Origin of the sequence: Arthrobacter sp. ZGTC131 (assembly GCF_002929275.1) — a bacterium.
Taxonomy (GTDB): Bacteria; Actinomycetota; Actinomycetes; order Actinomycetales; family Micrococcaceae; genus Arthrobacter.
This window is the reverse complement of sequence record NZ_PJIK01000001.1, coordinates 453,896-675,260: the sequence shown is the minus strand read 5'-3', so window position 1 is coordinate 675,260 and position 221,365 is coordinate 453,896. Positions and strand designations below refer to the sequence as shown.

Genomic DNA, 221,365 nt, shown 5'->3' with positions numbered 1-221,365 from the left:
GTGTTGCCCCAGGGAAGTTTCTCAACAATAAGCATCAGCCCTGGACCCTGATTGATCACGGCGTCACCAATGAGCGGCTGATGACCTTCGACCACCTCGGCCACGTCACCCAGACGCAGCGGCTTCCCGTTCCGCTCCTCGATGACGACCTCCGCGAGATCCTCGGGTGTGGTGATGGGCAGCACGTGCTGGATGCTGAGCCGTTGGTTCGGAGTCTCTATGTGGCCTCCGGTGCCGACGATGGAACCGGGCGAATACTGCAGCAGGCCGGCGTCGAGGGCGTCGGCTGTGACTTCCATGACCTGGTTCAGCGTGACGTTATGGGCCTTCATCTTCTCTGGGACGGCGTGCACCAGGAGCATTTGTTTTCTTTGGCCCCAGATGGCGATGTTGGCCACGCCCGGGACACGCAGCAGGTGCTGCCGGATCTTCCAGTAGGAGATCATGGACATTTCAATCAGCGAGCGTTCATCCGACGTCAGGCCGATTTTCATGACCCGGCTGGTGGATGACAGCGGCTGCAGCATCACCGGCGGCGTCGCCCACGTGGGCAGCGACGGCGTTACATTGGCTAGCCGCTCCGAGACGAGCTGGCGGGCCTTGAGCAGGTCCGCCCCCGGGGCGAAAATCAGCACGATCGAGGACAGCTGCTCCACGGATTTGGACCGCACTTCTTCCAGCCCTTCGACGCCGTTGAGGGCGTCTTCGAGCGGAACGGTCACCAACTGCTCCACCTCGGCAGCGGTCAGACCGATGCAGCTGGTCTGGATCTCCACCTTCGGCGGCGCAAACTCGGGAAAGACATCCACAGAGGCCGTGCTGAGCTGAACGCCGCCGAACGCCATCATTGCCACCGCGATGGCCACCACCAAGGCGCGGAATTTCAGGCTGAATCCGACAATCCGGCGCATGTCAGTGGCCCTTCGTGCCGAATTCGGCCCCGAACAGTTCCGCAGCACCCACGGTGACAACATCGGTTCCGGCTGGCGGACCGGAACCTAACGGGACCACGGGCACCGTCGCCCAATAGAACCTAAGACTCCGTCGAATTCGCCAATCGGTCATGACCTCAGCCCCCATGTAACTGGCGCCGACAGCATTGTCGAGTCCAATTACTCGTACGACTATTCATGAATGCCTACAGCGGAGCCAAGCTGCGGGCAAAATGCCGGATTTCCTCCCAGCAACCCTGCACGCCCCCTAATTTAAGGGACGTTTAATATGGCAGTTTGGTTCAGGACCGGTGTGACGGGGTGGATTCTAACGATCGTCGCAACACCTGATCATTTCCATGGCAGCTCTCATCGTTGCTCCACTGGACTGGCAGCAAGTATCCAGGGAGGAGCCGTGGCGACTATCCAAGCTGCACGAGGACTACTGGATTCTTGAGCGCGTGCATCGGGGTAAAGCCACCATCACCAACGCTTTCAATTTTCACGGGACCGGCGTTGAATTCGTGAACGATGCGGGACTTCCGAGGCCAATGTTTCGGCGCGGCACCCGAGAAGTCTTGCGGATTCGCCCGTCATCGCCGGGTACACAGCTCACAATCAACTATCGCCGAGTATGGTTTTGGAAGCGCCTCCGAACTTCGCTTTTCAACTCGGGTGGACCACTGGTGCCAGGCAGGGGAGAGAAAGCCTGGTCAACTCCTATTTACTGATCGGGCCCTGGGGCCGATCAGTACGGCGGACGGTCTGATGCCGTTCTGCCGCGACTTCGCCGCATCCTGCGCTACTTGCGCACACCCTTCTTTTTAGCCCGGCAGCAGACGACTGGCGGCGTGCCAAAGCACTTTCTGCGACAGAGGAGTGTTGACAAACTGTAGACACACTCTGTGGCTGTCAACAGTTCCAGGCAACACCACACGAACCTTCGAACGCGTCTGAGCTGCGCAAACGGCACTCCGCATCACCGTGAAACACTGGGCAAAACAGCCGCGCTCTAACTGTAAATCAGCTGGCAACGCCTACGGGGGTTCGAATCCCTCATCTGCCACCCATGGGAAAACCCGTCTGACCTGCGAAAACGCAGGAAGGACGGGTTTTTTCGTGCCCTCAATCAGGAGGATGACGCCCGAAGTCGGCGGCGGGATCGAGGAGGAAGTCGATCCCATGCTCTCCGCCATCGGGTCGGCGAGCACCGGACAGGCCTGGGACTAGGGTGCGGAACGCGTACCCGCGTCCGTGCTCTTCCCCGTGGTTGGAACGAACTTCCAGTCGAAAGACCCGTTGTCCCGGAGTGTCAGCCGAAGGAACCCGTGAGTGTCGCTGAACCGCTTCACGATGTACGACGGACTGCTAGTGAAGGGGCGGAGACCGATGCCTCCCGTGGAAACCTGGAACGCTGTCATCCCGTCATTGACGCACTGGTCATCGTTGTTCACCGGACATGACCGTTCGTAGTTGTGTTGTGACCCTGACAGGGTCAGACGGACCCGGTGCTTCCACATGACGTCGATCCACGGCTTGTGGTCAGCGGCCCGCTCATGTTCGTCCGTGTTCGAGGCGAAGTACGGTTCGTGGTGCACGACTGCCAGGTGCTTACCCGCCGCCCTGGCAGCCGCGAGGTCGTCGTCCAGCCACTTCGTCAACTCCTCAGCCTGCTTGGAGTCGTACCGCCAGTACGCGGATGACAGGAACGCGAAGTGCCAGTTCCCGAAGTCCTTCGAGTACGGTTCCCCGTTCCCGATGAACCCACGCTCCCGGTTGATCGCGGCCTTCGCCGGAGCCCCCGGGCACTGGCCATTCATGAAGTTGTCGAGGTCTTCGTTGCGGCCGGGTTGCCAGTCGTGGTTGGGGGCGGACACCCAGTACAACTTGGGCTTCGTGCCACCCCACAGCGGCGTCCAGTACTTCACGTAGTCAGCGCAGTACGCGGTGTCGTACTGGAAGTCCCCGATCCCTAGGAATGCGTCAATCTCGTTGTTCTTCACAAGCTTGGTGATCGCCGCACCGTTCCGAGCGGACGGGCTATTACGCGCAGAGGTCTTGAAGCCGTTCATGTCACCGACAGCAGCGATCCGAACATCACGCGCAGGGGACGCGGGCTTGCTAGGGGACGGTGGCGAACTCGCCGTGAGAGTCGTAGTTGGCGGCACTCCGTCGGGAGTGTTCGCATCGCTTATAGCGAGGGACGCGGCACAAATGCCAGCGACGCCTATGAGGAAGGCGGACGCTCCAGCGACAACACGATTGCGGCGCATGGGTGGGCCTCCCTTCGTGGGGTGCGGTGCGTACTGCTGCGGGCAAATTGGGGTACGCCCGGTATGACTACTTTCGAGTCTAGAGCAACCCCGGGACGATGACAGGACATGACGGTTCTGTTCTGCGCACGGTTTCCGCGCCGGCGGTCGCTGCCTGCGGGCTAGGGGGCGGGGTCCCGCCGGAGCTCGGCAATTTCGCGCCGGAGGGCGGCCACCTCCGCCGCGAGCTCACCCACCTCAGCAATGACGGGCCGTTCCGCCGACTCCACCGCGGCCCCGGTGCTCTCTTCGACGCGCTGGACGAGCCAAGAGGCAATGGACGCCGTCACCACGCCCAGGACGGCGATCCCGCTCATCATCAGGGCTGCCGCAACAGTTCGGCCGAGCGCGGTGACGGGGTACATGTCGCCGTAGCCCACCGTGGTGATGGTGGCAACCGCCCACCACACGGCATCGCCGAACGTGAGAATCTTGGCATCGGGAGCCGACTGCTCGACGTCGAGCACGGCCAGCGCTCCCACGAACACCAGCAGGGCAGCAGAAGCCGCAACGTAGGTGACCACCCTGCCCCGCAGCGTTTCACCGACGGTCCGGTGCAGCACCGACAACAGGGTCACCAGCCGGAGGAGCCGGAGCGGGCGGAAGAAGGGCAGTGCCACGATCAGCAGTTCGTGGAGGTTCCGGACGAACCAGCGGCGGCGGTCTTCAGCCAGCCACAGATTTGCGCCGTAGTCCAGCGCGAACACGCCCCAGGTGACCCACATGGTGGCTTCGAGCCAATCGGCGCCCCGGCCCTCCACCCTGCCGACCACCTGCCATGCGTAGGCCGCGAGGAACACTATGGCTGTCCCCATCAGCGGCCACTCGGCAAGATCCCGGTAGCGTTGCTGCGTCATAGGGATGATATTACGTGTGGCTGCCGCGGCTGCGGCAGCCACACGCTGTGCCCTGCCGCTAGTTGAGGGCTATGACCAGCATCTGGCTGGTCCCGGGAATGCAGGTCTGCAGAACCGCCCGCGGGAATCCTCCGAAGACCGCCGCGACGTCGTTCGTCGTGCCTGGGTTGGGCACCTGGCTGCGGGCCGCGACTGTGTACGATCCGTACCCGGGGATGTCCACCCGCTCGCCCACGCCGATCCCCGAGAAGCGCGCCCAGCCTCCGCAGAAATCATGCTCGGTGATGAACAGCGAATAGCCATCGGTGGGCGTGAAATGGATGGGGCCGATGCAGCTGTCCACGAGTGCTTGCCCGCCCGCTCCGGCCACGTAGATGGTTCGCACCGCCGGGGCAGGGGCGGCCGCGCGTGCGGCTGCGGCTGCGGGCGCCGGTGCCGGTGCTTGTGCTGGCGCCGGGGCAACCGCGGCCTTCGGCACTGCCACCGCGGGTCCGGTGAGCTTCAGGGTTTGCCCGGGAACAATGATGGAGTACGGGCCAAGGCCATTGGCGGCCAGCATGCTGTTCACGTCGACCCCGAACCGCGCTGCGATGCTGCCTACCGTGTCGCCTGCCACCACCGCATATGTATTGGCGGCGGGCGCCTTGGCCGGCGTTGGCGCGGCCTTCCTGGCGGGGGCGGGAGCTTTGGCAGGAGCCTTGGCCGCCGAAGCCCGTGCCGTGGGAGCCTTTGCCGGCGCCTTGGCGGCAGCCTTGACCGGAGCCGCCTTGGCAGCCGCAGCCGGCGCAGAAACCGTGGCTGACGGCGTCGGGGTGGCGGTAGGAGGAGGCCCTGGTCCTGCCTCCGCCGCTGGAGCCTGCTGGCCGGCGACGGTTGCCGCGCCGCCGCTTCCGGGCGACACGACGGCGTTGACTATTGCCGACGCCCCGAGCAGGCCTCCGGTGACGGCGGCGGCCGTGAGGATCAGCCGGGCGCGGACATGTCCGGGGCCCTGGCGGGACCGGCCGGCGGGGCCCATCCGGATTGCCGGCCTGTCCTGGGGCGGGTCTTCCTGGGTTCCTTGGCTTTCCTGTGGGTTCATGGCGTGGCCTTGATTCGTGCGCTGCCGGGTTGCCGGGCGCTCGCCGGGCGGTTACGCGCGGAACGAAGGCGGCGCTCTGCCCAGGAGGGAGGGAGCACGGCGTGTGGGGCGCATTACCGTTATTCATGAATGAGGCACGCTCGCTAACGTGCCGGCCCAGCCTGACTCGAGTTTAAGAAGCGCCGGCAGGCGCCGCACGAGTAGCCGCTACCTGTTTTTCGAGCCAGGAACACTCGGGTTCGGCTGTATCCCGCAGGTCTGCCGCCCCGCCAAGCGGCAACACTTGGATTCGGACGCACTGCGTAGGCAGGCGGGGGCGGAATTTTGCCTGACAATCGGCCTTTCCTGAATTGTTACTGGTGGGTAACATGATCAGCATGCACTTGCTCCTGCGAACACTCCTGATGCTGTTCAGGTCAGCCAAACGTCCGCCGCTCAGCGTCTGGGATACTGCATCCCTGACGCTCCGCGTGCTGCCGACGGATATCGACATCGCCATGCATGTCAACAACGGCATGTATTTTTCGCTCATGGACCTGGGCCGCTTCGATTTGATGGTGAGGAGCGGAACCTGGCAGAAAATGCGCCGGCGAGGCTGGAGCCCGGTGGCGGCCGGGGAGACCATCGCGTTCCGCCGGTCCCTGCAGCTCTGGCAGCAGTACACCATCGAGACCAGGATCATCGGGCTGGACGCCAAGGCCATCTATTTCGAGCAGCGCATGGTGGCGGAGGGCGAGATCTACGCCCGCGCCTATATCGCCACGCGCCTGGTGAGCAGGGGCAGGCCCGTGACGCAGGAGGAAATCCTTGCGGAGTTCGGCCAGCCCCCGGCCGGACTGGAGCTGCCCGAGTGGATTCACGAATGGCGGCAGAACACCGCCTTGCCGGGAGCACGGCGGCCGGCGCCGCACGCCTGGGCCGGACATGAGGCGTGATGAATCTCGGACGCCGGCAATATTCCCCGTGACGCGGGGAGCGAACAAACCGGCATCCGGGGGGACTTACTGACGCCCCTCGCGTACCGTTGAACCATGGCTACCGTTGACATCACAGGTGAACAGTTCGCATCGACCATCGAGGGCAACGACATTGTCCTCGTTGACTTCTGGGCCGAATGGTGCGGTCCCTGCAAGCAGTTTGGGCCCACATACTCCGCCGTTTCGGAAAAGCACGCCGACGTCGTCTTCGCCAAGGTGGACACCGAAGCCGAGCAGCAGCTGGCCGCAGAGGCCGGCATCACGTCCATCCCCACGCTGATGGCGTTCCGCGAGAAGGTCCTCGTCTTCTCCCAGCCGGGTGCGCTCAACGCCCCCCAGCTGGAGCAGGTGATCGACGCCGTCAAGGCGCTCGACATGGAGGAAGTCCACGCCCACGTGGCGCGCTCGCAGGCCGAAGCGTCGGCAGCCGCAGGCAGCAGCACACCCCAGGGCTCAGGCCAGCAGGACGGCACGCAGATCCCGGATTTCTAAGCGCACCAGAGCAACTGAGCGCACCAGCAGAAACGCGGGGTCACTCCGCGCCCAGGAACCGAATTCCTGGGCGGGGTGACCCCGCGTTGTCTTGTTTGGCGGCCGCTTGTGTAGCGCGGACTAGAGGCGCTCGAGGCGTACCGGTTCGGCCAGCAGCGCGCTGAGGGACTCGTTAAGGTCCTGGACGGCCGTGCCCTTGGAGTGCTTGTCGAGGTCCTCTTCCGAGGCCCACTTCTCGGTCAGCACCAGCTTCTCCTCGGTGGCTTCGGTGAGCTCATACTGGATGCAGCCGGGCTCGTTGACCACCTCGTCAATGGCGATTTCGAGGGCGAGCTTCACGCGGAAGAATTCGCCCTCGTTGGGGATGAACGTTGCCTGCAGGTCGATGGGTGCACTCATGGTTTCACAATACCGGCCGCGCCCACCGGCCCTGCTCTCTTTACGCCGGACACCCGACTGTTGTGCTTCTTTTGCCAGGGGCCTCTTGATAGCGTGCCACCATGCGCGCTTACACAGCCGGGGACACTGACGTCCCGCTGCTCGAGGAGACCATCGGCCACAACTTTGAGCGGGTGGTGGCACAGTTCCCCTATCACGATGCGCTGATCGAGGCTGCGGCGGTGCCCGGCGCCGACGCCCGCCGGTGGAGCTACACCAAACTGAACGACGACGTCGACCGCGTCGGCCGCGCGCTTCTCGCCCTGGGCGTTGAAAAGGGGGAGCGGATCGGCATCTGGAGCCCCAACTGCGCCGAATGGACCATCCTGCAGTACGCCACGGCGAAGATCGGGGCGATCCTGGTCAACGTCAATCCGGCGTACCGCAGCCACGAGCTGGAGTTCGTGGTCAGGCAGAACGGCATGCGGATGCTGGTCACGGCGCCGTCGGACCGGAACAGCGACTACGTGGGGATGGCGCGGCAGGCGCTCGCCGAGTGCCCGGACCTGCGCGAACTCGTGTTCCTGCCGGATGCCGGCGCCGCCGAGCTCGACGCCGGCGAACCCCAAAGTGACCGGGAACTGACCTACGCCGAACTGCTCAAGCGGGCTGACGCCGTCGCGCATTCCGGGCTGCAGGCACGCATGGCGGAACTTGACCCGCACGACCCCATCAACCTGCAGTACACCTCCGGCACCACGGGATTCCCCAAGGGCGCCACCCTCACCCACCACAACATCCTCAACAACGGGTACTCAATCGGCGAGCTGCTCCGATACACCGAGCACGACCGCGTGGTGATTCCGGTGCCGTTCTACCACTGCTTCGGCATGGTGATCGGAAACCTGAACGCGCTCAGCCACGGCGCGGCAACCATCATCCCGGGGCGCGCTTTCACGCCGGCCGCTGCCCTCGAGGCGGTGCAGGACTTCGGCGGCACGTCACTGTACGGCGTGCCCACCATGTTCATCGCCGAGCTGGCGCTGCCCGACTTCGCGTCCTATGACCTTTCCACGCTCCGCACCGGGGTGATGGCAGGCTCGCTGTGCCCCATCGAGGTCATGAACCGGGTGATCTCGGAGATGAACATGAGGGACGTGGCCATCTGCTACGGCATGACCGAGACCTCGCCGGTGTCCACCATGACCCGGGACGGGGACACGATGCGGCAGCGCACCGAAACCGTGGGCCGGACCATGCCGCAGCTCGAAAGCAAGGTCGTGGACCCGGCCACGGGTGAGGTGCTGGAGCGCGGCGAGATCGGCGAACTGTGCACGCGCGGCTACGCCGTCATGCAGGGCTACTGGAACCAGCCGGACAAGACGGCCGAGTCCATTGACGGCGACGGCTGGATGCACACCGGGGACCTGGCGCGCATGGATGAAGACGGCTATGTGGTGATCGAGGGCCGGATGAAGGACATGGTGATCCGCGGCGGCGAGAACATCTATCCGCGCGAGATCGAGGAGTTCCTCTACACGCACCCTTCGGTCCAGGACGTGCAGGTGATCGGCGTCCCGGACCCGAAGTACGGCGAGGAACTCATGGCGTGCATCATCCTCAAGCCCGGCGCCGCGCCGCTGGACGCCGCCGCGTTGGCCGAGTACTGCCGCGGGCAGCTGGCGCACTACAAGATTCCGCGGTACGTGGATGTGCGCGAGAGCTTCCCCATGACCGTCTCCGGGAAAATCCGCAAGGTGGAGATGCGCGAGGAAGCCGTGGCCCGGCTGGGGCTCTAAGATCGGGGCCGCAAGTGTCCGTTCGCGCTCGGCCAGCCCTGGGGACCTGCGCGAACGGACAGTTAAGGCCCGTCCTGCGCGTTAGTTGGTGTTCCGGCTGATGGTCCGGATGCCCACCACGAGTCCGACGGCGGCCGTCACCGCGGCGGCCAGCAGGCCGTAGAGCGTGTCAACCCCTACGGCGCCCGCGAACAGTTCGCGTTCGGCGTTGACCAGGTACGTCAGCGGATTGAAGAGGCTGGCCACCCGCATCCACTCCGGTCCGGCTTCGATGGGCAGCATGATGCCGGAAAGGATCATCAGCGGGAACAGCAGGGTCTGCTGCACGCCCCAGAAAATCCATTCCTTGTTCTGCGAGACCAGGGCCAGCGCATAGGACAGCGCTCCCAGCCCGATGCCGAAGATGCCCAGGATGATAAGCCCGACGAGCACGTGCAGCGGATGGAAAACGAAGCCGAAGGGAATGCACACCACCGAGATCAGGAGGCCCTGCACCACCAGCGGTGCCCACTCCTTCAGCGCCCGCCCGATCATCAGCGACGACCGCGACAGGGGAGTGGCGAGGATGCGCTCGTAGGAGCCGGTCATCAGTTCGTACTGCAGGTTCGATCCGGTCATTGACGTGCCGAACAGGGCAATCATGACGACGACGCCGGGCAGGAACCACTGCAGCGTGGACTGTCCGCCGAACGCGGGGGCTCCCACCGCCGAACCCAACAGCGGGCCGAACAGGCCGAGGAACACCAGCGGCTGCAGCAGGGAGAAGACGAGCGAGAACGGGTCCCGCAGCGGAAGCAGCATTTCCCGCCAGAAGACGTACCATGTGTCGCGCAGGATCCGGTCCGGCCCGGGCCCTGATTCGGTGGGCTTCTGCTCGGCGAACTCGGTCCGTGCGGGTTGTCCGGGCATCACACCTCAGCCCCTTCCCTCAGGCTGCGGCCCGTGAGTTCAAGGAAAACGTCATCGAGCGTCGGCGGTTTCAGTTCCAGTGACTGGGCGGGAGCGCCGGCGTCGTGCATCTGTTTCAGCAGTTCGGGCGCCAGCCGGGCGCCGTTGCTGAGCCGCAGCCGGAAACGGACGACGCCGTCATGCCGGTGTTCCTCAACCTCGCCTTCGGCGGCGGCACGGCCCAGCAGCCCGCGCACCTCGGCCGCGGAGGCCGCCGCGACCTCAACGGCCAGCAGGTCCCCGGCGAGGTCGGCCTTAAGCCGGGCAGCTGTGTTGTCCGCAATGATGGTTCCGTGGTCAATGACGATGACGCGCTCGGACATGGAATCCGCCTCATCCATGTAGTGCGTTGTCAGCACAATGGTGGTTCCGTGCTCGGCCCGCATCCGCATGATGTGCTCCCAGAGGTTGGCGCGGTTCTGGGGATCCATGCCGGTGGACGGTTCGTCCAGGAACAGCAGCCGGGGTGAATGCATCAGCCCCAGCGCCACGTCCATCCGCCGCCGCTGCCCGCCGGAGAGCTTGATGACCGTGCGTTTGGCGAGGTCGGCCAGATCCAGGGACTTAAGCAGTTCGTCGGCCCGGGACCTGGCGTCCGTGGAGTTCATTCCGTAGAAGCGGCCCTGCATGACCATTTCGTCGATCACGCGGTAGCTGTGGCCGCCGCCGTTGCCCTGGCCGATGTAGCCGATCCGCGCCCGCACCCCGGCCGGGTCCGCCACGACGTCCAGCCCGGCCACGGTGGCTGAGCCGGAGGTGGGCTTCAGCAGTGTGGTGAGCATGCGGAGCGTGGTGGATTTGCCTGCCCCGTTCGGGCCGAGGAAGGCCACGAGTTCGCCGGGGGCGACGTCAATGTCGACGCCCTTGACCGCCTCCACCGTTTCCTTTTTGACGACGAAGGTCTTGCTTAGCTTGTTGGTGTGGATCAATGGGTGCTCCATGGGTCCAAAGCCCCGGCTGCGGGTGCCGGGCTTCCTGCCGCCCACGGTATACCCCGCCGGTCAGGGCGTCCACGGCGCGTCATCGGCTGCGGACAGTTGCGGCCCCAGGCCGGGGGCTTAACTGTCCGTTCGCGCTCAAGGGGGAGGGCGCGGCCAGGAAAAGCGAGGCTTTAGTGCCGGCGGTGGTCCTGGATGGTCATCCGCGGCCCGAAGGTGGGCTTCCGGAAACCACTGAGCCCGATCATCCGGACCACGCGCTGCCGCTGCCCCTTCCACGGTTCCAGCAGAGCCAGCATGCCGGCGTCGTCCGTCCGCCGGCCGGTCAGCGCGGCGCCGACGTCGGCCGCCAGGTGGTAATCACCCACGGCGATCGAGTCCGGACAGCCGTGCGTCCGCTGCACCACCTCGGCGGCCGTCCACTCGCCGATTCCGGGAATGGTCTGCATCTTCCTGGCAGCCTCCGCTGCCGGCAGCAGAGCCAACCGTTCAAGCGCGACGGCGGAACGCAGCGCCCGCATGACGGTCGCCGACCGCTGGGGGCCCACTCCTGCCTGGTGCCACTCCCAGGACGGGATGCGGAGCCACTGCTCAGGAGTCGGACGGACCAGCAGGCCTGCCGGTGCCACGGTGCCGGCGCCCGGGGCGGGCGTGCCATGGCGGTACATGAGGTAGCGGAAACCCCGCCGGGCTTCGATGACCGTGACCTTCTGCTCCAGGATGGTGGGCACGAGGCAATCAACCATGCGTCCGGTGGAGGGCAGGCGGACGGCGAGGTTCCGGCGCCGGGCCTCGCGGACCATCCGCGGGAGCGTCGCGTGGAACACGGCCTCGTCAAACGCCGACCAGTCGTCCCCGGCGCCCAGCAGGCGGGGAACGGTGGCGAGGGCGGCCGCGGAGCCGGGGCCCCATGCCTGCGCATTGACATGGGGTTCCGGTCCGATTTCGGCGCTCGTGAGGCGCAGCGAGACCGGACCGTCCGCCGTCGTGAACGCCATCCACAGGCCGTCCGGCCGGGAAGAAAAGGAGGGATCCCCGTTGCCGCGCATGAGGGTGCCCAGGGTCTGGCGCAGGCTGTAGGGGCCTCCGGGATGCCACCGCAGGGAGGCGTCGGCGGCAGCGGCAACGCTGGCGGGGACGTCCGTGATGGTCATGGATTCATCGTCCCACGGACCGCTGACACTGCAGTCAACTGCCTGTCCGGGAGACCTTGGAATCAGCCCTTAACCCGTGCGGCGCGGAGGACTACAATCCCAGGTGTGGCGCGGGGCCCCGCGTCGCCCCTTCGAACTGTCAGGTGAGTGCAATGGGTGGAGTCGTGCATTTCGAAATCCCCGCGGACGATCAGGACCGAGCCAGAAACTTCTACAGCCAGGCCCTCGGCTGGCGGATCGATCCTATGCCGGAGATGGATTACAACGTGGTGATCACCACCCCCATGGATGAACAGACCGGCCGGCCGACGGAGCCCGGCGCCATTAACGGCGGCATGATGGCCAGGGAAGCCGATCTGACCACGCCTGTGATCACGGTGGACGTCGAGGACATCGATGCCACCTTGCGGACGGTCGAGCAGCTCGGCGGCTCCACCGTCAAGCCGAAGGACGCCATTCCGGGCATGGGCTTCTACGCCTACTTCAGGGACACCGAGGGCAACGTCATGGGGCTCTGGGAGAACCTGCCCGCCGGAGAAACGGGAGAGACCGGAGGAACGGCCGTCTAGCGGAACGGCCGGCCGCTACTCCTCGCCGAATCGGTCGCGGGCCTCCACCGGGATCAGCGGCTTCTGGGCGCGGATCTTCAGTTCCTGCACGGCCCACGTGTTGCCGTCGGGATCGCTGAAACCGAAGAAGGTGCCGCCGTCGCGCTCATCAAAGACGGTTATTTCGCTGGCCCCCACGCCGCGGCTGAGGAGTTCGTCGCGCGCCGCCGCGGCGTCCGGCACCACCAGCTGCAGCCCGCGCATGGAGCCCGGCGCCATCTCGTTCTGCGCGGGGAGGTCGCCCATGACAATCGAACAACCCGAGCCCGGCGGCGTCAGCTGGACCACATGCATGTGCTCGTTCTTGGTGTCATGGTCAAGGTTGAAGCCCACCTTGTCGCGGTAGAACTCGACGGCGCGGCCGATGTCGCTCACCGGGAGCACCACCACTTCGAGGGTCCAGTCCATGGCAGGGGTTCCTTTCGGCGAATCTGGTGAACGGTCGGTAGCAAGCTTGCCGTGCCTGCTGCGCCTTGGCTAGTGTCCGCGCCGCGCTGGCTGGTGCCGCGCCGCCTGAAACGCCCCTGCCGGCCAAGACGGTAAGTTTGTACCCATGAAGTACGCCCAGTCCGTCCTGGACCTTATCGGCAACACCCCGCTGATCAAGCTCAACCACGTCACCGACGGCATCAAAGCCACCGTCCTCGTGAAGCTGGAATATGTGAACCCCGGCGGTTCCATCAAGGACCGCATCGCGGCCAAGATGATCGAGGAAGCCGAGCGTGACGGCAAGCTCAAGCCCGGCGGGACCATCATCGAGCCCACGTCCGGGAATACCGGCGTCGGCCTGGCCCTCGTGGCCCAGCAAAAAGGCTACAAGTGCATCTTCGTTGTGCCGGACAAGGTGGGCGAGGACAAGCGCGCCGTGCTTCAGGCCTACGGCGCCGAAGTGGTGGTGACCCCCACCGCCGTCGCCCCTGACAGTCCGCAGAGCTACTACGGCGTCTCGGACCGCCTGGTCACCGAGATTCCCGGTGCCTACAAGCCGGACCAGTTCTCCAACCCCGCCGCGCCGCTCAGCCACTACGAATCCACCGGACCCGAGATCTGGCGGGACACCGACGGCAAGGTCACGCACTGCGTCATCGGCGCCGGCACCGGCGGCACCATCACTGGCACCGGGCGGTACCTCAAGGAAGTCTCCGCGAACCGTCCGGAGTCCGACGGCGGCCGGGTCAGGATCATCGGGGCGGACCCCGAAGGCTCTGTCTACTCGGGCGGCACCGGGCGCCCGTACTTTGTCGAAGGCGTGGGCGAGGACATGTGGCCCGCCAACTACGACAAATCCGTTCCGGACCAGGTCATCGCCGTCACTGACGCCGATTCCTTCGCCATGACACGTCGGCTGGCCCGCGAGGAGGGCCTGCTGGTGGGCGGCTCCTCCGGCATGGCAGTCGTTGCCGCGCTCCAGACTGCCCGCGACCTGCCCGAAGACGCCGTCGTCGTGGTCATCCTGCCGGACTCGGGCCGCGGCTACCTCGCCAAGATCTTCAACGACCAGTGGATGCGCTCGTACGGCTTCCTCTCCGGCGGTGAGGAGACGTCCGTGGGCGAGGTCATCAAGTCCAAGACGGGCGAACTGCCGGACCTGGTCCACATCCACCCCAACGAGACCGTCCGCGATGTCATCAACATCATGAACGAGTACGGCGTCAGCCACATCCCAGTGCTGTCCCAGGAACCGCCCGTGGTGATGGGCGAGGTCCTGGGTGCCGTCGATGAGCGCACCCTGACGGCCAAGCTGTTCCGCGGCGAGGCGAAGCTGACGGACAAGATCTCCGAGCACATGGGGGAGCGGCTTCCCGTGATGGGCTCGCTGGAGACCATCTCGGCTGCCCGAGAGCTTCTGTCCGACGTCGACACCGTGATGGTGACCTTCGTTGGCGCCCCCATCGGCATCCTGACCCGCCACGACCTCCTGGCATACCTCAGCAACTAATCCAAGGAGCTCCATGTCTGTTTCTGAAAACCAAGGATTCAATACCCGCGCCGTCCACGCCGGCCAGGCCTTCGAGCCCCGCACCGGCGCCGTGGTGCCGCCGCTGCACTTCAGTTCCACGTACGCCCAGGACGGCATCGGCGGCCTGCGCGACGGCTACGAGTACGGCCGCGGCGGCAACCCCACCCGCGATGCCCTACAGGAACAGCTCGCGGCACTTGAGGGCGGCACGCACGCCTACTCCTTCAGCTCCGGACTGGCGGCCGAGGACTCGCTGATCCGCGCCCTGACCCGGCCTGGGGACCACATCGTCCTCGGCAACGACGCCTACGGCGGCACTTACCGCCTGATCAGCCGCGTGCTCGGGGACTGGGGGATCGGCAACACCCCCGTGGACATGTCCGACCTCGACGCCGTCGCCGCTGCGGTGGCCGCGAACAAAACCCGTTTCGTGTGGGTGGAGACCCCGTCCAACCCGATGATGAAGATCACCGACATCGAGGCCCTCGCCAAGGTGGCGCACGACGCCGGTGCCCTCCTGATCGTGGACAACACCTTCGCGTCGCCTTACCTGCAGACCCCGCTCGCCCTGGGTGCCGACGTCGTGGTCCATTCCACCACCAAGTACATCGGCGGCCACTCCGACGTGGTGGGCGGCGCGATCGTGGTCAAGGACGCCGAACTCGCCGAGAAGATCGGCTTCGTGCAGTTCGCCGTGGGCGCCGTGTCCGGGCCGATGGATGCCTTCCTCACCACCCGCGGCCTCAAGACGCTGGGGGTCCGCATGGACCGCCACAGCGACAACGCCCAGGCCGTGGCGGAATGGCTGCTGGAACGCCCCGAGGTGGAGGCCGTGCTGTACCCGGGCCTGCCCTCGCACCCCGGCCACGACCTTGCCCGGAAGCAGATGAAGAAGTTCGGCGGCATGATTTCGGTGCAGTTCAAGGGCGGCGAAGCTGCGGCGCGGAGGGTGGCCGAATCCACCTCCGTCTTCACGCTCGCGGAGTCGCTGGGCGGCATCGAGTCACTCATGAACTACCCGTCTGAGATGACGCACGCCTCCGTGAAGGGCACCGAACTGGCCGTCCCGGTCAACCTCATCCGGCTGTCCTGCGGCATCGAGGACGTTGAGGACCTCATCGCGGACCTCGAGCACGCCTTCACGTTCATCCAGTAATGGCTGCGCCTCGGACCCGTGCCCCGGAAAACGCGACAGGGCACGCCGGCCCCGAGCCGGATACTGAAGAGACAGGCACGGCCGGGCAAACCGCTGCGCGGACCGCTGGCCGGAGCGAGGGCCTGGCCCCGGTGTGGGCTGCCGCGCGCGGCTGGCTGGCAACGGCGGCCGGCGCGCTCGCCGTCGTCGCGGCCCTGATGGTGCTGTATGCCGGGTACGCCCCCATGATGTACGACTTCGAGGTCTACTACTACGGCGGCACCAAGGTGCTGCAGACCGGCGAAACCGGCGTGAACGAGCTGTACGCCCCACGGGACGGGCTGCCGTTCACCTACCCGCCGTTCGCCGCGCTCCTGTTCGCCGGGCTGGCAACCCTGAGCTTCAGCCAGAGCGGCGTGCTCTTCATCGGCGCGGCGCTCGGAGGCGCTGCCGTGGTGTCCGCCTGGCTCACGCGGCACTTCTTCGGCCTGGGCCGCTGGCGTGAAGCGTTCGCCGACTGGCGCTTCCGGGCCGTGGCACTCGCCGGGACCGGGGCGATCGTGCTGCTCGGCCCGTGGCGCGACACCTTCGTCTTCGGACAGATCAACATCATCCTCATGGGCCTGATCCTTGCCGACTTCGCGCTGCACGGTAAATCCCGTGCCGGCGAAATCCGGTGGCCCGCCGGCCTGCTGATCGGAATCGCCGCGGGAATCAAGCTGACACCGCTGGCGTTCGGCCTCTACTTCCTGGTGCGGCGCGACTTCAAGGCCCTGGCCTGGATGGCCGCCGGATTCGCGGGGTCCATCGCCGTGGCCTGGGCCGCGCTGCCCAACGCCTCGGTCACCTTCTGGACAAAAATCCTGCCGGACACCGGCCGCATCGGCGATCCCGGATACGTGGACAACCTGTCCCTGAAGGGCCTGCTGATGCACCTTGGCCTGCCGGACTCCGGATTCACCAGCCTGCTGTGGCTCGTTGCCTCGCTTGCGCTGGTGGCTCTGGCCGCCCTCATCATCAAGTGGGCAGTGGCCGTTGACGAAAACTTCGTGGCCGTGTCCGCGACGGCGGTGCTCATGCTCCTGATCAGCCCGGTGTCCTGGTCCCACCACTGGGTATGGATGGCGGTGGCCCTGCCGTCCATGGCGTTTGCCATGCACCGTGTACCGTCAAGGACTGGCATTATGCGGCTTGTCGGCTGGCTGGTGGTGGCCGCCTGTGCCGTGGCCTTCTACTTCACGCCCAAGGACCTTGCCATGATGGCCGGAGCCGAGGTGTGGGGCGTGAATCCGCAGACGCAGTGGCCGCTCATGGCGTCGAGCCTGGGCGTGCTGTGCGGCATGGCACTGCTGGGATACTGGGCCGCCGCGTACCGGCCGTCCCGGACCGCGCTGCGCCAGGGGCCCTAGACGTCCCGGGAGGCGCACCTGGCAGCCGGGTCCTCGCGCCCTGGGCCGCAGTGCGACCCCGCCCGGAGCCTGGCTTTCTTCAAGAGAGTCAGGTAGCCTCGCGGTATGGCACTCCGCTCTGACTGGTCCCAGCGCAACTGCAGCATGGCCCGCGGCCTGGATATCTTCGGCGACCCCTGGGGAATGCTGGTGCTCAGGGAGGTGTTCTTCGGCAACGGCCGCTTCGACGCCATGAAGGCGCGCCTCCAGGTGGCGGACTCGGTCCTCACCCGGCGGCTCGCCGCGCTGGTGGAGTCCGGGCTGCTGGCCAAGGAACCGTATGATGACGGCGGCCGCACCCGCCAGGAGTACGTGCTCACCGCAAAAGGCGAGGACGCCCTGCCGGTGCTCAACGCCGTCGTGATCTGGTCCGAAAAGCACCTCCCCGCGCCATCGGGCCAGGCCCACATGTACGTCATCCATTCGTCCTGCGGGCAGCGGACCGGTTCCGCGGACACCTGCACGGAATGCGGCGGGCGGCTCACGGCGGAGAACACCAGCTGGCACAGCCTGACCCGCACCGAAGATCCTGTGCCGCTGGCAACCGCCCGCGAACACCCAGGACTCCGGCCATCAGACACGGACCCCACGGACGCAACCGGACACAAAGGAACCGGACACAGAGGAACAGCCGCATGAGCAGCCCCGAGGCGACCGCCGCCCGCAACGAAGAAGACGCCCCGCCTGGGACGCCGCCGGGGCATCCCCGGAAGCGCCGGCTGCACCCCGCATGGATGGTGGCTGCCGTGGCGTTCCTGGCGCTCGTAGGCGCAGCAGGCTTCCGTGCCGCGCCGGGCGTGCTCATGGTGCCGCTCCAGCAGGAGTTCGGCTGGTCCACCACCGTGCTCTCCGCCGCCGTCAGCATCAACCTGGTGCTCTTCGGCCTCACGGCTCCCTTCGCAGCGGCCCTCATGGAACGGTTCGGCATCCGTGCCGTCACCGCCGTCGCCCTCGTGCTGATCGGCGCCGGCAGTGCCCTGACGGTGCTGGTCAATGAGTCCTGGCAGATCCTCCTCACCTGGGGCCTGCTGATCGGGCTCGGAACCGGCTCCATGGCCCTGGTCTTTGCGGCGACCATCGCCAACACGTGGTTTTCCAAGAGCCGTGGCCTGGTAATCGGCATCCTGACGGCCGGCAGCGCGGCCGGTCAGCTGGTCTTCCTGCCGTTCATCGCCATGCTGGCCCAGGATCCGGGCTGGCGGCAGGCCTCCCTGCTGATCGCCGCCGGTGCGCTGGCTGTGGTCCCGCTGGTGCTGAGATTCCTGAAGAACTCGCCGGCCGAGGTCGGGGTGTTGCCGTACGGCGCAGAGGTGCCGGCCAGCAACGCGGAGCCGGAGTCCGCCTCGGCTGCCGCGGCGGCTGCGGAAACCCCGGCCGCCGCTGCTGTAGCCGCCGGGCGGGCCGCGAGTGCCGACGAACCGAGCCGCAACGCCGCCGTCCGTGCGCTGCAGGTCCTCAGGCGCGCCAGCAGGGTGCGCACGTTCTGGGCGCTCGCCGCAGGCTTCGCGATCTGCGGCGCCACCACCAACGGACTGATCGGCACCCACTTCATCCCGTCCGCGCACGATCACGGCATGCCGGAAACCACGGCGGCCGGATTGCTGGCCGTCGTCGGGATCTTCGACATCCTGGGCACCATCGCCTCCGGCTGGCTGACGGACCGCTACAACCCGAGGATCCTGCTGGCCGTCTACTACCAGTTCCGGGGGATCGGCCTGTTGGTGCTCCCGCTGCTGCTGAGCGCTACGGTCCAGCCCAGCATGATTGTGTTCGTGGTGATTTACGGCCTCGACTGGGTGGCCACCGTGCCGCCTACGGCCGCTATCTGCCGCCAGGTCTTCGGCGCCGACGGCAGCGTGGTGTTTGGCTGGGTATTCGCCGCGCATCAGCTTGGCGCCGCCGCAGCCGCGCTGGCTGCCGGAGCCATCCGCGACGCCACCGGCCAGTACACCTACGCCTGGTTCGGCGCGGCGGCGATGTGCACCATCGCCGCGGTGATCAGCGCCACCATCCGCAAGGACGCCGGGACGAGGCAGTACACACCGGTGGCAACCGGCGCGGCGTGAGCGTGCGTCGGTGACCGGAAGGCGCCCCGCGCTTCAGTAGAATTGCCTCAGCGCCCGTGCGGGCGCGGGGTCCTGCGGTATGACGCGACACGCGTCCCGGAGGCGCACCACGCAGGATCACGCATCTGGGGGACACTGAATGGCACTGCTTGATGCCCAAGCAAAAGACACGGCCCAATCAAAAGAGGCCCAGACTCAGGACGGCACATCCGCCGGCGCCCGGGAAACCTCACCGGCAGGCGCCGCGGGGCTACTGCGCAGGCCCTGGGCGGCAACGGTCTCAGCCGAACTCATCACGCTCCTGGTTGTGGCAGCCGCAGCCGTTTTCATCTCCTCGCGGCTGGACGCGTGGGGCGAGAAGGGCCTGGACTTCAGCGTCTACTGGCACGGCGGCAAGGTCGTCAACGACGCTGGCCAGTCCCCGTCGGAGCTCTACCGGCTGACCCTCGCCTGGGCCGGCGGCCCGGAGCTGCCCTTCACCTACCCGCCGTTCGCTGCCCTGCTCTTCGGCTTCCTCGCCCGTCTGCCCCAGGCAACGGCCCTGCTGCTGTTCAACGCCGCGGGAGTGGCCGTGGCCGCCTGGGTGGCTGCGCGCGGAGTGCGCCACTGGAACGCGAAGGCGAGCTGGCGCGGCACCTTCGCCCCGACCGCCGGGCGTTCGCTGCGGAACCGGATAGGCGCGGTGGTGCTGCTGCTGGCCATCCTGAATCTCGGCCCGTGGCGGGAGACGCTGGCTTTCGGCCAGATCAACATCCTGCTCCTGGGCCTGATGGCGGCTGACCTCCTGGCCGGCAACCCGAAGTGGCGCCACGGACTTCCGGGCAGCGGCTTCCTGGTGGGCGTCGCTGCCGGGATCAAGCTGACGCCGCTGGTCTTCGGCCTGTACTTCCTGATGCGCAAGGACTGGCGCGGGCTGCTGAACATGGCCGCCGGCTTCGCGTCCACGGTGCTGCTCGGCTGGCTCCTGCGCCCGGCCGAGTCCCTGCAGTTCTGGCTCCAGATCCTGCCCGACACCTCCCGGATCGGCGGCGCCGGCTACGTGGACAACCTGTCCATCAAAGGCGCGCTGCTGCACTTCGGCGTGCCCGAGGCCGGAGTCACCGTCCCCTGGCTGGCCCTGAGCCTGCTGGTTGTGGGCCTGGGCGCGGCCGTCATCAAGACCGCGAGCGAGCAAGGCGGCAGGGTGGTGGCCATTTCCGCCACCGCACTCACCATGCTCCTGATCAGCCCGGTCTCCTGGTCCCACCACTGGGTCTGGATGGCCGCGGTGCTTCCGGCCTTCGCCTGGACCCTGCGCGAGACGCCCCGCCGCCACCGGATGATGCGGTGGGTCATGGGAGGGATCCTGGGCGCATCCACTGTAGTGTTCCTCTTCTCGCCCAAAACCATCGGCACACTGTTCGGAGCCGAGAACCTCGACGTCCAGACGCCCGGGCTGTGGATCATGGCCTCCAGCGCCGGCGTGTTCTGCGCGGTCGCGATCATGGCCTGCTGGCTCGTGGTGCTGCGTCGTGATTCGCTGACGGAGCTGCCGTCATGAGCCTGGAACCCCAGCGCGCGGAGCCGCAGCCGGCCGAGCCCCAGCGCAAAACCGTCCTGCTGACCGGTGCCGGCCGCCTTGCCGGCATCGGCGCCGGAATCGCCCGCCAGCTCGCGGCCGACGGCTGGGACCTGGTCCTGACGTACTGGCCGGACTATGACTCGCGAATGCCATGGGGAACCCAGTCCGACGACGTCGGACGGCTCACCGCGGAGCTGGAGGCCATCGGCGCCAAGGTGATCTCCCTGCCTGCGGATTTTCAGGATCCGGAGGCCGTGGACCGGCTGATGGCGAGCGTGGCGGAACAGGCCGGCACCCTCCACGGCATGGTGCTCAGCCACGCGGAGTCCGTCGACTCGGGCATCCTGGACACCACGCTGGAAAGCTTCGAGCGCCACTTCGCTGTCAACACCCGCGCCAGCTGGCAGCTGATCGGTGCTTTCGCGCGCCAGGCAGCGGGCGACGGCGGCGCGATAGTGGCGCTGACCAGCGACCACACAGCGTTCAACCTTCCCTACGGAGCCTCCAAAGGTGCGCTGGACCGGATCCTGATCGCGGCCGCCCGTGAACTTGGCCCGCTGGGGATCTCCGCCAACGTGCTGAACCCCGGCCCGGTGGACACCGGCTGGATGAACCAGGAGATCCGCGAAGAGCTGACCCGGCGCCAGCCCGGAGGCCGGCTGGGCACGCCGGCCGACGTGGCGGGGACTGTGGCCTTCCTGCTTTCCCCAGCCGGGCGCTGGGTCTCGGGCCAGCTGATCAAGGCCGACGGCGGTTTCTCCGCCTGAGTGCCTGGCCGCGGCCGTTTCCGCGGCCGTTTGCCGGGCGCCCGGCCCGACGGGTCACCGGAACGCGGGCAGCCCCGTGATGTGCTGGCCAAGGATCAGCGTATGGACCTCGTCCGTCCCCTCGTAAGTCCGCACCGACTCCAGGTTCGCGGCGTGCCGCAGCGGCGAGAAGTCCAGGGTGATGCCGTTTCCGCCCAGGATGGTCCGGGCCTCGCGGGCCACCTTGATGGCCTCGCGGACGTTGTTGAGCTTGGCCAGCGAGATCTGTTCGGGCCGCAACCTGCCGGCATCCTTGAGCCGGCCCAGGTGCAGCGCCAGCATGGTGCCCTTCTGGATCTCCAGCAGCATGTTCACCAGCTTCTCCTGCGTGAGCTGGTAGCCCGCCAGCGACCGGCCGAACTGCTGCCGTTCCGCCGAATAGTTCAGCGCCGCCTCGTAGGAGTCGCGGGCTGCGCCCATGGCTCCCCACGCGATGCCGTACCGGGCCTCATTGAGGCAGGAGAGCGGCCCGCTCAGTCCGCGCGCGCCGGGCAGCAGCGCCGCCGGTCCCAGCCGGACGCCGTCGAACGTCACGTCGCACTGGACGGAGGCGCGCATCGACAGTTTCTGCCCGATGGGCGCGGCGCTGACACCGGCGGTGCCGGCCGGCACGAGGAAACCGCGGATGCCGTCGTCGGTCCTGGCCCAGACCACCATGACGTCGGCAATGGAGGCGAGCCCGATCCAGCGCTTGGTCCCGTTCAGGATCCAGCCGGCATCCGCGCCCGTGCCGTCCTGCCGGGCGAACGTGGCCATCGACGACGGATCCGAGCCGGCCGTCGGCTCCGTGAGCGCGAAGCAGCCGATCACCTCGCCTGCAGCCATGCGGGGGAGCCACTCCTCCTTCTGGTCCTCCGAACCCCATCGGTGGATCGCGGTCATGGCCAGCGATCCCTGGACGGAGACGAACGTGCGGATGCCTGAATCGCCGGCCTCCAGCTCCATGGCTGCCAGCCCGTATTCGACCGCGGAACGGCCCGGGCAGCCGTAGCCCTCCAGATGCATGCCCAGCACTCCGAGCTCGCCGAGCTGCGCGGGAAGGTGCAGCGGGAAGACACCATGGTCGTACCACTCGGCGATGTCGGGGCGGATCTGCTGGTCCGTGAAGTCGCGGATCCGCTGCCGGAGGATCAGCTCATCCGGGGTCAGCAGTGAATCGAGGGCCAGGACGTCGGAGGGGTCGGGGAGTCCGAACTCGGCCGTGGCTGCCGCTGGGTCAACATCGTCGTTGCTCATGGCAGCATCCTACGGGGCCGTGCGCTCCTGACTGCGGGGGACCTGCTGCCTGCCAAGAAAATAATCCCGCGTGGACGGCAGGAACCGGCACGCTACTGCCAGCACCACGCCCAGCCCCAGGAGCACCACGCCGCTGACAAAGGCCCCGCCGACGCCGAAGATCTGCGTGTCCCCGTAGGCCGGGTCCCACATCTGCGCCGCGGAGACAAAGAATGCCGCGGCGAGGATCAGGGCGCCGAGCAGCGGCAGGATTCCGCGGAACCACAGGTTGCGGGCGGACTCGCGGAGTGTGCCGCGGAAGTACCAGACGCATGCGAAGCCGGTGAGCGCGTAGTAGAACGCGATGAAGAGGCTGATGGAGCTGATCGAATCGGACAGCAGGTTCTCGCTCAGGAAGCTCATGGCCACGTAGTACGCGATCGCCGCGCCGCCCATCACCTGCGTGGAAAAACCGGGCGTCTGGTTGCGCTCGTGGACTTCGCCGAACTTCGGCGGCAGGGCGCCATGGACGCCCATGGACAGCGTGCCTCGCGCGGTGGGCAGGATGGTGGTCTGGGTGGAGGAGAGCACGGAGGCCAGGACCGCGACGATGATCAGCCAGCCCCACGGCCCCAGCACCACGTCCTTCATGGCCAGGAAGACGTCGGCCTGGTTCTCGCTGTTGCCCAGCCCGATTCCCTCCGTGCCCACCGTGGCGTACATCATCACCAGGAGGGCCACGGAGACGTAGATGGCCACCAGGACGAAGGCCGAGATCACGGCGCCGCGGCCCGGAGTGGTGGCCGGGTTTTCGGTTTCCTCGTTCACCGCCAGGCAGGTGTCCCATCCCCAGTAGATGAACAGTGCCAGGAGGACGCCGTGCACCACCGCGCCGGGATCGGCAAAGGCTCCGGCGGGATTGAACCACTCGAAGTCGAAGGCCTGGCCCTCCGGAGCCCCGCCGGCGATCCTGAAAATGATCGCGACGGCGAAGATGCCCAGCGAGATGTACTGGATGTAGGTCAGGACGCGCTGGACATGTTCGCCCAGCCGGATCCCGCGGTAATTGACCAGCGTCATGAAGAGGATGAACACCACGCCCGTGGCGGTGACCACGAGCTTGTTCTCCGCGATGGAGCCGTCGCCGATGAGCAGCCACAGGTACTGCCCGGCCACCTGCGCGAGGTTGGCCAGGACCACGATGCCGGCCAGCGCCACGCCCCAGCCGCCCAGCCAGCCGGCCCAGGGGCCGAAGGCGCGCCGCGCCCAGATGAAGGTGGTGCCGCAGTCCGGCATGGCGCTGTTGAGCTCGCGGAACGCGTACGCGATGAACAGCACCGGTATGAAGCCCAGGAGCAGGATCAGGGGTGTGTAGTTCCCGTTGACGGCGACGATCAGCCCCAGCGTCGCGGCGAGCGAGTAGACCGGAGCGGTGGAGGCCAGGCCCAGCATGACGGAGTCGCCCAGGTCGAGGATCCCGGCGTGCAGTCCCTTGGAAGGGACGGCGCCGCGGGAGCGGCCCCCGGCGCCGCCTCCCGCCGTCGTGGTTCCTGTGCTCATAGTGCGATACCTGCCTTGCTGGAGTGGGCCTGGACGCTGAGGGGCGCCGGCGCGTCAATGGTGTTCGGCACGAAGCGGCAGAAGTAATCGGTGATGGGGCCGTCAGATTCGCGGATCCCGCAGCCCACCGATTCGCCGTCCACCACCCACAGGCCGAGGACCGGATGGTTGCCGTCGAAGTCCGGGAGGGAGTGGAACTGCTGGTAGCACCAGCCTTCTCGCCCGTACCCGCCGGGCTGTTCCATGCTGATGCCCTCGGCGTGGATCCTGATGTTGTCGCCTTCGCGGCCGTGCAGGGGCTTGGCCACCCATTCCTTCAGCGGGCCTGGTTCATTGAGGTAGGCCGGGAGTAGGTTGGGGTGGTTCGGGTATAGGTGCCAGAGCGCGGCCAGGAGTGCCTTGTTGGAGAGCAGCATTTTCCACGCCGGCTCCACCCAGCGCGGATTGTGCGCGCGCTGGAGCAGCCGGTGGCCGAACGGCTCCTTCATCATCAGCTCCCACGGGTACAGCTTGAAGATGGTGCTGATCATGAAGTTGTCCAGGTCCACGAAGCGGTTGAGGTTAGGGTCCCAGCCGATGTCGGACATGTTGATGCCGATGGTGGTCCAGCCGGCCTGGCTGGCCACGTCCCGCATGTAAGCCGCCGTCATCCAGTCCTCCCCGGACTCCTCGGCTTCCGAGTGCGCGATGTGCAGCGTGCTCATGCCCGTGCGGTACTGCAGCTTCTTCCACTGGCGGATCAGCGCCTCGTGGATGCCGTTCCACTGGTCCTTCTCCGGAAAGACGTCCTGCAGCCAGAACCACTGGGCCACGGCGGCCTCAATCAGCCCGGTGGGAGTGTCCGCGTTGTATTCGAGCATCTTGGCGGCGCCGCCTTGGCCGTCGTAGATGAAATCGAAGCGGCCGTAGATGTCCATGTCCCCGGCCTGCAGCGATTCGGCCGCCAGCTCCAGGGCCTGCGGTCCGATGCCGATGGGCCCCATGGCGCCGGTCGCCAGGAACTTCGCCGAATCGAGGCACATCACGTGCATTTCCTCGGCGGTCTGTTCGAGGGCCTCCACCTCGTCCATGGTGAACTCGTAGTAGGCCGCTTCGTTCCAGTACTCGATCTTCCGGCCGCCGGGCAGCGTGGTTGTGGAGAAGACGAGTCCCTGCTCTTCGATTTTCTGTTTCCAGTCCGGCCGGGGCTCCGATATTAAGCGCTTCACTAGCCCCCCGTGCTCCCGCCCTTGGAGCTGCTGCCGAAGCCGCCCCTGCTAACCGTGCCGCCCTTGGTGCTGTACCCCGTGGACGTCTTGGCACCCTGCGGCACCGTTTTGGTGAAGGTCGGATAGGCCGACCGGTTCTGCCCCACAGCCGGGACGCTGGCGCCGCGGGCGTAGAAGTACCACGCGTAGAGGCCGCCGCCGCGGCCGGCGGTGCTGTTGCACTGGGTGTCCTCGACCCGCTCGCCGGTCTCGTCGTTGAAGCAGACCTGGGCGTAGTCGGCTTCCTGCTCGTTGCTCGCCACGATCGCGGTGATGGTGCCGGCCAGCAAAGCTGTCACACCGAGGCCGACGACGACGGTGCGCCGCTGCGACCGCTTCTTCCTCGCCGCCGCCGAGGCCAGTTCGCGCTCGCGCTCGCGGGCGAAGGGATCGATGATGGGGCTCGGCTGCGGGAAGTCCTGGCCCTGCTGGCCTTGGTCCTGCTGGCCCTTGTCCCGCTGGTCTTTGCCCCGCTGGTTTTTGCCCCGCTGGTCTTTGGCCCGCTGGCGGGGGTCCTGCGGGCCCTTGTCCTGCTGCCGGGGGTCTTGCGGGCCCTTGTCCTGCGGGCCCGGATGCAGCAGCTCAGGATGGAGCTCCGGCTTAGGCACCTGCCAGGGCGGCGGCTTGGCAGGCCCGGTGCCGGGCGCGTTCTCGCCCGCACCCCCACCGTTGTCCTTCTGCGGGTCCTTCTCCGGGTCCATGGTTCCCCTTGCTGTTCCATGCTGTTGAGCGCCTGCGCTCATGGGCCAGTGAAATCCTGCAGCAAGCCTAGTAGCTGCATGGTCCTGCGGCGAACAAAAATGCGGGCAGGACTCCCCATGGGCAGGACTCCTCGTCGGCAAGACCCTTATCGGCAGGACACGGGCACCGCGACCGCCGAGAACCTAGACTGTTGCCATGGATACCGCCACTCTGCTTGCCGTCTGCCGGGTACACCAGCTCCTTCCCGATGAAGGGGGCGTTGGCGTCACGGCCATTGACAAGCGTCCCGTGGACGGGCCGGTAAGGGTGCACAAGCTTGGCCTGCACGGCGACGTCCAGGCCAGCCGCATCCACCACGGCGGCGAGGACCAGGCGCTGTATGCATATTCCCAGGCCGACGCCGATTACTGGATCGGCGAGCTGCAGCGCGAACTGCCGCCCGGAATCTTCGGCGAAAACCTGCGGGTAGCCGGCATCGAGACCACGGGCGCGGTGATCGGCGAACGCTGGAAGATCGGCCTGGACGTCGAAGTTGAGGTCACCTCACCGCGTGTGCCGTGTTCGGCATTCCAGCGACGCATGGGGGAGACCCGGTGGGTCAAGCGCTTCACCGAGGCAGGGCGCGTGGGCACGTACCTCCGTGTGATCCGGACCGGCTCCATCCAAGCCGGCGACCACATCCACCGGCTTTTCGTTCCCAGCCACGGGGTGACAATCGGCCGGTGGTTTAGCCAGCCCGACGTCGAAGCCATGGAGGCCCTCCGTGACGCCGACGCGGACGGCGAAATCCGCCTCCAGCCCGAGTTCCACGACGAGTTCGAGAAGATGCTCCGCCGGGTGGGCAGCTAGCCCGTTCCGTCCAGCCTCGGGCATTTTTGCACCACTTTCTGCTGCCTGAGTGCACCCTGCCCGCGAAGTGGCATGGGCGCTGAATCCATCGGCGCCGGAAAGCGGTGCAAATCTGCGGCGATTCCGCTGAAGGTAGCCGGAAAAACCGCTCTGGCCGCAGCCTGTGTGCGCAAGCTCACCGCCGCGTGGGGCCTCTCGGTTACCCAGGCGCCGATCTATGCCCTACACTTGAAATATCCCCCACTCCGGAAATCCCTTATTCCTGCCCAATTTTTGAGGCAGGACTGGCAAGTGTTGGGGCCCGCACAAGCGATGCGGGCATTTTCATAGGGAGAGCCGGCTAAAGAAAACGCTGTACAGACTGCTGGGATAGCAGCCAAGAGATGCAGCGGGAAGTCCTGCCACGGGATTGCGAAAGCGCCGGGCTTCTACGTGACCGGCCGGTCAATGTTTGCCCGGCGTCCAAACGGCACATGTACTGCGGCTCCGCTCACCTCGGGTTGTGCCGCCTGGCCCCCTATGGATGAGGAAAACTCCCCTATGCCCGAAAATCACAACGACGCCATCGACACCGAAACGGCAACTGCCGAAACCGCGAACGTCGAATTCACTGAGGCCGTTGCACCCGCAGCAGAGCCCGCCCCCGCCGAAGCCCCCAAGGCAGAGGAAGCCCCTAAGGCTGAGGAAGCACCCAAGACCGAGGCCCCTAAGGCTGAGGAAGCCCCCAAGGCTGACCGCAGCAGCGGCGCAGAAGACACCGAAGAAGAAGGCGTGAAGTTCGCCGATCTCGGCATCGACGGCCGCGTCCTCGCCGCCCTGCAGGACGTCGGCTACGAAAAGCCTTCCCCCATCCAGGCAGCAACCATCCCGCTGCTGCTCGAAGGCCGCGACGTCGTGGGCCTCGCCCAGACCGGCACCGGTAAGACTGCAGCATTCGCAGTACCGGCACTGTCCCGCCTGGCCGAGCTCCACGACCTCAACGGCCCGTCCCGCAAGACTCAGGCGCTGGTCCTGGCTCCGACCCGCGAGCTTGCGCTCCAGGTTGCCGAGGCCTTCACCTCCTACGCCAAGCACATCGATGACTTCACCGTCCTCCCCGTCTACGGCGGCTCCGCCTACGGCCCGCAGCTCGCCGGGCTCCGCCGCGGCGCCCAGGTTGTTGTCGGTACCCCCGGCCGCGTGATCGACCACATCTCCAAGGGTTCCCTGGACCTGTCAGAACTCCAGTACCTGGTGCTGGACGAGGCGGACGAGATGCTGCGCATGGGCTTCGCCGAAGACGTGGAGCAGATCTTCCAGCAGACCCCGTCTGACCGCCAGGTTGCGCTGTTCTCCGCCACCATGCCGAGCCAGATCCGCCGGATGTCCAAGCAGTACCTGAACAACCCGGCCGAGATCTCGGTGAAGTCCAAGACCACCACCGGCGCCAACACGCGCCAGCGGTACCTGCAGGTCATGGGCCCGCACAAGCTCGACGCCCTGACCCGCATCCTTGAGGTTGAAGAGTTCGACGGCGTCATCGCCTTCGTGCGCACCAAGATGGCTACCGAGGACCTCGCCGACAAGCTGAAGGCCCGCGGCTTCCAGGCTGCCGCCATCAACGGCGACATCCCGCAGCAGCAGCGCGAACGCACGGTCGACGCGCTGAAGGAAGGCCGCATCGACATCCTCGTGGCCACCGACGTCGCGGCCCGCGGCCTTGACGTTGAGCGCATCAGCCACGTGGTCAACTACGACATCCCGCACGACACCGAGTCCTACGTCCACCGCATCGGCCGCACCGGCCGTGCAGGCCGTTCCGGTGACGCCATCCTGTTCATGACGCCGCGGGAGAAGTACCTGCTGCGTTCCATCGAGAAGGCCACCCGCCAGCCGGTGGAGCAGATGCACCTGCCCACGGCCGAGTCCGTGAACACGCTGCGCCTGGGCAAGTTCGCCGAGCGCATCACCGAGACCCTCGCATCAGAAGATGTTGCCCCGTTCCGCGACCTCATCTCCTCCTACGAGGAAGAGCACAACGTTCCGGCGTCGGAGATCGCTGCCGCGCTTGCCGTCATGGCACAGGGCGGACAGCCGCTCCTGGTCAAGGAATTGCCGGCAGCTCCTGAATACCAGAAGCGCGAGCGCGCCAAGGACGGCTTCGGCTCACGCGGCCCGACCCGCACGCTCACCGAGGGCAACGCCACCTACCGGATCGCCGTCGGACGCCGCCAGCGCGTTATGCCGGGCTCCATCGTGGGCGCCATTGCCAACGAAGGCGGCATCTCCTCGGCCCAGATCGGCGGCATCGACATCCGGTCGGACCACTCCCTCGTGGAACTCCCGGCGGACCTCAGCCCCGAGCAGCTGCGCGCCCTGTCCCGCACCCGGATCGGCGGCGAGCTGATCCACCTCGAGCTGGACAACGGCCGCAAGCCCTCCGGCGGCGGCGGTGAGCGTGGCGGTTACCAGGGCAGCCGTGGCGGCGACCGCGGCGGTTACTCCGGCGGCGGAGACCGTGGCGGCAACTTCAAGGGCAACGGCGGGTTCAAGAAGGAATTCCGCAAGAACGACGGCGAGCGTTCCTCCGCTGACCGCGGCGGCCGCTCCTACAGCGACCGTTCGGAGCGCAGCGTTGGTGCTGACAGCGGCGCCACCCGCGGCCAGGCCAGTGACTCCCGCTTCGGCGGTCACGGTGACGGCTCACGCAAACCCCGCCACGGCAACGAAGGCGGACAGCGCGACTTCAACCGCAAGGGCAAGTGGTAACCACCGGCCCGGGGGAGTAGCTTCCTGGCGGTAGTTTGAAATAACGGACATGGACCGGCTTTCGAGCCGGTCCATGTCTGTTTAATCACTAAACGGGGATGTCCTGTTCTGATGGCCACCGATGCCCGCGCGGCGTACCTAGGGAGGACCCTTCTGCGGCCTTCCGGCCCGCCAAATAGGGCATTTCCGAGGCCATACAAATCGTTCCGGCGCAACTGTTTCGGCGGCTCCCTGAGCGCCCTTTCGCCGATTTGTTGAGTAGGAACTCTTCCGGTAGAGTATTTACTCGTTGCCCCCCTAGCTCAGTGGTAGAGCGCGTTCTTGGTAAGAACGAGGTCACCGGATCGATTCCGGTGGGGGGCTCTGAATGAGGGCCTGTGTCAAGGCGGTCTTGACCGGCTTGACACAGGTTTTTCTCATTCGTGGCGGTGTAGCTCAGTTGGTTAGAGCGCACGACTCATAATCGTGAGGTCGGGAGATCGAGCCTCCCCACCGCTACCAAATAAGACCCCCGGATCTCTTGAGATTCCGGGGGTTTTTCGTTACTCGAAAAAAGATGCTTGACAGCTAGGGATTCTCCTGCATTCCCTCCAAATCGTAGCCATTCCCTGAGTAGTGGCTACAAAATGGCTACGCCCCAGCAAGGGGCGGCCGGGTGGCTCCTGCTGCGTCAACCGTCTCGTTAGGAGCCCCTGCAGAGATCGCAAGCGAGACAATAGCCTGATGAGCGTACGAGAACGGCTGAACAAGTTCGATCTTCGGATTGATTCCACCGGTGACTTCGACTTCCTGGTCGACGGTCAGTTCCTCCGGGAGATTGTTTTCGACGGCGAGGACATTGACGAACGGGAGGTTACGCGCCTGCGTCGCTGGGGTCTCTCTTCACGAATCGCACAGCAGGAAGTGCGTCGGCTCAAAGGGGAGCTTCCCGGACAGTTCTTCCCGCAGCGGGTGTGGCTCTACTTTTGCCCTGAGTGTTTTGATGAAGGATGCGGTGGAGTCAGCGTGAGGATTCAGGTTGGAGCCGATCGAGTGGTGTGGAGCGATTTTCGCCACGATGCGCCTGCCACTGAAGGCGCGCTGGAGGAATTCTGTGACGAGGACGTGATCACCACTGTGGGAACGCTGGTGTTCGATCGCGGGGAGTATGACGCCGCATTGGATCGTACGGCTAAACAACTGCGCCGTAGCTTGTTCGACCGTCGTAAATGAGCCCTACGCTGTGGAGCCGGCTAACCGGCGCTCTCCGTCAGCAGTAACGAAGCTAGGAAGTTCCACAGCATGCACGACAGGGAACCACTCCCAGCGCATCTTCGTAGAAACCGACCTAGCGGGATTAGGGCTCGGCGGAACCCGATTCCCTGAGAGCGAGTACGACACGGAGGTTGACCGCGCATTGTCCTGGCTGATGAAAGGACTGTCCCTACTGAAGTGGCAACACAAGTGGCGCTCCTCATTGAGCGGAACTGGGAAGTTCCCGTAGCGGATGTGAAGGTAGAAAACCTCGCGCACAAGCTTGCTCTGTACTGTCAGCAGTCACGCTAGGAGCCCCCGCAGGGGCTCCCGGAGGTGGAAGGGTCGTTGCACTCCTGATAGCCCCTCAAAGGGATCCCCAAGCCCCAGTGAGGGAGATTCAAACCACATGCTGCGGTTGACACTGGCTAAGCCGTGAGCGACGCGCACAACTATGGGTCGGGCACAACGTAGCTGTGCCGACCGAGGCGCCAATCGAGGCCGTCTACCTTGATTCTCAGAACTGAATTCGTTCCCCGGCGAAACAGCCGTCGCCGCTTTTCGATCTCGCCTTCCCCTTGAAGGTAGGCACGCATGACGAGGCAGAGCCTTCGGAGCTCTGCCGCCTTCTCCTCCTCCATGTCGTCGTAGTCGAAGATGTTCGCCTGGACGTTAAGCTCGGGAATGAAGGCGTCCGCCCACTCATACTTGGCTCGGATGACTGCGGTGCGGCCCTCGACGAGATTGCTGCTCACTTCAACACCGTGCAGACCAGGATCGTCGCTGTAGCCGAAGTCCGTCACCGCGAAGTTCTCGTCGAAAACTTCCGCGACGACTCGGTGGAGCATTGCCCTGATATCGATGGTCATGAGGAACAGTCTCTCGGTGAGGAGTGTTGCTTCGGAATCATTTCGCCAAGTACCGATAGAGCGTGGCGACGGAGACGCCCACCGCGTCAGCGATTTCCTTAGGGCTCATGACCCTCGCAGCGTGCAGCTGCTTAGCTCGCGCAACCTTCGGACTATCCAGCAGCTGGGGGCGTCCGCCTACGCGGCCGCGTGCACGCGCCGCCGTAAGGCCGACGTGAGTACGTTCGCGGATGAGGTCGCGCTCATACTCGGCAAGGGCCCCGAAGATACCGAGCATCAGCTTCGCTTGGACCTTGTTTCCGTCCGTGCTGAGCATGGGGTTATCCAGTACGCGAACCCCGATTCCCTGGTCCCCGAGTTCTTGGAACAGCTGGACGAGATTTCCGAGGGACCGCCCCAAGCGGTCCAGCTTGGCGACGACCAACGTGTCGCCTTCACGCAGCGACGCTAGGCACTTATCGAAGCCGGGACGGTTGGCCTTGGAACCGGTCACGCCGTGATCCTGGAACAGGTGCCGTGAATCATCCTTCACTCCGGCAGCGATCAGCGCGTCCCTCTGTCCGTCCGTGTTCTGATCCGCGGTGCTCACACGCATATAGCCAACCAGCGCCATTATCCTGCCCCATTCTCAATTACTCAATCAAATTCGGTGTTATGAGAATTAGATTATGCGAAGGGTTATGAGAGTGCAACTTCCCTTAATCCGCGGCAGATCAGCCGGCAACGGCTGGCCGTCATTCTCATACTCAACAAACGATCGTTTTTCAGAATCTGACTGTAGTGTGGGCGACTACGCCCGCCACCCGAGGAGACCGATGGCCACGTCGTTTCTGTCCCTGGGAATCCTGTTGGCCCTCTGTGCCATGGCCATCCTCGGCGTTGGCCTTCGACCACTCGCGTGCGAGAAAAAGTACCTGTCTCGCGGCAGTACTCACTCGATTCCTACATAGCTCCCTCGGTGTGAGGGGACGCTACGCGGCCTCGCCGTGCATCTGCTTGAAATGGTTCAGGGCAACCAGGGCGGCTGCGATAAGGTCGGCGGCGCGTGCCGCGTCAACCTGGGCATTAGTGCCATGCGCTACTTTGTTGCGCTCGGCTCGCAAGTCCAATAGTGATTCCAGGATGAACGGGGGCAGCGGCGGCACGCCAAGAGCAGGGGCAACGGCTGTTAGGACAAGCAGGCGTTGCTCATACCCCAAGTTTGGAAGTTTCCTGTCCCAACCTTCCACAAGCTCCGCCGTCACTAACTGCTTTAAGTAGATGTCTACGGCGGAATCAGCGTCGAGTATGCAACGCTTCATGTCCCCCTCCCCGTAGGCTCCGAAGGCCGATAGCAACAGCCCTTGGGCAGGTGTGTCCATCTGACTCGGTGCCCACACGACAGTGAATGCAACGCTCAGTGGCTCACCCTTTGATTCATGCGCTCCTTCCACCGCCCTCCCTGTCCCGCCAAGAACTACGGGCATCAGAGTGATAGCGGGCGGCAAGTGCTGGCCTCCCACAGTCTGTGTGACGTGTGCGAAGACAGTCACTCCGGGACCTGGGTGATTGCCGTTTTGGACGGTGTGTAGCACTTTGTAGATGAGCGCCCCGTCAGGAATGCCGTAGTTACCCAGTTCTAGTGACAGGGGCCTATCTCTGGCTGCCGACGCAAGGAACATCGTCGTGAACCCACCCGCCATAGCTACCGGGTGCCAAAGGTCGGACCGGTCACTGATCGGCCCGACTAACCGTGCCCAGTAATCAAATGGTGCGCCACAACGTGGGCACGGCCCAGTAACTCGTTGCCCCGCATAGGAGAGGTAGGTGTCGTCCACCTCTATCTGTGCCGACCCGCAATTGGTGCAACTCGTATCGCCTCCGCGTGTGAGAAGCATGTAGCTATCCATGGCAACAACAGTAGGGGTGGGGGAGGGCGCACCCGCCAATAGCTTGGTCTTTATGTCGCCGTCAGGTGCGGAACTGAGGGCGACCAACTTTGCCCGCCGCGTATTCCACCCGGCAGTGGAGCGATGCCAAGCGCTTGATCCAGGCTTTCCCTCCATAGTCTTTCGTGACTTGCGGCGTACCGCCGTCACGCTGGCGGTCAGTGCTGGAGCCAACGTAAAGATGGTCCAGCAGATAGCGGGCCACGGCTCCGCAGCGATCACGCTGGACGTTTACGCGCAACTGTTCGCCCATGATGGGCGTCGTCGGCGCGGGCCGTTGATGCCTGCTGAATGCCCCTGCGGTGGCCACATGAGTGGCTACGGAAAAACCGGGTGGCTACAAAATGGCTACGAAAAGCCTAGATATCCCTGTGATCTAGGGGAGTAACCTCATGTCTCATAATCGTGAGGTCGGGAGATCGAGCCTCCCCACCGCTACAGAATAAGCCCCCGGAATCCTCGAGATTCCGGGGGTTTTTTCGTCTCCGTCGATTTGGACGCGGGGTGCATGCATTCGGATCCTGGGCGGGGCACCGACCTACGTGCTGACGGGCAACGAGAAAACCATCACCACGGCCCATGTTGCCGGGGTCCCGGTGCGGAACCAGCAGGCCCTGGACTTCGCCCGGCACTACGCAATCACCGTGCTGACCTGCCAGCCCGCGGACCCTGCCACCAAAGGCGGCGCGTCGCGCGCACCCGTCCGGGCCGGAGGGGTGCGCTGGCCTTCCCCGTCCGTGTGGGTGCTTGTATGCTGTGGATCGGAGAGCCGGGAAGCCTGGTCGGCCCGTGGGCAATGCCTGCGGCACGCCCCGGCGACCGCCTCGGGTGTTCGCGCGATGACCTGAGGAGCGAACGGCTCATGAACGCAACAACACAACCCATCATCGAGACCCTAGGCCTGGTTAAGGATTTCGGCAGGACACGGGCCTTGGACGGCCTGCACCTGAGCGTCGCCGCCGGTGAAATCCACGGTTTTCTGGGCCCCAACGGTGCCGGAAAATCCACGACGCTGAAGATTCTCCTGGGGCTCATCCGCCCGACGGCCGGTACTGTCCGGGTCTTCGGTGTGGATCCATGGGCCGACCCTGTCAGCACGCATCGGGACATCGCCTATGTTCCCGGTGATGTGAGTCTGTGGCCGAACCTTTCCGGCGGGGAAGTGATAGATCTGCTCACCGGCCTGCGCGGCGGCGCCGACGCGGATCTGCGCCGTGAGCTCATCGAGGAGTTTGAGTTCGACCCGCGGAAGAAGGCGCGGACCTACTCGAAAGGCAACCGGCAGAAGGTCGCCCTGATCGCTGCGTTTGCCCGCCCCGCCCGGCTGTATCTGCTGGATGAGCCGAGCGCCGGTTTGGACCCGGTGATGGATGCCGTGTTTCGCCGTCAAATTGAACGTGTCGGCAGGGACGGGGCGACGGTCCTGCTGTGCAGCCACATTCTGAGCGAGGTTGAACAGCTCTGCGACCGGGTGACCATCATCCGTTCCGGCACCGCGGTCGAGACGGGGACCTTGGGCGAACTCCGGCACCTGAAACGCACGCATTTCCGGGTCACCGGGCTGGCCGATCCGGCGCGCTTGGCGGCGCTGCCGGGCACGCACGGGATCAGCATTGACGGCGCCAATGCCGAGTTCGACGCCGATGCCGCCGATCTCGGTGCTGTCCTGGCCGGCATCGGCGAGCCAGGGATCAGCGGACTCACAGTCGCACCGCCTTCACTGGAGTCCTTGTTCCTGCGACACTACAGCGACCGCAGCGACAGCGGGGTCCAGTGATGCCTGGCGTGGTGCAGCTGGCATTGTTTCAGGCACGCCGGGACCGTGTGACGCTGCCGGTCTGGATCCTCGGCATCGCCCTGCTCGGCTTTGCGACCTCCAACGCCGTAGTCACCCAATTCGGTGACGAGCCCTCGCAGGCAGCGATCCTGACCCTGGCAGCATCGAACCCGGCCTTTCTTTTCCTCCGCGGCCTGCCCGACGGCACGGGAGTCGGGGCGGTCGTGTTCTTCCAGGGCTATGCGTTCACGGCGGTCCTGGCAGGACTGATGAGCACTTTCCTGGTGGTGCGGCACACCCGCACCGATGAAGAGCTCGGACGGGCCGAACTCCTCGGCTCGGTCCCGCTCCCGCGGGCAGCGTCGCTGGCGGCGACCCTTCTGCTGGGCGCGGCCGCGAACCTCCTCCTGGCCGTCTTCGTTACTGCCGGTTACGTTGCGGCCGGGCTGCCGGTTCCTGGCGCAGCGGGGGCCGGTGCCGCCGTCGGTGCTGTCGGTGTGTTCTTTGTGGGCGTTGCCGCGGTCGTTGCCCAGGTCCTGCCCTCGGGCAGGAGCGCGAATGGTGCGGCTGCCGGCCTGGTCGGGGCGGCTTATCTGATCCGGGGTGTCGGGGACGCCCTGGGGACCCCGGCGGGGGACCTGCTGCACGTGAGCAGCGCGTGGCCGTCGCTGCTGTCGCCCATCGGCTGGGGCCAGCGGTCGCGGCCGTTTACCAGCCTGGATCTGCTCCCGGTGCTGGCACTTCTCGCAGTCGCGCTGATCCTGGGAGCAGCTGCCGTGCTGATCCGGCAACGGCGGGATGTGGGCGCCAGCCTTTTGCCCCAGCGCGACGGCAGGGAGCGCGCCGGAGTCGGGGGCACATCTTTCGTGGGCCTGGCCTGGCGGCTGCAACGCTCCACCCTGGCCGGATGGTGCGTCGGCGCCGCGGCCCTGGGTGCCGTGGCCGGCGCCCTTGGCCCCCTGGTTAGCGAGACCGTGTCCAGTGTCGCGCCGTTGAAGGACCTGATTTCCCGGCTCGTGCCGGGCGGCCAGGCCGGGTTGATCGATGTGTTCATCACTGCCCTGCTGGGCGTGGCAGGGGTGTTCGCGGCGGCTGCAGGCATTCAGGCGGTGCTGCGGATGCGCGCGGAAGAGGCCGAGGGTAGGGCCGAGCTCCTTCTGGCCGCGCCGGTAACCCGGGCCCGGTGGCTCGGCGCGAACGTGTTCATCGCTGCTGTCTCCGCGGTCGTTGTCTCCGGAACGGCCGGCACTGCTGCCGCCATCGGCCTGGGACTCTCGGGCACCGCCAACGGACCCGCCGGGTCCGTGGTGCCGGCCGCGCTGGCGCATGTTCCCGCCGCCCTGGTGTTCCTGGCGGCGGCGTCCGTGGTCTTCGCCGCCGCACCGCGGCTCAGTGTCCCGCTCGGGTGGGGGATGCTTGCCGCCGGACTTGTCCTGGGTGAATTCGGGGAACTGTTCGGCCTTCCGGTGTGGTTGCAGGATCTGAGCCCGTTCCGGCACTCCTCGGCCATGCCCGTGGAATCCTTCGACCAGGCCGGGGCGCTGGGTTTGGCTGTGGTTGCGGCCGCCCTGGCAGGCCTGGCTGCCTACTGCATCCAGCGGCGGGATCTCACCGCATGAAATTCATCGTCTATGTAACTTCCCGCTTCCGGATCACAGAGGGCCGGCTGGTGCTCCGGACCCGGACCGCCCCGGAATGGACGGCATCAAGGGAAACAATGGAAGGAGGCACCGCAAAATGAAGATCTTGCTGCTGACCGCGGGGACGCGCGGTGACGTCGAGCCTTTTGTTGCTCTGGCACGATCTGTCGGGGCCAAAGGACATCAGGTGCGGCTGGGCGTGCCGGACCATTCCGGGGTGGATATGGCGGGCCTTGATGCCGTCAGTCTGCACATGGATTTCGCGCAGCTCATCAGCGACCAGGGCGTTTCTCCCAGGAACATGGCCACAACGTTCCGAAGGGTGATTCGACCGGCGGTGGGCCGGCTGCTGTCCGCCGCCGTCGAGCACATCATTTCCTTCGCTCCCGATGTGGTGGTCTATCACCCAAAGGTTCTCAGTGCGCCGATCGCCGCCGACAGGGTCGGCATCCCGTCGGCCATTGCGGAGACCGTTCCCTCCCTGACCAGGACCCGGGAGTTTCCCGCACCGTACATCACCTCGGTCAACCTGGGACCTTTGAACCGTGCCACCTATCAGGCGGCACGCCTCGCCACGCTCATGTTCCGCCGCGAGCTGGAGGCAGCCCTGAAGATACTTCCGGCGGGGCCGAAGCGGCGGGCAGGAACACAGGTATCAATGGTCCCGGTGAGTCCCCAGCTGCTGCCTCGGCCACGGGACTGGCCCACTACCGTCCATCTCACCGGCTACTGGGCCGGGAAACCCGTGACGGCCGATGCGGATGCGGAGCTGGAGGACTTCATTCACAGCGGGAACTTTGTCTACGCGGGCTTCGGCTCCATGAAGGCCGGTGACGCCAGAGGGCGCGGCGAAATAATCATCAACGCAGCCCGCCGAAGCGGCCTGAAGGTTCTGGTCACGACCGGGTGGGGCGGTCTGGACATTTCCGGGACGACCAGCGACGACGTTCTGATCAGGGACTCAGTGGCCCACGACCATGTCCTGCCTCGGGCAACGGCGGCAATTCACCACGGCGGGGCAGGCACGGTCCACGCAGTCGCCCGGGCGGGCATCCCCTCCATCGTGGTGCCCTTCATCGGTGACCAGCCCTTCTGGGGAAATGTGCTTCACCGCCGCGGCCTTGCACCGGAACCGATCCCGTACCGGAAGCTCACCGTGGACCGGCTCACGGATGCCCTCGGCCAGACGGAGAACTGCCGCGATGATGCTATGCGGGCAGGAGAGCTCATACGGAAGGAGGACGGCGCCGCCGCCGCGGCTGAGGTCCTGGAGAACCTGGCCGGCTGACCATGAGGGCCGCCCTCGGCGCAGCATGGGCTGTTGTGGGGAAGAGTCTTACCGAGGATCTGCGGGAAGGGGTCGTGCGTTGCTGGCGGCTCCTGCCCGTAGAATGGAGGCAGGTGAGCCGGGAAGTCTGGTCGGCACAGTATTTGTCGACCCTACGATCGGGACCCCTCATGAACCTTCCCTCAATTCCGCCCATCGGATCTACTGTCTTTGGACGCGGCAGCTACGCCGAAGCACTGCGCATCGGCACGATCCTGCGGAAGGAAACCGTCGGGGGCACGCTGCTGGTCGCCGCCGCCGTGATCGCGATCTTCTGGGCGAACTCACCCTGGGCTGAGAGCTATTTTGCTCTTCGGGACTTCAGGATCGGCTACGCGCCCTGGCATCTGGACCTCAGCCTCGGAGCCTGGGCTGCCGATGGCCTGCTGGCAATCTTTTTCTTCCTCGTCGGGCTCGAACTCAAACGAGAGTTCGTAGCCGGAGACCTGCGACAGATCAGCAAGTCCGTCGTGCCCGTCGCCGCCGCCGTCGGCGGAGTGGCTGTCCCCGCCCTGATCTACGCCCTGATCAACTTCTCGAATCCGGAGGCACTGCGGGGCTGGGCCATCCCCACCGCCACCGACATTGCCTTCGCCGTGGCCGTCCTTGCGATCATTGGCTCCCACCTGCCCAGCGCCCTGCGAATCTTCCTGCTGACCCTGGCGGTGGTCGATGACCTGATCGCGATCACCATCATCGCCATCTTTTACTCCAGCGACCTCCAGCCCGGTCCGTTGCTGCTGGCGCTGATCCCTCTGGGCCTTTACGCCTTCCTGGCCCAGAAACACCGACGGTTCTTTGGCACCAGGCTGGCAGCGGCCTGGATTATCCTGCTGCCACTGGGCGTCGTCACCTGGGCGCTCGTGCACGCCTCAGGCATCCATGCCACCGTCGCCGGCGTGCTCCTGGGATTCGCGGTCCCCGTCATCCGTTCACAAGCCGGCGGCGGCCCCAAAGCGGGCCCCGGACTGGCGGAAACCTTCGAGCACCGCTTCCGGCCCATTTCCGCCGGTATAGCGGTCCCCATCTTCGCGTTTTTCTCGGCGGGCGTCGCCGTCGGAGGCTGGAACGGACTGGCATCAGCGCTGACCGACCCGGTCGCGGTGGGCATCATCTTTGCCCTCGTCCTGGGCAAACCCGTGGGCATCCTTGGAATGTCCTGGATTCTCACGAAGGCCACCCGGGCCCGGCTGGACAGTTCCCTCAAATGGGTCGACATTTTCGGAGTCTCGGTCCTCGCCGGTATCGGATTCACAGTTTCCCTGCTCGTGGCTGAGCTGAGCTTCGGTCACGGAGATCTGCACGACGACCACGCCAAAGTCGGCATTCTCACTGCCTCCCTCATTGCCGCTGTGCTGGCCGCCGCAGTACTCAGCACCAGAAACCGCCAATACCGGCTGGCCGAAGCCGAAGAACAAATCGACTCCGACGACGACGGCGTCCCCGACGTCTACCAGCGGGACAACCGCTCCTGACCCGGTGCAGCCAACCAGCCGCCGGCACGCCCCGCCGTGGTGAAAATCATCGGCTTCAACCAGGCCAGCACCACGATTCGCGAACGCCTCGGCGAGAAACTCGGCGCCGGTCACTAGTACCGGGCGAGATAAATCCACGCCATAAGGCACGCGATCGCAAGAACCTGATCGCGTGCCTTATTGCTTCAGGTGATCAACGCTTGGCTGGAGACCTTCCAAAGTGATGATGGGCGGCGTCGTGCTTATCGGCAACTCGGGCGCATGCTTCAGCACGCCGATATGACGGGCAGTCTCACGACGCCTAGCGACTGCTTGTTCTCTTCGCCGGAACCACAGGTCTCCGATGGCCAAAGGTTGCCGGGTTGCGAAACACCTGATTGGTGTTTGGGGAGATCGAGTCTCCCCACCGCTACAGATCAAGCCCCGGGATCCGCGAGATTCCGGGGGCTTTTCTGTCTTCGAGCGAGCACTCTACTGGTGTTGCCAGCCCCACCAGCCTGCTGGCGGCCCGCGAGCGTCCCCGGCAACGCCGGACCGTGACAACAGGCATGTTTCCCCGTAGCTTGGCAGCACTGGCGAATGGGGATATCAGTGGACTTCTTCCAAACAATCATGTTTCCGTTCAACTGGCTGGTGTCCGTCATCATGGTGGGTTTCCATGAGGGCCTCAGCACCGTCGGCATGCCGGCCGCCAGCGGCTGGACCTGGACGCTGTCCATCATCGGGCTGGTGCTGGTCATCCGCGCCGCCCTGATTCCCGTGTTCCTGAGGCAGGTCAACGCACAGCGCCGCATGCGGCTCCTGCAGCCTGACCTGCAGAAGCTGCAGGAGAAGTACAAGGGCAAAACCGATCCGCTGTCCCGGCAAGCCATGGCCCAGGAACAGATGGCCATCTATAAAGAGCATGGCACCAATCCCTTCTCCGCCTGCCTGCCCCTGCTGATCCAGACGCCGTTCTTCTTCGCCCTCTTCCAGGTGCTCTCCGGCATCAGCACGGCACGCAACCAGGGCACGGGAATCGGGGCCCTGAGCCGCGATCAGGTGGTGCAGTTCGATGAGTCCGCCATCTTCGGGGCCCCGCTGTCCGCATCGTTTCTGCACGGCGGCGAAGGCAATCTGACGTCAGTCTGGATCCTGACCATCGTGATGATCCTGACCATGACGGCCGCGCAGTTCATCACGCAGAAGCACATTATGGCCACGAGCATGCCCGACGACGCCGCGGCCAGCCCCTTCATGCGGCAGCAGAAGATGCTGCTCTACATCCTGCCCGTTGTGTTCGGCGTGGGCGGCATTATTTTCCCCATCGGCGTTCTGATCTACTGGACGGTCTCCAACCTTTGGACCATGGTGCAGCACCGCCTGGTCACGGACCCGCGGACGCCCGGGCACGGCGGGGTCCCGCGCCCGGGGTGACGCCGGCCTCGGACAGCAGGAGCGCCGCCAAACGGGCAAGAAAAAGCCCCGCACCGCCGTCGGACGGTGCGGGGCTAACCTGCAGGGCGGGGCGTCAGGCTTTGGTGACGCTCACCCTTACGTTGGGGCAGGAATCCGCATAGCGGATCAGCGCGGCCTTCTCGGCGCTGTCCACGCGCAGGCCCCACCGGATCTTCACCGCGATCCACTGGCCGATGTAGGCGCACCTGTTCGCGGGCGGCATCCACGATTCCGGGCCCCTCGCCTGTTTGGCGGAGTTCAGGGCCGCCGTCTGGGCGTTCAGGGACCGTGAGTCGCCCAGATCGTTGTAGAACGCCACCCGCCGCGCCTGCGACCAGGAGCGCGCCCCGGAGCCCCACGCCTCGTGGACCGGGACCGTGTGGTCGATTTCCACCGCAGAGGCGGAGTAGTGGGTCCGGTTATCCCAGGTCGTCAGCCAGCGGGCCGTGCGGACCGTGCACCTCCGGGTGGTGGTGTAGGTCGCCGTCGCTCGCGCCTCCTGCAGGAGCACCTCGGCGCGGGTGTTCTGGCAGTCGCGGTTGGTGTCGAGCCAGGAGCCGAAGTAGCGGGTCCGGTCGTAGCCGGCATTGCTTTCAGCAGCTACCGGAAGCGACCGCGCCGCGCTGCGCAGCGTCGCCGAGTAGTAGGTGGCGGCTTCCGCCGGCACCGCGAGTCCCGCAAGCAGGAGTCCCGTGGCCAGTCCTGAGGCGGCGAGGGACCTGCCCACGGCCGCCCGGCTGAAGTGTGAAACGAGTAAAGTCGCCCGAATCCGGACGTGTTTGAACCGGCCTGCCGGCATGGTCCCCCCATTTAGGTCATGAAATTTGATGCGCACTGGTTGATGCGAAGACCAGCATGACAGCGGAAAAGCGCCGGAGACGGGTCCTTGATCAGGTCTTGATTCAAACCTGTGCCAATGCTGCGGAGGGCGACTTGAACGGGCCGCCGGCGCCGCGCTGTTGCCATCCGGCCGCACCGAACCTAGGGTCGGATTGCGGCCCGCCGGAAGCGGGAGCCGGTGCGGAAATGTCCACCGCCCAACACACGGAGGGTCTCCATGGCCAAGCTGATCTACTCGGGAATCATGTCGCTCGACGGCTACGTGGCGGACCGGGACGGCAACTTCGACTGGGGCGAGCCCGACGCCGAGGTGCACACGTTCGTGAACGAGCTGGAGCGCTCGGTGGGCACCCACCTCTTCGGCCGCCGGCTGTACGAGGTGATGGCAGCGTGGGAGGACACGGATGCCTTCGCCGCGGAGCCGGACTATATCCAGGAGTTCGCGCGGCTCTGGAAGGAAGCTGACAAAGTAGTCTTCTCCCGGACGCTGACCACGCCGTCCACTCAACGGACTAGGATCGAGCAGGAGTTCAATGCCGGTGCCGTCCGGCAGCTGAAGGCGGACGCCGGACAGGACCTGGCCGTCGGCGGTCCGGATCTCGCCGCCTCGGCCATCCGGGCGGGTCTCGTGGATGAATTCCAGATGTTCGTCTCACCCGTGACGGTCGGCGGCGGCAAAAAGTGCTTCCCGGAGGACGTCCGGCTCCGGCTCGAGCTGCTCGAAGAACGGCGGTTCGGGAACGGCGTGGTGTACCTCCGCTACCGGAACCGAACCTGATGCCGCTCCCGGCACTGACGGCGGCTGCACTGGGCCTCCCCGCGCGCCGTGGGACACAATGGGGGCATGACCCGAATCGCAATCATCGGCGGCCACGGCAAAGTGGCCCTCCACCTGTCCGCCCTGCTCATGGAAGAGGGGCACAGCGTCACGTCCTTCATCCGCAACCCGGACCAGTCCGCCGACGTCGCGTCCACCGGCGCGTCGCCGTCGGTCCTGGACATTGAAAACTCGACGACGGCGGAAATCGCCGCTGCGCTCCGGAGCCATGACGCCGTGGTCTGGTCAGCCGGCGCCGGGGGAGGGAACCCGCAGCGAACCTACGCGGTGGACCGGGATGCCGCCATCCGCTCGATGGACGCGGCGGCGGAAGCCGGGGTGGGCCGGTATGTCATGGTGTCGTACTACGGCTCCAGGCCGGACCACGGCGTCCCCGAGGACAACGGCTTCTTCGCCTACGCCGAGGCCAAGGCCGCGGCGGATGAATACCTGCGCGGCACGGGTCTGGACTGGACCATCCTCTGCCCCGGCCCTCTCACCAGCGGGCCCGGCACCGGCCTCATTGACGTCAATCCCGATGCCCCCTGGCAAAGCGCCGACGCCTCGCGCGCCAATGTGGCGATCGTTGCCGCGGCCGTGCTCGAGCTGCCCGGAAGCGCCGGCAAGACCATCGAATTCCGGGACGGCACCCTCCCGGTTGCCGCCGCGCTAAATCTGGTGAAGTAACCAGCCAGGCGGCGTGATGGGCGGAGCGGCTTAGGCCGGTACGGACAGCTCCAGGTCCAGGGTGTTTTTCTCCACGTAATCCAGGGCGCACCTGACGGCACCCACGGTCACGATGGAGTCGCCCAGCGGGGAAACGGCCACTCTTGGCGCGGTCGCGGTGAACTCTTTCAGGCGAACGGCGATCGACTCGAGCAGAGCCCCCGCCGAGTTGGCCACGGCCCCGCCGATCACCACGAGTTCGGGGTTGATGATGGTGGCCACGGCGCCAATGGTCCTGGCCATCCGGTCGGCCAGGCGGTCCAGGATTTCCAGTGCCACGGCATCTCCCGCAGCGGCGGCCGCGAAGACATGTTCTGGTCCGGCGCCGTCCTTGGCATGCTCGCGGAGAGACGTCGTGGCTGTTCCGACCAGGGCCTCCGCCGCCCACGTCCTCGCCATGGCTGCGATGCCGAAGGTGTCGCCCACGCCCTCGACCATGTCGAGGAACGCCAGTTCGCCTGCGCCGCCGCCGATGCCGTGCACCAGCCGCCCGTCGTCAATCACGCCGGCGCCCACGCGCTCACTGGCCAGGATGACCACGACGTCGTCCACGCCTTCAGCCGCGCCACGCCAGCGCTCGCCCAGGGCGGCGAGGTTCGCATCGTTTTCGAGCAGCACCGTCCACCCCCTGAGTTCCTGGAGCGCGGCCTTGAGCCCGACGTCGAAGAGCCCCCAGAAGTGCTGGGCGGCCAGCACGTTCCCCTTGCGGTCCACCGGAGCTGCGATGCCGGCGCAGACGGCCAGCACGGAGTCGGGGGAGGCCCCCACGCTGTGCAGCGCCATCATGGCTGTCTTCTCGATCACGGCCACGCGCTCCGCGGCGGTGATCTCGGCGAGGGCGAACGGCTGGCTCGACCGTCCCAATACCTTGCCGCGGAGATCGGACACCACCACGGTTGCCTTGGAGTAGCCCACGTCCATCCCCAGCACGTAGCCGGCGCGCTCGTTCAGCTCGAATCTACGGGCCGGCCTGCCCTTTTGGTATCCGCCGAAGGCGCGCTGGTTTTCCAGCTCCCGGATCCAGCCCCGCTCCATGAGGTCTTCGCACACCGAGATGGCGGTGGCCCGGGTGAGGCCCGTGGCCTGCATGACGTCGGTGACTGTCACAGCCTGGGAGGCCCGCATGAAATCCAGGACCGCTCCGGCACTCACCCGCCGCAACAGCTGGGGCGTAGCCGCCGTCATTTCGGACATGGTGTTGACCTCCTTGTGCTTTTCCCCACATAATACTTGAGGAACTAAATTTAGATTCCATATAAACTTCGCACGGTGGGCCGGACGGCCACCGACCACCGGCTTTGTCTTCCAGAACCACCACCTTTTGCAAAGGAGCAACCGTGAACAGCATCCTGAAGCACTGCCCGCCCGGACCGCCCCGGCCCGCGCCTTCCCTCATGCCGGTCTCCGCCCTGTGAGGGCCGCACGTAGCGGAAACGCCCCGATCGGCCGGCGCGCACTGCTGAAATTCGCAGGCCTCGCCGGGGCCGCCGCCGTACTCCCGCTCTCCGGTTGCGGCGCCACGCCCAGCACGCAAAACGGCGTGACCACGCTGCGGTTCATGCAGAACAAGCCTGAGGTGGTGGCCTACTTCAACCAGGTCATCAAGGACTTCGAGGCACTGAACCCGGACATCCGCGTCATCCAGGACTTCAACGAAGGCAACTTTGTTCCCGGGCTGGTCCGCAACGATCCGCCGGACGTCGTGACCCGCGGATTCGCGCAGGCAACCGCCGACTTCGTCAAGAAGGGCATCTTCGCCGACCTGGCAGACATGCCGGTGGCCGCCACCATCGACCCCAAGATGCAGGAGCTCATCAGCTCCTGGGGCCAGTACAACGGGAACGAGGTCAGCGCCCTGCCCTTCTCGCTGGCGGCAGCCGGAGTGATCTATAACAGGGACATCTTCGAGGCCAACGGCGTTGCGGTCCCCACCTCGTGGGACGAGTTTGTTGCGGCCTGCGAAACGTTCAAGGCTGCCGGCATCGCGCCGATCTACGGCACCTACAAGGACCCGTGGACCCTCTCGCAGGGAATGTTCGACTACGTCGCCGGCGGGTCGCTGGACGTTGCGGAGTTCTTCTCGAAGCTCACCGCCAGGGGCGCCGCCATCAGCGCTGACGCCCCCGAATCGTTCACCAGCAACTTCAGCCCGGCGCTGCCCAAGATGCTACAGCTGGCGTCCTTCGCCCAGAACGGGGCAGCCAGCAAGAACTATGCGGACGGCAACGCGGCCTTTGCCAAGGGCCAGGCCGCGATGTACCTGCAGGGCCCGTGGGCGCTCTCCCAGCTCGTCGCGGCGAACAAGGGCATCAGGCTTGGAAGCTTCCCCCTGCCGGTGACGAACAACGAGGCCGACACCAAAGCCCGGGTGAACGTGGACATGGCGCTCTCCATCACCCGCAACACGCCCAACATGGCCGCTGCGCAGCGGTTCGTCAACTACCTCCTGGAACCGTCGGTGGTGAACACCTACAACGAAAAGAACGCCGCGTTCTCCCCGCTCAAGGACGCACCCGCCGTCGAAAATCCGCAGATCAGCGGGCTGGGTGCCTCGGTCAAGGAGGCACGCTACTACCAGGGCGCCGGCACCTACTTCCCGCCGTCCGTGCCGCTGAACAACTACGTTCAGTCCTTTGTGTACGGCAAGAACGGCGACCAGTTCCTCGCAGCCCTCGACGACGAATGGCGCCGCGTTGCCGAGCGCACCGCCGTCTGACCCACCACCCGAAATCCAGGAGCCCTAATGACCGCAACATCCCGGGTGGCCCAGACAGCCCCTCCCGCAGGACGCAACCTGCCGACCTCCGCGTCCGCCAAAACCGCAACGCTCCGGTCCAGGAACAGGACCGACCCCACGTACTACTGGATGGTGGTGCCTGTACTGGCACTGTTCGCCTTCTTCATCACCCTGCCGGCACTCGTGGGCGTCTTTTTCAGCCTCACCAACTACGCCGGCTACGGCGACTGGAAGTTCATCGGCCTGTCCAACTACGTCAACATCTTCAAGGACCCGGCCGTCCTACAGTCCTACATCTTCACGTTCGTCTTCGCCCTGGCCACCACCGTGGTGGTCAACGTCGTGGCCCTCGCGATCGCCCTTGGTTTGAACGCCAAGATCAAGTGGCGCACGGGCATCCGCACCGTCTTCTTCATCCCCATGGTGCTGTCAGCCCTGATCGTGTCCTTCGTCTTCAACTATCTGTTCTCCAACACCCTCCCGGTACTGGCGGAGCGGTTCGGCGTGACACCGCTCGCCACGAGCATCCTCGCCAACGAGAACCTCGCCTGGCTCGCCATCGTGCTGGTCACCGTGTGGCAGGCCGCGCCCGGCGCCACCATCATCTACCTCGCCGGCCTGCAGAGCGTGCCCTCCGAGGTCTATGAAGCGGCGGACCTGGACGGCGCCGGCAGTTTCCGGCAGTTCCTGAGCCTGACCCTGCCGCTGATCCTCGGCTACCTCGTGATCAACGTGATCCTCGGGTTCAAGGGCTTCCTGGGGACCTACGAGATCATCGTGGGCCTCACCGGAGGAGGGCCCGGCATGGCCACCCAGTCCGTGGCGATGCGCATCTTCTCCGGCTTCACGGGCGGCGACTACTCCTACCAGATGGCGAACGCCGTCATCTACTTCCTGATCACCTTGCTGATCTCCGTCATCCAGCTGCGCCTCATCCAGCGCCGGGGGGTTTCACTCTAATGACCGCTTCCACACTTTCCGACACCATGGGCGGAGCCGCGGCTCCCGTCCGCAAGGCCCGCCGTTCCAGCCGTGAGGGCTACAAGGTCAACTGGTGGCTCACCGCGCTGATGATCGTGGCCTCGCTGACGGTCCTGCTGCCGCTGTACTTCACCGTGGCCATGGCCCTGAAAACACCGGACCAGATCGGCACGGGAACGGGCCTTGCCTGGCCAAGCCCGATGAACTGGGAAAACTTCGCTGCGGCCTACGTGGCCACGAACTTCCCCCGGGCGTTCATGTCCACCGCCTTCGTCACCGTGCTGAGCGTCCTCGGTTCGCTGGCCAGCAGCTCGCTCGTCGCCTACGCCATCGCCCGGAACTGGAACCGGAAGTTCTTCCGCGGCTCCTTCATCTACCTGCTCTCGGCCATGTTCATCCCGTTCCCGGTGATCATCCTGCCGCTGATCAAGCAGACGGCACTCCTTGGCCTGGACAACCCGGCCGGCGTCGTCTTCCTGCACGTGCTCGGCGGTATTTCGTTCAACACTCTGCTCTACATCGCCTTCGTCCGTTCCATCCCGGTGGAGCTGGAGGAGTCGGCCCGCATGGACGGCGCCACCACGTGGCAGGTGTTCCGCAAGATCATCTTTCCGCTGCTGGCACCGATGAACGCCACCGTGGGGATCTTCGCCTTCCTCGGCTCCTGGAACGACTTCCTGCTGCCCCAGATGATGATCGCCGACCCCAGCCTTCAGACCCTCCCCGTGGTGCAGATGCTGTTCCAGGGCGAGTTCAACACCAATTACAGCCTCGCGTTCGCGTCCTACCTCATGGCCATGGCACCCACATTGGTGGTTTACATCCTGGCCCAGCGTTGGGTACTGTCCGGAGTCATGCGCGGGGCCGTCAAGTAAACCCATCAATCCAGTCCAGCAACAACCCCAACCACAAGAAAAGGATCATCCCTTGTCCACCACCGCCACGCTGGCAACCCTGTCCGATTCCGACCGTCTGGCCGATCCGAACTGGTGGCGCCAGGCGTCCGTCTACCAGATCTACCCCCGCAGCTTCTCCGATTCCAACGGGGACGGACTGGGCGACATCAAGGGCATCACGGCCAAGGTCCCGTACCTGAAATCGCTGGGGATCGACGCCGTCTGGCTCAGCCCGTTCTACCCGTCCGCGCTGGCCGACGGCGGCTACGACGTGGACGACTACCGCGACGTGGACCCGAAGCTGGGCACGCTGGATGACTTCGACGAGATGGCAGCGGCACTGCACGCCGCCGGCATCAAGCTGATCGCGGACATCGTCCCGAACCACTCCTCGGACCGGCACGAATGGTTCAAGGAAGCCCTCGCCTCGCCCAAGGGCTCCGAGGCGCGCGACCGCTACATCTTCCGTGACGGCAAGGGCCCCAACGGCGAGTTCCCGCCGTCGGACTGGGACTCGGTGTTCGGCGGGCCCGCCTGGGAGCGGATCACCGAACCGGACGGCACCCCCGGGCAGTGGTACATGCACATCTTCGCCAAGGAGCAGCCGGACCTGAACTGGGCTAACCGGGAAATCCGCGACGACTTCCTCAAGACCCTGCGCTTCTGGTCCGACCGCGGCGTGGACGGCTTCCGCGTGGACGTGGCGCACGCCCTGACCAAGGACCTCACCGAGCCCCTGCTGTCCAAGCTGGAACTGAGTGCGGCCAACACCGGGACCGACGGTTTCGACGACGGCTCGCACCCGTTCTGGGACCGCGACGATGTCCACGAGGTCTACACCGAATGGCGCGAGGTGTTCAACGAGTACAACCCGCCGCGCACCGCCGTGGCCGAGGCCTGGGTGCACGCTACCCGCCGGCCGCGCTACGCGAGCCCCGAGGGCCTGGGCCAGGCGTTCAACTTCGACCTCCTGCAGGCCGATTTCGACGCCGAGGAGTTCCGCGAAATTATCACCCGCAACCTCGCCGAGGCGGCCGCCACCGGCGCGTCCTCCACCTGGGTCTTCTCCAACCACGACGTCGTCCGTCACGCCACGCGCTACGGCCTGCCCAAGACCTCCCGGGGCAAGAAGCACGCCAAGGGCCAGGACGGCAAGGACTGGCTGCTGGCCGGCGGACCCGAAGAGGAACTGGACGTGGCACTCGGCGAGCGCCGCGCCCGCGCCGCCACGCTGCTGATGCTCGCGGTACCGGGCTCCGCCTACCTCTACCAGGGAGAGGAACTAGGCCTCCAGGAAGTCGCGGACATCCCCGACGCCGAGCGGCAGGACCCGTCGTTCTTCCGCAACAAGGGCGTCGAGGTGGGCCGTGACGGCTGCCGCGTGCCGCTGCCGTGGAAGGTTGAGGGGACCTCCTTCGGCTTCGGCGACAGCGGGGCCCACCTGCCGCAGCCGGACTGGTTCAGCAAGTACGCCGTCGAGGCCCAGGACGGCACCGAAGGCTCCACCCTTGAGCTCTACCGCACGGCCCTGAAGCTGCGCCGCGAACTGCAGGCCGAGGAAGAGCTGGAATGGATCGAAACCGGCAACCCGGAGGTCCTGCACTTCAGCCGCCCCGGCGGCTGGCAGTCCGTGACCAACTTCGGCGACACCGCCGTCGAGCTTCCCGCCGGGACCGTGCTGGTCAGCAGCGCCCCGCTGGAAGACGGCAAGCTGCCGGCCAACACCACCGCCTGGCTGCGCTGACATAACTCAATATCAAGTACAGGTGGCGGTGCCCGGCCGGGGCGCCGCCACCTGTTCGTCAGCCGCGGCACATGAAAGAGTGAAGCAATGACTGATCACAACGTTCCACCGTCCGCGCAGGAGCTCATTTACGGCTGCATGGGCCTTGGCGGCGGATGGACCGACGAACCCCATGACGTTCACCATGTGGAGGAGGCCGCTGCCGCCGTCGACGCGGCGCTGGAGGCCGGCATCACGCTGTTCGACCACGCGGACATCTACCGCAGGGGCAAGTCCGAAACTGTTTTCGGTGAGGTGCTGGCGTCGACGCCGGGCCTGCGCGAGCGCATCCGGCTGCAGACCAAGTGCGGCATCCGCCTCAACGAGCGCGGGCTGGAGACCCACTACGATCTCAGCGGTGACTCCATCATTGAGCGCGTGAACGGCAGCCTGGAGCGGCTGCGCACGGACTATGTGGACGTCCTCCTGCTGCACCGGCCGGATCCCCTGATGGACCCGGCGGAGGTGGCGGCCGCCGTCGGGAAGCTGATGGCGGAAGGCAAGGTGCGGGCACTGGGTGTGTCCAACATGTCCGGCGAGCAGATCGCGTTCCTCCAGGACAGCCTGGAGACGCCGGTGGTGGCCAACCAGCTGGAGATGAGCCTGCTGAAGCGGGCCTGGCTCGAGAGCTCGGTGCTCGTCAACCATCCGGAATCAGCGGATCACAGCTTCCCGCACGGCACGATCGAATACTGCGCCCGGCAGGGGATCACCCTGCAGGCCTACGGCGCACTGGCACGCGGGCACTACACGGGGAATCCGCCCGAGCGGCCCACGCCTGCCGAGGCCGCCACGGCGGCGCTGCTGGCGGACATGGCGCGCGAGAAGGGAACCACGTCCGAAGCCGTCCTGCTGGGGTGGCTCATGAGGCATCCCGCCGGGATCGCGCCCGTCATCGGCACTGCCAACCCGGACCGGATCCGAGCCTGTGCCGGAGCCGGCCGCGTGGCCGAAACCATGACCCGCGCCGAGTGGTACCGGCTGTGGGTCACGGCCCGGGGGAGCAACATTCCCTAACCCCGGCCCGCCCAATCGCCGCTTAACCCAATGAGTCGCAGTTAATGTCGCTATGAGCGTTCAAAACGACATTAACTGCGACCTTGTTGGGCTGGCGGCGGCTTAGCTCAGCGGGGCTACTTCCGAATACGTGGAGGAGTCACCCTGCAGAGCCTGGCTCGGTTTGCCGTCCACACCCACCGGGATGTCTCCGGCGATGGTGACGCGGTTGAGCTTGCGGGGCTGGCCGTCGTAGTTGTCCGGTGCGTAATGCTGGGTGATCCGGTTGTCGAAAAGCACCAGCTGGTTGGGCTCCCAGTTGACGCGCACCACGTTCTCGGGCCGCGTGACGTAGGCCTGCAGCAGCCGGATGATGTCCCGTGACTCCGTGTTGGACAGGCCTACGATCCGCAGGCGCTGCGCGAAGCCCCCAATGAACAATCCGCGCTCGCCGGTCAGCGGGTGGACGCGCACTACGGGGTGGGCGGTCTCGAATTTGAGCCGGGTGAACTCCTTGCGGCGCTCCTCCGCGTTCTGGTGCTCCAGGTTCTTGGGCACCGAGTAGTCGTAGTCGTTGGTGTGGATCGCCCACAGGGTGTCCGCGAAGTTGCGCAGCTCATCCGGCAGGTCGCGGTACGCGGCGGCGGAGGAGGCGATCAGCGTTTCGCCGCCGTACGCCGGCAGATCGATGCTGCGCAGGGTGGATGCCTGCGGCGGGTTGACCACGAACGTGACGTCGGTGTGCCAGTTGTTTGCGGAGCCGTTTTCGCTGTCCACCGGCAGGACGTTTTCCTCGCCCTCCACCGAGGCGACCGTGGGATGGGCCTTGGTGAGCGGTCCGAAGTGGCTGGCGAACTTCACCTGCGCCTCGTCGGAGAGGATGTTGGCTTCCCGGAATACCAGGGCCTTGTGTTCGTTGAGCGCCGCGCGGATCTGGGCGACGGTCTCCGCGGGCAGGTCCCCGCTGAGGTCCAGGCCGCGGATTTCGGCCCCGATGCGGGAGCCCAGCTTGGCGAATTCGAGCTTGGTTTCGGTGATGGCGGTCATTGTTCTTCCTTACTGTTGTGTCGCTTGCGGCGGGTTACTTGCGGCGGTTACTGCGGTGCGCTAAGTGCGGCGGTTACTTGGAAACGAGGCCGTTGAATTCGTTGGTGTAGAGCTTCTTGGGGTCCAGGTCGGACTTGATGATGCCTACGGACTTCAGGTAGTCGTTCCAGCGGGTGAAGTCCTCGTCCTTGATTTCGCCCTTGCTGGGAACGCCCACGCTCTTCCAGTACTGCAGGGCGGCGGGGTTCTCATTCCGGCCGCGTTCCTTCAGGATCTTGGTGAACCGGGCAATCACTTCCTGGCGCGGCGTGGTGCGTTCCCATTCGATTGCCTTCGCCACGCCGGTGGTGAACGTCCGGGTGGTGTTGGGGTTCTGGGCGATGAAGTCTTCGCGGAGCACGTACGGGCCGCCGGCAAAGCCGCCGAACAGGTCGAAGTCGCTGAAGACGGACCTCAGCCCTCCGTTGGCGATGGCCTTGTCCTGGAGGATGCTGCCCAGCGAGCCCGCATCCACCTGCCCGCGGCGGATGGCTTCCTCGGTGTCGTTGGGCGGCACCACTACGAGCTGGACCTGCTTGATCTCGTCCGCGCTGAGCCCGTTCTTCCGGAGGTAGGTGTTGATCACGGCCTCCGAGTGCGCTCCCAGCGTGTTGACCGCGATCTTCTTGCCGATGAAGTCCCGGGCCGTCCGGATGGGGCTGTCCTCCTTCACGTAGTAGCCGTTGAAGGTCTTGCTGTCCTCGCCGTAGTAGTTGATGACGGCCTTGACCGGCGCCCCGGCTTCGATGAGCTTCACCACCGCACCCGCGAAGGCGCCGCCGAAGTCCGTCTGCCCGGTGGCGGCGGACTGGATGTCCTGCGGGCCGCTGATGGTGTTGCCCACCCAGTTCAGCTTCACGTCGCCCAGGTAGCCGAGATCCTCGGCAAGCTCGGGGAGGGTCACGGTATTGGCCCAGCCCTGGTAGCGGAGCTCCTTGACTTCGGTGGCGCCCGGGGCGCCCGTGCCGGCCACCGAGGGGCCGCCGCAGCCGGACACCGTCAGGGCGATGACGACGGCGGCCGCAGCACTCAGGATGGTCAGGTGTCGTTTCATGGGGGTTTCCTTCGGTGGTTGCTTGGTGTCTGTTGCCGGGTCACTGCCCGGGGCACTGCCGGCCGCCGCAGCGGCCGACGGATCGATGTAAGCGCACTTGCCGGACGCAGAAAAGTGGGCCGGTCACGACGCGAAACCCTTGGAAATCCGCTGAAATACCGCGCAACGCAGGGTCATGAGGCGCCCTGTTTCGGCCGATGAATCCCCGTGACGGCCGGCACGCGGAACGGCCTCCCGCGCCGTAGACTTCCGCTTTTGTTCGTATTGGTCTCCGCCGGGGACCGGTCATCTTCGCCTTAGCAGGTGCGGGCCGGATACGGTAGGTATATGACGTCTTCCTCCACCGCCGAGATCACCCGGCACGAACGCAACATCCCCGCCGAAATCGCCCGTTCGTGGCTGCTGGTCAACGCAATGAAAACCGAGCTCTTCGACCAGTCGGCGGTATCCCGCGCGGATTCCGTCATTCTGGACATCGAGGACGCGGTGGACCCCTCACAGAAGGACACAGCCCGCGAGAACGTGGTGAACTGGCTGACCGCCGGCGGCCAGGCCTGGGTCCGGATCAACGACGCCATCAGCCCGTTCTGGGCCGATGACCTCGCCGGCCTCCGCGGCACGCCCGGACTGCTCGGCATCATGCTGGCCAAGACCGAATCCGCGGACCAGGTGACCGAATCCTTCCACCGCATGGACGGCAAGACGCCCGTCATCCCGCTCGTCGAGAGCGCCCTCGGCATCGAGGAAGCCAACAACATTGCCAAGGCGCAGGGTGCGTTCCGGCTCGCCTTCGGGTCCGGCGACTTCCGCCGCGACACCGGCATGGCGGCCACGCCGGAGGCGATGGCCTACCCGCGCGCCAAGCTCGTGGTGGCCAGCCGCGTCGGCAACCTGCCCGGCCCCATCGACGGCCCCACCGTCGGCACCAACCACCCGATCCTGCGCGAGCAGACCGGCATCACGGTGATGATGGGCATGACCGGAAAACTCTGCCTGGCCATCGACCAGACCAGCGTCATCAACGAGGTCATCAGCCCCACGCCGTCGGACGTCGCTTGGGCCACGGACTTCATGGCCGACTTCGAGGCCAACGGCCGCGTCATCCGCGACGGCTCGGACCTGCCCCGCCTGGGCCGCGCCGAAAAGATCATGAAGCTCGCGGTAGCCTTTGGCGTGCAGCCGGCGCTCTAGCCAGCACCTGTACCTTCAGGAGACCCCGTGACCGATACCCAGTATCTGGTGCACGGGGTCTTTTGGGATGGTCCGCCTGCGGCGTGCAGGACGTCCGACGGCGGCAGCCCGGTTCTGCGCCTCCAGCACCTTTCGCCGGGCCATGGGTTCAGCGAGGTAAGGCTCGACGCCGGCGCACGGCTCGGCTTCCGCGTCTCGGACGGCGGGAAGCACTGCCTCGGGCACACCAAGGTTTTCTCCGAGGCGGAGCGGGAGCATGTGCCGTGCCCGGACCGCTTCCCGGCGCTTCGGGGCAGCCAATGTGAGCGCTGCTTCGTGGTGGACGACTCCCGGCTGATCCACGATTTCCACCGTGGCGGCCGGGTGCCGCCGGGGCTGCGGAGCTACCTCATGCAGCCGCACTGGCTGTATGTGGCCACCTTCGCCCAGGGCGCCAGCAAGATCGGGACGGCATCGCAGCCCCGCAAATGGAACCGGCTGGCCGAGCAGGGTGCCGTGGTGGCCCGGTACGTTGCACTCGCCGAGGACGGCCGCGTGGTGCGCCTCCTGGAGGACATGGTCACCCGCGAAGCCGGCCTGGCCCAGCAAGTCCGGTCCGCCGCCAAGGCGGCCGCCCTGACAGACCCGCTGCCCGTCAGCCGGCTCGACGAACTGAACCGCCGCCGGGCGGAAGAAGTCAGGACGCTGCTGGCGGGCACCGCCGTCGGGGGTTTCGACGTCGTCGACGAGCAGTGGGTCCGGCCGGCGCAGGCCGCCGGCCTGGTTGCTGCTTCTGCCCGGCACGCCTATCCGCACAGCATGGACGGGGGCAGCCACGGCTTCAGCCTCGGGGCGCTGTGCGGAAGCCACGGCCTGGTGGGCATCGAGGGCTCGGAGTTGGACTTCGTGGTGAACCTCGGGCTGCTGAAGGCGCGGCTTATCGAGCCGGGGGAGTTCAGCTCCGAGGTGCCCGCGGTGCAGGAAGCCCTGTTCTGAAGCCGCCTTCGCCGCGGCGCGGACCCGTCGCCGCCGCCCAAGCGGAACGGGCGGTCGCCGGAACTCGGTAAACTGGCACGGTGCTGAACGAATTCTGGGCCTCGGCGCCCGCCTCTTACAAAGTCCTGGTTTTCAGCGCGATGGGCCTGATCGCCGCCGGCATCATCCTGAATCTCGCGGGGAATGCCGCGCACAACCAGGGGCTCATGGTGGCGTCGCTGCCCGTGATCGGCCTCGGCCTCGTGCTGCACGTGGCCGGCCTGGTGGTTCGCGGCCAGCAGGTCCGCAAGAACCTGCGGAAGTAGCCCCGTACTGGGTGGTCCGCGGCGACCCCAGTAGGCTTGAGCCCATGACTATCAATCCGGATCTGCAGGGACGAAGCTACCCTGCCGCAGAGGTGTACGACGTCGGCCGCGAGAAAATCCGCGAGTTTGCCCGCGCGGTCAAGGCCACCCACCCCGCCCACTTTGACGTCGACGCCGCGCAGGGCCTGGGCCACCGCGACCTCGTGGCGCCGCCCACGTTCGCCATCATCGTCGCCCAGCGCGCCGACGCGCAGCTGATCGAGGATCCGGAGGCCGGGATCGACTTCTCCCGCGTGGTCCATGCAGACCAGCGCTTCACCCACCACCGCCCTATTTTTGCCGGCGACCGCCTGGTAGCCGAGCTGCACGTCGACGGTGTCCGTGCCATGGGCGGCGGTGCCATGATCACCACCCGCGCCGAGATTTTCGCGCTCACGGACGGGGACGGGCGCGAGCCCGTGTCCACCACCAAGTCATCCATCCTGGTCCGCGGAGAGGGACAGTAGCCATGAGCCCCACTTTCGAAGAACTCAGCGTCGGCCAGGACATCGGCGGCCGCAGCATCGACGTCACCCGGCAGGACCTGGTCAAGTACGCCGGGGCGTCCGGCGACTTCAACCCCATCCACTGGAACGAAGCCTTCGCCACCGGCGTGGAGCTCCCGGGCGTCATCGCACACGGCATGTTCACCATGGGAGCCGCCGTGCAGCTCGTCTCCGACTGGGCAGGCGACCCGGCCGCCGTCGTCGACTATCAGACCCGCTTCACCAAGCCGGTCCTCGTGGCCGACACCACCGGAACCGGCGCCGCCGGCGCCGTCATCGAGGTCAGCGGCGCCATCGGGGCGCTCGACGCCGAGGCACGCACCGCGCGCGTGGACCTCGCCGTGGTCTTTGACGGACAGAAAGTCCTCATGAAGGCCCAGGCGCTCGTCAAGGTGGCCTGAAGCGTGATCCGCTCTTGAGCTCCACCGCAGTCCAGGCACGGGAGGTCACCCTCTGGCGCAACGCGGTGGTAGTGGCCTACTGCGCCAGCGGCATCGCCTTCGCGTCCTGGGTCTCCCGCCTGCCCGCGATCCGCGACGGACTGAACCTCACGCCGGGGACCATCGGGCTGCTGCTGCTGTGCATGACGGCCGGCTCCTTCCTCTCGGTGTCAGCCTCGGGGCTGATCGTGCTGCGGCTCGGCTCGAAGCGGACCATCCGGACCGGCAGCATCATGGTGGGCATCGGACTGGTCCTGGCGGGATTTGGCACGTCCGTGCTATCAAGTCCGCTGGCTGTTGCCGCCGGGCTGGCCGTGATCGGCCTCGGCACCGCGAGCTGGAACACCGCGTCCAATGTGGAAGGCGCCGCCGTGGAGCGGGCCGTGGGCCGGCACATTATGCCGCGCCTCCACGGAGCGTTCAGCTTGGGTACGGTGGCCGGTGCCGGGCTGGGGGCCTGGGCCGCGGCTACGAGTGTGCCGGTGTTTTGGCATCTCGCTGCCGCCGGTGTGGTGGTGGCAGTTTCGGTGACGACGGCGGCCGGCTGGTTCCGCGCCGACGTCACCCCTGTGATCTCCCGCGCCACGTACCGGCCGGACAACTTCGAGGACCCCTCCACCGGCCCGCTGCCCATCATCCGGGCCGGGGACAGCGAGCCGCCGCTGGACAACAAGCGCAAGATCGCCCAGGCCTGGCGGGACAAGCGGACGCTGCTGCTGGGAGTCATGGTCCTGGGACTTGCCCTGGCCGAGGGCGCAGCGGGGGACTGGGTGGCGCTGGCGCTCGCCGACGGCCACCACCAGTCCGACGCCGCCGGGGCCGCCGGCTACGGGATCTTCGTCACCTTCATGACCATCGGACGGTTCGCCGGCACCGTGGTGCTGGACCGGTTCGGCCGGGTTCCCGTGATGCGCTGGTGCTCCGCGCTGGCCGTTGCGGGGCTGGCGCTGTTCGTCTTCGCACCCGTTCCCTGGCTGGCCTACGCCGCGCTGGCCGTCTGGGGGCTCGGGGCTTCCCTGGGATTCCCGGTGGGCATGTCCGCCGCGGCCGACGACCCCGCCAAGGCGGCCGCACGCGTCTCCGTCGTGTCCACCATCGGGTACGGCGCGTTCCTCTGCGGCCCGCCGCTGCTGGGGCTGCTGGCCGAGCACGTCGGGATTCTCCACTCCCTGCTGGCCGTCATGGCCGTGCTGGTGGTGAGCTTCCTGCTCTCCCCGGTGGCCCGCAAGCTTCCGTAGGCTTCGGTACACGGGAAAGCGGGCGGGTTCCGCTGGCCGGCGGCCGGGACGTCCGGGCGGGCTGGCGGCCTCGGCGTCCGGACTGGGCGGAAGGCCCGGTAGCAGGCGCCGCGGCAATCCCGGTTAAGCTGGACAGGTGACTCCCACAATGCTTTCCGACCTGACCACGGCTGCCGTCGGCGGCCCCGCCGGCAACTACATCGAGGCCCGCACGGAAGCGGAGATCATCGACGCCGTGCGGACGGCGGACGCGGCCGGTGAGCCGCTGTTGATTATCGGCGGCGGCTCCAACCTGTTGATTTCCGACGACGGGTTCCCCGGGACGGTCGTGAAGATCGCCTCCGAAGGGTTCACCGTTAACGCCGAGGACTCCTGCGGCGGTGTGGCCGTGGTGGTCCAGGCAGGGCACAACTGGGACGCCCTCGTGGAGCATGCGGTGCTGCACGCCTGGTCCGGGATCGAAGCGCTGTCCGGCATTCCTGGGGCCACCGGTGCGACGCCGGTGCAGAACGTGGGCGCGTACGGTTCCGACGTGTCGCAGACCATCGCAGCGGTGCGCACCTGGGACCGGGAACGCAACGCAGTGAAGACCTTCACCAACTCCGAGCTCAAGTTCGGCTACCGGGACTCCATCCTCAAGCAGACCACGGTCAACGGTTCGCCGCGCTATGTGGTGCTCACCGTCGAATTCCAGCTCCCGCTGGGCCGCATGAGCGCACCCATCCGCTACGCCGAGCTGGCCAGGGTCCTCGGTGTCGAGCAGGGCCAGCGGGCCTATTCAAACGACGTCCGCCGCGAGGTGCTTCGCCTGCGCGCATCGAAGGGCATGGTGCTGGATCCCGCCGACCGCGACACGTACTCCACCGGTTCGTTCTTCACCAACCCCATCGTCCCCACCGGGGTGGCGGCCGGGCTGCCGGACAGCGCTCCGCAGTATCCGGCCGGTTCGGACGGCCTGGTGAAGCTCTCCGCGGCGTGGTTGATCGACCAGTCCGGGTTCGGCAAGGGCTTCGGGCTCGAGGCCGGCAGTGTCTCCGGCGGCCGGGCCTCGCTGTCCACCAAGCACACCCTGGCCATCACCAACCGGGGCTCCGCGAGTGCTGCGGACATGGTGGCGATCGCGCGCGAGGTGCGCGCCGGCGTCGTCGGGCGTTTTGGCATTGAACTCCACCCGGAGCCGCTGCTGATCGGCGTCGAGCTCTAGAACCCGGAAGACCCGCGCGCGGCTCGGCAGTATCCCTGCCAGCAGCCGGTTTGGGCGGGGCACGGCGCCGCACGCCGGTCGCCGGTCCTAGGATGGGGCCATGGGAGCAGCAACGAAGACGCGCGTCACCTCCAAGGTCATGGGCCGCCTGAGAATGGCGTCGCAGGGACTTCTGGGCGAGGGCTTTTGCAGCGTTCCGGAGGCGGTCCGCTCGATGACGGCCATGCAGGCCCAGGATCTTCAGGCGGCACTCTGGGCGGTGGGCTCGCGCGTTCCCGGCGCCGGGCTGAGCGATGTCCGGGAGGCCCTCGAGGCAGGGGCCGTGGTCAGGTCCTGGCCGATGCGCGGCACTCTGCATCTGCTGGCACCGGAGGATCTCCGCTGGATCCTGAACATCACCACCGGACGGATGGTCCAGGGCACGTCGGGACGGCACCGGCAACTGGAGATCACCAGCGCGGATGTCGAGGCCTGCCGGGAGATTGCGCTCGGCCTCGTTTCGGGCGGCCGAGCTGCCAGCCGCGAGGAGCTGTTCGCCGCTTTTGAAACGGCCGGGCAGGCCACCAAGAATCAACGGGGCATTCACCTGCTCTGGATGCTATGCCAGAGTGCGTCGCTGGTGCCCGGGCCGCTGGACGGGAACCAGCAGAAATTCGTGGCGTTCGACGAGTGGATCACCACGTCCCGGGACCTCGGCCGTGACGAGGGCATCGCGGAGTTGCTGCTCCGGTACCTGCGCAGCCACGGCCCGGCCACGGTGCGGGATTTCGCATGGTGGTCCAACTCCACGCTCACGGAGGCCCGGGCCGCTTTGGCAACGGTCAGCGGGGAGCTCGTGGAACTGGAATTTGGCGGAACGGGCTATTGGCTCTCACCGGAGACGGCCGCGCTGCTTGACGACGGCGTCCCGGGGCAGCGCGCCGTCCTTGCCCTGCCCGGGTTCGATGAATTCGTTCTCGGCTACACGGACCGGAGCCTCGTGCTTCCCCCGGAGCATGCGCAGAAGATCGTCCCGGGCGGCAACGGTGTATTCAAGAAGGCCGTCGTAGCCGGCGGCGAGGTGATTGGAACGTGGGGGAGGCAGGGGAGCGGCCGGGCTGCCGGCGTCGTGCCCGTTCCCTTCGACGAAGCCAAGCCGCTGGGCCCGGCCACCCTGGCTGCCTTCATCAGGGCCGCCGAGCGGTACGAGAGGTTCCTCGCGGCCTGACGGCTCCCCCTGGCTGAAACGCAAAAAGCGGCCCCGCACCGCATGAGCGGCCCCGGGCAGGGCCGTTCGTGCGGGGCTGGGCCGCCTGAGCTGGTGGTTACAGAGTTCCGGTCGCGATGTTCAGCATGCGCCGGAGAGGCTCGGCTGCGCCCCACAGGAGCTGGTCGCCCACGGTGAAGGCGCTGATGTACTCCGGGCCCATCTCGAGCTTACGGATTCGGCCCACCGGGATGTCCAGCGTGCCCGAAGCTGCCACCGGCGTGAGATCGGCCATCGACGCTTCCTTGGTGTTGGGCACAACCTTGGCCCACTCGTTGTCTTCGTCGAGCAGCTTCTCGATTTCGGCAACGGACAGGTCTTCACGCAGCTTCAGGGTGAGGGCCTGGGAGTGGGAACGCATGGCGCCGATCCGGATGCACAGGCCGTCCATGATGATGTGGTTCTCGTCCGAGGTGCCGAGGATCTTGTTGGTCTCGACACCTGCCTTCCACTCTTCCTTGGACTGGCCGTTGCCCAGGTCGGCGTCGATCCAGGGGATCAGGGAGCCGGCCAGCGGCACCCCGAACTGCGAGGCGTCGATGTCGGTGCGCTGGTGGGCCAGGACCTTGCGGTCGATGTCCAGAATGGCCGACGCCGGGTCGTCCAGTTCCGTACTGACCTCGGCGTTGAGCGTGCCGAACTGGCTGAGAAGCTCGCGCATGTGCCGTGCCCCGCCGCCGGAGGCAGCCTGGTAGGTCATGGACGTGCCCCACTCAACGAGGCCGTTCTTGAACAGGCCGCCGAGGCCCATCAGCATGCAGGACACAGTGCAGTTGCCGCCGATGAAGTCCTTGGTGCCGTTGGCGAGGCCTTTGTCGATGACGTCCCGGTTGATCGGGTCCAGCACGATGATGGAGTCGTCGTTCATGCGCAGCGTCGATGCCGCGTCGATCCAGAGGCCGTCCCAGCCGCGGCTGCGCAGTTCGCCGTGGACCTGCTTGGTGTAGTCCCCGCCCTGGGCGGTCACGATAATCGGCAGCTTCGCCAGCGTCTCGACGTCGAACGCGTCCTCGAGCTTGCCGGCCCCGTCAGCAAACGACGGGGCGGCACCTCCCGCGTTTGAGGTGGAGAAAAATACTGGGTTGACGTTGGCGAAGTCGCCCTCATCCTGCATTCGCTGCATCAGGACGGAACCGACCATGCCACGCCAACCGACCAGTCCAACGGACGGAGAAGCTGCTGTAGTCATTGGGCCAGTTTAGACTTTGGAGCCTGCAAGGCGCAGTCGGTTACGTCACTCCCGGGGCCAGCCGCAGCCGACAGACGCGAAAACCTACTCAACCGGACGGGCAAGGTTGCGGGCTTTGCGCAGTTTCTCGGCCCGCCGCTCCTTGAAATAGCTGGCCCAGGCGAACGTGAAGGGATAAATACACGCCGGGAAAACCCACCAGACTTCGCCGAATATGTGCCATGAGCCCTGCACCGCAACCTGGACGACAAAGTAGACCAGCACACCCATGCCTGCCGTTAGGAGGAGCGCGAGAAAAAGAATCCCGCCGGAGCTGTTGACGGGCTTGACCAAGCCGCCGCCGTCGTCCTTGCGCACTCCGTACTCGTCCGGCGTGTAGCCCACCATCTCGCCGTTCTCCGCCCGGCGGTAGATCAGCTGGTCGCCTGAAGGGCGGGACGGCACATAGCCCGGTTCCTGCGGAACTCCCTGGCTACGCCGCGCCACGGGCGGTCTCGATCGCAGCGAGCAGCCCGGCCTCGTCCAAGCCGGCCGTTTCGGCGACATCATCCTTGTCGAAGTCCGGGATGCCGGTGGTCCAGGTGTCGTCTTCACGCCGGATCAGCAGATGCTGTTCGGAGCCCAGCGTCTTGCATACGAGATACGCGGAACCGCCGTGGTTCTGCTCGACGTGCTGCCGTACGACGCGAAGAGTCGCCTCAGCCGAAGTGATCGCCGGGTCCTGGGCAAACACGAACCAGGTTCCCAGCAGCCGCGGCTGAAGCATCAGGGACACGCCCGGCGCTTCCAGGAGAGCCACGTTGTCCATGGCTTCGCCGGCCAGAAGGGAGATTTCCGTCCAACGCGTCGCTTGTCCGAGGGCTGTGGCGACTGCGGCTGCGACACCGGTCACGCCCAGATCGCCGTCCTCATCGATGGTGGCCATGTCACGCGCCATGAGCGACGATGCACCGGCCGTTGACAGGCTAACGTCGTTCACCATTTCCTCGGCGCGGAAGACGCTGACGGACCGGTCCCGTGCCGGCCCTTCGAACACATTGAGCAGATAGGCAAACTCGCCCACGCCGAATCCAATAACGTCGACGCCGAGCCGAGGCTCCTGCTGTGTCTGGTCCTGAACAGTCATGCTGGTCTCCTATCCACCGATTCCGAGGAAATTGCCCACGGACTTTAGGCCGTCCGTTACCGTATCCGCCGCGTCGCTGACGAACTTGCCGGGATCCTTCACCGCGTTGACGATACCCTCGCCGACGTTCTTGCCCACGCTGCTGATGGTGTCCCAGTTCTCGTAGATGGCAATCCCGACGCTGGCGACCTGGCAGACGGTTCCGGCAGGAGGCGGCAGGAAGCAGCCGACGCCCAGCATCGTCTTTCCCAAGTTGACGGCGCCGTCCGCCAACTTGCCCTCGGAGAAGCTTTTGTAGGTTTCGTAGCCGCTGAACAAAACCCCCGTCCAGCCGAGGGTCCGGGCGAGGCCGGACTTGCCGAGCCATTCAAGCCTCGATCCCGCACCGATCAGGTTCTTTTCGTCCAATATCGGGGCGAGCTTCTCCAGCGGGCCAATGTACTTGTGCAGGTTCTTCAGCGAGGTAATGTCCGAGGCCTTCTCGGCGAGGCGGACCCCAGGGCTTTTTTCCGAGGCTTCCCTCAGGAGGCCTTCGAGAGCGCGGGTCTTTGCCGTGGACTGCAGCAGGTTGCGGCTATCAAAGACGGGGCCGCCGAGTCGGTGCTGGCCCTTGGTCAGCGACTTGATGAAATCCGCCCGCTCGTTCTTCAGCACCCAGCCGTACTGGCCTGCGTGTTTGGCCAGGGTGAAGGGTGCCTTGATGAGCTTGTGGGCGTTCATGGCGTTGGCAACCAGCAGGCCGCCCGCTGCGCCTGCCAGCGCCCCGCCGGGGACGCCCATGGCGCCTGGTCCACCGCCCGAGCCAGGGGAGGCGTCACTGGCCTTCTCCTGCTCGTCGGCGTTCTCGAGGAGCTTCCGGGATTCCTGCTTCAGCCGAGCCGCTGTTTGCTGGATAAGCGTCCGGTGGCTGCCGTTCCAGTCGGAGCGGAACTGACTGGCGTCGTTGCCCTTCCATGACGGGTTGTTGTTGATCTGGTTGGTCAGCACCGTCGACGTCTGCAGCAGGTTTTCGGAGACCGTCCCGAACTGCTGCGCGAGTGTGCGCAGCCGGGCGACGTCCGCGCCCCACAAATTACCTGCCACGTGGCATCTACCCCCAATATCTGTGCGCGTGCATGTGCGCGGTGGCTACTGAATTCTTGGACCACTCTAGTTCCGGCGGGCCCGGGCCGCGATGGGCAGCGCTCCCCATCGACGCCCCGCCGGTGCCCGGCCGCGCCGGGACTACTGGTGGTCGGTCTCCTCCAGCAGGGCGCTCTTGCGTGCACGCAGCGCGAAGAAGGCTCCGAAGGCAAACACCTGCGTCACCACGACGAGCACGATGATGCCCGCTATCTTGTTGCCGCCCAGGATCATGGTCAGGCCAACGATCGCGGACAGCAGGGCAAGCAGCGGCAACAGCATGTAGCCGAGCACAAAGAGGGTTTCCGGTTTCCTGAGCATGTCTCAGCCTTCCCTGCGGTTCCACTTGGTGAACCGGTAGCGCGTGCCGTTGGCCGCCGTCAGCCAGCCGTCGCCAGGGACCGAAGCCCCCGCTTCCCAGGTGTGGTCGAGTTCCGGGGCGTGCGTATCGCCGTCGGCCTCGACGTCGATGGTGGTGACCACCGCAACGTTCGCGAGGTCCGTGGACTGCTCGAAGATTTCGCCGCCGCCCACGATCCAGACCGCCTCAAAGCCGGGCGCGAACTGAGACTCCAGCAGCGCGTCGTCCAGGGATTTGACGACGACGGCGCCCTCCGCCTCGGGCGTTTCGCCCCAGCCGTCCTGGCGGGTAATGACGATGTTGGTCCGGTTGGGCAGCGGGCGGTACTTCTCCGGAAAGGACAGCCAGGTCTTGCGGCCCATGATCACGGGGTGCCCGCTGGTCACCTTGGTGAAATGCTTCATGTCCTCCGGCAGACTCCAGGGCATGTCGCCGTCTTTGCCGATGACTCCGGACGTGGTCTGCGCCCAGATCAGCCCGATTCCAGCCGTGTTCGCAGCGATCTCATCGCTAAAGGTCTGCGGGTCCATGATCTCCTCGGTGCTCATACGGCGATCGGCGCCTTGATCGTTGGGTGGTGCCGGTAGCCGACCACTTCGAAGTCGTCCAGCGTGTAGTCGAAGATCGAGGCGGGTTTCCGGGTGATTTTCAGCTGCGGGTATTCGTACGGTTCCCGGTCCAGCTGCTTCAGGACCTGGTCCATATGGTTGTCATAAATGTGGACGTCGCCGCCGGTCCAGACGAATTCGCCGGGCTCAAGCCCGGTCTGCTGCGCCAACATGCACGTCAGCAAGGCATACGACGCGATGTTGAACGGCACGCCCAGGAACATGTCCGCAGACCGCTGGTACAGCTGGCAGGAGAGCTTGCCGCCTGCCACGTAGAACTGGAAGAACGCGTGGCAGGGCGGCAGGGCCATGTCGTTGAGTTCCGCCACATTCCAGGCCGACACGATGTGCCGACGTGAATCCGGGTTGGCCTTCAGGTTCTCGACGAGTTCGGTGATCTGGTCGATGTGGCCGCCGTCCGGGGTGGGCCAGCTGCGCCACTGGACGCCGTACACCGGGCCGAGTTCGCCGTCGGCGTCAGCCCATTCGTTCCAGATGGTGACGCCCTGGTCCTGCATCCACTTCACATTGGTGTCGCCCCGCAGGAACCACAGCAGTTCCACGGCAACGGACTTGAAGTGCACGCGCTTGGTGGTGATCAGCGGGAAACTCTTGCTCAGGTCAAAGCGCATCTGACGCCCGAATACGCTGCTGGTGCCCGTTCCGGTCCGGTCTGATTTGTGCGTGCCGTTGGCCATGACGTCGCGCAGAAGGTCTTCATAAGGCGTAGGGATGCTCACGCGTCCAGTCTACTAACACGTTCCGTCGGCGCAGATTTGCCTCTGCGTCATGGACCTTCGCCGTGTCACAGCCCGCCGCAGACGGGTTACATGGCCCCTCACCGGACGGGCTCCGCGGGAATGGGAGGGGCAGACGGCGCGGAGCTGCTGACCAGTTTCCGTACCGGAATTACGGAGATCACCACGCCGGCCGCGCACAGGACGGCCCCGGCGACGACGGCAGGCGTCCAGTGTTGCGACGTTGCGGCCAGCGGTTCCATGAAGGGAGTCCAGGCGTAGCTTGCCGTTATCAGCAGGCCGCCGGCCTCTGCGGCCAGGAACGCGGCCAGCGTGCGGACGATCCGGTGGGCCGTGATGGCGCGCAGCGCCGCGTCCAGCCCGTTGTCCGTTGTGACGATCCCGTCGCGCCGGCGCACGGCGAAGGCCGCCGGCAGGACGGCGAGGACGACGGCGGCCGTTGCTGCCGCCGTCGGTATCCAACTGGGCGGCCGGTTCAGCGCCGCCTCGCCGAATGCGGTGACCGTCAGCACTGCCGCCAGCAGCAGGGACGCGACTATGGCGGCGGCGAGGAGCGCCGGCGCAACCGGCTGCTGCGGCCAGCCGCGGACGGCATCCTGGCGGCCGTAGTTTCGCTGGAGAAGCAGTTCCCCGCCAAGGATTGCCAGCAGCACGGAGACCGCCATGACGGCAGGCACCGCCGCCGGGCCGAAGGCCGGCAGCGCGGGGCCCAGCAGGAACAGGGAGGCGAGCGCGGGCACCACGGCTGCCACTCCGATTGCCGCGCCGATGGACTCCGCCAGCAAGGCAGCCGGATGTCTGGCCGCCGAGAGTTCCCGACGCGGCCGGGTTCGGGGGATGGGGTGCAGGCTGGGGAGCCGGGGCGGCGGCCACCACCACATGACCAGCAGCACCGCCATGGCGCCGAGACCGGCCGCATTGGTCCATCCCGTGGTGCTGGAGGGATCCGGGCGGCAGGCAAAGTTGCCGGCAATGGCGGCCAGCCCGGCAGCCATGGTGGCGGCCGTCCTTAGCAGGCGGTTGATGGCGATCGTGCGGAGGACCTTGTCGTCGTCGGTGTTGAGATCCTCCAGTTGCCGGCGCCGGGAGATCAACCACAGCAGAAGGGCTGTTCCGGCGGCCAGCACCAGCAAGGCGCCGGCCAGGCAGGCCGCCAGTTCAGTGCCGGCAATGCGCCCGTCGCCTCCCACGCTGGTGAAGCCGCCCGCGGCATCGGGCTTCGAGGTGTAAGGCAGCGGATCGTAGGGCGGCTGGGTTGCCGCGCACGCGATGGTGCCGGCGGACGCCGCGAAAACAGCCAGGGTGGCCCATGAGGGCGGCCGGGAGGAAGTCCTTCACGCGCCGCTCCGGCGGAGCTGCAGGAGTCCGCAGGATTGCATGACGCGGAAGAGTTCCATGACGCCGGGGACGGCGGGGTGCGTAGTAGCTCAACTGTCCGATTGCGTGGATGCTGAGGCAACCCAGGATGGGCCACGCGAGGGCCGGCAGGATGTCCGCCGCGTCCTGCAGGGCAGCGGCGCCCGTGCTGACCGGAATGATGCCCGCGTTGCCGGCACCGTGCAGCGAACTCGCCATCCAGCCGAGGACGCCGACCCACAGGGCGTGCCGGGACGCGGAAGCCGGTGAGACCCCGCCCCCGGGCTCCCGGAGGACCCAGCGCAGCACGGCGTAGATGGCCAGGCCGGCCGTGACAGGCCAGAGCAAGGCCATCGGCAGAAGTTCAAACCGGATAGGCATCAAGTCCCCCAACTTGTGATCCCGCTGTTCAGCTCAAGTCTTCAACTCAAGGTAGCAAGCCGCCCTGACAAAAAACCGCGCGAAGAAAAGAGCCCTCAGTCGTCGAAGGGCTTGAACTGTTCCACGGCCACGATCTTGCTCTTGCTGCCGTGCGCCACGTGGCAGATGACCATTTCCCCCGGTGCAAGGTACGGGTCGGCCCCCGGAAGCAGGCCCTTCAGCCTCGTGTTCATGTACACGCCGAGCTGGTTCAGGACTGTTGGCAGCGCGGGCCGGTGCGTGCAGAGCACCACGGCGCGCTGCTTGTCGAACAGGGACTCCACAGTTGCCGCCGTTTTCTGCGGGTTCCGGGCGTGGCGGTGCTCCGTCAGCGCGTCCACCAGCTTCACCTTCGCGTCCGCCGCCTTGGCATACGGCGCGATCGTGGCGACGCACCGCTCCCAGGGGCTGCTGACCACCCGCAGCGGCTTCCAGACCCTCAGGAGCCGGCGCACTGCCTGGGCTTGCCGCACTCCGGTGGCGGCCAGCGGCCGCTCGCCTTCGGCTTTGGTCCATGAGGACCTCGGCTTCGCCTTGGCATGGCGCACGATGACTAACGGCCAGGTGTGCAGTTCATTCCGGGAATGCGCCGCCACCAGAAACTCAAGGGGCCCGATGTCGGAGGGGTTGGACAGCATTGCCGCCGCCCGCTGCGGGGTGCACCACATGACGCTGTCCACCTCCCTGCCGTCGGGGTGCAGGGGAGACCCTGTGACTTCCACCGCCCAGTAGTGCACCACCTTCAGCCCTGCCGGAACGTGATAGTGGATGGGCGGAAGCGGAATTCCCAAAGGGGCGTGCAGCCCGATCTCCTCCTCCACCTCGCGGACAGCGCATTCGGGCACCGTTTCGCCGGCGTCGAGCTTGCCCTTTGGCCACGACCAATCGTCGTAACGGGGCCGGTGGATCAGGAGGACCTCCAGCTGGTCCTTCTTGACACGCCAAGGCAGGGCGCCGGCCGCCGTGACGGCGATCGGCTCGCCCGGGTGATCGGTCTGATCCGGTATGGGTGAGTCGCTGCTCTTCAAATGCCGCGTCCTACCGCCGGGCGAGGGCGCGTTGGCGGGAACGTGAAGCCAGGAGGCGGGACTGGACGTCGTCAAGATGCCCGCCGTCGTCGCCGATGTGGTGGCGTGCCCATTCTCCCTGGCTGTCGAGGTGCCAGCTGGACGTCTCGGGGTCCATGTACCTGGCAAGAAGGTCGGTGACGTATGTGGTGTCCTCGCCGCCGGAAAGCTGGACCAGCGCCTCAACCCTGCGGTCCAGGTTCCGGTGCATCATGTCCGCGGAGCCGATGTAGACCACGGGGTCACCGGCATTGGCGAAGGCAAACACGCGTGAATGCTCCAGGAAGCGGCCCAGGACGGAACGAACCGTGATGTTCTCGCTCAGCCCGGGAACGCCCGGACGCAGCGAGCAGATGCCGCGGACAATGACGTCCACCTTCACGCCCGCCTGGGATGCGCGGTAGAGGGAATCGATGATGGCCTCGTCCACGATGGAGTTGACCTTGATCTGGACGCGCGCCGGTATACCGGCCCGGGCGTTCCGGATTTCGGTTTCAATCCTGTCGATCAGGCCGGAGCGCACCGAGCGCGGAGCCACCAGGAGCCGCTTGAACGTTGACTTGGGGGCGTAGCCGGAGAGCTGGTTGAAGAGCTTGGACAGGTCCTCGCCCACCTGCTCGTTGGCGGTCAGGAGCCCGAGGTCCTCGTAGTAGCGGGCGGTGCGGGGGTGGTAGTTGCCTGTTCCGATATGGCAGTACCGCCGCAGTCCGTCCACTTCCTGGCGGACCACCAGGGACAGCTTGCAGTGTGTCTTTAGCCCCACGATGCCGTACACCACGTGGACTCCGGCCTGTTCGAGCTTGCGGGCCCACGAAATGTTGGCCTGTTCGTCGAAGCGGGCCTTGATCTCCACGAGCGCCAGCACCTGCTTGCCGGCCTCCGCGGCGTCGATGAGGGCATCGACGATGGGGGAGTCGCCGGACGTGCGGTACAGGGTCTGCTTGATGGCCTGGACCTTCGGATCCGCCGCGGCCTGTTCCAGGAAGGCTTGGACGGACGTGGAGAACGAATCGTAGGGGTGGTGCAGCAGGATGTCCCGGCGCCGCATCGCAGCGAAGACGTTCGCGGCCTTGGACGTTTCGGATTCGTTCAGGTACCTGGAGGTGTGCGGCACGTGCTTGGGGTAGTGCAGGTCCGCGCGGTCAATGCCGGCGATCACCGACAGCCCGCGCAGGTCCAGTGGCGCCGGAACGGAGTAGACCTCCGATTCCTCCACGCCAAGCTCACGGATCAGGAGCGCGCGGATGTTCGGGTTGATGTCATTGGTGACCTCGAGCCGGACAGGCGGGCCAAACCGGCGGCGCAGCAGTTCCTTCTCGAGGGCCTGCAGGAGGTTTTCGGCGTCGTCTTCCTCCACTTCCACGTCCTCGTTGCGGGTAACGCGGAAGGTGTGGTGTTCCAGGACTTCCATGCCGGCGAACAGCTGGTCCAGGTGGACGGCGATGACTTCCTCGAGGGCGATGAACCGGGCAACCCGGCCCGGCACCGATCCGGCCCGCGGCCCGTCGATCGAGATCAGGCGCGGCAGCTGGTCCGGCACCTTGACGCGGGCGAAGAGTTCCTTGTCGCTGACAGGGTTCCTGACCACCACGGCAAGGTTCAGCGAGAGCCCGGAGATGTACGGGAAAGGGTGCGCGGGATCCACGGCCAGCGGGGTGAGGATGGGGAAGACCTTTTCAGCGAACATGGCGCTGAGGCGGTGCTGGGCCTGGTCGTCGAGTTCATCCCAGTGCATGAGGTGGATGTGCTCATAGGCCAGTGCGGGCCGGATCTGCTCCGCGTAGACCTGGGCGTGCCGCTGCTGGAGCCTGTGGGCGGCCTCGCCGATCTGCTCGAGGACCTGGACCGGGCTCAGGCCGGCAGGGGAGGGGACGGCCAGGCCCGTGGCGATCCGCCGCTTCAGGCCGGCCACGCGCACCATGAAGAACTCGTCAAGGTTGGACGCGAAGATGGACAGGAAGCTGACCCGCTCCAAGAGGTAGAGGTCGGGGTCTTCCGCGAGCTCCAGGACGCGGGAATTAAAGGCCAGCCAGCTCAGTTCGCGGTCCAGGAATCGGTCCCGGCTGATGTCGCCCTCAGGCTCCAGGATGGCCGCGAATTCAGGAATGTCGATCCGGTCCTGCGTGGCGCGGGACGCCGGCACTTCGGATGAACCGAAACGGGCGCGCGGGGGGGCCGCCGTGATTTCGGTGGTGGCTGTTCCGGCGGATTCCGGTTGCATGCGCTCTCCTTGATGCTGACGGGATTTAGCTTCAACCTTACAAGCTTTCGCCGCGGCCGGACCCCTAGATCTCAGCTTGCCCGGGCTGTGCGTCGAATGACTTGATTAACCTCCGGCCAGGGGCCCGTACATGACGTCAACGTCCCAGCGGGTGAAGCCAAGCCGCCGGTACAGCGAAACCGCCGGGGCGTTGTCCGCATCCGTATACAGCATCACCGCGTGGAGCCCTTGCTGCTGGAGATGTTTGATTCCGGCCACGGTCAGCGCCTTGCCCAGGCCCATGCCCTGCGCGGCGGGCGTCACGCCCACCACATAGACTTCGCCGATTGCCGGGTGGCTTCCGTGCCGGGGGTGCACCTTGGTCCAGTGGAAGCCAAGGAGTTGCCCCGCGCGGTCTTCGGCCAGCAGGAAACCCGCGGGGTCGAACCACGGCTCCGCCATCCGGGCTTCGAGGTCCGCCTTGGTCATGGAGCCCTGTTCGGGATGGTGCGCAAAGGCGGCGCGGTTGGCCGCAAGCCAGGCGTCTTCGTCCTTGCCCGGCACGAAGGCGCGCAGCGCCACGCCGTCCGGGAGAACGACGTCGGGCAGTTCAGCCGCTGCGGTGGTGAGCCGCATCTTCCACAGCTCCCGGACAGGCCCGTAGCCGTAACGGGATGCCAGCTCCGCTGCGGCCTCGTGGTTGCCGTGGGACCAGGCCCGGAGGCCGTCGAATCCGCGCGAAGACTTCAGGGTGCCCACGAGCCGGTCCGCGACGCCCTGGTTCCGGTAACTGGGATGGACGGCGATTTCCAGGACGCCGGTGCCGTCTGCCTCGTCCACCACCACGGCGAACCCCGCAAGGTCCTGTGCGGTTGCCGGATCGGAATCCTCGTCGGGGGCGTAGAGGGCCAGCGTCAGCACCGAGTGGGAGCCGGTATCCGTGGCGCGGAGCGTCACGAGGGTCTGTTCCGAGATGGAGGGATTGCCGTCGGATTCCTCGGCGGCAGCCAGCAGGGTCTTGATGTCCCGCAGCAGCTCTTCATCGCCACCGCCTTTGACGACGAGTACGGGCCAGTTCTCCGGGTGCGCAGGGCTCATGCTGTAAGGCTATACGCCCGGCAGGCGGGGGTGCCTGATTTGTGGCCTGCCCCGTTGGCCCGTATAGTCGTTATCTCATCCGGCTTCCTGAAGCAGTTTCCAGGAGGAAGTTTGTAGGGGGGATCCACCACTGGGGTGGCATCGATACGTTCGACCCGTATGTCCTCCACTGAAGCGAGAAGCAGAACGGCCCGGACTCGAAAGAGTCCGGGCCGTTCTGCACTTAATCCGCGTGTGCCGGCTTTGAGGCGGTCAGGCCTCGGTGAGCTCGTCCTCCTGCTGGCGCACCAGGGTGAGCCGGTAGCCGACGTTCCTCACGGTGCTGATCAGGTTCTCGTGGTCGGCGCCCAGCTTGGCCCGCAGCCGCCGGACGTGCACGTCTACGGTCCTGGTGCCTCCGTAGTAGTCGTAGCCCCACACCTCGGTCAGCAGCTGCTGGCGGGTGAACACCCGGCCGGGGTGCTGGGCCAGGTACTTCAGCAGCTCGAACTCCTTGAAGGTCAGGTTCAGGGCGGCGCCGTTGACCCGCGCCGTATAGCTCGCCTCGTCAATGACGACGCCGGCAGCCCGGATTTCGGAGGGGAGGTCTTCCTTGTCCGGGACGGCCCGGGCCACGGAGAGCCTGATTCTGGCCTCCACCTCGGCGGGACCTGCGGAATCCAGCACGATGTCATCGACGGCCCACGCGGAGGACACCGCGGCCATGCCGCCTTCAGTGAGGATCAGCACCAGCGGCGCGCTGAGGCCGGTTGCCTTCAGAAGCTGGGTCAGCGAGCGGGCTCCCACGAGGTCTTTCCGCGCATCCAGGAGCACAATGTCGCAGGGATCCGTCTCCAGCAGCGCGGTGGGCTCGGCCGGGAGGATGTGCACCCGGTGGTTCAACAGCTCCAAGGCAGGCAAAATGTCCACCGATGATCCGGTGCTGTTGGTCAGTAACAGGATGTGCGACATTGTTCCTCCAAGGGGCCGTCCGCGCATCATTGGGCGACTGAACCGGGCTTTCACCGGCCGGTACTGTGCTGGCTGCGGCCGGGAGGCAGCGCTGGCAGACCAGCGCGTCCGGTTCCTGTCGCAGGAAGCGTAGCTGAGCTTTGAGTATACCGAACGGCCACCTGACAGACACTGATCCGCGCCGGGAGCCCGCCTCATTTGCGACATATGGCAGTCACATAGGGCAGGATTGAAACCGTCAGGGCGCGTGGCCCTGCCCGTCAACGGCCCAGCCAGGATGAGGACGCAGCGAAGTTGAGTGCAGAGTCAGAGATGAGAACGCCATGGCCCCGCCTGAAGTGAGCGCTCCGGCAGCCGCCGGCCGCACGCTGAAGTCCTGGAGCATCGGCGTCATTGGACTGGCAGGCCTGGCCACCATCGTCGCCAGTGTTTACCGGACACCGGACGTCCTCCTGGCGGTCGCAATCGTTGTTGCCCTGGCTGTGGGCGTCGGCTGGCCCCACTATCTCGGCGTCCCTGCGAAGAAAACCCTGGCGGCCGTGATCGGCCTGCCGGGTGCCGGCTCGGCGGTGGCCGCTGCCTATGTCGCCGCCCCCGGCTATCTCGACTGGACCCCCGGCTTCATTGCCCTTGGCGTCACAGCCGTGTTCGTGGTCCAGCTGCTGCGGGGGACCGGACAGGCGCAGCGGCTGGAATCGATTCTGGGCTGCTGCGTGGGCGTTCTCCTCTCCTGCTTGGGGGCCGGCTGGATCGCGGGGGCACGGTTCAACGGGGTCAAGGAGATGCTGCTGGTGGCCGGCATCAGCGCCGCCGCCGCGCTTCTCGTGAGCCTCATCCGCTGGCCTGACCGGATTATTGCTCCGCTCGGAATAGCTCTTGCCGGGCTGGCCGGACCGCTGGCGGGGCTGGTCTTTTCCGATATCGCCGTCCTGCCGGCCGCGGTGTTCGGCGTTGTAGTGGGGGCGGTCCTGGTCAGCTTCCGCCGCCTCGTGACCCTCCGAGCGACCCCGCTGAACTTTCCGGCCGCCCTGGGCATGGGCTTAGCGCCTGTTTTGGCGGTCGGTTCGCTGGCTTACTTCATAGACAAACTACTCATCTCCTGACGCGTTAGGATGGCATCATGTCCGTACTTGCATATGAAATTTTCTTCCTTGTCCTGCTCGGCATCGCCAGCCTGTCCATGGCCTGGTTTGCCGGTTTTGTGGTCTACCGCCTGTTCAAAGGCCAGAAGTAGAACCGCTTTCTTCCTGCTAGAAGTTTCCAGAGGTAACAGCTGTGCCGATTGAGATCCCCACAGACCTGACCCCCGAACTGGTTCCGCTTTCCTGGCTCATTGGTGAGTGGGAGGGCAGCGGCCGACTCGGGTCCGGCGACGAAGATTCAGAACACTTTTTCCAGCATGTGTCCTTCATCCAAAACGGGCTGCCGTACCTTCAGTACCGTGCGGAAAGCTGGCTGACCGACGACGACGGCACCAAACTCCGGCCGCTCACCGTCGAGACCGGCTTCTGGGCGCTTGAGCGCAAGCAAATTGACGCCGACAGCGGCCCCGGCCTGATCCCCGGGGACATTGTTCCGGCACTCAAGAGCGCTGACGAGGTGGAGGCTCTCCGGAACAAGGACGGCGGATTCGACATTTCCGTCTCCATTTCCCACCCGGGCGGCATCTCGGAGCTCTACTACGGCCAGATCAAGGGCCCGCAGATCCAGCTGAGCACCGACATGGTGATGCGCGGCAGCCACTCCAAGGAGTACAGCGCCGCCACCCGGATCTTCGGCCTGGTGGACGGAAACCTCCTCTGGCGCTGGGATGTCGCCACCGGCTCGTCCTCGCCGCGGGATACATCGTCGGAACCGGGCAACGGCCTCGAAGCCCACGCCTCGGCGTTCCTGCGGAAGGTTGCCCGGCAGGATTCCTGAAAGGTTTCCTTGACGGACGGGTTTTCCCGACGGTCGGAGCCGGCGGCCCTGTCCGTTCTGCCGTCCGGTCCGCTACGTTGGGCTGAGGACCCATGTTCCTCAGCCCGCAGCGACCCAGGGAGCACCACGTGGATGAAGCGACAAGCCCGGCGGACTACAGCGACCTCAAGGCCGTGTACTTCAACGGCACGCTCAAGCGCTCGCCCGAGAAAAGCAACACCGAGGGCCTGATCGCCGTGAGCCGGCTGATCATGGAAAAGCAGGGCGTGGCCACGCGGGTCATCCGGACCGTTGACCACGACATCGCCAGCGGCGTGTACCCGGACATGCGCGAGCATGGCTGGGAAACCGACGAGTGGCCCGAGCTTTATCCCGCCGTCAAAGAGGCCGACATCGTGGTGATCGCGGGGCCCATCTGGCTGGGGGACAACTCGTCGCAGACCAAGAAACTCATTGAGCGCCTCTATGCCCATTCGGGGGAGCTTAACGAGAAGGGCCAGTGGGCGTACTACCCCAAGGTGGGCGGTTGCCTGATCACCGGCAACGAGGACGGGATCAAGCACTGCGCCATGAACGTCCTCTACAGCCTCCAGCACATCGGCTTCACGATCCCGCCGCAGGCCGACGCCGGCTGGATCGGTCCGGTGGGACCCGGGCCGAGCTATCTGGATGACGGGTCCGGCGGTCCGGAAAGCGACTTCACCAACCGGAACACCACGTTTATGACGTGGAACCTCCTGCATCATGCCCGGATGCTCAAGGACGCCGGCGGAATTCCCGCTTACGGCAACCTTCCGGAAGAATGGAAAGCCGGATCAAAGTTCGGTTTCGAAAACCCGGAGTACCGCTGAGCGAACCAATTCGGCGGCCGGGGCCTGCCGGGACCTGTCCCCGATTCCGAGAAACCGGAATACCCGTCAAGCCAAGGACGTTCCCTTCATATGACTATCAAGAGCCCTCTTTTGTCGCGCCCGGGAGCCGTCGAGGCAGGCGGTGCCGATGCCGGCGTCGCGTCCCACTACGGTGAGCCGCTGCGCGAGCAGCGCGCCCTCGCGGCCGGTACCGCCGTCGTCGACCTGTCCCACCGCGGCGTGGTCACCGTCACCGGACCCGACCGCCTGAGCTGGCTCAACACGCTGTCCTCCCAGCAGGTCACCAACCTCCAGCCCGGTGAGTCCAGCGAGCTGCTGCTCCTGACCATCCAGGGACGCATCGAATTCGATGCCCGGGTGGTGGACGACGGCGGGACCACCTGGCTGATTGTCGAGGCCGCCGAGGCTGCCCCGCTGGCGGAGTGGCTGAACAAGATGAAGTTCATGCTGCGCGTCGAGATCGCCGACGTCTCGGCTGACTGGGCCGTGCTGGGATCCACCAGGGCCGTGCCCGAGTGGTCCGGCCTCAAGGTCTGGCAGGACCCCTGGCCGCACGTCGGCGCCGGCGGGTACGCCTACTCGGTGGTTGGCGAGGAACACCATCCCGGCGCCGAGCGTCCGTGGTTCGAGTACCTGGTGCCGGAAGCAGAGCTTGAAGCAACGCTGGGCGAGCGGCCGCTGGCCGGAGTCTCTGCGGCCGAAGCCCTGCGCGTCGCCGCCTGGCGGCCGCGGCTCGGCGCCGAAACCGACGACAAGACCATCCCGCACGAGCTCGACCTGCTCAGGACCGCGGTCCACCTCTCCAAAGGCTGCTACAAGGGTCAGGAGACCATCGCCCGCGTCCACAACCTGGGCCACCCGCCGCGCCGCCTGGTGTTCCTCCAGCTCGACGGCTCGCAGCACACCATGCCCGCTCCCGGCAGTGAAGTGCTGCTGGGCGAGCGCAAGGTAGGGAACGTCACGTCCGTGGCCCAGCACTACGAGATGGGGCCCATAGCGCTGGCGGTCATAAAGCGCTCCGTCGCGCCGGATGAAATACTGACGGTCATGGACGGCACCGAACCGTACATAGCCGCGCAGGAAGTGATCGTGGCTCCCGACGCCGGCCAGGTGGTCGGCAGGCAGACCGGATTCCTGAGGGGGACCCACAAATGACAGACTCCACCGCGCCCGGAGCGGAACCCGCGCCGTCGCAGCAGCCCGCGTCGCAGCCTTCCGCGTCGCAGCAGCCCGACGAGGAAACGCTGGCACTGGCGCACGCCCTCTTCGATGCGGCCCGCAACGGCGAGACGGAGGTGCTCCGCAGCTACCTGAACGCCGGCGCGCCGGCCACCATGACCAACGCCGCCGGTGATTCGCTGCTCATGCTCGCGGCCTACCACGGCCACGCCGAGACCGTTCAGCTGATCCTGTACCACGGCGGCGACGCCAACAGCGCCAACGACCGCGGACAGACCCCGCTGGCCGGAGCCGTCTTCAAGGGCTACACCGACGTAGCCCGCGTGCTGCTCGACGCCGGTGCGGATCCCGACGCCGGCACCCCCTCGGCGCGCGCCGCCGCGGAAATGTTCGCCCGCACCGACATCAAGGCCCTGTTGGGCTGAGTCCTTGGAGAATGTAGCCAGACCGTGGCCTGCCCTCTGGTCCCTCGTCATCGGGTTTTTCATGATCCTGATCGACACCACCATCGTCTCGGTGGCCAACCCGAGCATCATGGACGGCCTGGACACCGACATCAATGCCGTCATCTGGGTGACGAGCGCCTATCTGCTGGCCTATGCGGTTCCGCTCCTCATCACCGGGAGGCTGGGCGACAGGTTCGGCCCCAAGCGGCTGTACCTCTCCGGGCTGGTCGTGTTCACGCTGGCCTCGCTCTGGTGCGGCCTGTCCGGCAGCGTCCACATGCTCATTGCGGCCCGCGTCCTCCAGGGCCTCGGCGCCGCGCTGATGACGCCCCAGACCATGGCCGTGATCACGCGCATCTTCCCGCCCGACCGGCGCGGCGCTGCGATGGGCCTGTGGGGCGCCACCGCAGGCGCGGCAACGCTGGTGGGTCCCATCCTCGGCGGTGTGCTGGTGGACGGGCTCGGCTGGGAGTGGATCTTCTTCATCAACGTCCCCATCGGCATAGCGGGCTTCATCCTCGCCTGGCGCCTGGTCCCTTCCCTTACCACCCACCCGCACAGGTTCGACATCCCCGGCGTGGTGCTCAGCGCCGTCGGGCTTTTCCTGCTCGTGTTCGGCCTCCAGGAAGGCGAGACGTATAACTGGGGCACCATCGCAGGGCCCGTGTCGGTGTGGGGCCTGATCGTCAGCGGCATCGTGGTGCTGGCGCTGTTCGTGGCCTGGCAGGCTGTCAACAAGGGCGAACCGCTGTTGCCGCTTTCCCTGTTCAAGGACCGGAACTTCTCGCTGGCCAACATCGGGATCACCACGGTGGGGTTCACGGTCACCGCCTTCGGCCTGCCACTGATCTTCTACTACCAGATGGTGCGGGGCATGACCCCCACGCAGTCGGCGCTCATGATGATTCCGATGGCGCTGATCTCCGGCGGCCTGGCTCCGGTGGTGGGCCGCATCATCGACCGCGTCAACCCGAAGTACATCACGTCCGGCGGGTTGCTCCTCATGGCCGTGGCGCTGTTCTGGAACTCCGCCCTCATGCATCCGGACACCCCGGTGTGGCTCTTCCTGCTGCCGAGCGCTGTCCTTGGTTTCGCGAACGCCGGGATCTGGGCGCCGCTGAGTTCAACGGCCACCCGCAACCTGCCGCCGCGGCAGGCCGGAGCCGGTGCCGGCGTCTACAACACCACACGCCAGATCGGGGCGGTGCTGGGCAGCGCCGCGATCGCGGTCCTCATGCAGGCCCGGCTCGCGGCTGAACTGCCTCCGGCGCCCGGCGCCCCGGGAGACGGTGCGGGTGAGCCGGTGAGTTTCGGCGGCCAGTTGCCGGATGCCCTCCACGAGGGATTCTCGACGGCGATGAGCCAGTCCATCATGCTGCCTGCGGCCGTGATCGTGCTGGGCGCCGCCGTGGCTTTGTTTTTCGCCCGGCCGAAGCCACTGCAGGGCTGGAGCGGTCAGCAGCCGGCGGTAGCGGAGAGCTCCGAGGCCAAGACGCCGTAACCGGGGGTGGTCAGCCCAGCAGCACGCTGGTCTGGATGCCGCCGGTGGAAAATCCCAGGCTGCGGGCCGTCGCCAGCGAGCCCTTGTTGCTGACGTCGGCACGCCACTGAAGCGTCAGCCCGGACGCCAGGGCCTCGTGAGCGGCGATCGATGCTGCCAGCGAGCCCAGCCCCCGGCGCCGCCACTGCGGTGCCACGAGGACGCCCATGTGGGCCAGGATGCCTTCCCATTCCGAGTACGCGCCGCAGGCCACGGGCACCCGGCGGCCGTCCTCGTCATGCATGACCGTGTAGCGGTTCTCGAGGTCGGAGAGCCCCACTTCGTTGACGTCGTCCGGCGGGCAGAGTCCCTCCAGCTCGATCGCCTCGGGGTTGCCGTGCGACACCGTCAGTTCCCCGGAAAGCCGCAGCAGGGGAAGATCGTCCGCGAAGAAGAGCGCCGCCGAGCCCAAGCCATGCCCGCCGTGCCGGCGGGTGATGGTCAGCAGGGTGACGTGCTGTGCCATTTCCTCATCGGAGATTCCGACGGCGGCGTCCAGTGCCCACTGCGGACCCACGAGGGCGGAGCTGCCGAAGAGCCGGACGAACTGCACGGAGCGCGCCGAGTCGTCCACCCTGGTGAGCCGCTCCCCGGTTTCCAGGGCAAGCGCGAAGGCGCCGTCGTCGAGCCCCAAGCGGCGCGCCCAGGCTAGCTGGATGATGGCGGCGGAACCGGGCTCAAGACTCATGCCCCAAGCCTACCGACCCCCGCCATCCCCGCATCAACCAGCGCGATGCAACCAGCGCGAACGGACACTTAAGCCCCGCCGGAAAAGTGCGAACGGACAGTTAAGCCCCCGCGGGAAAGCGCGAACTGGCACGTAATGCCCTCAAAAATCGAAACTGAGGGCATTAACTGCGTGTTCGGGCTCTGGTTCGGGCGCTGCGTTAGGGCGCCGGGCTCGGACCCGCCGGGTGGGCGGATTAGCCGAAGAGCACGGCGGCTTCGTCGTAGCGGTGCTGCGGGACCGTCTTGAGCTTGCCCAGGGCCGCTTCGAAGCCAACATGGTCGATGTCGGTTCCGTTCAGCGAAACCATGGTGCCCCAGCGGCCCTCGACGACGGAGTCGATGGCGGCCATCCCCAGCCGTGTGGCGAGCACGCGGTCAAAAGCGGAGGGAACGCCGCCGCGCTGGATGTGGCCCAGGATGGTGGCGCGGGTCTCGATCCCGGTGCGGGCCTCGATCTCCGGTGCCAACTGGTCGGCGATGCCGCCAAGCCGGGGACGGCCAAAGGTGTCCAGGCCGCGCTCTGAATGCGGCGATTCCATGTGTTCCGGCACGAACCCTTCGGCCACAACCACCAGTGGGGCACGGCCACGGTCGTGGGCCTCGTTCACCCACTCGACGATCTGCTCGATGCTCACCTTCTGCTCCGGGATGAGGATGGCGTGGGCGCCGGCGGCCATTCCCGCGTGCAGGGCAATCCAGCCGACGTGGCGGCCCATGACTTCGGCGATCATGCAGCGGTGGTGCGACTCGCCCGTGGTCCGCAGGCGGTCGATTGCCTCCGTGGCGATCTGGACGGCGGTGTCGAAGCCGAACGTGTAGTCCGTGGCGTCGAGGTCGTTGTCCACCGTCTTGGGCACGCCCACGATCTTCAGGCCGGCGTCTGTGAGCCGCTTGGCGGCGGCGAGGGTCCCTTCGCCGCCGATGGCGATGATGGCGTCGATGCCGAGCCGGTCCATGTGGGCCTTGATGACCTCAGGCCCGCCGCCGTTCTCGAACGGGTTGGTCCTGGACGTGCCCAGGATGGTGCCGCCCTGCTTGGCAATGCCTCGGACCACGGTGCGGGGAATGGGAATGATGTCTCCCTCAACCACTCCGCGCCAACCGTCGAGGAACCCCACGAATTCGTGGCCGTGGATGGCGATGCCCTTGAGGACGGCGCCGCGGATCACGGCGTTCAGTCCGGGGCAGTCGCCGCCGCTGGTGAGGATTCCAATTTTCATTTTCTCGGCTCAAATCCTGGTTCGAAGGTATACAGGCAGAGCGCCACGCTGAGCTCACCTAGAGTCTAGTGGGCAGTGTGGGGCAGGACACAAACGGTTACACCGCGCCCCGCGGGGACGTCTGAGTGCCCCCGCTCCGAGGGGAACGGGGGCACTAATTGAAGGTCGACGGCGGTCACCAGCCTTGCGGCGGTGACTACCGGTTCAAGGTGCGCTTCTCGAGGAAGGTCTCGAGCGCGATGCCGTTGTTCTGGTTCGGCAGGACCAGCCACGCCAGAAGGTAAAGCAGGACGGCCGGTCCGGGCAGGAGGCAGAAGAGGAGGAAGCCGATCCGGACGAAGGCAACGTCCACGTTCAGTTTCTCGGCGATCCCGCCGCACACGCCGCCCAGCCAGCGCTCCGGACCCCGCCGCAGGCCGAGGCCCCTGACAATGCTGAAGAATTTTTCCATGGTTCAAGACTTCCCGTTTGTTGAGCTGTTGTCACGTCCGCGAGCCGAGAGCAGGCCGCCGATCACCAGTGCGGCGCCGGCCCCGATCATCAGTCCGATCAGCACATAGGTACCGTTCAGGACCACGATCCCCAGCTGGGAGATGATGATGAGCGCGGCCAGCGCGACTACCACAAGCCCCCAGACGATGGTGCCGACCCGGGCCGGACCGGGTTCACGGCCGTCCGTTGCGTCGGATGCCGGCACCGGAGAGGTCTTCGGTGTGGGGTCATAGCTGCTCATGTCAGTTGCCTTCCTGGATGGTGATGTTGCTGACGGTTCCGTCGATCTGAAGGATCACGCGGGCGCCGGGCTTGTCGGAGTTGTAGCTGCTCTGCCGGGAGGTGATCCCGCTGCGGCTGTCCGCGCCCTCATTGAGGTTGCCCAGCGTCATGTCAGCCCGGACATCCACGGGAACCGTTCCCGGGATGATGACCGTCACGTTGCTGGCGGTGACGTCGAGGGGGACCACCACGTCGGTGCCCAGCGGCGGGTTCAGGTTCAGGCCGGTCAGGTCAACCGTTCCGCGGCCTCCGGTGATCTGGAAGCCTTCCCGTGCCTGTTCGATGCTGACCGGGTTCCAGTCCGCGTTCTGGAAGCGGAAGCGGTCACCGTTCGGCACGGTGTTGAAGATGCCCCCGACGATCAGGGCGGCCACGGCGAAGAATCCGAGGATGCCCGACGTCTTGCCGCGGAGACCGGAGAGGAGGATGCCCAGGCCCAGGACGGCGGCGCCGCTCGCCCACACCACGGCGTTGGCGGAGTCGCCGAGATCGATGACGTTGCCGGCGTCGAGGGCCTTGAGGGTGCCGCCGACCAGCAGGGCCAGGCCTGCGGTGATGGCGACGGCAGGCGCGCCGGGGCCGTTCGGCTTTGACTTCGGAACGGGTACGGGAGTCGGCACTGGTGCGGGCCCGCGGGGCGGAACGCTCCCGAAGCCCCCGCCGTAGGGGGTGGGCGGGACGTTCCCCTGGCCGGCCGAGCCGTACGGCGGGGTGGAAGTCGACGCCGGCCGTGCCCCGTGCTGGGCCGTGACGGTCTGGGTGCCGGCCGGGAAGGATCCCGCTGCCGGGGCGCCGCCGGCGGCGGCGTACCCGTAGGCAGCGCCGGCCTGGGTGGTGTTCATAGGTTCTCCGATGCGGTTCTTATTGCGCTGGGTGAGGAAGTAGATGAGGTAGATGACACCGCCCACCCAGAAGAGGGCCCAGAAGAATCCGAAGCCGTCATGCCCCCAGCCCCAGAATCCGCCGCCCATGCCCGTGAGGCCGATGATGGTGGTGATGAGCGCGCCGGTCATGCCGCTGGTCCAGCGTCCGGCAGCGGCTTCCTGGGTATGTATCCGACCGTCCGGCTCGGGGAGGAGCGCCCAGGCGACGCCGTACAGGAGGACGCCGATGCCGGCGAACAGCGTCAGCACGATGAAAACGCCACGCACGATCAGCGAGTCGATGCCCATGCGCTCTGCGATGCCGCTCGAGACGCCGCCAATCCAGCGGTCGCGTCCGCGGTAAATCCCGTGGCTGCGGATCCAGTCGAAGAAGTTCAGCTGCTGGTCGGGCCGGCCGTCGCCGGGTCGACCGGCGCCAAAGCCGGGGCCGCCCGGTGGAGGGGTGCCGGGGCCGCCAAAGCCTGGACCGCCGGGCGGAGGGGTGCCGGGAATTTCCTGCGTCGGATTGAAATGCGGGAACAGCTGCTCAGTCGGCTTCTCCGTCCGGCGCGCGGTCGATTCGGCGGTCGATTCCGCGGGCGCTTCTGCCTGCGTTGCGGCTTGCGCTCCGGGTGCAACCGCACCGGCAGCAACCGGACCGGCTGCAGCGGGCCGGGATTCGGCGGGACGTTCGGACTGCGGCTCGGTCCGGGGTTCCTGCCGAGGCTCGGAACCGGATCCGGACTGGGCGTCGGACGGGTTGGCGGGCTGTTGCCCTTCAGCTGGGGTGGGGGTCTGCGAGTTCATACTTCGATCCTGCCGTGCGGGCCCAGAAGCCTCTATTGGGGAACACCCTGAGCCATCCCTGACTTACCCCCGGTCCACCCTCAAAACGGGCTCCGGAAACCCTGATCCGTGTTTGGATTGATGCATGACCACAGTCCCCGTCCGCCCGCCGCTGGTTCGCAGCAGCGACCGCATTATCGCCGGCGTGTGCGCCGGCCTCGCGGAGCACCTGGGCTGGCCGGTGCGCATGGTCCGGATCGGCATGGCGGTGGCCGCGCTCGCCGGCGGGGCAGGCCTCGTGTTCTATGGATGGCTCTGGATCATGGTTCCCACCGCAGACGAAAGCGCCAAGCGCAATGCCCGGCGGCCGGCGTCGCCGATTGCTCCCGCGGTGAGCATTGCCCCCGCGGTGAGCATGCCGCCCAACCAGTCCGCCGCCGTCGGCCCTTCGTTGTGGAGCGATGCCTATTCGCCCGGCTACCCGTCCGGCCCGGTTGCGCCGCCTCTGGGCGGCCCCGCCGCGGCGGGGCCGGTTGGCTACAGCTCTGCGGCAAATCCCGCACCGTCCGGACCGTACGTCGCCGGGGCCCCCTCCCAGGCAGAGGGAACCGCTGCTGTTCCGGGCACCGGTGCCTGGTTCCGCGTCCGCAACATGCGGTACGGCAAGGAAATCCTGCTCGGCGCCGGGCTGCTGCTCGTTGCCGCCATCCTGATCGCCAGGCTGCTCGGCGTCGAGGTGCCGCTGGGGACGCTGATCCCGGCGGCCGCCATCCTCGGCGGTGCGGCCATCGCCTGGATGCAGCTCGATGAGACGCGCCGCGCCGGCCTTGTGGACAAGACCAAGGCGGACCAGGCCGGCGGATGGGCGCGGCTGGCTGCCGGCCTTGCGCTGGTGGTGGCCGGAGTGCTCGTCATGGTGTCGGGGTCCGGATCCTGGGAGCAGACCTGGCTGGCGCTGCTGGCGTCCGTGGCCGTTCTTGGCGGAGTCGCGCTGGTGCTGCTTCCGTGGGGCCTGAAGTTCTGGCGGGATCTTGAGACCGAACGCGCTGGCCGGGTGCGCGAGACCGAACGCGCGGAGATCGCCGCCCACCTGCACGATTCAGTGCTGCAGACCCTCGCGCTGATCCAGCGCCGCGCCGCCAACGAACACGATGTTGTGAGGCTGGCCAGGGCGCAGGAACGCGAACTGCGCGGCTGGCTCTTCAGGGACCCGGCCAGGGACGCCGGCCAGCTGTCGGACCGGATCAAGGCGGCCGCAGCGGAGGTTGAGGACGGCCTCGGCAATGCGGTGGACGTGGTGAGCGTGGGTGATACGGCCATGACCGACAGGCATGAGGCGCTGGTCCAGGCAAGCCGTGAAGCCATGCTGAACGCCTCCCGCCACGGCGGCGGGCCGGTCTCCGTGTACCTGGAAGTATCCGACGGCGGGGCGGAGGTTTTCGTCAAGGACCGCGGCTCCGGCTTCGAGCTCCACACCGTCCCGGCGGACAGGCTGGGGGTCCGGGAGTCAATTATTGGCCGGATGAAACGGCACGGCGGTAGCGCCGAGATCAACAGCAGTCCTGACGGCACGGAGGTCCGGCTCAAGTTGCCGGCGGCCGCGGAGGACAACGGGGAAGGGAAGTCATGAGCACTCCAGCACTGGACGGCACGGCCGGGGATCCGGGACGGACCGTCCGGGTCGTGATCGTGGACGACCACGCCATCTTCCGTTCCGGCCTGAAAGCGGACCTGGACCCGCGCATTGAGGTGGTCGGAGAAGCCGGAACGGTGGAGCAGGCAATCGAGGTGATCGGCCGGACCCGCCCGGAGGTGGTGCTGCTCGACGTCCACCTGCCCGGCGGCCTGGGCGGAGGAGGGCGGGAAGTCATCGCCGGCTCCGCGGCGCTTCGGGGCACCACCAAGTTCCTGGCCCTCAGCGTGTCGGACGCCGCCGAGGACGTGGTGGCGGTGATCCGCGCCGGCGCCCGGGGCTACGTCACCAAGACGATTTCGGGGGCGGAGATCACGGACGCCGTCTATCGCGTGGCGGGCGGCGACGCCGTCTTCTCGCCGCGGCTGGCCGGCTTCGTGCTGGACGCGTTCGGCACCGCCCCGGCTGACATCGCCGACGACGAGCTGGACAAGCTCTCGGCCCGGGAGCTCGAGGTGATGAGGCTCATAGCCCGGGGCTACAGCTACAAGGAAGTGGCCAAGGAGCTGTTCATCTCCATCAAGACCGTGGAAACCCATGTGTCGGCCGTGCTGAGGAAGCTGCAGCTCTCCAGCCGCCATGAACTGACCAAGTGGGCGGCCGAGCGGCGGCTCCTCTAACCCACCCGGACGCTCACTCACTTCGTCGCCCAAACACCAACGCTCTCCCACCTGTGAATCGGGTGGGAGAGCGTTGGTGGTTTTCCTGCGGGAGGTGGGAGGGCGTGCCTACTTGGCCTGGCCCAGGAAGTCCTGCAGCCGCGCCACGCCGGTGGCGAGGTCGTCGTCGCCCAGGGCGTAGGACAGCCTCAGGTAGCCGGAAGGACCGAAGGCCTCGCCGGGCACCACGGCAACCTCCACCTCGTCCAGGATCAGTGCCGCGAGTTCGGCCGAGGTCGAAGGGCTGACCAGACCGTTCGCCGTCGGGAATTCCTTGCCCAGCAGCGCGCGGACGTCCGCGTAGACGTAGAAGGCGCCCTTCGGCGTCGGGCATTCAACGCCGTCAATGGCATTGAGTCCGGCGACGATTGCCTTGCGGCGGCGGTCAAAGGCGACCTTCATTTCGTCGACCGCGGTGAGCGGGCCCGAGACGGCGGCCAGGGCAGCGATCTGCGGGATGTTGGACACGTTGGACGTGGCGTGCGACTGCAGGTTGGTGGCGGCCTTGATGACATCGGCCGGGCCGATCATCCAGCCCACCCGCCAGCCGGTCATGGCATACGTCTTGGCCACGCCGTTGAGGATCACCACTTTGTCGCCTAGCTCGGGAACGGCCGTGGCGATGGAGGTGAACGGGACGCCGTCGTACGTCAGGTGCTCGTAGATTTCGTCCGTGACCACCCACAGGCCCTTGGAAGCGGCCCACCGGCCGATGTCCGCCACCTGCTCGGGGGAGTACACGGAGCCTGTCGGGTTGGACGGCGAGACGAACAACAGGATCTTGGTGCGGTCCGTGACGGCCGCTTCCAGCTGCTCCACGGTAACCAGGTAGTCCTGCTCCGGACCGGCGAAGACCTCCACCGGCACGCCGCCGGCGAGGCGGATCGCTTCGGGGTAGGTGGTCCAGAACGGCGTGGGAACGATCACTTCGTCGCCCGGATCCACGAGCGTTGCGAAGGTGTTGTAGACGGCCTGCTTGCCGCCATTGGTGACCAGCACCTGGGAGGCGTCGGCCTTGTACCCGGAGTCCCGGAAGGTCTTCTCGGCGATGGCCTTCTTCAGCTCGGGCAGGCCGCCGGCGGGGGAGTACCGGTGGTACTTCGGCTGGCTGGCCGCCTCGATGGCTGCCTGGACGATGTAGTCCGGGGTGGGGAAATCCGGTTCGCCGGCGCCGAAGCCGATCACGGGCCGGCCGGCCGCCTTAAGTGCCTTGGCCTTGGCGTCGACAGCCAGGGTGGCGGATTCGGCAATGGCGGAAATGCGTTGGGAAACGCGGGCGGCAGACATGGCGGGTCCGTTCTTCGCTTGCAGCGGGTCAGCTGAATGGTGGAATTCGACGGAATCTACTCTATGCTGTTCACCGGATCGTTCGAGGTGGGGCATGGCTTTGTGACTGCGGAGCAGTCAGGAATCCGCCGCCGCAGGACGGTCCGAAACGAGGCTGGTTCGACGTACGCGAAGTTGTTGCGTAGACTGGTTCTCCGGTGTTGAAAACACGATGATGACGTGCGCCCCAGGAGTCCTGGCTGAAGCGCGGCCTCGATCAGTTTTTGATCCATAGGGTAGTGGCGCAATTGGTAGCGCAGCGGTCTCCAAAACCGCAGGTTGCAGGTTCGAGTCCTGTCTGCCCTGCGCAAGCTGTTCCGGCGGAAAGCCGGAGCAAGCGCAGCAACCATGGTTCGGTTCAGAACCCGGGTAATCCGACATTTTGCGAGGATGAGTGAGGAACAGGTGACCGAAACAGCTGCAAGCAGCTCCAAGGGCCGCCCCGCAAAGAACGCCGAGAAGGCCGGCTTCTTCGCTCGAATCGCACTCTTCATCCGCCAGGTCATCGGCGAGCTGAAGAAGGTTGTCGCGCCGACCCGCAGGGAACTGATTAATTACACGCTCGTGGTGCTGGTATTCGTGGTCATCATGATGGTCATCGTCACCTTGCTGGACCTGGGCTTCGGGACCGCGGTGAGCTGGGTCTTCGGCGGTACAGGCGCCGGGGACCGCTAAGGCGATCGGTCCGCAGACTGCGCGGGTCCTTCCGGAAAATCGGAACGGACTGCGGAGTGTGCGGAATTGAGCCATTTAAATAGGCATGTTAGGCAATGAGGAAGCAGGAGACCAAGTGTCTGAGCAGGAGCTCGAGGTAACTGAGACTGAGCTGGATGAAACCAAGGACGCGGCGGCTGAGGCCGTTGAAGAGTCTGAGGTTGAGTCTGCTGCACCCGATTCCGACGACGAAACTGACGCTGACGCCGAAACTGACGCCGACGACGATGCAGATGTAGCCGACGACGAGACTGACGTCGATTCCGACGAGGACGACTCCGAGGAAGCTGACGCCGATGAGGCAGACGTCCTCGCAGCCGCGGCCGCAAAGGCCGACGTCGATCCCGCCGAGGAATTCAAGGCCAAGCTGCGCCGCCAGGAGGGTGACTGGTACGTCATCCACTCCTACGCCGGTTACGAGAACCGCGTGAAGGCCAACCTTGAGACGCGCATCCAGACCCTGGACATGGAAGATTACATCTTCGAAATCCAGGTGCCGATGGAAGAAGTCGTTGAGATCAAGAACGCCCAGCGCAAGGTCATCAACCGCGTCCGCATCCCCGGCTACGTGCTGGTCCGCATGGACCTGACCGACGCCTCATGGGGCGCCGTCCGCCACACCCCGGGTGTCACCGGCTTTGTGGGCAACGCCCACAACCCCGTCCCGCTGCGCCTGGACGAGGTCTTCTCCATGCTCGCCCCTGTCTTCGAAGAGGAGCAGGCCGAGAAGGGCAAGCCGGTCAAGCACGCCGCCGCCCCCGTGGACGTCGACTTCGAGGTCGGCGAATCGGTCATCGTCAAGGAAGGTCCGTTCGAGACCCTCCCCGCCACGATCTCCGAAATCAAGGTGGACTCCCAGACCCTCGTGGTGCTGGTGTCCATCTTCGAACGCGAGACCCCGGTCACGCTGGCCTTCAACCAGGTCACCAAGATCTAGCACCACCCACAGAATTCGCTCCGGGGCTGCCTGCTTAGCAGCCACGAAGCGGCAGACCGCCTCGCCATGGCGGTCAACCACCTGAGGCACGCTCCTGTGTCCCAGGACGTAATTGAGAGAAGGACCCTACATTGGCTCCCAAGAAGAAGGTCACCGGCCTCATCAAGCTGCAGATCCAGGCAGGTGCCGCCAACCCGGCCCCGCCGATCGGTCCTGCGCTTGGCCAGCACGGTGTCAACATCATGGAATTCTGCAAGGCGTACAACGCTGCAACGGAAGCCCAGCGCGGCAACGTTATTCCTGTTGAAATCACGGTCTACGAAGACCGCTCGTTCACGTTCATCACCAAGACCCCGCCGGCTGCAGAGCTCATCAAGAAGGCTGCAGGCGTCGCCAAGGGTTCAGCTACCCCGCACACCGTCAAGGTTGCCAAGCTGACCCAGGCCCAGGTCAACGAGATCGCGTCCACCAAGATGGAAGACCTCAACGCCACGAGCCTCGAAGGCGCAGCGAAGATCATCGCCGGCACCGCCCGTTCCATGGGTATCACCGTCGAGGGTTAATTCCCTCACCGCTGATGCGGCGCCGGGTTCGGGAAACCGACGACGACGCCGGGCAGCACCGCCGGGAAACCGGCACCACTGAAACATTGAAATGTTGGTAATCCACGCCGGACTACTGACTGTGGCAGGGCCCAGCGCGGTCCGCAGACCACAACTGCACAAGGAGAATAAGCAGCATGGCAAAGCGCAGCAAAGCATATGAGGCAGCCGCCGCCAAGATCGACGCGGAGAAGTTCTACGCGCCGTTCGAGGCAGTGACGCTGGCCAAGGACACCAACCCGTCCAAGTTCGACGCCACCGTTGAGGTCGCTTTCCGCCTGGGTGTTGACCCTCGCAAGGCCGACCAGATGGTTCGCGGCACGGTCAACCTGCCGCACGGCACCGGTAAGACCGCCCGCGTCCTCGTCTTCGCAACCGGCGACAAGGCAGAGGCAGCAATCGCTGCCGGCGCCGACTTCGTTGGTTCCGATGACCTGATCGAAAAGATCGCAGCCGGCTGGACCGACTTCGACGCCGCCGTCGCCACCCCTGACCTCATGGGCAAGGTTGGCCGCCTCGGTAAGGTCCTCGGCCCGCGTAACCTGATGCCGAACCCGAAGACCGGCACCGTGACCGCTGACGTCACCAAGGCTGTCACCGACATCAAGGGCGGCAAGATCGACTTCCGCGTCGACAAGCACTCCAACCTGCACTTCATCATCGGCAAGGTTTCGTTCGACGCCATCAAGCTGGCCGAGAACTACGCAGCTGCTCTCGAAGAGGTGCTTCGCCTGAAGCCGTCCGCTTCCAAGGGCCGCTACATCCAGAAGGCAACTGTTGCCACCACGTTTGGCCCCGGCATCTCCGTCGACCCCAACGTCACCAAGGTGCTGACCGAGGTCTAATCCTCGCGAAAACACCCGCCGGTAATCCGGCAGGCATCAAAGGACCGCCCGGCACTGCGCCGGGCGGTCCTTTGCTTTACTTCCGGACGCTGGCGGACCCTGGCAGACCCGCCGTACGCCCGATGACCCCCGCCGGGCTCTGGAGGGCGGGCGGCCATGCGGCTAGGCTGATGCGGTGACGCCCACATACCGCATAGAGCCGCTGGTATTACCTGCTTCCCTCGATTCTTCGGACGCCGCCGACTTCCTCGAATTCAGCGACCTGAGCGATGCCATGGTGCTGGAAACCTGGGGGAACCTTGACCGGGCCAGGACGCGGAGTGCCCGGCTGGAATCGTGGCGCGACGACGAATACGCCCAGCTCAGGCTCTTCTTCGTGCGCCTGGACGGCCGCATGGTGGCGACCTCCTGGGTCAGGCTGCCGCAGCAGGAAAACCTCGAAGACGCGATGGTGCGCGTAAACGTCCTGGACGAGTTCTCGGGCCGGGGCATCGGCCAAGCGCTCCTGCGGCACGCCGAAGCCTTCGCCGCCGCCCGCGGCCGCAGCACTCTGCAGAGCTACACCGAACACGTGGCCGGGTTCGATCCTGACGGCGCCGGCATCCTGAAGCCCGGAACCGGGACGGGCGGGATTCCGTCCGGTTCGCGTGCGGTGCAGTTCGCGACGGCGGCCGGCTATGCGTTGGAACAGGTGACGCGTTTCAGCGCACTGGACATGCCGCCGTCGGAAGCGGTTTTGGACGCCCTGGAGCGCGAGGCGCGCTCCATCGCCGGCGACCGGTACGAGCTCCTGGCCTGGACGGACAGCTGCCCGGACGAACACGTGGACCAGCTCGCCGTGCTCATGTCGCGCATGAGCACCGACACCCCGGCCGGGGCGCTCCATTACGACCCCGAAGTGTGGGACGCCAAGCGAGTCCGGCACGTCGAGGATGAGTGGAAGCAGGCCGGCCTGGAGTCGCTCGTGGCGGCGGCAAGGCATACGGCAAGCGGCGAGCTCGCCGCATACTCGGTCCTGCAGTTCTCAGCGTCAAAGCCCTGGCTGGCGGAGCAGGACGACACCCTGGTGGCCAAACCCCACCGCGGACACCGCCTGGGCATGCTGGTCAAGCTGCTGAACCTTCGGCGCATGATGCAGGTGCACCCCGCGGTGGAGCGGATCCTCACGTTCAACGCCGCTGAGAATGACCACATGCTCGCCATCAACGTCGCCCTCGGGTTCCGCCCGGCAGGGTACGACGGCGAGTGGCAGCGCCGGTGCTAACCGGCATATGCTGGCGGCGGACACACCGCGTGGACTCGAGCCCGCTGCCCGGAAGGGCGAGCGGCGGAAACGGCTGGGATGATGGCAAGTGAAGTGCGGATCGAGCAGCTGTGGATCCCGGATTCCGTTGACGCGCCCGACGCAGCGGACTTCCTGGCCGCCGTCGAGGTAGGCCGCAAGGTCCGGATGCAGACGTGGGGCAGCGACGACCTCGCGTACGCGCCGCTGGAGAAGCTCCTCGAACTGGACGATCCCTACGAGCGGCAGGTCATCCTGGTGGCCAAGATCGAGGGCACCATCGTGGGCGCGGTGGACATTGCCCTGCCCCTGACCGACAACCTGGACCTCGCTGAGTTCACCCTCGATATCCTGCCGGAGTATCAGCGCCAGGGCGTAGGCAGGCAGCTGCTGGAGGCAGCCGAACAGTTCGCCCGCGACGAGGGCCGCTCAATGATCCTGGTGGACACCAACCACCCCGGTGCCTCGCTCCATGAATTCGAACCCGAACAGCTGGTGCCGGGCTCCGGGCTGGGCTTCGTGCCGCTGGGCAGCCGCGAGGTGGAGTTCGCCCGGCGCACCGGCTACACGCTCCAGCACATCGAGCAGTTCAGCTCATGCGCCCTGCCCCTGGACAGCAAGCTCGTGGCGGAACTCGAAGCCGAGGCGGAGGAGGCGAACAACGGCCGTTACTGGCTGCACCATTGGACGGACCGCTGCCCCGAACGGTGGCTGGAGGCCGTTGCGGTCCTTGAAAACCAGGCCGGAGGGGATGTCGAGCCCGATGCCGTGGGCGAGGACAGCATGGTGTTCGACGCCCGGATACTGCGGGAAGCGGAAGAAGTCACCATCGCGCAGGGACGGCGGACGGTGGTGACCGCCGTCGAGCACATCGCCACCGGCACCCTGGTGGGGCTGACCACCATCAGCGTGCTGGCGCAGCGCCAGGACGTCGTGTTCCAGGACGACACCGTGGTGCTGCAGGCACACCGGGGCAACAAGCTGGGCCTCCTGATCAAGGTGGCCAACATGGAGCGGCTGACGGAGCAGTTCCCGGATGCGCGCGTGATCTACACCTGGAACGCCCCGGAAAACCGGTATCTGCTCACGGTCAACCGGCAGTTGGGGTTCACGACGGCGGGCGTCACCGGAATCTGGCAGAAGGAACTCCCGAACCTCGGGCCCAGCACCAGCTGAGCCGCGGCGGTTGAGCCGCGCCAGTTGAAGCGTGCCTGCGGAAGTGTGCCGCCGGACCGCCCCGCCGGAAGCGTGCCGCCGGACCGCCGATTTGGCGGACCGGCGCGGCGTCCCGTAAGCTTGAGCTACCAAAGACCGTCGGTTGTTGGGAATCCACTCTCTCGAGCTCAGCTCAACTCTGCAGTTGCGTGCGGGAGAGTCAGTGGGTTTCCGGACGAAGGACCCTGAACATAGGGCGGCCGGCGCAGGTGAACGAAGCAGAAGCTCCGCGGTTATGAATCGTGTTGAGCCAAGCCCCGTGCATCTGCGCGGGGCGTTTTTAGTTTTAGCTCACCTGAGCGGGGACCCGGAATACCGGCACTATCCCCGGAAGGAGGGTTATGGCAACGCCTACCAAGGTTTCAGCAGTAGCTGAGATCACTAACGATTTCAAGGAATCGAACGCCGCTGTCCTGACCGAATACCGTGGGCTCACCGTTGCACAGCTCAAGCAGCTGCGTGTTTCTCTCGGCCAGGACACCAAGTTCGCGGTCGTCAAGAACACCCTGACCGCCATTGCAGCCAAGGAAGCTGGTGTCGAAGCATTCGACGGCCAGCTCGCCGGCCCCACTGCAATCGCGTTCATCAAGGGTGACGCAGTTGCAGCTGCCAAGAGCCTGACGGATTTTGCCAAGACCAACAAGCAGCTGGTTATCAAGACCGGTTACTTCGAGGGCAAGGCACTGAACGCCAGCGAAGTTGCTGCCCTGGCAGCACTCGAGTCCCGCGAGCTGCAGCTCGCCAAGGTTGCAGGCATCCTCAAGGCTCCTGCTGCCGCTGCTGCACGCACCATCGACGCACTGCGCCTCAAGCTTGAAGAAGCGAACGGTGCTCCGGCTGAAGCCGAAGCCCCCGCCGCTGAAGAAGCTCCCGCCGCAGACGCAGCAGCAGAGGCCGAAGCTCCGGCTGAAGCCGCCGCCGAAGAGAACTAACTCTCTCTTTCAAACCAGACTCCGGTGTGAAGGCACGGCATAACGCCCCCGATCACCACCTATAGGAAGGACGCCACACCATGGCGAAGCTCACCAACGAAGAGCTCATTGAAGCTTTCAAGGAACTGACCATCATCGAGCTCTCCGAGTTCGTCAAGCTCTTCGAAGAGACCTTCGAAGTTACCGCTGCTGCTGTTGCTGTTGCTGGCCCCGCCGGCGGCGGCGCTGCAGAAGAGGCTGAAGAGAAGACTGAATTCGACGTCGTTCTCGAAGCTGCTGGCGACAAGAAGATCGCAGTGATCAAGGAAGTTCGCGCCATCACTTCCCTGGGCCTCAAGGAAGCTAAGGACGTTGTTGACAGCGCTCCGAAGGCCGTCCTCGAAGGCGTCACCAAGGAAGCTGCCGAGAAGGCCAAGGAGCAGCTCGAAGCTGCCGGCGCCACCGTTACCCTCAAGTAACACAGGCTCTTCCCGGAATCCCCGTCCACTCCGGTGGGCGGGGATTCCTGCATTTAACCCCGAGCCTAGTTGGGGTCGCTGATGTCCGCGATGACAGCGCCGAGCGCCGCGGTCAGGGCGTCCGCGTCCACGAAGGCGCTGTAGCCGTGCTGGCCCGCGCCCATCGAAATGCGCTTGCCCGAGATGTTCTTGTCCGCGTAAACGGGCCACGCCGTGGTGCTGCCGAGCGGCGTGATGGTCCCGCGCTCGTAGCCCGTGGCTTCGAGGGCGACGTCGGCCGCGGGCATGGACAGCTTGTTGACGCCTACGAGGCTGCGCAGCTTCGGCCAGGAGATCTGGCGGTCGCCGGGGATGAGGGCGAACAGGAAAGTCCCGTCCTTGTGCTTGACCACGAGGGACTTCACGATGTCCGCCGGGGCGATGCCGAGGATCCGCGCCGCTTCCTCGAGGCTGTGCGCGGCCAGTCGCTCCACGATCTCGACCTGCAGGCCCCGGGCGGCGGCGTCGGCAAGGAATCGCTCCCTGCCGGCGCCGTGCGCTCCGGTGCCGGCCGTGCCGGCAGCGGCTGAGCCGGTCATCAGTCCCGGAACAGCAGGAGGGCTTCGCCTTGCCCGCCGCCGCCGCACAGCGAAACCGCAGCCTTGCCCTGGCCGCGCCGTTTCAGCTCATGCGCGGCGTGCAGTGCCAACCTCGCGCCGGAAGCGCCGATGGGGTGGCCCAGGGCGATCGCGCCGCCGTGGATGTTGCACTGCTCCAGCGGGTAATCCAGGTCCTTGAGGGACTGCACGGCCACGGAACCGAACGCCTCGTTGATTTCGATGAAGTCCAGATCGGCCGTGGTCCAGCCGGCGCGGTCCAGGGCATTCCGGATTGCGTTGGAGGGCTGGGAGTGCAGGGAATTGTCTGGGCCCGCCACCTGTCCCGGCTTGCCGATGACCGCCAGGTACTCAAGTCCGTTCTCCTCGGCGAATATGCGGGACGTCAGGACCAGGGCGGAGGCGCCGTCGGACAGGGGAGAGGAGTTGCCGGCCGTGATGGTGCCGTCGGTGACGAACGCGGCCCGCAGGCCCGCCAGGGTTTCGACGGACGTGTTGGGGCGGACGCCTTCATCGGTGGCCACAACCAGGGGATCACCCTTGCGCTGCTTGACGCTGATGGGCGCGATCTCGTCGTCGAAGACCCCGTTCTTCGCTGCGATGGCGGCGCGCTGGTGCGACTGCGCGGCGACGTTGTCCTGGGAAGCCCGGTCAATGCCCAGCGTGAGGTTCTTGGTTTCGGTGGACAGGCCCATGGACTGCCCGTCGAAGGCGTCGGTCAGGCCGTCGTGTGCGGCAACGTCCAGGGCCTGGATGGCGCCGTAGGTCCAGCCCTGGCGCGAGCCCGGAAGGACGTGCGGGGCCCGGGTCATGGACTCCTGGCCGCCGGCGACGACGACGGTTGCGTCACCGCCGCGGATCATCCGCGCGGCGTCGATCACGGCGGTGAGGCCCGAAAGGCAGACCTTGTTGATGGTCACCGTGGGCACGTTCCAGCCGATGCCGGCACCGATCGCGCTCTGCCTGGCAGGGTTCTGGCCGGCACCGGCCTGCAGCACCTGGCCCATGATCACGGCGTTGACCTGCTCCGCTTCAACCCCGCTCGCGGCAAGCGCCGCCTTGATGGCGTGGGCCCCGAGTTCGACGGCGGTGAAGCTCGCCAATTGCCCGTTCAGCCGGCCCTGCGGTGTGCGCGCGCCGGCCAGGATGACAACATCGTTGTTGTCCGCGGAATTGCTCATGGTTTATCTCTTCCGATCGTGTCGATGTACGCCTAGGTTATCGTGAGCCCGATCACCTATCCATTCAAACGCTGTCGCGGCAGGCTGAATTCCTGCGCCGCCGCATTCCGGCGCGGGAACGTGCCGGCCGCTACGGCGTTCGATGGATGCCCTCGGCAACGGTGCTTGCAATCTGCTGGGAAGTGGGGTAGACACGCGCAATGTTTTGCCGTATCGTAGATATTTGCGTCTTCCCTGTTTACCTTCAGCCTTCATATAGCGGTGGGCTTCGCCTGGCAGCTGCTCCATCAATGTGCCGTAACCACGTCACCAGCATGGGCAGACCAGGTCCCGGGTCATATAGCGGAACCGGATGGTAGCACTGCGGAGTCACTCCGCAGGGTACATAGCGGGGGAGATCTGAAAACGCCTGAAGGTCTGTGGAAGGATCCCTCTTGGTCGCCTCGAGCACCTCTAATAACGAAACCGCTAACACGGCAAGCACCGATGGTGCCACTCGCCGGCTCTCATTCGCAAAGATTCACGAACCTCTTGACGTTCCGAATCTGCTTGCACTGCAGACGGACAGCTTCGACTGGCTGGTCGGAAATGAACGCTGGCAGGCAAGGGTAGCGAAAGCTGTCGAAGAAGGCGACCTCAGCGTCGCCACCACCTCCGGTCTTTCCGACATCTTCGAAGAGATCTCCCCGATTGAGGATTTCCAGGGCACCATGTCCCTGAGCTTCTCCGATCCGGAGTTCGCTGATCCCAAATACACCATGGCCGAGTGCAAGGACCGGGACGCTACGTACTCGGCTCCGCTGTACGTTAAAGCCGAATTCATGAACAACAACACGGGCGAAATCAAGCAGCAGACCGTGTTCATGGGTGACTTCCCGCTGATGACCGAGAAGGGCACCTTCGTCGTCAATGGCACCGAGCGTGTCGTTGTCTCCCAGCTGGTGCGTTCCCCGGGTGCCTACTTTGAGCGCACGGCCGACAAGACCAGCGACAAGGATATATTCACTGCAAAGATCATCCCGTCCCGCGGTGCCTGGTTCGAGCTCGAGATCGACAAGCGCGACCAGGTCGGCGTTCGCCTTGACCGCAAGCGCAAGCAGTCCGTCACCGTGCTGCTGAAGGCCCTCGGCTGGACCGAAGGCCAGATCCTCGAGGAGTTCGGCCAGTACGACTCCATGCGCGCAACGCTGGAGAAGGACGCCACCGAAACCCGCGAAGACGCGTTGCTGGACATCTACCGGAAGCTGCGACCGGGCGAGCCGCCCACCGTCGAGGCTGCCCAGTCACTGCTGGACAACCTGTACTTCAACTCCAAGCGCTACGATCTGGCCAAGGTCGGCCGTTACAAGATCAACCGCAAGCTTGGCATCGACCGCTCCCTTGGCGACAAGGAAGCGTCCGTCCTGCACGTTGAAGACATCGTCGCCATGATCAAGTTCCTGGTTGCGCTGCACGCCGGTGAGAAGACCCTCATGGGCAAGCGCGACGGCCAGGACCACGAGCTGCGCGTCGAGATCGATGACATCGACCACTTCGGCAACCGCCGCATCCGCGCCGTCGGCGAGCTCATCGAGAACCAGGTCCGCACCGGCCTGTCCCGTATGGAGCGCGTCGTCCGCGAGCGTATGACCACGCAGGACGTCGAGGCCATCACGCCGCAGACGCTGATCAACATCCGCCCGGTGGTGGCAGCGATCAAGGAGTTCTTCGGAACCTCCCAGCTGTCCCAGTTCATGGACCAGAACAACCCGCTCTCGGGTCTGACCCACAAGCGCCGCCTGTCTGCGCTTGGCCCGGGCGGTCTGTCCCGTGACCGTGCAGGCATGGAAGTCCGAGACGTTCACCCGTCCCACTACGGACGTATGTGCCCCATCGAAACACCTGAAGGCCCGAACATCGGTCTGATCGGTTCGCTGGCTTCCTACGGACGCATCAACCCGTTCGGCTTCATCGAGACCCCTTACCGTCTCGTGGCCGAGGGCGTCGTGTCCGACGAAGTCCAGTACCTGACGGCCGATGACGAAGCAGAGGTCCTGATCGCACAGGCCAACGCTCCGCTCGACGCCAACAAGAAGTTCGCTGAAGAGACCGTCCTGGTCCGTGCCCGCGGTGGTGGAGGCGAGCCCGTCCTCGTTCCCGCAGCCGACGTGCAGTTCATGGACGTCTCCCCGCGCCAGATGGTGTCCGTGGCAACCGCCCTGATCCCGTTCCTCGAGCATGACGATGCTAACCGTGCACTCATGGGTGCCAACATGCAGCGCCAGGCCGTGCCGCTGGTCCGTTCCGAGGCGCCGTTCGTCGGTACCGGCATGGAACGCGCCGCTGCTGTCGACGCCGGTGACGTTGTCATCGCGAAGAAGCCGGGTGTGGTCACCGAGGTTTCCGCTGAACTCGTCATCATGCTGAACGACGACGGCACGGAAACCAACTACCGCATCAACAAGTTCGCCCGTTCCAACCAGGGCAACTGCTACAACCACCGCGTTCTGGTGAGCGAAGGCCAGCGCCTGGAATTCGGCGGCATCATTGCTGACGGCCCGGCAACGGACCAGGGCGAGCTCGCCCTCGGTAAGAACCTGCTCGTGGCATTCATGTCATGGGAAGGCCACAACTTCGAGGATGCCATCATCCTGTCCCAGCGCATCGTGGCTGAGGACGTTCTTTCCTCCATCCACATCGAGGAGCACGAGATCGATGCCCGCGACACCAAGCTTGGTGCCGAGGAAATCACCCGCGACATCCCCAACGTGTCCGAGGAAGTCCTGGCTGGCCTGGACGAGCGCGGCATCATCCACATCGGTGCTGAAGTTGAAGCCGGCGACATCCTGGTCGGAAAGGTCACCCCGAAGGGTGAAACCGAACTGACCCCGGAAGAGCGACTGCTCCGCGCCATCTTCGGCGAGAAGTCCCGCGAAGTGCGCGACACCTCCCTGAAGGTTCCGCACGGCGAGTCCGGCACCGTCATCGGCGTGCGCGTCTTCGACCGCGACAACGACGACGAACTGCCCCCGGGCGTTAACCAGCTGGTCCGCGTCTACGTGGCCGCCAAGCGCAAGATCACCGACGGCGACAAGCTCGCCGGCCGCCACGGCAACAAGGGCGTTATCTCCAAGATCCTGCCGATCGAGGACATGCCCTTCCTTGCCGACGGTACCCCCGTTGATATCGTCCTGAACCCGCTGGGTGTTCCGGGACGTATGAACGTCGGCCAGGTGCTGGAAACGCACCTCGGCTGGGTTGCCAAGACCGGCTGGAAGATCGAAGGCGAGCCTGAATGGGCCAAGCAGCTGCCGAACCTGCCGCGGGAAAGTGGCCAGACCACTGTCGCAACGCCGGTCTTCGACGGTGCCCGTGAAGAGGAAATCACCGGTCTGCTGGACTCCACCAACGTGACCCGCGACGGTGACCGCCTGATCAACTCCTCGGGCAAGACCCGCCTGTTTGACGGCCGCTCCGGCGAGCCGTTCCCGGATCCGATCTCGGTCGGCTACATGTACATCCTGAAGCTCCACCACCTGGTGGACGACAAGATCCACGCGCGCTCCACCGGCCCGTACTCCATGATCACGCAGCAGCCGCTGGGTGGTAAGGCACAGTTCGGTGGCCAGCGCTTCGGTGAAATGGAAGTGTGGGCGCTCGAAGCTTACGGCGCCGCCTACACGCTCCAGGAGCTCCTCACGATCAAGTCGGATGACATCCACGGTCGTGTGAAGGTCTACGAAGCCATCGTCAAGGGCGAGAACATCCCCGAGCCGGGCGTTCCTGAGTCCTTCAAGGTCTTGATCAAGGAAATGCAGTCGCTGTGCCTGAACGTGGAAGTACTTTCCACGGACGGAACCACAATTGAAATGCGTGACTCTGATGACGCAGTCTTCACGGCTGCGGAAGAACTGGGCATCGATCTGTCTCGTGCAGAGCCCAGTTCCGTAGAAGAGGTTTAGCAGGGGGTGTCCTGGGAAAAGCAAGCGGTCCCGCCGCACTGTCTTTTCCCAGGCACCACCTCCCTCTTCCCGTAACCCAAGACTTCAGAATTTAGAGAACAAGAGAGAACAGGGACCATATGTCCAGCGAATCCTCCTTCGGCCTCATGCAGATCGGCCTCGCCACCGCGGAAGACATCCGCGGCTGGTCGTACGGCGAGGTTAAGAAGCCGGAAACCATCAACTACCGCACGCTCAAGCCCGAGAAGGACGGACTCTTCTGCGAGAAGATCTTCGGCCCGTCCCGGGACTGGGAATGCTACTGCGGCAAGTACAAGCGCGTGCGCTTCAAGGGCATCATCTGCGAGCGGTGTGGCGTTGAGGTCACCCGTGCCAAGGTGCGCCGTGAGCGCATGGGCCACATCGAACTGGCTGCGCCTGTAACCCACATCTGGTACTTCAAGGGTGTTCCCTCCCGTCTGGGCTACCTCCTTGACCTGGCACCGAAGGACCTCGAAAAGGTCATCTACTTCGCTGCCTACATGATCACGAGCGTTGACACCGACAGCCGCCACGAAGAACTGCCCAACCTGCAGGTTGAGCACGACATCGAGAAGAAGCAGCTGATCGACAACCGCGACTCCGACATCGCCACGATCGCCCGCGACCTCGAGAACGAGCTTGCCCGTCTCGAAGGCGAAGGCGCCAAGGCTGCCGACAAGAAGAAGGCCCGCGACTCCGCGGACCGTCAGATGGCCAACGTGCGCAAGCGCGCCGACGCCGAAATCGAGCGCCTCGAGCAGGTCTGGGACCGCTTTAAGAACCTGAAGGTCGCTGACCTCGAAGGCGACGAAGGCCTCTACCGCGAACTGCGCGACCGCTACGGCATGTACTTCGAAGGCTCCATGGGTGCCGAAGCCATCAAGAAGCGCCTTGAGAACTTCGACATGCAGGCCGAGTCGGACTCGCTGCGCGACATCATCGCCAACGGCAAGGGCCAGCGCAAGACCCGCGCCCTGAAGCGCCTGAAGGTTGTCAACGCGTTCCTGACCACCAACAACAGCCCGCTCGGCATGGTGCTGGACGCCGTCCCGGTGATCCCGCCGGAACTGCGCCCGATGGTCCAGCTGGACGGTGGCCGCTTCGCGACCTCCGACCTCAATGACCTCTACCGACGCGTGATCAACCGCAACAACCGACTCAAGCGACTGCTTGACCTGGGTGCTCCGGAGATCATCGTCAACAACGAGAAGCGCATGCTTCAGGAAGCCGTTGACAGCCTCTTCGACAACGGCCGCCGCGGCCGTCCGGTCACCGGACCGGGCAACCGTCCGCTGAAGTCCCTGAGCGACATGCTCAAGGGCAAGCAGGGCCGTTTCCGCCAGAACCTCCTCGGCAAGCGCGTCGACTACTCCGGCCGTTCGGTTATCGTCGTCGGCCCGCAGCTGAAGCTGCACCAGTGCGGCCTGCCCAAGCAGATGGCGCTGGAGCTCTTCAAGCCGTTCGTGATGAAGCGCCTGGTTGACCTCAACCACGCGCAGAACATCAAGTCGGCCAAGCGCATGGTCGAGCGTTACCGTCCGCAGGTCTGGGATGTCCTCGAAGAGATCATCACCGAGCACCCTGTGCTGCTGAACCGTGCACCTACCCTGCACCGCCTCGGCATCCAGGCGTTCGAACCCCAGCTTGTTGAAGGCAAGGCAATCCAGCTCCACCCGCTGGTCTGTGGCGCCTTCAACGCTGACTTCGACGGCGACCAGATGGCAGTCCACCTGCCGCTGAGCCCCGAAGCCCAGGCTGAGGCACGCATCCTGATGCTGTCCTCGAACAACATCCTGAAGCCGTCCGACGGCCGTCCGGTGACCCTGCCTTCGCAGGATATGATCATTGGCCTCTACCACCTGACCACCAAGCGTGTCGGTTCAGCTGGCGAAGGCCGGATCTTCGGTTCGGTTGCGGAAGCCATCATGGCCTACGACCTGCACGAGCTGCACCTGAACTCCAAGGTCAAGATCCGCCTTGACGGTTTCGTTCCTTACGCCGGCTGGGAAGCTCCCGAGGGCTGGGAGCCGGGTCAGACCGCGCTGGTTGAGACCTCCCTTGGCCAGGTCCTCTTCAACGAGACCCTGCCCGAGGACTACCCCTGGGTCGAAGACGTTGCCGACAAGGGCGAACTGTCCCGGATCGTCAATGACCTCGCGGAGCGCTACCCGAAGGTCGTCACGGCGGCAACGCTGGACAACCTGAAGGACGCCGGTTTCTACTGGGCAACGCGTTCAGGCGTCACGGTCGCCATCTCGGACATCGAGGTGCCCAAGGACAAGCCGGTGATCCTCGCCGGCTACGAGACCATGGCAGCCAAGATCCAGGGCCAGTACGACAAGGGCCTGATCGACGACGACGAGCGTCGCCAGGAACTGATCGAGATCTGGAACAAGGCAACCAACGAGATTGCCCAGGCAATGCGTGACAGCCTCTCGCCGATGAACACCATCAACCGCATGGTGTCCTCCGGTGCACGTGGTAACTGGATGCAGGTCCGTCAGATCGCGGGTATCCGTGGCCTGGTGGCCAACCCTAAGGGTGAGATCATCCCGCGTCCGATTAAGTCCTCCTACCGCGAGGGCCTGTCGGTGCTGGAATACTTCATCGCCACGCACGGTGCCCGTAAGGGTCTGGCCGACACCGCCCTGCGTACCGCCAACTCGGGTTACCTGACCCGTCGTCTGGTGGACGTTTCGCAGGACGTCATCGTCCGCGAAGAGGACTGCGGCACCGAACGCGGCCTGGTGACGCCCATCGCCGTCGCCGACGCCAACGGTGAGCTGGTTCTGGACGAGAACGTCGAGAACAGCGCGTACGCCCGTACGCTGGCCGTGGATGTCGTTGACGCCAAGGGCAACGTCCTGGCAGCCGGCGGCACCGACTGCGGCGACGTCGTGATCGCCGAGCTGTTCGCAGCCGGCATCACCGAGGTCAAGGTCCGCTCCGTGCTCACCTGTGAGTCCAGCGTCGGCACCTGCGCCCTGTGCTACGGCCGTTCGCTGGCCACGGGCAAGACCGTCGACATCGGTGAGGCTGTGGGCATTATCGCCGCGCAGTCCATCGGTGAGCCGGGCACCCAGCTGACCATGCGTACGTTCCACACCGGTGGTGCTGTTTCCGCCAGCGGTGGCGACGACATCACCCAGGGTCTGCCCCGTATCCAGGAGCTCTTCGAAGCCCGTACTCCGAAGGGTGTGGCGCCGATTGCGGAAGCAGCCGGCCGCATCACCATCGAAGAGTCCGAGCGTCAGATGCGCCTGGTCATCACTCCGGACGACGGTTCCGAAGAGATTGCGTACCCGGTACTGCGCCGTTCACGTCTCCTGATCGAGGACGGCCAGCACGTCACGGTGGGCCAGAAGCTCATCAACGGCCCGGTCGATCCGAAGCAGGTCCTGCGCATCATGGGTCCGCGTGCGGCACAGAAGTTCCTCGTGGACGAAGTGCAGGGCGTGTACCGCAGCCAGGGCATTGGCATCCACGACAAGCACGTGGAGGTCATCGTCCGCCAGATGCTGCGCCGCGTCACGGTCATCGAATCCGGCGATTCGGATCTGCTGCCCGGCGAGCTCGCCGAGCGCAGCCGCTTCGAAGACGCCAACCGCCGTGTTGTCTCCGAGGGCAAGACGCCGGCTTCCGGCCGTCCTGAGCTCATGGGCATCACCAAGGCGTCGCTGGCTACCGAGTCCTGGCTGTCCGCAGCTTCCTTCCAGGAAACCACCCGCGTCCTGACGCAGGCGGCCATGGAAGGCAAGAGCGATCCGCTGCTCGGCCTCAAGGAAAACGTCATCATCGGTAAGCTCATCCCGGCCGGCACGGGTCTCCCGCGCTACACCGAGATCGCGGTGGAACCGACTGAAGAAGCAAAGGCCAACCTGTTCACCGGCCCGAGCGCATTCAGCGACTTCTCCTACGACACCCTGGGCGGCGACGGAGCTCCTGAGTTCCACGCCATCCCGCTGGACGACTACGACCTCGGCAACGACTTCCGCTGACGAGTCAGTCTCCTGAACTGACTGGCCCCGTTTCCACTGCTGTGGAAGCGGGGCCTTTCAGTCCCCGGATTCCGCGCCGATTAAGGTCTGGCGCCTGTCCATGTTAGACTTGTGACCAATTGTTATTGTGGCAGTGGATGAGAGCGCCGGACCAGCCGAAAGGCCGGACCAGAGCGACGTTTCCGGTTTGCAGGGTTCTTGTGCAACGTATGCCACATTTTTGCATGCCTAGGGACCTTTGAAGACGCGAGTCAGGTCATTCCCCATGTGTGTGCGATCCGACTATTAAGGCTTCGCCTCAGCTGCTCTGGAGACTTCTTCAAAGCTCGGGCGGCGGGGCAAAGCAAAAGGAGAGCGGCTGTCAGAAGCCGCTCCGGATAAAACGGAGAACACGAAAGTGCCTACGATTAACCAGCTGGTCCGAAAGGGCCGCACGCCGAAGGTCAAGAAGACCAAGGCTCCCGCGCTTAACGGCAGCCCGATGCGCCGCGGTGTTTGCACCCGCGTGTACACCACCACCCCGAAGAAGCCGAACTCGGCTCTGCGTAAGGTTGCACGTGTGCGCCTTAACGGTGGCATTGAAGTTACCGCCTACATCCCCGGTGTAGGCCACAACCTCCAGGAGCACTCCATTGTGCTCGTTCGTGGTGGTCGTGTGAAGGACCTTCCCGGTGTCCGCTACAAGATCGTCCGTGGCGCCCTCGATACCCAGGGTGTCAAGAACCGTAAGCAGGCCCGCAGCCGCTACGGCGCAAAGATGGAGAAGAAGTAATATGCCTCGCAAGGGTCCGGCCCCCAAGCGGCCGCTCGTACTAGATCCCGTTTACGGCTCCCCGCTGGTCACCCAGCTGATCAACAAGGTGCTGGTTGACGGCAAGAAGTCCACCGCAGAGCGCATCGTTTACGGTGCCCTTGAAGGTGCACGCTCCAAGTCCGGCGGCGACCCCGTAGCCGCCCTCAAGAAGGCCATGGAGAACGTCAAGCCTTCCCTCGAGGTCCGCTCACGCCGTGTCGGTGGCGCAACCTACCAGGTTCCCGTCGAGGTCAAGCCGGGCCGCTCCACTGCCCTCGCCCTGCGTTGGCTGGTCGGCTACTCCAAGGCCCGCCGTGAAAAGACGATGACCGAGCGCCTTCAGAACGAAATCCTGGATGCCTCCAATGGTCTCGGTGCCGCTGTGAAGCGTCGCGAAGACACCCACAAGATGGCCGAATCGAACAAGGCCTTCGCACACTACCGCTGGTAAAACTTCCCGTACGCCGCCGGCTCAACGAGCCGGCGGCGAACGCGTAGTCCATCCGAAAGGGAGACACCGTGGCACAGGACGTGCTTACAGACCTTAGTAAGGTCCGCAACATCGGCATCATGGCCCACATCGATGCCGGCAAGACCACCACCACCGAGCGCATTCTGTTCTACACAGGTGTGAACCACAAGATCGGCGAAACGCACGACGGCGCTTCGACCACCGACTGGATGGAACAGGAAAAGGAACGCGGCATCACCATCACGTCTGCCGCCGTGACCTGCTTCTGGGAAAACAACCAGATCAACATCATCGACACCCCTGGCCACGTGGACTTCACGGTTGAGGTTGAGCGCTCCCTGCGCGTCCTCGACGGTGCAGTTGCCGTATTCGATGGCAAGGAAGGCGTTGAGCCGCAGTCCGAGACCGTCTGGCGTCAGGCTGACAAGTACAACGTTCCGCGTATCTGCTTCGTCAACAAGATGGACAAGCTCGGTGCTGACTTCTACTTCACCGTAGACACCATCATCAGCCGCCTCGGTGCCAAGCCGCTGGTCATGCAGCTGCCCATCGGTGCCGAGAACGACTTCATCGGCGTCGTAGACCTGCTCTACATGCGTGCACTGGTGTGGCCGGGCGACGCCAAGGGTGATGTCACCATGGGCGCCAAGTACGAGATCCGCGAGATCCCGGAAGACCTCAAGGCCAAGGCCGAGGAATACCGTGCGACTCTCACCGAGACCGTTGCCGAGGCCTCCGAAGAACTCATGGAAAAGTACCTTGAGGGCGAAGAGATCTCCATCGACGAGCTCAAGGCCGGCATCCGCAAGATGACGATCAACTCGGAGATCTACCCGGTGTTCTGTGGTTCTGCGTTCAAGAACCGCGGCGTACAGCCGATGCTGGATGCCGTCGTCGATTACCTGCCGAACCCGCTCGACGTCCCCCCGATGATCGGTCACGATCCTCGCGACGAAGAGAAGGAACTGACCCGCGCACCTTCATCCGAAGAGCCGTTCTCCGCACTGGCGTTCAAGATCGCCGCGCACCCGTTCTTCGGCCAGCTCACCTTCATCCGCGTGTACTCCGGTCACGTGGAAGCAGGCGCCCAGGTGGTCAACTCCACCAAGGGCAAGAAGGAGCGCATCGGCAAGCTGTTCCAGATGCACGCCAACAAGGAAATGCCTGTTGAGGGCGCTACCGCCGGCCACATCTACGCAGCCATCGGTCTGAAGGACACCACAACGGGCGACACCCTGTGCGACTCCAGCAACCAGATCGTCCTCGAGTCCATGAGCTTCCCGGAGCCCGTGATCTCGGTTGCCATCGAGCCGAACACCAAGGGTGACCAGGAGAAGCTCTCCACGGCCATCCAGAAGCTCTCCGCTGAGGACCCGACCTTCCAGGTCTCCCTCAACGAGGACACCGGCCAGACCATCATCGCCGGCATGGGCGAGCTCCACCTGGACATCCTGGTGGACCGCATGCGCCGCGAATTCAAGGTTGAAGCCAACGTTGGCAAGCCGCAGGTTGCCTACCGCGAAACCATCAAGCGTGCTGTAGAGCGTCACGACTACACGCACAAGAAGCAGACCGGTGGTTCGGGCCAGTTCGCGAAGATCCAGATTGCGATCGAGCCGCTGGACACTGCGGAAGGCGAGCTGTACGAGTTCGAGAACAAGGTCACCGGTGGCCGTGTTCCGCGCGAGTACATCCCGTCCGTTGACGCTGGTATCCAGGATGCGCTGAACGACGGCGTCCTGGCCGGTTACCCGGTTGTCGGCATCAAGGCCACGCTGATTGACGGCGCGTACCACGATGTTGACTCCTCGGAAATGGCGTTCAAGATCGCCGGACGTATGGCTTTCAAGGAAGCCGCACGCAAGGCGAACCCTGTTCTGCTTGAACCGCTGATGGATGTCGAGGTCCGCACCCCTGAGGAATACATGGGTGAAGTTATCGGTGACCTCAACTCCCGTCGTGGCCAGATGCAGTCCATGGAAGATGCCCAGGGCGTCAAGGTTATCCGCGCGCACGTCCCGCTGTCCGGCATGTTCGGCTACATCGGTGACCTGCGTTCGAAGACCCAGGGCCGCGCTGTGTACTCCATGACGTTCAACAGCTACGCCGAGGTCCCGAAGGCAGTTGCCGACGAGATCATCCAGAAGACCCGCGGCGAGTAGTCCTCGGACAATCGCAGCGACAAACTCGGGTGGATTCCCCTAGCGGAAGTTCACCTGGTGCAGGCGGCCGGTCTCCGGTCCTGACCGGATCCGGCCGTCTGTGCGAACAGGCTCGAGGGACTAGTATTAGTTCCTGAATCTGCAATTTCACCAATCCAAAGCCCCCCAAGTAGACTTACTGGAGTTTCTGCCGCGACAAGCGCGGTCGAAGGGTAAGTCATTTGAAAACGTTCTAGGAGGAACCTGTGGCAAAGGCAAAGTTCGAGCGGACTAAGCCGCACGTTAACATCGGTACCATTGGTCACGTTGACCACGGTAAGACGACGTTGACGGCCGCCATTTCCAAGGTGCTGTACGACAAGTACCCGACTCTCAACGAGCAGCGCGACTTCGCGTCTATTGACTCTGCTCCCGAAGAGCGTCAGCGCGGCATTACCATCAACATCTCCCACGTTGAGTACCAGACCGAGAAGCGCCACTACGCACACGTAGACGCTCCGGGTCACGCTGACTACATCAAGAACATGATCACCGGTGCTGCACAGATGGACGGTGCAATCCTCGTGGTTGCCGCCACTGACGGCCCGATGGCTCAGACCCGCGAGCACGTTCTGCTCGCCCGCCAGGTTGGTGTTCCCTACCTGCTGGTCGCGCTGAACAAGTCCGACATGGTCGATGACGAAGAACTCCTGGACCTCGTTGAAATGGAAGTTCGTGAGCTGCTCAGCGCTCAGGGCTTCGATGGCGACGACGCTCCGGTTGTCCGCGTTTCCGGTCTGAAGGCTCTCGAAGGCGACCCCGTTTGGGTCAAGTCAGTCGAGGACCTCATGGAAGCAGTCGACGAGTCCGTTCCGGACCCCGTACGTGACCGTGACAAGCCCTTCCTGATGCCGATCGAAGACGTCTTCACCATCACCGGTCGTGGCACCGTTGTGACGGGTCGCGCCGAGCGCGGTACCCTCGCGATCAACTCTGAGGTTGAGATCGTCGGTATCCGTCCGGTACAGAAGACCACCGTTACCGGTATCGAGATGTTCCACAAGCAGCTCGACGAAGCATGGGCCGGCGAGAACTGTGGCCTCCTGCTCCGCGGTCTGAAGCGCGATGACGTAGAGCGTGGCCAGGTTGTCGTCAAGCCGGGTTCCATCACCCCGCACACCGACTTCGAGGCTAACGTCTACATCCTCTCCAAGGACGAAGGCGGACGTCACAACCCGTTCTACTCCAACTACCGCCCGCAGTTCTACTTCCGCACCACGGACGTAACCGGCGTTATCACCCTGCCGGAAGGCACGGAAATGGTTATGCCTGGCGACAACACTGAGATGACCGTTGCGCTCATCCAGCCCATCGCCATGGAAGAGGGCCTCGGCTTCGCTATCCGCGAAGGCGGCCGCACCGTTGGTTCGGGACGCGTTACCAACATCATCAAGTAGTACTTGCTGATCATGGATCCAGGGCCGGTAACGGCCTGACGTGATCTTCTAAACAGCCCCGCTGCACTAGCAGAGGGGCTGTTTTTTGCTATCATTAATCCATTCACTGGATTTATTCGTTGCGGAGCGTGCGGCGCCGTGAGCGACCTCCCGAAAGGCAGCGGCATGTGGAATTCGCCAGATGAGGCATACCGGGCGGGCTACAGCGCAGGCCATCTGCAGGGGTGGCGTGATGCCCTGGCGCGCCTCACGGAGAAGCCCGCGGACGCCGGTTCAGGGGAGGTGCTCCCGGGCCGTCCCGGAGAGGGGTCGCCGCACGTTCCGGCCGCCCACGTAGGGCCTCCGGTTCCTGTCAGCGGGCCGCGGCCGCCAGGCGGCGGACCGGTCACGCCCCCACACGCCGCTTCACCGGCAGCCTCGGCCCGAGTCCCCGGACTTGGTCCATTTTCCGCGCCGCCGCGAGCCAGCGCCGCGCCCGGACATCCGTCTGTGCCCGCCCCCGCTAAGGCCCCCAGCCCAGCCGAGCAGCAGGCGCTGCGGGCACGGCGCGAACAGCAGAACATCAACGTCACGCTGTACATCGCCAGCCTGCTGCTCGTGGCAGCCGGCGCCCTGTTCATCGGCGCCGGGCTGCCCGCGCTGCTTCGCTTTGCGGGTGTCTGCACCATCACGGCGCTGTTCTACGTGGCCGGTCTGGTGCTGCATGCCAAAATGCCGCGGCTTAGGCCCGCCGCCGTCGCCTTCTCCGGAACCGGCCTGGCCCTTGTCCCGGTGACCGGGCTGGCCATGTTCAACCTTGCCGTTCACAATGCCCCCCTTTCCTGGCTCGTCACGTCGATCATTGGCACCGCCGCCTATGTTGTGGCCGCGGTCAGGCTCGAGAGCCGTGTGCTCGTCTACCTCTCAATGACCATCGTGGTGTCCACTGCCTGGTCCGGGGTGTCAGTCCTAGGCGGCGCGCTTCTCTGGTATTTCACGGCACTGATCGGGGTGGCGGCCTGCTTCACGGGGTTGGCCATCTACAAGCCGAAGTGGGTGCCGCCCGTCTACGTCAGGCCGCTTGCCGAACTGCATCCGTTTATGGTTCCGGCGGTCGCCGTGGCCGCCACCATGGTGCCGCTGATGCTGGGACGCGGGGACTACGCCCGGATCATGGCAATGTGCGGGTGCTACTTCGTCCTGGTTTCCGTGCTGCCGGGAGCCCGGTTCCGCCAGCTGCAATACATTGCCGCCCGGGCAAGCCTGACCGTGGCAGCAGCCGCCGCCGTCTGGTACCTGACGGGCCGGGGGAGTGCTGGCATCTCAGCCGCCGTGGTGGCAGTGTCTGTCCAAGTGCTGCTGGCCGCACTGGGGGCCGGGCGGCTTCCGGCGCTGCTCGCCAGAGTCATGCAGCACAGCGGTTGGCGGCTGGATGCCCTCACCACCTTTGGTGTGCAGCTTCTGCTGACGGTTGCCCTGGCGCTGGCCCAGCGGCAGGAAGCATTCTCCGGACAGGTCCCGTCAGCGGGAGCCCTTCCGCTGTGGCTGGCCGCGCTGCTGGCACTGGTCAGCGGCGGAGTCCTGGCCTGGAAGCTGCGCAGGGACGCGGAATTGGCCCCGGCCGCAGCGCTGATCATGTGCGCATTGCTCGCAGACTGGCTGGGAGCGTGGCAGCTCACGGGCCTGCTGCTTGCCGGAGCGGCCTTCTGGGCGGTCCGCTCAATCCCGGCCACCGAACGGCTGCGCCACCACTTCATCCTTGCCGCCCGCGTCACGGTGACCCTGGCCGCCCCGGTCCTGACCGCAGCCGTCGTCGGCGACGACAACGACGCCCGGTCCTCGTATGCGGCCCTGACGTTGTGCCTGACCCTCGCGCTGCAGCAGCTGGCCACAGCGGCCCAGATCCGGAGGGGCATGCGGTCCCTCATGCCTCAGGCCAGCCTGGCTGGCTTCACCGGCGCAGGCGTGGCGGCCATGACTGTTCTGGCACTGGGTCATCAGGAATCCCTTCCGGCCCCCGTGGTTGACGGTTACCTTGCCGGCACCGCCGTCGCTGCGCAGCTCATCACGTCGCTGACCGTCGGCCTGATGCTGTTCCCGCGGCCGGAAGCCGGGCAACGCTGGCGCCCGTCCATTGCCGAGGCCGTTCCGCTGGCCGTTGCCGCGGTGGCCGTGCCCCTGGCATTCGACGCCGTGTCCCTGGGACTTGGGAATGCCATGCTCCTGCTGGTCACGGCCTACCTTGCGGGGACGGCCACCAAGGTTTCCCAGCAGGTGCCCCGGCGCTGCTATTGGTGGCTGAGCCGGGCATCAGCAACGGTGCTGACGCTCACCGTGTTCCATCAGATTCAGCGCGGAGCCGGCCCGGTCCTGTTGGGCGGTGAGGTGCTGGCGCCTGCGACGGTCCTCGCCGTGGCACTCAGTCTCCAGCTCATTGTTCCCCTTCGGCAGGGACGGCGCGGGACTGTTCCGGGCCATGTGTTTGCCGACGCTGCGGCCCTCCTTACCCTGCAGGCTGCTGCCCTAGTGCTGCCCGGACTGGGCAGCCGGGCGGATGGACTGGAACTCGCGTCATCGTGGCAGGCTGTCTTCGCAACATTGCTTCTGGCCGGCGGTTCAGCGGCTGCCGGCTACGTGCTGCGGACCCACCCGTGGGCCGTGGCATTCGCCCCGTCCGCGTTCGCGCTGCTCCTGTTCCTTCGCGGGGACAGCCTTCCCTACGTCGAGCTGCTGCTGGGCATCTATGCGGTCTTCAGTGCGGTCATGGTGGCGGCGGTGCAGGTCCGGGTGCTCCGGGGCGGCTATTTCGCTGCCGCCCGCATCCTGACCGCTGCGCTGGCGGTGGTGCTGAGCTACGACCTCTCCGCCTCGCCCACGGTCGTGGCAGTGACCTTCGCGCTCGTTTTCGCGGCGCAGCACGTCATCCGCTGGCTCATGCGGCACCGCCTGGCCGAGGTGCCCTTCCAGCAGGCAGCGGTGTGGATCACGCTCGCCGGGCAGGCAGCACTGCCGGTGGCCTACCTCGCGCGTCCCTTCGGGGCCGGAACCGAGCCGGACGACGGCGGACGCTGGGTGCTGCTGCTGTCACTCCTTCTGCTGCTGGTCTCGGCGGTCGCGGCACGGCGGCTGTTCGCCGCGCGGGGTGCGGTTTACCTGGGGCTGTACGCCGCGCTGTTCGGGGTGGTGGCGCTGGGGCCTCTGCTGCGGTTCCGGGAGCAGGGAGATCCGGCGGTGCTGCTCTCCTCGCCTGTGCTGAGCCACGACGGCGTCGCCCTGCTGCTGCTTGGCATGTCCCTGGCCGCCACTGCCGGCGGGATACTTCGCCGGTACCGGAATGGTGGCGGTGTTGACCACTGGCTATGGCTGGCGGCAGCCGTCTCCTTCGGGACGTCATCTGCCATGCTGGCCCCGCCGGCAGCGGACTGGATTTCCGGGGCGGCCGTTCTGGGGCTGGCGGCGGCATGCTTTGCGGCGTCGCACGTGGAACGGCTGCCCGGCTTCTACCTGCCGGCCGTCCTAGCCGCGCTTGCCGGGGCAACGATGACGGCAGACGAAATCTTCGCGGACGTATCCGGCCCCTGGGGGTTCTACCCGCCCTGGCTGGCGGGCTGCGGAGTGGCGGCCTGCGCACTCTACGCCGCGAAAGTGATCCGCGGCATGCCGCAGGCGCCCGCACTGGCTGGCCGTCCGGTGCACGGATCACCCGGCCGGGTGCAGGAGCCACGCCACCCAATGCAGGAACGACGTGAGGTGAGCGGTCACGATGTGCGCTCCCTGTCGCTCGTCGCGGCGGCTGTCCTGGGCCTGGCCATCGCCGGCCTGGCGGGGCTCGTCTACAGCGAAACGTCCTGGACCGGTGCAGCACTGGTGACCATTGCCGCCGTCGTGCTCTGGCTGGAAGTGCCGCCGCGGGTGCGCAGGTTCACGGCGGAACTGGGCTCCTTGGCGGTGACCGCAGCAATCCAGCGCGCGGCCCTCTTCGTGGGGCCCCTCTTTACCGGGACCGCCGGGGAGTACGGGAGCCCAGACCCAGAGGTCTGGACCGCTTACCTCTGGCCCGATCCCTTTTGGACAGCCCAGTGGTACGTCGTTCTGGCGGGAGTGCTCGGCGTGCTGCGCTATTGGTCAAACCACCGCGACGGCGGGCGGCTGTACCTCGGCCTGGCTGCGGGCCTGCTGTCGGTGAGCGGCATGCTGGTGATATTCGGTGGTGATGCGGCCCAGCAGTTGTGGGTGCTGGCACTTTTCGCCGCGCTGCTGGTGGCGGGACTCGGCTACGGCGAGCGGATGCTTGTATGGTGGGGCGCCGCCGGAGTGGCGCTCTGCGTCATGTGGGCGATGCGGCAGTACACCTATGTGCTGCTGGCACTGATCGCCGCGGGGCTCATCGCGCTGGCACTGTGGCGGCTCAGCCGCAGCAAGCCTGCAGGCACGGACTAGCGGGGCCACTGCCCTGATATGGTTGCAACCAAAGAGAGGGGCACACCATGGAGTGGCTGATTTTCCTGATCGTCGTCGCAGCGGTTGTGGCTGGCGCCTTCTGGGCGAAGAAGAATTTCCGCAACGAGATTGACCGCGCAAAGCGCATCAACAGGGCCAACAAGAATAAATAGCGCCGTAATCAGGCCAGGGACTTTCGGGCCCGGCTGAGGGACTGCAGCCAGTAGAAGGACTTCTTGGGCGTTCGTTTCAGCGTCTCGAAGTCCACATGCACCAGGCCGAAGCGTTGCGAGTAGCCGGCTGCCCATTCGAAGTTGTCCATCAGTGTCCAGACGTAGTACCCGAGCAGTTTCACGTCATGGGCAATGCCACCGGGAGCGGTGGAAGCCACGGCCTGGTCAAGGTGATGGGCCAGGTAGTCGATGCGCCCCGAATCGGAGATCGGGCCGGTCACGTGTTCGGGTTCGGGAAAGCTCGCGCCGTTTTCCGTGATGAACACCGGCGGAAGGGCGGCACCGTACCGGTCCTTAAGTTCGCGCAGCAAGATGCCCAGATGGTCGGGTGCCACCGGCCAGCCGAATCCCGTGGTGGCGTACTCGGGGAAGGGCACCTGATGGAACGGCACGCGCATCACGGCATGGGCGGTGCCCGCCGGGGTGTCGGGCGGGCCCTTCCCGGCGGCCACCTTCACCGGGTAGTAGTAGTTCACGCCGTAGAAATCGAGCGGCTGGCTGATGAGGCGGAGGTCGTCGTCGGACGCCTTGGACAAAGACTTGAACCAGTGCCGGGCGGCCAATGGTGGCTTCGGGTAACGGCCCAGGAGGATCGGATCCGCGTAGATGCGGTTGAGGCCAAGATCAAACACCTTGGCCAGCAGGCGGTCCGCCAGCTTCCGGGACGCCGGGCGCACCGGAGAGTGCAGGTTGGTGACGCCGACGCCTCCGGTCACGCCCCCTGCCCGCAGCGCCTGGACGGCAAGCCCGTGGCCCAGCAGTTGGTGGTGGACCGACGGCAGCGCATCGAACAGCAAATCCCGCCCCGGCGCGTGGACGCCCAGGGCATAACCGTTGAGCGTGACGGACACCGGCTCATTGAGCGTGACCCACTGCGCCACGCGGTCGCCGAGCCGTTGACCGGCAGCCCCGGCGTAGGCCGCAAAGCGCTCCGCGGTGGTGCGGTTCATCCAGCCGCCGCTGTGCTCGAGGGGGAGCGGCGTATCCCAGTGGTACAGGGTGGCCATGGGGGAGATGCCGGCTGCCAGCAGCTGGTCCACCAGCCGGTCGTAGAAGTCCAGGCCCTGGGTGTTGAACGGGCCGCGCCCGTCCGGCTGGATCCTCGGCCAGGAGATCGAGAAGCGGTAGGAGTCGATGCCCAGTTCTTTCATCAGGGCGACGTCCTCGGCGGCGCGGTTGTAGTGATCGCAGGCGACAGCGGGCGAATGGCCGTTCATGATGCTTCCGGGTTTCTCCGCGAACGCGTCCCAGCCTGAGGGCCCGCGGCCGTCAGCGGCCAAGGCGCCTTCGATCTGGAACGCCGCCGCTGCAACACCCAGCGTGAAATCGGGCCTGAGTCGCCCGGCGAGGTCCTGCACGGAGGCAGTACTAACGGATGCAGTGTTTACGGATGCCGCGTTGACGGCATCTGCATTTTGCACAGCCATTCAACTATCATCCAATCGAAGATTGCCGAAGGCAATGACTGCAGACTCAGCCGGATTCGCATCCGACCACAAAATCCGGCATACTAGATGAGTTGTTCAAGCGCTTCTTCGCGTCCCGATCCGGATAATGCCGGATGTCAGGGTCCAGGTCGAAGCCCAAACATAACCCACCCCCAAGGAACTGCGGGCTCGCACGCTTCAAAGGTGCGACACGCCCGACCGCGGGGGTCGGTTACGCCGGCAGGTTGAGGAACCCGGATTCATCCGGATTCAGCTTGTGCGGCGGGTGGTAGTTACGACTTCAAATGCTTCGGCAGCCACACAACGAGTAATTGAACAGGGCAGCCCCAACCAGGGGAAGCACAGACTGAAAGAGAGTCAGGCGACATGGCGGGACAAAAAATCCGCATCCGGCTGAAGTCATACGACCACGAGGTCATTGACGTTTCAGCACGGAAGATCGTTGAGACGGTCACGCGCGCAGGCGCAACGGTAGTGGGCCCCGTGCCGCTGCCTACGGAGAAGAACGTGTACTGCGTTATCCGCTCTCCGCACAAGTACAAGGACAGCCGCGAGCACTTCGAAATGCGCACGCACAAGCGTCTGATCGACATCATCGACCCCACGCCGAAGGCTGTTGACTCGCTTATGCGTCTCGACCTGCCGGCCGACGTGAACATCGAAATCAAGCTGTAGGGAGGTGCTGAGAGACTATGACCGCAACCCGTAACGTAAAGGGCCTGCTGGGCACGAAGCTCGGCATGACCCAGGTCTGGGACGAGAACAACAAACTCATCCCCGTCACTGTTGTCCAGGCTGACTCGAACGTCATCACCCAGCTGCGCAACGCAGACACTGATGGCTACGTCGCCGTTCAGATCGGCTACGGCCAGATCGATCCCCGCAAGGTCACCAAGCCGCTGGCTGGTCACTTTGAAAAGGCAGGCGTCACGCCTCGCCGCCACGTCGTCGAACTGCGCACTGCAGATGCTGACTCTTACGAGCTGGGCCAGGAGCTCTCCGTAGAGCTCTTCGAAGCCGGCCAGAAGATCGACGTCATCGGCACCACCAAGGGTAAGGGCTTCGCCGGTGTTATGAAGCGTCACGGCTTCCACGGCGTTGGAGCTTCCCACGGTGCCCACAAGAACCACCGTAAGCCCGGTTCAATCGGTGGCGCATCCACCCCGAGCCGCGTCTTCAAGGGCATGAAAATGGCCGGCCGCATGGGCGCCGTTCGTCACACCACGCTGAACCTCACTGTTCACGCGGTTGACGTCGAGAAGTCGCTGCTCCTGATCAAGGGCGCCGTCCCCGGCGCCCGCGGCCAGGTCGTACTCGTACGCACCGCCGTGAAGGGAGCCTAGTTAAATGACTAGCACTGTCAAGGTTGACCTGCCTGCAGAGATCTTCGACGTTCAGACCAACGTGCCGCTGCTGCACCAGGTCGTCGTTGCACAGCTCGCTGCTGCTCGCCAGGGTACCCACAAGACCAAGACCCGCGCCGAAGTTTCCGGTGCAGGCCGCAAGCCGTTCAAGCAGAAGGGTACCGGCCGCGCCCGTCAGGGCTCGATCCGTGCTCCTCACATGACCGGCGGTGGCGTTGTCCACGGTCCCACCCCGCGTGACTACAGCCAGCGCACCCCCAAGAAGATGATTGCTGCTGCCCTGCGCGGCGCACTGTCTGACCGCGCCCGTAACGGACGCATCCACGTCATTGCTGACCTGGTTGCCGGCGACAAGCCGTCCTCCAAGGAAGCACTGGCAACGCTGCGCGGCGTCTCCGAGCGCAAGAACCTGCTCGTTGTCATTGAGCGCGCCAACGATGTTGCTGCACTGTCCGTGCGCAACCTCGAGGAAGTTCACGTTCTGTACGCAGACCAGCTGAACACCTACGACGTTCTCGTTTCTGACGACGTAGTCTTCACCAAGGCTGCCTACGAAGCATTCGTTGCTGACAAGGCTGCAAAGAACGAGGAGGATGCCAAGTGAGCGCAGCCACCATCAAAGACCCGCGCGACGTCGTGCTTGCACCCGTTGTTTCGGAAAAAAGCTACGGCCTGATCGATGAGGGCAAGTACACCTTCCTGGTGGACCCCCGCTCGAACAAGACCGAGATCAAGCTGGCCGTGGAGAAAATCTTCTCCGTCAAGGTCGAATCGATCAACACCATCAACCGTGCCGGTAAGCGCAAGCGCACCAAATTCGGATGGGGTACCCGCAAGAACACCAAGCGTGCAATTGTGACCCTCAAAGAAGGCACTATCGACATCTTCGGCGGTCCGCTCGCGTAGCGGAGACCACTTTAACGAGGAAATAAATTATGGGAATCCGTAAATACAAGCCGACTACACCGGGCCGTCGTGGCTCGAGCGTAGCGGACTTCACCGAAATCACGCGGTCGACGCCGGAAAAGTCGTTGGTACGTCCGCTGCCCAAAAAGGGTGGCCGTAACAACTCCGGTAAAATCACCACCCGCCACAAGGGTGGTGGCCACAAGCGCCAGTACCGTCTGATCGACTTCCGTCGCCACGACAAGGACGGCGTCAACGCCCGCGTTGCCGAAATTGAGTACGATCCGAACCGTACGGCTCGCATCGCCCTCCTGCACTACGTTGATGGCACCAAGCGTTACATCATCGCCCCGAACAAGCTGTCCCAGGGTGACTTCGTAGAGGCCGGTGCCGACGCTGATATCAAGCCCGGCAACAACCTGCCCCTGCGCAACATCCCGGTGGGTACCGTTATCCACGCAGTTGAACTGCGTCCGGGTGGCGGCGCCAAGATGGCCCGTTCCGCTGGAGCTTCTGTTCAGCTCGTCGCCAAGGAAGGCCGTTTCGCCCAGTTGCGTCTGCCTTCCGGCGAAATCCGCAACGTTGACGTGCGCTGCCGCGCCACGATCGGCGAGGTCGGCAACGCCGAGCAGTCGAACATCAACTGGGGCAAGGCCGGCCGTATGCGGTGGAAGGGCGTTCGCCCGACCGTCCGTGGTGTCGCCATGAACCCGGTTGACCACCCGCACGGTGGTGGCGAGGGTAAGACGTCCGGTGGACGTCACCCCGTCAACCCGAATGGTAAGCGTGAGGGCCGCACCCGCCGCCCGAACAAAGAGAGCGACAAGCTTATTGTGCGTCGTCGTCGTACTGGCAAGAACAAGCGATAGGAGCCTGGACACATGCCACGCAGCCTGAAAAAAGGTCCTTTCGTTGACCAGCACCTCTTTGTGAAGGTGGACAGGGAAAACGAAAAGGGCACCAAGAACGTCATCAAGACCTGGTCCCGCCGCTCGATGATCATCCCCGACATGCTCGGGCACACGATCGCCGTGCACGACGGACGCAAGCACATTCCGGTGTTTGTCACCGAGTCGATGGTCGGGCACAAGCTCGGCGAATTCGCTCCTACGCGGACATTCCGCGGCCATGTCAAGGACGACCGTAAGGGCAAGCGCCGCTAGGCGCCTGCACTTACGTCAAAGACGAGAGAAGGAAAGCAATGGAAGCCAAGGCAATTGCGCGTCACATCCGCGTAACGCCTATGAAGGCCCGGCGCGTCGTCAACCTTGTTCGTGGTAAGCAAGCGAACGAGGCTCTGGCAATTCTGAAGTTTGCCCCCCAGGCAGCTTCTGAGCCGGTATTCAAGGTAGTTCAGTCGGCAATCTCCAACGCCCGGGTCCTCGCGGACCGCGACGGTGTTGCGTTTGACGAAGGTGACCTCATCATCAGCGAAGCGTTTGTTGATGAAGGCCCGACCATGAAGCGGTTCCAGCCGCGTGCTCAGGGTCGTGCATTTCAGATCAAGAAGCGCACCAGCCACATCACCGTGGTAGTCGCTACCCCGGAGAAAGAGGAGGCTCGCTAAGTGGGACAGAAAGTTAACCCGCACGGGTTCCGACTCGGCATCACCACCGATCACGTATCGCACTGGTTCGCTGACAGCACCAAGGCAGGCCAGCGGTACAAGGACTTCGTTCGCGAAGACATCCGCATCCGCCAGCTCATGTCTGTTGGCATGGAGCGCGCCGGTATCGCCAAGGTCGAAATCGAGCGCACCCGTGACCGCGTCCGCGTGGACATCCACACGGCACGTCCGGGCATCGTCATCGGCCGCCGCGGCGCAGAAGCAGACCGCATCCGCGGCGAGCTCGAAAAGCTCACCGGCAAGCAGGTTCAGCTGAACATCCTCGAGGTCAAGAACCCCGAGATGGAAGCACAGCTTGTTGCCCAGGGCGTTGCTGAGCAGCTGACTTCCCGCGTGGCTTTCCGCCGTGCGATGAAGAAGGCCATGCAGTCCGCACAGCGTGCCGGTGCCAAGGGTATCCGTATCGCTTGCTCCGGTCGTCTGGGTGGCGCAGAAATGTCCCGCTCGGAGTTCTACCGCGAAGGCCGTGTGCCCCTGCACACCCTCCGCGCGAACATCGACTACGGCTTCTACGAAGCCAAGACCACCTTCGGCCGCATCGGCGTGAAGGTCTGGATCTACAAGGGTGACGTCACCTCCAAGGAACTGGCTCAGCAGGCAGCTGCTGCTCCGTCCCGTGGCCGTGGCGGCGACCGTCCGGGCCGCCCGGGCGGCGCTGACCGTGGTGACCGCCGCCGTCGTACCGACCGTCCGGCAGCCGAAGCAGCACCTGCTGCTGCAGAGGCTCCGGCAGCCGAGGCAGCTTCTGCCGCACCGGCACAGGCAGCAGAAGGAGGACAGGCTTAAATGCTTATCCCACGTCGAGTCAAGCACCGTAAGCAGCACCACCCGGGTCGTTCCGGCGCTGCTACGGGCGGCACCAAGGTCTCCTTCGGTGAGTGGGGTATCCAGGCCCTGAGCCCGGCATACGTCACGAACCGTCAGATCGAGTCTGCACGTATCGCCATGACCCGCCACATCAAGCGTGGCGGCAAGGTCTGGATCAACATTTATCCGGACCGTCCGCTGACGAAGAAGCCGGCCGAAACCCGCATGGGTTCCGGTAAGGGTTCTCCGGAGTGGTGGGTTTCAAACGTCAAGCCGGGCCGTGTTCTCTTTGAACTGTCCGGTGTTAGTGATGAGGTAGCTCGCGAGGCCCTGCGCCTGGCGATCCACAAGCTCCCGTTGAAGGCACGCATTGTGCGTCGCGAAGGTGGTGAATAGAAATGGCAGTTGGGTCAAAGGAACTTGCACCTGCACAGCTGGACGGATTCGATAACGAGCGTCTCGTTGAAGAACTCCGTAAGGCTAAGGAGGAGCTGTTCAACCTCCGTTTCCAGTCAGCCACCGGTCAGCTGGAGAACCACGGTCGTCTGCGCGCGGTAAAGAAGGACATCGCCCGCATCTACACCGTTCTCCGTGAGCGCGAGCTGGGCATTCGTGCCGAGGTTGCCGCACCGGTTGTGGAAGCCAAGGAAGAAAAGAAGTCCAAGAAGTCCGCAGCCAAGGCTGAGAAGGCTGAAGAGCCGGCCGAGGCTGAGACTGAGGAGGACGCCAAGTGAGTGAAAAGGACGAGAACGTGACGGAAACTGCTACGGCAGCTACGGCTGAGCAGCGCGGTTACCGCAAGACGCGTCGCGGCTACGTGGTTTCGGACAAGATGGAAAAGACCATCGTTGTCCAGGTTGAAGACCGCGTGAAGCACGCCCTGTACGGCAAGGTCATCCGCCGCACCTCGAAGGTCAAGGCTCACGACGAAGAGAACAGCGCCGGCATCGGCGACCTGGTTGTCATCGCCGAGACCCGCCCGCTGTCCGCCACGAAGAACTGGCGGCTCGTGGAGATCCTCGAGAAGGCTAAGTAACACCTGCAGCATCGCTGCTTCAGCAGCTGCGCCGGAAACCCCCGTTCCCCTTTGGGAGCGGGGGTTTCCGCGTTTCCGACGGCGGCGGCAAGGCTTGGCGGGGGAGCGGCGCCCAGGCGCGCCACAAGCCTGCGGTGAGTGACGCCGTCGTGCGTCTTGCTTGGACGCTCTCTCACCTCCTGCAGGAAAACCCTAAACGCTCTCTCACTCCTGGGTGGTTTGACGAACCGCAGGGCAGCAGGAAGTGAAAGAGCGTTACCTGAGCATTTGCAGGAAGTGAGAGAGCGTCCAGAGCGGCAGGGGGCCGGGGGAGCGCCCCCCGGCGCGCCAGAAGCCTGCGGTGAGTTACGCCGTCGTGGTCTTGCAGAGTGCCGGCGGCTGTGACAACCGGCGGGGGCTGTGATATGGAGCTGAGGCCGGAATGTGCTAGGATATTGAGTTTGTATGGCGCCCTCTGTGCGCCGTCAGCAAACCTCGTAAACAATCGTGCCACGGCATAGTGCCCCCTTGCGCCTAGATGGGCTTGGGAAGCAAATGTTTTTGGCACGGGCGTTTAGGCCTGGTCTGGCAAAATCCAGGCAGGTCAAGAGACACCCCGATCAACCGTTCCGCAAGGCTCATTCCGTAGGAAGAATTTCGGTCTGAGAACCGGCGCGACGCAAGGAGTAAATAGTGATTCAGCAGGAGTCGCGACTCAAGGTCGCCGACAACACGGGTGCTAAGGAAATCCTTACCATTCGCGTTCTCGGTGGATCTGGCCGTCGCTACGCAGGCATTGGCGACGTCATCGTCGCTACCGTCAAGGACGCAATCCCGGGCGGCAACGTAAAGAAGGGCGATGTCGTCAAGGCTGTCATCGTCCGTACCAAGAAGGAACGCCGCCGTGCGGATGGTTCCTACATCAAGTTTGACGAGAACGCAGCTGTGATCCTGAAGAACGACGGTGACCCCCGCGGCACCCGTATCTTCGGACCGGTTGGTCGTGAACTCCGTGACAAGAAGTTCATGAAGATCGTTTCTCTGGCTCCGGAGGTGCTCTAGTCCATGGCTAAGATCAAAAAGGGTGACCTGGTTCAGGTCATCACTGGCGCCAAGGCTGAGCGTGGCGGCGACCGTGGCAAGCAGGGCAAGGTCCTGCGCGTGTTCACCGACACCAACCGCGTGTTGGTTGAAGGCATTAACCGCGTAACCAAGCACACCAAGGTCGGTCAGTCGCAGCGCGGCACCAAGACCGGTGGCATCGAGGTTGTTGAAGCCCCGATCCACATTTCCAACGTGGCTCTGGTTGACCCGTCCACCAAGAAGCCCACCCGCGTCGGCTTCCGCACTGAAACCGTTGAGCGCAACGGCAAGCAGCGCGAAGTACGCATCCGCGTGGCCAAGAGCTCAGGGAAGGACATCTAATGACTGAGACTCTCGAGACTCCGGCAACGAAGATCGTTCCTCGTCTGAAGACCAAGTACGCGGATTCCATCAAGAACACGCTTCTTGAGGAATTCAAGTACGAGAACGTTAACCAGGTTCCCCGTCTGGTCAAGGTTGTTGTGAACATGGGTGTTGGAGATGCCGCCAAGGACTCCAAGCTGATCGACGGCGCAGTCCGCGACCTCACCCTGATCACCGGCCAGAAGCCGCAGGTAACCAAGGCCCGTAAGTCGATCGCACAGTTCAAGCTGCGCGAAGGCATGCCCATCGGCGCACACGCAACTCTGCGTGGCGACCGCATGTGGGAATTCGTGGACCGTCTGGTCACGCTGGCTCTGCCGCGTATCCGTGACTTTCGCGGCCTCAGCGGCAAGCAGTTCGATGGCAACGGCAACTACACCTTCGGTCTGACCGAGCAGGTTATGTTCCACGAGATCGACCAGGATTCCATCGACCGCGTTCGCGGTATGGACATCACGGTTGTGACCACCGCCAAGACCGACGACGAAGGCCGCGCGCTGCTCAAGGCGCTTGGTTTCCCGTTCAAAACCGAAGCTTAATTAGCTACGTAAAAGGTCCGGCTGCCCTGGTTCTTAAGGAACAGGGTGGCGGAAACCGTTACGAGGAAGGGCAAGAGCCCAAATGACTATGACAGATCCTGTCGCAGATATGCTTACGCGTCTGCGCAACGCAAACTCGGCATACCACGATTCCGTGTCTATGCCGTACAGCAAGCTCAAGGCACGCGTTGCCGACATCCTGAAGGCTGAAGGTTACATCGCCTCCTGGAAAGAAGAAGACGCTGAAGTCGGCAAGAAGCTGACTCTCGAGCTCAAGTTCGGTCCGAACCGCGAGCGTTCAATCGCCGGTGTTCGTCGTATTTCCAAGCCGGGACTGCGCGTTTACGCAAAGTCCACCAACCTGCCGCACGTGCTCGGTGGCCTGGGTGTCGCAATCCTGTCCACCTCTTCCGGCCTCTTGACTGACAAGCAGGCCGGCAAGAAGGGCGTGGGCGGCGAAGTCCTCGCTTACGTCTGGTAACGGGAAAGGAAGAGAATAATGTCACGTATTGGACGTCTCCCCATCACCGTTCCTGCCGGCGTTGAGGTCAAGGTTGACGGCTCTGTCGTCAGCGTCAAGGGTTCCAAAGGCGAGCTGAGCCACACTGTGGCCAGCCCGATCGAGGTTTCCCTGGAAGAAGGCACCCTGACTGTCGCCCGCCCGAACGACGAGCGCGCCTCCCGTTCACTCCACGGCCTGACCCGCACCCTGATCGCCAACATGATCCAGGGCGTCACCGCAGGCTACGAGAAGAAGCTTGAAATCGTCGGTACCGGTTACCGCGTTCAGGCCAAGGGATCTGACCTTGAGTTCGCTCTCGGCTACAGCCACCCGGTCAACGTTTCGGCACCGGCCGGCATCACCTTTGCAGTAGAGGGGCCGACCAAGCTCTCTGTCTCAGGTATCAACAAGCAGCAGGTCGGCGAGGTTGCTGCCAACATTCGCAAGCTGCGTAAGCCGGACCCCTATAAGGGCAAGGGCATTCGCTACGCCGGCGAAGTCATCCGCCGCAAGGTCGGAAAGGCTGGTAAGTAACCATGGCCATCGCAATTAACAAGAAGCGTACGAACAAGAGCAAGTCTGCTTCGCGCAGCCGCCGCCAGCTTCGTATCCGCAAGCGCATCTCCGGAACGGCTGTACGTCCTCGCCTGGTCGTCAACCGCTCCGCACGCCACGTATTCGTCCAGGTTGTCGATGACACCAAGGGCCTGACCGTAGCGAGCGCGTCCACACTGGAAGCCGACCTTCGTGCATTCGACGGTGACAAGACCGCCAAGGCCAAGCGCGTTGGCGAGCTCGTAGCCGAGCGCGCCAAGGCTGCCGGGATCGAAGCTGTTGTCTTCGACCGTGGTGGTAACAAGTACCACGGCCGGATCGCCGCCGTCGCTGACGGTGCACGTGAAGGTGGGCTGTCACTGTGACGGAAGCAAACAAGGAAAAGGACACTGTGTCTGCAGATCAGAAGGCGCCTGAAGCCGTAGCTGCTGAGGCCACTGAGACCACTGCCCCCGCAGCTGCTGATGACCGCCGTGGTGGCGCTCGTCGTGGCGAGCGTGGCGACCGTGGCCAGGGCCGCGGCGACCGTGGTGGCCGTGGTGGCCGCGATGGCGGCCGTGAAGCCGAGAAGAGCCAGTTCATAGAGCGCGTTGTCACCATCAACCGCGTTTCCAAGGTCGTCAAGGGTGGTCGTCGCTTCAGCTTCACCGCACTCGTCGTCGTTGGTGACGGCAACGGTATGGTCGGCGTCGGCTACGGCAAGGCCAAGGAAGTTCCCGCCGCAATCGCGAAGGGCGTTGAAGAGGCCAAGAAGTCCTTCTTCCGCGTTCCCCGCATCGGCAGCACCATCCCGCACCGCGTTCAGGGCGAGGCCGCAGCAGGCGTCGTCATGCTGCGTCCGGCTTCCGCCGGTACCGGTGTTATCGCCGGTGGTCCGGTCCGTGCAGTACTGGAGTGCGTGGGCATCCACGACATCCTCTCCAAGTCGCTCGGTTCCTCCAACGCCATCAACATCGTTCACGCGACCGTTGATGCCCTGAAGCGCCTCGAAGAGCCGGCAGCAGTGGCAGCACGCCGCGGCCTCCCGCTGGACGAGGTTGCTCCGCCGGCAATGGTGAAGGCAATCCTGAACCAGAAGGCAGGTGTCTGAGCCATGGCTAAGAACCTGATTCCCTCCGACGTCCAGTTGGAGATCACTCAGATCAAGTCCGCCATTGGCGGCAAGCAGAACCAGCGCGACACCCTGCGGTCCCTCGGCCTGAAGCGGATCGGACACACCGTTGTCCGCACCGCCGACGCCGTGACCGTGGGAATGCTCAACACGGTTCCGCACCTGGTAAAGGTAGAGGAGGCGAAGTAAATGGCAGAGAAGAACACTGCCGAGAAGGCACAGAGCGCAGCTGCTGACAAGCAGAGCGCGCTGAAGGTTCACCACCTGCGTCCCGCTCCGGGTGCCAAGACCGCCAAGACCCGTGTTGGTCGTGGTGAAGGCTCCAAGGGTAAGACCGCTGGTCGCGGTACCAAGGGTACGAAGGCCCGCTACCAGATCAAGGCTGGCTTTGCCGGCGGCCAGCTGCCGCTGCACATGCGCCTCCCGAAGCTGCGCGGCTTCAAGAACCCGTTCCGGGTTGAGTTCCAGGTTGTAAACCTGGACAAGCTCAACGAGCTGTTCCCGGAAGGTGGCGCTGTCACCGTGGAGAACCTGGTTGCAAAGGGCGCCGTTCGCAAGAACCAGCCCGTGAAGGTGCTTGGCACCGGCGACATCACCGTCAAGGTTGACGTCACCGTCCACGCCTTCTCAGCCAGTGCCGCTGAGAAGATCGCTGCAGCAGGCGGAACCACCACCGCCCTCTAAGGGATTCATCCCTGAGGGCGATGGGGCAGATGCCCGTTGCGCAAACTCCCGGCACGGGGGCCGAGGCCCCCGTGCCGGGAGTTTTCCATATCCGCAGGCCGTCCGGATTGCTCGCATAGCGCAATCAACCGTTAGACTCGGTTGTTGGGTTTATCCGCCTGCATCACACGACTTATTAACAACTGAGGAGGACGCTTGCTTAGCGCATTCGGCCGGGCTTTTCGAACGCCTGATCTGCGACGCAAGTTGTTGTTCACGCTGGGAATCATCACAATCTTCCGCTTGGGAGCTTTCATCCCCTCGCCTGGTGTGAACTACCAGAATGTCCAGCAATGCTTGTCGACCGGGCAGACCCAGGGCGGGATCTACCAGCTCGTCAATCTTTTCAGCGGCGGTGCATTGCTGCAGGTCTCCATCTTCGCTTTGGGAATCATGCCGTACATTACGGCCAGCATCATTGTGCAGCTGCTCCGGGTGGTCATTCCCCGTTTCCAGCAGCTGTACGAAGAGGGCGCCTCGGGCCAGTCAAAGCTGACGCAGTACACGCGTTACCTGACCATCGCCCTTGGCCTGCTGAACGCCACCACCCTGGTGTCCCTGGCGCGCTCCGGGCAGCTGCTGCCCGGCTGCAACCTGCCCATCATCCCGGACACCAGCGTCATCACCACGATCCTGATCATCATCACGCTGACGGCCGGCACTGGCCTCATCATGTGGATGGGCGAGCTCGTGACCGAGAAGGGCGTGGGCAACGGCATGTCGCTGCTCATCTTCACGGCCATCGCTGCCGGCTTCCCCACCTCGCTGGGCGCCATCTGGACCGCGCAGGGCCCGGGCACGTTCTTCATCGTCCTGGCTATCGGCCTGCTGACCGTCGCGCTGGTTGTCTTCGTTGAACAGTCGCAGCGCCGTATTCCGGTCCAGTACGCCAAGCGGATGATCGGCCGCCGCACAGTAGGCGGCACCAGCACTTACATCCCCATCAAGGTGAACATGGCCGGCGTCATCCCCGTCATCTTTGCCTCGTCCATGCTTTACCTCCCGGCGTTGATCTCCCAGTTCAACCAGCCGAGGGCAGGGGAGCAGATGCAGCCGTGGGTTGAATGGATCAACAACAACCTGACCCGCGGAGACCACCCGATCTACATGGCGCTCTACTTTGCCATGATCGTTTTCTTTACCTACTTCTACGTCGCGATCACCTTCAACCCTGAAGAGGTCTCGGACAACATGAAGAAATACGGCGGCTTCATTCCGGGTATCCGTGCCGGCAAGCCGACCGCGGATTACCTGCAGTACGTCCTCTCGCGGATCACGCTGCCCGGCGCCATCTACCTTGGCTTCGTGGCACTGATCCCGCTGGTGGCGCTCGTGCTGATCAACGCAAACCAGAACTTCCCGTTCGGTGGCACCTCGATCCTGATCATGGTGGGCGTTGGTTTGGAAACCGTCAAGCAAATTGACGCGCAGCTACAGCAGCGTCACTACGAAGGGCTATTGCGATGACCAGAATGTTGATTATCGGACCTCCGGGCTCCGGCAAGGGCACCCAGGCGGAACGCATTTCGGAGCGCCTCGGCGTCGTTGCCATTTCCACCGGCGACATCTTCCGTGCGAACGTCAGGGGCGAGACCCCGCTGGGCGTCGAGGCCAAGAAGTACATGGATGCCGGGGACTTTGTTCCGGACAGCGTGACCAACAAGATGGTCCGCGACCGCCTCAGCGAGTCCGACGTCGAAGACGGGTTCCTGCTGGACGGGTACCCACGCACCACGGCGCAGGTTGATTACCTCGACGAGATCCTGGCCAATGGTGACCAGAAGCTCGACGTCGTGCTCCAGCTGACCGCCGACGACGAGGAACTGGTTTCGCGCCTCCTGGGCCGTGCCAAGGAAACGGGCCGCAGCGACGACAACGAGGCCGTCATCCGCCACCGCCTGGATCTTTACCACGAGCAGACCGAGGCCGTTGTGGCCAAGTACGCCGAGCGCGGCATCCTGACCCAAGTTGACGGCATCGGCGGCATCGACGAAGTCACCGACCGCGTCATGCAGGCCATCAAAGAGGCTCAGGCAGCCTGATATTTGTCCCAACGCTACGAGGCTCCTCCCGGTTCATTGGGAGGAGCCTCCGGCTTTTAGCCCCGCAAGGGGCCAGCGCCGCACGGCAGTAAGGCTGGCGGCCGCAGATTGAGAGGAAACCGCTGATGGCATTCGGCCAGCCACGGATTGAATACAAGACGAACGCCCAGATGCGGACCATGCACGAGGCCGGGCTGGTCCTGAGCCGCGCCCTGGACGCGGCCGTTGCCGCTGCCGCCCCGGGAGTCACCACGAAGCAGCTCGACGAGGCGTTTGCGGCCGTGCTCCTCGAAGCCGGTGCCAAGTCCAACTTCCTGGGCTACCACGGCTTCCCGGCCACCATCTGCACGTCAGTCAACGAGGAAGTGGTCCACGGGATCCCGGGGTCCAAGGTCCTGCAGGACGGCGACATCATCTCGATCGACGGCGGCGCGATCGTGGACGGCTGGCACTCCGATTCTGCCCGCACGGTGATCGTGGGAACCGCGGACCCCGAGGACCAGCGGCTGTCCGACGTCACCGAGGCTGCCATGTGGCGGGGGATCGCAGCCCTGGCCACAGGGAAGTTCGTGGGCGATGTTGGCTGCGCAGTGGACGACTACGTGGCCTCGGTGCCCGGCAAGCCGCTGGGCATCCTGGAGGACTACGTGGGGCACGGCATCGGCTCCGAGATGCACATGGCCCCGGATGTGCTGAACTACCGCACCAGCCACCGCGGGCCGAAGATCCGCTCGGGCCTGTGCCTGGCGATTGAGCCAATGCTGGTGCGCGGCAGCATCGAGACCGCGGTGCTGGAGGACGACTGGACGGTTGTCACCACCGACGGCAAGCGTTCCTGCCAGTGGGAGCACTCCGTGGCTGTCCACGAGAAGGGCATCTGGGTGCTGTCGGCACCCGACGGCGGGGCAGCCCGGCTGGCGCCGCTGGGCGTGGTCCCGGTTCCGATTCCCTAGCTCCCAAGTGACTCGCAGTTGCTGTAACTGCGAGCTAGCTGCGTGGAGCGGTGGAGAATGGTGGCCATGGGAGAAACAGGATCCATCACCGACGTGCCGGGGCTGCGGGTCGGGCAGAGGCAGAAGAACGACGACGGCTGGCTGAGCGGCGTCACGGTGGTTCTGCCGCCGCCGGGGACGGTGGGCTCGGTGGACGTCCGCGGGGGAGGTCCCGGCACGCACGAGACGGATGCGCTGGACCCCACGACGCTCGTGTCCACAGTTGACGCCGTGGTCCTCACCGGCGGCAGCGCCTACGGTCTGGTTTCCGCCCACGGCGCCCAGCGCTGGTGCGAGGAGCAGGGCCGGGGCTTCGAAGTCAAGGGCGGAGTGGTGCCCATCGTCCCGGCCGCGGCCATCTTCGATCTCGGCAGGGGAGGGGACTTCAGCGCCCGCCCGGACGCCGGGATGGGGTACGCGGCGGCCGCCGCCGCAGGGGCCGAGAAGGACGGGCACGACGTCGAACGCGGCAACGTGGGAGCCGGCACCGGAGCAGTCATCGGGCGGGAAAAGTTCAAAGGCGGAGTGGGCACCGCTTCGGTCACGCTGGAGAACGGCCTGGTTGTCGGGGCGCTGGCAGTAGTGAATGCGCTGGGACTGCCGTTTGGTCCGCTGGCTGAGCCTCCCGAAGCCCGCGGCGAAGCTGTCGGTGACTCTGGCACATCGGCGCAGCGGGTGGAACCCGGCAGCGTGCGTCTAAGCGAGGCACGAGCGAGCACGCCGAGGGTTTCGGCCGCTGGGACGGAACCCGGCCCCGGTACTCAGCTCAACACCACGCTCGTCGTCGTCGCCACGAATGCAGACCTCGACCCCGCCGAATGCAAGCGCACGGCTTCCGCGGCCCACGCCGGCCTGGCCCGGGCCCTGAACCCGAGCCATACGCTGGCCGACGGCGACACCGTGTTCTGCCTGGCCACCGGGGCGGCCACCCTGGACCGGAGTACGGAAGCTGCCCGGCAGGTGAGTCTCATCACCCTGCAGAGTGCGGCAGCCGACGTCGTACGCCTGGCGATCCTGGACGGGATCGGCAGCGCAGAGGCAGTGACCACTGCAGCCGGCACTTTTGCCGCGTACAGGTTCTGAGGCGTTCAGATTTTGATGCGTACGGCGGCGATCTGCGCTACCATGGCTGGATTTAACATTCCGGGCCAAATGCCGTAGTGTTGCTTGTTGGTTGTCTGCCCTGCCACGCCCATTTGCGGCCGGAGGGCGACGATCAATCACATCAAAAAACGTCCGTAGTCATGCCCGGTGCAATCCGGAGGGCTGCGGCAAACAACAGTTAGCGGAGGATATGGCCAAGAAGGACGGGGTCATAGAGATCGAGGGCGTAGTGACTGAGGCGCTGCCCAACGCGATGTTTCGTGTTGAGCTCACCAACAAGCACGTCGTTCTGGCACACATCTCTGGAAAAATGCGTCAGCACTACATCAGGATTCTCCCTGAGGACCGGGTAGTGGTGGAGCTGAGCCCTTACGACCTGACACGTGGTCGTATCGTCTACCGCTACAAGTAAACGCTGGGCGGCCAAGGCAACTGCCGAAGGCCGGTCCATCGGACCAACTGCTATCACGCAAAGGAACGCCATGAAGGTCAAGCCGAGCGTCAAGCAGATCTGCGAAAAGTGCAAAGTGATCCGCCGTAATGGCCGGGTCATGGTGATCTGCGAGAACCCGCGCCACAAGCAGCGCCAGGGCTAATTCCCTTCCGGGAATCCCTGGGTTGCTAACCCACGCAAGTAAATAAAAGGCAGCACAAGCTGAACTGGGACGTATGAGCCCGGACAGCTAACCCCCGGTCGGAGGCTGGGGCCGCACTGAAAGTGCGGGTGTACTGCCTACGACCTCCGGTTTATTCAAGGAGCACTGCCACTATGGCTCGTCTCGCTGGCGTAGACATTCCCCGCGAAAAGCGGCTGGAAATTGCGCTTACTTACATCTACGGCGTGGGCAAGACCCGTGCACACGAAACCCTGGCTGCCACCGGCATCAGCGCTGACGTCCGGGTCAAGGACCTGACGGATGCGCAGCTGGTAGAGCTGCGTGACTACATTGAAGGCAACTACAAGGTTGAGGGTGACCTTCGCCGCGAAGTAGCAGCTGATATCCGCCGCAAGGTTGAGATCGGCAGCTACGAAGGCCTGCGTCACCGCAAGGGCCTGCCCGTACGCGGACAGCGTACGAAGACCAACGCCCGTACCCGCAAGGGCCCGAAGCGTACCGTCGCCGGCAAGAAGAAGGCCCGTTAAAATCCCCGCCGGGATTAACGGAGCTTTCCCCAATAACTTTCTGTAGGAGAAAAAATGCCCCCGAAGACTCGTGGCGCGGTTCGCAAGCCGCGTAAGAAGGACAAGAAGAATATCGCGCTTGGCCAGGCGCACATCAAGAGCACCTTTAACAACACCATCGTGTCCATCACGGACCCGAACGGTGCTGTCATCTCCTGGGCTTCCGCCGGTGAGGTTGGATTCAAGGGCTCGCGTAAGTCCACCCCGTTCGCTGCACAGATGGCTGCCGAAGCTGCCGCCAAGCGTGCACAGGAGCACGGCCTGAAGAAGGTTGACGTGTTCGTGAAGGGACCGGGATCCGGACGCGAGACCGCCATTCGTTCGCTGCAGGCCGCTGGCCTCGAGGTTGGCTCCATCCAGGACGTCACCCCCGCCGCGCACAACGGATGCCGTCCGCCGAAGCGCCGCCGCGTCTAAGCCTTTCCGCAGTCGGAGCTTGCCCGGACCCTTACCGGGTCCGGGCAAGCCCGCCGCGTTAAGTCTTCAGACCGATTTTCCACCACCTGTGTTGCGTCATATAGCGGATGCTCGCCGAAAGGAAACCTAAGTGCTCATTGCACAGCGCCCCACCCTCTCCGAAGAGGTCGTCTCCGATAACCGCTCCCGTTTCATCATTGAACCGCTGGAGCCGGGCTTCGGTTACACCCTCGGAAACTCCCTCCGCCGTACCCTGCTCTCCTCCATCCCCGGTGCTTCTGTAACCAGCATCCGGATCGATGGCGTGCTGCACGAGTTCACCACGGTTCCGGGTGTCAAGGAAGATGTCACCGAGATCATCCTGAACATCAAGAACCTGTCCGTGTCCTCCGAGCACGACGAGCCGGTTGTTGCTTACCTGCGCAAGCAGGGCCCCGGAGTCGTCACCGCCGCGGACATCGCTCCGCCGGCCGGCGTCGAATTCCACAACCCGGATCTGCACATTGCCACGCTGAACTCGAAGGGCAAGTTCGAGCTCGAACTGACCATCGAGCGCGGCCGCGGCTACGTTTCGGCAGCTCAGAACAAGTCCGGCGACGCCGAGATCGGCCGTATTCCGGTTGACTCGATCTACTCGCCGGTGCTGAAGGTTACTTTCCGCGTGGAAGCCACCCGTGTTGAGCAGCGCACCGACTTCGACAAGCTCATTGTCGACGTCGAGACCAAGCAGGCCATCGCCCCGCGCGATGCCGTTGCTTCGGCAGGAACCACCCTGGTGGAACTGTTCGGTCTGGCCCGCGAGCTGAACACCGCAGCTGAAGGTATCGAGATTGGCCCGTCGCCGACGGATGCTGCCCTGGCAGCAGACATGGCCCTGCCGATCGAGGATCTGGACCTCACCGTCCGTTCCTACAACTGCCTCAAGCGTGAGGGCATCCACACCGTGGGTGAACTCGTTGCCCGCTCCGAGGCTGACCTGATGGACATCCGTAACTTCGGTGCGAAGTCCATTGATGAGGTCAAGGCAAAGCTGGTTGAACTGGGCCTGTCCCTCAAGGACTCGCCTCCCGGTTTCGACCTGGCCGCCCGCGCCGCAGCCATCGAAGAGGACGACGCCGCGTTCAGCGACGACGAGCTCTAACAAGCAGATCTTGGCCCCGGGTCCGGTGATGGACCTGGCTGGCCTACACAACAGGAGAAACAATTATGCCTACCCCCACTAAGGGTCCGCGCCTCGGAGGCGGCCCGGCTCACGAGCGTCTCATGCTCGCGAACCTGGCAGCAGCACTGTTCGAGCACAAGCGGATCACCACCACGGTCACCAAGGCCAAGCGCCTGAAGCCGTACGCAGAGCGTCTGGTCACCTTCGCCAAGCGCGGCGACCTCGCTTCCCGCCGCCGCGTTCTCGGCCTGATCAGCAACAAGGGCATTGTCCACGAGCTGTTCACCGACATCGCCCAGGCTGTGGAGAACCGCGATGGCGGCTACACCCGCATCACCAAGATCGGCAACCGTAAGGGCGACAACGCTCCCATGGCTGTCATCGAGCTGGTCCTCGAGCCGGTTTCCGCCAAGCAGGCCGTTGTAGCCGAGGCTACTTCCGCTGCCAAGCGCGACGCCGACAAGAAGGACGCCGCTGCTGCGGCTCCGGCCGCCGAGGAAGCTGAAGTCGCCGAGACCGAAGCTGCTCCGGAAGCTGAAGCTGCAGAGACCGAAGCTGCTGAGACTGAAGCTGCTGCAACTGAAGAGGCTCCGGCCGCTGAGGAAGCCGCTGACGAGTCCGCAAAGGACGCGAAGTAATTCGCTGATTCCTTCGCATAGACTTGAGTCTATGAACGACCAAAAACCCGCGGCCCCCGTTTTGGGGGGCGGCGGGTTTTTGCGTATCCGCCTTGATCTGGCGTACGACGGCGGCCCCTTCAGCGGGTGGGCCCTGCAGCCGGGCCTCCGCACAGTCCAGGGAACCCTGGAGGAGGCACTGGAGCTGCTCATCCGGCGTCCGGTCCGGGTCACCGTTGCCGGGCGCACCGATGCCGGCGTGCATGCCCGGGGCCAGGTGGTCCACCTCGACCTCTCGGCAGCCGAGTGGCTGGGACTGAACCGCGGTGCGGAACTCGATCCCGCCGTCGCGCTCTTGCGCAGGATCCGCGGCGCGCTCAGCAGGGGGCTGGGGGACCTGACCGGTGCCATCGTGGTTCACCAGGTGTCCATCGCCCCGGAGGGCTTCGATGCCCGGTTCTCGGCGCTGTGGCGCCGTTACAGCTACCGCATCGCGGACGGCCCCGCGCGCTGGGACCCCCTGGGCCGGTACGACACGCTATGGCACAAGAGCCCGCTGGACGTTGACCTCCTGAATGAGGGTTCGGTGCAGCTCCTGGGCCTACAGAACTTCCTGTCCTACTGCAAGCCCCGCGAGGGCTCCACAACCATCCGCGAACTGCAGCGCTTTGAGTTTGCCCGCGGTGCGGACGGCGTCATCGTGGCCACGGTCCAGGCGGACGCGTTCTGCCACAACATGGTGCGTGCCCTGGTGGGGTCCGCGCTGTATGTAGGGGAGGGGCAAGAGCCGCCGGGCTGGCTGCACGAGCGGCTGCTGGCCAGGAAGCGCGACGCCCGTTCGGTGCTGGCGGCGCCGCACCCGCTGGTGCTGGAGGAAGTGGCCTATCCGTCCGACGACGAGCTCCTCGCTCGTGCCGAGCTGACGCGGGCCCTGCGGCAGTAAGTCGCTAAGTTAGCTCCTTCTGAGGGTCATGACTCAATTTCGCGAACGCAGATAGTAGGCTGAGGCGCAGTCTTTAGTCATGCGGTCCTTACAGGGGGTAAGGGATGAATGATCGTCGCGTCGTCGTCGTTATTGAACAGGATGAGGAAGTCCAGGCTCTTTTGCGGGCCACCTTGGGGGATGCCGGCTTCGAGGTTCACTTTGCCGCCACCGGGGAGTCCGGTGTTGAGCTGGTGCGTGCCAGGCAGCCGGATACTGTCACGCTGGACGTGGTGCTGCCGGATATGGACGGGTACGAGGTGGCGCGGCGGATCCGCGAATTCAGCCATACCTACATCATCATTCTCACCGCCCGCAGCGACCTCCGTGCCACCATCAAAGGTTTCGACGCCGGGGCGGACGACTACATCGTCAAGCCGATCCGTCCGCGCGAGCTCCGCGCCCGCGTCGACGGAATGTTGCGCCGGCCCCGTCAGCTCCGGACCGCGGCGCCGGTCGGGACGGCGACTGGGGGGACGGGCCCGCCCGACTCGGCGGCGGCCGGGGCGTCGGCGGCCGGGGCGGCGGCGACGGCCGGAGTGGCCGGCGCGAGTTACGAGCACAACGGCCTGCGGATCGACAGCGAAACACGTGCCGCCAGCATCGGCGGCAGGTCTCTGGCCCTCACCCGGACCGAGTTCGATCTGCTGCGCATCCTGCTGGAAAGGGGCACCGGCGTGGTCACCAAGGCGGAACTGGCCGGGCTGCTGGGGCTGGTACAGCAGGAAGCCGCGCAACCCGGGCCAGCAGCTGCCGTCACGCGTGACCCGGGACGAATCATCGAGGCACACGTGGGCAACCTGCGGCGCAAGCTGGGCGATGACGCCCGGCAGCCCCGCTGGCTCAAGACGGTCCGCGGTTCCGGCTACACGCTGGCCTGACGGACGCGTCCCCGGACGCTCGGGATGCGCCCCTGCAAACGGGGGAGTGCCCGGGAAAAACCTAAGAAAATGCCAAGGGCGCAGGCGCACGGTAGAGGCATGAGATCACTATCAGGCGACGAAGTTGTCGCGGTCCGAGGCGTTCTTACCGACACGCATCCGGTCGATTTCTATGCGCTTGGCGTCGCGGGGGCGATTGACCGTCTGACCCTTCCGTTGCGCGAACGCGGGATCGCCGTGCATCTGGAAACACCCCACCACGGGATGGAAGTGGACCGGCGGTCCGCCACACTCCTGTACAGGGCGGCGCAGGAACTCCTGAGCAATGTCCACAAATTCGCGGAGGCCTCTGCCGTTACTGTTCGGCTGGGCTGCGTCAGCCATCCTGCCGAGAGCCACTTTGTTCAGCTCAAGGTGTCCGACGACGGCACCGGGTTTGATGTGCACGCCGCCACCCACGGCAGGCACTCCGGGATGGGTCTGCGGCTCATGCGGCTGGCCGTCGGCTCGGCTGGCGGCCAGATGGTTATCGACTCGGCCACCGACGAAGGCACGTGCGTGACCATTACGCTGCCGCTGGACTGAGCGTGAAGACCCTTGGCGACTCCGCGTGGCTGCTTTAAGGCGCCGCGGCGCCTTCCGCCGGCAGCGTCACGGTGAACGTGGTGCCGGCACCTGGTTTGCTGGCGCAGGAGATCCTGCCGCCGTGCCGCTCCACGATGGTTTTGGTGATGGACAGACCAAGGCCCACGCCGGGGATGTCCGCGTTCCGGGCCGCCTGGGTGCGGAAGAACCGAGTGAAGATCCGCTCCGATTCCTCTTCGCTGATGCCCATCCCGGTGTCCTGGACTTGCAGTTGGACCCACTGCTCGTTGCTGCTCGCACTGACAGTTACTGCACCGCCGTCCGGCGAATATTTGATGGCATTCGATACCAGGTTGTCGAGGGCCTGGGCGATGCGGAGCGGGTCCGCATGCGCCCACAGTGGCACCGGAACATTGGTGCTGAGCGAGACATTGGTGGCATCGGCCTGGGCCTGGGCGGACCCGATTGTGGTTTCGATGAGCCCGGCCAAATCAGTCCGCCGGGGGTGGACGGACAGCACGGTCGAGGCCGACACAAGCAGGTCCGACACAAGGGAGAGGAGCCGCTCGGCATTGCGTTGCACCACCTCCAGCCGCTGCACGCCGGAGGGGGTCAGGCTATCCGCCTCATCGAGTACCAGGTCGACGTTGCCGAGGACGGACATCAAGGGGCTGCGGAACTCATGGGAGACGTTGGAGATCAGTTCCTCCTTGGCGGAGAGGGCCTCCACCAGCCCTGTAACGTCGCTGAAGACGATAACCGCCCCGCTGAACCCGCCGTCGTCGTTCTTGATGATGCGCGCTGCCGTTGAAACGGCGCGCTGCGCTGGCCCCTCGCCGATCCACACCAGGTAGTCCGCGAACGTTTCGCCGGCAATTGCCCGTTGAATGGGCCGCTTGTCCGGGGGCAGCGGAGTCACCCTGTCCTGTCCGAAAATCAGCGGCTGGGATTCGTTCTGCCCGGGGACGGATGTGGCGGGGGAGGCTGGCTGCTGGAAGATTTTCTGCTGGCCGTTGACCAGCACGGTCTGACCGTCGGCAGCCACGGCGACAATGCCGACGTCGATTGTGTCCAGAACGGTTTTGAGCAGCCGCTCGCGGTCCCTGCTTTCAATGAGCAGTTCGCGGAGTTCGGCGTCTTTCTTCTCCAGCCGCTGGCGCTGCACACGGACATTGGCGCTGGCGAACCGGATTGCGAGGGATACGGCCAGCATCATGAGCGGAAGCAGAATTGCCGTGGCGATGTCCGAAGGTGAAATTCTGGGAAACTTTTGCACGACCGTCGGCATGGCAATAAGTAAAGGCCCAAAGAAACTCAGGAAAATGCTTGTCCGAGCGAAGGAACCCGAGGCGGACAACCAGATCACCGGGAATATGGCCAGCACTCCGAGCCCCGCAACCGCCGGAACCGCCCCGTTGCGGGCGAGACCGATGACCACAAGATCAAGAATTGGTATGACGAGGTACGCATTGGCGGGCAGACGTTCCCACGGAACCAGGAAACAGGAAAGGAACAATGCCCCCATCAGGGCGATGGAGGCGATAAACACGCCGTTTTCTATCAAGGTGGGCCAGACCGCCGGGGCAGCGATGGCCATCGCGCCAAGAATGACCGTCACAGGAAGCTGGCAAAGCGCCACCTGAAAACGTGGCCCAAGGCGCCTGAAGAAACGGTCAGTGTCCCGGACCAACAGCTGCTCACCCATTGCGGCGGGGCCCCCCGTTCCGTTTTATTGCACCGCAGGGCGGCGCCTGCATAAACCATGGCATGAAGCCCATTATGCACGGCATTCTTCAGCCATCGGAGAGAAGGTTGCAAGCGCGGGGCAACAGTCTAAAAGTTATCGTGAATAAAGAGTGTTCAGCCCTCTTCACGTTGTAGCGTAGGTAATCTGGGAAAGTTTCCCGCATTGCGCTGGGCTATGCGGTGGTTTTGCCGGATTTGAGGACAGCAGTGATCGATCTTGGTGTGGCCGTGGTGATTGAGGATGACGCCGACGTCCGCAATCTCCTGGACGCGGTACTTCAGCAGGCCGGCTTTGAGGTGCACTCGGCAGCGACGGGCCGCGACGGTGTGGATATGGCCAGGGAGCGCCGGGCCAGTGTGATTACTCTCGACGTCGGCCTCCCGGACATTGACGGCTTTGAGGTGCTGCGCCGGATCCGGCAGTTCAGTGACGCCTACGTGGTGATGCTGACTGGCCGGGACGAGGAACTGGACACCATCACGGCGCTTCAGGGCGGCGCGGACGACTACATCATCAAACCATTCAGGCCCCGCGAACTGCGTGCACGCATTACAGCCATGATGCGCCGGCCGCGGCAGGGCGCAGTCGGTGAGCCTGAGGCGCCGGTTGGGTTGCCGGGCGGGTTGCCGTCGGAGCCGGGTTTGGCTGCCGCCGGCGTCGCCCGCCGTGGGGGAACAGTGCTGCATCACAACGGGCTTGCGTTAGACACTGAAACCCGGACCGTTGCCCTCCGCGGGACGCCGTTGGGGCTGACCCGGAGCGAATTCGACCTTCTGCATGAACTGCTGCGCGGAACGGGCGCGGTTCGCACGCGGGCGGACCTGGTGCGCGTGGTGCGCGGCGAGTACTACCGCGAGGACACCTACATCAGCGAGGCGGACGAGCGGGCCGTCGAAGTGCATATCGGTAATTTGCGCCGCAAGCTCCGCGAGGATCCGCAAGACCCGCGGTGGCTGGTCACCGTGCGCGGAGTGGGGTACCGGCTCGCGCCGAAGCGGGCGGAGTAGGCGCTCTTAGTTATCCGGAGGCAGGTCAGCTGTCCGGCGGCAAATAGCCCAGTTTGAGCTCGCTGACCGTTAGCTCGCCAGTGCGTTCGACTGCCGGCAGCAACTGCCTCACTTGGACCAGGTCTCCGCACTTCACCAGGCGCTGCACCTCGATGGCCAGCCTGGCCAGGCGGGTGGCGCCTATCATGAGGGCGGAATTCTTCAGGCTCAGGGCGGCATCCATGGCGGCATCGGGATCGTTGTCTTCGACTGAGCGTTCCAGGTACCGGAGGCGCTTGTCCCAGATGCTGATGTAGTCCCGGGCGAAATTGTGGGCGACACCTGTGCCGCCCAATTCTTCTTCCAGCTCGCGAAGGACGCTGAGGTCCAGGATGGGTTCCTGGGAGTCGTCCTGGAGCCCGCCTTGTTGTCCGTTTTCGGGATCCCCGGACGCAGGGAAGCAGACGCCGTTGGCGCTGCCGTCACCCGCGCTGGAACCTGAAATGGACATGAGTTAAGGCTACTTTCTGACCTTGGGAAAAGCCTGATGAAGCTTGGATCCTGTGGAAACCCTGCGGGTTCCTTGTGGTGCGAGGACTTCCTGCGGACGGAACGCTCTCGCCACGGTTCGGCCGAGCTACTGATTGCTGAACGTCTCGATGGTATTGATGACGGCGGGGCCCAGGATCGCGATGAAGAGGACCGGGAAGATGAAGAACAGCAGCGGGAAAAGGATCATAACGGGAAGTTTCATGGCCTTCTCCTCGGCCCGTTGACGCCGCTTGACGCGCATCACCTTGGCCTGAACCCGGAGGACTCGGCTGATGGCGATGCCGTACAAATCCGCCTGGACAACCGCCTGGACGAAGCTGCGCAGTTCCGGGACATTGGTGCGCTCGGCCAGAGCCAGGTACGACTCGCGGCGGCTGCGGCCCACCTGCATGTCCTGCAGGGTACGGACCAGTTCCTCCGCCAGCGGGCCCTTGCCGTTCTCGCCGGCCCGGGCCATGGCACCCTCGAAGCCGAGGCCGGCTTCCACGGAAATGAGCATTTGGTCCAGGGTGTTCGCGAGCTCCAGCTGCATGGCCTTCTGCCGCTCCTGGCCCTTGCTGTAGAGCAGCAGGTCCGGGATGAAGTAGCCGAGGAACAGGACAAAGATGCCCACCAGCTTCATGATCGGCGTTGTTCCGATGGAGCTTAACCACAGCCCAACGAGGCCACCAGCAAGACCCAAGGCCGGCTTGGCCGCGAGTACCCGGCCCAGCGGAAGGTTTGCCGGGCGGCCGGCGAGGGAGAGCAGACGGTCAAGCTTCTGCACATATCCGTCCGGAGTGAGGCGGCGGCCGATCTGTTCAAGCAGGCCGTTGCTGGTCTTCTTTTCAACTTCGATGCGGGGAGCGCCCCTGGACAGTAGCTCCCGGGCAGCCGTCGGGCCTCTTTTGTCGGCGGAGAGCAGGGACCACGCGAGATAGGCGAGCGGCAGGCAGACGAGGAGGAGGGAAAGGAGGATCAATGGGTCCATCTCCGGCTCAGAACTTCAGGTCGATGATCTTGCGCATCCACAGACCCCCGATGATCATCAGGATCATGGAGGCAACAATCATGATCCAACCAAGCGGGTTGGTGAACATCTTGTTCATGTAACCGGGGTTGACCAGCATGAGCATGACCACGATGCCGATGGGCAGGGCCATGAGGATATAGGCCGAAAACTTCCCTTCTGCGGCCAATGCTTTGATGTGCCCCTTGATCTCGTTGCGCTCGCGGATTGTTTCGTTCACCTGGTCCAGGACCTCGGCCAGGTTCCCGCCCACCTCGCGGTTGATCTGGATGGCCTGGGAGATCCAGACGAAGTCCTCGTTCTGCATGCGTTCGGCAGTATCGTTGAGCGAAACGAGCAAGTCTCTGCCGAGGCTTGTCTCCGAGACGACCCGGCGCATTTCCTCGGAGGTCGGCGCCTGCGATTCGTTGGCTGCGGCGTCGATGGCCCGCAGGATACTGTGCCCCGCGCGGAGGCTGCCTGAGAGCAGCTGCAGCGTATCGCCCAGCTGGTCACCGAACTTGGTCCGCCTTTTGCCTGTCAGGAAGCCCAGCACCAGGTGGCCGACGAACGGCGCGGCGACCACCAAGAGAATCGTCAACAACGGGCCTGCGACCACGAGACCGATGAGGGCGCCCACGAAGGCGCCGATGATTACTAGGAGCAGGAAGTCCGCCTGGCTCAGGCGTAACCCCGCGTTTTCCAGGGTTTCCCGATTGAAGAAGCGTACATTCCGCGTGGCGAGGAGACGCTCGAGGCCCTGCACGGCAGATCCGGCAAAGCGCGTCAGCTGTGAGTCTGATTCAGTGCGGAACGGCCGCCGGCGGTCCAGCGGCACCGTCGGGGTGCGGGGGATCGCCACCGCCACTCCTGCCAGGGCGATGGCGGCAACCACGAGGATGATTCCAAACGTCAGGACCATGAAACGTCACTGCTTTCCGTTAGAAGCCAAAGGGGCGCCGAAGACACCTGGCGAAACGTGGATGCCCATGTCCTCGAAACGGTCGATGAACCGCGGACGGATGCCTGTGGGAATGGGAGCACCCAGGAACCGTCCGTGCTGGTCCACACCCGCCGAATAGTCGAACACGAAGGCGTCCTGGAGGGTGACGATGTCGCCCTCCATACCCTGAACCTCGGTCACGTGCGTGATGCGCCGGGTTCCGTCCCGGAGACGGGAGATCTGGATGATCAGGTGGACGGCGGACGCAATCTGTTCGCGGATGGCGCGCAGCGGCAGATCCATTCCGGCCATGAGGACCAGGGTCTCCAGGCGTGCAACGGCGTCGCGGGGCGAGTTGGAGTGCACGGTGGACAGTGAACCGTCGTGGCCGGTATTCATCGCTTGGAGCATATCGAGGGATTCTCCGCCGCGGACCTCGCCCACCACGATGCGGTCAGGGCGCATACGCAGCGAGTTGCGCAGCAGTTCGCGGATGGTCACCTCGCCTTTGCCCTCGGTGTTGGGCGGTCGGCTTTCCAAGCGCACAACATGGTTCTGCTGGATCTGAAGCTCGACAGCGTCTTCAATGGTGACAATGCGCTGGTTGCCTTGGATGAAGGATGAGAGAACGTTGAGCAGCGTGGTCTTGCCTGTACCCGTGCCGCCCGAAACAATAATGTTCAGCTTGGCCTTGACGCAGGCATTGAGCAGTTCCGCCATCTCGGGAGTGAGTGTTCCGAAATCGATGAGGTTCTGCACCGTCAGCGGCACCTTGCTGAACTTACGGATGGTCAGGGAGGAACCGCCTACGGCCAGCGGAGGAATGACGGCGTTCACGCGGGAGCCGTCCTCCAGGCGCGCGTCGACCAAAGGAGATGATTCATCGATGCGCCGGCCCACCTTGGAGACAATGCGCTCTATTACTTTGCGCAGATGCTCCTCCGAGCTGAACCGGGATTCGGTCAGGGTGAGCTGGCCCTTGCGCTCCACATAAATCTGATCCATCCGGTTCACCATGATTTCGGTGACCGCCGGATCATCAAGCAGCCGCTGCAGGGGACCGTAGCCCAGTACATCGTCGGCCACGTCTGCAACCAGGCGGGAGCGCTCGTCAACGGTCAGCGGCACCTGCTCCGCATCAATGATGCGGATGAGCTCCTCACGGGCCGTGCTGCGCAGCTCATTCTCGGTGATGGCGGAGTCGTTGAACCGGGCTCCCATCCGCTCGAACAGGGCGGTAGCCGCACGCTGCTTGAGGGCCGCGAAAACGTCGACCGGCTGCTGTACTTTCGGCTTGAGGGCATCCCTCTGTGCGGCCGGAGGCTGGAAAGGCCTCGCTGCGGGCTCCTGCCGCCCGGGTTTCGGCTGTCCGCCTTCACTACGCGTCCCAGGAGCTGCTGCCGGCTTCTGTACGCGCACCTGGGGAACGTTCGCCGCGATCCCGGGCCGAGCCACCGTCCTTGCAGGGGCAGGGGAGGCAGCAGCGGAGGCCGCCGTCCCTGCCGGGGCAGCGCCCGGCTGCGACTTCGCCTGGGCGGCCTGGATGCGTTCGGACAGCCTCATTTAGACCACCACCCGTCGGTGACTTTTCCGCTGGCTCCTCGCCGGGCCCGTGGGGTTGAACCGGTCTACAAGCTGGTTGAGTCCCTTGACGGCAGGATCCCTCTTGGCTTCCTGGAGTACCGGGACGCCGCGGTTGGTGGAAAATGCGACGGCACGGGAGCGGGGAACGCTGACATCAACAGGAGCGCCTATGGTTGACTCAATGTCCTGGACAGAGAGCCCGCATTTGGCGTCAGCCATGTTGAGCACCACGTGCCTGCCCTCGGGCAAAAGATCGAGCTGGCGGAGGACGTCCAGACCGGAGCGCAGGCCACGGACGCTGGGAATGTCCATTGCGCTGACCCACACCACGTCGGTGCAAGCCTCCATGGCGGCCAGTCCTATCTCCGGCAAGCCGGGGGCAGTATCGACAACAACGTATTGGAATTCGTCCGCCAGCTGCTCCAGCAGATGGGTGACCTGCTCAGGTGCGATGTGGTCGGCTTCGACCGGGTTATCGGGTGCGCACAGGGCGTAGATGCTCGAAGGGTGCACCGTAAGGAACGCTTTGAGTACTAGGGTGTCCTGGCTGGCAGCGGTGGAGACCGCGTCCGTGATCGTATGCTCCGGGTTTAGGTAGAGGCCGGAGGCGACATCTCCGAACTGCAGGTCCAGGTCCACGAGCACCACGCTCATGGGCGCGATCTTGCCGAGGCCTACGGCGAGGTTAGTGGCGATGGTGGTCTTGCCCACTCCGCCCTTCGGTGAAAAGACGCCAATCACTCGTCCTTTCCTGCTTTCGGCCTCGCGGGGCTGCTCCAGCCGGTGCCGGCTGGCGAAGGACTGGCAGGCGCGTTCCAGCAGCACCCGCAGCTGGTCCGGCTCGACGGAGGGGCTGAGGATATCCCGGACGCCGGCGCGCATGGCCTGCAGGATGAACTCGGGGTCCGGTTCGCTGACCATGAGAACCGTGAGGTCCGGCACCTGCACATCGAGCACGGTGGCCAGGCGGAGAGCATCGTCGGCGGGCACATCCGGGCCGAGGATGAGGACCTCCGGCTGTTCCTGGTTGAGCTGGGCGAACAGGTCATAGGGGCCGGCGGGCAGGATATCCGTGAAGAATGTTTGGACTCCGCCATGGAGACCGCCCTCAACTGCCTGCCGCAAACGGGCATCGAAATCGGCGTTCGGAGTGATCAGAACGAAGCGGCTCACTTGTAGACCTCGCTGCGCTCAATGATCCGGGGACCGCTGTCCTTGGCGGTGGTGGGCTCCTTGCTGAGCCACATTTTGGCGTATTCGGCGGCGAAGACGATCTTGGCGGCGTCGGTATCACCGACGGCGACCGTGATCATGAGCTTCCCCACGGGAAGTGTAGTGTCGCGGGGATCGGCGGCATTCGGGTCTGCGCTCGCGGTGGGCGACGGCGTGGCAGTCGGCGCTGCTTCCGGTGCGCGCTGAACTGCGGTGACAAGGGCCTTCCGGACGGTCAGCTTCGTTGTTTCCTTATCCTCTTTGGCCTCTAGTCCTCCCTTGTCCTGGGAGATGAAGACGCCCACGTGATCGCCAGGGGCAAGCCGGCCACCGACAACGCGGTCCGGCTCCAGCTGGAAGGAGACCTCCTGCAGGCCTGCGGGGACTTTCACCGACCCCTGCGTCTTCAGTTCTTCGGGCGCCACCAGGCGCTCGGCCACAAGCTGTTCCCCGGGAATCAGGTCTACGGCGGCCACCTTGCCTTCGGAACCGTCGAAGGACTCAAGCGAGGAGTCGGTAATAGCAGCTGCAGGCAGCTGTTCGGTAGTCACCAAAGCAGTCATCGATTCCACCGGCGTTCCGGCGGGGATGGCCGTCTTTACAACCAGAACCGCTACCGGCTCAAGGTTCTTGACGGCACGCTGGTCTGCGCCCTGGGCGTAGGACATAACCAACATCGCGCCGACGATGGCGAGGACTGCCGCTGCCGCTCCTGCCAACAACCGAGACTTCACGAACTGCTCCTGAGAGATAGTGGTTCACCAGACTGCATGGAAATTAGCTAATGAGTTCGACGACGGTTACACCGTCCGAGTCTACGGTTCCCAACTCAAAGCCGTCGGCCAAGGAGACATACTCCACAAACGTTCCGATAATTCCCTTGCATTGAATGGCCTCGTAGCACTCAAGCCCGGCGGGGACGTCGGGGTATCGGTTATGGAAGGTGTATGGAAGGGAATTACCGCCACTGAATTTCCAGCCAGCTACTTTGAAGGCGGCGAAAGTTTTCAGTCCGTAAACGGCGCCGGATCCCTCGCCAGTGACAGAGTTGAAAACCGGCAACACCACTATGACTTCGCGTCCCAGACTTATGTCTGCCGCCCAGGAATTTAGGAGGTCTTCACAGCCGGGAGGCGGATTGTTGCCGGCGTCGCCGCCGCCTTCGCCGGCGAGGATATCGATGACGGCTCCGCAGCCGCCCGTGTCCTGATTCAGGCCGCCGAATCCGCCTTTCACGGGAGCGCCGGACGGGCCGTAGTTGCAGCCTTCGTTCTTCAGTTTGCCGTGCAACTGGAGCAGCTGCATGATGCCGCTTTTGTCTCGCACTTGGCATATCGAAACGGTGATGGGGAACGGTGCCGTGCCTTTGTTTGGGCTTCCCCACCGCACGCTTGACGTGGCAGTAACCTCGATGCTGGGGATCCCGAGGACACGGGCGAAGAATAGGGAAACGCTGTTCGGGGTGCTGCCGGCTTCCGTTGCCCCCGCTGTCACCTGGACCGTGCGGCTGGGTTTATCCAGGACGATGGACTTTACGTTGCTGAGATTGTCGATGGCGTTGTTGTTGGCCAGGTCTGGTGCGTCCGGAGCCGTGGGGGAGCAGTTTGTGTCAGCCTCGTTCTTGGCACATTTTTGCGCCACCATCAGGGCGACGGAATCTGAGCCGTTCTGGAGCTGGGCACGTTCGGAGTAAAGCTTCGCAACGTCAATAGAAATAGCGGCGAAGCCGAGCAGCACCACCATCAGAAGTGCGACGATAACGGCAATTCCTCCGCCTTCCCCGTCCGCAGATGCTGCTATCCGCCGCACAGCATGGTTCCTTTTCCTGTCATGGCGAATGGGCCGGCAATGCCGGTCGTTGTGCTCAGCGAGTACCTAATGGTCACTGTCACTTGGCGTCCTGGCGCACACGACGTCGGAGCCGGTGTCGTTGATGGGATGGTTTGGAACGCAATGGTTACGTCCGAATTCCTTAGCTTGGGGCTAAGTGTGTCAGCGGCATTAGTGGTGGCTGTGAGAGCGTCGGCTTGCTTATTGCTGACGGCCATGACGCGCACGCCCTCGCGGGCGGCATTCGTGAGTGTGGTTTGTACGTTGTATGCCCTGCCGAACTCCATGATACCGAGAAGGATCATGATGAGTACCGGTGCCAGGAGCGCGAATTCAACCGCAACTGCACCACGCTCGGATGCCCTCGGCATGACAGCCTCTCGTCGACACTGGGTAGACAGTTTGGCGGCGGCTAGAGGCCGCCGCCGAACTGTAGGCGATTGCTTAGGCCTTGCAGCCGCCAGCACCAGCGTTAAGCGCCGTATCCCACTTCGGCGTTGCCGGGGTGTTGATCTGGCAGTTAATCCCCTGGAACGAATCGTTCAGGTACCCTCCGAGGAGAGCCACGGCAGCAATGATGACGACGGCGATGAGCGCAACCATGATGCCGTATTCGACAGCCGTTGCGCCTTTCTCATCGCGGTTGAGACGGGCGGAGAGGTTGGTGTACAGAGAAAGCATTTTGAACTCCTGAGCGAGTAAAGGAAAGCTGGTCTGTCACCAGCTCTGAAATAAAATTAGCAAGCCAATTCGCCGTGGAATATGGAACTTGCAGCTTCCTGTGCTAAGCCTTTCCAAGCTGCGAATTTCCTGCGCTAATCTTGCGCAAACACTGCGTTTCGACGCTTAGACCCCATTTGTTCCCCTTGCAAGCGGGCTGAGCGCACAAAAGGACCCCCTCGGCTCTGGGATCCGAGGGGGTCCGGTCTTTGGTGCGCCGGGGCGGCCAACGAGCTGCAGTCGCGTTGAAGGACCGTCAGCCGGTGAAAATAGAAATAATACTCATCACCGTCGGCCCGAGGACCACGATGAACAATGTCGGCAAGATGAAGAAGATGAGTGGGAAGAGCATCTTGACCGGCATCTTCATGGCGTGTTCCTCGGCCCGTTGCTTCCGTTTGATGCGCATGTCCTGGGCCTGCGCCTTCAAAACGCCAGCAATAGCAACGCCGTAGGCGTCTGCCTGGACCACTGCACGAATGAAGCTGCGAACATCCGGCACGTCCACTCTCTCGGACATTGCTAGGTAGGCGTCCTTCCGGGACAGGCCCACCTGGATGTCTTGCAGTGTTCGGACGAGCTCATCGGCCAAAGGTCCTTGGCCGTTCGTGCCTGCCCGACCCATGGCTGCCTCAAATCCCAGCCCTGCCTGTACCGAGATCAGCATCTGGTCCAGTGCCGTGGGAAGCTCCAGCCGGATGGCCGCCCTGCGTTTCTGGGCTCTATTCCGAAGCAACAGATCCGGAGTGAAGTAAGCCAGCGCCGTGATGCCCAGCATCATGAGGAACTGTGGAGGAGAGGGTGCCCCCGCAAAGTAAAGGTAGCCAATCACCGCGCCTCCGAATGCCAGCAGCGGCTTGACCATTACGAGCCTGGCCAGAGGCCACTCTTTCGGCCGGCCTGCACCCGCCAGCTGTTTGTCCAGCCAACCGGCATAGCCCTTGGGCATGATCCGCTGACTCGCGAGGGCAAGTTTCTCGTTGACGCTCAGTGCCGGCCCTTTCGCCTTCGACGTTGCGCCGAGATTGGCCTGAATGTTCCGTAGGCCAGCACGGTCGCCGGTAAAGGCAAACCATGTCATGGCAGTCAGGGGAGCGATCACGGCCAGGATGGCTGCATACGCAAGAGGTTGCATAACAATGGCTCCTTTCTAGAACTTCGGTTTGACGATCCGGCTGAGCCAGAATCCGCCCGCTGTCAGCAGCACGGCCGCCGCTGCGATCATGAGGTAGCCCGGCAGGGTGCTGGTAAAAACGCGGGAGTACATATCGTTGAACAGGGTGAGTCCTATGAACATCACGATCGGCAGTGCCATGAGGACAATGGCGGACATCCGCCCCTCCGCGCTCAAGGCGCGAACCTGGCCCCGCAGCTGATTACGGTCACGGACCGTATCGCTGAGGTGGTCCAGCACTTCGGCCAGATCGCCGCCCACCTCACGGTGAATCTCGATGGCCTGGGAGATGGAAAGGAAGTCCTCGCTTCGGGTCCGGCTGGCCAGGTCCATCAGAGACTCACCGAGATCACGGCCAATCCGGGTCTCATTGACGATCCGGCTCAGCTCCTCGGACATGGGTGGCTGGCTTTCCTGGGCGGCCGCATCCATCGCCCGGAGAAGGCTGTGGCCGGCACGGAGGCCTCCGGAGAACATCTGGACAGTATCCGGCACCTGCTGATCAAACTGGGCCCGGCGTCGGCCGGCCAGCATGTTCAGCAACAAGTGGAGGGCGAGGGGCGTCAGCAGGGTCGCCGAGACAGCTGCAAAGAGTCCGCCGAGGAAGAAGCCGACGACCGCAAACGTCAGCGTCATGATGCCGGCTATGAGCAGGTAATCGCCCGGATCTTTCTTAAGCCCGCATTCGTCCAACCGGTCCCGGCTCAGCAGCCCCGGACCCCGCTTCTTGATGCCCCTGTTTAAAGCTCCGACAGCGTGGTCTGTCATTCGGCTCAGGACCGACTTCTGCGCCGGCGCGTCAGGCTGCCGCCGGGAGAGCGGCAGAGCCGACCTTGATCTCAGCGCCACCCCGAAGATGAGAAAAATGGCCAGATAAAGCAGAACGAGGCCGGCGACGAAGATGCCGGTGTCGCCCGCCACCGTTACCGCCCCCTTCCGCGTGGGCCACCGGACGTTGCGGCGCCGAAAACGGCTGGCGAAACCTCGATGCCAAGCTCAGCGAAACGCTCTGTGAACCTAGGCCTGACACCCGTGGGAAGCGGCTTACCCAGGAAGCGCCCGTTGGCGTCCACTCCGGCGGAATAGTCAAACACGAAGGCATCTTGGAGGGTCACAATTTCGCCCTCCATGCCTTGGACTTCCGTGACGTGGGTGACCCTGCGGGAGCCGTCGCGCAGCCGGGTGATCTGCACGATCAGGTTCACGGCGGACGCAACCTGTTCGCGGATCGCACGGAGCGGGATATCCATCCCTGCCATCAGCACCAACGTTTCCAGACGGGCGATGGCGTCCCGAGGCGAGTTGGCGTGGACTGTAGAGATGGAGCCGTCATGGCCGGTGTTCATGGCCTGGAGCATGTCCAAGCACTCGCCGCCGCGGACCTCCCCAACCACTATCCGGTCCGGCCGCATTCGCAGAGAGTTCCTCACGAGGTCCCGGATGGAAACCTCGCCTTTGCCCTCGATGTTCTGGGGGCGGCTTTCGAGGCGGATCACGTGGTCCTGCTGCAGCTGAAGCTCGACGGCGTCCTCGATCGTCACGATCCTGTCATCCGAAGGGATGAAGGAGGACAGGACGTTGAGGAGCGTCGTCTTTCCCGTTCCCGTGCCGCCCGAGACGATGATGTTCATGCGCGCCAGAACACATGCCTGTAGTAGTTCAGCCATCTCCGGTGAGAGGCTCCCCAAGGAAATGAGGTTTTGAACTGTGAGTGGATCTCGGCCGAACTTCCGGATGGTGAGAGCGGGTCCGTTCACTGCGAGGGGCGGAATGATGGCATTGACGCGGGAGCCGTCCGCAAGCCGCGCGTCGACAAGGGGAGAGGACTCATCGATACGCCGACCTACCTTCGAGACGATGCGCTCTATGACTCTTCGCAAGGCTTCGTCGGACGTGAATTTGGTATCCGTCATGTGCAGGTGCCCTTGGCGTTCCACGTAGACCTGGTCGTAGCGGTTCACCATGACTTCGGTGACTGACGGGTCATCGAGAAAACGTTGGATGGGGCCGTGGCCTAGAACGTCATCGATAATTTCCCGCATAAGCCGCTGCCTCTCTGAGGTGGACAGCGGAACTTGCTCTTCGTCGACGACAATCTTCAGTTCATCGCGGACGAACTTGTGCAGCTCGTCGTCTTCGAGGGATGAATCGGTGATACGTGAACCCAGTCGTTCAAACAGTGTCTGGGTGGCTCTTTCCTTGAGGGCGTTCAAAGCCTCGCTGGCAACCGAAGCAGCCTGGGGCTGATCAAGTGCTGCCGTCGCGCTCGCAGCCGCCTCCGCAGTCTGCGCCTCGTGCTTCCGTCCAAGAGTGGCTGGCGCCTTCGACTGAAAGACGTCGTCGTAGGGCTTGGCTGCCTCAGGTTCGGCTTTAGCTTCGCCTCGGAGGATCTGGAACCGGTCTGTGAGGCTCACTGTACTACCGCCCTTCTGTGCAGCTTCTTATGAGGTCTGGCTTCCCAATCGGGTTTGAAACGCTCCACCAGCTGACGAAGCCCTTTGCTGGCCGAGTCCCGGCTGCCGTCCTGCAGGATGGGGACTCCCTTGTTCGTGGAGAAAGGCAGAGTTTTGGATCGGGGTAGCGCAACATCCACAGGGGCGCCGATCGTGGCTTCAATGTCCTGCAGTGTGAGGCCGCCTCGCCGGTCCGTCATGTTGAGCACCACATGACGCTGGTCCGGGACGAGATCGAGTTCGGTCAGGATCTGGAAGCCGGTCCGGAGACCGCGGATGCTCGGGACATCCATGCCACAAATCCAGACGGCGTCCGTTGCCTGTTCCAGCGTCGCCAGCACATGCTCTCCCAAGCCCGGAGCGGTGTCCACCACGATGTAGTGGAATTCCTGGCGGAGCTGCGTGAGGAGTCTCGTGACATGTTCGCCGGTTATCCTGTCCATTTCGACAGGGTTCCGCGGTGCGCAGAGGGCGTAGATGCCGGCCGGGTGGACAGTCAGGTACGTCTTGAGGATCATGGAGTCCTGGCTGGCAGCCCCTACTACAGCGTCGGTGATGGTGTGTTCGGGATCCAGCATCAGCCCGCTGGCAACATCACCGAATTGGAGGTCGAGATCCACAATCACGACGCTCATCGGAGCGGACTTTCCTAGACCCACGGCGAGATTGGTTGCCACAGTGGTCTTGCCGACGCCGCCTTTGGGGGACATGACCGCGATGACTCGTCCGCCCTCACCGTGATCGGCATGCTCGGAAGTTCCGGGGGCCAACCCCCGACGCCGGCCGGCAGCGGCGAGGCTCGCGCGCTCCAGCATGACCCGGATGGAGTCAGGGTCGGTCGTCGGGTCGAGGAGGTCACGTACGCCGGAGCGCATGGCCTGCAGGACAACTTCTTTGGTTTCCGGAACCACCAGTACCACGCTGACCTCCGGATACTGCAGGTCCATGACCGCCGCAAGCTTCAGGCAGCCTTCCTCGGGGAGCCCCGGCCCCAGGATCAATACCTCGGGAGGCTCGCCGACGAGCTGGCGGATGAAATCGTGGGGACCTTCCGGGAGGTAGTCCGCTTGGAAGACCTGAAGTGAACCGTGGATGCCGGCCACGGCCAGCTGCATCCGGCGCTCGAATTCGGGATTGGGCGTGATGAGTACGAAGCGGCTCATCGGAACAACCTTGTGCCAGTAACAACACCGGATGTCGTTTCGACGGCATTCGTCGGTTCCTTGGAGAGGTAGACGCTGCCGAACTCGGTAGCAAAAACGATGCGCTCGGCATCGGCCGAGTTGCGGGCCAGCGTGATCAGGTAGGTGTCGTCGGACGAGGGGGTCTTCTTCGCCATGGCGCCTGCGGACTTGTCCTGTTCGGCCGGTGCTTCCTGCGACTTTGCGGCGCTGCCGTTGCTGAACTGGGCTGCAGTCACCAGGACTTTGTGGAAGGTTAGCTGTGTTCCGCTGGATCCCGCGCCGGAGTTGTCCACGGACAGGAAGACACCGACGGTGTCTCCTGCAGCAATCTTGCCGCCCACTACCCGCTCAATGGGTAGCTTCAGCGTAATCTCCTGCATACCAGCGGGCACCTGCACCCTGGAAGGGCCCAGGAAAGCGTCGGCATCGACCATGCGGGTGGAGAGGAGCTGTTCTCCGGGCACCAGAGTCACGGCTGTGACTTTCTGATCGACGTCGCCAAGATCGGTGACGGCGCCGGCAGCGATAGCCAGCTTGGGAACGTCCTTCTTGACGACAGCGTCTGCCATCTTGTCCACCCTCGTGCCAGCCGCGACGGCCTTCTCTACGACGTAGACGGTAGCCGTTTCAGTGCTGGCCAGGGCGCGCTTGTCGGCGCCCTGAACATAATTTACCAATAAAACGGTTCCAATAATCGCCACAATCAATGCGGCAATGCCTCCCAGTAGGCGAGTTTTCACTTTATCCCCCTCGAAAAGGATTAATCGATAAGATCTATGACAACGACGTTGCCATTTGGAGTTGGTGACCCGCCCGTAAACTGGGAGGGGTCTGCTGCGTATCCGACAAACGTTCCATAGAGCCCGGTTTCCCCACCGCCAAAAACACCGGAAGGGTCGTAACTGTGACCGGGAAAGCTCCAATACTCAATCTTGAAACCGGCCCATTTTTCAATCATGTATTCGGTGTGGCTGCCGGTGCACTTAGCCATCCCCTCGCAGGTGTAGGCATAGACGGGGAGCGCCACCGTCCGGTCCTTCAACGAGGGCGTCGCATCAGGATCGAAAAGGTCTTTGCATTCGGTTGGTATAGCCAACCCCTCACTTCCGTCACTCCACAGGCCGACCGTGGCCCTCACTTCACAGTCCGCATCGCGATTAGGGTTGAGCCAGGCGAAGCCTCCCGGGACGACTTGTCCAGAGGGATTCTTTGAGTTGCAGTCCGCAGGTTTCTTTGGCGCGGATTCATCGCCGTCGCCGTCGCCGTCGCCTTTGTCCTTGCCTTTGCCTTTGCCGCTGTCCTCGTCCGGACCTGAGCCGCCGGCCGAACCACCATGAGTCAGTATCTTGTGCGGCTCTCCGTCATCCTTGAACTCGCAGGTAGCGAACACCAGTGGCAGGACGGAGACTCCCGTAGGGGGATAAAGGAAGGTGGCCGTGGCATACGCACCGACTGCCACGGGCGGTGCGTCGAGGGCGCTGGCAAACATATTTGTGAGGAAGCTGTTGCTGCCGCTTTCAGTCGTGGTCCGGACCGTCACCTGGTTTTCCACGGACAGGTCGACTTCGGCAACGTTTGACTGGCCGTCGTTGGAGTTGGCGTTGGCCAGGCTTTCGGCAATTGTTTCCGCCTCGTCCTGGAAGTCGTCCTGGCTGCAGCCGGTCTCGTAGCAGGCTTCGACCACGGCCAGGGCGCCTAAATCGGCAGCGTTTTGCAGTTGTGCCCGCTCAGCATAGATCTGGCCTACGTCTACTGCCAGGGCGCCGGCGCCGATGAGCACCAGTATCATGACGGCAACGAGGACGCCGGCTGCGCCGCGCTCGCGATCGGTTTGAGTGTGCTTTAGCCGCCGCATCGCATTGCTCCTACTCCAGTGACGGTGACGGTGCTGCCGAAGAGCCCCGTCAGGGTGGCTGCTGGATAGGTGACAGTCACTGTCACGTCGTCCCCATCGCTGCAGGCGTCTGGCGTGAAGGCAAGCTCGAAGTCGCCGCCGTTCAACCCCGGGGCTCCGGCGATGGCAGCCAGTGCAGCCTTGCTCTGGTCGTCCTTGATCGCCATGGTGCGAGCCGCTTCACGAGCGGCCTGGGTAACGGAAATTTGAAGATTGTAGGCGTAGGAAAACTCCACGATGCCGGCCACAAGCGACAGGAGAATTGGTGCGACTAGGGCGAACTCGACCGCGACTGCGCCGCGAGCGTTATCAGTCCTCTGCGATGGCTTAGTTTTCATCGGTCCCCCGGGATAGTTAGAGCCAAGAAGGTAAAGGGGTGTGCCGTGTCCTCATGCCGGACTCGGCACACCCCGTGCTAGGGCAGCGGCTATTAGCCAGCGGGTGCAGCAGGAACATTCCACCCGTTGACGACGCCGGCGAGCTCGTTGAACCATCCGCTGAGAGCGCCGCCAAAGGCTGTGACAGCCAAGATGATGCCGAAAGCGATGAACGCCAGAAGCAGCGAATACTCGGTTGCGGTGGCGCCTTTTTCGGATTCCAGCCGGTCCTTAATTCCGGAAACGAAAGCAAGAACCGAGACCATGAGAGTAGTCATTGTAATTTCCTTAAATTCGGTGGAATAGATTTTCGAATTCCAGCTCCCCCCATATCCGCGAAAGGGCTGGTGCTTCGATAGCTAAAAGAATTCCACCGGGGCATGCCGGCAACAATGCGTAGCCATACCCGAGTTTCTGGGGGGACCCATAGGTACCCCCCAAAAAAGGTACTCAGATTGGGAATCTACAAGCAGGAAACTACTTGGATTAATCAGCCGGGCTTACCTTTATTCCGGGTAAACGCGGCCTAGAGTCGGGTGCGGCCATCCGCTAGGACGTGAACAAAACCAGACCCAGGGTGGCGGCCAGCATGGAGGGCCCAAAGGCCACTTCGGACTTCTTTTCGGCGCGCCTAAAGGAAATCAAAACGAAGGAGAAAATACCGCCCACCACAAACCCGAGGGCGCCCCCGTAGAACAACTGGCTCCAGCCCAAGTAACCCAAGTACAGGCCCACGGGTGCGGCCAGCTTCACGTCGCCCATTCCGATGCCGTTGGGCGAAATAATCGCCAGAATTAGGTAGACAACGAACAGGATTGCGGCGCCGGCGGCCGCGCGAAGCAGCTCGGCCCAGCCTGCCGTGGCCGTGCTGCTGACGACGAAGAGCGTCAGGCCGGCCGACAGCAGGGCCAGCACAAGGGGATTCGGCAACAGATGGTGAGCGATATCAATGCGTGCCAGTTGCACGCCGAGTACGCCAAGGACCAAGAATGCCGGCAGTGACCAGTCCGCCCCGAAGCGCAGCGCCAATGCTGCGCAGAGAACACCGGTGAGTACCGCCGTCGTAATTCTTGTCCTGATTCCAGGGAGTCCACCAAGGCGGGGGATTGTCCTGGCGATGAGCCGTTCCGTAAGCATCCCAAGGAGCACGCCGAGCAGTCCGATGCCGAGGACAAAGAACGGAGCGGCGCTGCTGGTGATACCTGTTAAGGACACGAAGACTCCTGGTGTGGAACGGCCCGGCGCTGGCGCAGGCATCCAAGCCCCCACCACCGGATACCCCATTTTGACCCTGACGCCCGGTTCGCGCTATTCTTGGTAGTCGTTGTGCGTGTCCTTTCTCGATGATGCGTGCCCGCTGAGAATCCGGTTGCAGGATAACTACTCCTCGGGCACATTCGAGACTCCGGGACCACTGGATTCATAGAGCCCTCACCTCTGTTCCGGTAGCGCATAGATAGTAGGTGCACACCCTTACGTGACACCTAAACAAGAACGCCAGAACAAGAACGAGGCAAACACCGTGCGTACGTACACCCCGAAGCCCGGCGATATCAACCGCCAGTGGCACGTCATTGACGCCACAGACGTTGTCCTTGGTCGTCTTGCCAGCCAGACCGCAATCCTGCTGCGCGGCAAGCACAAGGCCACTTTTGCGCCCCACATGGACATGGGCGACTTCGTCATCATCATCAACGCTGAGAAGGTTGCCCTCACCGGCGCCAAGCTCGAGCAGAAGCGCGCTTACCGCCACTCCGGCTACCCGGGCGGCCTGACCTCCGTCAACTACGCGGAGCTGCTGGAATCCAACCCGGTGCGCGCCGTGGAGAAGGCCATCAAGGGCATGCTCCCCAAGAACTCCCTCGCTGCACAGCAGCTGGGCAAGCTGAAGGTTTACCGCGGTGCAGAGCACCCGCACGCCGCTCAGCAGCCCAAGACTTTCGAAATTTCCCAGGTCGCCCAGTAGTCCTGGCCACCAAACAACTTATCTATACAAGGAGAACCGTGGCTCAGAACGAAGAGACCACCGAAGCCGTTGAGGCAGAGGAAACCCTGACCAGCTACACCTCGGAAAGCGGAGCTGCCGAAGCTGCTGCGCCGAAGAAGGAGCGCCCGGCACTGACCGTTGCCGGCGCAGCTGTTGGCCGCCGCAAGGAAGCCGTTGCACGCGTTCGCGTTGTGCCGGGCTCCGGCAAGTGGACCATCAACGGCCGTGCGCTGGATAACTACTTCCCGAACAAGCTGCACCAGCAGGACGTCAACGAGCCCTTCAAGATCCTCGATCTTGACGGCGCCTACGACGTCATCGCCCGCATCCACGGCGGCGGCATCTCAGGCCAGGCCGGTGCACTGCGTCTCGGCATCGCCCGTTCACTGAACGAGATCGACGTCGAGAACAACCGCGCCATCCTGAAGAAGGCCGGCTACCTCTCACGTGACGCCCGCGTCATCGAGCGTAAGAAGGCCGGTCTCAAGAAGGCCCGCAAGGCTCAGCAGTACTCCAAGCGCTAAACCCGCTTGCGAAGCGTTCAATCGCTTCCACAGAAGCCCGTCCCGCCTTATGGCGGGGCGGGCTTCTGCCGTTAAAGCACGGGCCGCCGCGGTGGAGGGAAGCGGGTTTCTGGCGCCACGGTATAGGCCGTGGTCGCTGACGAATATGAAAAGGCAGTTGTCGCTGGTGAGCTGGGTAAACGTCGGCGGCCCCCTGTGTTGGCGCCGGCCGAGGCAGGGACGGGCACCCGCATCGTCTAAACTTGACCCGATGTCTACATTATTTGGAACAGACGGTGTCCGTGGCCTGGCGAACGGCCTGCTGACCGCCGAGCTCGCATTGCAGCTGGCCCAGGCCGCCGCCGTCGTGCTCGGCCATGAACGCTCCAGCGGCGGTGCACGGCCACGGGCCGTGGTGGCGAGGGACCCCCGCGCCAGCGGCGAGTTCATTGCCGCCGCCGTGGAGGCGGGGCTTTCCAGCTCCGGCATCGACGTCTACGATGCCGGTGTTCTCCCCACTCCGGCGGCGGCCTATCTCGTGGCCGACCTGAACGCGGACTTCGGCGTGATGATTTCCGCGTCGCACAATCCGGCCCCGGACAACGGGATCAAGTTCTTTGCCCGAGGCGGCCAGAAGCTCCCTGACGAGGTTGAGGACGCCATCGAGCAGCAGATGGGCAAGGAGCCCGTCCGGCCCGTGGGCGGCGAAGTAGGCCGGATCCAGCGGTTCTCCGACGCCGAGGACCGCTACATCGTCCACCTCCTGGGAACCCTTCCCCACAACCTGCACGGTTTAAAGGTTGTCCTCGACTGCGCCCACGGCGCGGCCAGCGGCTGTTCCCCGCAGGTCTTCAAGGACGCCGGCGCCGATGTTGTGGTGATCGGCGCGGAACCCGACGGCCTGAACATCAACGAAGGCGTGGGCTCCACCCACCTCGGCCCCCTGAAAGCCGCCGTAGTTGCCCACGGCGCGGACCTCGGCATCGCGCACGACGGCGACGCCGACCGCTGCCTCGCCGTGGACCACGAAGGCAACGAAGTGGACGGGGACCAGATCATGGCCATCATCGCCGTCGCACTCAAGGACGCCGGCAAGCTCACGGACAACGTCCTCGTGGCCACCGTGATGAGCAACCTCGGCCTCAAGATCGCCCTGCGCAAGAACGGCATCGCCATCCGCGAAACCGGCGTCGGCGACCGTTACGTCCTCGAGGAAATGCGCGCAGGCGGCTTCAACCTCGGCGGAGAACAGTCCGGCCACGTGATCCTCGCCGATTACGCCACCACCGGCGACGGCGTCCTGACCGGCCTGCAGCTGGCGGCCCAGGTGGCGCTCACCGGCCGCCCGCTCAAGGAGCTCGCGACGATCATGACCAAGCTCCCGCAGGTCCTGATCAACGTCAAGGGCGTGGACCGGACCCGCGTCAAGGGCGACGCCGTGCTCGCGGCCGCCGTCAGGGCAGCCGAGGAGGAACTCGGCGACACCGGACGCGTGCTCCTCCGGCCGTCGGGCACCGAGCCCGTTGTTCGCGTGATGGTGGAGGCCGGCGACCAGCAGACCGCCCAGGTCATTGCCGAGCGCCTGGCACAGGTCGTCAAGACGGAGCTCGCCCTGGAGCAACTGCCGACTGAGCTGGTTCCCTAGGCGCGATCCGCCCCGGCGCGAAAAGCAATAAACAAAAAGCGGTCCGCCTCCCTCGTGAACTGAGGGAGACGGACCGCTTTTTTGTATCAGCGAGGCTACCTGGCGGTCTGGTTGCGGAGCTCGTCCCGGATTTCCTTGAGCAGGGCGATCTGCGGGTCTTCGGCGGCTTCCTTCGTCACTTCCTGGCCAATGCCCAGTTTGCGGTTCCGGTGTTCGATGAGCCGGTTCATCGGCGTGATGATGACGAAGTAAATCGCCGCGGCGACCAGCAGGAAGTTGACCACTGCCGTCAGGAAGACGCCGAACCGGACGTCCCCAAACGCCAGGAAATCGTCGAAGTTGGGCTCTCCCACCAGCAACGAAATCAGCGGCATCATGACGCTCTTCACCAGGGCGTCCACCACCGCGCTGAATGCCGCGCCGATGACAACCGCCACTGCCAGGTCAATGACATTGCCTTTGAGAATGAACTTTTTGAATCCAGTAAGCATGGCACCAAAACTACCGCACCGGCCCCGGCGTGCCGGTCAGACCGTCAGGGATAGCCCGGTGCGGCCTTCAGGCCGAAATACTCTTCAAGGGTGCCGATGCCGCGCTTCTTCATGTCCGCGGCCGCCTCGACCCCGATGTAGCGCAGGTGCCAGGACTCGTAGTAATACCCGGTGATGGGATGCAGCATCCACGGATAACGCACCACGAAGCCGAACCGGTGGGCATTGGCCTTGGCCCAAACTGCGGCCGGCTGCTCGGCAAAGCACGGCTGGAAGCTGCAGGCGCCGCCGCCGTCGCCGATGTCGAACGCCCACCCGGTCTGGTGCTCGGAGTAGCCGGGCCGCGCGGAGGCGGTGTCCGCTGCGGCCTGCCCCCGGGCACTGACATAGCTGTTGTACGTGGCGGTCTGGGTCGCATGGGAGCGGTATCCGCTCGCCAGCGTCATGGTCACGCCCGCAGCCGCTGCCGCCTTAAACATCCGTTCCGCGGCAGCCGCCGTCGTGCGGTTCAGCAGTGCTGCCTCGCCGGAAACGGCAAGTGCGACGCGCGGCTGTACCAGATCCGCCGGGACGTAGTTGGCCGGCTTCAGCGGGCGGTGTTTGTTGACCACCAGCCAGGGGCTGGCGGGGTTGGTCAGGGAGAACTGCTTGGGCAGCCTGGAAGCGGCCGACGGCGGCGCTGGCGCTGCCGTCGCAGGGGAGGCTGCCGGTGACGCGGACGATGGCGGTGCTGACGCGGACCCGGTGGGGGAGCCCGACGTCGGCCTGGACGCCGGGGCCGACGGCCCGGACGGCGACGCCGACGGCGAACCCGGCGCAGCGCGCGCGGAGCCTGAACCGGTGGCTGAGGCGGGGGCCGTTCCGCCAGTCGCGGAGGATGCAGGGCGCGGACCTTCCGGCGTGCACGCGGCCAGCGCCGACAGCCCGGCGCCCGCGGCCAGCAGCTTGGCTATGGCCCGGCGGCTGGGCGGCGGTTGGAGAGGCGCCGGGTCCTGGCGGGGGGAGCAGTCGTAGCACACGTGTGCTACACCTTCCTCAGCAGCATCCTGCGGATGGAATGATCGGCGTCCTTGGTGAGGACCAGCTGGGCCCGTCCCCTCGTGGGCAGCACATTCTCTTCCAGGTTGGGCTCGTTGATCCGCTTCCAGATGTCGCGGGCCGTGACTTCGGCCTCTTCGTCGGAGAGCGTCGCGTAGCGGTGGAAGTACGACTCCGGCTGCGCGAACGCGGTGGAGCGGAGCTTCCGGAACCGGTCCACGTACCACTCCTCGATGTTGGAGGTTTTGGCGTCCACGTAGATGGAGAAGTCGAAGAAGTCGCTCACCGCCAGGCCCTGGCGGCCGTCGTGCCGGGGGCGCGCGGGGGCAAGGACGTTCAGACCCTCGACGATGAGGACGTCCGGGCGGCGGACCACCACTTCCTTGCCCGGGACGATGTCATACGTGACGTGGGAGTACCAGGGGGCGCGGACTTCCTCGGCGCCGCCCTTGATTTCGCTCACAAAACGCAGCAGCGCCCGCCGGTCGTAGGATTCCGGGAAGCCTTTGCGTTCGAGCAGCTGGCGGCGCTTGAGTTCAGCCAGCGGGTACAGGAAACCGTCGGTGGTGATCAGTTCAACGTTGGGGGTGCCCGGCCAGCGCCGCAGCATCTCGCGGAGCACACGGGCAATGGTGGACTTGCCCACCGCTACCGAACCCGCCACGCCGATGACGAACGGCGTGCGCTGGGTCTGCTCCCCTAGGAACGTGGTGGTGGCCGCGTGCAGCTGGCCGGCGGCCTCCACATAGAGGTGCAGCAGCCGTGACAGCGGCAGGTAGACCTCGCGGACCTCTTTCAGGTCCAGGGGGTCACCGAGCCCACGAAGGCGCAGCACATCCTCTTCATTAAGGGGCTGCTCCATCTGGGCTGCGAGCCGGGACCAGGTCTGCCTGTCCAGCTCCACGAACGGCGAGACACCCTCACCGTTCGCTTCATTGCGTTGCGAAGTCACCCTAGAGATTCTGCCCCTCGCAAGGCTGAGAGCGAAATGCGGGCAGCAAGCAAAGTCCCTGATGACGTGCGGATTCGGGGGCGAACGGCACCTCCTCTGCCCCACTCCGGCGCTCGCGGGTACCCGTGCGGGCGCGTTCGTCCGACGTCCTTCCTCCTCAAAGCCGGTTAGGCTTATACCCATGTGTGGAATCGTGGGTTATGTAGGGCGTACGTCGGGCCGGGCTGATGCCGGGCACACTGCGCTGGATGTTGTTCTTGAAGGTCTGCGCCGCCTGGAGTACCGGGGCTATGACTCCGCGGGTATCGCGGTGGTGGCGGACGGGGAGATTTCCTCGCGAAAGAAGTCCGGGAAGCTGAGCAATCTGCTCGCTGAGCTGGACGCGCGGCCGTTGCCGGAGTCGCTGACCGGGATCGGTCACACGCGGTGGGCCACGCACGGCGGCCCGACGGATCAGAACGCGCACCCGCACCTGTCTGACGGCGGGAAGCTGGCGCTGATCCACAACGGCATCATTGAAAATTTCGCTGAGCTCAAGCTCGAGCTCGTGGCCAAGGGCGTGGAGTTCGCCTCCGAGACCGATACCGAGGTCGCCGCGGCCCTGCTGGGCGACATCTTCCGGAACAAGCTCGGCGGCGACGTTTCCGACGGCGGCCTGACCCGGGCGATGGAGCTGGCCTGCCAGCGGCTCGAGGGCGCGTTCACGCTGCTCGCGGTGCACGCTGACCAGCCCGACGTCGTCGTGGCCGCGCGCCGGAACTCGCCCCTGGTGGTCGGCCTGGGCGAGGGCGAGAACTTCCTGGGCTCGGACGTGTCCGGGTTCATCGACTACACCCGCCGCGCGGTGGAGCTGGGCCAGGACCAGATCGTGACCATCACCGCGGATTCGGTGACGATCACCGATTTCTTCGGCGCCCCCGCCGAGGGCAAGGAATACCACGTGAACTGGGATCCGGAGTCGGCCGAGAAGGGCGGCTTCCCGTCGTTCATGGAGAAGGAAATCCATGACCAGCCCGACGCCGTGGGCCAGACCCTGCTGGGGCGCTCGGACATCCACGGGAAGCTGACCCTGGACGAGCTCCGGATCGACCCGGCGCTGCTCAAGAGCGTGGACAAGATCATCGTCCTGGCATGCGGGACGTCCGCGTATGCCGGGCAGGTCGCGAAGTACGCGATCGAACACTGGTGCCGGATCCCCACCGAGGTGGAGCTCTCCCACGAGTTCCGTTACCGCGACCCGATCGTGGACGCGAACACCCTGATCGTGTCGATCTCCCAGTCCGGGGAGACCATGGACACGCTGATGGCGGTCCGGTACGCGAAGGAACAGGGCGCCAAGACGGTGTCCATCTGCAACACCAACGGTTCCACGATCCCGCGGGAGTCCGACGCCGTGCTGTACACGCACGCCGGCCCGGAAATCGCGGTGGCGTCCACCAAGGCGTTCCTGGCCCAGATCACGGCCGCATACCTGCTGGGCCTGTACCTGGCGCAGCTGCGCGGGAACAAGTTCCAGGGCGAGATCAAAGACATCCTCGCGGACCTGGCCAAGATCCCGGCCAAGATCCAGCGGATCCTGGACAACGAGGGCCAGATCAAGGAGCTCGGCGAGGCCATGGCGGACGCGAAGTCCGTGCTGTTCCTGGGCCGGCACGTCGGGTTCCCGGTGGCCATGGAAGGCGCGCTCAAGCTCAAGGAGCTCGCTTACATCCACGCCGAGGGCTTCGCCGCCGGCGAGCTCAAGCACGGCCCCATCGCCCTGATCGAGGAAGGCCAGCCGGTGTTCGTGGTGGTCCCATCCCCGCGCGGACGCGATTCGCTGCACTCCAAGGTCGTCTCGAACATCCAGGAAGTCCGGGCCCGCGGCGCGAAGACCATCGTGATCGCCGAGGAAGGCGACGAGGCCGTGAAGGCCTACGCCGAGCACGTCTTCTACATCCCGGAGACCCCCACCCTCCTCGCGCCGCTGCTGGCCACCGTGCCGCTGCAGATCTTCGCCCTCGCACTCGCCACGGCCAAGGGATACGACGTGGACCAGCCACGCAACCTGGCCAAGAGCGTCACCGTAGAGTAAGCCCATGATCGTTGGCATAGGTGTAGACGTTGTGGACATTGAACGGTTCGGCAGGCAGCTGGAGCGCACCCCCGGGCTGCGCGACAGGCTGTTCGTCCCGGCCGAGCGCGAATTGAACACCCGCTCCCTCGCTGCGCGGTTTGCCGCCAAGGAGGCGGTTGCGAAGGTTCTTGGTGCCCCCGCGGGCATGAACTGGCAGGACTGCTGGATCGGACTGGACCAGAACGGCCCCACCATCCAGGTCAAGGGAACGGTACTGGCGGTGGCCGACGCCAAGGGCGTCAAACGCTGGCACCTGTCCATGAGCCACGACGGCGGCATCGCCACCGCCACCGTCCTGGCCGAGGGCTGATACCGAACGGACTGCACTGAATGATCAGCGCCTATACCGGAACCCAGATACGCGAGGCTGAAAAGCCTTTACTGGATTCAGGTATGGGCGCTGTTCTTATGCAGCGGGCGGCCCACGGCCTGGCCAACGCGGTCATCAAGGAGCTGCGCTCCCGCGGCCGGCGCCTCTACGGCTCCAGTGTCGCGGTGCTTGCCGGCAAGGGGAACAACGGCGGGGACGGCCTTTACGCCGCCGCGCAGCTCGCCGGACGGGGCATGCGTACGACGGCGGTCCTCGCCTCGGGCAGTGCCCATCCCGACGCTCTGGCCGCGTTTGAGCGGGCAGGGGGCCGGGTCCACACCCTGACCGAGGCAAAGGCCGGTGAGCTGGCGGCGCTGGCCGGGAGGGCCGACGTCGTCATTGACGCCCTGCTGGGAACCGGGGCGCAGGGCGGCCTCCGCGGAGCCGCCGCCGAACTCGTTGCCCTTCTTGCCCGCGGAAACCGCGGCCTCGTGGTGGCCTGCGACGTTCCGAGCGGCGTGAATTCCGATACCGGCGAAGCAGCGGACCCTGTGCTGCCGGCCGATCTCACCGTCACGTTTGGCGGCGCCAAGGCCGGCCTGCTGGCGGACCCCGGTGCCGACTTCGCCGGACGGGTCCACACTGTCCCGATCGGGATCGAGGAAGGGCTTCCCTGGCCGGCGCTGCGGCGGCTGGAGGCTTCCGACCTCGCCTCCCTGCTCCCCAGGCCCGGGCGCCGCTCACACAAGTATTCCCGCGGCGTCCTTGGCGTGGTGGCGGGCTCCCCGGCGTATCCCGGCGCCGCCGTGCTCGCCTGCCAGGGGGCACTGGCCGCGGGCGTGGGCATGGTGCGGTACCTTGGCCCGCCTGACGTCGCCGACCTCATCCGGCAAAGCTGCCCCGAAGTGGTGTGCAGTTCCGGGACGGTGGCCGAGACGCACGTGCAGGCCTGGCTCGTGGGCTCCGGCATGGACGGCTCGGACGATGAACAGATGCAGCGGGTCCGAGACGCCGCGGATTCGGGGCTGCCCACCGTGGCGGACGCCGGCGCGCTGCCCGTGCTCCCGGATGTGCTGGCCCCGCAGGTCATTCTGACCCCGCACGCCGGCGAGCTGGCAACACTGCTGACGCGCCTCGGAGCCGGGCAGGACCGGGCCGCGGTGGAGGCGTCCACTCTCGCGGCGGCCCGCCAGGCGGCGGGCCTCACGGAGGCCACAGTGCTGCTCAAAGGCGCCACCACGCTGGTGGCCTCGCCCTACCAGGACTTCTACAGCCAGGCTGAAGGCACCCCCTGGCTGGCCACCGCTGGCAGCGGCGACGTGCTGGCCGGCGTCATCGGTGCGCTGCTAGCGCAGGTGGGGTCCGACGTCGGACGCTTCCGTGCCGCTGGCATCGATCCGGAGGAGCGGTGGGCGGCAATTGCCGCCATGGCGGCGAGCCTTCATGCCCGGGCCGGAGCGGCCGCCTCGGGCGACGCGCCGCTGACCGCGGGGCGTATCGCGAACGCAGTACCCGGAATTTGGGATATAGTCAGCACGCTTAGTAATCAGCGGCCGGGAAATCGTAATAGTCACACCCACCCGCTACGGTAAGACCAAGTTCCTGCTGGTGGTGTGCGAATGCCTGCCGGACTATCTGTTGGACAACGTAATAGGAGCACGAATGGAAATCTGGCCCGGATCGGCGTACCCCCTAGGCGCCACCTTCGACGGAACCGGAACCAACTTCGCACTGTTCAGCGAAAGGGCAGAAAAGGTCGAGCTGTGCCTCTTCGAGGAAGACGGCACCGAAACCAGGGTCCCCGTTGGGGAAGTGGACGGCTACGTGTGGCACTGTTACCTGCCGCAGGTGCAGCCCGGCCAGAAGTACGGCTACCGCGTACACGGCCCCTATGACCCCTCCTCGGGCAACCGCTTCAACCCGAACAAGCTCCTCCTGGACCCGTACGCCAAGGCAGTGCACGGCCAGATCGACTGGGATCCCGCCCTGTTCTCCTACAACATGGGCGACCCCGACTCCCGCAATGACAAGGACTCGGCGCCCCACATGATGATGGGCGTGGTCATCAACCCGTTCTTCGACTGGGACGGCGACCACCTCCCGCGGATCCCGTACCACCAGTCGGTGATTTACGAGGCCCATGTCAAGGGCCTGACGCAGCTCCACCCCGAGATCCCCGAGGAACAGCGCGGCACCTACGCCGGCGTGGCCCACCCCTCGGTCATCTCCCACCTGAAGAAGCTCGGCATCACCGCAATTGAGCTCATGCCGGTGCACCAGTTCGTCAACGACGGCATCCTTGAGGACAAGGGCCTGAACAACTACTGGGGCTACAACACCATCGGCTTCTTTGCCCCGCACAACAGCTACAGCTCCACCGGGGACACCGGCCAGCAGGTCCAGGACTTCAAGGCCATGGTCCGCTCGCTCCACCGCGCCGGCATCGAAGTCATCCTCGACGTCGTCTACAACCACACGGCAGAGGGCAACCACCTCGGGCCCACGCTGTCATTCAAGGGCATCGACAACGCCGCCTATTACCGTCTGATGGACGGCGACGAGAAGCACTACATGGACTACACGGGCACCGGAAACTCCTTGAACGTCCGCCAGCCGCATTCCCTGCAGCTGCTCATGGATTCCCTGCGCTACTGGGTGACCGAGATGCACGTGGACGGGTTCCGCTTTGACCTCGCGTCCACGCTGGCCCGCGAGTTCTACGACGTCGACAAACTGTCCACCTTCTTCGAACTCATCCAGCAGGACCCTGTCGTCTCGCAGGTGAAGCTCATCGCGGAGCCGTGGGACGTCGGTCCCGGCGGCTACCAGGTGGGCAACTTCCCGCCGCAGTGGACGGAGTGGAACGGAAAGTACCGCGACACCGTCCGTGACTTCTGGCGCGGTGAGCCAGCCACGCTGGGCGAATTCGCCTCGCGGATCACCGGCTCCGCCGACCTCTACGAGCACTCCGGCCGCCGCCCGGTTGCCTCCATCAACTTCGTGACGGCGCACGACGGCTTCACCCTGGCGGACCTGGTCTCGTACAACGAGAAGCACAACGACGCCAACGGCGAAGGCAACAACGACGGCGAATCGCACAACCGGTCATGGAACTGCGGAACCGAGGGGCCCACGGACGACCCCACGGTGCTGGGACTGCGCGCCCGGCAGCAGCGGAACTTCATCGCGTCGCTGCTCCTGTCGCAGGGCGTGCCCATGCTCCTGCACGGCGACGAGCTGGGCCGCACCCAGCGCGGAAACAACAACGGCTACTGCCAGGACTCCGAACTGACCTGGATCAACTGGGACAACGTGGACCAGCCGCTGATCGAGTTCACGGCCGCTGTCAACTCGCTCCGCGCCAAGCACCCCACGTTCCGCCGCAGCCGCTTCTTCGACGGCCGGCCTGTCCGCCGCGGTGAGGGCGAGCGCTTGCCGGACATCGAATGGCTGGATCCGGACGGCAACACCATGCAGCCGGAGGACTGGGACAGCGGCTTCGGCCGGTCCGTGGGTGTCTTCCTGAACGGTGACGGCATCCAGGGCAAGGACAACCGCGGGCGCCGCATCCAGGATGTCAACTTCGTGCTGTACTTCAACGCCCACGACGGCGACGTCGTGTTTAGGCTCCCGTCAGATGAATACGCCCCGGCCTGGGACGTCATCATCGACACCGCCGGCGCGGGTGCCGATTCCGAACCCGTCCAGGCCGGCGGCAAGCTCACGGTGGCAGCGAAATCACTCGTGGTGCTGCGTGCCCACAGCGCGCCGGAGGAGGAACCGGACCACTCGGTGGCGGCCTCCCTCGCGGCGCTGACTCAGACGGCGACGGCCGAAACCGCGGCGCTTACGGCACCTGTCATTCCGGAGCCGAAGAACACCAAGAAGGTCGCAGCGAAGCCTGAAGAGAAGGCCGCGGTGGAGCCGGAGGAGACTGCGGTGGGCCAGCCGGAGGAGTCTGCGGCGGCCGAGCCGGAGGAGACTGCGGCGCCGAATGAGAAGGCGCCGGTCCAGCCGGAGGAGACTGCGGTGGCCAAACCGGAAGGGGAGGCAGGGACGAAGCCGGCCGTAAAGCCGGCGTCAAAGCCCGCGAGGCGGCGGCCGGGCAAGCAGGGCGGCGGGACGGGCTCATGAAGACTCCCGCCTCGACGTACCGGCTGCAGATCAGGCAGGGATTCACGCTGTTTGATGCTGCGGAGACCGTGCCTTACCTGAAGTCGCTCGGGGTGGACTGGGTCTACCTGTCGCCCATCCTGAAGGCGGAGAGCGGCTCCGACCACGGCTACGACGTCACCGATCCCGCCGTGGTGGACCCGGAGCGCGGCGGCCCGGAGGGGCTTGCCGCCGTGTCCAAGGCCGCGCGTGCTGCGGGCATGGGCGTGCTGATCGACATCGTGCCGAACCACGTGGGGGTGGCGTCGCCGCCGCAGAACCCGTGGTGGTGGTCCTTGCTCAAGGAGGGGCGCGGGTCCCGCTACGCCGAGGCGTTCGACGTCGACTGGGATCTTGCCGGTGGCCGCATCCGGATTCCTGTCCTGGGCAGCGACGACGATCTGGACCAGCTCGAGATCAAGGACGGCGAGCTGCGGTACTACGATCACCGCTTCCCGTTGGCCGAGGGCAGCTACCGGGACGGCGACTCCCCGCGGGAGGTTCACGGCCGGCAGCATTACGAACTCATCGGCTGGAGGCGTGCGGACAACGAGCTCAACTACCGCCGGTTCTTCGCGGTGAACACCCTGGCCGCCATCCGCGTCGAGGTGCCCGCCGTTTTCGATGAGGCGCACCAGGAAGTGGTGCGCTGGTTCCGTGAGGATCTCGCCGACGGGCTGCGGATCGACCATCCGGACGGCCTTGCCGATCCCGGGGGGTACTTGGAACGGCTCCGCGAGGCCACCGGGGGCGCGTACCTGCTCATCGAGAAGATCCTCGAGCCGGGCGAGCAGCTGCCGGCCAGCTTCGAGTGCGAGGGCACCACCGGCTATGACGCTCTCGCGGACGTCGACAGGGTCTTCGTGGACCCGCGGGGGCAGGAGCCGCTGGACCGGCTGGACGCCACGCTGCGCGGCGGCGAGCCGGCCGACTACGAGGACATGATCCGGGGCACCAAGCGCCGGATCACGGACGGCATCCTGCACTCGGAAATTCTGCGCCTTGCCCGGCTCGTGCCGGAGCAGACCGGGATCTCCTTGGACGTCGCCGCGGACGCGATCGGCGAGATCATCGCGGCTTTCCCGGTGTACCGGAGCTATCTTCCGGAGGGCGCAGACATCCTGAAGGAGGCCTGCGAGCTCGCCGCGCGCAGGCGTCCCGAACTGGACCAGTCCGTTCAGCTCCTGCAGCCCCTGCTGCTGGACACCGACCTCGAGATTTCCCGCCGGTTCCAGCAGACCTCGGGCATGGTCATGGCCAAAGGCGTGGAGGACACCGCGTTCTTCCGTTACAACCGGCTGGGTACCCTCACCGAGGTTGGCGCCGACCCCACCGAGTTTTCGCTGGAGCCGGAGGAATTCCACGCCCGGATGGCCCGCCGGCAGGCCGAACTCCCGCTGTCCATGACCACGCTGAGCACGCACGACACCAAGCGCAGTGAGGACACCCGGGCTAGGATCTCGGTCATCTCCGAGGTCGCGCCCGAATGGGAGAAGGCCCTGGACAGGCTTAACACCCTGGCCCCGCTGCCGGATGGTCCGCTCTCCACCCTGCTGTGGCAGGCCATCGCCGGCGCCTGGCCCGCCAGCCGGGAACGCCTGCAGGCCTACGCCCTCAAGGCTGCCCGTGAGGCCAGCAGCTCAACCACCTGGACGGATCCCGATTCCGTCTTCGAGGAGAAGCTGGCCGCCGCCGTCGACTCCGCCTTCGACAATCCGGAGGTGCGTGCGGAACTTGAGGCCCTTGTGGAGCTGCTGGCACCGTACGGGGCATCGAACTCGCTCGCGGCAAAGCTCGTCCAGCTGACCATGCCGGGTGTGCCCGACGTGTATCAGGGCACCGAATTCTGGGACCGGTCGCTGACGGATCCGGACAACCGGCGCCCGTTCAGCTTCGAGGAGCGGATAAGGGCGCTGGAGCAGCTGGACGCCGGTCACCGTCCGGACTCCTTCCGGGACGAGCAGGCTAAGCTGCTGGTCGTGTCGCGCGCGCTGCGGCTGCGCCGGGACCGGCCGGAGCTCTTCACCGGCTACCGCCCCGTGCAGGCCGGCGGCCCCGCTGCCGGGCACCTGCTGGCGTTCGACCGCGGCGCCGGGGGAGTGCTGACGCTTGCCACGCGGCTTCCCTACGGTCTGGAGCAGTCGGGCGGCTGGCGGGACACCGCCGTCGAGCTTGAAACCGCCATGACGGACGAACTGACCGGCACCACCTTTGGGCCGGGACCGGCGGCCCTGTCAGAGATCTTCCAGTCCTACCCGGTGGCCTTGATGGTCCCCGCGACAGGAGACAAATCATGACGCAGACCAACATTTCGGCCCAGGCCAACGAGGCGGCCAAGCCTGTGCAGGGAGCGGGGCGCTTCGATGTCTGGGCCCCTGAGGCGGGTTCGGTGACGCTGCTGGCCGGCGGGGAGCGCTACGAGATGGCCCGCCGTCCCGGCAACGCGCCGGCGGACGACGGCTGGTGGACGGCTGCGGATGCACCGGTGGGTGCGGACGTGGACTACGGATACCTGCTCGACGGCGACGAAATCCCGCTTCCGGACCCCCGGACCCGCCGGCAGCCCGAAGGCGTCCACGCACTGTCCCGCACCTTCGACCCCGCCGCCCACCGCTGGCAGGACGCGGCGTGGCAGGGCAAGGAGCTTCAGGGCTCGGTCATCTATGAGCTCCACATCGGGACCTTCACGCCCGAGGGGACGCTGGACGCGGCCGCGGGCAAGCTGGACTACCTTGCCGGGCTCGGCATCGACTTCATTGAGCTGCTGCCGGTCAACGCGTTCAACGGCACACACAACTGGGGCTATGACGGCGTCCAGTGGTTCGCCGTGCATGAAGGCTACGGCGGGCCGGCCGCGTACCAGCGGTTCGTGGACGCCGCCCACGCGGCAGGCCTTGGCGTCATCCAGGACGTGGTCTACAACCACCTCGGGCCGAGCGGGAACTACCTCCCCAGGTTCGGCCCGTACCTTAAGCACGGCGAAGGCAACACGTGGGGTGACTCCGTCAACCTGGACGGGCCGGGGTCCGACCACGTCCGCCAGTACATCCTGGACAACGTGGCCATGTGGCTCCGCGACTACCGGGTGGACGGCCTCCGCCTGGACGCGGTGCACGCACTGAAGGATGAGCGGGCCGTCCACATCCTGGAGGACTTCGGCGCGCTGGCGGACGCCGTGTCGGCCGAGGCCGGCCGTCCGCTGACCCTTATCGCCGAGTCCGACCTCAACAATCCGCGGCTGCTGTATCCCCGGGATGTCAACGGCTACGGCCTCGCGGGCCAGTGGAGCGACGACTTCCACCACGCCGTGCACGTCAACGTCAGCGGGGAGACCACCGGCTACTACAGTGACTTCGATTCGCTCGGGGCCCTGGCCAAGGTGCTGCGTGACGGGTTCTTCCACGACGGCAGCTACTCCAGCTTCCGCGGCCGCCGCCACGGCCGGCCGATCAATTTCGGTGCCGTCCATCCGGCCGCGCTGGTGGTCTGCTCCCAGAACCACGACCAGATCGGCAACCGGGCCACCGGGGACCGGCTGTCCCAGTCATTGCCGTACGGCAGCCTGGCGCTGGCCGCGGTGCTGACCCTGACGGGTCCGTTCACGCCCATGCTGTTCATGGGGGAGGAGTACGGGGCCACCACCCCGTGGCAGTTCTTCACCTCGCATCCGGAGCCCGAGCTGGGCAAGGCCACGGCGGAGGGCAGGATCCGGGAGTTCGAGCGCATGGGGTGGGACCCCGCCGTCGTGCCCGATCCGCAGGATCCGGAGACCTTCACCCGCTCCAAACTGGACTGGTCGGAGGCCTCCTCCGGCCATCAGGCCCGCCTGCTGGAGCTGCACCGCTCGCTCATCGCGCTGCGGCGGTCCACGCCGGAACTCGCAGGCCTAGGGTTCGCGGACACCGCCGTCGAGTTCGACGACGACGCCCGCTGGCTCCGGTTCTGGCGCGGAGGCGTGCAGGTGGTGCTGAACTTCGCAGACCGCCCGGTCAGCCTGGACCGGCCGGGAACTACGCTGCTGCTCGCCACCGACGACGCCGTCCGCATGGACGGCGGGCGGGTGGAGCTGCCGCCGCTGAGCGCTGCCGTCTTCCGTGACTGAGCGCATTTGCGGCTGAACGCGCTCGCGGCCGAACTGCCGGCTGAGCGTGCGGGGCGGGCGTCCTTCCGGTGACCGGATGCTGGACGCCCGCCCCGCGGCTCTCCGGACGCTGGCAGGATGGAACATATGACTTATCTGGCTGCGGATAACCGCTACGAAACCATGCCATACCGCCGCGTTGGACGCAGCGGGCTGAAGCTTCCGGCGATCTCGCTGGGCCTCTGGCACAACTTCGGCGACGACAAGCGCTTTGATGAACAGCGCGCCATCCTGCGCCGCGCATTCGACCTCGGCGTCAACCATTTCGACCTCGCCAACAACTACGGGCCGCCGGACGGCTCGGCCGAAACCAACTTCGGCCGGCACCTGCAGGACGACTTCAAGCCGTACCGCGACGAGCTGGTCATCTCCACCAAGGCCGGCTACTACATGTGGCCCGGGCCGTACGGCGAGTGGGGCTCCCGCAAGTACCTGATCTCCAGCCTCGACCAGTCGCTGCAGCGGATGGGCCTGGATTACGTGGATATCTTCTACAGCCACCGGCCGGACCCTGAGACGCCGCTCGAGGAAACCATGGGCGCCTTGGACCACGCGGTGCGTTCCGGCAAGGCCCTGTACGCCGGCATCTCCTCCTACACGCCGGAACAGACCCTCGAGGCAGCCCGGATCCTGAAGGACCTCGGCACCCCGCTGCTGATCCACCAGCCCAGCTACTCCATGCTGAACCGCTGGACCGAGGACGGCTCGCCGAATCTCTATGAGGCGCTGGAGCAGATGGGCGCGGGCTCCATCGCGTTCTCACCGCTGGCGCAGGGCATGCTCACGGACCGCTACCTGGACGGCGTTCCGCCCGATTCGCGGGCGGCCAAGGAGCGATTCCTGTCCGGGGCGGCCTTGACCGAGGACAAGCTGGACCGGGTCCGCGGGCTGAACAAGATCGCCGCCGGCCGCGGGCAGTCGTTGGCTCAGATGGCCATTGCCTGGATCCTCCGGGACCAGCCCAAGGGCTCGCCTGTCACGTCCGCCCTGGTTGGCGCGTCCAGCGTGAAGCAGCTCGAAGACACGCTCCAGGCCATCAGCAACCTGGAATTCAGCTCCGAGGAGCTGACAGCGATCGACGAGTTCGCCGTCGAATCGGACATCAACCTGTGGGCACAAAGCCGGCACGGCGCCTGAGCCGGGCCACAACGTAATGAACTGCACCGGAGCCGGCGGGAACAAAGCCGGCCCCGGCGCAGTTGGTTAGACTGTTAGGGCGCCGCGCGGCGCCGTGTCCGTCAGACGCCGTCGTACAACTACGTGCCGACGCGCAGGGCACCTGAAGTTTTGTTCTCAAAGGAGTTCCGTGTCTTCAAATCCGATTCGTGTCGCAATCGTTGGTGTGGGTAACTGCGCCGCCTCGCTGGTCCAGGGTGTCCACTATTACCGGGATGCCGACCCCCAGGCAACGATCCCGGGTCTGATGCACGTGGAGTTCGGCAAGTACCACGTCAACGACGTCCAGTTCGTCGCCGCCTTCGATGTCGACGGCAAGAAGGTCGGCGTCGACCTGGCCGACGCCATCCTCGCCAGCGAGAACAACACCATCAAGATCGCCGACGTTCCGCCCACTGGCGTGACCGTCCAGCGCGGCCACACCCTCGACGGACTGGGCCGGTACTACCTCGAAACCATTGAGCAGTCGCCGGCGGAGCCCGTTGACGTCGTCCAGGCCCTCAAGGACGCCCAGGTCGACGTCATGGTCTGCTACCTGCCGGTCGGGTCGCAGGAAGCCGCCGAGTTCTACGCGCAGTGCGCCATCGACGCCGGAGTCGCCTTCGTCAACGCCCTGCCGGTGTTCCTTGCCGGCACCAAGGAATGGGCTGACAAGTTCACCGCGGCCGGCGTTCCGATCGTGGGCGACGACATCAAGAGCCAGATCGGCGCCACCATCACGCACCGCGTCATGGCCAAGCTCTTCGAAGACCGCGGCGTCACGCTGGACCGCACGTACCAGCTGAACGTCGGCGGCAACATGGACTTCAAGAACATGCTCGAGCGCGACCGCCTCGAGTCCAAGAAGATCTCCAAGACCCAGGCCGTCACGTCCAACGTGGAAGCCGAACTGGCCGCCAAGGACGTCCACATCGGCCCGTCCGACTACGTCCAGTGGCTTGACGACCGCAAGTGGGCCTTCGTCCGCCTCGAAGGCCGCAACTTCGGCGACGCCCCGGTCTCGCTCGAATACAAGCTGGAGGTCTGGGATTCGCCCAACTCCGCCGGCGTGATCATCGACGCCGTCCGTGCCGCCAAGATCGGCCTGGACCGCGGTATCGGCGGCCCGCTGCTCTCCGCCTCGAGCTACTTCATGAAGTCCCCGCCGGAGCAGTTCAACGACGACCTCGCCCGCGAGAAGGTTGAAGCCTTCATCCGCGGCGACGTCGAGCGCTAAACCCGACGCTCTCTCACCTTTCGCGGGTTTTGGCGCGACGCTCTCTCACTTTCGGTGGGTTTTGGCGCGACGCACTCTCACATTGGGTGGGTTTTGGCCGCGACGCTCTCTCACTTTCGGTGGGGGAGCGTTGTGCGTTAAGCGTCCTTGTAGCGCCGGATGGCATGGCTGGCCTGGGCCAGGGCAAGGAGCTTCAGCACCAGCTGGCTGTGCAGATGCATGCCGACGGCGGCCGTCATGATCAGGCGGTTGACGTCGCCGGGTGCGGTGGTGGCCGCAATGTCCAGATCGGCAATGGCGTCCAGGGCTTTGCTGTACGCATCGAGCAGCTCGGCGGTCACCGGAATGTTGAGGTTTTCCATCAGCGTCACGTGGGCGTTCAAGGCATTCCTCGCATCGCTGGGTGCGTCCGGCCAGTTCCGCAAACGCACGACGGCGTCGCCCGCCGGAGTGCGGATGTCACCGTGCTCCGTCCCCACCTCGTCCAGTCGGAGCACCGTCCGCTGTACGGCCGCAAGGAGCTCAAGGCGGGGAACGCCGTCGTCGGCCAGTCTGGTGAGCTTCCTGATCTGGGCGATGTTCAGGCCGACCACACGCCGTAGGGCCTGAATGAGTTCGAGCCGGCTTGCGTGTTGGGGCGAATACCGCGCCCGGGTCGCGGTGACGGCCTGCCCAGGGGGCAGCAGTCCCTCGCGCAGGTAGAACTTGATGCTCGCGGGCGGGACGCCGGTCCGCTCGCTCAGCTCCTTGAGCTGCAATCCGCCTCCCTCGCCCAACATCCTTGGATAGCGGAGCCGCTGGCAGCTATCTTGATGTACACCACTTGGATAGTAGCTCTATCCTATGACCATGGAGCACTGGAATGCACTGCTTGTCAGCCACGTAGTTGCCGCCTTATTCGTGCTCGCGATCGGGCCCGTCCAGATTTTCAGGCGCCGCCGGGATCGCATACACCGCACCATGGGGTGCCTGTGGGTGGCAGCTATGTACTACGTCTGCGTCATCAGCTTCTGGATTGTCAGCGAAGGGCATTTCACCTGGCTGCATGGGCTGTCAGCCTTCACCATCGTGACAGTTACTCTCGGGCTTGTCAGCGCCATCCGTCGCAACATTCCGTCCCATCGGGGGAACATGGTGGGAAGCTACGTCGGCATCGCGGTGGCGTTCGTGTTCGCCGTCGCCGTGCCCGGGCGGGCGATTCCGCAATTGCTCGCCGAGGACCCTGCCACTGCCTTCTACGTGGCCGGGTTGGTGGTGCTGAGCGTCGTGGTGGTGTTCGTTTCGCTCATGCGCGGAGGCCGCACGGGTGGATCGGGCAGTGTGAGCGCAGCGGCAGTGCTGGCTGCGCAACGAGGAGCAAGGCGGGTGGATTCGACCGTACCGGCAGGAAGGGCTGGGCTGGCAGAAAAACGGGCAGGGCAACCAGCAACAGGCCGTCCGGCTTCGTGAAGCGCGGCTCGGACGCTCCCTCACTTCCTGCAAGTCTTGGCGCGATCCTCTTTCACTTCCTGTAAGTCTGGGCGCGCCCCTCTCTCACTGCCTTCACGTTTGGAGGTGACGCTCTCTCACCCGGCATCGGCAAATCCGGATGCCTGGGCATGATCCAGCCACGCGGTGCGCAATATCCGTTTGATCCTGCCGATGGCCTTTTCGAAACCATCAGCAAGATCGTCCTTGTGAAGTATTAGGACAGTCCAGCCAGCCGATTCGAAAGCCTTGTCACGCCGCCTGTCGCTAAGGGCCTGGGCGTCAAGAAGGTGATGGCCGCCGTCGTACTGGATGGCGAGGCGGCGGTGACGGTAACCGAGATCGGCCGTCGGTGACACGGCGTCACCGACTCGCAACGCCAGTTGGAGATCCGGTTCGGGAAGGCCGGCGTCGGCCATCGCCAAACGCAGCAGCGATTCAGGCGCAGAATCGGCCCCGACCCGCATTAGATCCAGAACCTCCCTGGCGCGGACAACACCCTGAAGGTTTGGATGACGGCCGACCAGGGAGCGGAGCCGATCCAGGGTGTCGAAGGGCTCCGTGCGGCCTTCGAATTCGGGTCGGGGAATACGGATGATCTGATCGCCCATGCACACCAGATCACTCACCGTAAGCCGCCTTGCCAAATCCAGCCAGGTCCGCGATCGCGTACTGATGCGGATGCCGTCGATCAATTCAATCTCGTCCTCCCAGGCCAGGACTGTGTGGCCCATTACGCCCTTGCGGCGTACCGGGGGCAGGGTCTTGGGCTTGCTCAGATGCAGCTCCGTCGAGTCCGCCAGCCAAGGAGGCAACAGCTGGCACCGAAGGCGTGCTGCCGTGACGTGGGAAATCCAGGCCCCGGGCGACGCTGCCGACAGGGCCCGCGCGGCTGCCTCCAGTTCAAAGCTCCAGTCCGACGGACGGTAGAGCCCGCGACCAACGTGGACCACGTCTTTCCGCCGCAGCCTGTTCGCGGAAACGCCGGACGCCCGGGCCGACTCAAACGTGAACGGTGCCGTTGCCAGCGGGCCAGGCAGATTGGTGCTCATTTGCATGCTGGCATTCTGACCCAAAAGCGGTGACTCTGCAGAAGTTATCCACAGGCAGTCGTTGGGAGGCGACGGGAAGTGAAGAGGGTCCGTGGGGAGCGGCGGGAAGTGAAAGAGGGTCGGGTTGGGAGCGGCGGGATGTGAAAGAGGGTCGGGTTGGGAGCGGCGGGATGTGAAAGAGGGTTGGGTGGGGAGCGGCGGGATGTGAGAGAGGGTTGGGTGGGAACGGCGGGAAGTGAGAGAGGGTTGGGTGGGAGGCGACGGGAGGTGAGAGAGGGTCTAGAAGAGGCCCACAGGGTTGCCGTCGTCGTCCACGTCCATGCGCATGGCGGCGGGAACTGCCGGCAGGCCCGGCATGGTCATCACCGCACCCGTAAGAGCCACGATGAAGCCGGCGCCGGTCTTGGGGATGAGGTCGCGCACGTGGATGGTGAAGCCTTTGGGTGCGCCGAGCCTGGCGGCGTCGTCGGTGAATGAGTACTGGGTCTTGGCCATGCAGACCGGCAGTCCGGACCAGCCGTTTTTCTCGATGTCCGCGAGCCGCTTCAATGCCGGCACCGAGAAGTCCACGCCGTCCGCGCCATAGATTTCCTGGACGATGCTCCGGATCTTGTCCTCCACGGACAGTTCCAGCGGGTAGAGGTGCCGGAAGGAGCTGGGCCCGGCCACGGCCGCCGCGACCTTGGCCGCGAGTTCGTCCCCGCCGTCGCCGCCACCGCCGCGGCCCCAGACATCCGCCACCGCCGCCTGGACGCCTTCGCCGGCGCACCAGTCGAGCAGCCAGTCCAGCTCCTCCTGCGTATCTGAGGCGAACTTGTTGATGGCGACGACGGGCGTGACGCCGAACTTCTCGACGTTCCGGACATGCCGGCGCAGGTTGGCCACCCCGGCCGCCAGCGCCTCCACATTCGGCTCCTTGAGGTGGTCCTTGGCGATCCCGCCGTGCATCTTCAGCGCCCGCACCGTGGCCACCACCACCACGGCAGCGGGCGCAACATCGGCCACCCGGGCCTTGATGTCCATGAACTTCTCCGCGCCCAGGTCCGCCCCGAAGCCTGCCTCCGTGACCACGATGTCCGCCAGCCGCCGGGCAGTCTGGGTGGCGATGAGGGAGTTGCAGCCGTGCGCGATGTTGGCGAACGGCCCGCCGTGCACCAGCGCCGGCGTCCCGGCGATGGTCTGCACCAGGTTGGGCTTGATGGCCTCCTTGAGCAGCAGTGTGAGCGCGCCCTGGACGCCCAGGTCCGCCACGGTGACGGGCGTGCGGTCATAGGTGTAGCCGAACGTGATCCGTCCCAGGCGCTCGCGGAGGTCGGCAATCCCGGTGGCCAGGCAGAACACCGCCATGATCTCGGAAGCCACGGTGATGTCGAAGCCGTCCTGGCGCGGGATGCCCTGGGTGGGGCCGCCGAGCCCGATCACCACTTCCCGGAGCGACCGGTCGTTCATATCCAGGACGCGTTTGAACGTCATCCGCCGCGGATCGATGTTCAGCCCGTTGCCCTGGTAGATGTGGTTGTCCACGAGGGCCATGAGCGCATTGTTGGCGGACGTCACGGCATGGAAGTCGCCGGTGAAGTGCAGGTTGATCTCGTCCATGGGCACCACCTGGGAGAACCCCCCGCCCGTGGCACCGCCCTTCATGCCCAGGATCGGGCCCAGCGAGGGCTCCCGCAGAGCGATCATCACCCGGTGGCCCGCGCGGGCCAGGGAGTCTGCAAGGCCCACAGTTGTGGTGGATTTCCCCTCGCCGGCGGGGGTGGGCGACATCGCCGACACCAGTACCACCTTCCCGGCAGCGGCCGGGGCCGTTAGCTTGGCGGGATCGATCTTCGCCTTGTAGCGTCCGTAGTGCTCCAGGGCGTCGGCGTCGATGCTGGCCGCGGCCGCGATGTCCTCGATGGGCTTCAGAACAGCCCGGCGGGCAATCTCCAGGTCGCTGGGGGTGGTGCTGTCAGACATCGTCGTCCTTCACTGTCGGGGCGGGAATCCTGTGGGGTTCTCCGGTCAGCGCTCAGCCGGTGAGCCGCGGCGCGTAGTTGGCCGGCACCTTGTGGTTGCCGGAAAATTCGTCGACGGCGGCCTGGTAGCTCTCCAGGGTGATGGCCGCCGTGCGCTGCCACCCGGAATTCTCGGCGTGGACGGATGCCGCCCGGCCCATGTCCTCCCGCGTGGCGGGGTCGTCGTACAAAGCTTCCAGGGCGTCGGCCCAGTCCGCGGCGCGGTGTCCGTCCACCAGCAGTCCCGTGCGGCCCTCGCTGATGGCGCGGGAGAGGCCGCCGACGCGCGTCGCGACCACGGGGGTGCCGCACGCCTGGGCTTCCAGCGCCACGAGTCCGAAGGATTCGCTGTACGACGGCATCACCACGACGTCGGCCGACCGGAACCAGCCCGCCAGGGCCGGTGCGCCGACAGGCGGATGGTGGGTGACGACGTCGTCCATTCCTGCGGCGCTGACCAGCGACTTCAGGTTGAAGTCCTTGGCGCCGCTGAGGGCGCCCAGGATAGTCAGCTTCAGGTCGATGTCCGGGCGGCGCTCGCGGAGGAGCGCCGCGGCCTTCACCAGGATCTGCGGGCCCTTGAGCCGCTGGATCCGCCCGGCGAAGAGAAGATGGAACGTGCCCGGCGCGATGCCGCGCTCGGCGCGCGAACGGCTGCGGAACGCGGGGGTGAAGACGGCGAGGTCGACGCCGGGGGGAGCGACGTCGATGTGGTCGAAGTCCGCGTTGTAGTGGGACACGAGCTCGGCGGCCTCGGCGCTGGTGTTGGCGATCAGGCGCGCGGCGCCGTCCACGATCCGGTGTTCACCGTCCTCGCGGCGGCGCGGCTCCGGGCGTTCGCCCGACTGCAGCAGGAGGTTCTTGACCTTGGCCATGGTGTGCATGGTGTGCACCAGCGGAACGCCCCATATGTCGGACAGCTCCAGCCCGGCCACCCCCGACACCCAGTAGTGCGAATGGATGAGGTCGTAGCGGCCGTGCGGCTGGCGCTCCCGGATCCGTTCGATCTCGGCCACCATGCTGTGCAGCAGCTCCGGCAGCTCCTCCTTGGGCAGCTTCCGGGGCGGGCCCGCCATCACGTTGTGGACGCAGACACCGGGATCCGGATGCTCGACGGCGGGCTGGCCGGTTGCGGTGGACCGGGTGAAGATCTCCACCTCCACGCCATGCTCCGCCAGGGCAGAGGCGAGGCCGCGGATGTAGACGTTCATGCCGCCGGCGTCACCGGAACCGGGCTGTTCCATCGGGGACGTGTGCAGCGACAGAAAGGCCACGCGCTTGATCAGGGTCATGGCTCTCCTCTCTGCTCGCGGGACGCTTTCAGTGGCGCCAGGCATGCCCGGGCCGGGAACTGCATCCGGTAAAACACTACTCCTGCAGGACCGGGCGGTGGCGGTGCGGGCGGTCCGGCCAACCCGGTCCAGCAATCCCGTCCAGCAAACCAGTCCACAGTGGGCCCTCGGTATTGGTAGACGCGCTGGTGGCGGCACCCTAAGCTCCAACCATGGCCTCCATCATTGTTTGCAGCGGACCTCATGACGGGCACGTCTCACCGATGCTGGGGGTCGCGCGACATTTAATCTCCCGCGGGCACCGGGTGCGGTTTCTGACCGGGCCTGCGTACGCGGACGCCGTCCGTGCGGTGGGGGCGGAGTTTGTTCCGCTCGGCAAGGGGGCCGAGTATCCGCCGCCGGAGGCCAGCACCGCGACGGGCGTTGCGGCCATACGTGAGGGTGTGCGCGCGCTCGTGATTGATCCGGCTCGCGGCCAGTACGAGCCCTTGGCGGCGGCGATCTCCGCAGAGCCGACGGACGCGGTGCTTGCCGAGGTGACCTTTGTCGGGGCAGCAACCCTTTCGAGGCTGCCCCGCGAGACGCGTCCTGCGGTCATCGCCTGCGGTATTTTGCCGCTGACCCTGTCCAGCCAGGATTGTGCGCCGTACGGCATGGGGCTGCCGCCGGGAAGCGGGCGCGGATCCCAATTGCGGAACAGGGCGCTGAACTGGCTGGTAATGAATGTGGTGTTGCGGGACAGCCAGCGGCAGGTCGATTCCCTTATGCGCGAGCTGGTGGGAGCCGAGAAGGACGGTCTGTTCATCCTCGACTGGACCCGCCGTGCCGAACTCATGGCCCAGTTCACCGTGCCGGAGTTTGAATATCCGCGATCGGATGCGCCGGACACCCTGCGCTTCTTCGGGCCCATGTCGCGGCACGCCGCCGCGGAAACCGCCAAGCCGGCCTGGTGGGGCGATCTCGACGGCTCGCGTCCGATTGTCTACGTGACGCAGGGGACGGTCTCTAACGAAGACTTCACGGCCTTGGTGGCTCCGACGCTCGAAGCGCTGGCCGAGGAGGACGTCACGGTGGTGGTCAGCACCGGCCGCCGCCCCCTGTCCGCCCTGCCGCCGCTTCCGGCCAACGCGCGCGCCGCCGAGTTCCTGCCGGACGCCGAACTCCTGCCGAAGGTGGCGGTGTACGTCACGAACGGCGGGTACGGCGGACTCCACTACGCGATGGAGCACGGCGTGCCCATCGTGGTGGCCGGGGATACCGAGGACAAGCCCGAGGGAGCGGCCAGGGTGGCCTGGGCCGGCGTCGGAATCAACCTCAAGACGGGGCGGCCGGCGCCGGCCGCCATCCGGAACGCCGTCCGGGAGGCCCTAGGTGACGGGAAATACCGGGCCGCCAGCCAACGGATCGGCGCAGCGATCGCCGCTTCACCCGGCGTGGACGGGCTCATTGACGAGCTGGACACGATCCTGGCCGCGAAACCGTCCTGAGCTGACACTGCGGGCAACGGCAACGGCAACGAGGACAGGAACGGCCGGGAGAGGATCATGCCTCCCGCGGCCGTTTCAGTGCTGCACCGACAGTCCCCGGCGCGGATGCGGCCGGGGACTGGGGGTAAACGGCAGCGGCTCAGGCGCCGCGGTGGCTCCGCACGGCCGCCTGTACGGCCTCGCGCATCGGCGTGGCGGGCCGGCCGATGAGTGCGCTCAGGTCCCCGCTGGTCACCAGCAGCTCGCCCCGGGCCAAGCCGAGGTCGCTGTCCGCCAGGATGGCCGCGTAAAACTCCGGCAGTCCGGCTTCCACCAGCGCTTGCGTGTACTGCTCCGCCGGCAGGTCCTGGTACGTGACCGGCTGGCCGGACGCCGCGCTGACCTCCCCGGCGAGCTCGCCGAGCGTGAACGGCTCGTCGCCGCCGAGCTCGTACACCTTTCCGGCCTGGCCGTCCTTGAGAAGCACGGCTGCTGCGGCCTGGGCGTAGTCGGCCCGGGTGGCGGCACTGACCCGTCCTTCGCCGGCGCTGCCGAGCACCGCGCCGTACTGCAGCTGCACGGCAAGCTGGTCGGTGTAGTTCTCGAGGTACCAGCTGTTGCGGAGCAGCGTGAACGGCACGCCGGACTCGCGGAGGGCCTCCTCCGTGGCCTGGTGCTCGGCCGCCAGCCGCATGCCGGTGCTGTCCGCGTTGGCGATGCTCGTGTAGGCGATCAGCCCGACGCCGGCTTCCTTGGCTGCGGTGATGACGTTCCGGTGCTGTTCAATGCGCTGGCCGGCTTCGCTCCCGGAGACCAGCAGGACCTTCTCCGCACCCTGGAACGCCTGGCGCAGGGATTGGGGGTCGCTGTAGTCGACGGGGCTGACCTGGACGCCGCGCTCGGCGAGGTCGGCGATCTTGGCGAGATCCCGGCCGGTGGCCACGATCTGGCCGGCGGGTACGTTGTGATCGAGGAGTGCTTCAACGACGAGGCGGCCGAGGCGCCCCGTGGCGCCGGTGATAACAATAGTCATGGTTTTCCCTTTCACCAGTGAAGTGACTGTCACAGGTGCCAACCGCCTGCCCGCTCACTTACTTCCCAAAAGAGAGTACGCACTTTGAAGTAAGGTACTGGTATGAAAGTAAGTACCCAGCCAAGTCCGCCGGTTTTCCCTTTTGCGGACGGTATCTTCCCGGCGGGGTGTCCAAGCAGGACCGTCCTCGACCACGTCACCAGCAAGTGGGGCGTCCTGATCATCGTCGCGCTCTCCGAGGGTCCGCAGCGGTGGAGTGAGTTGCGCCGCCGCGCCGAAGGCATCAGCGAGAAGATGCTCGCCCAAACCCTCAAAACGCTCGAAGGTGACGGATTCGTCCGCCGCGACGCGCAGCCGATCATCCCGCCCCGGGTCGACTACAGCCTCACGGACAGCGGGCGCGACCTTGCTGCATTGATGCTGCCTCTGGTGGCATGGATCGCAGAGCACGCCGAGGAAGTCGTGGGGCGGTCCTCGCGGAAGGCAGCACACCCCGGTTAAATGCCGGCAGGCCGGCGACTATCCTCCCTGCCTCTTCCACAGCCCGGCCAGTCCGGGGAAGGCGGCCTCGTACCCCGTGAGGAGCGCGCCGGCCAGCTTCGCCGAACCGATCAGCGGGTGTTCGGCGAGGGCTTCCAGCGCCGCGGCGCGCTCGCCGTGCCCCGCAGCCCGGACGGTGAGGAGTTCCACGTGCTTCACGCGCTGCATGAGCGCCAGCTGCGGCCCAGCCGGCCGGTCCTGTGCCAGCGGCACGGCGCCGTCGGACGTCACGGTGCAGGGAACCTCGACGACGGCGTCCGCCGGCAGCCCGGGGATCGCCGGCTCTGCGGGGCCGGGCCCGGTGACGGCCGAGTTGGGGGTGTTGAGGATCAGCTCCGTGTTTCCGGCAGAGCCTCCGATGCCCGCGGCCCCACCGGCTCCAGGGCCCGCGCCGGCTCCCGCGCCGCCGGCCAGTGCCCGCATCACGGCCAGGGCCACCTGCTCGTAACCGCCGCCCGCGAGGTCCTCCGCATCGCGCGTCTCGCCGCCGGCCCGGGCCTCGGCCAGGTAGCCCTCCTCGCGGGACCTGCGGGCGGCATCCCACAGACTGAACGCAGCATCCCCGGACGCGGCCAGCCGGGGATACAGCTCCGCCTGCTGCCCGTGGATGGATTCGCCGCGCGTCAGGCCCTGGGCGCGCATGGCCGCGGCCGCCCGGGCCGTCTCGTAGTAGTAGAAGAGGTACTCGTTGGGCAGGACTCCCAGCTCCTGCAGGAAGGGCTGCGGAAACAGGCGGCCCTCCTCGAAGCCGGCCAGCGCGCCGGCGTCCGCCAGCAGGTCCGGAAGGACATCGCGACCGCCGGACTCGAGCCGGTACAGCCAGCCGAGGTGGTTCAGGCCGTAGTAGCCCACGCCGTCGAGCTTTCCGGCCGGCAGCGGGACACCGGCGGCGCGCGCGGCGCGGTGGACGAGCGCGCTCGCGGAATCGCAGATTCCGATGACCCGCCGGCCCAGCACGGGCACCAGCGCCTCGGTGACCATGCCGGCCGGGTTGGTGAAGTTGATCAGCCACGCCTCTGGGCAGTGCTGCCGCATTTCCCGGGCAAGCTCCAGCATGGCGGGGATGGACCGCAGCGCGTACGAAATGCCGCCGGCCCCGGTTGTTTCCTGGCCCAGGAGCCCGAGGTCCTGGGCGACGCGCTCGTCGGCGATCCTCCCGGCCGTTCCGCCCGGCCGGATGGCCGCAAACACCATGTCGGTTCCCGTGAGCGACTCGCGGAGCGACGTGGTGGCAATGACTCTTGGGGGCGGCCCGACGGCGGAGCTTGCGTCCGGCGCGACGGCCGCCGCGGCGAGGGACCGCAGGACGGCGCTGATGGCGGCCAGGCGTCCGGGATCGACGTCGTAGAGCACCAGTTCACGGACCAGGCCGGCATAAGGCCCCGAGCAGAGCGCCCGGTACACGAGGGGAACCCGGAATCCGCCGCCACCGGCGATCATGAGCCGCATGGCAAGGAGTCTATGCGCAGTCACCCGCTGCTCCGTCACCGCACGCGGTGTCACCCTCCACGCCAGTGCGCGGCCGCCCACTTCCACCGGGACGGGACCTACCGCCAGATCTCGGGGTTTCAACCACAAGGCGCACAGCGTAATGTGCCGAACATGGATGCGATTTCCGCACGCCGCTTCGATCCGCTTTCGGCCGTCCGCACGCCGTCGGCCGGAGCCTTTGACCTGCTGCTGGCCGGGACGGTGTTTCAGGACATTATCTTCACGGGGCTGCCGCAAGCGCCCGAGCCCGGAACCGAAATCTGGAGCGAGGGGATGGGAAGCTGCCCGGGCGGCGTGGCCAACCAAGCCATTGCGGCTGCCCGGCTGGGTCTCCGGACCGGGCTCGCGGCGGCCTTCGGCGATGACGGCTACGGGGACTACAACTGGAAGATCCTTGCCGGGCAGGAGCATGTGGACCTATCCCTGTCCCGCCGCGTCACGGGCTGGCATTCGCCGGTGACGGTCTCGCTGAGCGTGAACCACGACCGCTCCATGGTGACCCACGGGCATCCCGCGCCGGTGTCGTCGTCCGAACTGATCGGCCGGCCGCCGCCCGCGCTGGCCGCCGTCGCGGACCTGGGCCACGAGTTGGAACCGTGGGCGCTTGAGGCCCACGGTGCGGGCGTGAAACTGTTCGGCGACGTCGGCTGGGACCCCAGCGGCGAGTGGTCGCAGGCGCGGCTGGAGAACCTTCGCTACTTCCACGCCTTCATGCCCAACCAGCGCGAGGCCATGGCCTTCACCGGCAAGAACGATCCCTGGGCGGCGCTGTACTCCCTGGCGGATCGCGTGCCCGTGGCGGTGGTGACGCTGGGCCAGCAGGGATCCATGGCTGTGGACTCCGAGACGGGCGAGGAAGAGTGGGTGCCGTCCTTGCCGGTGGCGGCTTACGATCCCACGGGTGCCGGGGACTGCTTCGGGGCGGCGTTCGTCGTCGGCTGCCTGGCGGGGTGGCCGCTGGGCGACCGGCTCCGCTTCGCCAACCTGTGCGCCGCGCTGGCCGTGCAGGAGGTGGGCGGATCACTCGCGGCGCCGGGCTGGGGCGACATCGCTGACTGGTGGAAGCGCGCCAACGCCCGTCCGGAACGCCGCGGGAGCCAGTGGCTGCGCCGGTACGCCTTCCTCGCAGACATCGTCCGGGACGTGCCCCCGGAAGCACAGCGCAGGGCGGCGGCCACCATCGCGCACCTCTCGGACGCCTGACGCGCCCTGTGGAAACGTCCCGTTTTCCGGGAATTATCCGCCCCGCAATGCCAGCATTAGAATCAGTAGAGTGACTTATCCAGCAGCAACAGGAGACCTCCCGCCTGTATCAGGCGCCGTCCGGCCGCCGTCGTATGAACGGTCCGCCGTCATCGACCTCGAGGCCATCCGCCACAACGTCCGCCGCCTTGCCGCCGCCGCTTCGCCGGCACAGGTCATGGCCGTGGTGAAGGCGGACGCCTACGGTCACGGCGCGGTGCCGGTGGCGCGTGCCGCCCTCGAGGCGGGGGCCGGCTGGCTGGGCGTGGCGCATATCTCCGAGGCACTGGCCCTCCGCGCCGCCGGCATTGAAGCGCCGATGCTCGCGTGGCTGCACACGGCGGAAAGCAACTTCGGCGCGGCGGTGGCCGCCGGCGTCGACATCGGCTGCTCCGGCTGGGAGCTGGAACGGATCGTCGCCGCCGCCCGCGAACAGGAGCGGCCGGCACGTGTCCACCTGAAGGTGGACACCGGACTCGGCCGCAACGGCGCCACCATCGACGTGTGGGACAGCCTGGTGGGCGAGGCCATGGAATACCAGGACGAGGGACTGCTGCGCGTGGTGGGCATCTTCTCGCACCTCGCCGTTGCCGATGAACCCGAACGCCCGGAAACGGATGACCAGCTCGCGGCGTTCCGCGAAGTCCTCGCCATCGCCGAGGACGCCGGCGTGGACCCCGAAGTCCGGCACCTGGCCAACACTCCTGCCACGCTGTCCCGGCCCGACACGCACTTCGACCTCGTCAGGGTAGGCCTGGGCATCTACGGGCTGTCGCCGTTCGAGGGGCAGACATCCGCTGAGCTGGGCCTCCGCCCGGCCATGACCGTGCGAACCGTGGTGGCCCACTGCAAGGACGTGCCGGACGGCCAGGGCGTTTCCTACGGCCTCAATTACCACACCCACGGCGCCAGCACGCTGGGACTCATTCCGCTGGGCTATGCCGACGGCGTCCCCCGTGTGGCCACCGGCGGCCCGGTGCGGGTGGAAGGCGTGACCTACCCGGTGGTGGGCAGGATCGCCATGGACCAAATGGTGATCGACCTCGGCGCGCGGCACGTCTCCGCCGGCGGGCACAGCCTCCTCGGCGCCGAGGCGGAGCTTTTCGGCGACGGCGCCGACGGCGGCCCCACCGCGGATGACTGGGCCCGGGCCGCCGGCACCATCAACTATGAGATCGTGACCCGCATCAGCCCGCGCGTGCCGCGGACGTTCATCAACGAAAAGCCGGCGCCGTGAACCTTCCGGCGGCCGGCACTGCGCCCCTTTGGGTCCAGACCCTGAAGGTCTCGACGGCGGAGCAGACCCACGCGCTGGGCGCGTCCCTGGCGGAGCTGCTTCGTGCGGGGGACCTGCTGGTCCTCACCGGCGAACTCGGCGCCGGCAAGACGACGTTCACGCAGGGGCTCGGCGAGGGCCTCGGGGTGCGGGAGGGGATCATCTCGCCCACGTTCGTGCTGGTGCGCATCCATCCGAACCTCGCGGACGGGCCCCACCCGGGCGGCCCCGACCTGGTCCACGTTGACGCCTACCGGCTGGGATCGGCGTCGGAAATCGACGACATCGACCTGGAAAACACGCTGGACTCCTCGGTCACCGTGGTGGAATGGGGACGCGACCGGGTGGAACACCTGAGCGAGAGCCGGCTCGAGGTGGAGCTGCACCGCTCCATCGGCGGCGCTGCGGCCACCCACGTGGCCGGCAGCGCAGCGACTGGCGCGGCGGGCGTCCTGGACTTCGACGCGGACGACGACGACGAGCCCCGCACCATCACCATCCGCGGCTTCGGGCCGCGCTGGGCCGACCAGCCCGTGCTCAAGCAGGCCTCCGAAGGGACCCCCTGATGCTGATCCTTGCCATCGACACCTCCGCCGTGGCCAGCGCCGCGCTGATGTCCGACGACGCCTTGGAAGGCGTCGTGGGCAGCTTTGCCACCGAGGACACGCGGACGCACGCCGAGGTGCTCGCGCCGGGAATCGAGAGACTGCTGACCGAAGCTGGCGTGACCGGTGCGGACATCGACGCGATCGTCGTCGGTGTGGGCCCCGGACCCTTCACCGGTCTCCGGTCCGGGATTGCGACGGCCCGCACGCTGGCCCATGTCTGGAACAAGCCGCTGCACGGGCTCATGAGCCTGGACGCCGTTGCCCTGGAAGTGGCGGAAGCCACCGACGCGCCGGCCGAGTTCCTCGTTGCCACGGATGCCAGGCGCAAGGAGGTCTACTGGGCCCGGTATACGCTCACCGCGGGCCAGCTCCCGAAGCTCGTGGACGGGCCGCATGTTGGCTTTGCCGCGGACCTCCCGGACCTGCCGGCCTTCGGAGCAGGCGCCGGGCTCTATGCGGATGTCCTGCGCGCGGATCCGGACTTCAGCGAGGAGCATCCGGACGCTCTTTACCTGGGACAGTTTGCGCTCGCCCGGCTGGCGGCGGGGGAGACGCTCCTCGACTCCACGCCGCTGTACCTCCGCGAGTCCGACGCCCAGGTTCCCGGCCCCCGGAAGCGGGCCCTGTGAGCGGCGTGCCCGGCGGCGCCGGGGTGACGGTCCGTGACATGCTGCCGGCCGATATTCCCGCCGTGCATGAGCTGGAGGTCCGCCTCTTTCCCGTGGACGCCTGGCCGCTGCACATGTTCGTGGACGAACTGGCACAGCCCGAAACCCGCCGTTACCTGATCGCCGAGGCGCCGGAGGGCATCGTCGGCTACGCCGGCCTGATGTGCGTCGAGCCGATCGCGGACGTCCAGACGATCGCCGTCGTGCCGGAGTATGAGGGCAGGGGCATCGGCTCTGCCCTCCTCAGGGAACTGATCGACGAGGGGCGGCGCCGCGGCGCCGCGGACGTTCTGCTTGAGGTCCGGGCCGACAATCCCCGCGCCCAGCAGCTGTACCGGCGGTTCGGGTTCGAGCAGATCCACGTGCGGCGAAAGTACTACCGTGACGGCGTGGACGCCCTGATCATGAGGCTCCAGCTGGAGGACGTCCTGGCCGTGCACGAGGACGTCATCCACGCGGACCCTGTCCAGCAGCACCCTGTCCAGCCGGAACCTGTCCGGCCGGACCCGCGCCAGCACGACCCGCGCCGTTCCGGCGAGACCACCCCGACGAAGGCAGACCAGCAATGAACCGTTCGCAGCCACTCGTGCTCGGCATCGAGTCCTCGTGCGACGAAACCGGCGTCGGCATAGTCCGCGGAACGGAACTCCTGACCAACACGGTGTCCTCCTCGATGGACGAGCACGTCAGGTTTGGCGGCGTCATTCCGGAAATCGCATCACGGGCGCACCTGGACGCCTTCGTGCCGACCCTCGACGCCGCGCTGGCAGAGGCGGGCGTGGCGCTGGATGAGATCGACGCCATCGCCGTCACCTCAGGACCGGGCCTGGCCGGGGCGCTGATGGTGGGGGTGTGCGCGGCGAAGGCCCTGGCCGTCGCCACCGGCAAACCCCTGTACGCGATCAACCACCTCGTCGCCCACGTGGGCGTCGGGCTCCTGGACTCACGTCCGGGCGGGGCCGCGGACGCCGGCAACGGCCCGGCACTCCCGGAGAACCTGGGCGCCCTGCTGGTGTCCGGCGGGCACACGGAGATCCTGCGGATCCGCAGCATCACGGACAACGTCGAACTGCTGGGCTCCACGATTGACGACGCCGCCGGCGAGGCATACGACAAAGTGGCGAGGATCCTGGGCCTGGGCTATCCCGGCGGCCCGGCCATCGACCGGCTGGCCCGCGAAGGGAATGCCAAGGCCATCCGCTTCCCCCGCGGACTGACGCAGCCCAAGTACATGGGCACCGCCGAGGAGCCCGGACGGCACCGCTACGACTGGTCCTTCAGCGGGCTGAAAACCGCCGTGGCCCGCTGCGTGGAGCAGTTCGAGGCAGCGGGGGAGGCCGTTCCGGTGGCGGACATCGCGGCGGCGTTCCAGGAGGCCGTGGTGGACGTCATCACGTCCAAGGCGGTTCTTGCGTGCCGCGAGCACGGCATCACCGATGTGCTGCTGGGCGGCGGAGTGGCAGCAAACTCACGCCTCCGCCAGCTGACCGAACAGCGCTGCTCCGCTGCCGGGATCAGGCTGCATGTGCCGCCGCTGGACCTCTGCACGGATAACGGCGCCATGGTGGCCGCCCTCGGTGCCCAGCTGGTCATGGCGGGAATAGAGCCCAGCGGCCTCGGCTTCGCCCCGGATTCGTCGATGCCCGTGACCTCAGTTTCGGCGCCGGCACCCAAAGCTGCCCAGGCGGCAGCCGTCTGACCGGCGTTGAAGGCGGCAGGCGTCTGACCGGCCTGCAGCCCGGCAGCCGCCGGCGGGGTCGTCGACGGGGCGGGCCGCGCTTAGGCCGTGGGCCCGTTCCGCATCTGCTTGACCAGGTCCAGCACCACGGCCTGGAGGTTTCCGCCGTTTTCCGCGGCCACCCGCCGCTGGCGCTGGTAGCCGGCTCCGCGGCTGATGATTTTTTCGACGTCGGCCAGCTCGTCGGGGCAGCCCAGCCTGGCGGCGATGGGCTCGAGCCGGTTCAGGGTTTCCAGCAGGTGCTCGGTGACCAGGCGCTCATTGCCCTGGGCGTCCAGGATGATGATCGCTTCCATGCCGTACCGGGCAGCGCGCCACTTGTTTTCCTGGACGTGCCACGGCGGCATGGTGGGAATGGTTCCGCCGTTGTCCAGCGTGGTGGAGAACTCATGCACCAGGCACTGCGTCAGGGCTGCGACGGCGCCCACCTCTTCAAGGGTGGCCAGGCCGTCGCAGATGCGCATCTCGACGGTGCCGAGGTTCGGCACCGGCCGGATGTCCCAGCGGATTTCGGAAAGGGTGTCGATCACGCCGGTGGTGAACATGTCCTGGACATAGGACTCATATTCTTCCCACGAGCGGAACTGGAACGGCAGCCCCGCCGTCGGAAGCTGCTGGAACATGAGGGCGCGGTGGGAGGCGTATCCGGTGTCCTCGCCGCCCCAGAACGGGCTGGAGGCGGACAGCGACTGGAAGTGCGGAAAGTAGTTGACCAGGCCGTCCAGCACGGGGAGGACCTTCTCGCGGCGGTCAAGGCCCACGTGCACATGAACGCCGTAGATCACCATTTGGCGGCCCCACCACTGCGTGCGGTCGATCAGCTTGGCATACCGTTCCTTGTCCGTGACCGGCTGCAGCTGGGGCGGGCTGAAAGGATGGCTGCCTGCGGAGAAGACTTCCACGCCCATGGGATCGGTGACTTCGCGGACGGCGGCCAGGGACCGGGTAAGGTCTTCTTTGGCTTCCGCGGCAGTCTCGCAGATCCCGGTGACCAGCTCCACGGTGTTCAGGAGCAGCTCCTGCTTGATGTGGGGGTGTTCGTCGTCCTCATTCAGTTCGGGGTGGTTGGCGGAAACCCCACGCAGGACCTCGTTCGCCACGGACGCCAATTCGCCGGTCTGCGCATCAACCAGGGCGAGTTCCCATTCCACACCAAGAGTTGATTGCCTGGATGAAGCGAAATCAATCTTCATGTGTTCCTCTCGCTGTTCTGCTGCGCCGTGTCTGCTGTCCCGTGGTGGCCGTTTCTGGCAGAACGGCTGGCAGGGAACGGTCTTTCAAGTCTAGTGCAGGGGTAGCATCGAGATGATGGCTTGGTTACAGACAGCGCGTGACAGTTTTCACAAGACCTCCTCCTACCAACACACCAATGACGGACCCGCCCCCCACAGGCCCGCCCGGACGGCTGCGGCCCTCGCGGTGCTGCTCGCCCTGGCGTCCTGCACGGCCCCGCCGTCGCCGCCTCCCTCGAGTGCCGCTGCCCCGAAGGCGCCTGCTTCTCCGGCTCGGGAAGAATCCCCGACGCCGGCCCCGCCCCCTCCCGCTTCCTCCGCACCGAAGGGGGCTAAAGGCAAGCAGGCAACGGCGCCGCTGGGCTGGGGGCCGCAGCAGCGTGACCTCGAGGCGGCGACCGCCGCCGTCGCGAAGATGACGGTGAGCGAGAAGGCCGGGCAGGTGCTCCTGCCGTCCTTTGCCGGCCTCGACCACGGGGCCCAGGCGGCCACGGTTGAGCGGTTACATCTCTCCGGATCAATGATCATGGCTGATAACGTGCCCGGAACTGCCACGGGGCTGGTTGACGTGCCTGCGCTGACGGCCGCGACCCGTCGGCTGGATGCGGCTTCGCGGTCCGGCGGACGCACCTGGCCGGGCCTGATCGGCGTGGACCAGGAAGGGGGAATGGTGCAACGGGTGGGTGCTCCGCTTACCGGCTGGCCGTCCCCCATGAGCTACGGTGCGGCCGGCAGCGTCCCCCTGGCAACACAGGCCGGCGCCGGGCTGGCGGCGGAACTCGCGGGCGTTGGTTTCACGGTGGGCTTCGCTCCCGACGCCGATGCGACCATAGGTCCCGCCGATCCCACCATCGGGGCGCGGTCCCTGTCCGCAGATCCCCGTGCTGTGGCAAACCTGAGCGTCGGCTTCTCCAAGGGCATGCTGGCGGCCGGTGTGCTCCCGGCCGCCAAGCACTTTCCGGGGCATGGCTCGGTGACGTCCGATTCGCACAAGGACATGCCGGTCCAGAAGGCCACATTGGCCCAGCTGAAGGCCAGGGACTGGAAGCCCTTCCAGGCCGCTGTTGCGGCAGGTTCCCCGATGATCATGACCGGGCACATTGCCGTTCCTGCCCTGGAGCCTGGAGTGCCGGCGTCGATCTCGAAAGTGACCTACGCGGCCCTGCGGGGAATCGGGTTCAAGGGAGTGGCCGTCACGGACGCGCTGAACATGGGCGCAGTGATTGGCCGCTACCGGCACGGCTCTGCGGCCCCTGCAGCACTGGCGGCGGGCGCCGATCTGCTGCTGATGCCGGCGGATGTGAACGCCGCCCATGCCGCCATCGTCAGTGCCGTCGATACCGGAAGGCTGCCGCCGGCACGCCTGGATGAGGCCGCGCGTCGTGTGGTGACCATGATGATCTGGCAAGGGCGTACCAAGCCGAAACATCCTGCTGCGGCTCCGGGCAGCGGCGAGGGCCTGTCGGCCAGAGTCTCCGCCCTGGCCGTCACCGTTCTCACCGGACAGTGCAGCGGAGCGCACGTGGCGGGCCGCGTCCGCGTGACCGGAGGCACGGCGGGGGACAGGGCCCGCTTTGCCGCTGCCGCCCAGGCCCAGGGAATCACGCTGGGGGCGGGACCGTTGGTCAACCTCATCGGATACGGCGGCGTTCCGGTGGGCGGGGACATTGCCGTGGCCCTGGACGCGCCCTGGCCCCTCGCCCGTTCCGCCGCGCCCACCAAGATCGCCTTGTACGGCAGGACGCCCGCCGCGTTCAAGGCCCTCCTGGCCGTCTTGGCGGGCAAGGCTCCGGCCACCGGAAAGTTGCCGGCCGCCGTCGGAACCTACCGCGCCGGTACCGGCTGCCGCTGACGTCGTGTCACAAAAGGACGTGTCACCAAGGCCGCGTCACAAAAGAAGGAATCCGCGACCGCACGGCCCGCCGGAGTGACCGCACCGCAGCGCGACCGTTTAATGGAGGAGTGCCGATTCTGAACAAAGACATGACCCTTTGCATCTCCCTCTCGGCCCGGCCGAGCAACAACGGGACGCGCTTCCACAACTACCTGTACGACCAGCTTGGCCTGAACTGGATCTACAAGGCCTTTGCTCCCACCGACCTGGCCCAGGCCATCGCCGGGGTCCGCGGCCTGGGAATCCGGGGCTGCGCCGTTTCCATGCCGTACAAGGAAGACGTGATCGCCCTCGTGGACGTGATGGACCCGTCGGCCAAAGCGATCGATTCGGTCAACACCATCGTCAACGACGCCGGCCGGCTGACTGCCTACAACACGGACTACACGGCGATTGAGCAGCTGCTCGAGCGCAACGCGGTGCCGGCCGGGTACTCGGTGCTGCTCAAGGGGGCCGGCGGAATGGCCAAGGCCACTGCCGCGGCGCTGCGCGATGCGGGCTTCAAGGACGTCACCATCATCGCCCGGAACGAGGCCGCCGGCCGCGCGCTCGCGGATCTGTACGGCTTTGCCTGGCGCGCGGACCTTGGCACCGGGCCGGGTGCCACGGCGGACATGATCATCAACGTCACCCCTGTTGGCATGGCCGGCGGGCCGGACGCCGAATCACTGTCCTTCCCCGCTGAGGCCATCGAGGCCGCCAATGTGGTGTTCGACGTCGTGGCTTTACCGCCGGAGACGCCGCTCATCAAGGCGGCCCGCGCGGCGGGCAAGGCGGTCATTACCGGTGCGGAGGTGGCCACTATCCAGGCGCTGGAGCAGTTTGTGCTGTACACCGGCATCCGCCCCACCGACCAGCAGGTGCGCGACGCCGAGGCGTTCGTCCGCGCGCAGTAGCAAGTCAGGCGCGGCAATAGCCGCTCGCGGTTCAGCGCCGGCGGCTTACAGCGGCTCTACCGAGACGGCCACCCGTTCCTCCCCGATCCGGGTGAGGACCAGGGTGGCTGTTTTCTTGCCGGCGCTTTTCCCGCCGGGCTTTGACCCGAGCAGCTGCTTCCGCAGCTCCTCGGGGGTGACGGACGTGCCCCGCTTCTTGATGTCCAGCACGCCGATGCCGTTCTGCTTGACCCACGCCTTGAGCGCCTTCACGTTGTAGGGCATGACCTCCCGGACCCTGTAGGCCCGCGCGAAGGGCGTGTCCAAGAGGTTCGGGGCGCAGATGTAGGCGATGTGCTCGTCCACCAGGTGTCCTCCCAGCTCGAGGGCAAGGTCGGCCACGAGCCCGGCGCGGATCACGGCGCCGTCCGGTTCGTACAGATAGCCCTCCACCGGTCCCACGGGTGCAGCCGGTCCGCCGTCGAACTCTTCCGCGCTGGTGAGCTCGGCCGCCCCCTGGGGCCCGATGAGCAGCGCTGCCCGCCGGATGCCGGGGCGCGCCACAGCGTTGAACCACAGCGCCACCTCGGTGACGTCGCCGCCCACCGAAACCCACTGCGCTTCGCAGCCCCGGGGCACGGAGTCGTGCGGCATGCCGGGCCCCATCTTGACGCCGACGGCGCGCCCGGAAGCGGCGAGCGACTCCGCGAAGGACAACGGAGGCGAAAAGGCCTCGGGATCCCAGATCCGAGTGGTTCCGGAGGTGGACGTGGTGCGCCGGGCAGGATCCAGCCAGACGCCGTCCTCGTCGCCGAGCGGAACCGAAGTGGCGTCCGAGTGCACCACGGTGGCGTGCGGGAAGGGAATGAGGTTGATCGTGGCGCAGGCGGCGGTGGTCTCGTCCACCTCCACGGCCGTCACCGCAATATCGAGGGACGCCAGTGCCATGGAATCCGCGCCGAGGCCGCAGCCGAGGTCGGCCACGTGCCTGACACCTGCCTCGGCGAAGCGCTGGGCGTGCCGGGCCGCGACGGTGAGCCGCGTGGCCTGTTCAAGGCCCGCCTGGGTGAACAGCATCTGCCGGGCGAACTCGCCGAACTTGCCTTCAGCTTTGGTGCGCAGCCGGGACTGCGTCAGCACTGCGGAGACGAGTTCGGGGGAGTGCCCCGCCTTGCGGAGGCTGGAGTTGAGCGCGAAGGACTGGTCTTCCCGGTACGGTCCCAGCGACGCCAGGAGCTCCCACCCTTCCTCGGTGAGGAGGTGGGCGATCTGGTCCTGCGGTGCTTCAGACATGGAGTCAAGCCTAGTGGAGGGGCCCGCCGGCACTGTTGCCGATAGGGTGGTCTGAATGGAATCCAGCGCAACGAACAGTCCTGACCAGCCCACCAGAAGCCCCGCCGATCTGGTCCGGGACGCGCGAGTGGTCCGGTACGCGCGGCCGGCCCTGATCGCCGGCGCTGTTGCCGCCGTCGTCTGCACCGTCCTGCTGGTGATCATCTTTCTCCTGGACTCCTTCAACGCCACCGTCTATTCGGTGGGCGGCAAGAACATCAGTGACGCCACCGATGAAGCCCGCCAGATCCGGGAACTGTACTCCGGCGCCCATGTTGGCGGCGTGGTGTTCCTGATCGTCTCGCTGCTGGTGGCTGCCGCTTCCGCCGTCGTGCTGTTCCTTCAGCGGAAAAACGCAGCGGCGGACGCGGAAGACGACGAGGACCTGGGCTTCGACGATCTCGCCGGCCGCTGACCGCCGGCTGCTGCCGGCCGGCCCCTGACGGCTCTTGGCGGCACCCCGCCGGCTGTTCACCGGAGACGAAATTCTGGCACTCACCTTGACCGAGTGCTAACCACTTACATAGAGTCGTCATTAGCACTCTCCCTAGGAGGGTGCTAACACATGAAGAACTGCCAGCCTGGCTGCTGCCGGCACCGCGACGACGGTCTGCCGCCTTGGCACAGTTTTACTGTCCATGAATTTGCTGACGAAAAGGAGAGGTCCGAGTGTCGGTCTCTATTAAGCCTCTTGAGGATCGTATTGTTGTCCGCCCGCTCGAAGCCGAGCAGACCACGGCTTCCGGCCTGGTCATCCCGGACTCCGCGCAGGAGAAGCCCCAGGAAGGCGAAGTTGTTGCAGTAGGACCCGGCCGCTTCGATGACAACGGCAACCGCGTCCCGATCGACGTAACCATTGGCGACGTCGTTATCTACTCCAAGTACGGCGGAACCGAAGTCAAGACCGGCGGCACCGAGTACCTCGTGCTGTCCGCCCGCGACGTTCTGGCGATCGTCGTTAAGTAACTCTGGACCCCCGCGCCGCCGATCCGTCTGATGCATGTCTGACAGGGTCAGCGGCGCGGGGTTTCTGTCTTGAAAGGACAAAACCATGGCAAAGCAGCTTGCGTTTAACGACGCTGCCCGCCGGTCGCTTGAAGCCGGCATCGACAAGCTCGCCAACACGGTCAAGGTGACGCTCGGCCCGCGCGGCCGCAACGTCGTGCTGGACAAGAAGTGGGGCGCTCCCACCATCACGAACGACGGCGTGACCATCGCCCGTGAAGTCGAACTGGATGACCCGTACGAGAACCTTGGCGCCCAGCTGGCCAAGGAAGTCGCCACCAAGACGAACGACGTCGCCGGTGACGGCACCACCACCGCCACCGTCCTGGCACAGGCACTGGTCAAGGAAGGCCTGCGCAACGTTGCCGCAGGCGCCGCTCCCGGCCAGATCAAGCGCGGCATCGAGGTTTCCGTGGAAGCCGTTGCTGCCCGCCTGCTCGAGAACGCCCGCCCGGTCGAAGGCACCCAGGTTGCCAACGTCGCTGCCATCTCGGCACAGAGCGACGAGATCGGCGAGCTCCTCGCCGAGGCATTCGGCAAGGTCGGCAAGGATGGTGTGATCACCATCGAGGAATCCTCCACCACGCAGACCGAACTGGTCCTCACTGAGGGCATGCAGTTCGACAAGGGCTACCTGTCCCCGTACTTCGTCACCGACGCGGAACGCCAGGAAGCAGTCCTCGAAGACGCCCTCATCCTGATCAACCAGGGCAAGATCTCCTCGGTCCAGGAATTCCTGCCGCTGCTGGAGAAGGCGCTGCAGAGCTCCAAGCCGCTGTTCATCATCGCTGAGGACGTCGACGGCGAGGCCCTGTCCACGCTGATCGTCAACCGCATCCGCGGCACGCTGAACGTGGTTGCCGTCAAGGCTCCGGGCTTCGGCGACCGCCGCAAGGCCATGCTGCAGGACATCGCCACCCTGACGGGTGCGCAGGTTGTTTCCCCGGAACTGGGCCTGAGCCTGGATTCCGTTGGCCTCGAGGTGCTGGGCACTGCCCGCCGCATCACGGTCACCAAGGACAGCACCACCATCGTCGACGGCGCGGGCTCGGCTGAGGACGTCGCTGCACGCGTCGCGCAGCTGCGCGCCGAGCTGACCCGCACCGACTCCGACTGGGACAAGGAAAAGCTCCAGGAACGCCTGGCCAAGCTTGCCGGCGGCATCGGCGTGATCAAGGTCGGCGCAGCCACCGAGGTTGAGCTGAAGGAAAAGAAGCACCGCATCGAAGATGCAGTGTCCTCCACCCGCGCCGCTCTCGAAGAGGGCATCGTGGCCGGCGGCGGTTCCGCGCTGATCCATGCGCTGAAGGCCCTGGATGAGGATCCGGCCGTCACCGCGCTCGAGGGTGACGCAGCCGCTGCTGTGGGCATCGTCCGCCGCGCCCTGGTCCAGCCGCTGCGCTGGATCGCCCAGAACGCCGGCTTCGACGGCTACGTGGTAGCTGCCAAGGTTGCCGAGCAGGACACCAACGGCGGTTTCAACGCCAAGACCGGCGAGTACGTCGACCTGATCGCGGCGGGCGTCATTGACCCCGTCAAGGTCACCCGCGCAGCCCTGCGCAACGCGGCCTCCATCGCCGCGCTGGTTCTCACCACCGAGACCCTCGTGGTGGAGAAGCCTGCCGACGAGGAAGAGCACGCGGGCCACAGCCACTAGGCTGTACCGCACTCAACGCGCCTTGTAAGGGGCCGGACCAGCTGCTGCTGGACCGGCCCCTTTTTCGTGTCCAATGCCCGCATTCGCTCGGGTGTGCCGTGGCGCTGCCGCCCTAACGCCGGGCGCGGAGGGCCTGCCGCCGCAACCGTGACGCGGTGCCGTCGGGCAGCCGCTTCGTCACCAGGCGGTAGAAGTACAGGACGGCGACGGCGGCCGCCGCGATTCCGCCCAGGTTCACCAGCAGCTGCAGCGCCGAGCCGGCGGCCTTTGCGAACTCGCCCAGAACAAGGGCCACGGCGACGAAACCCGCCGCCGGCACAGTGGTGACGGAAATGAAGACGCCAACCAGCGCAGCCGAACGCCTGCTTATCACCGAAAGCATTCCCGCAGCGCCGGCGAGGACGGCCACGATCAGGGAGAACGGACCAGGGTGATAAATGAACTCGGCCGATGACGCCCGGTCCAGGACGTCGCGGGGAAAGAGACCCGCGGGGAGCGATAGCCAGGTGACCAGCGCCGTGATGAGCATCGCGGCGGGGAAGCCGACGCCGAGGGCAAGTGCCGCCCGGCGTCCCAGCCGCCAGTTCCCCCGTACAACGGAGACTGCCAGCGCGGCGAGCGGTCCGAATTCCGGCCCCACCGCCATGGCGCCGACGATCGCGATGGTGGAGTCTGTGACAATGCCGATCGCGGCGAGCAGCGTGGCCAGCACGAGGAACGTCAGAAAGCTCCAGCTGAGCCTGGATTCCTCACCCGTCTGGCGGGAAACCTCGTCCCAAACGACCGAGTCGGAGCCCTCCCCGGGCGCGGCTTCCTCAGCCGTATCCGCCCGACTGGACAGGACAAACTCCGGGATCGAGGCGGCAACGGACCCCATCGTGTCGACGTCCAGGGCCCGGAGCTTCTCCATCAGCTCCTCCACCGATTCCCGGGCGACCTGCACCACGATGACGTCACCTTTGGGCAGCACCGAGGCTCCGGAGTGCAGGGCGACCTCCGCCACCCCGGCCTGCTGCTGACAACAATCTGCCGCGAGTTTGGACAGCTCGGCCGGCACGCAGACGCGCATCTGTACGATCACCGGACACTCCCTTCGCCTCCTTGCAAGACTAGTCACACCGGCGCTGCCGATTGGTCTGAAAGATCACGAATTGGTAACATGGATGCTTTGTGCCGCCGCTTTTCGAAAGGTTGCCGTGTCAGCAGCGAGAACGATTGACCCGCCGCACCGGGAACCTGACCTCGAGTCACACCGGGAACCGCGGGCTGCCCGGGTGAAGGCCCAGTCGGGGTACCGACCCGAAGTCCAGGGCCTCCGCGCCTTGGCCGTGCTCATGGTGGTCACGTACCACGTGTGGCTCGGCCGGGTCTCCGGCGGCGTGGACATCTTCCTGCTGATTTCCGCGTTCCTGCTGACCCTGTCGTTCGTACGGAAAGTGGAGGCCGGGAAGCCCCTGCGCCTGGTGAGCCACTGGCTGCACCTCTTCAAACGGCTGATTCCCGCTGTGGTGGTGGTGATCCTCGGTGTTCTTGCGGGCACCTGGCTGGTCATCCCGCAAAGCCGCTGGCCCGACGTCCTTAACGAAGCATGGGCTTCCCTGCTTTACCGGCAGAACTGGCTGCTGGCGGAGACTGCCGTGGACTACTACGCGCAGGACCACGCCGGGGCGAGCCCGCTGCAGCACTTCTGGTCCTTGTCCATCCAGGGCCAGGTCTTCATTCTCTGGCCCCTCATCTTCGCCGGCGCCGCCCTCGTGTGGAGGCTTCTGCAGCGCCGCCGGAACGTCAGTTACCGGCTGGTCCTGATGGTCGCCTTCAGCGGCATCTTCATTGCCTCCCTCATCTTCTCGATCGACCAGACCGCCACGAACCAGGCGTATGCGTACTTTGATACCCGGACCCGGCTGTGGGAGTTCGCCCTCGGGTCCCTCCTGGCGCTGTCACTGCCCTACCTCAAACCAGGCAAGGCCCTGCGGGTCGTGCTCGGTTGGGCGGGGCTCGCGGCCATGATCTCCTGCGGCCTGGTGCTCACCGTCGACCGGTCCTTTCCCGGCTTCATTGCCCTGTGGCCCACGCTGGCGGCTGCGGCCATCATTGTTGCCGGCCAGAGCGGCAGCCGGTTCGGGGTGGACCGCGTGCTCAGCTCCAAGCCCCTGGTGGCCCTCGGGGACAACTCCTACGCGCTGTACCTGTGGCATTGGCCGGTCCTGGTGCTGGCGCTGGCCGGCACCGGAATCGACTCCCCCAACCTCGTCCAGGGCCTTGCCATCGTGGCCGCCTCGGTGGTGCTTGCCGTGCTGACCACCCGTTTCGTGGAGAAACCGCTGCGTGAATGGCACTGGCCGCAGCTGCGCGCCTGGCGCACCGCCGTCGTGATTGTTGCCTGCGGTGCCCTGCTGGCCGGTCCCGTTGCCGTCTGGCAGACGCGCCTGACCGCGGACGAAGCGGCGGCCGCCGCGCAGCCGCGGGAGCTGACACCGGGTGCCGCCGCGCTGGCGCCCGAAAATGTCGGCAAGCCGACGCCCGAGGCCACCGTTATTCCGGCACCCGCCGCCATGAAGAACGAGTGGGCGGACATCGACGGACTGTGCACGGACGGCAACGTTCCCAGCGACCCGCTGCTCAGCGGCTGCCTGCAGAACAGCAGGCCGGACACCGTGAAGAAGCGCATCGTGGTGCTCGGCGACTCCCACGCTCAGCAGTACATGGCCGCACTCGGCCCCATCGCCAAGCAGCACGGCTGGGAAGTGGTTGCCCTCCTGAAAGGCAACTGCCGGTTCGGTGCCGAATCGCCTGAGCGCGACGCCGACTGCAACGCCTTCAACAAGGCCAGCGCTGCCTACGTGATGGAGCACAAGCCGGATGCCGTGTTCACGGTGGCGTCCCTGACCCACAAGGAAGCACCCTTCGAGACCGAGGTTCCCGGATACCTCGACGGCATCAGGCCGTTCACGGAGGCGGGCATGGACGTGGTGGGAATCCGGGACAACCCGCGCTTCAGCATCAACATGCCCGAATGCGTCCAGAAGTACGGCGCCGAGGCACCCGAGTGCAACGCGCCGGTCGGCGAGTCCCTCGCGGATTCATCGCCGCTGGACGCTTACCGGGGCAGGGTGGACGGCCTGCACCTCATGGACATGAGCGACTTCATTTGCGCCGGCGGCATCTGCCCGGCAGTGGTGGGCAATGTGTACGTCTACAAGGACGACAACCACCTCACCAAGACCTATGTGCAGTCGATGATCCCGATGTTCGAAAAGCGCCTCCTCGCCACCACAGGCTGGAAATAGCGGCACCGTGGCCAGGGCGGCTGCCGGGCCCCGCGTGCCATTGCTCACATTGCGGTTCCGGAATATGGGGATCGCCGCTGAGGTTCTAGAATTTATTCAACACTTCTGCACAGGCCAGTCCCGTAATGACGGGCTGGTCATCAGTTGCAACCCCTACCCGTGAACCCATGACCAAGGTAAGAGGCGCACTCATGACCCAGCCCGAACACGACCCCTTCGGCTTCGTCGGCCTGACATACGACGACGTCCTGCTGCTTCCCGGCCACACGGACGTCATCCCGTCCGACGCCGACACGTCCTCCCGGATCTCCAAGCGGATCACCGTCCAGACGCCGCTGCTCTCTGCCGCCATGGACACCGTCACCGAATCCCGCATGGCCATCGCCATGGCCCGGCAGGGCGGCCTGGGCGTGGTACACCGTAACCTTGCGATCGATGACCAGGCCGACCAGGTGGACCGCGTCAAGCGCAGCGAATCCGGCATGATCACCAATCCGCTGACCATCCGCCCCGAGGCCACGCTGCAGGAACTCGACGAACTCTGCTCGCAGTACCGGGTGTCCGGGCTTCCCGTCGTCGACGAAGGCAACCGGCTCCTGGGCATCGTGACCAACCGCGACACCCGCTTCGTGCCGGAATCGGACTTCCCGCTCCGGCTGGTCAGTGACGTCATGACCAAGATGCCGCTGGTCACCGGCCACGTGGGGATCAGCCGCGAGGAGGCCTCCCACAAGCTGGCCACCAACAAGATCGAGAAGCTGCCGCTCGTGGACGAGCAGGGCCGGCTCAAGGGCCTCATCACCACGAAGGACTTCACCAAGGCCGAGCAGTACCCGCTGGCCACCAAGGACGACGAAGGCAGGCTGCGCGTCGGCGCCGCCATCGGTTTCTTCGGCGACGGCTGGGAACGCGCCATGAAGCTCGTGGACGCCGGCGTTGACGCACTCTTCGTGGACACCGCCAACGGCCACTCGCAGGGCGTGCTGGACATGATCCGCCGCCTGAAGTCGGACCCGGTCGCGGCGCACGTGGACATCATCGGCGGCCAGGCCGCCACCCGCGAGGGCGCGCAGGCCCTGATTGACGCGGGCGCAGACGGCATCAAGGTGGGCGTGGGCCCCGGATCGATCTGCACCACCCGCGTGGTGGCCGGCGTGGGCGTTCCCCAGATCACCGCCATCTACGAGTCCGCCAAGGCGGCCATCCCGGCCGGCGTTCCGCTGATCGCCGACGGCGGCCTCCAGTACTCGGGCGACATCGGCAAGGCGCTGGTCGCCGGTGCAGACACCGTCATGCTCGGGTCGCTGCTGGCCGGCTGTGACGAGTCCCCGGGCGAGCTGATCTTCGTCAACGGCAAGCAGTTCAAGAGCTACCGCGGCATGGGCTCGCTGGGCGCCATGCAGTCGCGCGGCAAGAACACGTCCTACTCCAAGGACCGCTACTTCCAGGCCGACGTCTCCGGCGATGACAAGCTCATCCCGGAAGGCATCGAAGGCCGCGTGGCCTACCGCGGGCCGCTCGCCTCCGTGGCGTACCAGCTGGTGGGCGGACTGCGCCAGACCATGTTCTACGTCGGCTCGCCGACCATCGCCGAGCTGAAGGCCCGCGGCAAGTTCGTGCGCATCACCCCGGCCGGGCTCAAGGAATCGCACCCGCACGACATCCAGATGACCGTGGAGGCCCCGAACTACGGTTCACGCTGAGCAGCACCGCCGGTTGGGCTTGGGGCGAAGCTCAACCGGCGGATGCCCGTGCGGGACTAGGCTGAATCCATGTCCCAACCACGGCACCCGGTCGAGCTGAATCCGAAAAAGGAACCCCAGCGGCGGCTTGCCCTGAGGCCCTACGCCCGAGCCGTGGCGCAGGTGCTCAGGGTCAGTTTCCGGGCCTCGCCCGGGGCTGTTGTGATGAAGGTGGCCGGATCCCTGATTTCGGCGGTGCTGCCGCTCGTGACCACGTACTTCGCCGCGCTCACCACCACGGCGCTGGCGGCCGCCTACACGGGGGACACCGCCGCGGGGCAGCAGGCCATTGTGTATGTCATCATCACCGCAGCCCTCGGTCTTTTCTGGGGCGGCTTCAGCAGCGTGGACCGCTACATCCAGCAGCTGATGAGCTTCAAGGTGGGCGCCATCGTCGGCGACCTCATGTACGAGCGGTTCCTCGCCCTGGACTTCTGGCGGTACGACGATAAGGAAACGGTCGACCTCTACGACCGCGCCAAGCGGTTCTCCGACTCCTACGCCAGGGTCCTGGACCGGATCGCCGCGATCTTCACGCAGCTCGTCTCGGTCATCCTGGCCATCGGTGCACTCCTGCTCGTGAGCTGGTGGATCGCCGTGATCGTGCTCGTGGCGATCGTTCCCAGCGTCTACCTGCAGTTCAAACTCTCCCGCGAACAGATTGCCCACTGGAACACCCAGGTGGACTCGCGCCGCCAGCGCCGAATGATTGAAACCAACCTGCTCCGCCCCCAGCACATCGCCGAAATGAGACTGTACGGGATCGTCGGCTACCTCATGGGGCTGCGCTCGCGGCTGCGCGAGGCCGACGAACGGCGCAGGCTCGACTTCCAGAAGCGCTACATTCCCAAGCAACTCGCGGCGGACGCCCTGCAATATGGTGCGGAAGTGGTGTCGCTGATCTGGGTGGTGGGCCAGATCATCGCCCGCGCCCAGCCGGTGGGCCAGTTCCTCTATGTGCAGCAGATCGTCAGCCGTGCCCTGTCCACCGCCAACAGCCTGGTCTCCTCCCTGAGCTCCATCGACGAGGACCTCGCCAACCTCAAGGACTACGAGCTGTTCATGGCGCTGCCGGTCCACTCCGACCATTCGCCGCCCGTCCTGGGGGCGCCGAAAACGGTTGAGCTGCGCGATATCCGTTTCACGTACACAGGCAGTGATCTGGAGGTCATCAAGGGCATTTCCCTCACCATCCGGGAGGGCCAGCACATCGCGATCGTAGGGGAGAACGGGGCAGGCAAGTCCACTCTGATCCGGATCCTGGCAGGGCTGTACCGGCCCGATTCGGGGCAGGTAATGCTCGACGGCGTGGACCTCGCCGCCGTCGACGTCACCTCGTGGCACCGCCACCTGGCGGTGCTGAGCCAGGAATTCCTGAAGTACGAGTTCGCCACCGCTGCGGAAAACATCTTCCTTGGCGATGTGGACGCGCCCCGGGACGACGGCCGCATCCGCAGGGCGGCCGCGGACGCCGAGGCGCTGGACTTCATCAACAAGTTGCCCAACGGCCTGGACAACCACGTGAGCAACTGGATGGAAGACCCGCGCGGGCGCAAGGGCAGCGGACTGTCGGGCGGCCAGTGGCAGCGGCTGGCCATGGCCCGGAACTTCTACCGGAACGCGTCCTTCATGGTGATGGACGAGCCCACCTCCGCCATTGACGCCCTCGCCGAGCACCGGATCTTCAGCCGGCTTTTCGCTGACCGGAGCAGCACCATCATCGCCATCAGCCACCGCCTCGCAACGATCGAGAAGGCAGACATCGTGTACATGCTGGAGGACGGCAGGATCGTCGAACAGGGCACGCACAAGGAGCTCGTGGCACTGCGGGGCCGCTACTTCAGAATGTTCGAATCCCAGCTCACCGTGGACGAGGGAGTCTGAAGTCGGCTTCCGGACTGACGGCTCCGGCAGAAAGCAGAGAGCGGAAACCGCCGGCCGCGCAGTGCGCGGCCGGCGACCTGACAGAACCTTATGGCACCTGACCCAAGGCGTCCCTACGAGGTGGTCACCGATGTGTCATCGATGGCGAAGAGCGTTTGCAGGGATGAATCCTCGGCTCCCAGGAACCTGAGCGTGACGCTCTGCCCCTTGTAGGCACTCAAATCCAGTTGCTTCTGCACATACCCGGAGGATTTGTTGAGGTTGGAGTACGTGGCGAGCGTCGTTGTCACGCCGCCGCTGATGACCTGGACCTTGAGCGTGTCGTAGACCTTGTTGGGCGTGGTTTCGTCAGACAGTACCTTCAGGTGGAAGGACAGCGACGCGCCGGATACCGCCGCCGGGACGGCGAAGGCCTGGTCCAGCTTGTAGGAGGTTGCCTGGCCCCAGCCGTTGAGGCCGGCGAAGCGGGTCCCGGTCCGGGCGTTTGCCCCGGTCTCAAAAGTGTCGGCATGATCGGAGGTCCAGGAGACTGCACCATCCTCGAATCCGGGGTTCAGCAGCAGGTTTCCCGCCGGCGGCGGCGGTGGGGTTCCGCCCAGCAGTCCCATGGTCTTGGTGGCGTCGGACAGCCCCGCCCCGCAGCCGGTGGTGCAGCCGCCGGGCATGGCCCGCGTGCCCTGCTTCAGGGTTGATTCCACCTGCGCGGGAGTGAGGGACGCCGTCTTGGACTTCATCAGGGCCGCCAGGCCCGCCACGTGCGGGGAGGCCATGGACGTGCCCTGGTAGTTGGCGTAGCCAGCCGCGCCGGGCGTGGTGGTGCCGGTGTTGATGGTGGAGAGAATGCCCCCTCCGGCCACCCGGACGTCGCCGCCGGGGGCTGTCAGGTCCACGGCGGCGCCATAGTTGGAGTAATAGGACAGCGTGCCGCTGGGGTTACTGGCCGCCACGCTCACCACATTGCCGCAATTGGCGGGCCGGAAGCCGGACGCATCCTGGTTGCTGTTGCCAGCCGCAACCACCACAGTGGTACCGCGGGAAACGGCGGAGTCGATGGCCGCCTGGTACGTGGTGCCGCATGCGCCCGAGCCGCCGAGGCTCATGTTGATGACCCTGGCGGGGTTGGCGTTGGCCGGGATGCCGGCAACGGTTCCGCCCGATGCCCAGACGATGGCGTCGGCGATGTCCGACAGGGATCCGCCGCACTTGGCCAGCACCCGCACCGGGACCATCTTGGATCCGGGGGCTACGCCGGCCACTCCGGTGGCATTCGCGGTGACGGCGGCGACGGTTCCGGCCACGTGCGTGCCGTGCCAGGAGGAGTTCCCGGCGGTGGGCTGTCCACATTCGCCTGCCGCGTACCAGTCGCCCTGGTCCTGGGCGTTGGCATCCCGGCCGTTGCCGTCACGTGCTGCCGTGGCATCCGAGACGAAGTCATAGCCTGGGAGCACGTTGGCGTCGAGGTCCGGGTGGGCTGTGATTCCGGTGTCGATCACCGCCACGGTCACGCCGGTTCCCGTGGCAACATCCCACGCTCCCGGGATCCGCATGCCGTTGGCGGCGGTGAAGTCCCATTGCTCGCTATAACGGGTGTCGTCGGGAGTCAGTACCGCCCTCATGCGGGCGTCGGGCTCCACTGAATGCACAGCCCCGGATGCAGCAATCGCAGCCATGAAATCCTCGGCGGCCTGGCCGGAGAGCGGTTTGTCAGCTCCGATCAGGGTGCCGCCGGTGGCCAGGGTCCGCAGCTCCTTTACGCTCACGCCCTGGTCCCGGGCCGCCTTGCCCCAGGCATTGGCCCTGCCCTTCGGCGTGGCGTTGGCCGCGTCTTTCGTGAAGCCCACGATGAACCTCGTGTAGGCCTCGTCGGCGGCCGGCTCCTGCACGGCCACCGTGCTGCGTGTGGTGCTGTCGGCTGCTCCAGGGTTGGCGGAAGCGGGCGAAGCGGTGAAGGCCAAGGTGCCGACGACCGCCGACAGCGATAGGGCCAGGACGCGGGTGCTCCTGGCCGTTGATGCTCTTCCCATTGGATCTGCTTTCTCGCATCGGGCACAGGGGTAGCCCGAAGTTGGGTGGAGTGAAAAGCGGCCACCAGGCGTGTCAGCCGGTAACCGAGAGCTAACTTAGGTCTATTTTCAAGTTCTGTAAACCGTTGACAAAAGCAGTCAATAGAGTGTGAACTGTCAGTTCCTGTCTGGCCCGTCTGGCCCTCATCGGCCCCAACCCGCAAGGTCAAGTAAAGTGGTCACGTGACTTACGAGATTGAGATTGGCCGTGGCAAGCGTGGGCGTCGTGCCTACTCCCTGGATGACATCGCGATCATCCCCAACCGTCGTACGCGTGACCCCAAGGATGTCTCCGTCTCGTGGCAGATCGATGCCTACAAGTTCGATATGCCCGTCATTGCCGCGCCCATGGATTCCGCCATGTCGCCCGCCACAGCCATCGCCCTGGGGCGCCTCGGCGGACTCGGCGTCCTTGACCTCGAGGGCCTCTGGACCCGGTATGAGGATCCACAGTCCGTACTGGACCAGATCGCCGCGCTTGAGGACGAGACCAACAGCCCCGCAGTCACCCGCCGGATGCAGGAGCTCTACCAGGCACCCATCCAGCCGGACCTGATCACCTCCCGCCTGGCGGAAATCCGCGCCGCCGGCATCACCGTGGCGGGTTCCCTCACTCCGCAGCGCACCCAGGAGCACTACAAGACCGTGCTCGCGGCCGGCGTCGACATCTTTGTGATCCGCGGAACCACGGTCTCCGCAGAGCACGTTTCGAAAGACCGCGAACCACTGAACCTGAAGCAGTTCATCTATGAACTCGACGTCCCCGTCATCGTGGGCGGCGCCGCCGGATACACCCCCGCCCTGCACCTGATGCGCACCGGCGCGGCCGGCGTGCTGGTGGGCTTCGGCGGAGGCGCAACCACCACCACGCGCCGCGCGCTGGGCATCCACTCGCCCATGGCGTCCGCCATTTCCGACGTCGCTGCCGCGCGCCGCGACTACATGGACGAGTCCGGCGGACGCTACGTGCACGTGATTGCCGACGGCGGCATGGGCGCCTCGGGCGACATCGTCAAGGCGATCGCGATGGGAGCCGACGCCGTCATGCTGGGCAGCGCCCTGGCCCGCGCCGAAGAGGCGCCGGGCAGGGGCTGGCACTGGGGCCAGGAGGCGCACCACCTGGAGCTTCCCCGCGGCGACAGGGTCAACGTCGGCACCGTGGGCCCGCTCGAGGAAGTGCTCTTCGGCCCGGGCCACCACACCAACGGCGCCTCGAACCTCATCGGCGCGCTGCGGCGTTCCATGGCCACCACCGGCTACTCGGACCTGAAGGCATTCCAGCGGGTCGACGTCGTGGTGTCTCCCTACGCCGGCAACTGACCCCTGCCGCCCTGGCCGCACCCTGCCCATCGGCGGAGGTTGGAAGTAGTCTAAGGATCTACAACGTCGGCGAGTAGGGAGGCCTGTCATGACCGGTTTTGCTGAAGGTGCAGAGGCGAGCAAGGGAGCCTTAGGGCCCGAGGCACGGGAGGCTTCGCTCGCGGCGCTCAAGGCCACCACGGAGCCGGGCAAGGAACTGGACATCCTCGTCGTCGGCGGCGGGATCGTAGGGACCGGCACCGCCCTCGACGCAGTGACCCGAGGCCTGAACGTGGGCATCGTGGAGGCAAACGACTGGGCGGCCGGGACGTCATCGCGCTCTTCCAAGCTGATTCACGGCGGCCTCCGCTACCTCGAAATGCTTGACTTCGGGCTCGTCAAGGAGGCCCTGCAGGAACGCGGCCTGCTCCTATCCGAACTTGCACCCCACCTCGCACGTCCCGTTCCGTTCCTGTATCCGCTGACCAAGCCGTTCCTGGAACGCCCCTACATCGGGGCGGGCATTGCGCTGTACGACGCCATGTCCATTTCGGGAGGCCACAAGCGCGGAGTTCCCTTCCACAAGCACCTGAGCCGGCGCGGCACGCTGCGGGCGGCGCCAAGCCTGAAAGACGACGCCTTCGTGGGCTCCATCCGTTACTACGACGGCCAGGTGGACGACGCCAAGTACGTGGCCAACCTCATCCGCACCGCGGCCTATTACGGGGCCCACGCCGTCAACCAGGTGGCGGTGGTAAATTTCCTCCGCGAGGGTGAACGCGTGGTGGGGGCCAAGGCGGTCAACCATGAGGACGGTACCACTTTCAACATCCGGGCCAAACAGGTGATCAACGCCACGGGCGTCTGGACGGACGAGACCCAGGCCATGGTGACCGAGCGCGGCCAGCTCAAGGTCCGCGCCTCCAAGGGGATCCACCTGGTGGTGCCCCGCGACCGCTTCCAGTCGACCGTGGGCCTCATCCTGCGCACGGAGAAATCCGTGCTGTTCGTCATCCCGTGGGGGCGGCACTGGATCATCGGCACCACGGACACAGACTGGCACCTGGACAAGGCCCATCCCGCGGCATCGAGCAAGGACATTGACTACCTTCTTGAGCATGTGAACAAGGTCCTCAAGCGTCCGCTCACCCGGGAGGACGTCGAAGGCGTCTACGCCGGCTTGCGGCCCCTTCTTGCCGGGGAGAACGACTCCACAGCCAAGCTGTCCCGCGAACACATCGTGGCCCATCCCGTGCCGGGGCTTGTGGTGGTGGCGGGCGGCAAATGGACCACGTACCGGGTCATGGCCAAGGACGCCGTTGATGAAGCCAGCCGCAGCATGGACGAACGCGTTCCTCCGAGCTGCACTGAGTCCGTGCCGCTGCTGGGCGCCACCGGGTTCAGGGCCGCCTGGAACCGCCGCAACCGCACCGCAGAGGAAACGGGCGTGCACGTGGCGAGGGTTGAGCACCTGCTGAACCGCTACGGGTCCATGACTACCGAGGTGCTGGCCCTTATCCATGAGAGGCCCGAGCTCGCGGAGCCGCTGCCGGGGGCTGACGACTACCTGCATGCCGAGGCCGTGTACGCGGCAACCCACGAAGGCGCACGGCACGTCAACGACGTCCTGACCCGGCGCACCCGCATTTCCATTGAGTCGTGGGACCGGGGTGTGTCTGCCGCTCCGGTAGTCGCTAAGCTTATGGGAGAAGTTCTTGGCTGGAGCGATGCGCAGCGGGAAAGCGAAATCACGCATTACCTTGCGCGGGTGGAAGCCGAACGGCTCAGCCAGCAGCAGCCGGACGACGAGTCCGCGGATGCTGCCCGGCTGGGCGTGGAAGACATCGTCCCGTTGCGCTGAGACCACAACCGCCGCGGAATTGGGGCTCCGGGCCTCACTGAAGGGACACCACTTGGCGGAACCACTGGACCGTTACGATGCCGAACTCACCACACCGGAGATGGTGATTCTGGAGCTGGACGCGGCAAACAAGGCAGACGCTGCAACCCAGCTGGCGCGGACGCTGTACGCTGCCGGACGCGTCTCGGACCTCGAGGGCTTCCTGGGGCACGTCAACGCACGTGAACACCAGCTCGCCACCGGGCTTCCCGGGGGCGTGGGCCTCCCGCACGCCCGCAGTGAATTTGTCTCCCGGACCTCCATCGCCGTCGGCATCACCAAGTACGGCAGGGCCCTCGATTTCGGGGCCTCGGACGGCCCGGCCACCGTTGTTCTGCTCATCGCCACCCCGGCCAGCTCATTCTCGGACCACCTTGAGGTGCTCGCCACCCTGGCAAGGTCGCTGTCCAAGGAGTCCTTCCGGGAATCGCTGCGCCGCGCCTACGATGCCGAAGTCATTGCGGAACTGATCAACTCAAGCCTGGTTTTCTTCGACCACTAGGGATTGGGGCAGGCCCTTTCGTGTCGACTCCGTCGCCACGTAGGGACCCTGCTGGCCCACTCTAGGGGCAGGCCCTTTCGTGTCGACTCCGTCGCCACGTAGGGACCCTGCTGCCCCACTCTAGGCCGTTTCCAGGCAGCCCGTTTCGTTGTTCTACACGGGGACGAAGTACGGTTAAGGGGTGTGGAAAACAGCCCTCCAGCCCCGGTGGATCGCAGGCCTCGTGTTTGCGATCGTCATTTCGGGTGTCTTCGTGCTGCTGAGCCAGTGGCAGTTCGGCCGGTCCACCCAGCCCGAGGTGCCTGTCAGCCCCACCACCGAGGAAGTCAAGAGCCTCACCGACACCCTGAAACCCGGCGAATTCTTCCGGGGCTCGGTGGCCGACCAGATGGTGACCGCCACGGGCACTTATGACCGCTCCAAGCAGGTCCTCGTTCCGGGCCGGCTCAAGGACGGCAAGACCGGATACTGGGTGGTGACGGCCTTCGCCGTCGCGGATGCCCCCGTGCTCAAGGGCGCCGCCGCCTCCCCGGAAACGTGGATACCGGTGGCGCGCGGATGGATCGCCGATCCCGCCGAAGCCGCTGACCCGCCGTCGGGCACTATCCGGCTGACCGGACGGCTCCTGCCGTCCGAGGCGCCTGTACCCAATTTGGCACCCGCACCGGGGCAGGCTTCCGCCGTCTCGGTCGCCGAACTCATCAACATCTGGAACGTCAGCAGCTACCCGGCCTTTGTTGCGGCCACCGCCGAAATCTCCGGAACGTCCGCCGTCGGTGCCGCCGCCGGCAGCGGCCTGCAGCCGCTGAGCATCGGCGCGCAGCCGCCGCCCCCCAAAGTCAACTGGCTGAATCTCTTCTACTCGGTGGAGTGGATCGTCTTCGCCGGGTTCGCCCTCTTCATCTGGTGGCGGCTGGTCAAGGATGACTACCGGCGCAGCATCGAGGAAGACGAAGACGAAGACGACGGCGGCGAGTTCGCGCCGGAAGGCACCGCCCAGCCGGAAGCAAAGCAGCCGGACACGACCCAACAAGACCCCACCCAACAAAAGGTACAGCCATGATCGAACCCAAGCCTGCCATCCAGCCGCAGCCGTCGAACCAGACGGGCTCAGGAGCCGCGAAGAAGCGACGCTTCGGCGGAACAGAAGCACAGATTCGCTCGGCCCTGAAGTTCTACAAGGTCATGGCATACCTCACTGGCGCCATGCTCCTGCTGCTCTGTGCGGAGCTGGTGGCGCGCTACGCCTTTGGCCAGTACCTGTTCGCGGGCGGAACCAACGCCGTGACGGGCCAGCCGTTCGGGTTCGGTTTCGCGGACGCGGAGCCCAAGGGCGTGCTCAACGGATTCAACGTGTCCGTGGCGGTGCTCATTGTCCACGGCTGGATGTACGTGGTGTACCTCATGTCGAATTTCCGGCTCTGGACGCTGATGCGCTGGCCGTTCGCCAAGATGATCCTGCTGGCCCTCGGCGGCGTGGTGCCGTTCCTGTCCTTCATCGTGGAGAAGAAGTTCCATGCCGAAGTTGAAGCCGAACTGGCGGCCAACCCGCAGGCGGCCAGCCGGTACTGATCCCGGCCGCCGGCGCGCGGGAGTTCCATGCGTCACAGCGGGCCCCTTCAAGATGCGGCGGGGCAACGGTGCAAAGTAGTCTAGGACGGTGACTACTCCCACTGCATCCCAAACTTCCCAGAAGCCGGTGCTGGTTGTTGACTACGGTGCCCAGTACGCGCAGCTGATTGCCCGCCGCGTCCGGGAAGCGAACGTGTATTCGGAAGTGGTTCCGCATACCTATAGCACCGAGCAGCTCCTGGCCAAGAACCCCGCCGCCATCATCCTGTCCGGCGGACCCTCCAGCGTGTACGCCGACGGCGCCCCGAAGGTCGGAGCCGACCTCTTCGAAGCCGGCATTCCGGTTTTCGGTATCTGCTACGGCTTCCAGGCGATGGCCAACGCACTCGGCGGCAAGGTGGCCCAGACCGGACTCCGCGAGTACGGTTCCACCGAAGCCACCGCAGTGGGTGGTGCCCGGTCCATCCTGTCCGGAGTGCCTGAGCTGCAGAACACCTGGATGAGCCACGGCGACTCCGTCCAGGAAGCACCCGTAGGCTTCGAGGTCCTGGCCACCACGGCCGGCGCCCCGGTGGCCGCGTTCGCCAACGAGGAAAAGTGCCTTTACGGCGTGCAGTGGCACCCGGAGGTCAAGCACTCGGCGTACGGCCAGCAGGTTCTCGAGAACTTCCTGTTCAAGGGCGCCAAGCTGGAACCCAACTGGACCACCGGCAACATCCTCGAAGAGCAGGTTGACCGCATCCGCAAGCAGATCGGCGATGCCAAGGTTATTTGCGGCCTCTCCGGCGGCGTGGACTCGGCGGTCGCCGCGGCCCTCGTCCAGCGCGCGGTCGGCGATCAGCTGACCTGTGTGTTCGTGGACCACGGACTGCTCCGCGAAGGCGAAGCCGAGCAGGTTGAGCGTGACTTCGTGGCCGCCACCGGCGTGAAGCTCTATGTGGCCAACGAGCAGGAGCGCTTCCAGGCCGCGCTGGCGGGAGTCAGCGATCCCGAGACCAAGCGCAAGATCATCGGCCGTGAATTCATCCGCGCCTTCGAGGAAGCCGAGCTGGCCATCATCGCCGAGGCCGCGGCCCACGGCGAGAAGATCAAGTTCCTGGTTCAGGGCACCCTGTACCCGGACGTCGTCGAATCCGGCGGCGGCGAAGGCGCAGCGAACATCAAGAGCCACCACAACGTGGGCGGCCTGCCCGAGGACCTGCAGTTCGAGCTCGTTGAGCCGCTGCGGGCCCTGTTCAAGGACGAGGTCCGCGCCGTCGGAGCCCAACTGGGCCTGCCGCAGGAAATCGTGGGCCGCCAGCCGTTCCCCGGCCCGGGCCTGGGAATCCGGATCGTCGGCGAAGTCACCAAGGAACGCCTGGACCTGCTGCGCAAGGCGGACGCCATCGCCCGGGCCGAGCTGACCGCCGCGGGACTCGACAACGACGTTTGGCAGATGCCGGTGGTGCTGCTGGCCGACGTCCGCAGCGTTGGCGTCATGGGAGACGGCCGGACCTACGGCCATCCGATTGTGCTGCGCCCTGTGTCCTCCGAAGATGCCATGACGGCGGACTGGTCGCGCCTTCCGTATGACCTGCTGGCCCGGATCTCGAACCGGATCACCAACGAGGTCGAAGGCGTCAATCGCGTGGTGCTGGACGTAACCAGCAAGCCGCCGGGAACCATCGAGTGGGAATAGCGTTTTGAGTGGCCGGCCTCCGCAGGGAGGCCGGCCACTTCACTTTGTCCGGCCGGCCGGGCCTTTGTCCGGCCGTGCGGACCGCTGTTGAGTCCGGCAATGCCGGGAGACGGCGCGAAATCCGCCGCAACTTGGCCCGTTCCAGTGTTGCGGTCTCTCACCCGTCGCCGTTTGCGGCTACGCTCGAAAGTATGCCCGTATGGTCCAAGGCGTCACGTGCAAGCGCAGAAAAGAAGGCAGTAGTGTCAGTTGGTCAGGTCGACTCCGAGGGTTCGGACGAGCTCAGGAAGTGGCTGTCAGGGCTTAAGCCCGTTACCGGCGCGGACACCATGCTGCGCTTCACCAAGACCCCTGAGGGCTCGATCGACCTCACGAACGCCCACCCGTCCGGCCTTGCCCAGCTCATGGCGGGGCGCCGCACCAGGCTTTCCACGCTGATCCGTGACCAACAGCAGTACGTTGTGGCTGCCCGGGCCTCGCGGAACCTGCGCTCCAAGATTTTCGAACTGGCCAATGACCGCGGCATCGAGGCCGGCTATTTTTCGGCCGGTACTGTGGTGTGGACATCCGCCGTCGGGGGTAAGCCGCAGCGCATCTCGGCGCCGGTCATGCTGACCGCCATCTCCCTCACCATCCGCCCCGGCGAAGGCGACTACGAGCTGCAGCTGACGGAACAGGCGCGCATCAATCCGGCCCTGATCCGGCACCTGAAGACCATCCACGGCATCGTGTTCGACGTCAACGCCGTGACCCGGATGGCCTACAGCACCGCCCGCTTTGACCCCCAGCCCGTCCTGGACCGGCTCAGCACACTGGTCAAGCCTATCCACGGGGCCGAGGTGGAGCACAACCTGCTCGTCTCCACGTTCGCGGATCTGTCAGGCAACCTGGACGACCCCTGGATCAACCAGCAGAACGCGCTCGTGGCCGCCTTGGCCCGGTCCGCCTCGGGCGAGGTGGTGGACGTGCCCGCGCTGCAGCCCGGCCGCTTCCCGAGCGTCGACGAGCGGGACCCCGCCAGCGAGCTGCTCCTGCTGGACGCGGACTCGGACCAGCAGTACGTGATTGACGCCGTCCGGGCAGGGGACTCGCTGGTGGTCAGCAGCCCCCCGGGAACCGGCCAGACCCAGACGGCGATCAACACCGTCGGCGCCCTGGTGGATGAAGGCAAGACTGTCCTAGTGGTTGGGGACAGACGAGCCAGCCTCAACGAAGTGGCCGGCCGGCTCGAGGACCTTGGCCTGGACTCCATCTTGTTCCAGCTGTCCGGCAGCGCAACGCCCCAGCAGCTCAAGGGCCAGCTGGTCCGTGCGATCGTCCGCAACGAGAAATCCAGTGAGCCGCGGCTGGGCGGCCTGCACAAAACGCTGACCGAACACCGGCACGCCCTGATGGACCACGTGGAGTCGCTGCACAACGTCCGCAAGCGGTGGGGCTGCTCGCCGTACCAGGCGATGCAGTCGCTGGCCGAGCTGACCGCGATCCAGCCCGCCCCGGCCACCACGGTCCGCCTGAAGCGCAGTGTGCTGGACAGTATCAGGGACCGCGACGAACTCGCCGGCAGGTTGAAGCGCGCGGCAGAACTCGGCAGCTTCAGCAGCGCGTCCACCTCGAGCCCCTGGCACGGCGCCCGGCTGGTGACGCGGAAGGAGACGGAGGAGGCGCAGGAGCTGGCGCGCTCCGTCGAGAAGAAGCTGCCGCTGCTGCACGACCGCATGACGGACGTCGCGGGCCACGCGGAAATCCGTCTGGGGACGACCTTTGCCGAATGGGGTTCCCAGCTCAAGCTCCTGGTCGCGGTCCGGGAAAGCCTGGACAAATTCACCCCCGACATTTTCGACCGGCCGGTGCACGACCTCATCTCCGCGACCGCATCGTCCGCCTGGCGCCGTGAGCACCACATCGACATGGCGTCAATGCAGCGTTCCCGCCTTCGCAGGGTTGCCAAGGAATATGTCCGGCCCGGGGTGCACATCGCCGATCTGCACAGTTCACTGGTGCTGGTGCAGGACCAGCGCGCACAGTGGGCCGCGTACGCCACCACGCAGCGGCATCCTGCGGTGCCTTCGGGGCTGGCCGAGATTACGCTCATGTACCGGGGGCTGACCCGCGAACTGAAGCTGCTGGGCGATGCCCTGCGGCACACGGCGGCTGGCGGTTCGCTGGAAACGACGCCCTACCCGGAACTCATGGAGCGGCTGGAGCGGCTCGTCTCTGACACCGAGACGCTCAAGACGCTGCCGGAGCGCACGCTGCTGATTGAGAACATGCGCGAGCACGGCCTGGGTGAACTTCTGGCGGACCTCTCAGAGCGGGAGGTCCCGGCCGAGTCCGTGGCCGCCGAGCTGGAGCTTGCCTGGTGGCAGTCCGCCCTGGAAGCCATGATCAGCGGCGACGACTACCTCGCCATGTCCGACGGCGACGCCCTGCGCCAGCTTGAGGCCGAGTACAGGCTTGCCGACAACGCCCACGTCGCCAGCGGCGCCGGACGGCTCCGGTGGCAGCTTGCCGAGCGCTGGCGCGCCGCCATCGCCGCGAACCCCCGCCAGGCGGACCTCCTCAGGAGCCTGCTCAAGGACGGGCGGGTGACCCTTGCGGCGCTGACCGCCCAGGCGCCCGAGCTGGTTCCCATGCTGGTTCCGGTCTGGTCGGTGAGCCCCTACCTGATGACGGGCCTCCTCCCGGCCGAGCAGAAGTTCGACGCCGTGGTCATCCTGGACGCCGAAGCGACGTCGCTGCAGGCCGTCCTGCCGGCTGTGGCCCGCGCAAAGCAGGTCATTGCCTTCGGCGACGACAAGATCGCGAGCCCGCGCACCTTCACGGTCGCCGTGGAGCGGCTCGCCGCCGGCGAGCAGTCGCACCAGAGCGTCGAAAGTGCCTATACCGCCCTGGAGGCGGTGCTGCCGACGTGGCGCCTGCACTCCGTCTACCGCGCGGTTGACGAAGATCTGGTACTCCAGCTGAGCAAGGGCTTTTACGACGGCGGCCTCCGCCGACTGCCCGAAGGCCAGTCCGCCACGGGGCTGGACCGCGCCCTGCTCGTGGAGTACCTGCCCGACGGCACGGGGCTGCCGAGCGCCGACCACGAGGGCGTGGAGTCGGTGGTGGCAGAGGTCAACCGCGTGGTGGAGCTGGTGTTCGAACACGCCCGCCTCCGGCCGCGCACAACACTGGCGGTCGTCACAGCCAGCCTTCGGCACGCCGCGAGGATCGGCGAGGCGATCCGGCTGCAGCTGCCCAACCATCCGGCACTCGCCGGGTTCTTCACCGCCGGGGATGAATCCTTCCGGGTGGTGGACCTGGAGCGCGCCCAAGGGCTGGTCCGCGATCATGTGATTTTCTCCCCAGGCTACGGCCGGACGCCGCATGGGCGTGCCCTGCACAACTTCGGTCCGCTGTCCGCCGAGGGCGGCCGGGCAAAGTTCGCCCTGGCCATGACCCGGGCCCGCCAGTCTTTGCACGTCCTGACATGCTTCAAGCCGGAGGACCTTGACCGGACCCGGCTGGCCCACGGCGCGGTGGATCTGTACGAGCTGCTGGACCGCGAGATCTCAGGCAACACCGACCTCGGAACCCCGGCGTCACGAGCGGCTGCGAGCGAGCAGGCGCTCGGGGCGGATCCGCTCGTGGCAGACCTTGGCGACCGTCTCCGCGCACGCGGGGCACGCGTCTGGCACCAGTACGACGGTGTCATCGACGTCGTGGCCGCCGCCGACCCCCTGAGCACCATGGGCCAGGACGAAGCCGACATTCCGCGGCCGGTGGCCATCGAATCCGACGGCACCGAGCAGTACCGGCAGATGACGGTGCGGGAACGCAGCAGGCTGCGCCCGCAGCTGCTGGAACGGCTCGGCTGGCGTTACTTGCCTCTGTGGACGATCGAAGTCTTCACGGATCCCTCGGCATGCGCCGACCGGATCGGCGGCTACCTCGGACTCGAGAAGCCGGCGCTTCCGGTCCGGTCCGTGGGATCGCCGGGATTCCTGGACGACGACGTCAGCACTCTGGACGATGGCTCGTACGCAGGCAGCGACGACGACTACCAAGACTCGTACGTTGACGACCACCAGGGTGCGGACCCCGACGAAGCGGACTTCGCGGCGGAGGCACGGCAGTTTTCCGACGGCAGCGCCGACGAAGACTTCAGCGCTGCCCTCGAGGACGGGCTCGAAAACGACTACGACGGTGATACCGCGGACAGGAAGGACGGCACGCAGTGAACGCCGGTGCAGTGAACGATGGCTCCCGGAAGGACCGGGCCGCCAACGCAGCCCCGTTAAAGGCCTCCGGGCCCGTGGAGAAGACCTCCGGGCCCGCGAAAACGGCGGGCGCGGTGCCAAACAAAGCGTCGGAGGACGATCCCCGGGCGTGGGGCGACTCCGGGGCCGACCATGATCATGATGCGTGGCTGAAGGAACAGAAGCCCCCTCACTGGGGCTAGCCCCCCGGCGACCCCACGAGTACGAAAAACAGCTTTCCCTGGGTCGAGGCACCCGCCAGCGCACTGGCCTGGCCGGGCGTGGCCGCCACGACTATCAGGCCATCCGAGTCGCCGGTACCGAGCCACTGCCCGCTCTGGCCCTCCTGACCTGACGTCCACAACACCGGCACCGAACTGGCCAGCACTTTTGATGCAGACGCCTGCTCGTAGCCGTTGCCGTTTGTCAGCACGACGTTGACGAGTTGACCGGGGGAGACCAGCTGGATGGATGCCGGGTCTGCCATTCGCAACGGCACCGCGGCCGAACCAGGCGGAGCTCCTGTGAGCAGTCCGGGGCCCACGAGTTGGGCGTCCGAGAGCAGCTGCCCCTTCCGGAGTGGGGCGGCCAGCTGCTTTCCCTCCAAGCCTGAGGTTTCCGTGAAGGATCCCGCGGCCAGCAGGGACGGCGGAATGCTGACGGCGGCCAGGTCGCTCCCGCCGAGCGCCGCCCCGGCCGGCAGGTCCCGCGCCGCGGCAATGGCCGTCACTGAATGGGCGGGGGCGGGAGTGAGCTGGTGGACGGCGATGCCCGCGGCCAAACAGAGCAGAAGCGCCACTACCAGGCGGCGGTTGCGGGTCAGCCAGCCAGTCATATGCAGGGCAGGGCGGTGCGGCTGGCCTGATTTTCCCGGCAGCCCCTTGCGGCGGCTGGCGCGACCGGCGGGCCGGGAGGTCCTTACAGGGAGTATTCCGATAGCGGGCATGCTGCCACGCTACGGATCGTGTCCCACCGGATGACAGGCGGTAGTTGCCCTATGTGGAAAGCGGCCCTGCAGGGGCCGTATGTGGACATCCACGCAGCGGATGTCCTTCAGGACATCCGGGCGGGGTCAGCTGGCTGCGGAGGCGGCCGGAGCGGCGGAAGCCGCAGCAGGGGCCGCAGCGGCGGGTGCCGGCGAGACCGTGCTGCCCTTGGCGTCGCGAGAATCAGTCCGGTAGAACCCGGAACCCTTGAAGACAACGCCGACGGTGTTGAACTTCTTGCGAAGGGTTCCCTCGCACTCGGGGCAGGACGTCAGAGTGCTGTCAGTGAATGACTGCACGATGTCGAAGGCATGGCTGCAATCCTTGCAGGCATAGGCATACGTGGGCACTGTGGATCCTCCTCTTGGACAAACGACAGGTCCCGTGCTGCCGAGGTTCATTTCCCGGAGGGTCCTGACGGACATTCTCTGCGGAAATGACCCCCATTAGCAGTCGCAGGGCCTGAGTGCCAATTCTATCACCCTGCCGGATCGCCTTCACGCCAGCGGAATCACGCCCGACGGCGTCAGGACCGCATCGACGGGCCGGTCGAAACTTTCAGCCGGGATGGTCGAAGCAGGCAGGAGTTCCGCGTCGTAGATGACGGCTGCCCTCGGGGCGTGCAGGCCGCTGGCGTCCACTGCCGCCAGGAACTTGTCGTAGTAACCGCCGCCCTGCCCAATCCGGTTTCCGCTCATGTCCACGGCCGTGGCGGGGAGGAACATCGCAGCCACCTCCTTGATGACCTCGACGCCGTGGCGCTCTCCGGCCGGCTCTTGGATGGGCGCGTAGCGGCTGCGGACAAATTCGGTGGACGGGCTCCAAAACACCCAGCTCAGGGCGCGGTCCGGCTCGCAGACCGGAAGCAGCACACTGTGCCCGGCCTCGTGGAGGGCCGTGATCAGGCGGAGCGTTGGAGGTTCGGACGAGACACCAAGATAGGCGGTGAACGTCGTTCGCCTGCCGTCCGCGATCATCTCGGCCCACGCCAGGCCGTGGGCGGCAATTCCGTCTGCGGCGTCCGACAGGACGCCGGCCGGCAGGCGCGCCCGCATCTTCCGGTGCCTCGAACGGATCTCATCCTTTTCCGGCGGGTTCTCTTGTGACATGGCGGGCCGTCCTTAGTCGTGGCGGGAGTCCGGCCGGGCCGCTGCCGGAAGCATTTACCGTATGAATGTTCCCTCCGATAGATTAGTCGAGTGACTTCCACTAATCCTTCAGTCCGCAAGGCCGTTATCCCCGCAGCGGGTCTCGGCACCAGGTTCCTGCCCGCCACGAAGGCGATGCCCAAGGAGATGTTGCCGGTAGTCGACAAGCCGGCGATCCAGTACGTCGTCGAAGAGGCCGTCAAAGTCGGCCTGAGCGACGTCCTGATGATCACGGGCCGCAACAAGCGTGCCCTTGAGGACCACTTCGACCGCGTTCCCGCCCTGGAAGCGACCCTGGAGGCCAAGGGAGACACCGCCAAACTGGAGTCAATCCAGGCTGCAAGCAACCTGGGGGACATCCACTATGTCCGCCAGGGCGATCCCAAGGGACTGGGCCACGCTGTCCTGCGCGCGCGCCAGCACGTGGGCCATGAGCCTTTCGCAGTGCTGCTGGGTGACGACCTCATCGATGCCCGCGATGAACTGCTGAGCACCATGATCGAGGTCCAGGCCAAGACCGGCGGCTCCGTCGTTGCTCTCATCGAGGTGGATCCGTCCCAGATCAGTGCGTATGGCTGCGCCGATGTTGCCGCGATCGACGGCGAGGGTTTCGTCCGGATCAACAAGCTCGTGGAAAAGCCGGACGTCGACGAGGCGCCCTCCAACCTGGCGATCATCGGGCGGTATGTGCTCCACCCCGCAGTGTTCGATGTGCTCGAAGGGACGGCCCCCGGACGCGGCGGCGAAATCCAGCTCACCGACGCGCTGCAGGAACTGGCTGCCAGCAATGGCGAGGGCTACGGCGTATACGGCGTAATTTTCCGCGGCCGGCGTTACGACACCGGAGACAAGCTCAGCTACCTCAAGGCGTGTGTCCAGCTCGCCATCGACAGTGACGACCTTGGCCCGGGCCTGCGTGAGTGGCTGCCGGAGTTCACCGCCGGACTGAACAAGTAACCTTCCATGAGGGTCAGCCACATCTGGCCGGTCACGCTGGAGTGCGGGGACATCGTCCTGCGTCCCATCCGGTACCGTGACCGCAAGGAATGGACCGAGGTCCGTACTCGTAACAGCGAGTGGCTGGCACCGTGGGAGGCATCCAACCCTGCGCCGGGGGGCGCGCTGCCCGATTACCGGCAGATGGTGAAGTCCCTGAACGCCCAGGCGGCCCAAGCGACGGCCCTGCCGTTCCTGATCACGGCGTGGACCCCCGGGTTCCGCGATCCGGTCATCGTGGGCCAGCTGACGGTGTCCTCCATCGTGTGGGGCTCGGCCATGATGGCGACGCTTGGCTATTGGGTTGACGAGGCCAGGGCAGGGCAGGGGATCGCACCCACTGCTGTCGCCATGGCAACCGACCACTGCTTCCGGACGCTCGGTCTGCACCGGATGGAAATCAACATCCGGCCGGAAAATGGTCCGAGTCTCCGCGTCGTTGAAAAACTCGGCTTCCGCGACGAGGGATACCGGCCCCGGTTCCTGCACATTAACGGGGAATGGGCGGACCACCGCACCTTCGCGCTGACCTCAGAGGAAGTTCCGGAGGGACTTCTCGCCCCGTGGCTCCGCAACAGGCCGGCCTGAGGGTCCCGCGCGGGTCACTTCCGTGGCATAAGTCCATTGATTTGAGAGCCCGCCCGCGACACACCGAGACGAATGCCACACCCGGTCGCCTATTCCTCATACGGTTTTGTATGTGGACTTCCCCCTTAGCAGCTCAGTCATCCTTGTGGTTGCTGTCGCGCTATGGATTGTATGGGTTGCCCCCTACGTGCTCCGCAACCGTCGGCATCAGTTCCAGACCGCCGGGGACCTGATAATGGAGACCGTTGACGCCGAAACTGCAAACCCGCAAGCCGGGAGGGTCGCACAGATGACCGCCCAGCAGGAGAAACGCATGGACACCAGGAAGAGCAGCGAACCCGCAGCAGGCTTCACGCCGGGCACGTCTGGCGGCCCCACGGCCGCCAACGACGGCGGGGCCTTCCGGATCCGATACGGCCGGACAACAATCGCCCTCGCCGGGTTGCTGTCCGTCGTCACCGCGGTCGTCAGCGGTGTCCTGCGGATCTTCGGGATCGGAAATCCCTGGCTCCCCGCCGTGGCGTTCCTGACCGGCGCCGCCGCCGTCGTGCTTCTGCGCCGGCTCGCCGTCCGGGACCGCCGGAAGAAGATGAACGCCGCCTTCAGCGCAGCCATGGGTTCGCGCACTGACAGCAGCCCCCGCACGGAGCGAACCCTGGCTCCCGAATCCTCCGGTGAAACCGCCGTCCAGCGCGAAAGTACACTTTTCGACGCCGAAGCCAGCGCCCCCCAGCCCAAGCCTCTTACGGCGATGGAACTCCGCGAGGCCGCCCTGGCGGTGGCCCTTGCCGCGGGGGACAACAGTGCCCAGGCGGCCAGCGGACCGGCAACGGCTGACCCGGCAACGGCAGGAAACACCAGCTGGGAGCCAGTCGAAGTTCCCAAGCCAACCTATGTTGAGGCCGCGAAGGCTGACCGCCCTGCGCCCGAACCGCTCGACCTGCCGGAGTCCCCCAAGGCCGTAGGCAAGCCGTCGCTCAAGCAGGGCCCTGCCGCCGCGCCAGCCGTCGCGTCACCGAATGCCGGGCCCGCACGGCCCCTCACCAAGGCCCAGAGTGCGCTCAGCAACCTGGACGACGTCCTGCAGCGTCGCCGCGCCTAGGTCCACGGGCCGGGTAATAGCTGCGAGACATTCGAAGGCCGGCTGGAAAAGCGGACGGAAAATTTGTAGCCTAGGGAAACCGGCGTTGCG

Annotated in this window: 208 protein-coding genes, 3 tRNA genes and 1 pseudogene; 135 read left to right on the top strand and 77 right to left on the bottom strand. The window is 65.6% G+C overall.

The window, feature by feature from the left end; genetic code table 11:
- The 4 genes from CXQ90_RS03110 to CXQ90_RS03095 all read right to left on the bottom strand — a co-directional run.
- The coding region (locus CXQ90_RS03110; RefSeq protein ID WP_146068840.1) for an efflux RND transporter permease subunit at window positions 1-911 on the bottom strand (911 nt) is incomplete at its 3' end.
- A gap of 1,247 nt (window positions 912-2,158) precedes the next feature.
- Window positions 2,159-3,004 carry a hypothetical protein gene (locus CXQ90_RS03105; protein WP_368783882.1) on the bottom strand — a complete coding sequence of 282 codons (846 nt, stop codon included), beginning with the start codon at window positions 3,002-3,004 and terminating at the stop codon, window positions 2,159-2,161.
- Between the two features lie 362 nt (window positions 3,005-3,366).
- Complete coding sequence (locus CXQ90_RS03100; RefSeq protein ID WP_104136821.1) at window positions 3,367-4,101, bottom strand: potassium channel family protein; 735 nt, start codon at window positions 4,099-4,101, stop codon at window positions 3,367-3,369.
- Window positions 4,102-4,159: 58 nt separating this feature from the next.
- Window positions 4,160-5,182, bottom strand: a complete 1,023-nt coding sequence (locus CXQ90_RS03095) for a LysM domain-containing protein (protein ID WP_258064333.1) — start codon at window positions 5,180-5,182, stop codon at window positions 4,160-4,162.
- A gap of 377 nt (window positions 5,183-5,559) precedes the next feature.
- Here CXQ90_RS03095 and CXQ90_RS03090 point away from each other — a divergent pair, with 377 nt between their 5' ends.
- Complete coding sequence (locus tag CXQ90_RS03090; protein WP_104136917.1) at window positions 5,560-6,117, top strand: thioesterase family protein; 558 nt, start codon at window positions 5,560-5,562, stop codon at window positions 6,115-6,117.
- A 96-nt stretch (window positions 6,118-6,213) separates the two neighbouring features.
- Window positions 6,214-6,651, top strand: a complete 438-nt coding sequence (locus CXQ90_RS03085; RefSeq protein ID WP_104136818.1) for a co-chaperone YbbN — start codon at window positions 6,214-6,216, stop codon at window positions 6,649-6,651.
- A 120-nt stretch (window positions 6,652-6,771) separates the two neighbouring features.
- Here the strand turns inward: CXQ90_RS03085 and CXQ90_RS03080 are convergent, their stop codons facing one another.
- On the bottom strand, window positions 6,772-7,050 hold the full coding sequence (locus CXQ90_RS03080) for a putative quinol monooxygenase (RefSeq protein ID WP_104136817.1): 279 nt from the start codon (window positions 7,048-7,050) through the stop codon (window positions 6,772-6,774).
- A 101-nt stretch (window positions 7,051-7,151) separates the two neighbouring features.
- On the opposite strand from CXQ90_RS03080, the gene CXQ90_RS03075 reads away from it, so the two are divergent.
- A complete protein-coding gene (locus CXQ90_RS03075) occupies window positions 7,152-8,828 on the top strand; it encodes an AMP-binding protein (protein ID WP_104136815.1) in 1,677 nt (558 codons plus the stop codon).
- 81 nt (window positions 8,829-8,909) lie between these two features.
- Here the strand turns inward: CXQ90_RS03075 and CXQ90_RS03070 are convergent, their stop codons facing one another.
- The 3 genes from CXQ90_RS03070 to CXQ90_RS03060 all read right to left on the bottom strand — a co-directional run bounded on the left by CXQ90_RS03070 (window position 8,910) and on the right by CXQ90_RS03060 (window position 11,868).
- Window positions 8,910-9,737 (bottom strand): ABC transporter permease, encoded by an 828-nt coding sequence (locus CXQ90_RS03070; protein WP_258064332.1) that lies wholly within the window; start codon window positions 9,735-9,737, stop codon window positions 8,910-8,912.
- Entirely contained in the window at window positions 9,737-10,705 is a 969-nt protein-coding gene (locus CXQ90_RS03065) for an ATP-binding cassette domain-containing protein (protein WP_181038396.1), read from the bottom strand. Before CXQ90_RS03065 ends, CXQ90_RS03070 begins: the two co-directional genes overlap by 1 nt.
- A gap of 182 nt (window positions 10,706-10,887) precedes the next feature.
- The gene (locus CXQ90_RS03060; protein ID WP_104136812.1) at window positions 10,888-11,868 is read right to left on the bottom strand and encodes a DNA-3-methyladenine glycosylase; all 981 of its coding nucleotides are present in this window, start codon (window positions 11,866-11,868) and stop codon (window positions 10,888-10,890) included.
- A gap of 152 nt (window positions 11,869-12,020) precedes the next feature.
- Between CXQ90_RS03060 and CXQ90_RS03055 the strand changes: the two genes are divergently transcribed.
- Window positions 12,021-12,437: a VOC family protein gene (locus tag CXQ90_RS03055; protein ID WP_104136811.1), complete on the top strand. Its 417-nt coding sequence runs from the start codon at window positions 12,021-12,023 to the stop codon at window positions 12,435-12,437.
- A 15-nt stretch (window positions 12,438-12,452) separates the two neighbouring features.
- Here the strand turns inward: CXQ90_RS03055 and CXQ90_RS03050 are convergent, their stop codons facing one another.
- Complete coding sequence (locus CXQ90_RS03050; RefSeq protein ID WP_104136809.1) at window positions 12,453-12,884, bottom strand: VOC family protein; 432 nt, start codon at window positions 12,882-12,884, stop codon at window positions 12,453-12,455.
- Window positions 12,885-13,029: 145 nt separating this feature from the next.
- Here CXQ90_RS03050 and CXQ90_RS03045 point away from each other — a divergent pair, with 145 nt between their 5' ends.
- The 7 genes from CXQ90_RS03045 to CXQ90_RS03015 all read left to right on the top strand — a co-directional run bounded on the left by CXQ90_RS03045 (window position 13,030) and on the right by CXQ90_RS03015 (window position 21,413).
- Window positions 13,030-14,415, top strand: coding sequence for a cystathionine beta-synthase (locus CXQ90_RS03045; RefSeq protein WP_104136807.1), 1,386 nt, complete (start codon window positions 13,030-13,032; stop codon window positions 14,413-14,415).
- A gap of 13 nt (window positions 14,416-14,428) precedes the next feature.
- Window positions 14,429-15,592, top strand: coding sequence for a cystathionine gamma-synthase (locus CXQ90_RS03040; RefSeq protein WP_104136805.1), 1,164 nt, complete (start codon window positions 14,429-14,431; stop codon window positions 15,590-15,592).
- Window positions 15,592-16,980 (top strand): glycosyltransferase 87 family protein, encoded by a 1,389-nt coding sequence (locus tag CXQ90_RS03035; protein ID WP_104136804.1) that lies wholly within the window; start codon window positions 15,592-15,594, stop codon window positions 16,978-16,980. Before CXQ90_RS03040 ends, CXQ90_RS03035 begins: the two co-directional genes overlap by 1 nt.
- A 105-nt stretch (window positions 16,981-17,085) precedes the next feature.
- Window positions 17,086-17,658 (top strand): helix-turn-helix domain-containing protein, encoded by a 573-nt coding sequence (locus tag CXQ90_RS03030; protein WP_104136802.1) that lies wholly within the window; start codon window positions 17,086-17,088, stop codon window positions 17,656-17,658.
- Window positions 17,655-19,085 (top strand): MFS transporter, encoded by a 1,431-nt coding sequence (locus tag CXQ90_RS03025; RefSeq protein WP_104136801.1) that lies wholly within the window; start codon window positions 17,655-17,657, stop codon window positions 19,083-19,085. The genes CXQ90_RS03030 and CXQ90_RS03025 overlap by 4 nt, the downstream gene beginning before the upstream one ends.
- A 139-nt stretch (window positions 19,086-19,224) precedes the next feature.
- Complete coding sequence (locus tag CXQ90_RS03020; protein ID WP_104136799.1) at window positions 19,225-20,625, top strand: glycosyltransferase 87 family protein; 1,401 nt, start codon at window positions 19,225-19,227, stop codon at window positions 20,623-20,625.
- On the top strand, window positions 20,622-21,413 hold the full coding sequence (locus CXQ90_RS03015) for an SDR family oxidoreductase (RefSeq protein WP_104136798.1): 792 nt from the start codon (window positions 20,622-20,624) through the stop codon (window positions 21,411-21,413). Before CXQ90_RS03020 ends, CXQ90_RS03015 begins: the two co-directional genes overlap by 4 nt.
- Window positions 21,414-21,467: 54 nt before the next feature.
- Here the strand turns inward: CXQ90_RS03015 and CXQ90_RS03010 are convergent, their stop codons facing one another.
- From CXQ90_RS03010 to CXQ90_RS02995, 4 genes are read right to left on the bottom strand one after another with little or no spacing between them, the layout of a single operon-like run.
- A complete protein-coding gene (locus CXQ90_RS03010; protein WP_104136796.1) occupies window positions 21,468-22,688 on the bottom strand; it encodes an acyl-CoA dehydrogenase family protein in 1,221 nt (406 codons plus the stop codon).
- A 9-nt stretch (window positions 22,689-22,697) separates the two neighbouring features.
- Window positions 22,698-24,227: an APC family permease gene (locus tag CXQ90_RS03005; protein WP_104136794.1), complete on the bottom strand. Its 1,530-nt coding sequence runs from the start codon at window positions 24,225-24,227 to the stop codon at window positions 22,698-22,700.
- On the bottom strand, window positions 24,224-25,435 hold the full coding sequence (locus tag CXQ90_RS03000) for a glutathionylspermidine synthase family protein (protein ID WP_104136793.1): 1,212 nt from the start codon (window positions 25,433-25,435) through the stop codon (window positions 24,224-24,226). Before CXQ90_RS03000 ends, CXQ90_RS03005 begins: the two co-directional genes overlap by 4 nt.
- Window positions 25,435-26,175: a Tat pathway signal protein gene (locus CXQ90_RS02995; protein WP_104136791.1), complete on the bottom strand. Its 741-nt coding sequence runs from the start codon at window positions 26,173-26,175 to the stop codon at window positions 25,435-25,437. The genes CXQ90_RS03000 and CXQ90_RS02995 overlap by 1 nt, the downstream gene beginning before the upstream one ends.
- 196 nt (window positions 26,176-26,371) lie before the next feature.
- On the opposite strand from CXQ90_RS02995, the gene CXQ90_RS02990 reads away from it, so the two are divergent.
- From CXQ90_RS02990 to CXQ90_RS02970, 5 genes are all read left to right on the top strand, one after another.
- Complete coding sequence (locus CXQ90_RS02990; RefSeq protein ID WP_104136789.1) at window positions 26,372-27,025, top strand: MOSC domain-containing protein; 654 nt, start codon at window positions 26,372-26,374, stop codon at window positions 27,023-27,025.
- A 540-nt stretch (window positions 27,026-27,565) separates the two neighbouring features.
- The gene (locus CXQ90_RS02985) at window positions 27,566-29,773 is read left to right on the top strand and encodes a DEAD/DEAH box helicase (RefSeq protein ID WP_104136788.1); all 2,208 of its coding nucleotides are present in this window, start codon (window positions 27,566-27,568) and stop codon (window positions 29,771-29,773) included.
- Window positions 29,774-30,064: 291 nt separating this feature from the next.
- Window positions 30,065-30,136 (top strand) — tRNA-Thr (locus tag CXQ90_RS02980).
- 61 nt (window positions 30,137-30,197) lie between these two features.
- A tRNA-Met gene (locus CXQ90_RS02975) sits at window positions 30,198-30,274 on the top strand.
- Window positions 30,275-30,496: 222 nt separating this feature from the next.
- Window positions 30,497-30,985, top strand: coding sequence for a hypothetical protein (locus tag CXQ90_RS02970; RefSeq protein WP_104136786.1), 489 nt, complete (start codon window positions 30,497-30,499; stop codon window positions 30,983-30,985).
- Window positions 30,986-31,458: 473 nt separating this feature from the next.
- Here CXQ90_RS02970 and CXQ90_RS02965 read toward each other — a convergent pair whose 3' ends face one another.
- The 3 genes from CXQ90_RS02965 to CXQ90_RS22010 all read right to left on the bottom strand — a co-directional run bounded on the left by CXQ90_RS02965 (window position 31,459) and on the right by CXQ90_RS22010 (window position 33,176).
- Entirely contained in the window at window positions 31,459-31,875 is a 417-nt protein-coding gene (locus CXQ90_RS02965; RefSeq protein WP_104136785.1) for a hypothetical protein, read from the bottom strand.
- 37 nt (window positions 31,876-31,912) lie between these two features.
- Entirely contained in the window at window positions 31,913-32,470 is a 558-nt protein-coding gene (locus CXQ90_RS02960) for a recombinase family protein (protein WP_368783883.1), read from the bottom strand.
- A gap of 376 nt (window positions 32,471-32,846) precedes the next feature.
- Entirely contained in the window at window positions 32,847-33,176 is a 330-nt protein-coding gene (locus CXQ90_RS22010) for a hypothetical protein (RefSeq protein ID WP_146068839.1), read from the bottom strand.
- A 586-nt stretch (window positions 33,177-33,762) separates the two neighbouring features.
- Here CXQ90_RS22010 and CXQ90_RS02950 point away from each other — a divergent pair.
- The 7 genes and pseudogenes from CXQ90_RS02950 to yidC all read left to right on the top strand — a co-directional run bounded on the left by CXQ90_RS02950 (window position 33,763) and on the right by yidC (window position 41,438).
- Window positions 33,763-34,191: a tyrosine-type recombinase/integrase gene (locus CXQ90_RS02950; protein WP_104136780.1), complete on the top strand. Its 429-nt coding sequence runs from the start codon at window positions 33,763-33,765 to the stop codon at window positions 34,189-34,191.
- Window positions 34,192-34,312: 121 nt separating this feature from the next.
- Window positions 34,313-34,489, top strand: a pseudogene (locus tag CXQ90_RS22785) (IS21 family transposase); the annotation flags it as partial.
- 176 nt (window positions 34,490-34,665) lie between these two features.
- Entirely contained in the window at window positions 34,666-35,580 is a 915-nt protein-coding gene (locus CXQ90_RS02940; RefSeq protein ID WP_181038395.1) for an ABC transporter ATP-binding protein, read from the top strand.
- Entirely contained in the window at window positions 35,580-37,199 is a 1,620-nt protein-coding gene (locus CXQ90_RS02935; protein WP_104136779.1) for an ABC transporter permease, read from the top strand. The genes CXQ90_RS02940 and CXQ90_RS02935 overlap by 1 nt, the downstream gene beginning before the upstream one ends.
- Before the next feature lie 118 nt (window positions 37,200-37,317).
- Window positions 37,318-38,508, top strand: a complete 1,191-nt coding sequence (locus tag CXQ90_RS02930; protein WP_258064331.1) for a glycosyltransferase — start codon at window positions 37,318-37,320, stop codon at window positions 38,506-38,508.
- Window positions 38,509-38,678: 170 nt separating this feature from the next.
- The gene (gene nhaA, locus CXQ90_RS02925; protein ID WP_104136777.1) at window positions 38,679-40,022 is read left to right on the top strand and encodes a Na+/H+ antiporter NhaA; all 1,344 of its coding nucleotides are present in this window, start codon (window positions 38,679-38,681) and stop codon (window positions 40,020-40,022) included.
- Window positions 40,023-40,613: 591 nt separating this feature from the next.
- Window positions 40,614-41,438: a membrane protein insertase YidC gene (yidC, locus tag CXQ90_RS02920; protein WP_104136776.1), complete on the top strand. Its 825-nt coding sequence runs from the start codon at window positions 40,614-40,616 to the stop codon at window positions 41,436-41,438.
- Between the two features lie 94 nt (window positions 41,439-41,532).
- Here yidC and CXQ90_RS02915 read toward each other — a convergent pair whose 3' ends face one another.
- Window positions 41,533-42,186, bottom strand: coding sequence for an HNH endonuclease family protein (locus CXQ90_RS02915; RefSeq protein WP_258064330.1), 654 nt, complete (start codon window positions 42,184-42,186; stop codon window positions 41,533-41,535).
- A 330-nt stretch (window positions 42,187-42,516) separates the two neighbouring features.
- Here CXQ90_RS02915 and CXQ90_RS02910 point away from each other — a divergent pair, with 330 nt between their 5' ends.
- Both CXQ90_RS02910 and CXQ90_RS02905 read left to right on the top strand, forming a co-directional pair.
- The gene (locus tag CXQ90_RS02910) at window positions 42,517-43,077 is read left to right on the top strand and encodes a dihydrofolate reductase family protein (protein WP_104136775.1); all 561 of its coding nucleotides are present in this window, start codon (window positions 42,517-42,519) and stop codon (window positions 43,075-43,077) included.
- A 66-nt stretch (window positions 43,078-43,143) separates the two neighbouring features.
- Window positions 43,144-43,803 (top strand): NAD(P)H-binding protein, encoded by a 660-nt coding sequence (locus CXQ90_RS02905; protein ID WP_104136773.1) that lies wholly within the window; start codon window positions 43,144-43,146, stop codon window positions 43,801-43,803.
- A 30-nt stretch (window positions 43,804-43,833) separates the two neighbouring features.
- Here the strand turns inward: CXQ90_RS02905 and CXQ90_RS02900 are convergent, their stop codons facing one another.
- On the bottom strand, window positions 43,834-45,036 hold the full coding sequence (locus tag CXQ90_RS02900) for an ROK family transcriptional regulator (RefSeq protein WP_104136772.1): 1,203 nt from the start codon (window positions 45,034-45,036) through the stop codon (window positions 43,834-43,836).
- A 217-nt stretch (window positions 45,037-45,253) separates the two neighbouring features.
- On the opposite strand from CXQ90_RS02900, the gene CXQ90_RS02895 reads away from it, so the two are divergent.
- From CXQ90_RS02895 to CXQ90_RS02875, 5 genes are all read left to right on the top strand, one after another.
- On the top strand, window positions 45,254-46,558 hold the full coding sequence (locus CXQ90_RS02895) for an ABC transporter substrate-binding protein (protein ID WP_104136909.1): 1,305 nt from the start codon (window positions 45,254-45,256) through the stop codon (window positions 46,556-46,558).
- Window positions 46,559-46,585: 27 nt separating this feature from the next.
- Window positions 46,586-47,539, top strand: coding sequence for a carbohydrate ABC transporter permease (locus CXQ90_RS02890; protein WP_104136770.1), 954 nt, complete (start codon window positions 46,586-46,588; stop codon window positions 47,537-47,539).
- A complete protein-coding gene (locus CXQ90_RS02885; protein ID WP_104136769.1) occupies window positions 47,539-48,435 on the top strand; it encodes a carbohydrate ABC transporter permease in 897 nt (298 codons plus the stop codon). Before CXQ90_RS02890 ends, CXQ90_RS02885 begins: the two co-directional genes overlap by 1 nt.
- 52 nt (window positions 48,436-48,487) lie before the next feature.
- Window positions 48,488-50,200, top strand: coding sequence for a glycoside hydrolase family 13 protein (locus CXQ90_RS02880; protein ID WP_104136767.1), 1,713 nt, complete (start codon window positions 48,488-48,490; stop codon window positions 50,198-50,200).
- 87 nt (window positions 50,201-50,287) lie between these two features.
- Window positions 50,288-51,256: an aldo/keto reductase family oxidoreductase gene (locus CXQ90_RS02875; RefSeq protein WP_104136765.1), complete on the top strand. Its 969-nt coding sequence runs from the start codon at window positions 50,288-50,290 to the stop codon at window positions 51,254-51,256.
- A 102-nt stretch (window positions 51,257-51,358) separates the two neighbouring features.
- Here the strand turns inward: CXQ90_RS02875 and CXQ90_RS02870 are convergent, their stop codons facing one another.
- A complete protein-coding gene (locus CXQ90_RS02870) occupies window positions 51,359-52,282 on the bottom strand; it encodes a TauD/TfdA family dioxygenase (RefSeq protein ID WP_104136764.1) in 924 nt (307 codons plus the stop codon).
- Window positions 52,283-52,355: 73 nt separating this feature from the next.
- Window positions 52,356-53,375, bottom strand: coding sequence for an ABC transporter substrate-binding protein (locus CXQ90_RS02865; protein ID WP_104136762.1), 1,020 nt, complete (start codon window positions 53,373-53,375; stop codon window positions 52,356-52,358).
- A gap of 327 nt (window positions 53,376-53,702) precedes the next feature.
- Between CXQ90_RS02865 and CXQ90_RS02860 the strand changes: the two genes are divergently transcribed.
- The 8 genes from CXQ90_RS02860 (at window position 53,703) to CXQ90_RS02825 (ending at window position 60,480) form a co-directional block, all read left to right on the top strand.
- Window positions 53,703-54,566, top strand: a complete 864-nt coding sequence (locus CXQ90_RS02860) for a CoA ester lyase (RefSeq protein WP_104136761.1) — start codon at window positions 53,703-53,705, stop codon at window positions 54,564-54,566.
- Window positions 54,567-54,593: 27 nt separating this feature from the next.
- Window positions 54,594-55,541: a DUF2797 domain-containing protein gene (locus tag CXQ90_RS02855; protein ID WP_104136759.1), complete on the top strand. Its 948-nt coding sequence runs from the start codon at window positions 54,594-54,596 to the stop codon at window positions 55,539-55,541.
- Between the two features lie 80 nt (window positions 55,542-55,621).
- A complete protein-coding gene (locus CXQ90_RS02850; protein ID WP_104136757.1) occupies window positions 55,622-55,846 on the top strand; it encodes a DUF3188 domain-containing protein in 225 nt (74 codons plus the stop codon).
- Between the two features lie 44 nt (window positions 55,847-55,890).
- On the top strand, window positions 55,891-56,352 hold the full coding sequence (locus tag CXQ90_RS02845) for a MaoC family dehydratase N-terminal domain-containing protein (protein WP_104136755.1): 462 nt from the start codon (window positions 55,891-55,893) through the stop codon (window positions 56,350-56,352).
- Window positions 56,353-56,354: 2 nt separating this feature from the next.
- Window positions 56,355-56,792, top strand: coding sequence for a MaoC family dehydratase (locus tag CXQ90_RS02840; RefSeq protein ID WP_104136754.1), 438 nt, complete (start codon window positions 56,355-56,357; stop codon window positions 56,790-56,792).
- A gap of 14 nt (window positions 56,793-56,806) precedes the next feature.
- Window positions 56,807-58,069 carry an MFS transporter gene (locus tag CXQ90_RS02835; protein WP_104136752.1) on the top strand — a complete coding sequence of 421 codons (1,263 nt, stop codon included), beginning with the start codon at window positions 56,807-56,809 and terminating at the stop codon, window positions 58,067-58,069.
- 136 nt (window positions 58,070-58,205) lie between these two features.
- The gene (locus CXQ90_RS02830) at window positions 58,206-59,273 is read left to right on the top strand and encodes a UDP-N-acetylmuramate dehydrogenase (protein WP_104136750.1); all 1,068 of its coding nucleotides are present in this window, start codon (window positions 58,206-58,208) and stop codon (window positions 59,271-59,273) included.
- Window positions 59,274-59,373: 100 nt separating this feature from the next.
- Window positions 59,374-60,480 carry a winged helix DNA-binding domain-containing protein gene (locus CXQ90_RS02825; protein WP_104136749.1) on the top strand — a complete coding sequence of 369 codons (1,107 nt, stop codon included), beginning with the start codon at window positions 59,374-59,376 and terminating at the stop codon, window positions 60,478-60,480.
- Between the two features lie 97 nt (window positions 60,481-60,577).
- On the opposite strand, the gene asd is transcribed toward CXQ90_RS02825, so the two are convergent.
- The 13 genes from asd to CXQ90_RS02765 all read right to left on the bottom strand — a co-directional run bounded on the left by asd (window position 60,578) and on the right by CXQ90_RS02765 (window position 72,775).
- Window positions 60,578-61,708, bottom strand: a complete 1,131-nt coding sequence (gene asd / locus CXQ90_RS02820; protein ID WP_104136747.1) for an aspartate-semialdehyde dehydrogenase — start codon at window positions 61,706-61,708, stop codon at window positions 60,578-60,580.
- Window positions 61,709-61,792: 84 nt separating this feature from the next.
- The gene (locus CXQ90_RS02815; RefSeq protein ID WP_146068838.1) at window positions 61,793-62,194 is read right to left on the bottom strand and encodes a hypothetical protein; all 402 of its coding nucleotides are present in this window, start codon (window positions 62,192-62,194) and stop codon (window positions 61,793-61,795) included.
- Window positions 62,181-62,834, bottom strand: a complete 654-nt coding sequence (locus CXQ90_RS02810; protein ID WP_104136744.1) for a hypothetical protein — start codon at window positions 62,832-62,834, stop codon at window positions 62,181-62,183. The genes CXQ90_RS02815 and CXQ90_RS02810 overlap by 14 nt, the downstream gene beginning before the upstream one ends.
- 9 nt (window positions 62,835-62,843) lie before the next feature.
- A complete protein-coding gene (locus CXQ90_RS02805; protein ID WP_146068837.1) occupies window positions 62,844-63,917 on the bottom strand; it encodes a WXG100 family type VII secretion target in 1,074 nt (357 codons plus the stop codon).
- A 141-nt stretch (window positions 63,918-64,058) separates the two neighbouring features.
- Window positions 64,059-64,277, bottom strand: a complete 219-nt coding sequence (locus CXQ90_RS02800; protein WP_056629959.1) for an NF038396 family protein — start codon at window positions 64,275-64,277, stop codon at window positions 64,059-64,061.
- A gap of 3 nt (window positions 64,278-64,280) precedes the next feature.
- Window positions 64,281-64,865, bottom strand: coding sequence for a dihydrofolate reductase (locus CXQ90_RS02795; protein WP_104136741.1), 585 nt, complete (start codon window positions 64,863-64,865; stop codon window positions 64,281-64,283).
- Window positions 64,862-65,665, bottom strand: a complete 804-nt coding sequence (locus CXQ90_RS02790) for a thymidylate synthase (RefSeq protein ID WP_104136739.1) — start codon at window positions 65,663-65,665, stop codon at window positions 64,862-64,864. The genes CXQ90_RS02795 and CXQ90_RS02790 overlap by 4 nt, the downstream gene beginning before the upstream one ends.
- Window positions 65,666-65,763: 98 nt before the next feature.
- Window positions 65,764-66,873 (bottom strand): hypothetical protein, encoded by a 1,110-nt coding sequence (locus tag CXQ90_RS02785; protein WP_258064329.1) that lies wholly within the window; start codon window positions 66,871-66,873, stop codon window positions 65,764-65,766.
- Complete coding sequence (locus CXQ90_RS22780; protein ID WP_258064328.1) at window positions 66,842-67,393, bottom strand: hypothetical protein; 552 nt, start codon at window positions 67,391-67,393, stop codon at window positions 66,842-66,844. The genes CXQ90_RS02785 and CXQ90_RS22780 overlap by 32 nt, the downstream gene beginning before the upstream one ends.
- 122 nt (window positions 67,394-67,515) lie before the next feature.
- Window positions 67,516-68,487: an NUDIX hydrolase gene (locus CXQ90_RS02780; protein WP_104136737.1), complete on the bottom strand. Its 972-nt coding sequence runs from the start codon at window positions 68,485-68,487 to the stop codon at window positions 67,516-67,518.
- Window positions 68,488-68,497: 10 nt separating this feature from the next.
- A complete protein-coding gene (locus CXQ90_RS02775) occupies window positions 68,498-70,747 on the bottom strand; it encodes an RNA degradosome polyphosphate kinase (protein ID WP_104136735.1) in 2,250 nt (749 codons plus the stop codon).
- Window positions 70,748-70,852: 105 nt separating this feature from the next.
- A complete protein-coding gene (mshD, locus tag CXQ90_RS02770; RefSeq protein WP_104136734.1) occupies window positions 70,853-71,824 on the bottom strand; it encodes a mycothiol synthase in 972 nt (323 codons plus the stop codon).
- A gap of 252 nt (window positions 71,825-72,076) precedes the next feature.
- Entirely contained in the window at window positions 72,077-72,775 is a 699-nt protein-coding gene (locus CXQ90_RS02765; protein ID WP_104136732.1) for a response regulator transcription factor, read from the bottom strand.
- A 368-nt stretch (window positions 72,776-73,143) separates the two neighbouring features.
- Between CXQ90_RS02765 and CXQ90_RS02760 the strand changes: the two genes are divergently transcribed.
- The 6 genes from CXQ90_RS02760 to CXQ90_RS02735 all read left to right on the top strand — a co-directional run bounded on the left by CXQ90_RS02760 (window position 73,144) and on the right by CXQ90_RS02735 (window position 78,693).
- A complete protein-coding gene (locus tag CXQ90_RS02760) occupies window positions 73,144-73,878 on the top strand; it encodes a permease (RefSeq protein ID WP_104136908.1) in 735 nt (244 codons plus the stop codon).
- Window positions 73,879-74,050: 172 nt separating this feature from the next.
- Window positions 74,051-74,695, top strand: a complete 645-nt coding sequence (locus tag CXQ90_RS02755) for an FABP family protein (protein ID WP_104136731.1) — start codon at window positions 74,051-74,053, stop codon at window positions 74,693-74,695.
- A gap of 128 nt (window positions 74,696-74,823) precedes the next feature.
- Window positions 74,824-75,546 (top strand): flavodoxin family protein, encoded by a 723-nt coding sequence (locus CXQ90_RS02750; protein WP_181038394.1) that lies wholly within the window; start codon window positions 74,824-74,826, stop codon window positions 75,544-75,546.
- Between the two features lie 90 nt (window positions 75,547-75,636).
- The gene (locus tag CXQ90_RS02745) at window positions 75,637-76,722 is read left to right on the top strand and encodes a folate-binding protein YgfZ (RefSeq protein ID WP_104136728.1); all 1,086 of its coding nucleotides are present in this window, start codon (window positions 75,637-75,639) and stop codon (window positions 76,720-76,722) included.
- On the top strand, window positions 76,719-77,171 hold the full coding sequence (locus CXQ90_RS02740) for an ankyrin repeat domain-containing protein (protein ID WP_104136726.1): 453 nt from the start codon (window positions 76,719-76,721) through the stop codon (window positions 77,169-77,171). The genes CXQ90_RS02745 and CXQ90_RS02740 overlap by 4 nt, the downstream gene beginning before the upstream one ends.
- A 4-nt stretch (window positions 77,172-77,175) precedes the next feature.
- Window positions 77,176-78,693: a DHA2 family efflux MFS transporter permease subunit gene (locus tag CXQ90_RS02735; RefSeq protein ID WP_104136725.1), complete on the top strand. Its 1,518-nt coding sequence runs from the start codon at window positions 77,176-77,178 to the stop codon at window positions 78,691-78,693.
- Window positions 78,694-78,703: 10 nt separating this feature from the next.
- Here the strand turns inward: CXQ90_RS02735 and CXQ90_RS02730 are convergent, their stop codons facing one another.
- The 5 genes from CXQ90_RS02730 to CXQ90_RS02710 all read right to left on the bottom strand — a co-directional run bounded on the left by CXQ90_RS02730 (window position 78,704) and on the right by CXQ90_RS02710 (window position 83,125).
- Complete coding sequence (locus CXQ90_RS02730; protein WP_104136723.1) at window positions 78,704-79,420, bottom strand: GNAT family N-acetyltransferase; 717 nt, start codon at window positions 79,418-79,420, stop codon at window positions 78,704-78,706.
- 235 nt (window positions 79,421-79,655) lie between these two features.
- Window positions 79,656-80,681 (bottom strand): ATP-dependent 6-phosphofructokinase, encoded by a 1,026-nt coding sequence (locus CXQ90_RS02725; protein ID WP_104136721.1) that lies wholly within the window; start codon window positions 80,679-80,681, stop codon window positions 79,656-79,658.
- Between the two features lie 196 nt (window positions 80,682-80,877).
- On the bottom strand, window positions 80,878-81,132 hold the full coding sequence (locus CXQ90_RS02720) for a PspC domain-containing protein (protein ID WP_104136720.1): 255 nt from the start codon (window positions 81,130-81,132) through the stop codon (window positions 80,878-80,880).
- 3 nt (window positions 81,133-81,135) lie between these two features.
- Entirely contained in the window at window positions 81,136-81,414 is a 279-nt protein-coding gene (locus CXQ90_RS02715; protein ID WP_258064327.1) for a hypothetical protein, read from the bottom strand.
- 1 nt (window position 81,415) lies between these two features.
- Window positions 81,416-83,125 (bottom strand): PspC domain-containing protein, encoded by a 1,710-nt coding sequence (locus CXQ90_RS02710; RefSeq protein ID WP_258064326.1) that lies wholly within the window; start codon window positions 83,123-83,125, stop codon window positions 81,416-81,418.
- 124 nt (window positions 83,126-83,249) lie between these two features.
- On the opposite strand from CXQ90_RS02710, the gene CXQ90_RS02705 reads away from it, so the two are divergent.
- Window positions 83,250-84,734, top strand: a complete 1,485-nt coding sequence (locus CXQ90_RS02705) for an ATP-binding protein (protein WP_104136718.1) — start codon at window positions 83,250-83,252, stop codon at window positions 84,732-84,734.
- Complete coding sequence (locus CXQ90_RS02700) at window positions 84,731-85,417, top strand: response regulator transcription factor (protein WP_104136716.1); 687 nt, start codon at window positions 84,731-84,733, stop codon at window positions 85,415-85,417. The genes CXQ90_RS02705 and CXQ90_RS02700 overlap by 4 nt, the downstream gene beginning before the upstream one ends.
- A gap of 108 nt (window positions 85,418-85,525) precedes the next feature.
- On the opposite strand, the gene CXQ90_RS02695 is transcribed toward CXQ90_RS02700, so the two are convergent.
- The gene (locus CXQ90_RS02695) at window positions 85,526-86,743 is read right to left on the bottom strand and encodes a pyridoxal phosphate-dependent aminotransferase (protein ID WP_104136715.1); all 1,218 of its coding nucleotides are present in this window, start codon (window positions 86,741-86,743) and stop codon (window positions 85,526-85,528) included.
- Between the two features lie 272 nt (window positions 86,744-87,015).
- On the opposite strand from CXQ90_RS02695, the gene CXQ90_RS02690 reads away from it, so the two are divergent.
- The 9 genes from CXQ90_RS02690 to rplL all read left to right on the top strand — a co-directional run bounded on the left by CXQ90_RS02690 (window position 87,016) and on the right by rplL (window position 93,767).
- Window positions 87,016-87,088 (top strand) — tRNA-Trp (locus CXQ90_RS02690).
- Between the two features lie 84 nt (window positions 87,089-87,172).
- Complete coding sequence (gene secE, locus CXQ90_RS02685; protein WP_104136713.1) at window positions 87,173-87,457, top strand: preprotein translocase subunit SecE; 285 nt, start codon at window positions 87,173-87,175, stop codon at window positions 87,455-87,457.
- Between the two features lie 115 nt (window positions 87,458-87,572).
- A complete protein-coding gene (gene nusG, locus CXQ90_RS02680) occupies window positions 87,573-88,433 on the top strand; it encodes a transcription termination/antitermination protein NusG (protein ID WP_104136712.1) in 861 nt (286 codons plus the stop codon).
- Window positions 88,434-88,564: 131 nt separating this feature from the next.
- A complete protein-coding gene (gene rplK, locus CXQ90_RS02675) occupies window positions 88,565-88,996 on the top strand; it encodes a 50S ribosomal protein L11 (protein WP_003803853.1) in 432 nt (143 codons plus the stop codon).
- 176 nt (window positions 88,997-89,172) lie between these two features.
- The gene (gene rplA / locus CXQ90_RS02670; RefSeq protein WP_104136710.1) at window positions 89,173-89,880 is read left to right on the top strand and encodes a 50S ribosomal protein L1; all 708 of its coding nucleotides are present in this window, start codon (window positions 89,173-89,175) and stop codon (window positions 89,878-89,880) included.
- Between the two features lie 175 nt (window positions 89,881-90,055).
- Window positions 90,056-91,144, top strand: a complete 1,089-nt coding sequence (locus CXQ90_RS02665; protein WP_104136708.1) for a GNAT family N-acetyltransferase — start codon at window positions 90,056-90,058, stop codon at window positions 91,142-91,144.
- Between the two features lie 81 nt (window positions 91,145-91,225).
- Window positions 91,226-92,338, top strand: a complete 1,113-nt coding sequence (locus CXQ90_RS02660; protein ID WP_104136903.1) for a GNAT family N-acetyltransferase — start codon at window positions 91,226-91,228, stop codon at window positions 92,336-92,338.
- 380 nt (window positions 92,339-92,718) lie between these two features.
- Entirely contained in the window at window positions 92,719-93,309 is a 591-nt protein-coding gene (gene rplJ, locus CXQ90_RS02655) for a 50S ribosomal protein L10 (protein ID WP_104136707.1), read from the top strand.
- Between the two features lie 80 nt (window positions 93,310-93,389).
- Window positions 93,390-93,767, top strand: a complete 378-nt coding sequence (rplL, locus tag CXQ90_RS02650) for a 50S ribosomal protein L7/L12 (RefSeq protein ID WP_104136705.1) — start codon at window positions 93,390-93,392, stop codon at window positions 93,765-93,767.
- Window positions 93,768-93,832: 65 nt separating this feature from the next.
- Here the strand turns inward: rplL and CXQ90_RS02645 are convergent, their stop codons facing one another.
- Window positions 93,833-94,345, bottom strand: a complete 513-nt coding sequence (locus CXQ90_RS02645; RefSeq protein WP_104136703.1) for an aminoacyl-tRNA deacylase — start codon at window positions 94,343-94,345, stop codon at window positions 93,833-93,835.
- Window positions 94,345-95,544, bottom strand: coding sequence for an acetyl-CoA C-acetyltransferase (locus CXQ90_RS02640; protein ID WP_104136701.1), 1,200 nt, complete (start codon window positions 95,542-95,544; stop codon window positions 94,345-94,347). Before CXQ90_RS02640 ends, CXQ90_RS02645 begins: the two co-directional genes overlap by 1 nt.
- Before the next feature lie 434 nt (window positions 95,545-95,978).
- On the opposite strand from CXQ90_RS02640, the gene rpoB reads away from it, so the two are divergent.
- The 8 genes from rpoB to CXQ90_RS22775 all read left to right on the top strand — a co-directional run bounded on the left by rpoB (window position 95,979) and on the right by CXQ90_RS22775 (window position 112,959).
- Complete coding sequence (gene rpoB, locus CXQ90_RS02635; RefSeq protein ID WP_104136901.1) at window positions 95,979-99,485, top strand: DNA-directed RNA polymerase subunit beta; 3,507 nt, start codon at window positions 95,979-95,981, stop codon at window positions 99,483-99,485.
- A gap of 119 nt (window positions 99,486-99,604) precedes the next feature.
- Entirely contained in the window at window positions 99,605-103,504 is a 3,900-nt protein-coding gene (locus CXQ90_RS02630; RefSeq protein ID WP_104136700.1) for a DNA-directed RNA polymerase subunit beta', read from the top strand.
- A 397-nt stretch (window positions 103,505-103,901) separates the two neighbouring features.
- Window positions 103,902-104,276 carry a 30S ribosomal protein S12 gene (rpsL, locus tag CXQ90_RS02625; RefSeq protein ID WP_018773658.1) on the top strand — a complete coding sequence of 125 codons (375 nt, stop codon included), beginning with the start codon at window positions 103,902-103,904 and terminating at the stop codon, window positions 104,274-104,276.
- A gap of 1 nt (window position 104,277) precedes the next feature.
- A complete protein-coding gene (gene rpsG, locus CXQ90_RS02620; RefSeq protein ID WP_104136698.1) occupies window positions 104,278-104,748 on the top strand; it encodes a 30S ribosomal protein S7 in 471 nt (156 codons plus the stop codon).
- Between the two features lie 68 nt (window positions 104,749-104,816).
- Window positions 104,817-106,931 carry an elongation factor G gene (gene fusA / locus CXQ90_RS02615; protein WP_104136697.1) on the top strand — a complete coding sequence of 705 codons (2,115 nt, stop codon included), beginning with the start codon at window positions 104,817-104,819 and terminating at the stop codon, window positions 106,929-106,931.
- Between the two features lie 245 nt (window positions 106,932-107,176).
- Window positions 107,177-108,367, top strand: a complete 1,191-nt coding sequence (tuf, locus tag CXQ90_RS02610) for an elongation factor Tu (protein ID WP_104136695.1) — start codon at window positions 107,177-107,179, stop codon at window positions 108,365-108,367.
- Between the two features lie 489 nt (window positions 108,368-108,856).
- Window positions 108,857-112,786 (top strand): hypothetical protein, encoded by a 3,930-nt coding sequence (locus CXQ90_RS02605; protein WP_104136693.1) that lies wholly within the window; start codon window positions 108,857-108,859, stop codon window positions 112,784-112,786.
- 47 nt (window positions 112,787-112,833) lie between these two features.
- Window positions 112,834-112,959, top strand: a complete 126-nt coding sequence (locus CXQ90_RS22775; RefSeq protein WP_258064325.1) for a hypothetical protein — start codon at window positions 112,834-112,836, stop codon at window positions 112,957-112,959.
- 8 nt (window positions 112,960-112,967) lie between these two features.
- Here the strand turns inward: CXQ90_RS22775 and CXQ90_RS02600 are convergent, their stop codons facing one another.
- Window positions 112,968-114,446 carry a GH1 family beta-glucosidase gene (locus CXQ90_RS02600; protein ID WP_104136692.1) on the bottom strand — a complete coding sequence of 493 codons (1,479 nt, stop codon included), beginning with the start codon at window positions 114,444-114,446 and terminating at the stop codon, window positions 112,968-112,970.
- A 387-nt stretch (window positions 114,447-114,833) separates the two neighbouring features.
- On the opposite strand from CXQ90_RS02600, the gene rpsJ reads away from it, so the two are divergent.
- The 33 genes from rpsJ (at window position 114,834) to CXQ90_RS02435 (ending at window position 135,048) form a co-directional block, all read left to right on the top strand.
- The gene (rpsJ, locus tag CXQ90_RS02595; RefSeq protein ID WP_003803825.1) at window positions 114,834-115,142 is read left to right on the top strand and encodes a 30S ribosomal protein S10; all 309 of its coding nucleotides are present in this window, start codon (window positions 114,834-114,836) and stop codon (window positions 115,140-115,142) included.
- A 17-nt stretch (window positions 115,143-115,159) separates the two neighbouring features.
- Entirely contained in the window at window positions 115,160-115,810 is a 651-nt protein-coding gene (gene rplC / locus CXQ90_RS02590; protein ID WP_104136690.1) for a 50S ribosomal protein L3, read from the top strand.
- A 4-nt stretch (window positions 115,811-115,814) separates the two neighbouring features.
- On the top strand, window positions 115,815-116,435 hold the full coding sequence (gene rplD / locus CXQ90_RS02585) for a 50S ribosomal protein L4 (RefSeq protein ID WP_056626641.1): 621 nt from the start codon (window positions 115,815-115,817) through the stop codon (window positions 116,433-116,435).
- A complete protein-coding gene (rplW, locus tag CXQ90_RS02580) occupies window positions 116,432-116,737 on the top strand; it encodes a 50S ribosomal protein L23 (RefSeq protein WP_011692807.1) in 306 nt (101 codons plus the stop codon). Before rplD ends, rplW begins: the two co-directional genes overlap by 4 nt.
- A 29-nt stretch (window positions 116,738-116,766) precedes the next feature.
- Entirely contained in the window at window positions 116,767-117,606 is an 840-nt protein-coding gene (gene rplB, locus CXQ90_RS02575; RefSeq protein WP_078027238.1) for a 50S ribosomal protein L2, read from the top strand.
- 12 nt (window positions 117,607-117,618) lie between these two features.
- Entirely contained in the window at window positions 117,619-117,900 is a 282-nt protein-coding gene (gene rpsS / locus CXQ90_RS02570; RefSeq protein ID WP_011692805.1) for a 30S ribosomal protein S19, read from the top strand.
- Between the two features lie 38 nt (window positions 117,901-117,938).
- Window positions 117,939-118,304, top strand: coding sequence for a 50S ribosomal protein L22 (gene rplV / locus CXQ90_RS02565; protein ID WP_003803798.1), 366 nt, complete (start codon window positions 117,939-117,941; stop codon window positions 118,302-118,304).
- Window positions 118,305-119,150: a 30S ribosomal protein S3 gene (rpsC, locus tag CXQ90_RS02560; RefSeq protein ID WP_078027237.1), complete on the top strand. Its 846-nt coding sequence runs from the start codon at window positions 118,305-118,307 to the stop codon at window positions 119,148-119,150.
- Window positions 119,151-119,567, top strand: a complete 417-nt coding sequence (rplP, locus tag CXQ90_RS02555; protein ID WP_078027236.1) for a 50S ribosomal protein L16 — start codon at window positions 119,151-119,153, stop codon at window positions 119,565-119,567. It begins immediately after the preceding gene.
- A gap of 2 nt (window positions 119,568-119,569) precedes the next feature.
- A complete protein-coding gene (rpmC, locus tag CXQ90_RS23145) occupies window positions 119,570-119,905 on the top strand; it encodes a 50S ribosomal protein L29 (protein ID WP_104136689.1) in 336 nt (111 codons plus the stop codon).
- Window positions 119,902-120,207, top strand: a complete 306-nt coding sequence (gene rpsQ / locus CXQ90_RS02545) for a 30S ribosomal protein S17 (protein WP_104136687.1) — start codon at window positions 119,902-119,904, stop codon at window positions 120,205-120,207. Before rpmC ends, rpsQ begins: the two co-directional genes overlap by 4 nt.
- A gap of 672 nt (window positions 120,208-120,879) precedes the next feature.
- Complete coding sequence (gene rplN / locus CXQ90_RS02540) at window positions 120,880-121,248, top strand: 50S ribosomal protein L14 (RefSeq protein ID WP_003803789.1); 369 nt, start codon at window positions 120,880-120,882, stop codon at window positions 121,246-121,248.
- A 3-nt stretch (window positions 121,249-121,251) separates the two neighbouring features.
- Complete coding sequence (gene rplX, locus CXQ90_RS02535; RefSeq protein ID WP_104136686.1) at window positions 121,252-121,611, top strand: 50S ribosomal protein L24; 360 nt, start codon at window positions 121,252-121,254, stop codon at window positions 121,609-121,611.
- Window positions 121,611-122,192: a 50S ribosomal protein L5 gene (rplE, locus tag CXQ90_RS02530; RefSeq protein ID WP_104136684.1), complete on the top strand. Its 582-nt coding sequence runs from the start codon at window positions 121,611-121,613 to the stop codon at window positions 122,190-122,192. The genes rplX and rplE overlap by 1 nt, the downstream gene beginning before the upstream one ends.
- Before the next feature lie 82 nt (window positions 122,193-122,274).
- Window positions 122,275-122,673 carry a 30S ribosomal protein S8 gene (rpsH, locus tag CXQ90_RS02525; RefSeq protein WP_056425243.1) on the top strand — a complete coding sequence of 133 codons (399 nt, stop codon included), beginning with the start codon at window positions 122,275-122,277 and terminating at the stop codon, window positions 122,671-122,673.
- Window positions 122,674-122,691: 18 nt separating this feature from the next.
- Complete coding sequence (gene rplF / locus CXQ90_RS02520) at window positions 122,692-123,228, top strand: 50S ribosomal protein L6 (RefSeq protein WP_104136683.1); 537 nt, start codon at window positions 122,692-122,694, stop codon at window positions 123,226-123,228.
- Between the two features lie 2 nt (window positions 123,229-123,230).
- On the top strand, window positions 123,231-123,614 hold the full coding sequence (gene rplR, locus CXQ90_RS02515) for a 50S ribosomal protein L18 (RefSeq protein WP_011692796.1): 384 nt from the start codon (window positions 123,231-123,233) through the stop codon (window positions 123,612-123,614).
- The gene (rpsE, locus tag CXQ90_RS02510; protein ID WP_104136682.1) at window positions 123,611-124,339 is read left to right on the top strand and encodes a 30S ribosomal protein S5; all 729 of its coding nucleotides are present in this window, start codon (window positions 123,611-123,613) and stop codon (window positions 124,337-124,339) included. The genes rplR and rpsE overlap by 4 nt, the downstream gene beginning before the upstream one ends.
- Before the next feature lie 3 nt (window positions 124,340-124,342).
- Window positions 124,343-124,549 (top strand): 50S ribosomal protein L30, encoded by a 207-nt coding sequence (rpmD, locus tag CXQ90_RS02505; protein ID WP_011692794.1) that lies wholly within the window; start codon window positions 124,343-124,345, stop codon window positions 124,547-124,549.
- Window positions 124,550-125,044, top strand: a complete 495-nt coding sequence (gene rplO, locus CXQ90_RS02500; RefSeq protein ID WP_104136681.1) for a 50S ribosomal protein L15 — start codon at window positions 124,550-124,552, stop codon at window positions 125,042-125,044.
- Between the two features lie 195 nt (window positions 125,045-125,239).
- Complete coding sequence (secY, locus tag CXQ90_RS02495) at window positions 125,240-126,550, top strand: preprotein translocase subunit SecY (RefSeq protein ID WP_104136679.1); 1,311 nt, start codon at window positions 125,240-125,242, stop codon at window positions 126,548-126,550.
- Window positions 126,551-126,555: 5 nt separating this feature from the next.
- Window positions 126,556-127,125, top strand: coding sequence for an adenylate kinase (locus CXQ90_RS02490; protein ID WP_181038404.1), 570 nt, complete (start codon window positions 126,556-126,558; stop codon window positions 127,123-127,125).
- Window positions 127,126-127,250: 125 nt separating this feature from the next.
- Window positions 127,251-128,078, top strand: a complete 828-nt coding sequence (map, locus tag CXQ90_RS02485) for a type I methionyl aminopeptidase (protein WP_104136676.1) — start codon at window positions 127,251-127,253, stop codon at window positions 128,076-128,078.
- 66 nt (window positions 128,079-128,144) lie between these two features.
- A complete protein-coding gene (locus tag CXQ90_RS02480) occupies window positions 128,145-129,200 on the top strand; it encodes a P1 family peptidase (RefSeq protein ID WP_104136899.1) in 1,056 nt (351 codons plus the stop codon).
- 211 nt (window positions 129,201-129,411) lie between these two features.
- Window positions 129,412-129,633 carry a translation initiation factor IF-1 gene (gene infA, locus CXQ90_RS02475; RefSeq protein WP_011775571.1) on the top strand — a complete coding sequence of 74 codons (222 nt, stop codon included), beginning with the start codon at window positions 129,412-129,414 and terminating at the stop codon, window positions 129,631-129,633.
- A gap of 70 nt (window positions 129,634-129,703) precedes the next feature.
- Window positions 129,704-129,817: a 50S ribosomal protein L36 gene (gene rpmJ, locus CXQ90_RS02470; RefSeq protein ID WP_009358722.1), complete on the top strand. Its 114-nt coding sequence runs from the start codon at window positions 129,704-129,706 to the stop codon at window positions 129,815-129,817.
- Between the two features lie 173 nt (window positions 129,818-129,990).
- Window positions 129,991-130,365 (top strand): 30S ribosomal protein S13, encoded by a 375-nt coding sequence (rpsM, locus tag CXQ90_RS02465; RefSeq protein ID WP_003803743.1) that lies wholly within the window; start codon window positions 129,991-129,993, stop codon window positions 130,363-130,365.
- Window positions 130,366-130,419: 54 nt separating this feature from the next.
- Entirely contained in the window at window positions 130,420-130,821 is a 402-nt protein-coding gene (rpsK, locus tag CXQ90_RS02460; protein WP_011692779.1) for a 30S ribosomal protein S11, read from the top strand.
- Window positions 130,822-130,951: 130 nt separating this feature from the next.
- A complete protein-coding gene (locus tag CXQ90_RS02455; protein WP_104136675.1) occupies window positions 130,952-131,962 on the top strand; it encodes a DNA-directed RNA polymerase subunit alpha in 1,011 nt (336 codons plus the stop codon).
- A 65-nt stretch (window positions 131,963-132,027) separates the two neighbouring features.
- Window positions 132,028-132,621, top strand: coding sequence for a 50S ribosomal protein L17 (gene rplQ, locus CXQ90_RS02450; RefSeq protein WP_104136673.1), 594 nt, complete (start codon window positions 132,028-132,030; stop codon window positions 132,619-132,621).
- A 31-nt stretch (window positions 132,622-132,652) separates the two neighbouring features.
- Window positions 132,653-133,543 carry a tRNA pseudouridine(38-40) synthase TruA gene (gene truA, locus CXQ90_RS02445; protein ID WP_181038393.1) on the top strand — a complete coding sequence of 297 codons (891 nt, stop codon included), beginning with the start codon at window positions 132,653-132,655 and terminating at the stop codon, window positions 133,541-133,543.
- A 104-nt stretch (window positions 133,544-133,647) separates the two neighbouring features.
- Window positions 133,648-134,463 carry a response regulator transcription factor gene (locus CXQ90_RS02440; RefSeq protein ID WP_104136672.1) on the top strand — a complete coding sequence of 272 codons (816 nt, stop codon included), beginning with the start codon at window positions 133,648-133,650 and terminating at the stop codon, window positions 134,461-134,463.
- Between the two features lie 99 nt (window positions 134,464-134,562).
- Window positions 134,563-135,048, top strand: a complete 486-nt coding sequence (locus tag CXQ90_RS02435; RefSeq protein WP_104136670.1) for a sensor histidine kinase — start codon at window positions 134,563-134,565, stop codon at window positions 135,046-135,048.
- 34 nt (window positions 135,049-135,082) lie between these two features.
- Here CXQ90_RS02435 and CXQ90_RS02430 read toward each other — a convergent pair whose 3' ends face one another.
- Entirely contained in the window at window positions 135,083-136,666 is a 1,584-nt protein-coding gene (locus CXQ90_RS02430; RefSeq protein ID WP_308470537.1) for a HAMP domain-containing sensor histidine kinase, read from the bottom strand.
- A gap of 335 nt (window positions 136,667-137,001) precedes the next feature.
- Here CXQ90_RS02430 and CXQ90_RS02425 point away from each other — a divergent pair, with 335 nt between their 5' ends.
- Complete coding sequence (locus CXQ90_RS02425) at window positions 137,002-137,802, top strand: response regulator transcription factor (protein WP_104136667.1); 801 nt, start codon at window positions 137,002-137,004, stop codon at window positions 137,800-137,802.
- A gap of 25 nt (window positions 137,803-137,827) precedes the next feature.
- Here CXQ90_RS02425 and CXQ90_RS02420 read toward each other — a convergent pair whose 3' ends face one another.
- The 18 genes from CXQ90_RS02420 to CXQ90_RS02335 all read right to left on the bottom strand — a co-directional run bounded on the left by CXQ90_RS02420 (window position 137,828) and on the right by CXQ90_RS02335 (window position 153,907).
- A complete protein-coding gene (locus tag CXQ90_RS02420; protein ID WP_104136666.1) occupies window positions 137,828-138,292 on the bottom strand; it encodes an Hpt domain-containing protein in 465 nt (154 codons plus the stop codon).
- 126 nt (window positions 138,293-138,418) lie between these two features.
- Entirely contained in the window at window positions 138,419-139,303 is an 885-nt protein-coding gene (locus CXQ90_RS02415) for a type II secretion system F family protein (protein WP_104136664.1), read from the bottom strand.
- A 7-nt stretch (window positions 139,304-139,310) separates the two neighbouring features.
- The gene (locus CXQ90_RS02410; RefSeq protein ID WP_104136663.1) at window positions 139,311-140,243 is read right to left on the bottom strand and encodes a type II secretion system F family protein; all 933 of its coding nucleotides are present in this window, start codon (window positions 140,241-140,243) and stop codon (window positions 139,311-139,313) included.
- A 6-nt stretch (window positions 140,244-140,249) separates the two neighbouring features.
- Window positions 140,250-141,827 carry a CpaF family protein gene (locus CXQ90_RS02405; protein ID WP_104136661.1) on the bottom strand — a complete coding sequence of 526 codons (1,578 nt, stop codon included), beginning with the start codon at window positions 141,825-141,827 and terminating at the stop codon, window positions 140,250-140,252.
- Entirely contained in the window at window positions 141,828-143,021 is a 1,194-nt protein-coding gene (locus CXQ90_RS02400; RefSeq protein ID WP_104136660.1) for an AAA family ATPase, read from the bottom strand.
- Window positions 143,018-143,794, bottom strand: a complete 777-nt coding sequence (locus CXQ90_RS02395) for a Flp pilus assembly protein CpaB (RefSeq protein WP_104136658.1) — start codon at window positions 143,792-143,794, stop codon at window positions 143,018-143,020. Before CXQ90_RS02395 ends, CXQ90_RS02400 begins: the two co-directional genes overlap by 4 nt.
- Window positions 143,795-143,837: 43 nt before the next feature.
- Window positions 143,838-144,869, bottom strand: a complete 1,032-nt coding sequence (locus tag CXQ90_RS02390; RefSeq protein ID WP_104136656.1) for a TadE/TadG family type IV pilus assembly protein — start codon at window positions 144,867-144,869, stop codon at window positions 143,838-143,840.
- Window positions 144,857-145,261: a TadE/TadG family type IV pilus assembly protein gene (locus tag CXQ90_RS02385; RefSeq protein WP_104136655.1), complete on the bottom strand. Its 405-nt coding sequence runs from the start codon at window positions 145,259-145,261 to the stop codon at window positions 144,857-144,859. Before CXQ90_RS02385 ends, CXQ90_RS02390 begins: the two co-directional genes overlap by 13 nt.
- 73 nt (window positions 145,262-145,334) lie before the next feature.
- A complete protein-coding gene (locus tag CXQ90_RS02380; RefSeq protein ID WP_104136653.1) occupies window positions 145,335-145,571 on the bottom strand; it encodes a Flp family type IVb pilin in 237 nt (78 codons plus the stop codon).
- Window positions 145,572-145,866: 295 nt separating this feature from the next.
- A complete protein-coding gene (locus CXQ90_RS02375; protein WP_104136652.1) occupies window positions 145,867-146,745 on the bottom strand; it encodes a type II secretion system F family protein in 879 nt (292 codons plus the stop codon).
- A gap of 15 nt (window positions 146,746-146,760) precedes the next feature.
- On the bottom strand, window positions 146,761-147,705 hold the full coding sequence (locus CXQ90_RS02370; protein WP_104136650.1) for a type II secretion system F family protein: 945 nt from the start codon (window positions 147,703-147,705) through the stop codon (window positions 146,761-146,763).
- Between the two features lie 2 nt (window positions 147,706-147,707).
- Window positions 147,708-148,997 carry a CpaF family protein gene (locus CXQ90_RS02365; protein WP_258064340.1) on the bottom strand — a complete coding sequence of 430 codons (1,290 nt, stop codon included), beginning with the start codon at window positions 148,995-148,997 and terminating at the stop codon, window positions 147,708-147,710.
- Window positions 148,998-149,194: 197 nt separating this feature from the next.
- A complete protein-coding gene (locus CXQ90_RS02360; RefSeq protein WP_104136649.1) occupies window positions 149,195-150,400 on the bottom strand; it encodes an AAA family ATPase in 1,206 nt (401 codons plus the stop codon).
- On the bottom strand, window positions 150,397-151,161 hold the full coding sequence (locus CXQ90_RS02355) for a Flp pilus assembly protein CpaB (RefSeq protein WP_258064324.1): 765 nt from the start codon (window positions 151,159-151,161) through the stop codon (window positions 150,397-150,399). Before CXQ90_RS02355 ends, CXQ90_RS02360 begins: the two co-directional genes overlap by 4 nt.
- A 20-nt stretch (window positions 151,162-151,181) precedes the next feature.
- Window positions 151,182-152,276, bottom strand: coding sequence for a TadE/TadG family type IV pilus assembly protein (locus tag CXQ90_RS02350; protein WP_104136647.1), 1,095 nt, complete (start codon window positions 152,274-152,276; stop codon window positions 151,182-151,184).
- Window positions 152,264-152,653 (bottom strand): TadE family protein, encoded by a 390-nt coding sequence (locus CXQ90_RS02345; RefSeq protein ID WP_104136646.1) that lies wholly within the window; start codon window positions 152,651-152,653, stop codon window positions 152,264-152,266. The genes CXQ90_RS02350 and CXQ90_RS02345 overlap by 13 nt, the downstream gene beginning before the upstream one ends.
- A gap of 92 nt (window positions 152,654-152,745) precedes the next feature.
- On the bottom strand, window positions 152,746-152,970 hold the full coding sequence (locus CXQ90_RS02340; protein ID WP_104136644.1) for a Flp family type IVb pilin: 225 nt from the start codon (window positions 152,968-152,970) through the stop codon (window positions 152,746-152,748).
- A gap of 271 nt (window positions 152,971-153,241) precedes the next feature.
- Window positions 153,242-153,907: an A24 family peptidase gene (locus CXQ90_RS02335; RefSeq protein WP_258064323.1), complete on the bottom strand. Its 666-nt coding sequence runs from the start codon at window positions 153,905-153,907 to the stop codon at window positions 153,242-153,244.
- A 307-nt stretch (window positions 153,908-154,214) separates the two neighbouring features.
- Between CXQ90_RS02335 and rplM the strand changes: the two genes are divergently transcribed.
- From rplM to glmM, 3 genes are all read left to right on the top strand, one after another.
- On the top strand, window positions 154,215-154,658 hold the full coding sequence (rplM, locus tag CXQ90_RS02330; RefSeq protein ID WP_011692756.1) for a 50S ribosomal protein L13: 444 nt from the start codon (window positions 154,215-154,217) through the stop codon (window positions 154,656-154,658).
- 38 nt (window positions 154,659-154,696) lie between these two features.
- Window positions 154,697-155,203, top strand: coding sequence for a 30S ribosomal protein S9 (gene rpsI / locus CXQ90_RS02325; protein WP_104136643.1), 507 nt, complete (start codon window positions 154,697-154,699; stop codon window positions 155,201-155,203).
- 250 nt (window positions 155,204-155,453) lie between these two features.
- On the top strand, window positions 155,454-156,827 hold the full coding sequence (gene glmM, locus CXQ90_RS02320; RefSeq protein ID WP_104136641.1) for a phosphoglucosamine mutase: 1,374 nt from the start codon (window positions 155,454-155,456) through the stop codon (window positions 156,825-156,827).
- Window positions 156,828-156,922: 95 nt separating this feature from the next.
- Here glmM and mscL read toward each other — a convergent pair whose 3' ends face one another.
- Genes mscL through coaA form a run of 3 tightly spaced genes read right to left on the bottom strand, consistent with a single transcriptional unit; the run spans window position 156,923 to window position 159,308 of the window.
- A complete protein-coding gene (mscL, locus tag CXQ90_RS02315; protein ID WP_104136640.1) occupies window positions 156,923-157,318 on the bottom strand; it encodes a large conductance mechanosensitive channel protein MscL in 396 nt (131 codons plus the stop codon).
- A 44-nt stretch (window positions 157,319-157,362) separates the two neighbouring features.
- On the bottom strand, window positions 157,363-158,337 hold the full coding sequence (locus CXQ90_RS02310) for a D-alanyl-D-alanine carboxypeptidase family protein (RefSeq protein WP_104136638.1): 975 nt from the start codon (window positions 158,335-158,337) through the stop codon (window positions 157,363-157,365).
- Window positions 158,338-158,342: 5 nt separating this feature from the next.
- On the bottom strand, window positions 158,343-159,308 hold the full coding sequence (coaA, locus tag CXQ90_RS02305) for a type I pantothenate kinase (protein ID WP_104136637.1): 966 nt from the start codon (window positions 159,306-159,308) through the stop codon (window positions 158,343-158,345).
- A 181-nt stretch (window positions 159,309-159,489) separates the two neighbouring features.
- Here coaA and glmS point away from each other — a divergent pair, with 181 nt between their 5' ends.
- From glmS to CXQ90_RS02265, 8 genes are all read left to right on the top strand, one after another.
- Entirely contained in the window at window positions 159,490-161,382 is a 1,893-nt protein-coding gene (glmS, locus tag CXQ90_RS02300; protein WP_104136635.1) for a glutamine--fructose-6-phosphate transaminase (isomerizing), read from the top strand.
- 4 nt (window positions 161,383-161,386) lie between these two features.
- Entirely contained in the window at window positions 161,387-161,734 is a 348-nt protein-coding gene (locus tag CXQ90_RS02295) for a holo-ACP synthase (protein WP_104136634.1), read from the top strand.
- Window positions 161,735-161,754: 20 nt separating this feature from the next.
- Window positions 161,755-163,326 carry an NAD(P)H-hydrate epimerase gene (locus CXQ90_RS02290; protein WP_104136632.1) on the top strand — a complete coding sequence of 524 codons (1,572 nt, stop codon included), beginning with the start codon at window positions 161,755-161,757 and terminating at the stop codon, window positions 163,324-163,326.
- 70 nt (window positions 163,327-163,396) lie between these two features.
- Window positions 163,397-165,868 carry a glycogen debranching protein GlgX gene (gene glgX, locus CXQ90_RS02285; protein WP_258064322.1) on the top strand — a complete coding sequence of 824 codons (2,472 nt, stop codon included), beginning with the start codon at window positions 163,397-163,399 and terminating at the stop codon, window positions 165,866-165,868.
- Window positions 165,865-168,183, top strand: a complete 2,319-nt coding sequence (treY, locus tag CXQ90_RS02280) for a malto-oligosyltrehalose synthase (protein ID WP_104136631.1) — start codon at window positions 165,865-165,867, stop codon at window positions 168,181-168,183. The genes glgX and treY overlap by 4 nt, the downstream gene beginning before the upstream one ends.
- Window positions 168,180-169,988 carry a malto-oligosyltrehalose trehalohydrolase gene (treZ, locus tag CXQ90_RS02275; protein ID WP_104136629.1) on the top strand — a complete coding sequence of 603 codons (1,809 nt, stop codon included), beginning with the start codon at window positions 168,180-168,182 and terminating at the stop codon, window positions 169,986-169,988. The genes treY and treZ overlap by 4 nt, the downstream gene beginning before the upstream one ends.
- A gap of 126 nt (window positions 169,989-170,114) precedes the next feature.
- The gene (gene mgrA, locus CXQ90_RS02270; RefSeq protein WP_104136628.1) at window positions 170,115-171,164 is read left to right on the top strand and encodes an L-glyceraldehyde 3-phosphate reductase; all 1,050 of its coding nucleotides are present in this window, start codon (window positions 170,115-170,117) and stop codon (window positions 171,162-171,164) included.
- A gap of 169 nt (window positions 171,165-171,333) precedes the next feature.
- On the top strand, window positions 171,334-172,419 hold the full coding sequence (locus CXQ90_RS02265) for an inositol-3-phosphate synthase (protein ID WP_056626550.1): 1,086 nt from the start codon (window positions 171,334-171,336) through the stop codon (window positions 172,417-172,419).
- A gap of 137 nt (window positions 172,420-172,556) precedes the next feature.
- Here the strand turns inward: CXQ90_RS02265 and CXQ90_RS02260 are convergent, their stop codons facing one another.
- On the bottom strand, window positions 172,557-173,177 hold the full coding sequence (locus CXQ90_RS02260; protein ID WP_104136626.1) for a MerR family transcriptional regulator: 621 nt from the start codon (window positions 173,175-173,177) through the stop codon (window positions 172,557-172,559).
- Between the two features lie 85 nt (window positions 173,178-173,262).
- Between CXQ90_RS02260 and CXQ90_RS02255 the strand changes: the two genes are divergently transcribed.
- Window positions 173,263-173,868, top strand: a complete 606-nt coding sequence (locus tag CXQ90_RS02255; RefSeq protein ID WP_258064321.1) for a DUF2306 domain-containing protein — start codon at window positions 173,263-173,265, stop codon at window positions 173,866-173,868.
- Between the two features lie 116 nt (window positions 173,869-173,984).
- Here the strand turns inward: CXQ90_RS02255 and CXQ90_RS02250 are convergent, their stop codons facing one another.
- The 3 genes from CXQ90_RS02250 to mshA all read right to left on the bottom strand — a co-directional run bounded on the left by CXQ90_RS02250 (window position 173,985) and on the right by mshA (window position 178,230).
- On the bottom strand, window positions 173,985-174,944 hold the full coding sequence (locus CXQ90_RS02250) for a DUF559 domain-containing protein (protein ID WP_104136625.1): 960 nt from the start codon (window positions 174,942-174,944) through the stop codon (window positions 173,985-173,987).
- 273 nt (window positions 174,945-175,217) lie between these two features.
- On the bottom strand, window positions 175,218-176,900 hold the full coding sequence (locus CXQ90_RS02245) for a formate--tetrahydrofolate ligase (RefSeq protein ID WP_104136623.1): 1,683 nt from the start codon (window positions 176,898-176,900) through the stop codon (window positions 175,218-175,220).
- Window positions 176,901-176,952: 52 nt separating this feature from the next.
- On the bottom strand, window positions 176,953-178,230 hold the full coding sequence (mshA, locus tag CXQ90_RS02240) for a D-inositol-3-phosphate glycosyltransferase (RefSeq protein ID WP_104136622.1): 1,278 nt from the start codon (window positions 178,228-178,230) through the stop codon (window positions 176,953-176,955).
- A 305-nt stretch (window positions 178,231-178,535) separates the two neighbouring features.
- Here mshA and CXQ90_RS02235 point away from each other — a divergent pair, with 305 nt between their 5' ends.
- Window positions 178,536-179,717: a glycosyltransferase gene (locus tag CXQ90_RS02235; protein ID WP_368783881.1), complete on the top strand. Its 1,182-nt coding sequence runs from the start codon at window positions 178,536-178,538 to the stop codon at window positions 179,715-179,717.
- Between the two features lie 139 nt (window positions 179,718-179,856).
- Here the strand turns inward: CXQ90_RS02235 and CXQ90_RS02230 are convergent, their stop codons facing one another.
- The gene (locus CXQ90_RS02230) at window positions 179,857-180,729 is read right to left on the bottom strand and encodes an SDR family oxidoreductase (RefSeq protein ID WP_104136619.1); all 873 of its coding nucleotides are present in this window, start codon (window positions 180,727-180,729) and stop codon (window positions 179,857-179,859) included.
- A 102-nt stretch (window positions 180,730-180,831) separates the two neighbouring features.
- Between CXQ90_RS02230 and CXQ90_RS02225 the strand changes: the two genes are divergently transcribed.
- Complete coding sequence (locus tag CXQ90_RS02225; protein ID WP_104136617.1) at window positions 180,832-181,230, top strand: helix-turn-helix domain-containing protein; 399 nt, start codon at window positions 180,832-180,834, stop codon at window positions 181,228-181,230.
- Between the two features lie 18 nt (window positions 181,231-181,248).
- Here CXQ90_RS02225 and CXQ90_RS02220 read toward each other — a convergent pair whose 3' ends face one another.
- On the bottom strand, window positions 181,249-182,718 hold the full coding sequence (locus tag CXQ90_RS02220) for a 6-phospho-beta-glucosidase (protein WP_104136616.1): 1,470 nt from the start codon (window positions 182,716-182,718) through the stop codon (window positions 181,249-181,251).
- Between the two features lie 153 nt (window positions 182,719-182,871).
- Here CXQ90_RS02220 and CXQ90_RS02215 point away from each other — a divergent pair, with 153 nt between their 5' ends.
- The 6 genes from CXQ90_RS02215 to tsaD all read left to right on the top strand — a co-directional run bounded on the left by CXQ90_RS02215 (window position 182,872) and on the right by tsaD (window position 188,253).
- A complete protein-coding gene (locus CXQ90_RS02215) occupies window positions 182,872-183,963 on the top strand; it encodes a carbohydrate kinase family protein (protein WP_104136614.1) in 1,092 nt (363 codons plus the stop codon).
- Between the two features lie 70 nt (window positions 183,964-184,033).
- Complete coding sequence (gene alr / locus CXQ90_RS02210) at window positions 184,034-185,239, top strand: alanine racemase (RefSeq protein ID WP_104136613.1); 1,206 nt, start codon at window positions 184,034-184,036, stop codon at window positions 185,237-185,239.
- A complete protein-coding gene (tsaE, locus tag CXQ90_RS02205) occupies window positions 185,236-185,844 on the top strand; it encodes a tRNA (adenosine(37)-N6)-threonylcarbamoyltransferase complex ATPase subunit type 1 TsaE (RefSeq protein WP_104136611.1) in 609 nt (202 codons plus the stop codon). The genes alr and tsaE overlap by 4 nt, the downstream gene beginning before the upstream one ends.
- Window positions 185,844-186,515, top strand: coding sequence for a tRNA (adenosine(37)-N6)-threonylcarbamoyltransferase complex dimerization subunit type 1 TsaB (gene tsaB / locus CXQ90_RS02200; RefSeq protein WP_104136610.1), 672 nt, complete (start codon window positions 185,844-185,846; stop codon window positions 186,513-186,515). The genes tsaE and tsaB overlap by 1 nt, the downstream gene beginning before the upstream one ends.
- A gap of 38 nt (window positions 186,516-186,553) precedes the next feature.
- Window positions 186,554-187,123: a ribosomal protein S18-alanine N-acetyltransferase gene (gene rimI, locus CXQ90_RS02195; protein ID WP_104136890.1), complete on the top strand. Its 570-nt coding sequence runs from the start codon at window positions 186,554-186,556 to the stop codon at window positions 187,121-187,123.
- Window positions 187,120-188,253 (top strand): tRNA (adenosine(37)-N6)-threonylcarbamoyltransferase complex transferase subunit TsaD, encoded by a 1,134-nt coding sequence (gene tsaD, locus CXQ90_RS02190; protein ID WP_104136608.1) that lies wholly within the window; start codon window positions 187,120-187,122, stop codon window positions 188,251-188,253. Before rimI ends, tsaD begins: the two co-directional genes overlap by 4 nt.
- 80 nt (window positions 188,254-188,333) lie before the next feature.
- On the opposite strand, the gene CXQ90_RS02185 is transcribed toward tsaD, so the two are convergent.
- Complete coding sequence (locus CXQ90_RS02185) at window positions 188,334-189,485, bottom strand: glutamate--cysteine ligase (RefSeq protein WP_104136607.1); 1,152 nt, start codon at window positions 189,483-189,485, stop codon at window positions 188,334-188,336.
- Between the two features lie 115 nt (window positions 189,486-189,600).
- On the opposite strand from CXQ90_RS02185, the gene CXQ90_RS02180 reads away from it, so the two are divergent.
- Entirely contained in the window at window positions 189,601-191,376 is a 1,776-nt protein-coding gene (locus tag CXQ90_RS02180; protein WP_308470536.1) for a glycoside hydrolase family 3 N-terminal domain-containing protein, read from the top strand.
- A 110-nt stretch (window positions 191,377-191,486) separates the two neighbouring features.
- Window positions 191,487-192,314, top strand: a complete 828-nt coding sequence (locus CXQ90_RS02175) for a shikimate 5-dehydrogenase (protein ID WP_258064320.1) — start codon at window positions 191,487-191,489, stop codon at window positions 192,312-192,314.
- A gap of 45 nt (window positions 192,315-192,359) precedes the next feature.
- On the opposite strand, the gene CXQ90_RS02170 is transcribed toward CXQ90_RS02175, so the two are convergent.
- Window positions 192,360-193,586: a class I SAM-dependent methyltransferase gene (locus CXQ90_RS02170; RefSeq protein WP_104136604.1), complete on the bottom strand. Its 1,227-nt coding sequence runs from the start codon at window positions 193,584-193,586 to the stop codon at window positions 192,360-192,362.
- A 55-nt stretch (window positions 193,587-193,641) separates the two neighbouring features.
- Here CXQ90_RS02170 and CXQ90_RS02165 point away from each other — a divergent pair, with 55 nt between their 5' ends.
- The 3 genes from CXQ90_RS02165 (at window position 193,642) to groL (ending at window position 196,287) form a co-directional block, all read left to right on the top strand.
- On the top strand, window positions 193,642-194,040 hold the full coding sequence (locus CXQ90_RS02165) for a hypothetical protein (RefSeq protein WP_258064319.1): 399 nt from the start codon (window positions 193,642-193,644) through the stop codon (window positions 194,038-194,040).
- A gap of 254 nt (window positions 194,041-194,294) precedes the next feature.
- Window positions 194,295-194,591, top strand: coding sequence for a co-chaperone GroES (gene groES, locus CXQ90_RS02160; protein WP_069949240.1), 297 nt, complete (start codon window positions 194,295-194,297; stop codon window positions 194,589-194,591).
- Between the two features lie 85 nt (window positions 194,592-194,676).
- Window positions 194,677-196,287 (top strand): chaperonin GroEL, encoded by a 1,611-nt coding sequence (gene groL, locus CXQ90_RS02155; RefSeq protein WP_104136602.1) that lies wholly within the window; start codon window positions 194,677-194,679, stop codon window positions 196,285-196,287.
- Between the two features lie 112 nt (window positions 196,288-196,399).
- On the opposite strand, the gene CXQ90_RS02150 is transcribed toward groL, so the two are convergent.
- Window positions 196,400-197,368: a DUF389 domain-containing protein gene (locus tag CXQ90_RS02150; protein ID WP_258064318.1), complete on the bottom strand. Its 969-nt coding sequence runs from the start codon at window positions 197,366-197,368 to the stop codon at window positions 196,400-196,402.
- A gap of 193 nt (window positions 197,369-197,561) precedes the next feature.
- On the opposite strand from CXQ90_RS02150, the gene CXQ90_RS02145 reads away from it, so the two are divergent.
- From CXQ90_RS02145 to CXQ90_RS02135, 3 genes are all read left to right on the top strand, one after another.
- Window positions 197,562-199,577, top strand: coding sequence for an acyltransferase family protein (locus CXQ90_RS02145; protein ID WP_104136885.1), 2,016 nt, complete (start codon window positions 197,562-197,564; stop codon window positions 199,575-199,577).
- Between the two features lie 191 nt (window positions 199,578-199,768).
- A complete protein-coding gene (gene guaB / locus CXQ90_RS02140; RefSeq protein WP_104136600.1) occupies window positions 199,769-201,280 on the top strand; it encodes an IMP dehydrogenase in 1,512 nt (503 codons plus the stop codon).
- Window positions 201,281-201,349: 69 nt separating this feature from the next.
- Window positions 201,350-203,203 carry an ABC transporter ATP-binding protein gene (locus CXQ90_RS02135; RefSeq protein WP_104136599.1) on the top strand — a complete coding sequence of 618 codons (1,854 nt, stop codon included), beginning with the start codon at window positions 201,350-201,352 and terminating at the stop codon, window positions 203,201-203,203.
- A gap of 113 nt (window positions 203,204-203,316) precedes the next feature.
- Here the strand turns inward: CXQ90_RS02135 and CXQ90_RS02130 are convergent, their stop codons facing one another.
- A complete protein-coding gene (locus CXQ90_RS02130; RefSeq protein ID WP_104136598.1) occupies window positions 203,317-205,227 on the bottom strand; it encodes a S8 family peptidase in 1,911 nt (636 codons plus the stop codon).
- Between the two features lie 222 nt (window positions 205,228-205,449).
- On the opposite strand from CXQ90_RS02130, the gene CXQ90_RS02125 reads away from it, so the two are divergent.
- The 7 genes from CXQ90_RS02125 (at window position 205,450) to CXQ90_RS02095 (ending at window position 216,437) form a co-directional block, all read left to right on the top strand.
- A complete protein-coding gene (locus tag CXQ90_RS02125) occupies window positions 205,450-206,586 on the top strand; it encodes a GuaB3 family IMP dehydrogenase-related protein (RefSeq protein WP_104136596.1) in 1,137 nt (378 codons plus the stop codon).
- An 88-nt stretch (window positions 206,587-206,674) separates the two neighbouring features.
- Entirely contained in the window at window positions 206,675-208,426 is a 1,752-nt protein-coding gene (locus CXQ90_RS02120) for a glycerol-3-phosphate dehydrogenase/oxidase (RefSeq protein ID WP_104136595.1), read from the top strand.
- 52 nt (window positions 208,427-208,478) lie between these two features.
- Window positions 208,479-208,967 carry a PTS sugar transporter subunit IIA gene (locus CXQ90_RS02115; RefSeq protein WP_104136593.1) on the top strand — a complete coding sequence of 163 codons (489 nt, stop codon included), beginning with the start codon at window positions 208,479-208,481 and terminating at the stop codon, window positions 208,965-208,967.
- Window positions 208,968-209,148: 181 nt separating this feature from the next.
- Entirely contained in the window at window positions 209,149-210,030 is an 882-nt protein-coding gene (locus tag CXQ90_RS02110; protein ID WP_104136592.1) for an SURF1 family protein, read from the top strand.
- Window positions 210,027-210,539, top strand: a complete 513-nt coding sequence (locus CXQ90_RS02105) for a DUF3817 domain-containing protein (RefSeq protein WP_104136590.1) — start codon at window positions 210,027-210,029, stop codon at window positions 210,537-210,539. The genes CXQ90_RS02110 and CXQ90_RS02105 overlap by 4 nt, the downstream gene beginning before the upstream one ends.
- A gap of 88 nt (window positions 210,540-210,627) precedes the next feature.
- Window positions 210,628-212,217, top strand: coding sequence for a glutamine-hydrolyzing GMP synthase (gene guaA, locus CXQ90_RS02100; RefSeq protein WP_104136589.1), 1,590 nt, complete (start codon window positions 210,628-210,630; stop codon window positions 212,215-212,217).
- 191 nt (window positions 212,218-212,408) lie between these two features.
- Window positions 212,409-216,437 (top strand): AAA family ATPase, encoded by a 4,029-nt coding sequence (locus CXQ90_RS02095; RefSeq protein ID WP_258064317.1) that lies wholly within the window; start codon window positions 212,409-212,411, stop codon window positions 216,435-216,437.
- A 217-nt stretch (window positions 216,438-216,654) separates the two neighbouring features.
- On the opposite strand, the gene cpaB is transcribed toward CXQ90_RS02095, so the two are convergent.
- From cpaB to CXQ90_RS02080, 3 genes are all read right to left on the bottom strand, one after another.
- A complete protein-coding gene (gene cpaB / locus CXQ90_RS02090; protein WP_104136587.1) occupies window positions 216,655-217,401 on the bottom strand; it encodes a Flp pilus assembly protein CpaB in 747 nt (248 codons plus the stop codon).
- Window positions 217,402-217,527: 126 nt separating this feature from the next.
- Window positions 217,528-217,791, bottom strand: a complete 264-nt coding sequence (locus CXQ90_RS02085) for an FmdB family zinc ribbon protein (protein WP_104136586.1) — start codon at window positions 217,789-217,791, stop codon at window positions 217,528-217,530.
- A gap of 147 nt (window positions 217,792-217,938) precedes the next feature.
- Window positions 217,939-218,550: a 5-formyltetrahydrofolate cyclo-ligase gene (locus CXQ90_RS02080; protein ID WP_104136584.1), complete on the bottom strand. Its 612-nt coding sequence runs from the start codon at window positions 218,548-218,550 to the stop codon at window positions 217,939-217,941.
- A 90-nt stretch (window positions 218,551-218,640) separates the two neighbouring features.
- Here CXQ90_RS02080 and galU point away from each other — a divergent pair, with 90 nt between their 5' ends.
- From galU to CXQ90_RS02065, 3 genes are all read left to right on the top strand, one after another.
- Entirely contained in the window at window positions 218,641-219,546 is a 906-nt protein-coding gene (galU, locus tag CXQ90_RS02075; RefSeq protein WP_104136583.1) for a UTP--glucose-1-phosphate uridylyltransferase GalU, read from the top strand.
- 6 nt (window positions 219,547-219,552) lie between these two features.
- A complete protein-coding gene (locus tag CXQ90_RS02070) occupies window positions 219,553-220,173 on the top strand; it encodes a GNAT family N-acetyltransferase (RefSeq protein WP_104136581.1) in 621 nt (206 codons plus the stop codon).
- Between the two features lie 112 nt (window positions 220,174-220,285).
- Entirely contained in the window at window positions 220,286-221,275 is a 990-nt protein-coding gene (locus CXQ90_RS02065) for a hypothetical protein (protein WP_181038392.1), read from the top strand.
- The last annotated feature ends 90 nt before the right edge of the window (window positions 221,276-221,365 follow it).

Excerpts from the sequence above, each read along its gene's own strand:
- CXQ90_RS02220 (WP_104136616.1), bottom strand. The coding sequence starts at position 182,718 with ATGCGGCTCATGATCGCCGGTGGCGGCGGATTCCGGGTTCCCCTCGTG.
- CXQ90_RS02630 (WP_104136700.1), top strand. The coding sequence starts at position 99,605 with ATGTCCAGCGAATCCTCCTTCGGCCTCATGCAGATCGGCCTCGCCACC.
- CXQ90_RS03005 (WP_104136794.1), bottom strand. The coding sequence starts at position 24,227 with ATGAGCACAGGAACCACGACGGCGGGAGGCGGCGCCGGGGGCCGCTCC.
- CXQ90_RS03070 (WP_258064332.1), bottom strand. The coding sequence starts at position 9,737 with ATGCCCGGACAACCCGCACGGACCGAGTTCGCCGAGCAGAAGCCCACC.
- rplO (WP_104136681.1), top strand. The coding sequence starts at position 124,550 with ATGGCAGAGAAGAACACTGCCGAGAAGGCACAGAGCGCAGCTGCTGAC.
- CXQ90_RS02875 (WP_104136765.1), top strand. The coding sequence starts at position 50,288 with ATGACTGATCACAACGTTCCACCGTCCGCGCAGGAGCTCATTTACGGC.
- CXQ90_RS02165 (WP_258064319.1), top strand. The coding sequence starts at position 193,642 with ATGGAATCCAGCGCAACGAACAGTCCTGACCAGCCCACCAGAAGCCCC.
- CXQ90_RS02795 (WP_104136741.1), bottom strand. The coding sequence starts at position 64,865 with ATGAGCACCGAGGAGATCATGGACCCGCAGACCTTTAGCGATGAGATC.
- CXQ90_RS03030 (WP_104136802.1), top strand. The coding sequence starts at position 17,086 with ATGGCACTCCGCTCTGACTGGTCCCAGCGCAACTGCAGCATGGCCCGC.
- glgX (WP_258064322.1), top strand. The coding sequence starts at position 163,397 with ATGGAAATCTGGCCCGGATCGGCGTACCCCCTAGGCGCCACCTTCGAC.
- CXQ90_RS02135 (WP_104136599.1), top strand. The coding sequence starts at position 201,350 with ATGTCCCAACCACGGCACCCGGTCGAGCTGAATCCGAAAAAGGAACCC.
- CXQ90_RS02440 (WP_104136672.1), top strand. The coding sequence starts at position 133,648 with ATGAATGATCGTCGCGTCGTCGTCGTTATTGAACAGGATGAGGAAGTC.
- CXQ90_RS02225 (WP_104136617.1), top strand. The coding sequence starts at position 180,832 with ATGAAAGTAAGTACCCAGCCAAGTCCGCCGGTTTTCCCTTTTGCGGAC.
- CXQ90_RS02120 (WP_104136595.1), top strand. The coding sequence starts at position 206,675 with ATGACCGGTTTTGCTGAAGGTGCAGAGGCGAGCAAGGGAGCCTTAGGG.
- rplB (WP_078027238.1), top strand. The coding sequence starts at position 116,767 with ATGGGAATCCGTAAATACAAGCCGACTACACCGGGCCGTCGTGGCTCG.
- CXQ90_RS02350 (WP_104136647.1), bottom strand. The coding sequence starts at position 152,276 with ATGCGGCGGCTAAAGCACACTCAAACCGATCGCGAGCGCGGCGCAGCC.
- rpmD (WP_011692794.1), top strand. The coding sequence starts at position 124,343 with ATGGCTAAGAACCTGATTCCCTCCGACGTCCAGTTGGAGATCACTCAG.
- mgrA (WP_104136628.1), top strand. The coding sequence starts at position 170,115 with ATGACTTATCTGGCTGCGGATAACCGCTACGAAACCATGCCATACCGC.
- CXQ90_RS02900 (WP_104136772.1), bottom strand. The coding sequence starts at position 45,036 with ATGTCCGAAATGACGGCGGCTACGCCCCAGCTGTTGCGGCGGGTGAGT.
- CXQ90_RS03090 (WP_104136917.1), top strand. The coding sequence starts at position 5,560 with ATGCACTTGCTCCTGCGAACACTCCTGATGCTGTTCAGGTCAGCCAAA.
- rpsM (WP_003803743.1), top strand. The coding sequence starts at position 129,991 with ATGGCTCGTCTCGCTGGCGTAGACATTCCCCGCGAAAAGCGGCTGGAA.
- CXQ90_RS02715 (WP_258064327.1), bottom strand. The coding sequence starts at position 81,414 with ATGAGCAGCTATGACCCCACACCGAAGACCTCTCCGGTGCCGGCATCC.
- CXQ90_RS02905 (WP_104136773.1), top strand. The coding sequence starts at position 43,144 with ATGACCCGAATCGCAATCATCGGCGGCCACGGCAAAGTGGCCCTCCAC.
- CXQ90_RS02080 (WP_104136584.1), bottom strand. The coding sequence starts at position 218,550 with ATGTCACAAGAGAACCCGCCGGAAAAGGATGAGATCCGTTCGAGGCAC.
- CXQ90_RS02705 (WP_104136718.1), top strand. The coding sequence starts at position 83,250 with ATGACCACAGTCCCCGTCCGCCCGCCGCTGGTTCGCAGCAGCGACCGC.
- rplA (WP_104136710.1), top strand. The coding sequence starts at position 89,173 with ATGGCAAAGCGCAGCAAAGCATATGAGGCAGCCGCCGCCAAGATCGAC.
- CXQ90_RS02710 (WP_258064326.1), bottom strand. The coding sequence starts at position 83,125 with ATGAACTCGCAGACCCCCACCCCAGCTGAAGGGCAACAGCCCGCCAAC.
- truA (WP_181038393.1), top strand. The coding sequence starts at position 132,653 with ATGAACGACCAAAAACCCGCGGCCCCCGTTTTGGGGGGCGGCGGGTTT.
- CXQ90_RS02600 (WP_104136692.1), bottom strand. The coding sequence starts at position 114,446 with ATGGCTGTGCAAAATGCAGATGCCGTCAACGCGGCATCCGTAAACACT.
- CXQ90_RS02810 (WP_104136744.1), bottom strand. The coding sequence starts at position 62,834 with ATGACTGTTCAGGACCAGACACAGCAGGAGCCTCGGCTCGGCGTCGAC.
- CXQ90_RS02970 (WP_104136786.1), top strand. The coding sequence starts at position 30,497 with ATGAGCGTACGAGAACGGCTGAACAAGTTCGATCTTCGGATTGATTCC.
- tsaB (WP_104136610.1), top strand. The coding sequence starts at position 185,844 with ATGCTGATCCTTGCCATCGACACCTCCGCCGTGGCCAGCGCCGCGCTG.
- tsaD (WP_104136608.1), top strand. The coding sequence starts at position 187,120 with ATGAACCGTTCGCAGCCACTCGTGCTCGGCATCGAGTCCTCGTGCGAC.
- rpsS (WP_011692805.1), top strand. The coding sequence starts at position 117,619 with ATGCCACGCAGCCTGAAAAAAGGTCCTTTCGTTGACCAGCACCTCTTT.
- CXQ90_RS02415 (WP_104136664.1), bottom strand. The coding sequence starts at position 139,303 with ATGGACCCATTGATCCTCCTTTCCCTCCTCCTCGTCTGCCTGCCGCTC.
- CXQ90_RS02695 (WP_104136715.1), bottom strand. The coding sequence starts at position 86,743 with ATGTCTGCCGCCCGCGTTTCCCAACGCATTTCCGCCATTGCCGAATCC.
- glmM (WP_104136641.1), top strand. The coding sequence starts at position 155,454 with ATGTCTACATTATTTGGAACAGACGGTGTCCGTGGCCTGGCGAACGGC.
- CXQ90_RS02640 (WP_104136701.1), bottom strand. The coding sequence starts at position 95,544 with ATGAGCAATTCCGCGGACAACAACGATGTTGTCATCCTGGCCGGCGCG.
- CXQ90_RS02960 (WP_368783883.1), bottom strand. The coding sequence starts at position 32,470 with ATGCGTGTGAGCACCGCGGATCAGAACACGGACGGACAGAGGGACGCG.
- CXQ90_RS02740 (WP_104136726.1), top strand. The coding sequence starts at position 76,719 with ATGACAGACTCCACCGCGCCCGGAGCGGAACCCGCGCCGTCGCAGCAG.
- rplE (WP_104136684.1), top strand. The coding sequence starts at position 121,611 with ATGACTGAGACTCTCGAGACTCCGGCAACGAAGATCGTTCCTCGTCTG.
- CXQ90_RS02215 (WP_104136614.1), top strand. The coding sequence starts at position 182,872 with ATGGATGCGATTTCCGCACGCCGCTTCGATCCGCTTTCGGCCGTCCGC.
- rplV (WP_003803798.1), top strand. The coding sequence starts at position 117,939 with ATGGAAGCCAAGGCAATTGCGCGTCACATCCGCGTAACGCCTATGAAG.
- CXQ90_RS02070 (WP_104136581.1), top strand. The coding sequence starts at position 219,553 with ATGAGGGTCAGCCACATCTGGCCGGTCACGCTGGAGTGCGGGGACATC.
- map (WP_104136676.1), top strand. The coding sequence starts at position 127,251 with ATGGCATTCGGCCAGCCACGGATTGAATACAAGACGAACGCCCAGATG.
- infA (WP_011775571.1), top strand. The coding sequence starts at position 129,412 with ATGGCCAAGAAGGACGGGGTCATAGAGATCGAGGGCGTAGTGACTGAG.
- CXQ90_RS02930 (WP_258064331.1), top strand. The coding sequence starts at position 37,318 with ATGAAGATCTTGCTGCTGACCGCGGGGACGCGCGGTGACGTCGAGCCT.
- CXQ90_RS02435 (WP_104136670.1), top strand. The coding sequence starts at position 134,563 with ATGAGATCACTATCAGGCGACGAAGTTGTCGCGGTCCGAGGCGTTCTT.
- CXQ90_RS03020 (WP_104136799.1), top strand. The coding sequence starts at position 19,225 with ATGGCACTGCTTGATGCCCAAGCAAAAGACACGGCCCAATCAAAAGAG.
- CXQ90_RS02660 (WP_104136903.1), top strand. The coding sequence starts at position 91,226 with ATGGCAAGTGAAGTGCGGATCGAGCAGCTGTGGATCCCGGATTCCGTT.
- nhaA (WP_104136777.1), top strand. The coding sequence starts at position 38,679 with ATGAACCTTCCCTCAATTCCGCCCATCGGATCTACTGTCTTTGGACGC.
- CXQ90_RS02985 (WP_104136788.1), top strand. The coding sequence starts at position 27,566 with ATGCCCGAAAATCACAACGACGCCATCGACACCGAAACGGCAACTGCC.
- CXQ90_RS22780 (WP_258064328.1), bottom strand. The coding sequence starts at position 67,393 with ATGGCCTTGCTCTGGCCTGTCACGGCCGGCCTGGCCATCTACGCCGTG.
- CXQ90_RS02420 (WP_104136666.1), bottom strand. The coding sequence starts at position 138,292 with ATGTCCATTTCAGGTTCCAGCGCGGGTGACGGCAGCGCCAACGGCGTC.
- CXQ90_RS02860 (WP_104136761.1), top strand. The coding sequence starts at position 53,703 with ATGACGTCTTCCTCCACCGCCGAGATCACCCGGCACGAACGCAACATC.
- CXQ90_RS02250 (WP_104136625.1), bottom strand. The coding sequence starts at position 174,944 with ATGCAAATGAGCACCAATCTGCCTGGCCCGCTGGCAACGGCACCGTTC.
- treY (WP_104136631.1), top strand. The coding sequence starts at position 165,865 with ATGAAGACTCCCGCCTCGACGTACCGGCTGCAGATCAGGCAGGGATTC.
- CXQ90_RS02345 (WP_104136646.1), bottom strand. The coding sequence starts at position 152,653 with ATGAAAACTAAGCCATCGCAGAGGACTGATAACGCTCGCGGCGCAGTC.
- rplL (WP_104136705.1), top strand. The coding sequence starts at position 93,390 with ATGGCGAAGCTCACCAACGAAGAGCTCATTGAAGCTTTCAAGGAACTG.
- CXQ90_RS03100 (WP_104136821.1), bottom strand. The coding sequence starts at position 4,101 with ATGACGCAGCAACGCTACCGGGATCTTGCCGAGTGGCCGCTGATGGGG.
- CXQ90_RS02180 (WP_308470536.1), top strand. The coding sequence starts at position 189,601 with ATGGCTTGGTTACAGACAGCGCGTGACAGTTTTCACAAGACCTCCTCC.
- CXQ90_RS03095 (WP_258064333.1), bottom strand. The coding sequence starts at position 5,182 with ATGAACCCACAGGAAAGCCAAGGAACCCAGGAAGACCCGCCCCAGGAC.
- rpmJ (WP_009358722.1), top strand. The coding sequence starts at position 129,704 with ATGAAGGTCAAGCCGAGCGTCAAGCAGATCTGCGAAAAGTGCAAAGTG.
- rpsG (WP_104136698.1), top strand. The coding sequence starts at position 104,278 with ATGCCTCGCAAGGGTCCGGCCCCCAAGCGGCCGCTCGTACTAGATCCC.
- CXQ90_RS02965 (WP_104136785.1), bottom strand. The coding sequence starts at position 31,875 with ATGACCATCGATATCAGGGCAATGCTCCACCGAGTCGTCGCGGAAGTT.
- CXQ90_RS03010 (WP_104136796.1), bottom strand. The coding sequence starts at position 22,688 with ATGAGCAACGACGATGTTGACCCAGCGGCAGCCACGGCCGAGTTCGGA.
- rplD (WP_056626641.1), top strand. The coding sequence starts at position 115,815 with ATGACTAGCACTGTCAAGGTTGACCTGCCTGCAGAGATCTTCGACGTT.
- CXQ90_RS02800 (WP_056629959.1), bottom strand. The coding sequence starts at position 64,277 with ATGCTCAGGAAACCGGAAACCCTCTTTGTGCTCGGCTACATGCTGTTG.
- CXQ90_RS02700 (WP_104136716.1), top strand. The coding sequence starts at position 84,731 with ATGAGCACTCCAGCACTGGACGGCACGGCCGGGGATCCGGGACGGACC.
- CXQ90_RS02375 (WP_104136652.1), bottom strand. The coding sequence starts at position 146,745 with ATGCAACCTCTTGCGTATGCAGCCATCCTGGCCGTGATCGCTCCCCTG.
- CXQ90_RS02885 (WP_104136769.1), top strand. The coding sequence starts at position 47,539 with ATGACCGCTTCCACACTTTCCGACACCATGGGCGGAGCCGCGGCTCCC.
- CXQ90_RS02185 (WP_104136607.1), bottom strand. The coding sequence starts at position 189,485 with ATGAAGATTGATTTCGCTTCATCCAGGCAATCAACTCTTGGTGTGGAA.
- CXQ90_RS03055 (WP_104136811.1), top strand. The coding sequence starts at position 12,021 with ATGGGTGGAGTCGTGCATTTCGAAATCCCCGCGGACGATCAGGACCGA.
- CXQ90_RS02890 (WP_104136770.1), top strand. The coding sequence starts at position 46,586 with ATGACCGCAACATCCCGGGTGGCCCAGACAGCCCCTCCCGCAGGACGC.
- rplJ (WP_104136707.1), top strand. The coding sequence starts at position 92,719 with ATGGCAACGCCTACCAAGGTTTCAGCAGTAGCTGAGATCACTAACGAT.
- rpsJ (WP_003803825.1), top strand. The coding sequence starts at position 114,834 with ATGGCGGGACAAAAAATCCGCATCCGGCTGAAGTCATACGACCACGAG.
- rplX (WP_104136686.1), top strand. The coding sequence starts at position 121,252 with ATGGCTAAGATCAAAAAGGGTGACCTGGTTCAGGTCATCACTGGCGCC.
- CXQ90_RS02105 (WP_104136590.1), top strand. The coding sequence starts at position 210,027 with ATGATCGAACCCAAGCCTGCCATCCAGCCGCAGCCGTCGAACCAGACG.
- CXQ90_RS02950 (WP_104136780.1), top strand. The coding sequence starts at position 33,763 with ATGGCAACAACAGTAGGGGTGGGGGAGGGCGCACCCGCCAATAGCTTG.
- rpsH (WP_056425243.1), top strand. The coding sequence starts at position 122,275 with ATGACTATGACAGATCCTGTCGCAGATATGCTTACGCGTCTGCGCAAC.
- CXQ90_RS03050 (WP_104136809.1), bottom strand. The coding sequence starts at position 12,884 with ATGGACTGGACCCTCGAAGTGGTGGTGCTCCCGGTGAGCGACATCGGC.
- glmS (WP_104136635.1), top strand. The coding sequence starts at position 159,490 with ATGTGTGGAATCGTGGGTTATGTAGGGCGTACGTCGGGCCGGGCTGAT.
- CXQ90_RS02340 (WP_104136644.1), bottom strand. The coding sequence starts at position 152,970 with ATGACTACTCTCATGGTCTCGGTTCTTGCTTTCGTTTCCGGAATTAAG.
- CXQ90_RS02170 (WP_104136604.1), bottom strand. The coding sequence starts at position 193,586 with ATGTCTGAAGCACCGCAGGACCAGATCGCCCACCTCCTCACCGAGGAA.
- CXQ90_RS02410 (WP_104136663.1), bottom strand. The coding sequence starts at position 140,243 with ATGGTCCTGACGTTTGGAATCATCCTCGTGGTTGCCGCCATCGCCCTG.
- CXQ90_RS03025 (WP_104136801.1), top strand. The coding sequence starts at position 17,655 with ATGAGCAGCCCCGAGGCGACCGCCGCCCGCAACGAAGAAGACGCCCCG.
- CXQ90_RS03085 (WP_104136818.1), top strand. The coding sequence starts at position 6,214 with ATGGCTACCGTTGACATCACAGGTGAACAGTTCGCATCGACCATCGAG.
- CXQ90_RS02295 (WP_104136634.1), top strand. The coding sequence starts at position 161,387 with ATGATCGTTGGCATAGGTGTAGACGTTGTGGACATTGAACGGTTCGGC.
- asd (WP_104136747.1), bottom strand. The coding sequence starts at position 61,708 with ATGACTACAGCAGCTTCTCCGTCCGTTGGACTGGTCGGTTGGCGTGGC.
- CXQ90_RS02255 (WP_258064321.1), top strand. The coding sequence starts at position 173,263 with ATGACCATGGAGCACTGGAATGCACTGCTTGTCAGCCACGTAGTTGCC.
- CXQ90_RS03040 (WP_104136805.1), top strand. The coding sequence starts at position 14,429 with ATGTCTGTTTCTGAAAACCAAGGATTCAATACCCGCGCCGTCCACGCC.
- CXQ90_RS02405 (WP_104136661.1), bottom strand. The coding sequence starts at position 141,827 with ATGAGGCTGTCCGAACGCATCCAGGCCGCCCAGGCGAAGTCGCAGCCG.
- mshD (WP_104136734.1), bottom strand. The coding sequence starts at position 71,824 with ATGAGCCCTGCGCACCCGGAGAACTGGCCCGTACTCGTCGTCAAAGGC.
- groL (WP_104136602.1), top strand. The coding sequence starts at position 194,677 with ATGGCAAAGCAGCTTGCGTTTAACGACGCTGCCCGCCGGTCGCTTGAA.
- CXQ90_RS02385 (WP_104136655.1), bottom strand. The coding sequence starts at position 145,261 with ATGCCGAGGGCATCCGAGCGTGGTGCAGTTGCGGTTGAATTCGCGCTC.
- CXQ90_RS02935 (WP_104136779.1), top strand. The coding sequence starts at position 35,580 with ATGCCTGGCGTGGTGCAGCTGGCATTGTTTCAGGCACGCCGGGACCGT.
- CXQ90_RS02775 (WP_104136735.1), bottom strand. The coding sequence starts at position 70,747 with ATGCAACCGGAATCCGCCGGAACAGCCACCACCGAAATCACGGCGGCC.
- CXQ90_RS02130 (WP_104136598.1), bottom strand. The coding sequence starts at position 205,227 with ATGGGAAGAGCATCAACGGCCAGGAGCACCCGCGTCCTGGCCCTATCG.
- CXQ90_RS02910 (WP_104136775.1), top strand. The coding sequence starts at position 42,517 with ATGGCCAAGCTGATCTACTCGGGAATCATGTCGCTCGACGGCTACGTG.
- rimI (WP_104136890.1), top strand. The coding sequence starts at position 186,554 with ATGCTGCCGGCCGATATTCCCGCCGTGCATGAGCTGGAGGTCCGCCTC.
- CXQ90_RS02940 (WP_181038395.1), top strand. The coding sequence starts at position 34,666 with ATGAACGCAACAACACAACCCATCATCGAGACCCTAGGCCTGGTTAAG.
- CXQ90_RS03080 (WP_104136817.1), bottom strand. The coding sequence starts at position 7,050 with ATGAGTGCACCCATCGACCTGCAGGCAACGTTCATCCCCAACGAGGGC.
- CXQ90_RS02490 (WP_181038404.1), top strand. The coding sequence starts at position 126,556 with ATGTTGATTATCGGACCTCCGGGCTCCGGCAAGGGCACCCAGGCGGAA.
- CXQ90_RS02290 (WP_104136632.1), top strand. The coding sequence starts at position 161,755 with ATGATCAGCGCCTATACCGGAACCCAGATACGCGAGGCTGAAAAGCCT.
- CXQ90_RS02730 (WP_104136723.1), bottom strand. The coding sequence starts at position 79,420 with ATGAGTCTTGAGCCCGGTTCCGCCGCCATCATCCAGCTAGCCTGGGCG.
- CXQ90_RS02480 (WP_104136899.1), top strand. The coding sequence starts at position 128,145 with ATGGGAGAAACAGGATCCATCACCGACGTGCCGGGGCTGCGGGTCGGG.
- CXQ90_RS22775 (WP_258064325.1), top strand. The coding sequence starts at position 112,834 with ATGGAGTGGCTGATTTTCCTGATCGTCGTCGCAGCGGTTGTGGCTGGC.
- CXQ90_RS02245 (WP_104136623.1), bottom strand. The coding sequence starts at position 176,900 with ATGTCTGACAGCACCACCCCCAGCGACCTGGAGATTGCCCGCCGGGCT.
- CXQ90_RS03045 (WP_104136807.1), top strand. The coding sequence starts at position 13,030 with ATGAAGTACGCCCAGTCCGTCCTGGACCTTATCGGCAACACCCCGCTG.
- CXQ90_RS02725 (WP_104136721.1), bottom strand. The coding sequence starts at position 80,681 with ATGAAAATTGGAATCCTCACCAGCGGCGGCGACTGCCCCGGACTGAAC.
- CXQ90_RS02865 (WP_104136762.1), bottom strand. The coding sequence starts at position 53,375 with ATGAAACGACACCTGACCATCCTGAGTGCTGCGGCCGCCGTCGTCATC.
- rplF (WP_104136683.1), top strand. The coding sequence starts at position 122,692 with ATGTCACGTATTGGACGTCTCCCCATCACCGTTCCTGCCGGCGTTGAG.
- CXQ90_RS02645 (WP_104136703.1), bottom strand. The coding sequence starts at position 94,345 with ATGACCGGCTCAGCCGCTGCCGGCACGGCCGGCACCGGAGCGCACGGC.
- rplQ (WP_104136673.1), top strand. The coding sequence starts at position 132,028 with ATGCCTACCCCCACTAAGGGTCCGCGCCTCGGAGGCGGCCCGGCTCAC.
- CXQ90_RS02840 (WP_104136754.1), top strand. The coding sequence starts at position 56,355 with ATGAGCCCCACTTTCGAAGAACTCAGCGTCGGCCAGGACATCGGCGGC.
- CXQ90_RS02230 (WP_104136619.1), bottom strand. The coding sequence starts at position 180,729 with ATGACTATTGTTATCACCGGCGCCACGGGGCGCCTCGGCCGCCTCGTC.
- rplR (WP_011692796.1), top strand. The coding sequence starts at position 123,231 with ATGGCCATCGCAATTAACAAGAAGCGTACGAACAAGAGCAAGTCTGCT.
- CXQ90_RS02990 (WP_104136789.1), top strand. The coding sequence starts at position 26,372 with ATGGATACCGCCACTCTGCTTGCCGTCTGCCGGGTACACCAGCTCCTT.
- CXQ90_RS03075 (WP_104136815.1), top strand. The coding sequence starts at position 7,152 with ATGCGCGCTTACACAGCCGGGGACACTGACGTCCCGCTGCTCGAGGAG.
- CXQ90_RS02845 (WP_104136755.1), top strand. The coding sequence starts at position 55,891 with ATGACTATCAATCCGGATCTGCAGGGACGAAGCTACCCTGCCGCAGAG.
- CXQ90_RS02825 (WP_104136749.1), top strand. The coding sequence starts at position 59,374 with ATGGGAGCAGCAACGAAGACGCGCGTCACCTCCAAGGTCATGGGCCGC.
- cpaB (WP_104136587.1), bottom strand. The coding sequence starts at position 217,401 with ATGCCCGCTATCGGAATACTCCCTGTAAGGACCTCCCGGCCCGCCGGT.
- CXQ90_RS02870 (WP_104136764.1), bottom strand. The coding sequence starts at position 52,282 with ATGACCGCCATCACCGAAACCAAGCTCGAATTCGCCAAGCTGGGCTCC.
- CXQ90_RS02995 (WP_104136791.1), bottom strand. The coding sequence starts at position 26,175 with ATGGACCCGGAGAAGGACCCGCAGAAGGACAACGGTGGGGGTGCGGGC.
- CXQ90_RS02095 (WP_258064317.1), top strand. The coding sequence starts at position 212,409 with ATGCCCGTATGGTCCAAGGCGTCACGTGCAAGCGCAGAAAAGAAGGCA.
- CXQ90_RS03015 (WP_104136798.1), top strand. The coding sequence starts at position 20,622 with ATGAGCCTGGAACCCCAGCGCGCGGAGCCGCAGCCGGCCGAGCCCCAG.
- mscL (WP_104136640.1), bottom strand. The coding sequence starts at position 157,318 with ATGCTTACTGGATTCAAAAAGTTCATTCTCAAAGGCAATGTCATTGAC.
- CXQ90_RS03105 (WP_368783882.1), bottom strand. The coding sequence starts at position 3,004 with ATGAACGGCTTCAAGACCTCTGCGCGTAATAGCCCGTCCGCTCGGAAC.
- CXQ90_RS22010 (WP_146068839.1), bottom strand. The coding sequence starts at position 33,176 with ATGAAGCGTTGCATACTCGACGCTGATTCCGCCGTAGACATCTACTTA.
- rplP (WP_078027236.1), top strand. The coding sequence starts at position 119,151 with ATGCTTATCCCACGTCGAGTCAAGCACCGTAAGCAGCACCACCCGGGT.
- CXQ90_RS02765 (WP_104136732.1), bottom strand. The coding sequence starts at position 72,775 with ATGTCGCACATCCTGTTACTGACCAACAGCACCGGATCATCGGTGGAC.
- CXQ90_RS03060 (WP_104136812.1), bottom strand. The coding sequence starts at position 11,868 with ATGACCATCACGGACGTCCCCGCCAGCGTTGCCGCTGCCGCCGACGCC.
- rpmC (WP_104136689.1), top strand. The coding sequence starts at position 119,570 with ATGGCAGTTGGGTCAAAGGAACTTGCACCTGCACAGCTGGACGGATTC.
- rplC (WP_104136690.1), top strand. The coding sequence starts at position 115,160 with ATGACCGCAACCCGTAACGTAAAGGGCCTGCTGGGCACGAAGCTCGGC.
- CXQ90_RS02360 (WP_104136649.1), bottom strand. The coding sequence starts at position 150,400 with ATGAGCCGCTTCGTACTCATCACGCCCAATCCCGAATTCGAGCGCCGG.
- CXQ90_RS02380 (WP_104136653.1), bottom strand. The coding sequence starts at position 145,571 with ATGCTTTCTCTGTACACCAACCTCTCCGCCCGTCTCAACCGCGATGAG.
- CXQ90_RS02720 (WP_104136720.1), bottom strand. The coding sequence starts at position 81,132 with ATGGAAAAATTCTTCAGCATTGTCAGGGGCCTCGGCCTGCGGCGGGGT.
- treZ (WP_104136629.1), top strand. The coding sequence starts at position 168,180 with ATGACGCAGACCAACATTTCGGCCCAGGCCAACGAGGCGGCCAAGCCT.
- secE (WP_104136713.1), top strand. The coding sequence starts at position 87,173 with ATGAGTGAGGAACAGGTGACCGAAACAGCTGCAAGCAGCTCCAAGGGC.
- CXQ90_RS02745 (WP_104136728.1), top strand. The coding sequence starts at position 75,637 with ATGACTATCAAGAGCCCTCTTTTGTCGCGCCCGGGAGCCGTCGAGGCA.
- CXQ90_RS03035 (WP_104136804.1), top strand. The coding sequence starts at position 15,592 with ATGGCTGCGCCTCGGACCCGTGCCCCGGAAAACGCGACAGGGCACGCC.
- guaB (WP_104136600.1), top strand. The coding sequence starts at position 199,769 with ATGACCCAGCCCGAACACGACCCCTTCGGCTTCGTCGGCCTGACATAC.
- rpsK (WP_011692779.1), top strand. The coding sequence starts at position 130,420 with ATGCCCCCGAAGACTCGTGGCGCGGTTCGCAAGCCGCGTAAGAAGGAC.
- mshA (WP_104136622.1), bottom strand. The coding sequence starts at position 178,230 with ATGACCCTGATCAAGCGCGTGGCCTTTCTGTCGCTGCACACGTCCCCG.